Source organism: Rhizobium sp. R86522 (genome assembly GCF_042466255.1).
In the GTDB taxonomy this organism is placed as follows: Bacteria; Pseudomonadota; Alphaproteobacteria; order Rhizobiales; family Rhizobiaceae; genus Allorhizobium.
Window position 1 is genome coordinate 288,290 of record NZ_JAXHBX010000001.1, and the last position, 223,636, is coordinate 511,925.

Annotated in this window: 210 protein-coding genes and 3 pseudogenes (2 of these 213 cut by a window edge); 109 read left to right on the forward strand and 104 right to left on the reverse strand. The window is 61.8% G+C overall.

The window, feature by feature from the left end; genetic code table 11:
* The 4 genes in view from SJY08_RS01345 to SJY08_RS01360 are tightly spaced (at most 59 nt apart) and all read left to right on the forward strand, a layout consistent with a single transcriptional unit that may run on beyond the window.
* Positions 1-964, forward strand: partial view of a beta-N-acetylhexosaminidase gene (locus SJY08_RS01345; RefSeq protein WP_377274345.1) — the 3' portion only. 968 nt of this gene lie to the left of the window's left edge; 964 of the gene's 1,932 nt are visible here — the last part of the coding sequence; the start codon falls outside the window, past its left edge; it ends in the stop codon at positions 962-964.
* A 13-nt stretch (positions 965-977) separates the two neighbouring features.
* Positions 978-2,417 (forward strand): M81 family metallopeptidase, encoded by a 1,440-nt coding sequence (locus tag SJY08_RS01350; RefSeq protein ID WP_377274347.1) that lies wholly within the window; start codon positions 978-980, stop codon positions 2,415-2,417.
* Positions 2,418-2,476: 59 nt separating this feature from the next.
* On the forward strand, positions 2,477-3,688 hold the full coding sequence (locus SJY08_RS01355) for an MFS transporter (protein ID WP_377274349.1): 1,212 nt from the start codon (positions 2,477-2,479) through the stop codon (positions 3,686-3,688).
* A 9-nt stretch (positions 3,689-3,697) separates the two neighbouring features.
* Positions 3,698-4,444 (forward strand): copper homeostasis protein CutC, encoded by a 747-nt coding sequence (locus SJY08_RS01360; RefSeq protein WP_377274351.1) that lies wholly within the window; start codon positions 3,698-3,700, stop codon positions 4,442-4,444.
* Between the two features lie 3 nt (positions 4,445-4,447).
* On the opposite strand, the gene SJY08_RS01365 is transcribed toward SJY08_RS01360, so the two are convergent.
* A complete protein-coding gene (locus SJY08_RS01365) occupies positions 4,448-6,460 on the reverse strand; it encodes a putative bifunctional diguanylate cyclase/phosphodiesterase (RefSeq protein WP_377274353.1) in 2,013 nt (670 codons plus the stop codon).
* 176 nt (positions 6,461-6,636) lie between these two features.
* On the opposite strand from SJY08_RS01365, the gene SJY08_RS01370 reads away from it, so the two are divergent.
* Complete coding sequence (locus tag SJY08_RS01370) at positions 6,637-7,233, forward strand: DUF922 domain-containing Zn-dependent protease (RefSeq protein ID WP_377274355.1); 597 nt, start codon at positions 6,637-6,639, stop codon at positions 7,231-7,233.
* A 39-nt stretch (positions 7,234-7,272) separates the two neighbouring features.
* Here SJY08_RS01370 and pcaF read toward each other — a convergent pair whose 3' ends face one another.
* From pcaF to SJY08_RS01385, 3 genes are read right to left on the reverse strand one after another with little or no spacing between them, the layout of a single operon-like run.
* The gene (pcaF, locus tag SJY08_RS01375) at positions 7,273-8,478 is read right to left on the reverse strand and encodes a 3-oxoadipyl-CoA thiolase (RefSeq protein WP_377274357.1); all 1,206 of its coding nucleotides are present in this window, start codon (positions 8,476-8,478) and stop codon (positions 7,273-7,275) included.
* 12 nt (positions 8,479-8,490) lie between these two features.
* A complete protein-coding gene (locus SJY08_RS01380; protein WP_377274359.1) occupies positions 8,491-9,192 on the reverse strand; it encodes a 3-oxoacid CoA-transferase subunit B in 702 nt (233 codons plus the stop codon).
* Positions 9,189-9,896, reverse strand: coding sequence for a 3-oxoacid CoA-transferase subunit A (locus SJY08_RS01385; RefSeq protein WP_377274361.1), 708 nt, complete (start codon positions 9,894-9,896; stop codon positions 9,189-9,191). The genes SJY08_RS01380 and SJY08_RS01385 overlap by 4 nt, the downstream gene beginning before the upstream one ends.
* 142 nt (positions 9,897-10,038) lie before the next feature.
* On the opposite strand from SJY08_RS01385, the gene SJY08_RS01390 reads away from it, so the two are divergent.
* Entirely contained in the window at positions 10,039-10,794 is a 756-nt protein-coding gene (locus SJY08_RS01390) for an IclR family transcriptional regulator (protein WP_300888134.1), read from the forward strand.
* A 3-nt stretch (positions 10,795-10,797) separates the two neighbouring features.
* Here the strand turns inward: SJY08_RS01390 and pcaQ are convergent, their stop codons facing one another.
* Positions 10,798-11,721, reverse strand: a complete 924-nt coding sequence (gene pcaQ, locus SJY08_RS01395; protein WP_300887800.1) for a pca operon transcription factor PcaQ — start codon at positions 11,719-11,721, stop codon at positions 10,798-10,800.
* A 96-nt stretch (positions 11,722-11,817) separates the two neighbouring features.
* On the opposite strand from pcaQ, the gene pcaD reads away from it, so the two are divergent.
* From pcaD to SJY08_RS01420, 5 genes are read left to right on the forward strand one after another with little or no spacing between them, the layout of a single operon-like run.
* Positions 11,818-12,627 (forward strand): 3-oxoadipate enol-lactonase, encoded by an 810-nt coding sequence (gene pcaD, locus SJY08_RS01400; protein ID WP_377274364.1) that lies wholly within the window; start codon positions 11,818-11,820, stop codon positions 12,625-12,627.
* Positions 12,620-13,039, forward strand: coding sequence for a 4-carboxymuconolactone decarboxylase (pcaC, locus tag SJY08_RS01405; protein WP_054147873.1), 420 nt, complete (start codon positions 12,620-12,622; stop codon positions 13,037-13,039). Before pcaD ends, pcaC begins: the two co-directional genes overlap by 8 nt.
* Positions 13,032-13,781, forward strand: a complete 750-nt coding sequence (pcaH, locus tag SJY08_RS01410; RefSeq protein ID WP_377274366.1) for a protocatechuate 3,4-dioxygenase subunit beta — start codon at positions 13,032-13,034, stop codon at positions 13,779-13,781. The genes pcaC and pcaH overlap by 8 nt, the downstream gene beginning before the upstream one ends.
* Positions 13,781-14,395 (forward strand): protocatechuate 3,4-dioxygenase subunit alpha, encoded by a 615-nt coding sequence (gene pcaG, locus SJY08_RS01415; RefSeq protein ID WP_377274368.1) that lies wholly within the window; start codon positions 13,781-13,783, stop codon positions 14,393-14,395. Before pcaH ends, pcaG begins: the two co-directional genes overlap by 1 nt.
* A gap of 19 nt (positions 14,396-14,414) precedes the next feature.
* A complete protein-coding gene (locus tag SJY08_RS01420; RefSeq protein ID WP_377274370.1) occupies positions 14,415-15,464 on the forward strand; it encodes a 3-carboxy-cis,cis-muconate cycloisomerase in 1,050 nt (349 codons plus the stop codon).
* On the opposite strand, the gene SJY08_RS01425 is transcribed toward SJY08_RS01420, so the two are convergent.
* The 5 genes from SJY08_RS01425 to SJY08_RS01445 all read right to left on the reverse strand — a co-directional run bounded on the left by SJY08_RS01425 (position 15,465) and on the right by SJY08_RS01445 (position 18,763).
* Positions 15,465-15,659 carry a zf-HC2 domain-containing protein gene (locus SJY08_RS01425; protein ID WP_069043282.1) on the reverse strand — a complete coding sequence of 65 codons (195 nt, stop codon included), beginning with the start codon at positions 15,657-15,659 and terminating at the stop codon, positions 15,465-15,467. It abuts the gene before it with no gap.
* Positions 15,656-16,279, reverse strand: a complete 624-nt coding sequence (locus SJY08_RS01430) for a sigma-70 family RNA polymerase sigma factor (RefSeq protein WP_171901594.1) — start codon at positions 16,277-16,279, stop codon at positions 15,656-15,658. Before SJY08_RS01430 ends, SJY08_RS01425 begins: the two co-directional genes overlap by 4 nt.
* Before the next feature lie 117 nt (positions 16,280-16,396).
* On the reverse strand, positions 16,397-16,828 hold the full coding sequence (locus tag SJY08_RS01435; protein ID WP_153762859.1) for a DUF3429 domain-containing protein: 432 nt from the start codon (positions 16,826-16,828) through the stop codon (positions 16,397-16,399).
* 3 nt (positions 16,829-16,831) lie between these two features.
* Positions 16,832-17,821, reverse strand: a complete 990-nt coding sequence (locus SJY08_RS01440) for an NAD(P)/FAD-dependent oxidoreductase (RefSeq protein ID WP_377274373.1) — start codon at positions 17,819-17,821, stop codon at positions 16,832-16,834.
* Positions 17,822-17,857: 36 nt separating this feature from the next.
* Positions 17,858-18,763 (reverse strand): LysR family transcriptional regulator, encoded by a 906-nt coding sequence (locus SJY08_RS01445; RefSeq protein WP_377274375.1) that lies wholly within the window; start codon positions 18,761-18,763, stop codon positions 17,858-17,860.
* 133 nt (positions 18,764-18,896) lie between these two features.
* Between SJY08_RS01445 and SJY08_RS01450 the strand changes: the two genes are divergently transcribed.
* Together SJY08_RS01450 and SJY08_RS01455 are read left to right on the forward strand one after the other, a co-directional pair.
* Positions 18,897-20,471: a proton-conducting transporter membrane subunit gene (locus tag SJY08_RS01450; RefSeq protein ID WP_377278436.1), complete on the forward strand. Its 1,575-nt coding sequence runs from the start codon at positions 18,897-18,899 to the stop codon at positions 20,469-20,471.
* Positions 20,472-20,476: 5 nt separating this feature from the next.
* Entirely contained in the window at positions 20,477-22,891 is a 2,415-nt protein-coding gene (locus tag SJY08_RS01455) for a YbcC family protein (RefSeq protein WP_377274377.1), read from the forward strand.
* A gap of 51 nt (positions 22,892-22,942) precedes the next feature.
* Here SJY08_RS01455 and SJY08_RS01460 read toward each other — a convergent pair whose 3' ends face one another.
* From SJY08_RS01460 to SJY08_RS01490, 7 genes are all read right to left on the reverse strand, one after another.
* The gene (locus tag SJY08_RS01460) at positions 22,943-24,076 is read right to left on the reverse strand and encodes a glycoside hydrolase family 105 protein (RefSeq protein ID WP_377274379.1); all 1,134 of its coding nucleotides are present in this window, start codon (positions 24,074-24,076) and stop codon (positions 22,943-22,945) included.
* A gap of 6 nt (positions 24,077-24,082) precedes the next feature.
* The gene (locus SJY08_RS01465; protein WP_377274381.1) at positions 24,083-25,594 is read right to left on the reverse strand and encodes a glycoside hydrolase family 28 protein; all 1,512 of its coding nucleotides are present in this window, start codon (positions 25,592-25,594) and stop codon (positions 24,083-24,085) included.
* 11 nt (positions 25,595-25,605) lie between these two features.
* The gene (locus SJY08_RS01470; protein WP_377274383.1) at positions 25,606-26,862 is read right to left on the reverse strand and encodes an ABC transporter substrate-binding protein; all 1,257 of its coding nucleotides are present in this window, start codon (positions 26,860-26,862) and stop codon (positions 25,606-25,608) included.
* 33 nt (positions 26,863-26,895) lie between these two features.
* Positions 26,896-28,008 (reverse strand): ABC transporter ATP-binding protein, encoded by a 1,113-nt coding sequence (locus tag SJY08_RS01475; RefSeq protein ID WP_054147885.1) that lies wholly within the window; start codon positions 28,006-28,008, stop codon positions 26,896-26,898.
* Positions 28,009-28,012: 4 nt separating this feature from the next.
* Entirely contained in the window at positions 28,013-28,789 is a 777-nt protein-coding gene (locus SJY08_RS01480; RefSeq protein WP_348625547.1) for a carbohydrate ABC transporter permease, read from the reverse strand.
* 134 nt (positions 28,790-28,923) lie between these two features.
* Entirely contained in the window at positions 28,924-29,808 is an 885-nt protein-coding gene (locus SJY08_RS01485; RefSeq protein ID WP_054147887.1) for a carbohydrate ABC transporter permease, read from the reverse strand.
* Positions 29,805-31,211, reverse strand: coding sequence for an alpha-galactosidase (locus tag SJY08_RS01490; protein WP_377274388.1), 1,407 nt, complete (start codon positions 31,209-31,211; stop codon positions 29,805-29,807). Before SJY08_RS01490 ends, SJY08_RS01485 begins: the two co-directional genes overlap by 4 nt.
* Before the next feature lie 166 nt (positions 31,212-31,377).
* Here SJY08_RS01490 and SJY08_RS01495 point away from each other — a divergent pair, with 166 nt between their 5' ends.
* The 7 genes from SJY08_RS01495 (at position 31,378) to SJY08_RS01525 (ending at position 42,876) form a co-directional block, all read left to right on the forward strand.
* Positions 31,378-32,289: an AraC family transcriptional regulator gene (locus SJY08_RS01495; RefSeq protein ID WP_054147889.1), complete on the forward strand. Its 912-nt coding sequence runs from the start codon at positions 31,378-31,380 to the stop codon at positions 32,287-32,289.
* A gap of 132 nt (positions 32,290-32,421) precedes the next feature.
* Complete coding sequence (gene kduI / locus SJY08_RS01500; protein WP_054147890.1) at positions 32,422-33,264, forward strand: 5-dehydro-4-deoxy-D-glucuronate isomerase; 843 nt, start codon at positions 32,422-32,424, stop codon at positions 33,262-33,264.
* Between the two features lie 267 nt (positions 33,265-33,531).
* Entirely contained in the window at positions 33,532-36,075 is a 2,544-nt protein-coding gene (locus SJY08_RS01505; RefSeq protein ID WP_054148010.1) for a methyl-accepting chemotaxis protein, read from the forward strand.
* A 191-nt stretch (positions 36,076-36,266) separates the two neighbouring features.
* Positions 36,267-38,039 (forward strand): ATP-binding protein, encoded by a 1,773-nt coding sequence (locus tag SJY08_RS01510; RefSeq protein ID WP_377278439.1) that lies wholly within the window; start codon positions 36,267-36,269, stop codon positions 38,037-38,039.
* The gene (locus tag SJY08_RS01515; protein WP_153762849.1) at positions 38,036-39,379 is read left to right on the forward strand and encodes a sigma-54 dependent transcriptional regulator; all 1,344 of its coding nucleotides are present in this window, start codon (positions 38,036-38,038) and stop codon (positions 39,377-39,379) included. Before SJY08_RS01510 ends, SJY08_RS01515 begins: the two co-directional genes overlap by 4 nt.
* Before the next feature lie 239 nt (positions 39,380-39,618).
* Positions 39,619-40,596, forward strand: a complete 978-nt coding sequence (locus SJY08_RS01520) for a TAXI family TRAP transporter solute-binding subunit (protein ID WP_377274391.1) — start codon at positions 39,619-39,621, stop codon at positions 40,594-40,596.
* Between the two features lie 99 nt (positions 40,597-40,695).
* A complete protein-coding gene (locus tag SJY08_RS01525) occupies positions 40,696-42,876 on the forward strand; it encodes a TRAP transporter fused permease subunit (RefSeq protein ID WP_153762848.1) in 2,181 nt (726 codons plus the stop codon).
* 88 nt (positions 42,877-42,964) lie between these two features.
* On the opposite strand, the gene SJY08_RS01530 is transcribed toward SJY08_RS01525, so the two are convergent.
* The 4 genes from SJY08_RS01530 to SJY08_RS01545 all read right to left on the reverse strand — a co-directional run bounded on the left by SJY08_RS01530 (position 42,965) and on the right by SJY08_RS01545 (position 46,444).
* Positions 42,965-44,062 carry an ABC transporter substrate-binding protein gene (locus tag SJY08_RS01530; RefSeq protein ID WP_377274394.1) on the reverse strand — a complete coding sequence of 366 codons (1,098 nt, stop codon included), beginning with the start codon at positions 44,060-44,062 and terminating at the stop codon, positions 42,965-42,967.
* Positions 44,059-45,453 (reverse strand): sensor histidine kinase, encoded by a 1,395-nt coding sequence (locus tag SJY08_RS01535; RefSeq protein WP_377274396.1) that lies wholly within the window; start codon positions 45,451-45,453, stop codon positions 44,059-44,061. The genes SJY08_RS01530 and SJY08_RS01535 overlap by 4 nt, the downstream gene beginning before the upstream one ends.
* Positions 45,440-46,117 carry a response regulator transcription factor gene (locus SJY08_RS01540; protein ID WP_054147896.1) on the reverse strand — a complete coding sequence of 226 codons (678 nt, stop codon included), beginning with the start codon at positions 46,115-46,117 and terminating at the stop codon, positions 45,440-45,442. The genes SJY08_RS01535 and SJY08_RS01540 overlap by 14 nt, the downstream gene beginning before the upstream one ends.
* Before the next feature lie 108 nt (positions 46,118-46,225).
* Positions 46,226-46,444, reverse strand: coding sequence for a hypothetical protein (locus tag SJY08_RS01545; protein ID WP_054147897.1), 219 nt, complete (start codon positions 46,442-46,444; stop codon positions 46,226-46,228).
* Between the two features lie 271 nt (positions 46,445-46,715).
* Between SJY08_RS01545 and SJY08_RS01550 the strand changes: the two genes are divergently transcribed.
* Entirely contained in the window at positions 46,716-47,411 is a 696-nt protein-coding gene (locus SJY08_RS01550) for an EAL domain-containing protein (protein WP_335622522.1), read from the forward strand.
* A gap of 73 nt (positions 47,412-47,484) precedes the next feature.
* On the opposite strand, the pseudogene SJY08_RS01555 reads toward SJY08_RS01550, so the two are convergent.
* A pseudogene (locus tag SJY08_RS01555) lies at positions 47,485-47,721 on the reverse strand (TCP-1/cpn60 chaperonin family protein); the annotation flags it as partial.
* On the opposite strand from SJY08_RS01555, the pseudogene SJY08_RS01560 reads away from it, so the two are divergent.
* Positions 47,719-47,829: pseudogene (locus SJY08_RS01560) on the forward strand (aspartate-semialdehyde dehydrogenase); the annotation flags it as partial. The pseudogenes SJY08_RS01555 and SJY08_RS01560 overlap by 3 nt on opposite strands.
* Before the next feature lie 91 nt (positions 47,830-47,920).
* Entirely contained in the window at positions 47,921-50,578 is a 2,658-nt protein-coding gene (treY, locus tag SJY08_RS01565; RefSeq protein WP_377274400.1) for a malto-oligosyltrehalose synthase, read from the forward strand.
* Between the two features lie 87 nt (positions 50,579-50,665).
* Here the strand turns inward: treY and SJY08_RS01570 are convergent, their stop codons facing one another.
* The 3 genes from SJY08_RS01570 to SJY08_RS01580 all read right to left on the reverse strand — a co-directional run bounded on the left by SJY08_RS01570 (position 50,666) and on the right by SJY08_RS01580 (position 52,925).
* On the reverse strand, positions 50,666-50,971 hold the full coding sequence (locus tag SJY08_RS01570) for a DUF982 domain-containing protein (protein WP_377274402.1): 306 nt from the start codon (positions 50,969-50,971) through the stop codon (positions 50,666-50,668).
* A 74-nt stretch (positions 50,972-51,045) separates the two neighbouring features.
* Positions 51,046-51,900 (reverse strand): PfkB family carbohydrate kinase, encoded by an 855-nt coding sequence (locus tag SJY08_RS01575; RefSeq protein WP_377274404.1) that lies wholly within the window; start codon positions 51,898-51,900, stop codon positions 51,046-51,048.
* Positions 51,897-52,925 (reverse strand): substrate-binding domain-containing protein, encoded by a 1,029-nt coding sequence (locus SJY08_RS01580; RefSeq protein ID WP_069043298.1) that lies wholly within the window; start codon positions 52,923-52,925, stop codon positions 51,897-51,899. The genes SJY08_RS01575 and SJY08_RS01580 overlap by 4 nt, the downstream gene beginning before the upstream one ends.
* Positions 52,926-53,270: 345 nt before the next feature.
* Between SJY08_RS01580 and SJY08_RS01585 the strand changes: the two genes are divergently transcribed.
* A complete protein-coding gene (locus SJY08_RS01585; RefSeq protein ID WP_300887822.1) occupies positions 53,271-54,056 on the forward strand; it encodes a ThuA domain-containing protein in 786 nt (261 codons plus the stop codon).
* Positions 54,053-55,111: a Gfo/Idh/MocA family protein gene (locus SJY08_RS01590; protein WP_377274407.1), complete on the forward strand. Its 1,059-nt coding sequence runs from the start codon at positions 54,053-54,055 to the stop codon at positions 55,109-55,111. The genes SJY08_RS01585 and SJY08_RS01590 overlap by 4 nt, the downstream gene beginning before the upstream one ends.
* A 105-nt stretch (positions 55,112-55,216) precedes the next feature.
* Here SJY08_RS01590 and iolG read toward each other — a convergent pair whose 3' ends face one another.
* Entirely contained in the window at positions 55,217-56,212 is a 996-nt protein-coding gene (iolG, locus tag SJY08_RS01595; protein ID WP_377274409.1) for an inositol 2-dehydrogenase, read from the reverse strand.
* A gap of 206 nt (positions 56,213-56,418) precedes the next feature.
* On the opposite strand from iolG, the gene SJY08_RS01600 reads away from it, so the two are divergent.
* The 7 genes from SJY08_RS01600 to SJY08_RS01630 all read left to right on the forward strand — a co-directional run bounded on the left by SJY08_RS01600 (position 56,419) and on the right by SJY08_RS01630 (position 63,853).
* Positions 56,419-57,237 (forward strand): MurR/RpiR family transcriptional regulator, encoded by an 819-nt coding sequence (locus tag SJY08_RS01600; RefSeq protein ID WP_054147906.1) that lies wholly within the window; start codon positions 56,419-56,421, stop codon positions 57,235-57,237.
* 120 nt (positions 57,238-57,357) lie between these two features.
* Positions 57,358-59,286 (forward strand): 5-dehydro-2-deoxygluconokinase, encoded by a 1,929-nt coding sequence (iolC, locus tag SJY08_RS01605; protein ID WP_377274411.1) that lies wholly within the window; start codon positions 57,358-57,360, stop codon positions 59,284-59,286.
* Complete coding sequence (gene iolD / locus SJY08_RS01610; RefSeq protein WP_377274413.1) at positions 59,283-61,103, forward strand: 3D-(3,5/4)-trihydroxycyclohexane-1,2-dione acylhydrolase (decyclizing); 1,821 nt, start codon at positions 59,283-59,285, stop codon at positions 61,101-61,103. The genes iolC and iolD overlap by 4 nt, the downstream gene beginning before the upstream one ends.
* 2 nt (positions 61,104-61,105) lie before the next feature.
* Positions 61,106-61,999: a myo-inosose-2 dehydratase gene (iolE, locus tag SJY08_RS01615; RefSeq protein WP_377274415.1), complete on the forward strand. Its 894-nt coding sequence runs from the start codon at positions 61,106-61,108 to the stop codon at positions 61,997-61,999.
* Between the two features lie 105 nt (positions 62,000-62,104).
* Positions 62,105-62,371, forward strand: coding sequence for a hypothetical protein (locus tag SJY08_RS01620; RefSeq protein ID WP_083229676.1), 267 nt, complete (start codon positions 62,105-62,107; stop codon positions 62,369-62,371).
* A gap of 23 nt (positions 62,372-62,394) precedes the next feature.
* Entirely contained in the window at positions 62,395-63,204 is an 810-nt protein-coding gene (gene iolB / locus SJY08_RS01625; protein ID WP_377274418.1) for a 5-deoxy-glucuronate isomerase, read from the forward strand.
* A gap of 118 nt (positions 63,205-63,322) precedes the next feature.
* A complete protein-coding gene (locus SJY08_RS01630; RefSeq protein WP_377274420.1) occupies positions 63,323-63,853 on the forward strand; it encodes a DUF3833 family protein in 531 nt (176 codons plus the stop codon).
* Positions 63,854-63,856: 3 nt separating this feature from the next.
* Here the strand turns inward: SJY08_RS01630 and SJY08_RS01635 are convergent, their stop codons facing one another.
* Genes SJY08_RS01635 through SJY08_RS01645 form a run of 3 tightly spaced genes read right to left on the reverse strand, consistent with a single transcriptional unit; the run spans position 63,857 to position 67,259 of the window.
* Positions 63,857-65,071, reverse strand: coding sequence for a TIGR03862 family flavoprotein (locus SJY08_RS01635; protein WP_377274422.1), 1,215 nt, complete (start codon positions 65,069-65,071; stop codon positions 63,857-63,859).
* 6 nt (positions 65,072-65,077) lie between these two features.
* A complete protein-coding gene (locus SJY08_RS01640) occupies positions 65,078-66,253 on the reverse strand; it encodes an aminotransferase (protein WP_377274424.1) in 1,176 nt (391 codons plus the stop codon).
* 19 nt (positions 66,254-66,272) lie between these two features.
* Positions 66,273-67,259: a LysR substrate-binding domain-containing protein gene (locus tag SJY08_RS01645; RefSeq protein ID WP_377274426.1), complete on the reverse strand. Its 987-nt coding sequence runs from the start codon at positions 67,257-67,259 to the stop codon at positions 66,273-66,275.
* Between the two features lie 163 nt (positions 67,260-67,422).
* Between SJY08_RS01645 and speB the strand changes: the two genes are divergently transcribed.
* The 7 genes from speB (at position 67,423) to SJY08_RS01680 (ending at position 73,255) form a co-directional block, all read left to right on the forward strand.
* Positions 67,423-68,478: an agmatinase gene (speB, locus tag SJY08_RS01650; protein ID WP_377274428.1), complete on the forward strand. Its 1,056-nt coding sequence runs from the start codon at positions 67,423-67,425 to the stop codon at positions 68,476-68,478.
* A 167-nt stretch (positions 68,479-68,645) separates the two neighbouring features.
* Positions 68,646-69,656 carry a PotD/PotF family extracellular solute-binding protein gene (locus tag SJY08_RS01655; protein WP_245280791.1) on the forward strand — a complete coding sequence of 337 codons (1,011 nt, stop codon included), beginning with the start codon at positions 68,646-68,648 and terminating at the stop codon, positions 69,654-69,656.
* Positions 69,657-69,876: 220 nt separating this feature from the next.
* A complete protein-coding gene (locus tag SJY08_RS01660) occupies positions 69,877-70,116 on the forward strand; it encodes a type II toxin-antitoxin system Phd/YefM family antitoxin (protein ID WP_054147918.1) in 240 nt (79 codons plus the stop codon).
* Positions 70,113-70,547, forward strand: a complete 435-nt coding sequence (locus SJY08_RS01665; protein ID WP_377274431.1) for a type II toxin-antitoxin system VapC family toxin — start codon at positions 70,113-70,115, stop codon at positions 70,545-70,547. The genes SJY08_RS01660 and SJY08_RS01665 overlap by 4 nt, the downstream gene beginning before the upstream one ends.
* Positions 70,548-70,572: 25 nt before the next feature.
* Positions 70,573-71,607: an ABC transporter ATP-binding protein gene (locus tag SJY08_RS01670; RefSeq protein ID WP_377274433.1), complete on the forward strand. Its 1,035-nt coding sequence runs from the start codon at positions 70,573-70,575 to the stop codon at positions 71,605-71,607.
* Complete coding sequence (locus SJY08_RS01675) at positions 71,604-72,458, forward strand: ABC transporter permease (protein ID WP_377274435.1); 855 nt, start codon at positions 71,604-71,606, stop codon at positions 72,456-72,458. The genes SJY08_RS01670 and SJY08_RS01675 overlap by 4 nt, the downstream gene beginning before the upstream one ends.
* A complete protein-coding gene (locus SJY08_RS01680; protein WP_377274437.1) occupies positions 72,455-73,255 on the forward strand; it encodes an ABC transporter permease in 801 nt (266 codons plus the stop codon). The genes SJY08_RS01675 and SJY08_RS01680 overlap by 4 nt, the downstream gene beginning before the upstream one ends.
* Positions 73,256-73,265: 10 nt before the next feature.
* On the opposite strand, the gene SJY08_RS01685 is transcribed toward SJY08_RS01680, so the two are convergent.
* The 9 genes from SJY08_RS01685 to SJY08_RS01725 form a co-directional block, all read right to left on the reverse strand.
* The gene (locus SJY08_RS01685; protein WP_377274439.1) at positions 73,266-74,861 is read right to left on the reverse strand and encodes a GMC family oxidoreductase; all 1,596 of its coding nucleotides are present in this window, start codon (positions 74,859-74,861) and stop codon (positions 73,266-73,268) included.
* A 26-nt stretch (positions 74,862-74,887) separates the two neighbouring features.
* A complete protein-coding gene (gene scpA, locus SJY08_RS01690; protein WP_377274441.1) occupies positions 74,888-77,023 on the reverse strand; it encodes a methylmalonyl-CoA mutase in 2,136 nt (711 codons plus the stop codon).
* A 187-nt stretch (positions 77,024-77,210) separates the two neighbouring features.
* Positions 77,211-79,220, reverse strand: a complete 2,010-nt coding sequence (locus SJY08_RS01695) for an acetyl-CoA carboxylase biotin carboxylase subunit (protein WP_377274443.1) — start codon at positions 79,218-79,220, stop codon at positions 77,211-77,213.
* 5 nt (positions 79,221-79,225) lie between these two features.
* Positions 79,226-79,510, reverse strand: coding sequence for a DUF2442 domain-containing protein (locus SJY08_RS01700; RefSeq protein WP_300887837.1), 285 nt, complete (start codon positions 79,508-79,510; stop codon positions 79,226-79,228).
* Entirely contained in the window at positions 79,491-79,727 is a 237-nt protein-coding gene (locus SJY08_RS01705) for a DUF4160 domain-containing protein (RefSeq protein ID WP_110792574.1), read from the reverse strand. The genes SJY08_RS01700 and SJY08_RS01705 overlap by 20 nt, the downstream gene beginning before the upstream one ends.
* A gap of 5 nt (positions 79,728-79,732) precedes the next feature.
* Positions 79,733-80,146 (reverse strand): hypothetical protein, encoded by a 414-nt coding sequence (locus tag SJY08_RS01710; RefSeq protein ID WP_054147926.1) that lies wholly within the window; start codon positions 80,144-80,146, stop codon positions 79,733-79,735.
* 4 nt (positions 80,147-80,150) lie between these two features.
* Positions 80,151-80,528: a hypothetical protein gene (locus tag SJY08_RS01715; protein ID WP_377274446.1), complete on the reverse strand. Its 378-nt coding sequence runs from the start codon at positions 80,526-80,528 to the stop codon at positions 80,151-80,153.
* A 10-nt stretch (positions 80,529-80,538) separates the two neighbouring features.
* Entirely contained in the window at positions 80,539-81,453 is a 915-nt protein-coding gene (yghU, locus tag SJY08_RS01720) for a glutathione-dependent disulfide-bond oxidoreductase (RefSeq protein WP_377274448.1), read from the reverse strand.
* Positions 81,454-81,543: 90 nt separating this feature from the next.
* Positions 81,544-83,076: an acyl-CoA carboxylase subunit beta gene (locus SJY08_RS01725; RefSeq protein ID WP_377274450.1), complete on the reverse strand. Its 1,533-nt coding sequence runs from the start codon at positions 83,074-83,076 to the stop codon at positions 81,544-81,546.
* 134 nt (positions 83,077-83,210) lie between these two features.
* Between SJY08_RS01725 and SJY08_RS01730 the strand changes: the two genes are divergently transcribed.
* The 3 genes from SJY08_RS01730 (at position 83,211) to SJY08_RS01740 (ending at position 86,450) form a co-directional block, all read left to right on the forward strand.
* Positions 83,211-84,620 (forward strand): short-chain fatty acyl-CoA regulator family protein, encoded by a 1,410-nt coding sequence (locus SJY08_RS01730; RefSeq protein WP_377274452.1) that lies wholly within the window; start codon positions 83,211-83,213, stop codon positions 84,618-84,620.
* Positions 84,621-84,853: 233 nt separating this feature from the next.
* Positions 84,854-86,002 (forward strand): Acg family FMN-binding oxidoreductase, encoded by a 1,149-nt coding sequence (locus SJY08_RS01735; RefSeq protein WP_377274454.1) that lies wholly within the window; start codon positions 84,854-84,856, stop codon positions 86,000-86,002.
* Positions 85,995-86,450, forward strand: coding sequence for a MarR family winged helix-turn-helix transcriptional regulator (locus tag SJY08_RS01740; RefSeq protein ID WP_069043321.1), 456 nt, complete (start codon positions 85,995-85,997; stop codon positions 86,448-86,450). Before SJY08_RS01735 ends, SJY08_RS01740 begins: the two co-directional genes overlap by 8 nt.
* Before the next feature lie 235 nt (positions 86,451-86,685).
* Here the strand turns inward: SJY08_RS01740 and SJY08_RS01745 are convergent, their stop codons facing one another.
* The 5 genes from SJY08_RS01745 to SJY08_RS01765 form a co-directional block, all read right to left on the reverse strand.
* Positions 86,686-87,759 carry an enoyl-CoA hydratase/isomerase family protein gene (locus tag SJY08_RS01745; RefSeq protein ID WP_377274457.1) on the reverse strand — a complete coding sequence of 358 codons (1,074 nt, stop codon included), beginning with the start codon at positions 87,757-87,759 and terminating at the stop codon, positions 86,686-86,688.
* 72 nt (positions 87,760-87,831) lie between these two features.
* The gene (locus SJY08_RS01750) at positions 87,832-88,788 is read right to left on the reverse strand and encodes a D-2-hydroxyacid dehydrogenase (protein ID WP_377274459.1); all 957 of its coding nucleotides are present in this window, start codon (positions 88,786-88,788) and stop codon (positions 87,832-87,834) included.
* A gap of 59 nt (positions 88,789-88,847) precedes the next feature.
* On the reverse strand, positions 88,848-89,474 hold the full coding sequence (locus tag SJY08_RS01755) for a glutathione S-transferase family protein (RefSeq protein WP_377274461.1): 627 nt from the start codon (positions 89,472-89,474) through the stop codon (positions 88,848-88,850).
* Positions 89,474-90,145 (reverse strand): Rieske 2Fe-2S domain-containing protein, encoded by a 672-nt coding sequence (locus SJY08_RS01760; protein ID WP_377274463.1) that lies wholly within the window; start codon positions 90,143-90,145, stop codon positions 89,474-89,476. The genes SJY08_RS01755 and SJY08_RS01760 overlap by 1 nt, the downstream gene beginning before the upstream one ends.
* A complete protein-coding gene (locus tag SJY08_RS01765) occupies positions 90,142-90,423 on the reverse strand; it encodes a hypothetical protein (protein ID WP_171901597.1) in 282 nt (93 codons plus the stop codon). Before SJY08_RS01765 ends, SJY08_RS01760 begins: the two co-directional genes overlap by 4 nt.
* A 116-nt stretch (positions 90,424-90,539) precedes the next feature.
* Here SJY08_RS01765 and SJY08_RS01770 point away from each other — a divergent pair, with 116 nt between their 5' ends.
* Positions 90,540-91,397 (forward strand): aromatic ring-hydroxylating dioxygenase subunit alpha, encoded by an 858-nt coding sequence (locus SJY08_RS01770; RefSeq protein ID WP_054147936.1) that lies wholly within the window; start codon positions 90,540-90,542, stop codon positions 91,395-91,397.
* Positions 91,398-91,462: 65 nt separating this feature from the next.
* Here SJY08_RS01770 and SJY08_RS01775 read toward each other — a convergent pair whose 3' ends face one another.
* Positions 91,463-91,660: a CsbD family protein gene (locus tag SJY08_RS01775; protein WP_377274465.1), complete on the reverse strand. Its 198-nt coding sequence runs from the start codon at positions 91,658-91,660 to the stop codon at positions 91,463-91,465.
* A 218-nt stretch (positions 91,661-91,878) separates the two neighbouring features.
* Between SJY08_RS01775 and SJY08_RS01780 the strand changes: the two genes are divergently transcribed.
* The gene (locus SJY08_RS01780) at positions 91,879-92,232 is read left to right on the forward strand and encodes a DUF883 C-terminal domain-containing protein (RefSeq protein WP_300887850.1); all 354 of its coding nucleotides are present in this window, start codon (positions 91,879-91,881) and stop codon (positions 92,230-92,232) included.
* 2 nt (positions 92,233-92,234) lie between these two features.
* On the forward strand, positions 92,235-92,678 hold the full coding sequence (locus tag SJY08_RS01785) for a hypothetical protein (RefSeq protein ID WP_300887851.1): 444 nt from the start codon (positions 92,235-92,237) through the stop codon (positions 92,676-92,678).
* Positions 92,679-92,729: 51 nt separating this feature from the next.
* Here the strand turns inward: SJY08_RS01785 and SJY08_RS01790 are convergent, their stop codons facing one another.
* Positions 92,730-92,927, reverse strand: coding sequence for a NepR family anti-sigma factor (locus SJY08_RS01790; protein ID WP_082347546.1), 198 nt, complete (start codon positions 92,925-92,927; stop codon positions 92,730-92,732).
* 152 nt (positions 92,928-93,079) lie between these two features.
* Here SJY08_RS01790 and SJY08_RS01795 point away from each other — a divergent pair, with 152 nt between their 5' ends.
* The 5 genes from SJY08_RS01795 to SJY08_RS01815 all read left to right on the forward strand — a co-directional run bounded on the left by SJY08_RS01795 (position 93,080) and on the right by SJY08_RS01815 (position 96,670).
* Positions 93,080-93,874, forward strand: coding sequence for a response regulator (locus SJY08_RS01795; RefSeq protein WP_069043328.1), 795 nt, complete (start codon positions 93,080-93,082; stop codon positions 93,872-93,874).
* Positions 93,875-93,973: 99 nt separating this feature from the next.
* Positions 93,974-94,951, forward strand: a complete 978-nt coding sequence (locus SJY08_RS01800) for a sensor histidine kinase (protein ID WP_082347547.1) — start codon at positions 93,974-93,976, stop codon at positions 94,949-94,951.
* Between the two features lie 45 nt (positions 94,952-94,996).
* Complete coding sequence (locus SJY08_RS01805; protein ID WP_377274469.1) at positions 94,997-96,058, forward strand: putative zinc-binding metallopeptidase; 1,062 nt, start codon at positions 94,997-94,999, stop codon at positions 96,056-96,058.
* Positions 96,059-96,146: 88 nt separating this feature from the next.
* Positions 96,147-96,476 carry a hypothetical protein gene (locus SJY08_RS01810; protein ID WP_236759282.1) on the forward strand — a complete coding sequence of 110 codons (330 nt, stop codon included), beginning with the start codon at positions 96,147-96,149 and terminating at the stop codon, positions 96,474-96,476.
* Between the two features lie 2 nt (positions 96,477-96,478).
* A complete protein-coding gene (locus SJY08_RS01815; protein WP_153762831.1) occupies positions 96,479-96,670 on the forward strand; it encodes a hypothetical protein in 192 nt (63 codons plus the stop codon).
* A 78-nt stretch (positions 96,671-96,748) separates the two neighbouring features.
* On the opposite strand, the gene SJY08_RS01820 is transcribed toward SJY08_RS01815, so the two are convergent.
* Positions 96,749-96,913, reverse strand: a complete 165-nt coding sequence (locus tag SJY08_RS01820) for a DUF1328 domain-containing protein (RefSeq protein ID WP_006724652.1) — start codon at positions 96,911-96,913, stop codon at positions 96,749-96,751.
* Between the two features lie 104 nt (positions 96,914-97,017).
* Between SJY08_RS01820 and SJY08_RS01825 the strand changes: the two genes are divergently transcribed.
* Entirely contained in the window at positions 97,018-97,293 is a 276-nt protein-coding gene (locus tag SJY08_RS01825; protein ID WP_054147944.1) for a NepR family anti-sigma factor, read from the forward strand.
* Positions 97,290-97,856, forward strand: coding sequence for an RNA polymerase sigma factor (locus SJY08_RS01830; protein ID WP_054147945.1), 567 nt, complete (start codon positions 97,290-97,292; stop codon positions 97,854-97,856). Before SJY08_RS01825 ends, SJY08_RS01830 begins: the two co-directional genes overlap by 4 nt.
* Here SJY08_RS01830 and SJY08_RS01835 read toward each other — a convergent pair.
* Complete coding sequence (locus SJY08_RS01835) at positions 97,824-98,222, reverse strand: response regulator (RefSeq protein ID WP_054147946.1); 399 nt, start codon at positions 98,220-98,222, stop codon at positions 97,824-97,826. The two genes, SJY08_RS01830 and SJY08_RS01835, sit on opposite strands and share 33 nt — an antisense overlap.
* A 122-nt stretch (positions 98,223-98,344) precedes the next feature.
* On the opposite strand from SJY08_RS01835, the gene SJY08_RS01840 reads away from it, so the two are divergent.
* Entirely contained in the window at positions 98,345-99,100 is a 756-nt protein-coding gene (locus SJY08_RS01840; protein WP_082347554.1) for a Crp/Fnr family transcriptional regulator, read from the forward strand.
* 70 nt (positions 99,101-99,170) lie between these two features.
* Here the strand turns inward: SJY08_RS01840 and SJY08_RS01845 are convergent, their stop codons facing one another.
* Positions 99,171-99,335, reverse strand: a complete 165-nt coding sequence (locus SJY08_RS01845; RefSeq protein ID WP_069043333.1) for a DUF1328 domain-containing protein — start codon at positions 99,333-99,335, stop codon at positions 99,171-99,173.
* A gap of 262 nt (positions 99,336-99,597) precedes the next feature.
* Here SJY08_RS01845 and SJY08_RS01850 point away from each other — a divergent pair, with 262 nt between their 5' ends.
* The 3 genes from SJY08_RS01850 to SJY08_RS01860 all read left to right on the forward strand — a co-directional run bounded on the left by SJY08_RS01850 (position 99,598) and on the right by SJY08_RS01860 (position 103,531).
* Entirely contained in the window at positions 99,598-101,169 is a 1,572-nt protein-coding gene (locus SJY08_RS01850) for a Re/Si-specific NAD(P)(+) transhydrogenase subunit alpha (protein WP_377274474.1), read from the forward strand.
* 21 nt (positions 101,170-101,190) lie between these two features.
* On the forward strand, positions 101,191-102,690 hold the full coding sequence (locus tag SJY08_RS01855; protein WP_377274476.1) for an NAD(P)(+) transhydrogenase (Re/Si-specific) subunit beta: 1,500 nt from the start codon (positions 101,191-101,193) through the stop codon (positions 102,688-102,690).
* 130 nt (positions 102,691-102,820) lie between these two features.
* Complete coding sequence (locus SJY08_RS01860; protein WP_194842727.1) at positions 102,821-103,531, forward strand: outer membrane protein; 711 nt, start codon at positions 102,821-102,823, stop codon at positions 103,529-103,531.
* Positions 103,532-103,597: 66 nt separating this feature from the next.
* Here SJY08_RS01860 and SJY08_RS01865 read toward each other — a convergent pair whose 3' ends face one another.
* A complete protein-coding gene (locus tag SJY08_RS01865; protein WP_377274479.1) occupies positions 103,598-104,440 on the reverse strand; it encodes a fumarylacetoacetate hydrolase family protein in 843 nt (280 codons plus the stop codon).
* Between the two features lie 74 nt (positions 104,441-104,514).
* On the reverse strand, positions 104,515-105,249 hold the full coding sequence (locus tag SJY08_RS01870; RefSeq protein ID WP_377274481.1) for an SDR family oxidoreductase: 735 nt from the start codon (positions 105,247-105,249) through the stop codon (positions 104,515-104,517).
* Positions 105,250-105,383: 134 nt separating this feature from the next.
* Here SJY08_RS01870 and SJY08_RS01875 point away from each other — a divergent pair, with 134 nt between their 5' ends.
* Positions 105,384-106,184: an IclR family transcriptional regulator gene (locus tag SJY08_RS01875; protein WP_377274483.1), complete on the forward strand. Its 801-nt coding sequence runs from the start codon at positions 105,384-105,386 to the stop codon at positions 106,182-106,184.
* Between the two features lie 29 nt (positions 106,185-106,213).
* A complete protein-coding gene (locus SJY08_RS01880) occupies positions 106,214-107,053 on the forward strand; it encodes an amidohydrolase family protein (protein WP_377274485.1) in 840 nt (279 codons plus the stop codon).
* Here SJY08_RS01880 and SJY08_RS01885 read toward each other — a convergent pair.
* From SJY08_RS01885 to SJY08_RS01920, 8 genes are all read right to left on the reverse strand, one after another.
* Positions 107,050-107,730, reverse strand: a complete 681-nt coding sequence (locus SJY08_RS01885) for a TetR/AcrR family transcriptional regulator (RefSeq protein WP_377274487.1) — start codon at positions 107,728-107,730, stop codon at positions 107,050-107,052. The two genes, SJY08_RS01880 and SJY08_RS01885, sit on opposite strands and share 4 nt — an antisense overlap.
* Complete coding sequence (locus tag SJY08_RS01890; RefSeq protein ID WP_377274489.1) at positions 107,727-109,403, reverse strand: amidohydrolase; 1,677 nt, start codon at positions 109,401-109,403, stop codon at positions 107,727-107,729. Before SJY08_RS01890 ends, SJY08_RS01885 begins: the two co-directional genes overlap by 4 nt.
* A 14-nt stretch (positions 109,404-109,417) precedes the next feature.
* A complete protein-coding gene (locus tag SJY08_RS01895) occupies positions 109,418-111,088 on the reverse strand; it encodes an amidohydrolase (RefSeq protein ID WP_377274491.1) in 1,671 nt (556 codons plus the stop codon).
* 17 nt (positions 111,089-111,105) lie between these two features.
* Positions 111,106-112,287 carry a serine hydrolase domain-containing protein gene (locus SJY08_RS01900; RefSeq protein ID WP_377274493.1) on the reverse strand — a complete coding sequence of 394 codons (1,182 nt, stop codon included), beginning with the start codon at positions 112,285-112,287 and terminating at the stop codon, positions 111,106-111,108.
* A gap of 70 nt (positions 112,288-112,357) precedes the next feature.
* The gene (locus tag SJY08_RS01905; protein WP_377278442.1) at positions 112,358-113,392 is read right to left on the reverse strand and encodes an extracellular solute-binding protein; all 1,035 of its coding nucleotides are present in this window, start codon (positions 113,390-113,392) and stop codon (positions 112,358-112,360) included.
* Between the two features lie 32 nt (positions 113,393-113,424).
* A complete protein-coding gene (locus tag SJY08_RS01910) occupies positions 113,425-114,234 on the reverse strand; it encodes an ABC transporter permease (RefSeq protein WP_377274495.1) in 810 nt (269 codons plus the stop codon).
* Positions 114,227-115,150 carry an ABC transporter permease gene (locus SJY08_RS01915; protein WP_054147960.1) on the reverse strand — a complete coding sequence of 308 codons (924 nt, stop codon included), beginning with the start codon at positions 115,148-115,150 and terminating at the stop codon, positions 114,227-114,229. Before SJY08_RS01915 ends, SJY08_RS01910 begins: the two co-directional genes overlap by 8 nt.
* Positions 115,151-115,152: 2 nt before the next feature.
* Positions 115,153-116,253, reverse strand: a complete 1,101-nt coding sequence (locus SJY08_RS01920) for an ABC transporter ATP-binding protein (RefSeq protein WP_377274498.1) — start codon at positions 116,251-116,253, stop codon at positions 115,153-115,155.
* 431 nt (positions 116,254-116,684) lie between these two features.
* Between SJY08_RS01920 and SJY08_RS01925 the strand changes: the two genes are divergently transcribed.
* Both SJY08_RS01925 and SJY08_RS01930 read left to right on the forward strand, forming a co-directional pair.
* Positions 116,685-118,124, forward strand: a complete 1,440-nt coding sequence (locus tag SJY08_RS01925) for an amidase (RefSeq protein WP_377274500.1) — start codon at positions 116,685-116,687, stop codon at positions 118,122-118,124.
* Between the two features lie 119 nt (positions 118,125-118,243).
* A complete protein-coding gene (locus SJY08_RS01930) occupies positions 118,244-119,296 on the forward strand; it encodes a dipeptidase (protein WP_377274502.1) in 1,053 nt (350 codons plus the stop codon).
* An 18-nt stretch (positions 119,297-119,314) separates the two neighbouring features.
* On the opposite strand, the gene SJY08_RS01935 is transcribed toward SJY08_RS01930, so the two are convergent.
* The 4 genes from SJY08_RS01935 to SJY08_RS01950 all read right to left on the reverse strand — a co-directional run bounded on the left by SJY08_RS01935 (position 119,315) and on the right by SJY08_RS01950 (position 124,413).
* Positions 119,315-120,508 carry an alpha-D-ribose 1-methylphosphonate 5-triphosphate diphosphatase gene (locus SJY08_RS01935; protein WP_377274504.1) on the reverse strand — a complete coding sequence of 398 codons (1,194 nt, stop codon included), beginning with the start codon at positions 120,506-120,508 and terminating at the stop codon, positions 119,315-119,317.
* An 82-nt stretch (positions 120,509-120,590) separates the two neighbouring features.
* On the reverse strand, positions 120,591-121,766 hold the full coding sequence (locus tag SJY08_RS01940; RefSeq protein WP_377274506.1) for an acetate/propionate family kinase: 1,176 nt from the start codon (positions 121,764-121,766) through the stop codon (positions 120,591-120,593).
* Positions 121,763-123,127: a bifunctional enoyl-CoA hydratase/phosphate acetyltransferase gene (locus tag SJY08_RS01945; protein ID WP_377274508.1), complete on the reverse strand. Its 1,365-nt coding sequence runs from the start codon at positions 123,125-123,127 to the stop codon at positions 121,763-121,765. The genes SJY08_RS01940 and SJY08_RS01945 overlap by 4 nt, the downstream gene beginning before the upstream one ends.
* Positions 123,128-123,414: 287 nt before the next feature.
* On the reverse strand, positions 123,415-124,413 hold the full coding sequence (locus SJY08_RS01950; protein WP_377274510.1) for a P1 family peptidase: 999 nt from the start codon (positions 124,411-124,413) through the stop codon (positions 123,415-123,417).
* A 390-nt stretch (positions 124,414-124,803) separates the two neighbouring features.
* Between SJY08_RS01950 and SJY08_RS01955 the strand changes: the two genes are divergently transcribed.
* On the forward strand, positions 124,804-125,505 hold the full coding sequence (locus SJY08_RS01955) for a phosphatase PAP2 family protein (RefSeq protein WP_377274512.1): 702 nt from the start codon (positions 124,804-124,806) through the stop codon (positions 125,503-125,505).
* Positions 125,506-125,526: 21 nt separating this feature from the next.
* Here the strand turns inward: SJY08_RS01955 and SJY08_RS01960 are convergent, their stop codons facing one another.
* The 3 genes from SJY08_RS01960 to SJY08_RS01970 all read right to left on the reverse strand — a co-directional run bounded on the left by SJY08_RS01960 (position 125,527) and on the right by SJY08_RS01970 (position 129,244).
* On the reverse strand, positions 125,527-126,459 hold the full coding sequence (locus SJY08_RS01960; RefSeq protein ID WP_377274514.1) for an ABC transporter permease: 933 nt from the start codon (positions 126,457-126,459) through the stop codon (positions 125,527-125,529).
* Positions 126,452-127,462, reverse strand: a complete 1,011-nt coding sequence (locus tag SJY08_RS01965) for an ABC transporter permease (protein WP_054147968.1) — start codon at positions 127,460-127,462, stop codon at positions 126,452-126,454. Before SJY08_RS01965 ends, SJY08_RS01960 begins: the two co-directional genes overlap by 8 nt.
* Before the next feature lie 75 nt (positions 127,463-127,537).
* On the reverse strand, positions 127,538-129,244 hold the full coding sequence (locus tag SJY08_RS01970) for a peptide ABC transporter substrate-binding protein (RefSeq protein WP_377274517.1): 1,707 nt from the start codon (positions 129,242-129,244) through the stop codon (positions 127,538-127,540).
* A 321-nt stretch (positions 129,245-129,565) separates the two neighbouring features.
* Between SJY08_RS01970 and SJY08_RS01975 the strand changes: the two genes are divergently transcribed.
* Together SJY08_RS01975 and SJY08_RS01980 are read left to right on the forward strand one after the other, a co-directional pair.
* Positions 129,566-130,729 (forward strand): M20 aminoacylase family protein, encoded by a 1,164-nt coding sequence (locus SJY08_RS01975; RefSeq protein ID WP_377274519.1) that lies wholly within the window; start codon positions 129,566-129,568, stop codon positions 130,727-130,729.
* Positions 130,730-130,774: 45 nt separating this feature from the next.
* Complete coding sequence (locus tag SJY08_RS01980) at positions 130,775-132,610, forward strand: ABC transporter ATP-binding protein (protein WP_069043351.1); 1,836 nt, start codon at positions 130,775-130,777, stop codon at positions 132,608-132,610.
* Between the two features lie 45 nt (positions 132,611-132,655).
* Here the strand turns inward: SJY08_RS01980 and SJY08_RS01985 are convergent, their stop codons facing one another.
* Positions 132,656-133,144, reverse strand: coding sequence for a hypothetical protein (locus tag SJY08_RS01985; protein ID WP_377274521.1), 489 nt, complete (start codon positions 133,142-133,144; stop codon positions 132,656-132,658).
* Between the two features lie 158 nt (positions 133,145-133,302).
* Here SJY08_RS01985 and SJY08_RS01990 point away from each other — a divergent pair, with 158 nt between their 5' ends.
* Positions 133,303-134,091: a carbon-nitrogen hydrolase family protein gene (locus SJY08_RS01990; RefSeq protein WP_377274523.1), complete on the forward strand. Its 789-nt coding sequence runs from the start codon at positions 133,303-133,305 to the stop codon at positions 134,089-134,091.
* Between the two features lie 64 nt (positions 134,092-134,155).
* A complete protein-coding gene (locus tag SJY08_RS01995; protein ID WP_054147974.1) occupies positions 134,156-134,869 on the forward strand; it encodes a sulfate transporter family protein in 714 nt (237 codons plus the stop codon).
* Positions 134,870-134,872: 3 nt separating this feature from the next.
* On the opposite strand, the gene nth is transcribed toward SJY08_RS01995, so the two are convergent.
* Positions 134,873-135,652: an endonuclease III gene (gene nth, locus SJY08_RS02000; protein ID WP_377274526.1), complete on the reverse strand. Its 780-nt coding sequence runs from the start codon at positions 135,650-135,652 to the stop codon at positions 134,873-134,875.
* A gap of 25 nt (positions 135,653-135,677) precedes the next feature.
* Between nth and SJY08_RS02005 the strand changes: the two genes are divergently transcribed.
* The 4 genes from SJY08_RS02005 (at position 135,678) to SJY08_RS02020 (ending at position 137,710) form a co-directional block, all read left to right on the forward strand.
* Positions 135,678-136,172, forward strand: coding sequence for a DUF2244 domain-containing protein (locus SJY08_RS02005; RefSeq protein ID WP_377274528.1), 495 nt, complete (start codon positions 135,678-135,680; stop codon positions 136,170-136,172).
* A gap of 80 nt (positions 136,173-136,252) precedes the next feature.
* Positions 136,253-137,137, forward strand: coding sequence for a bifunctional helix-turn-helix domain-containing protein/methylated-DNA--[protein]-cysteine S-methyltransferase (locus tag SJY08_RS02010; protein WP_054147977.1), 885 nt, complete (start codon positions 136,253-136,255; stop codon positions 137,135-137,137).
* A 44-nt stretch (positions 137,138-137,181) separates the two neighbouring features.
* Entirely contained in the window at positions 137,182-137,418 is a 237-nt protein-coding gene (locus SJY08_RS02015) for a CopG family ribbon-helix-helix protein (protein WP_377274530.1), read from the forward strand.
* Positions 137,419-137,422: 4 nt separating this feature from the next.
* Complete coding sequence (locus tag SJY08_RS02020; RefSeq protein WP_377274532.1) at positions 137,423-137,710, forward strand: type II toxin-antitoxin system RelE/ParE family toxin; 288 nt, start codon at positions 137,423-137,425, stop codon at positions 137,708-137,710.
* Here the strand turns inward: SJY08_RS02020 and SJY08_RS02025 are convergent.
* Positions 137,707-138,684, reverse strand: coding sequence for a sugar-binding transcriptional regulator (locus SJY08_RS02025; RefSeq protein ID WP_377274534.1), 978 nt, complete (start codon positions 138,682-138,684; stop codon positions 137,707-137,709). The genes SJY08_RS02020 and SJY08_RS02025 overlap by 4 nt on opposite strands.
* A gap of 176 nt (positions 138,685-138,860) precedes the next feature.
* On the opposite strand from SJY08_RS02025, the gene tal reads away from it, so the two are divergent.
* From tal to SJY08_RS02040, 3 genes are all read left to right on the forward strand, one after another.
* Positions 138,861-139,817: a transaldolase gene (gene tal, locus SJY08_RS02030; RefSeq protein WP_377274536.1), complete on the forward strand. Its 957-nt coding sequence runs from the start codon at positions 138,861-138,863 to the stop codon at positions 139,815-139,817.
* A 106-nt stretch (positions 139,818-139,923) separates the two neighbouring features.
* The gene (locus tag SJY08_RS02035; protein WP_377274538.1) at positions 139,924-140,199 is read left to right on the forward strand and encodes a GFA family protein; all 276 of its coding nucleotides are present in this window, start codon (positions 139,924-139,926) and stop codon (positions 140,197-140,199) included.
* A gap of 587 nt (positions 140,200-140,786) precedes the next feature.
* Positions 140,787-144,449, forward strand: coding sequence for a beta strand repeat-containing protein (locus tag SJY08_RS02040; protein ID WP_377274540.1), 3,663 nt, complete (start codon positions 140,787-140,789; stop codon positions 144,447-144,449).
* Positions 144,450-144,472: 23 nt separating this feature from the next.
* Here SJY08_RS02040 and SJY08_RS02045 read toward each other — a convergent pair whose 3' ends face one another.
* The 7 genes from SJY08_RS02045 to SJY08_RS02075 all read right to left on the reverse strand — a co-directional run bounded on the left by SJY08_RS02045 (position 144,473) and on the right by SJY08_RS02075 (position 151,836).
* The gene (locus tag SJY08_RS02045; protein ID WP_377274543.1) at positions 144,473-144,913 is read right to left on the reverse strand and encodes an SH3 domain-containing protein; all 441 of its coding nucleotides are present in this window, start codon (positions 144,911-144,913) and stop codon (positions 144,473-144,475) included.
* A gap of 148 nt (positions 144,914-145,061) precedes the next feature.
* Complete coding sequence (locus SJY08_RS02050) at positions 145,062-146,486, reverse strand: gamma-aminobutyraldehyde dehydrogenase (protein ID WP_377274545.1); 1,425 nt, start codon at positions 146,484-146,486, stop codon at positions 145,062-145,064.
* 67 nt (positions 146,487-146,553) lie between these two features.
* On the reverse strand, positions 146,554-147,369 hold the full coding sequence (locus SJY08_RS02055) for an ABC transporter permease (RefSeq protein ID WP_054147984.1): 816 nt from the start codon (positions 147,367-147,369) through the stop codon (positions 146,554-146,556).
* Positions 147,359-148,309, reverse strand: a complete 951-nt coding sequence (locus tag SJY08_RS02060) for an ABC transporter permease (protein ID WP_054147985.1) — start codon at positions 148,307-148,309, stop codon at positions 147,359-147,361. Before SJY08_RS02060 ends, SJY08_RS02055 begins: the two co-directional genes overlap by 11 nt.
* Positions 148,306-149,295 (reverse strand): ABC transporter ATP-binding protein, encoded by a 990-nt coding sequence (locus SJY08_RS02065; protein ID WP_377274548.1) that lies wholly within the window; start codon positions 149,293-149,295, stop codon positions 148,306-148,308. The genes SJY08_RS02060 and SJY08_RS02065 overlap by 4 nt, the downstream gene beginning before the upstream one ends.
* Positions 149,296-149,486: 191 nt before the next feature.
* Entirely contained in the window at positions 149,487-150,644 is a 1,158-nt protein-coding gene (locus SJY08_RS02070) for an ABC transporter substrate-binding protein (protein ID WP_377274550.1), read from the reverse strand.
* Between the two features lie 283 nt (positions 150,645-150,927).
* Complete coding sequence (locus SJY08_RS02075; RefSeq protein WP_054150229.1) at positions 150,928-151,836, reverse strand: LysR substrate-binding domain-containing protein; 909 nt, start codon at positions 151,834-151,836, stop codon at positions 150,928-150,930.
* 185 nt (positions 151,837-152,021) lie between these two features.
* Between SJY08_RS02075 and SJY08_RS02080 the strand changes: the two genes are divergently transcribed.
* Positions 152,022-152,918, forward strand: a complete 897-nt coding sequence (locus SJY08_RS02080; RefSeq protein ID WP_377274552.1) for a DMT family transporter — start codon at positions 152,022-152,024, stop codon at positions 152,916-152,918.
* A gap of 15 nt (positions 152,919-152,933) precedes the next feature.
* Here SJY08_RS02080 and arsA read toward each other — a convergent pair whose 3' ends face one another.
* From arsA to SJY08_RS02105, 5 genes are all read right to left on the reverse strand, one after another.
* Complete coding sequence (gene arsA / locus SJY08_RS02085; RefSeq protein ID WP_377278445.1) at positions 152,934-154,694, reverse strand: arsenical pump-driving ATPase; 1,761 nt, start codon at positions 154,692-154,694, stop codon at positions 152,934-152,936.
* Positions 154,695-154,784: 90 nt separating this feature from the next.
* Positions 154,785-155,642: a metal ABC transporter permease gene (locus SJY08_RS02090; RefSeq protein ID WP_377274554.1), complete on the reverse strand. Its 858-nt coding sequence runs from the start codon at positions 155,640-155,642 to the stop codon at positions 154,785-154,787.
* Entirely contained in the window at positions 155,639-156,547 is a 909-nt protein-coding gene (locus SJY08_RS02095; RefSeq protein WP_377274556.1) for a metal ABC transporter permease, read from the reverse strand. Before SJY08_RS02095 ends, SJY08_RS02090 begins: the two co-directional genes overlap by 4 nt.
* Positions 156,528-157,415, reverse strand: a complete 888-nt coding sequence (locus tag SJY08_RS02100) for a manganese/iron ABC transporter ATP-binding protein (RefSeq protein WP_377274558.1) — start codon at positions 157,413-157,415, stop codon at positions 156,528-156,530. Before SJY08_RS02100 ends, SJY08_RS02095 begins: the two co-directional genes overlap by 20 nt.
* Positions 157,412-158,299, reverse strand: coding sequence for a metal ABC transporter substrate-binding protein (locus SJY08_RS02105; protein ID WP_377274560.1), 888 nt, complete (start codon positions 158,297-158,299; stop codon positions 157,412-157,414). Before SJY08_RS02105 ends, SJY08_RS02100 begins: the two co-directional genes overlap by 4 nt.
* Before the next feature lie 246 nt (positions 158,300-158,545).
* Here SJY08_RS02105 and SJY08_RS02110 point away from each other — a divergent pair, with 246 nt between their 5' ends.
* Together SJY08_RS02110 and SJY08_RS02115 are read left to right on the forward strand one after the other, a co-directional pair.
* Entirely contained in the window at positions 158,546-160,051 is a 1,506-nt protein-coding gene (locus SJY08_RS02110) for a hypothetical protein (protein ID WP_377274562.1), read from the forward strand.
* Positions 160,052-160,161: 110 nt separating this feature from the next.
* Entirely contained in the window at positions 160,162-161,526 is a 1,365-nt protein-coding gene (locus tag SJY08_RS02115; RefSeq protein WP_377274564.1) for a M20 family metallopeptidase, read from the forward strand.
* Positions 161,527-161,646: 120 nt separating this feature from the next.
* On the opposite strand, the gene SJY08_RS02120 is transcribed toward SJY08_RS02115, so the two are convergent.
* Positions 161,647-162,537 carry a LysR substrate-binding domain-containing protein gene (locus SJY08_RS02120; RefSeq protein ID WP_377274566.1) on the reverse strand — a complete coding sequence of 297 codons (891 nt, stop codon included), beginning with the start codon at positions 162,535-162,537 and terminating at the stop codon, positions 161,647-161,649.
* A 100-nt stretch (positions 162,538-162,637) separates the two neighbouring features.
* On the opposite strand from SJY08_RS02120, the gene SJY08_RS02125 reads away from it, so the two are divergent.
* The gene (locus tag SJY08_RS02125; RefSeq protein WP_054148655.1) at positions 162,638-163,045 is read left to right on the forward strand and encodes a tautomerase family protein; all 408 of its coding nucleotides are present in this window, start codon (positions 162,638-162,640) and stop codon (positions 163,043-163,045) included.
* Between the two features lie 103 nt (positions 163,046-163,148).
* Here the strand turns inward: SJY08_RS02125 and lysS are convergent, their stop codons facing one another.
* The 5 genes from lysS to SJY08_RS02150 all read right to left on the reverse strand — a co-directional run bounded on the left by lysS (position 163,149) and on the right by SJY08_RS02150 (position 170,214).
* Positions 163,149-164,645, reverse strand: coding sequence for a lysine--tRNA ligase (gene lysS, locus SJY08_RS02130; protein WP_377274567.1), 1,497 nt, complete (start codon positions 164,643-164,645; stop codon positions 163,149-163,151).
* Between the two features lie 186 nt (positions 164,646-164,831).
* Entirely contained in the window at positions 164,832-166,289 is a 1,458-nt protein-coding gene (gene gltX, locus SJY08_RS02135) for a glutamate--tRNA ligase (protein WP_377274568.1), read from the reverse strand.
* A 458-nt stretch (positions 166,290-166,747) separates the two neighbouring features.
* Positions 166,748-168,517, reverse strand: coding sequence for an SLC13 family permease (locus SJY08_RS02140; RefSeq protein WP_054148652.1), 1,770 nt, complete (start codon positions 168,515-168,517; stop codon positions 166,748-166,750).
* 156 nt (positions 168,518-168,673) lie between these two features.
* Entirely contained in the window at positions 168,674-169,432 is a 759-nt protein-coding gene (locus SJY08_RS02145) for a TerC family protein (RefSeq protein WP_054148651.1), read from the reverse strand.
* 113 nt (positions 169,433-169,545) lie between these two features.
* The gene (locus SJY08_RS02150) at positions 169,546-170,214 is read right to left on the reverse strand and encodes a TetR/AcrR family transcriptional regulator (RefSeq protein WP_377274569.1); all 669 of its coding nucleotides are present in this window, start codon (positions 170,212-170,214) and stop codon (positions 169,546-169,548) included.
* Positions 170,215-170,386: 172 nt separating this feature from the next.
* On the opposite strand from SJY08_RS02150, the gene SJY08_RS02155 reads away from it, so the two are divergent.
* The 6 genes from SJY08_RS02155 to SJY08_RS02180 all read left to right on the forward strand — a co-directional run bounded on the left by SJY08_RS02155 (position 170,387) and on the right by SJY08_RS02180 (position 178,193).
* Positions 170,387-171,574 (forward strand): HlyD family secretion protein, encoded by a 1,188-nt coding sequence (locus tag SJY08_RS02155; protein ID WP_377274570.1) that lies wholly within the window; start codon positions 170,387-170,389, stop codon positions 171,572-171,574.
* Positions 171,575-171,608: 34 nt separating this feature from the next.
* Complete coding sequence (locus tag SJY08_RS02160) at positions 171,609-173,192, forward strand: DHA2 family efflux MFS transporter permease subunit (protein WP_377274571.1); 1,584 nt, start codon at positions 171,609-171,611, stop codon at positions 173,190-173,192.
* 170 nt (positions 173,193-173,362) lie between these two features.
* Positions 173,363-174,388 carry a LacI family DNA-binding transcriptional regulator gene (locus SJY08_RS02165; RefSeq protein ID WP_377274572.1) on the forward strand — a complete coding sequence of 342 codons (1,026 nt, stop codon included), beginning with the start codon at positions 173,363-173,365 and terminating at the stop codon, positions 174,386-174,388.
* 23 nt (positions 174,389-174,411) lie between these two features.
* Positions 174,412-175,866, forward strand: a complete 1,455-nt coding sequence (gene xylB / locus SJY08_RS02170) for a xylulokinase (protein WP_377274573.1) — start codon at positions 174,412-174,414, stop codon at positions 175,864-175,866.
* Positions 175,867-176,067: 201 nt separating this feature from the next.
* Complete coding sequence (gene xylA, locus SJY08_RS02175) at positions 176,068-177,378, forward strand: xylose isomerase (RefSeq protein WP_377274574.1); 1,311 nt, start codon at positions 176,068-176,070, stop codon at positions 177,376-177,378.
* A gap of 233 nt (positions 177,379-177,611) precedes the next feature.
* Positions 177,612-178,193, forward strand: coding sequence for a DedA family protein (locus SJY08_RS02180; RefSeq protein ID WP_054148144.1), 582 nt, complete (start codon positions 177,612-177,614; stop codon positions 178,191-178,193).
* On the opposite strand, the gene greA is transcribed toward SJY08_RS02180, so the two are convergent.
* Together greA and SJY08_RS02190 are read right to left on the reverse strand one after the other, a co-directional pair.
* A complete protein-coding gene (gene greA, locus SJY08_RS02185) occupies positions 178,190-178,672 on the reverse strand; it encodes a transcription elongation factor GreA (protein WP_377274575.1) in 483 nt (160 codons plus the stop codon). The genes SJY08_RS02180 and greA overlap by 4 nt on opposite strands.
* Before the next feature lie 116 nt (positions 178,673-178,788).
* Positions 178,789-179,808, reverse strand: coding sequence for a LacI family DNA-binding transcriptional regulator (locus SJY08_RS02190; RefSeq protein ID WP_377274576.1), 1,020 nt, complete (start codon positions 179,806-179,808; stop codon positions 178,789-178,791).
* A 175-nt stretch (positions 179,809-179,983) separates the two neighbouring features.
* Between SJY08_RS02190 and SJY08_RS02195 the strand changes: the two genes are divergently transcribed.
* The 4 genes from SJY08_RS02195 to SJY08_RS02210 all read left to right on the forward strand — a co-directional run bounded on the left by SJY08_RS02195 (position 179,984) and on the right by SJY08_RS02210 (position 184,835).
* Positions 179,984-181,510: a sugar ABC transporter ATP-binding protein gene (locus SJY08_RS02195; protein WP_377274577.1), complete on the forward strand. Its 1,527-nt coding sequence runs from the start codon at positions 179,984-179,986 to the stop codon at positions 181,508-181,510.
* Positions 181,511-181,607: 97 nt separating this feature from the next.
* A complete protein-coding gene (locus SJY08_RS02200) occupies positions 181,608-182,618 on the forward strand; it encodes an ABC transporter permease (protein WP_054148148.1) in 1,011 nt (336 codons plus the stop codon).
* Between the two features lie 69 nt (positions 182,619-182,687).
* On the forward strand, positions 182,688-183,641 hold the full coding sequence (locus SJY08_RS02205) for a substrate-binding domain-containing protein (protein WP_069043388.1): 954 nt from the start codon (positions 182,688-182,690) through the stop codon (positions 183,639-183,641).
* Positions 183,642-183,782: 141 nt separating this feature from the next.
* Positions 183,783-184,835, forward strand: a complete 1,053-nt coding sequence (locus SJY08_RS02210) for a sugar phosphate isomerase/epimerase (protein WP_300887944.1) — start codon at positions 183,783-183,785, stop codon at positions 184,833-184,835.
* Between the two features lie 2 nt (positions 184,836-184,837).
* On the opposite strand, the gene SJY08_RS02215 is transcribed toward SJY08_RS02210, so the two are convergent.
* A complete protein-coding gene (locus tag SJY08_RS02215; protein WP_377274578.1) occupies positions 184,838-185,473 on the reverse strand; it encodes a CatB-related O-acetyltransferase in 636 nt (211 codons plus the stop codon).
* Between the two features lie 182 nt (positions 185,474-185,655).
* On the opposite strand from SJY08_RS02215, the gene SJY08_RS02220 reads away from it, so the two are divergent.
* Complete coding sequence (locus tag SJY08_RS02220) at positions 185,656-186,843, forward strand: Gfo/Idh/MocA family protein (RefSeq protein WP_377274579.1); 1,188 nt, start codon at positions 185,656-185,658, stop codon at positions 186,841-186,843.
* Positions 186,844-187,229: 386 nt separating this feature from the next.
* Positions 187,230-188,603: a GH1 family beta-glucosidase gene (locus SJY08_RS02225; protein ID WP_377274580.1), complete on the forward strand. Its 1,374-nt coding sequence runs from the start codon at positions 187,230-187,232 to the stop codon at positions 188,601-188,603.
* A 33-nt stretch (positions 188,604-188,636) separates the two neighbouring features.
* Here the strand turns inward: SJY08_RS02225 and SJY08_RS02230 are convergent, their stop codons facing one another.
* Positions 188,637-189,032 carry a winged helix-turn-helix transcriptional regulator gene (locus SJY08_RS02230; RefSeq protein ID WP_377274581.1) on the reverse strand — a complete coding sequence of 132 codons (396 nt, stop codon included), beginning with the start codon at positions 189,030-189,032 and terminating at the stop codon, positions 188,637-188,639.
* Positions 189,033-189,193: 161 nt separating this feature from the next.
* Between SJY08_RS02230 and SJY08_RS02235 the strand changes: the two genes are divergently transcribed.
* From SJY08_RS02235 to SJY08_RS02245, 3 genes are all read left to right on the forward strand, one after another.
* The gene (locus SJY08_RS02235; protein WP_153762785.1) at positions 189,194-189,832 is read left to right on the forward strand and encodes an NAD(P)H-dependent oxidoreductase; all 639 of its coding nucleotides are present in this window, start codon (positions 189,194-189,196) and stop codon (positions 189,830-189,832) included.
* Positions 189,833-190,014: 182 nt separating this feature from the next.
* On the forward strand, positions 190,015-192,249 hold the full coding sequence (locus tag SJY08_RS02240) for a putative bifunctional diguanylate cyclase/phosphodiesterase (RefSeq protein WP_377274582.1): 2,235 nt from the start codon (positions 190,015-190,017) through the stop codon (positions 192,247-192,249).
* Between the two features lie 68 nt (positions 192,250-192,317).
* Positions 192,318-192,566: a hypothetical protein gene (locus SJY08_RS02245; protein WP_377274583.1), complete on the forward strand. Its 249-nt coding sequence runs from the start codon at positions 192,318-192,320 to the stop codon at positions 192,564-192,566.
* Between the two features lie 27 nt (positions 192,567-192,593).
* On the opposite strand, the gene SJY08_RS02250 is transcribed toward SJY08_RS02245, so the two are convergent.
* Positions 192,594-193,538: a rhodanese-related sulfurtransferase gene (locus tag SJY08_RS02250; protein ID WP_377274584.1), complete on the reverse strand. Its 945-nt coding sequence runs from the start codon at positions 193,536-193,538 to the stop codon at positions 192,594-192,596.
* A 171-nt stretch (positions 193,539-193,709) separates the two neighbouring features.
* On the opposite strand from SJY08_RS02250, the gene SJY08_RS02255 reads away from it, so the two are divergent.
* From SJY08_RS02255 to SJY08_RS02270, 4 genes are read left to right on the forward strand one after another with little or no spacing between them, the layout of a single operon-like run.
* Positions 193,710-195,227 carry an ABC transporter substrate-binding protein gene (locus SJY08_RS02255; RefSeq protein ID WP_377274585.1) on the forward strand — a complete coding sequence of 506 codons (1,518 nt, stop codon included), beginning with the start codon at positions 193,710-193,712 and terminating at the stop codon, positions 195,225-195,227.
* On the forward strand, positions 195,224-196,159 hold the full coding sequence (locus SJY08_RS02260) for an ABC transporter permease (protein ID WP_377274586.1): 936 nt from the start codon (positions 195,224-195,226) through the stop codon (positions 196,157-196,159). Before SJY08_RS02255 ends, SJY08_RS02260 begins: the two co-directional genes overlap by 4 nt.
* Complete coding sequence (locus SJY08_RS02265) at positions 196,156-196,974, forward strand: ABC transporter permease (RefSeq protein WP_377274587.1); 819 nt, start codon at positions 196,156-196,158, stop codon at positions 196,972-196,974. Before SJY08_RS02260 ends, SJY08_RS02265 begins: the two co-directional genes overlap by 4 nt.
* A complete protein-coding gene (locus tag SJY08_RS02270; protein ID WP_377274588.1) occupies positions 196,971-198,374 on the forward strand; it encodes an ABC transporter ATP-binding protein in 1,404 nt (467 codons plus the stop codon). The genes SJY08_RS02265 and SJY08_RS02270 overlap by 4 nt, the downstream gene beginning before the upstream one ends.
* Here the strand turns inward: SJY08_RS02270 and SJY08_RS02275 are convergent.
* Positions 198,371-199,279 carry a CHAD domain-containing protein gene (locus SJY08_RS02275; protein WP_377274589.1) on the reverse strand — a complete coding sequence of 303 codons (909 nt, stop codon included), beginning with the start codon at positions 199,277-199,279 and terminating at the stop codon, positions 198,371-198,373. The genes SJY08_RS02270 and SJY08_RS02275 overlap by 4 nt on opposite strands.
* A complete protein-coding gene (locus SJY08_RS02280; protein ID WP_054148162.1) occupies positions 199,269-199,751 on the reverse strand; it encodes a CYTH domain-containing protein in 483 nt (160 codons plus the stop codon). The genes SJY08_RS02275 and SJY08_RS02280 overlap by 11 nt, the downstream gene beginning before the upstream one ends.
* Before the next feature lie 157 nt (positions 199,752-199,908).
* Here SJY08_RS02280 and SJY08_RS02285 point away from each other — a divergent pair, with 157 nt between their 5' ends.
* The 4 genes from SJY08_RS02285 (at position 199,909) to SJY08_RS02300 (ending at position 202,544) form a co-directional block, all read left to right on the forward strand.
* Positions 199,909-200,547 carry a 2-dehydro-3-deoxy-phosphogluconate aldolase gene (locus SJY08_RS02285; protein WP_054148163.1) on the forward strand — a complete coding sequence of 213 codons (639 nt, stop codon included), beginning with the start codon at positions 199,909-199,911 and terminating at the stop codon, positions 200,545-200,547.
* An 87-nt stretch (positions 200,548-200,634) separates the two neighbouring features.
* Entirely contained in the window at positions 200,635-201,333 is a 699-nt protein-coding gene (locus SJY08_RS02290) for a tellurite resistance TerB family protein (protein ID WP_153762779.1), read from the forward strand.
* Between the two features lie 105 nt (positions 201,334-201,438).
* Positions 201,439-202,128, forward strand: coding sequence for a GNAT family N-acetyltransferase (locus SJY08_RS02295; RefSeq protein ID WP_377274590.1), 690 nt, complete (start codon positions 201,439-201,441; stop codon positions 202,126-202,128).
* Positions 202,129-202,142: 14 nt separating this feature from the next.
* Positions 202,143-202,544 (forward strand): hypothetical protein, encoded by a 402-nt coding sequence (locus SJY08_RS02300; RefSeq protein WP_236759285.1) that lies wholly within the window; start codon positions 202,143-202,145, stop codon positions 202,542-202,544.
* A gap of 5 nt (positions 202,545-202,549) precedes the next feature.
* Here the strand turns inward: SJY08_RS02300 and SJY08_RS02305 are convergent, their stop codons facing one another.
* The 3 genes from SJY08_RS02305 to SJY08_RS02315 form a co-directional block, all read right to left on the reverse strand.
* Complete coding sequence (locus tag SJY08_RS02305) at positions 202,550-203,671, reverse strand: nickel/cobalt transporter (RefSeq protein WP_054148166.1); 1,122 nt, start codon at positions 203,669-203,671, stop codon at positions 202,550-202,552.
* Positions 203,665-204,309, reverse strand: a complete 645-nt coding sequence (locus SJY08_RS02310) for a DUF1007 family protein (RefSeq protein WP_377274591.1) — start codon at positions 204,307-204,309, stop codon at positions 203,665-203,667. The genes SJY08_RS02305 and SJY08_RS02310 overlap by 7 nt, the downstream gene beginning before the upstream one ends.
* 89 nt (positions 204,310-204,398) lie before the next feature.
* A complete protein-coding gene (locus tag SJY08_RS02315; RefSeq protein WP_054148168.1) occupies positions 204,399-205,292 on the reverse strand; it encodes a LysR family transcriptional regulator in 894 nt (297 codons plus the stop codon).
* Between the two features lie 578 nt (positions 205,293-205,870).
* Here SJY08_RS02315 and odc2 point away from each other — a divergent pair.
* The 4 genes from odc2 (at position 205,871) to SJY08_RS02335 (ending at position 209,655) form a co-directional block, all read left to right on the forward strand.
* The gene (odc2, locus tag SJY08_RS02320; RefSeq protein WP_054148169.1) at positions 205,871-207,004 is read left to right on the forward strand and encodes an ornithine/lysine decarboxylase; all 1,134 of its coding nucleotides are present in this window, start codon (positions 205,871-205,873) and stop codon (positions 207,002-207,004) included.
* Between the two features lie 69 nt (positions 207,005-207,073).
* Positions 207,074-207,670: a GNAT family N-acetyltransferase gene (locus tag SJY08_RS02325; protein WP_377274592.1), complete on the forward strand. Its 597-nt coding sequence runs from the start codon at positions 207,074-207,076 to the stop codon at positions 207,668-207,670.
* 262 nt (positions 207,671-207,932) lie between these two features.
* Positions 207,933-208,631, forward strand: a complete 699-nt coding sequence (locus SJY08_RS02330; protein ID WP_377274593.1) for an OmpW family protein — start codon at positions 207,933-207,935, stop codon at positions 208,629-208,631.
* Positions 208,632-209,031: 400 nt separating this feature from the next.
* Positions 209,032-209,655 carry an outer membrane protein gene (locus tag SJY08_RS02335; protein ID WP_377274594.1) on the forward strand — a complete coding sequence of 208 codons (624 nt, stop codon included), beginning with the start codon at positions 209,032-209,034 and terminating at the stop codon, positions 209,653-209,655.
* An 80-nt stretch (positions 209,656-209,735) separates the two neighbouring features.
* Here SJY08_RS02335 and SJY08_RS02340 read toward each other — a convergent pair whose 3' ends face one another.
* The 6 genes and pseudogenes from SJY08_RS02340 to SJY08_RS02365 form a co-directional block, all read right to left on the reverse strand.
* A complete protein-coding gene (locus SJY08_RS02340) occupies positions 209,736-211,571 on the reverse strand; it encodes a HAMP domain-containing methyl-accepting chemotaxis protein (protein WP_377274595.1) in 1,836 nt (611 codons plus the stop codon).
* A gap of 295 nt (positions 211,572-211,866) precedes the next feature.
* Positions 211,867-212,853, reverse strand: a complete 987-nt coding sequence (locus SJY08_RS02345; protein ID WP_377274596.1) for a WD40 repeat domain-containing protein — start codon at positions 212,851-212,853, stop codon at positions 211,867-211,869.
* 61 nt (positions 212,854-212,914) lie between these two features.
* The gene (locus SJY08_RS02350) at positions 212,915-214,042 is read right to left on the reverse strand and encodes a CobW family GTP-binding protein (RefSeq protein ID WP_377274597.1); all 1,128 of its coding nucleotides are present in this window, start codon (positions 214,040-214,042) and stop codon (positions 212,915-212,917) included.
* Positions 214,043-214,141: 99 nt separating this feature from the next.
* Positions 214,142-214,536 (reverse strand): annotated as a pseudogene (locus SJY08_RS02355) (type II toxin-antitoxin system VapC family toxin).
* A complete protein-coding gene (locus SJY08_RS02360; protein WP_054148176.1) occupies positions 214,533-214,805 on the reverse strand; it encodes a type II toxin-antitoxin system Phd/YefM family antitoxin in 273 nt (90 codons plus the stop codon). The pseudogene SJY08_RS02355 and the gene SJY08_RS02360 overlap by 4 nt, the downstream one beginning before the upstream one ends.
* A 58-nt stretch (positions 214,806-214,863) precedes the next feature.
* A complete protein-coding gene (locus tag SJY08_RS02365; protein ID WP_300888013.1) occupies positions 214,864-215,655 on the reverse strand; it encodes a creatininase family protein in 792 nt (263 codons plus the stop codon).
* 89 nt (positions 215,656-215,744) lie between these two features.
* On the opposite strand from SJY08_RS02365, the gene SJY08_RS02370 reads away from it, so the two are divergent.
* The 5 genes from SJY08_RS02370 (at position 215,745) to SJY08_RS02390 (ending at position 220,305) form a co-directional block, all read left to right on the forward strand.
* Positions 215,745-216,275, forward strand: a complete 531-nt coding sequence (locus tag SJY08_RS02370) for a MarR family winged helix-turn-helix transcriptional regulator (protein ID WP_069043409.1) — start codon at positions 215,745-215,747, stop codon at positions 216,273-216,275.
* A gap of 76 nt (positions 216,276-216,351) precedes the next feature.
* A complete protein-coding gene (locus SJY08_RS02375; RefSeq protein ID WP_054148179.1) occupies positions 216,352-217,368 on the forward strand; it encodes a LacI family DNA-binding transcriptional regulator in 1,017 nt (338 codons plus the stop codon).
* Positions 217,369-217,426: 58 nt separating this feature from the next.
* On the forward strand, positions 217,427-218,389 hold the full coding sequence (locus SJY08_RS02380; RefSeq protein ID WP_377274598.1) for a 2-hydroxyacid dehydrogenase: 963 nt from the start codon (positions 217,427-217,429) through the stop codon (positions 218,387-218,389).
* 75 nt (positions 218,390-218,464) lie between these two features.
* Positions 218,465-218,944, forward strand: coding sequence for a hypothetical protein (locus SJY08_RS02385; RefSeq protein ID WP_377274599.1), 480 nt, complete (start codon positions 218,465-218,467; stop codon positions 218,942-218,944).
* Positions 218,945-219,198: 254 nt separating this feature from the next.
* Positions 219,199-220,305, forward strand: a complete 1,107-nt coding sequence (locus tag SJY08_RS02390) for a TRAP transporter substrate-binding protein (RefSeq protein WP_377274600.1) — start codon at positions 219,199-219,201, stop codon at positions 220,303-220,305.
* A gap of 154 nt (positions 220,306-220,459) precedes the next feature.
* On the opposite strand, the gene SJY08_RS02395 is transcribed toward SJY08_RS02390, so the two are convergent.
* Together SJY08_RS02395 and SJY08_RS02400 are read right to left on the reverse strand one after the other, a co-directional pair.
* Entirely contained in the window at positions 220,460-222,283 is a 1,824-nt protein-coding gene (locus SJY08_RS02395; protein WP_377274601.1) for a TRAP transporter large permease subunit, read from the reverse strand.
* Positions 222,276-222,869 (reverse strand): TRAP transporter small permease subunit, encoded by a 594-nt coding sequence (locus tag SJY08_RS02400; RefSeq protein WP_054148184.1) that lies wholly within the window; start codon positions 222,867-222,869, stop codon positions 222,276-222,278. Before SJY08_RS02400 ends, SJY08_RS02395 begins: the two co-directional genes overlap by 8 nt.
* A 375-nt stretch (positions 222,870-223,244) precedes the next feature.
* On the opposite strand from SJY08_RS02400, the gene SJY08_RS02405 reads away from it, so the two are divergent.
* On the forward strand, positions 223,245-223,636 hold the 5' portion of the coding sequence (locus tag SJY08_RS02405) for a putative bifunctional diguanylate cyclase/phosphodiesterase (protein ID WP_377274602.1). 1,918 nt of this gene lie beyond the right edge of the window; the window shows 392 of its 2,310 coding nt (coding positions 1-392); the start codon lies at positions 223,245-223,247; its stop codon lies off the right edge, out of view.

The following is a 223,636-nucleotide window of genomic DNA, read 5'->3' on the forward strand; positions in this document are numbered from 1 at the left end:
CCTGGAAATCAAGGCCTTCCCGCAGCTCACGACCCTTGGCGTGTTGCGCGGCCCGGACGAACCGCTACTGCCGCAACTCGGCAATGGAGCCGAGCCTGTCGGTGGTTTCTACGCTCAGGACGAGGTCCGCGACATCGTCGCCCATGCCGCCGCCCTCCAGGTCGAGGTGGTTCCGGAGATCGATATCCCTGGCCACAGCACGGCGATGCTGGTGGCACTGCCGGAACTGGTCGATGGGCAGGAAGCACCGGACAGCTATCGCTCGGTCCAGGGCTATCCGAACAACGCGCTGAACCCGGCGATCGAATACACCTACGAGGTGCTGGGCAAGGTCTTCGACGAGATGGTGGAGCTTTTCCCGTCGAAGCTCATCCATATCGGGGGCGACGAAGTGGCGGCCAATACGTGGATGGCTTCGCCGCTCGCTCGAAAGCTGATGGAGCAGGAGGGCATAGAGGGCACTTTCGGGCTGCAGAGCCATTTCATGAAGCGCATCCAGAAGATGCTGGCCGAGCGCGGCCGCAAGCTCGCCGGCTGGGACGAGGTCAGCCATGGCGGGGGCGTCGATCCCGAGGGCACGTTGCTGATGGCTTGGCAGAAGCCTGAGGTCGGGCTGGAACTCGCCAAGGCAGGCTACGACGTCGTCATGACGCCGGGCCAGGCCTATTATCTGGACATGGTGCAGGACGAGGCCTTCCAGGAGCCAGGCGCCAGCTGGGCCGGCACCGTGCCGCCGCACCACACTTATACCTATGAGGCGGTCGCCGAGTTTCCAGCCGAACTTGCGGCCCGTATGCGCGGCGTGCAGGCCTGCATCTGGTGCGAACACTTCCTGACCCGCGATTACTTCAACCACCTCGTCTTCCCGCGTCTTCCGGCCATCGCCGAGGCCGCCTGGACGGCGAAGGAGAACAAGGACTGGCTGCGGTTTGCCGCCATCGTTCGTCTGAGCCCCCGCTACTGAGGATCTGAGGCCTATGACCTTCCGCATCGCCGTTGGCGGTATCCATACCGAATGCTCGACCTCGTCTCCCGTGCTGATGCAGCCCGAGGATTTTCGGGTGCTGCGCGGGGCGGAGCTGCTGGCGCATGAGTATTTCGACTTCCTCGATGCCGATGATATCGAGCATCTGCCGCTGCTGCATGCCCGTGCCGTTCCCGGTGGGCCCCTGGCGCGTGCCACCTATGAGGGTTTCAAGGCAGAGTTCCTTGAGCGGCTGCAGGCCACACTGCCGATCGATGGGCTCTATCTCGCCATGCATGGCGCGATGAATGTCGAGGGCATGGATGATGCCGAGGGGGACTGGATTTCGGCGGCACGCGCAGTCGTCGGGCCCGACGTGCCGGTGGCGGCGAGCTACGACCTGCATGGCAATGTCACGCAGAAGATCGTCGATCAGCTGGATATCTTTGCCGGTTATCGGACAGCGCCGCATATCGATGTGCGGGAGACCATGGTTCGTGCCTGGTCGATGCTGGTTCGGGCGCTGAAGACCGGCGAGAAGCCGGGCGTTGCCTGGGCGCCGGTGCCGGTTCTTCTGCCCGGTGAACGGACGTCAACCGAAGACGAGCCGGCAAAGAGCCTTTATCTGAAGCTTCCGGAACACGACGCCGTTCCCGGTGTCTGGGATGCCAACCTGATGGTGGGCTATGTGTGGGCTGACGAGCCGCGCGGCACGGCCTGCGCCGTCGTGACGGCTGTCGACAAGGCTGCGGCGGAGAAGGTCGCGGCTGCCATTGCCCAGTCCTACTGGGATGCCCGCGAAGACTTCCGCTTTGGACCGGTTACGGGTCCGCTTTCGGAGATGCTCGACATCGCTGAACGCACCGAGACACTGCCGATCATCCTCGCCGATTCCGGCGATAACCCGACCGGGGGTGGTGTCGGCGACCGGGCGGATGTGCTCAAGGCGCTTCTGGCGCGGTCGATCGATGACGTGCTGATCGCCGGAGTTACCGACCGTCCCGCCGTCGAACGCTGCTTTGCAGCCGGCGCCGGTGCACGGGTTTCGTTGAAGGTTGGCGGCTCTCTCGATCCTGCAAGCCCTTCCGTCGAGGTGGAGGCGGATGTCGTGTTTCTCGACGATCCCGGCTCGGCGGGCGAGAGGCAGGCCGTCGTCAAGATCGGCGCCATCACGCTGGTGCTCGCAGCGCGGCGTCGGCCCTATCACAACATCGCGGATTTTACTCGGCTTGGGCTCGATCCGACCACAGTGCGGCTGCTTGTCGTCAAGTCCGGCTATCTCTCGCCCGAGCTTGCGCCGATCGCCAATCCCAACCTGATGGCGCTGACGGATGGTGTGATCAACCAGGACATCGAGAACCTGCCGAGCCATCGCCGTCATCAGCCCAGCTATCCCTTCGCCAAGGATTTCAGCTATACGGCAAAGGTGTTCTTTTCGACGCGATTCCCTTGAGACATTGATGTCGGTGCCGCCCTGCCGGCGGCACGATCCCCAACCCGATTGTACCCTTGATGTTGTCCTCCTTTTCGGTGGTCTATCGCCACAAGCCGATCCGGATCAGTGCGGCCGCGATCTTCTTTTTCGGCTTTTCCGGCGCCGCGACGTCGCCTTACATGTCGCTGATCGGCATCCGTGAACTCGGACTGTCGGACGCCGTCTATTCGGTGCTGATCTTCCTGGCTGCTGTGGTGAATGTCAGCGCCAGCGTGACCGCCGGGATCATTGCGGACAGGCTAGGCCATTTTCGCTCGCCGATGATCCTGGCCGCCATCTTCGGCATTATCGGCTTCGGGCTGGTCTATGTGGTGCCAACGCCAGTGATGTTTGCGATCGCGACGCTGGTGTTGATCCCGGTGTTCGGCACGATCAATTCGCTGATCTTCGCCAATATCCGCGCGGTTTCCTCCGGTATGGCAGTGCGCGAGTTGATGGCGGTGAACTCTGCTGTTCGTGCCATCCTATCCGCCTCCTGGGTGCTGGTGCCCGGGATCGTCGGTGCTCTTTTGATCGGGCAGCCGAGCATGCTGCCGGCCTTTCTTCTGGCGAGCCTCGCCTGTGTCGTCTGCCTCCTGCTCTTCGTCTTCGGGCTTGAGCAACTGCCGCCGGTGCAGGAGGGGGAGCGGCAGCACTACTCCTTCTTCCGCTCCATCCGGCAGATCGGTTCGGCAAGCGTGTTGCCACGGCTTCTGGCGATTTCGCTGATCTCGGCGATGCTGCATGCCAATGGCACAGTCCTCCCCTTGATCGTCACCGGCAAGGCCGGCGGAACACCGGCGGATGTCGGCGTGATCGTCGGCATCGTCGCCTTTCTCGAGATCATCTTCATCCTCTTCTGGGGATGGGTCGAAGCCAGAACCTCGATCCTCTTCGCCATGGTCACGGCAGCGCTGATCTATTGCAGCTATCTCGTCTTCCTCGGCCTCGCCGACCGTCCCATGGACGTCTATTTGCTCACGGTCGTTGCAGGCCTTGGGGCGGCCGGCATCATCGCGATCCCGATCACCTATCTGCAGAACCTGATCGCTGACCGGGCCGGTCTCGGCAGCTCGCTGATTGCGGTCAACATTTTCCTCAGCGGTGGAATGGCCTCGCTGATGTTTGCGCTGGGCACCAGCATAAGCGACTATGCGGGTACGGCGATCATCGCGTCGATTGCGGGCTTTGTCGGCGTCGGTCTCTTGTGGGTGCTCGACAGGACGCCTCGCGTAAAGATGGAAGGTTGAGGGAGGAGCATGGTGATATCTCGGCAGGAAGCCCCCGGACCGCTGCTCGAAATCTGCGTCGATGACGTTGCGGGTCTCGAGGCTGCCATTGTCGGTGGGGCAGACCGTATTGAGCTTTGCTCTGCGCTCGGCTCGGGCGGCCTGACACCGTCTCGTGGGTTCATGGCTGTTGCAGCCAAGGCATCCATTCCTGTCCATGCGCTGATCCGCCCGCGCGCCGGAGACTTCACCTATTCCGAGACCGAAATCTCGGTCATGGAGTCCGATATAGCCGCCGCGCGCGAGGCGGGGCTCGCCGGTGTGGTGATCGGTGCGACCACCGCCGAAGCGACGCTCGATGTCGACGTCATGCGACGCCTTGCAAGAGTTGCGGAAGGGCTCGACTTAACGCTTCATCGGGCAATCGATGTGGTCGCGGACATGGGCGCCGCGCTTGATCTGGCAATCTCGCTCGGCTTTTCGCGAATCCTGACATCCGGAGGCGCTCGGCACGCCGAAGAGGGGATCGAAAAGCTCGCAAGGCTGGCGAGCCGAAGCGCTGGCCGCATCTCCATCATGCCGGGAGGCGGAGTCCGACCGCAGAATGCGTCACGTCTGTTGGCGGTGCCCGGAATTCGGGAGCTGCATGCCTCGTGCAGTCAGGCGGCAGCCAGCGAGGCGCGTCTGGTCGAGCTTGGCTTCGCCACGGAAACCTCGCGGCGGACGGATGCAGACACCGTGCGTGCCCTGAAGGCACTGATGCGCAGCGGCCTCTAGTTTTCAGGATGCGAGGGCCTGAGCGTCCTGCAGGGCGAGCCGCTTCAGCGTTTCCTCTGCTGTCATGGGCTTGCCGAAATAATAGCCCTGGACCGCTCGGACACCGAGGTTTTCGAGGATGCGCAGCTCCTCTTCGGTTTCGACGCCCTCTACGATCGCTTCCAGCTCCATCTCGTAGCACAGCGCCAGCACCGACTTGACAATGTTGAAGCTTGTGCGGCGGGTGTGAATGTTGCGCACGAAGCTGCCGTCGATCTTGATCTTGGTGAGCGGCAGCTTGTGCACGTGGTTCAAGCTCGAATAACCGGTGCCGAAGTCATCCAGCGAGATGCCGGCGCCGAGCTCACGCAGCATCTGGATCGACGCGCTTGCCTGCTCGAAGTCATGCATGACGGCGGTTTCAGTGATTTCGAAATTGATGCGGCGTGGGTCGAAGCCGCTCTTCAGGACAATCGAGACGATCTTCAACGTGTTCTCCGGTGACGTCAGATCGTGCGGAGAAAGGTTGAAGGAGAGATAGACGTTGTCGGGCCAGAGCGCGGCGGTCTTCAGCGCCCGCTTCAGCAGCATGCGTGTCATCAGCGTGATGCGGCCGTTGTGCTCCGCAACGGGAATGAATTCCGCAGGTGATACCTGACCGATCCGCGGGCTTTCCCAGCGGGCAAGAGCTTCGAAGCCTATGCAGACGCGCCGATCGACGCAGGTGATCGGCTGGTAAACGAGCGAAAGTTCCTTGTCGAGATCAGCGGAAACAAGGGCTTCCTCGACGATCTTCTGTCGGTTCAGTTCATTTGCCTGTATGGCATTGAAGATGACCGTGCCGGCACGATGACGCCGTTTGGCGGTATACAGAGCGTAGTCGGCGAGTTCGTAGATTTCCTGGCCGGTTGCGCCGACGTCAGGATAGAGCGCAAAGCCGACCGAGCCGGTCACCTGGACCATGCCGCTGCCAATATTGATGCGTTCGGCAATCAGTTCGCAGACCTTTTCTCCGAGCGCAACTGCATCGCTTTCGGCCACGCCGCCCTGCAGAAGCAGACCGAATTCGTCGCCGCCGAGACGGTAGACCGATAGCCGCTCGTCCGTGATCGTCGACAGGCGGTTGCTGATCTCGATCAGCACCTTGTCACCGGCCGAGTGACCGTAGAGATCGTTGACGGGCTTGAAACCGTCGAGATCGATAACACCCACAGCCAGCCTGCCATTGCTGCTGCTGGCGCGGCTGAAGGCCGTTTCGAGCATATGGAAGAAGCTGCGGCGGTTGGCGAGCAGGGTCAGGCTGTCGAGATTGGCAAGGCGCAGGTTCTCGTCCGAAAGCGCCTGCATCGCCTTGTTCTGCTCCTGGAGGGCTTGCTGCTGCAGCATCAGGACATTGCGGGATTCATGCAGTTGGCGAAAGTCGCGGTAATGCGAGACGAGGATCATGATCATCGCCATCGTCACCAGAATGACATTCACGCCGGTCGCAATGAAGGTCGGCTCTCCCGACAGGAGCATGACCACGAAAAAGGGCAGGTTGACCGTGACCGTGACGATCAGGGCTGCCGACCTCAGATGCATCAGGCAGAAGATGCAGCCGATGACGGTGATTGCCATGAAGAAGGCGACATGGGCCTTCTGGTATGGGTCGCCATAGGGCAGAAGCGAGACCGACCAAGCGGTGCAGAACACCGCGATCGGGAAGGACAGGATGTTCGTGGCCTTCAGCTGTCGATAGGCCTGTTCTGGCGTGCGCTCACGTGTGCGCCCGCGCAGCCAGATCAGCGAGCGCAGTGCAAAGAGGCTCGCCATCACCACCGGCAGATAGACGACGAGATAGTCGGGCGCCGCACCCTGATGCGTCCAGGCCAGCGAGACCATGTTGGTCGCGAGAATGAAGTACAGAAGCGGGACCTGCTTCGAAAAGGCTTCGAACTGGGCAGCGGTCAGCGCTGGATTGCCGTTCGGAACCTTGAGTAGGTCGAGCCAGCGTCCTGCATGTTTACGGATGCCCTGTGTTGTCCCCTTGTCGTTCACGCTTGCAGCTTCTCCCCGTCGCTTCAAGTCGAATAACCTATATGAGATTCCGTTAAAATTACGGAAATTGCTGATTATCAAATTCCGGCGATGCGGCGCGCTTCAGGCCAGATGCTCGTTGCAGTTCCCATGTGCCGCAGATATCAGGATTGCTGATCCAGGGAGCTTTTTTGATCGTGACAGCAAGACTTCATGCGTTTGTTGGCCTTTTCGTGGTTCTCAGTGCAGCGATGCCGGCCGCCGCTCAGGAGTGGCAGGCGACGGAAAAGGTCGATCACTATAACGTCAATGGTGCATCGCCGATGGCGCTCTACCAGTCGATCGGCGAGCGTGGCCCGAAACTGAGCCTTGGTCGCGTAATCGCCCATACGACCTTCAAGCTCACATGGCAGCGGGATTATCAACAGCAGGGGCAGGCTTGCGTTCTGGCGTCTGCCAAGCCGAGGCTTGTTATCACCTACACGCTGCCGAAGCCCGCTCAGAAGCTTTCTCCCGACTTGGCGGCAAAGTGGCAGGCCTTTTACGACGGCATCGTCGAGCACGAGAAACTGCATGGGCAGTTCATGAAGGACCTCACGCAAGCGATCCAGGATGTGTCCATCGGCTTGCGCGATGAAAACGATCCGGGCTGCAAGAAGGTCCGCGCGGCGCTGCAGGCCCAGCTGAAGCCGATATCGGATGCGCATGTGGCGCGCCATAGCGAATATGACCAGGTCGAGATGTCACCGGGAGGTGCTGTGCATCAGCTGATCCTGGCCTTCCTCAACCCTTGAAATGAAAAGGCGCCCACATGGGGCGCCTTCAATTCTCTATCAGACCCGTTCCAGGGCGATCGCGATGCCCTGGCCGACGCCGATGCACATGGTGGAGAGCGCATAGCGCCCGCCTGATACCTTCAGTTCCAGGGCTGCCGTTCCGGCGATGCGTGCGCCCGACATGCCAAGCGGATGGCCAAGCGCAATCGCGCCGCCATTGCGGTTGACGCGCGGGTCGTCGTCGGCGATGCCGAGATCGCGAAGCGTCGCAATGCCTTGGCTGGCAAAGGCCTCGTTGAGTTCGATCACGTCGATCTGCTGTTGAGTGAGACCCAGTCGGGCGAGGAGCTTTTTCGAGGCAGGGGCCGGGCCGAAGCCCATGATGCGCGGCGGAACGCCGGCCGTCGCGCCACCCAGAATGCGGGCGATGGGGTTGAGGTTATATTTCTTCACGGCGGCCTCCGAGGCGATGATCAGGGCAGCGGCCCCGTCATTGACGCCGGAGGCATTGCCGGCGGTGACGGTGGCACCTTCCATCTTGTTGACCGGCTTCAGCTTGGCGAGCGCCTCGACCGAGGTCGCGCGCGGATGTTCGTCACGGTCAACGATGACAGGGTCACCCTTGCGCTGCGGGACAGTGACGGCCACGATTTCCTTCGCCAGTCGGCCATTGGCTTGCGCTTCCGCCGCCTTGGCCTGGCTGCGCACGGCAAAGGCATCCTGGTCTTCGCGCGAGACCTTGAAGTCGATCGCCACGTTGTCGCCGGTCTCAGGCATGGAATCGACGCCGTATTGCTTCTTCATCAGTGGATTGACGAAGCGCCAGCCGATGGTGGTGTCGTAAATCTCGGCATTGCGGGAGAAGGCGGTTTCCGCCTTTGGCATGACGAAGGGCGCGCGGCTCATGCTTTCGACGCCGCCTGCAATCATCAGCTCGGCTTCCCCAGCCTTGATTGTACGCGCGGCGGTGATCACGGCATCCATGCCAGAGCCGCAGAGGCGGTTGATCGTGGTGCCGGTGACGGAGACAGGGAGACCCGCCAGCAGGGCCGACATGCGGGCAACATTGCGGTTGTCTTCGCCGGCCTGGTTGGCGCAGCCGTAGATCACGTCCTCGACGGCTTGCCAGTCGATGCCTGAATGGCGCTCCATCATCGCCTTCAGCGGAACGGCGCCGAGATCATCGGCGCGGACGGAGGAGAGCGAGCCGCCGAAACGGCCGATGGGCGTGCGGATATAGTCGCAGATAAAGGCTTCGGTCATGGCTTGTACTCCTTACAGCGCAGGCACGACGAGGTCGGCGACCGGGCCGTCAGTATGGAGCTTGGCCCCGGTCATGGCCTGCAGCTCATCCATCGTCATGGCGGCGAGCTTTTCACGAACGACGAAGCGGCCGTCGACGATGTCGATCACGGCATGGCTCGTATAGACGCGGGTGATGCAGCCGACGCCGGTCAGCGGGAAGGTGCAGCGCTCGACGAGCTTCGGCTTGCCGTCCTTGGTGACGTGTTCCGTGATGACGACGACCTGCTTTGCGCCATGCACCAGATCCATGGCGCCGCCAACGGCGGGGACGCCCTTGGAGCCGACGCGCCAGTTGGCGAGGTCGCCATTTTCGGCAACCTGATAGGCCCCGAGAATTGCGACGTCGAGATGGCCGCCGCGGACCATGGCAAAGCTGTCGGCATGGTGGAAGAAGGCGGAACCCGGCTTCAGCGTGACCGCCTTTTTGCCGGCATTGATCAGGTCCCAGTCTTCTTCGCCAGCGGGCGGGGCCTCGCCGAAGTTCAAGACGCCGTTCTCGGTGTGGAAGATCGCTTCGCGGCCTTCCGGCTGGAACTTGGCGACCATTTCCGGAAAGCCGATGCCGAGGTTCACATAGGCGCCGTCTTCGATGTCCTGGGCCGCGCGCCAGGCAATCTGGGCGTTGGAGAGCTTGATGTCCTCGCGGGTATCGATTGCAGCTGTCTCGGTCATGCGTATACCACTCCGGCCCGGATGAGCGCTTCTTCTTGTTGCGGGTTGGCGACTTCAACGACGCTATCGACAAAGATGCCGGGGGTGATCACCTGTTCCGGATCGATCTCGCCGGGCTTCACGATCTTCGAGACCTGGGCGATGGTCTTGGCGGCGGCCATGCACATCAGGGGATTGAAGTTGCGGCCGGCCATCCGGTAGGTCAGGTTGCCCATGGTGTCGCCGAGATGCGCCTTGACGATGGCAAAGTCGGCCTTCAGCCAGCGCTCCTGCACGTATTTGCGGCCATCGAACTCAGCGATCACCTTGCCGTTTGCCAGTTCCGTGCCGAAGCTCGTGGGCGTGTAGAAGGCCGGTATGCCGGCACCGCCGGCGCGGATGCGCTCGGCAAGCGTGCCCTGCGGAACGAGTTCCAGCTCGATCTCACCGGCGAGGTAGCGGTCTGTGAAGGCGCGCGGGTCGGAGGAGCGCGGGAAGGAGCATATCATTTTCTTGACCATGCCGGCATCGATCATCGCGGCAATGCCGATGCGACCATTGCCGGCATTGTTGTTGATGACCGTCAGGTTCTTCGGCCCCTTGTCGATCAGCGCATGAATGAGCTCGATCGGCGCGCCGGAGCCGCCGAAGCCTCCGATCATGACGGTTGCGCCATCGCCGATCTCGGCCACGGCATCCGCCAGGCTAGCAATTCTCTTGTCCATGGGAACTCCCGTTTCATCGAGCGCGGTCTGGCCGCTTTCTCCTGTCACCAAATATGATCGTGAAAACCTCGACAGCAAGCACTTTGTGCGATACTTGATTTTTGTTCGATAATCGCACGAATATGGGTGGTGGGCTATGGCGATCGGTGAGCGTGATCTGATGGGTGGTTTTGCCAAAGGCTTGAAGGTGCTGGAAGCTTTCGGGCCGGAGCGCCAGCGGCTCAGCATCACCGAGGCAGCCGAAACCAGCGGCCTCGACAGGGCGACGGCACGGCGTTGCCTGCTGACGCTCTCGGAGCTCGGCTATGCTGACTATGACGGCAAGTTCTTCTCGCTGACGCCGAAGATTCTCCGGGTCGGTCATGCCTGGCTTTCGGCGACGCCGCTGCCGGTTCTGCTGCAGCCGCATCTCGACCAGTTGTCGGATCGTGTCGGGCATAGCGCCTCGGCCTCCATTCTCGACAATACCGAGATCGTCTACATCGCCCGCGCTGCACAGAAGCGGGTCATGTCGATCAACCTGATGCCGGGATCGCGGCTGCCGGCCTATAGCGCTTCTATGGGGCGGGTGCTGCTGGCCGCGCTTTCGGATGCCGAGGTCGATGCCATCCTCGCCGCTTCGCAGATGAAGGCGCATACGCCCCGGACGTTGACCGATCCTCGTTTGCTGAAAGAGGAAATCGCCAAGGTGCGGCAGCAGGGATATGCAGTGATCGACCAGGAATTGGAGATCGGTCTCTGTTCGATTGCCGTTCCTGTCAGCAACGACCGGGGCCGTGTGGTGGCTGCCATCAATGTCGGCGCGCCGGCTGCAATTCTGCCCGCCGCCGATCTGGCCGCCCATTGCCTGCAGGCGATGCTGGAGATGCAGGCAAGGCTCAAGCCGCTGCTGCCCTGAGCGTCAGGCTTTTGCCGCTTCCGTTGCTGCCTCGCGGATCGTGCGCATCAGAAGCGCCAGCGGCATGGAGGGCACGGCATCTGCCCGAACCGTCAGACCGACCGGCCCCTTCGTTTCGCTGGTGTCGATCGGCAGGGCCGCCAGTGTGCCGTCGGCGAGGTCCGTTGCCACGACGCCAGCGGAGATGATCCAAACGGCATCCGTCTGGCGCACGAAAGCGCGGCCGAAGCTGTCGGACACCGTTTCGATTTGCGTGGGTATGCCGGAGATGCCGTTGGCGATCAGGAAGCGCTCGACGAAGGGGCGAATGATTGAAGCCCGTGTGGGCATCAGCACCGGATAACGCTCAAGCTCGCCGAACAGGTCGGAGCCGGCCAAGAGGAGCGAATGACCAGCGCGGACGCAGAAGATCACCTGTTCGGAATAAAGATGCTCGAAGGAGAAGCCGGTCATCTGCTCCGGTGCCGCGAGACGGCCGACGACGAGGTCGAGATCGCCGACCCGCAACTGTTCGAGCAAAACGGCGTTTTCGCCGGTGACGATCTTGATGCGGGCGGGCACGTCCTCCTTGAGGAACAAGGTCATGGCCTGCGGCATGATGCGGGTGGAGACCGTCGGCAGGGCTCCGATCCGGATCGGCGGGGCGTCGGCATGCAGGGCATGGGAGACGGAATCGAAACCCTGGCGGAGCGCGGTGAGTGCTGCACCTGCGTGCTTGAGGAAGGCTTCGCCATAGCGGGTGATGCGGATGCCGCGTCCGTCCTTTTCGAACACCGCGACGCCCAGCACTTCCTCAAGTTCCCGGATGGTCTTGGTCACCGCAGGCTGGCTGACATGCAGGAGTTCCGCCGCCTTCATCACGCTCTTCTGGCGCGAAACCTCCACGAAGGTCTGCAGATGGCGAAACTTGATCCGGTTATCGATCATGGCAAAACATAACCCTATGGTTAGGTGTTTCGTGGAAAACATCATTTTACCTAACCAAATCGCGTGAGCAATATGGTGTCAACGGAGGAGGAACCCGTGCAGTTCGTTCAGGTCAACGGCGTCAGCCTGCATCACCAGATCATTGGTGGGCCGGGCAACAAGCCGGTCATCGTCTTCATCAATTCGCTCGGAACCGATTTCCGCATCTGGCGCGACGTAATCGTCCGGCTTGCCGGTAGCTATCCTCTGCTGACCTATGACAAGCGCGGGCATGGGCTTTCGGATGTCGGGCAGGCCCCGTACTCGATCGAAGACCATGTCGATGACCTGATCGGTTTGCTGGAGCATTTGAAGGTCAGCAATACCGTCATCTGCGGGCTTTCCGTGGGCGGTCTGATTGCGCAAGGCCTCTATGCCCGCCGGCCTGATCTGGTGAGGGCGCTTATCCTCTGCGACACGGCCCACAAGATCGGGACGGCGGAGATGTGGGCTGCCCGCATCGCAGCCATCGAGGAGGATGGTTTTGAGGGCATCGTGGATGGTGTGATGGAGCGCTGGTTTACGCCGGCCTTCCGCAGCAGTGACCCGGCCTTCCCTGGCTATCGCAACATGATGCTCCGCCAGCCGGTCGACGGCTACATCGGAACATGCGCGGCGATCCGCGATGCCGATTATACCGAAGTTGTCGGTCAGATCGCTGTCCCGACGCTCTGTGTCGTCGGCGACCAGGATGGGGCGACACCACCCGATCTCGTGCTGTCGCTTGCCAAGCTCGTCCCCGGCGCGCGCTATGAAATCATCAAGGACGCCGGACACATCCCCTGTATCGAGCAACCGGAAATGCTCACCACCATCATCGAGGCCTTTCTCGCGCCCGTTATTTCAGGAGAGGCAGCCCATGGCTGATGCCCGCAGTCCTTCAGATCGCTATCGGCAGGGTATGGCGACCCGCCGCCGTGTGCTGGGTGATGCCCATGTCGATCGCGCCTCGGCGTCGGCCACGCCGTTTGATCAGCCGTTCCAGGAGATGATCACGGAGGGGGCCTGGGGCACCGTCTGGTCGCGGCCCGGCATCAGCCCGCGCGAACGCTCGATGATCACCATCGCACTGCTCGCAGCCCTTGGTCACGACGAGGAAGTCGCCATGCATGTGCGCGCCACCGCCAATACCGGGGCGAGCCGTGAGGATATCACGGAAGCGCTGATGCATGTCGCGGTCTATGCCGGCGTTCCCGCCGCCAACAGGGCTTTCAAGATCGCCAAGCACGTGTTTGATAAGCTGGATGCCGGCGAGACCGGGGGAGGGAGCCATGACTGATCTTTCGAACAAGAAGCCGGAAACGGGCGCCTTCTTTGCGCGCGACCGCAACTTGCATCCGCCCGCCTATACGCCGACCTACAAGACCTCCGTCCTGCGGTCGCCGCAGAAGGCATTGCTGTCGCTCGATGGCACCAAGTCCGAGACAACGGGCCCCGTCTTTGGCCACTCCATTCTGGGTGAGCTCGACAACGACCTGATCCACAACTTCGCCAAATCAGGCGAGAGCGCGATCGGCGAGCGCATCATCGTGCATGGGCGTGTGCTTGATGAACGCGGACGTCCTGTCCCCGGCGCGCTTATCGAGTTCTGGCAAGCCAATGCCGGTGGACGTTATCGCCACAAGAAGGAAAGCTATCTCGCAGCGCTCGATCCGAATTTCGGCGGCTGCGGGCGCACGATCACCGACGAGAACGGCTATTATGCCTTCCGCACCATCAAGCCCGGTCCTTACCCCTGGCCGAACGGGGTCAACGACTGGCGGCCGGCGCATATCCATTTCTCGATCTTCGGCCATGGCTTCTCCCAGCGCCTGATCACCCAGATGTATTTCGAGGGCGATCCGATGATCTGGAAGTGTCCGATCGTGCTGACGATCCCGGATCGTGCGGCGATCGAGCAGCTCGTCGCTGCTCTCGACTGGTCGGCGACCATCCCGATGGATGCGCGGGCCTACAAGTTCGACATCGTCTTGCGCGGACGGCGTTCGACCCTGTTCGAAAACCGGATGGAGGGAAATTGATGGTCCAGGATCTCGGTTACCTCAAGGAAAGCGCCTCGCAGACAGCAGGCCCTTACGTCCATATCGGCCTCACGCCGAACTTCGCCGACATCAAGGGCGTCTATGCTGTCGACCTCGGCACTACCATGGTCAACGACAAGACGCGCGGCGAGCGCATCACCTTGACCGGTCGTGTCATCGATGGCTCCGGTACGCCGCTCAGGGATGCGCTCATCGAAATCTGGCAGGCGGATGCCGACGGTCTTTACAACAGCCCGTCCGAAACGCGTGGCAGCGCCGATCCGAACTTCACCGGTTGGGGACGCTGCCCCTGCGATCTCACGACGGGTGAATACCGGTTCGAGACGATCAAGCCGGGCCGCCTGCCCTTCCGTGACGGACGCCTGATGGCGCCGCATATCTCCTTCTGGATCGTCGCGCGCGGCATCAATCTCGGCCTCAACACGCGCCTTTATTTCGGCGACGAAGAGGCGGCCAATGCCGAGGATCCGATCCTCGCGCGCATCGAGCACCGCGTGCGCGTGCCGACGCTGATTGCGCAGCGTGATGGTTCGACCTATCACTTCGACATCCACCTGCAGGGTGAGAAGGAGACGGTCTTCTTCGACATCTGAGAAGGGCCTCGATATCTGCATGACCGCATCTGTCTTCGACCATCCGATACTATCAGGCCTGTTGGGCGATGAGGAGATCGGCGCCCAGTTTACGGCTTCAGCCGAGCTTTCAGCCATGCTCGGTTTCGAGGTGGCACTTGCCGAGGCGGAGGCTGCGGAGGGTCTGATCCCTGCCGAGGCTTCACACGCAATCGCGGCTCTGCCGGAGGCGTTCCTCGCTGATCTTGATGCCCTGAAGCAGTCGATCGGCCGCGATGGCGTGGTCATTCCCGATCTCGTCCGGCAATGGCGGGCAGCCCTTGGTGAACACGGCAAACATCTGCATTTCGGCGCCACCAGCCAGGATGCCATCGATACCGGCCTGATGCTGCGGCTGACGACGGTGCTTTCGATCCTTGATCAACGACTGGCAGCCGTGGCCACAGCGCTCGATGCTCTGGATACGCGTTTCGGTGCCAAGCCGTTGATGGGGCGCACGCGCATGCAGGCGGCGATCCCGATCACGGTCTCCGATCGTCTGTCGAGCTGGAAGTTGCCGGTCGTCGCCCAGAAGGCCGCTGTTCAGGATATGCTGAAATCGGGTTTGCCTCTGCAACTCGGCGGGGCTGCCGGCACGCTCGAAAAGCTCGGCGATAAAGCGGTTCCCGTGCGTGCCCGGCTTGCCGATCGGCTCTCGCTCGCTGACCGCCCGCAATGGCATAGCCAGCGCGGCATCATCGCTGAACTCGGCGGTCTATTGGCTCAAACCACCGGCAGTCTCGGCAAGATTGGACAGGATCTGGCGCTGATGGCGGATAACGGCACGGCTGTGATCGGTGGCGGCGGAGCTTCTTCCGCCATGCCGCACAAGCGCAATCCGGTCAAAGCCGAAGTCCTCGTCACGCTTGCCCGGTTCAACGCCGTGCAGATCTCCGGACTGCATCAGGCGATGGTGCATGAGCAGGAGCGGTCGGGAGCTGCCTGGACACTTGAATGGATGATACTGCCGCAGATGGCGATCACGACGGGCGCTGCGACACAACTCGCAACGGATGTCCTTCAGTCGATCGAAGACCTTGGCGATCGCTGATCAGCGTTCATCCGGATCAGAGGCGTCGGTCGCGACATAGCGGCGGGTCGCCTTGCGCATCATCCCGATCTGCCGGACAAAGCCCGAGCAGGCGTCACAGCCGAAGAGATGCAGCCGCAGCCGCAAGGTCTCGCCAATCGACAGGCGTCGATCGAGTTCATCCGAGGCGAGTTTCGTGGCATTTTCGCACATCATGACAGGCTCTCCTCCGGTGCAAACCAGTGCCCTTCGAGGCAATTGCGCAGACGCAGCCTGGCGCGATGCATCAGGACATGCATGTTGGTGGTGGTGATGCCGATCTCGGCACAGATTTCTGGTGTCTCCATCTCGACGAACTCGCGCATCATGAAGACGCGGCCCTGGTCGGGGGGCAAATGATCGAGGCAGGCCTCGAAGACTCGCCAGAAATCCTTGCCCAGCAATTCTACCTCCGGATTGCCCCAATCGCTCGGCCTGTTTTCCGGCACCCAGTGGCCCTTGACGTCGAAATAGCGGGGTTCGTCTTCATCGGGGAAATGCCCGAGCGGCATCGCGATCATCTGCGATTGCTTGCGCTTGAAGCGGATCTGGTCGGCGATCTTGTTGCGCAGGATGGCAAAGACCCAGGTGCGGAAGGCGGAGCGTCCGGCAAAGGCCTTGGCGTTGCGCAGCGCACCCGCCAGCGCCTCCTGTACCGCATCTTCGGCGAGGCCGGGATCGGCAAGCTGAAGGCTCGCAAATTTTAGCATGCGCTGGCGCAGTTCCGCCATGTAAACAGCGTCGGCGAGAAAGGGCGCCGCAGCACCGTATCCGCCGATCACCTCCTCATTACCCATATTCCCCATCATGATCCCCCGGACTTCGTCCGCGCTGCCAAGATCTCGCGCGCCACACCGCACGCCCCCGTTTGTCGCGGCTTCCCGAGAGATCTTACAGCATGATACAAAAAAATCTCATGTCAGGATCATCACCACAGCATATGCGGCAATCACCAGAAGCGTGACATTGCGCCGAAGCGCCAGATACCAATCGGGTTGGTCGCCTTTGCGGTGTATGGAAAGATCGCAGGCAAGGAGCGCGAGAAACACGGCCATATGCAGCGCCATCGTCAGAGCCGGGACATAGGCGTGGAGCAGTAGCGCGCCGATGGCTGCAAGGGCCGCGACATTGCTGACGACGAGCATCAACTGTGGTTTCTCTGCCTTTATCTGTGCCTGGCTCCAGAGCGTTCCGGCCATAAAGCAGGCGATACCCGTGCCGTAGGCGACAAAGGCCTGAGCCGCGAGGGCCGGTTGGAAGCCCAGCACCTGGGCCAGCCCGAGCGCCCAGAAGGGTAGGGCGCCGGCATAAGTCAGAAGTTTGGTGAGCGCGGTGTCGCGGTACATCGGTCAGGCTCCTTGCAGACGGGCGATCAGCATTTCTGACAGGGCTCTTGCACTTTCGGCCGCCGCCTCGACGCGGTTGCCGAGGCACCAGTCGCCGCAGGCGCCGAGGCCAAGGTCATCATCGAAGAGGAAGGGTTCGCCGACTGCTTGTTCGACATTGGCGTAGCGCCAGCGGTGCAGGTCGATCCACGCGGCTGTCGACAGGTCTCGGCCGAGAAGCCGCTTGAGGGACTGGAGCATCTCGGCCTGTATCTCGCCGCGGTCGCGCTCGAGGTTGGCCTCGGCCCAATCGTTTCGGCTGTGGATGGTGAGCGCGGTCTTCTCGGATCGGCCCGGCTTGCTTGCCTCAACGGCAATCCAGCTGAGTACGGAATCTTCGATGCGCGCGGCGTCGAAGCCGAGGTCCAGCGGCACGTCGAGGCCGATCATCAGGGTGAAGCAGCCACTCATCTCCACGGTCTTCAGGGCGGCATGGGCGGAGAAAGCCTCCGGCATCAGTCGGATGGTCTGCGGAGCGGGGGCGGTGGAGATGACAAGATCGAAACGGCCAAGATCTTTGTCCTCGTTGTCGGTCAGGACCCAGCCATCCCCGGAGGCAGCAAGGCGCGCAACGGTCGCTTCCTTGCGGATCTCAAGCTCCGCGGCCAATCCGTTGGCAAAACCGCTCATGGCGGGGAGGCCAATATAGCGCGGCTCGGGAGGGCGGGTGTCAGTCACAAGGCCTTCTGCTTTCAGCGTATGAACTGCCTGTGGCCAGATGCCGGCATGACCCGCCTCCACGGCTTGTTCCGCAGCCGTCTTGAAAGACGGCGAGCGGGCGGTAAAATACTGGGCGCCATGGTCGAAGGAAAACCCTTCGCGGCGGCGGTTTGCCATCCGGCCGCCAAGGCCCCGGCTCTTTTCAAACACGGTGATGTCGGCGTGAGCGGAGAGATTGCGGCCGAGCGTGATGCCGGCAATTCCGGCTCCGATGATGGCGATGGATGTCTTCACGCGGTCCCCTTCTCAAATGCTTGATGCGCTTGAGCTTTACGTTGTTCGGGCGCCAGCGGTTTTGCCGTCCTCGCTCGCTTCGAGCAGCGGCCGGATGAGCGGGTTCGGAAAACGCCGCTTCACGGTGACGGCAAAGAAGGATTCGATCATGCCGGGCAGGGCGTCGAACTCCACCAGCGTTCCGGCTTCGAGCTCGCCCTTGACGACAATCGGCGGGAGAACGGCAAGGCCCGCCCCTTCTCGCGCCAGAAGACGCATCATCGCCATGTCATCCACCTCAGCCGCAATCTGCGGCGTGATGCCGAGGCGTGCGACGAGGGCTTCGAATTGCGAGCGCACGCCGCTTTCGAGCGTCGGCAGGATGACGGGGTGCTCGGCCAGCAGGTCGGCGAGCTTCGCGCCCGGTTTGCCATAGGACGGTTTGCCGATCAGGCTGACCCGCTGCTGATAGACATGTTGGGCGATGAAGGGTGTTACGGAATCGGCCATCGGCGCCTGGTTGAGCAGGACAATGTCGAGGTTCAACGTTTCGAGCGCGCCGAGAAGCTCGCTGGTGCTGCCCGAGCGCAAGATCATGTCGACGTCGGAGCGTCCGAGGATCGGGCGCAGGAACTCCATCTGGAAGTTGCGCGACAGGGTGGCGAGCGCGCCGATGCGGATGGCGCGGCGTGTCCTTCCTGTCTCCTTCAAGGTTTCCACAAGTTCTTCGCCGGCTGAAAAGATCGTGTCGGCATGATCGAGCGCGATGCGTCCCGCTTCCGTGAGATAGAGCTGTCGACCACGACGCTCGAAGAGAGAATGGCCCAACCGCTCCTCCAGTTGCTTGATCTGGGTCGAGAGCGCCGATTGCGACAGGTTCAGCCGCTCGGCCGTGCGGGTCAGGTTGCCGTCATGGGCAACGGCGCGGAAATAGCGGAGGTGATGATAGTTCAGCTCGGACATTATTCTATTTTATAGAACGAATTTACAGAAACAATGAATTTTTCTTGCGATCACGCCACTGATAACAGGTCCGTGAGATCGCCGCTGCCTCCTCCCAAGCAGCGGCCCAGACCGGAGACATCACGTGATCCACATGTTGCCGCTTCTTGCACCGCTGCTACTTGCCGGTGCCTCGCTCTATGCCTTTCAGGCGCCCGGCCTTCGCCCGCGTCAGGCGATCCGCATTGCCGAACTCGCGGCTCTCGGTTCGATCCTCGTCGCCGTGCTTTCCGCTGTCGTGCTGGTGCTGCAGGGGCCGGGCACGAGCCCGGCGATTGGATTTAGCTACTTTGCGCTTGCGTCACGGCTTGACCTTGTCAGCTTGGTGATGCTGCTGCTCGTATCCTTCATCGGCTGGGTGGTGCTGCGTTATGCCGGCACCTTCCTCGACGGGGAAGAGCGGCAGGGCCCGTTCACCGGCTGGATGACGGCAACACTTGGCGCCGTCCTTCTGCTCGTCCAGTCGGGCACGCTGCTGCAGCTCGTCGTCGGCTGGGTCGCCACCAGCCTGCTCCTGCATCAGCTGTTGCTCTTCTATCCTGAGCGGATCGTCGCCCAGCGCGCGGCGCGTAAGAAGTTCATCGTCTCGCGTATCGGTGATGCCGCCCTGATCGGTGCCGTCATTCTTCTCGCCATTTCCTTCGGAACCGGTGACATCGCGACCATTCTCGCCGCGGCCCGCGAGGGCGAGGGGTTGCCGCTGACAATCGCATCCGCCGCCCTGTTCGCCCTTGCTGCGCTTCTGAAGTCTGCGCAGTTCCCGACCCATGGCTGGCTAACCGAAGTGATGGAAACGCCGACCCCGGTTTCGGCTCTGCTGCATGCCGGCGTCGTCAATGCCGGCGGCTTCCTCTTGATCCGCTTTGCCGATGTCATGCTGCAGGCGCCGGTGGTGCTTGCGGTGCTGGTCATGGTCGGCGGCTTCACGGCGCTGTTCGGAAGTCTCGTGATGCTCACCCAGTCGGCGGTTAAGACCTCGCTCGCCTGGTCCACTGTCGCGCAGATGGGCTTCATGATCCTGCAATGTGGCCTGGCACTGTTCCCGATTGCGCTTCTGCACATCGTCGCCCATTCGCTCTACAAGGCACATGCCTTCCTCGCCTCCGGCTCGGCCATCGAAACGGTTGCCTCGATTAAGCGCCCCGGTCCGGTCGCGATCCCCAATGCCAAGGCCGTTGGCCGCGCCTTCCTGCTGGCATTGACGATCTATGCCGTGATCGGCCTGCTTTTCGGCTTTGCCGACAAGCCGCCGCAGGCGCTCGCGCTTGGGGCGATCCTGATCTTCGGCGTCGCTTACTTGATCGCTCAAGGGTTGGCGGATGCGGCTCCCCGGGCGCTGACCTGGCGAACCTCGCTCTACTCGATCTCGGCGGCGACGGCCTACTTCGCCCTGCAGCGCATTTCCGACAGTCTGATGCTTGGTACCTTGCCGGCGACCCCACAGCCCGGGCCGCTTGAGTGGACGCTGATGCTGCTCGCCGTCGTCACCTTCGGCGTGGTGGCGGTCGCCCAGTCGCTCTTCCCGCTCTGGGCCTATCATCCGGCGGCGGCAGGCCTCAGGGTCCATCTGGCCAACGGCCTCTATGTCAATGCCCTCTTCGATCGCCTGCTCGGTGGCTGGACGCTTCCGCGCACCACCTCCGCAACGCCTGCTTCAGTGAAGGAGTGAACCCGATGACCGAGATGACCACAGTGGACACCCTGCATGGTGAAGCACTCGTGCTGGCGGCGGATCAGGCCGTGCGGGCCATCCCGCCGGCCTGGCCGCTGACAGCGACCGTTGCCGTCAACCCCTTCCTAGGCCAGATCACCGAGACGCTCGACCAGACGGCGGCCCGGCTCGCCCGGATCAGTGGCGTCAGGCTGGCATTGCCGCGCAAGCATTATGCCGACCAGATCGCCAAGGGCGAGATCACGGATGAGGATCTGGTTGCAGCGCTCCAGTCGAGCGCGCTTTTCAACCGCATCGACCTGCCGGCGCTCAAGGCTGCCGTTGGAGAGGAGCTGCAGCCGGTTGTGGCACTCCCGACGATCGCGGAGCTTGCCGCGCGGGCCACGGGCAAGGATTGGCCGGGCCTCGTCTCCGAGCGCATCGGCACCTTTGCGGCCGGTTTCTTCGATCAGGGGCAGGCCCTTTGGGCCGCTTCCCGGCGTAACGGGCTCTATGCCGCCTGGCGCGCCTTTGCGACCCACGACCTGACGCCGGAAATCCTGGGCCTGAAAGGCTTCAGCATCCATGTCGACGAAACGCCGGAGACACCATATGCGGCGATCGAACGGGCGGCTGTCTCCCTCGGCCTTGGTGCCGAGCCCGGCACCTATTTCCATCAGCTCCTGTTGACCGTCGGGGGCTGGGCGCAATTCGCGCGCCACATCCAGTTCAAGGCCGAGGTCGAGGGGCGCACGGATACAACGGCGCTGGAACTGCTGGCGATCCGGCTGGTGTTCGAAGAGGCGCTCTATGCGCGTCACAAGACGGATATCGAGAGCGAGTGGCAGCAGGTGCGGCGCGCCCATGTCGAGCCGGTCAGCCCGGATTTCGATACCGTCATCGACGGGTTGCTGCAGGTCGCTGCCGAGCGCGCAGCACAGCGGAAGCTCGCGGCCACGCTTGCTGCACCCTCATCGATCAAGGTTGCCGAGTTGCGGCCAGTCCTGCAGGCGGCCTTCTGCATCGACGTGCGCTCGGAAGTCTTCCGCCGCGCGCTCGAAAGCGTTGATCCTGCTGTTCGCACACTCGGCTTTGCCGGCTTCTTTGGTCTGGGTGCAAGCCATAAGGGCTTTGCCTCCGACGTATCAGAGCATCGCTTGCCGGTTCTCCTGAAGCCTTCCGTCTTCAGCTGCAGCGCCGTCGATCACGATGAGGATGCCGATCAGCAGGCGCGGTTCAGCGCCCGTGCCACTCGCGCCTGGGGCCGTTTCAAGCTGGCCGCCGTTTCCTCTTTCGCCTTCGTCGAGGCGATGGGCCCCGTCTATGCCGGCAAGCTGATGCGCGACGCTCTCGGTTTCGGCAAGGGCAAGGGTCCGGATGCGGCCAAGCCGCGCTTTGCCCCGAGCCTTGATCTCGACACGCGGGCGGTGGTTGCTGAAACCGTGCTCAAGGCCATGTCGCTCACCGAAGGTTTCGGCCGCTTCGTGCTGATCTCCGGTCATGGCGCGAATGTGGTCAACAACCCCTATGCCAGCGCCCTTCACTGCGGCGCCTGTGGCGGCTATGCGGGCGACGTCAACGCGCGTCTTCTGGCCGATCTGCTGAACGACCGGGCCGTGCGCGAGAAGCTGGCGTTGAACGGGATCACCATCCCGACCGATACCGTCTTCCTCGGCGGCCTGCATGATACGACGACAGATACGGTGACGCTGTTCGAAGGCGACCTGGAGAACGACCTCGCAGCGGAGGATATCGTTCGCATCCGGCAGTGGCTTGCCCAGGCCGGCCGCCTGACGCGCGCCGAGCGGGCGCGGCGTCTGCCTCGGGCTTCAGCGGAGAGCGTCATCGAGCGCAGTCGGGATTGGTCTGAAGTCCGGCCCGAGCTCGGGCTCGCGGGCTGTCGCGCCTTCATCGCGGCACCGCGCACAAGGACGGCAGGCCGGTCGCTGGAAGGTCAGGCCTTCCTGCATGACTATGTCTGGAAGAAGGACGAGGGCTTCAAGATCCTCGAACTGATCCTGACGGCCCCCGTCGTCGTTGCGAGCTGGATCAGCCTGCAGTATTTCGGCTCGTCGGTTGCGCCGTCGCTCTTTGGTGCTGGCAACAAGCTGTTGCACAATGTCGTCGGTGGCATCGGCGTCGTCGAGGGCAATGGTGGCAATATGCGGGCCGGGCTCCCCTGGCAGTCGGTCCACGACGGGGAGAATTTCGTCCACGAGCCACTGCGTCTGACGGTTGCCGTCGAGGCGCCCAAGGAGGCGATCGCCGACATCCTTAAGCGGCATGCCCAGGTGCGCGCCCTGTTCGACAATGGCTGGCTGCATCTCTTCACGCTCGACGAGCAGGGTCAGATGGCCTGGCGCTATGCCGGCAATCTCGGTTGGACGGATGTCCGTCCGGGTGCGGCATCGGATGTCGAGCAGAAGGCTGCGAGTTGAGCTTCAAGACAGGACCGTCGGCTCCCCCGCCGGCGGTCCATATGCTCCGCGTCAGACGGCGTTCACCGCCGGCGGTCGCCATCCCTCGCCTTTTTGGGCAAGGGCGGTGCCTTTTGCGAGCAGACGCTCGGCCTCAGCCATCATCAGCGGAGCAACACCCTTGATGTCGTCGGGGCGGATGGCTTCGGTGAGGTAATAGGCAACGCTGCCATCGCGATAGATACCGTGGAAGGGGCCGAGGCCCGCGACACAGCAGACATTCTGCAACTGCCGCCGCCCGCCCTCGACAGGTCTGACTTCGAGATCTGCAAGTGCTTGAAGCGCTGACCGCCCAAGGGCCGCATGTCGGTCGATGCCGAGGCGCTCGGACTTCTGCAGGGCGTAGGCGAACATGGCCGTTGCCGAACTTTCGGGGTAGTTGTCCCTCGTATCTGGCGCATCGATCACCTGCAGCCAGCGATGATCCTTTGTCACCAGGGCGGCGAGCCGATCGTTAAGCGCTGCCAACCGCGCCGACAGGTCGCGGCGTATATCGCCCTCCGGCAGATGCTCGATCACGTCGACAAAGGCCATTGCCAGCCAGCCGATGGAACGGGCCCAATGCGCCGGCGACAGGCCGGTATTGGGATCGGCCCAGTCCTGCAGCCGCGACTCGTCGTAACCGTGGCGATAGAGGCCGGAGGCTGTGTCGAAAGTCAGGTCGAGCGCCGTGTTGAACTGGGCGATAGCGTCGTCCATGAGGCTTTGATCACCCAATGCCAGGCCAAGCTCGACCTTGAACGGCATGGCCATATAGAGGCCATCCAGCCAGACCTGATGCGGGTAGCGCAGCTTGTGCCAATAGGGGCCGCTTGCGATGCGGGGATGATGGGTCAACTGGCGACCGAGCTGTCGTGCTGCATCCAGATAGCTGGCCTGGCCGGTCAGCCGGTGGAGGTAAAGCAGTGCATGTCCAGGTTGAATGTTGTCGATGTTGAATTCGGTGATCCTGTAGTCGGCAAGACCGCCGTCGGCATCCACCTGGGCGTCGACCAGACGGGTCAGGTGGTCGAGCCAGCGCCGGTCCTCCGTCGCTTCGTGCAGCGTGATGAGGCCACGATAGAGGCAGCCGTCCTCATAACACCAGGCACCTGCCTTGTAGGGTTCGTAGTCGCGGGCGTAGTCGTCGAAATAGGAAATTAGCATCGGTCTTCATGGGTCCGGGTGAATGGAAGCGGGTGAGAGGCGCGTCAGACGACTGAACCTCGTGTTTTCGGCAATGATGCCGGCATGGCGCAGCTCCGGCAGATGACAGGCCATCTCCGGCACGGCGGGTTTTGCATCGGCGCTATATGCGATGCGCATACCGTCGATCGACACTGCGTCGATCGTCGATTCCGGAAGCCCGTAGAAGACGGCTGCCGCCGTTTCGGCGCCTGAAACCTCGAGATTGCGGATGTCGATCCCCTCGATCTTCGGCGTGGTGGCCGAGACGGGCAGGGCGGCGCGGGATTGGACGTAGTCGGAGCGGCCATCAGCATCGCAGAAGTAGAAGGCGTTGACGGCGATCGGGGTCGCGACATCCTGCATGCGGCAGTCATGGACACGGATGTTGGAGACGCTACCGCCACGGCCACGCCGGGTCTTGATGCGCAGGCCCCGGTCCGTGCCGATGAAATGACAGCGACTGATCGTGACGTCGCTGATCCCCTGGCTCATCTCGCTGCCCATGACCACGGCACCATGGCCACGCTGCATCAGGCAGTTGCGGATCTCGACATTGCGGGTCGGCCGATCCGGGCCGCCGCGCGGATCGCGCTTGCCGGCCTTGATCGCCACGCAATCGTCGCCGACGGAAATGTCGAGGCCAACAAGGCGAATGTTTTGGCTGGATTCAGGGTTCAGCCCGTCCGTATTGGGCGAGTCCGGGTGGTTGCGGATCGTCAGTCCCGCCGCGAGAACATCCTCGCAAAGCACCGGATGCACGGTCCAGGAGGGGGAATTCTGAACGGTGATGCCGGCCAAAGTCAGATCGCGGCAGCCCGACAGGAAGATCGTGCGCGGGCGCCGGGCTCCGTCGCGGGTTTCCTTCGGCCAGGTCCACCAGTCGCCGCGATCGCCGCCGCCGTCAACGATACCCTTGCCGCAGATCGTCAGGTTGTCGCAATCGATGGCGTTGAGGAGGCTGGCGAAGCAGGCCTCCGCAACTCCTTCCCAGGTGCCGAGCACGCGTCCGTCCGGATGCCGGGCGGATAGAACCGGGCGTCCCTCGCGTGTGCCGATGTCCTGCAGAACCGCGCCGTCCTCGATCAGCAGCGTCATGTCACTCTTCAGGAAAAGCGGGCCTGAAGTCCAGGAGCCGGCGGGCAGCCGGAGTGTTCCACCCGCCGGCACCGCAGCGATCGCGGACTGGATCGCCGAGGTATTATCGAGGCTGTTAGGGCTTGCGCCGTGGTCGCGGATATCGACCAGGGCCGGCTCGTCGGCTGTTCGGAAGGTCGTCCCACCGATCGCCGTCGAGAAGCGGTACTCGCTCTCCGATTCGAGACCGTCGAGGGACAGCACGACCGAGGTCGCGCTGCCGGTCTTGACCGTCGTGCCGTCTCCCAGCTGCAGCACCCAGGGCAACACCCGGTCGAGAGCGAACAGATGTGCGTCTGCCTCGATCGTGAGGGTTGCTGTCCTAGAAGTCCGGTGCAGCAGCTGGATAGGGCCGTCGGTCAAGATCGTCCTCCTCAGATGCCGGTCAGCGCGCTGTTGATGCCGTCGATGATCTCGGCGGCGGCGTCTTCGGCCGAAGCCTGGCCATAGGCGAAGGCTTCGAAGGTGCTGTCGAAGACATCTGTCACGCGCGGATGCTCGTTGAGCGGCGAGACGCCGACGCCAGCGCCTTCCAGCACGATCTTGTTGGCTTCGACCTGAACCGTCTTGATCGAGCCTGCCTTGGTCAGTTCGTCGAGCGCGATCTTGCTCGAGGGTACGCCACGGGTTGCTCCGAGGATCTTGATGGCTTCCGGATCGTTCAGCAGGCAGTTGACGATTTCGGCTGCCGCCTTCGGCTCCTTGCTGTTCTTCGAGATGGCGAAGAGCATGGAGGGCTTGCGGTAAACACCTTCGGTTGTTGCGCCTTCGACCTGAAGGAGCTTGACCGGCACGAGTTGCTGGCCGTCTTCCATCGGACCGGCGATCTTGCCGTAGGTGCTGTCCCACTGATAGGTGCCGGCGATCTTGCCGCTGGCCCAGGCCGGGTTTTCATGCAGTGGCGCATTGCCTCCGGCGGCGACGTCCTTCCAGGACTTGATGACACCCTGGTCGACCATGGTCTGGTAGAATTTCAGGCCATCGGCCAGCTCTTCTACCGTCCAGGCGACCTGGTTGGTGGCGGGATCGATCAGGTCCTTGCCGGTCTTCTGGGTGGTGCGCAGGATCACGACCAGACGGGCATCGAGGGCTGTGCCTTCGAAGGGATAGTAATCCTGGCCGAGCTTTTCCTTCATGACCGGGGCTGCGGCGAGCAGTTCGTCCCAGGTGGTGGGGATGGCAAGGCTCGCCTTGTCATAGGTGGTCTTGTTGAACATGAAGACGCGACCGGTGGTCGAGACCGGCAGGCCGTTCAGCTTGCCGTCAACGCTGCCGCTCTTCAGATCCGCCTCTGCCCATTGGCTGAGGTCTATGACGTCCTTGAACTGGTTGAGATCGACGAAACCGTCGCCGTTCTTCGAGAAGATCGGCAGCCAGGGCCAGTTGATCTGCATGATGTCGGCTTCGGTGCGACCGGCGAGCTGGGTGGTGATCTTCTCCTGGTGGCCGGTCCAACCGGTGAATTCCGGCGAGATGGTATGGCCGAACTTTCCGCCGCAGAGCTTCAAGGCTTCCTGCGTTGCGATATGACGATCGTCGCTGCCCCACCAGGACATGCGAAGATCGGCAGCATAGGCAGTGCTCAGGCTGGTTGCCGCAAGAAGTGCGGCGGTCATGATCAAGGTTCTCATTCTGGCTCCTCCCAAGTTAGAACGATGACGGCTTCAGTCGGCGAGCGAGATGTTCTCGCCCGTCATTCGGTTGAAGATGTGCGTGGACCGGATATCCGGGCTCAGCCAGACGCGGTCGTCGCGGATGGCGGACCGGTCATATTGGCTGGAGGGCACGACGGCGATGAGACGTTCGCCGCCGATATCCACGTAGAGATAGACTTCGTGGCCCATGAACTCGACATGACTGATGCGCCCCGACAGCGTGCCCGGGGTCTCGGGTGGCGTGATGCGCAAGTGCTGCGGGCGAATGCCGATCGTCACTTCGCGTGGGGCGTCGGTGTGCAACCGCTCGCTGAGGCCGTTGACGATGGAGAGTGTCTGCCCGGCCGTGACGAGTTCGCCGTTTCCAGAGAGCTCAGCCGAGATCAGGTTCATTTCCGGGCTGCCTATGAAGCCTGCGACAAAGGCGTTGGCCGGGCGATTGTAAAGGGTGACAGGATCGGCCACCTGCATGATGTGGCCGTCCTTCATGACACAGATCCGGTCGCCCATGGTCATGGCCTCGGTCTGGTCGTGAGTGACATAAATGACGGTCGCCGCCATGCCGTCGGCCTTCAACTGCTTGTGCAGATCGGTGATGCGCACGCGCATGGAGGCGCGCAGCTTGGCATCAAGGTTGGAGAGTGGCTCGTCGAAGAGGAAGACCTGCGGCTTCTTGATTAGCGCACGCCCGACGGCGACGCGCTGGGCCTGGCCGCCGGAGAGCTGCTTCGGCAGGCGGTCGAGCAGGGCGCCGATCTCCAGCGTGCCCGCCACCTTGTCAGTCGCCTCGTCGATTTCCGCCTGCGGGCGGCGCTTGAGGCGCATGGAGAAGGAGAGGTTTTTCTTCACCTTCATATGCGGATAGAGCGCGTAGTTCTGGAAGACCATGGAGATACCCCGATCGCCGGGGGCTCTGTCGTTGACAAGCTCTCCGCCGATGCGGATTTCGCCACCTGTGATCCGTTCGAGGCCGGCGATCATGCGCAGCGTTGTCGACTTGGCGCAGCCGGAGGGGCCGACCAGGACCATGAACTCGCCGTCTTCGACTTCGAGGTTGATGCCATGCACAGCACGGAAGGCGCCATAGTCTTTTTCGAGGTTTTTCAGTTGCAACCGGGCCATGAGCTTATCCCTTGATGCCGCCGGCGGAGATGCCGTCGATGAAGTATTTCTGGGCGAGGAAGAAGACGGTGAGAGCGGGCAGAAGTGTCAGCACCGACATCGCCAGCACCCGGTTCCATTCGAAGGCCTCTGTCGTGTCGATCGAGAGCTTCAGCGCCAGGGAAACGGGGAACTTGTCGACCGAGGATATGTAGATCAGCGGTCCCAGAAAATCGTTCATCGTCCACATGAACTGGAAGAGGCAGACCGAAATCAGGGCCGGCATCAGCAGCGGAATGACGATGAAGACCAGCACCTGCCAGGTATTGGCGCCGTCGACGCGCGCTGCTTCCTCCATGTCACGAGGAATGGCGCGCAGGAACTGCACCAGCATGAAGACGAAGAAGGCGTCGCCGGCGAAGGCGGAGGGGACCCAGAGCGGCAGATAGGTATCCAGCCAGCCGAGATCGCGGAACAGCAGGTACTGCGGAATGCGGGTGACGACATTCGGCAGGAGTAGCGTCGCGATCAGGGTTGCGAAGAGCAGCTTCTTGAACGGAAAATCGAAGCGGGCGAAGCCATAGGCGACAGCGGTGCAGGATATCGCCGTGCCGATGATCTTCGGCAGCACGATCCAGAGCGTGTTCAGGAAGAAGGTACCGAAGGTGTAGGGCGTCGAGGTCTGCCAGCCCCTGATATAACCATCCGCCGTCGGGTTGTCCGGCCAGAAACCCGGGTTGGCGAAAATCTCCGAATTGGTCTTGAACGAAGCGCCGATCAGCCAGACCAGCGGATAGAGCATGATGAGGCCGACCAGTGTCAAAAGGGCATAACGGAACACGGTAGTCAGCTTCTGTCGGCGCAGATCGCGGCGATTGATTTTGTCGACTTCGTCGATGTCTGCGGTCACGTGGGGGAGGGCGTGGTCTGTCATGATCAGCTCCGCTTGTCGCCGGCGTAGTAGACCCAGTGGCGCGAGGACCAGAAGGCAATAAGGGTGAGCGCCATGATGATGAGGAAGAGCACCCAGGCGATGGCCGAGGCATAGCCCATGTCGAAGCGCAGGAAGGCCTCGTCATAAATGTAGATCGGCAGGAAATAGGTGGCTTTCAGCGGGCCGCCCTGTGTGATGATGTAGGGGCCGTTGAACTCCTGGAAGGCCTGGACCATCTGCATGATCAGGTTGAAGAATATGACAGGCGTGATCAGCGGCAGGGTGATGTAGACGAAGCTCTTCCACTTGCCGGCACCGTCGATCGCGGCGGCCTCGTAAAGGCTCTTGTCGATGCTTTGGAGTGCGGCGAGGAAGATCACCATGGCCGAGCCGAACTGCCATACGCGCAGCAGGGTGATCGTGAACATGGCATTGGTCGGGTCGCCGAACCAGTTGATCGGTTCGATGCCGATTGTTGCGAGACCCATGTTGATCAGGCCGACATCGGCGAACATGTAGCGCCATAGAACGGCAATGGCGATCGAGCCACCAAGGATCGAGGGCACGTAGAAGGCCGTGCGGTAGAGATTGATGAACTTCAGCTTGTAGTTCAGGATCACCGCAATGAAGAGTGCAAAACACAGCTCCAGCGGCACCGTGACAAAGACATAGAACAGGGTGACGCTGAGCGACTTGATGAAGGTACGATCGCTCGTGAAGAGCCTGATGTAGTTGTCCAGGCCGGTAAAGATCGGCGCGCTCATCAGATTGTAGTCGGTGAAGCTCAGGTAGAGCGAGATGACGAAGGGCAGCGCCGTGAAGATGAGCAACCCGATGATGTAGGGCGCCAGATAGAAGAGCCCGAGATAACGGCTGTCTCCGCTCATGCTGCACCTCCTGCTTTGGCCAAGGTTTCGGGCAGACGATGCTGGGTGGCGGCGACCATTTCGCGGAAGAGGCGGGTTGCCTTTTCCTGTGAAAGAGCGGCGACGAGCGGATCCGAGACAAAGAGCGGCAAGAGCGCGTCGACATCGTCAGCCAGTACCGCCTCGACAAGCGCGGTTTGCCGGTCGGCATGGGGGCGGGCGAGCAGCTCGAGTGCCTGCGGCAATCGTCCGGCAACGATGGGCTGGATGCCGAGTGCACTGAAGCGGGCGTTTGTTTCGACGATCGTGCCCTCTGCAAAGCCGGCGAGTTGCCCCCGGTTCGGCAGGTTGACGTTGCTCACATGCTCGGGGCCGCCCATCAGAGCCTTGATCTGCTCGACGATGGCTTCATCCGAGGCGCGGGCTGGCGGCAGGTCGGCGCCCTTGTCCAGAGCATCGGCATAATAGACCTTTTCCTTTCGCTCGCGCATGCGGAACTCCACCGGGGTCAGGCCGAATTTCCATGCGGCGTGATCATCGAGATACCACGACTGGGGCAGGAACTCGACGAGATGGCGGTCGCCGGCAGCTGCCGCTATGCCGAAGCGAAGCGAGAGATCGAACTTCACGAGGAAGCTGTCGGTGAAGTAGCGATCGTGTTCGTTTGCAGGATCTAGCGGCGACTCCCGCCAGCCGGTCGCATGATGCTCTCTCGCGAAATCGAGATAGGCCGGCATCATGTCGATACCGCCAACAGCGGCCCGATCAACGAAGGTGAAGTGGTTGATGCCGAGCACGTTCACCTTGGCATCGCGGTAGCCGTAGAGCACGTCGCCTGCCTGGCGGTTGGCGAGGTAGGCCATGATCTTGCGGGTCTTGATGACCTCGTGGCAGGACCCCCAGGCACGGATCTCCGTAAAGACCGCGTAGAGCGTACCCGTTAACACGGACATCGGGTTGGTCAGGTTGCAGACATAGGCTTCAGGGCAATGGCGGGCGATGGCGCGGCCGATTTCGGCGATCATCGGGATCGCCCGCATGGCGCGGATGAAGCCGCCGGGGCCGACTGTGTCCCCGACCGACTGGTGGATGCCATAGCGCTCGGGGATAGCAATGTCGTTCGCCATGTCCTCGAAGGAGCCCGGCAGGATCGAGATGATGACGATGTCTGCACCGGTGAGGGCGGCTTCAAGCGTGCGTTCTGCCGTATAGGTGACGGGCGCCCCGGCCTCGCTGCGGGCGGCATAGCGGGTGCCGATACGGGCGTTGCGCTCGGCGGCCGCATGGTCGAGGTCATAGAGCCGGACTGTCGCCGGCACCGTTCCATCCTGGGCGAGGTCGCCCATCAGTTTCGTCGCCCAGTTGAGCGAGCCGCCGCCGATATAGGCGATGGTGACGGGGCGCGTGTATTCCGTTTTCTGCATCGCAATATGCAGGGTGGACGATGCGTCGACCGGCTACCTCCGTGGCCCGTCTCGCCGTCTACCCTCCTCCTCCTGATATCCTCCCCGGTCTTCCCAAGTCGACCGGTCCTGTGTCTAATATCTCTTTAGACGTCTCGCGCGGAAATCGACAAATAGGGGAAAAATGATGGACGAAACTGAAGGTAGCGTTCTCAGCGGCATTCCGATGCAGGCGCTGGCGCTCAACCTGACACGTTCGACCATACGCATGCAGCATTCGCAGACCTGGTCGATCGACAAATCGAACCGGGTGCATGATCTCGTGATCTGTCTGAGCGGTCGCGGGATCTATGAAGTCGAGGGGAAGACGGTGGAGATGGAGCCGGGTTCGGCGATGCTTTTGCCGGCCGATACGCGGTTCGTCGGGCGGTCGGCTTCGGTTGAGCCCTATACCGGGGTTGCGCAGCATTTCACGCTGGATCTCTTCGGTCGCCTCGACCTCATCGCCCAGATGGATCTCGCCTTGTCGGTGAAGCTCGCGCGTTGGGACATGCTGGAAAAAGTGGTCCGGCACTTTCGCGAGACGGCGCCGCCCTATTCGACGAGCCTGCAGCAGCAGCATGTCTTCATGTTCCTGCTGATCGAATATATCGAGCAGGCCTTCATCGGTTGGCGTGAGCAGTCGGTCGGGACGGTCGCCAATCCCGACCAGCTGTCGCTGGCGATCATGGTCGCCGCCAGCCAGATTGCCGCCGATCCGCTGAACGAGGCGATCACCGCCCAGGTTCTTGCGGCAGCACCCTACAATCCGGATTATTTCAAGCGCGAATTCCGCAAGCGCGTCGGCTGGACCATGGACAAGTTCCAGGAGTTCAAGCGCATGGAGCGCGCCATGGGGTTGCTAGCCGGTGGATGCACGGTGAAGCGGGCGGCCGCTCTCTCCGGCTATGCGGACGCCTATTACTTCTCTCGCATGTTCAAGCGCTATATCGGGATCAGTCCGCAGGGATACAGGGACGCCGAACGGCGCAATCGGGAGGGCGCCTTTCCCAGGGGCGAAGAGGATGGCCAGGTGGCCTATCCGTTGCCGCGTGGCTGACAACCTGTCTTATGACTTTCTCATGGCGCACACACAGTCCGCTGTCGCGTGTCGCCTGATGAACGATTTTCTCCCTTGCCGCGCGATGCACAACATGTATGATAACTTCACATAACATGTATGGGAGGAATGATGTCGCACACCGATTTTACCAATCGCTTCGCCATCGATCCGTTGACCGCTGCCGGTTTCGGCACGGATGAATTGCGTTCGAATTTTTTGCTGCCGCCGCTCTTCGTGCCGGGCCGCATCCAGCTTCACTATACGAACTACGATCGCATGATCGTCGGTGGGGCCGTGCCGCTCGCCTTGGAACTGCCGCTCGAAACGATCAAGCCGGCTGGTACGCCGGAGCTTCTCGCGCGTCGTGAGATGATCGCCGTCAATATCGGCGGGGCAGGCGTCGTGACGGTTGACGGAGAACGGTTCGAAGCCGGCACCCGGGACATGGTGTATGCCGGTATGGGGTCGTCGGTCAGTTTCGCCTCCATCTCGGCTGATGAGCCAGCAAAGTTCTACCTGCTCAGTGCTCCGGCACATACTCGCCATCCGGCCCGCCACATCGGTATCGGTGACGCCAAGCGACTCGATCTCGGCGCGCAGGAAACCAGCAACGAGCGCTCGATCTTCCAGTTCGTTCATCCCGAAGGCGTGAAGACCTGCCAGTTGGTGGTCGGGATGACGAGTTTGGCCAAGGGATCGGTCTGGAACACCATGCCCTGCCACATCCATGACCGGCGTATGGAGGTCTATCTCTATTTCGACATGGCGGAGAAGACCCGTGTCTTCCATCTGTTCGGCGAACCGGACGAGACGCGGCATATCATCATGAAGAACGAAGAGGCTGTCCTTTCCCCCGGCTGGTCGATCCATTCCGGGGCCGGCACGGCGAATTATTCGTTCATCTGGGCCATGGCCGGCGACAATGTCGACTATACCGATGTCGATGCGGTCGCCATCGAGGATATGCGCTGACATCCTCCTCTTATGGTCGGGAGACAGGCTTAAGTTGGGGCATGCGGGATCATCCATCTCGTGTGCCCCTCATTGTGTGCTCAATCTCTATTTTTGGTTGTGGTCTGGCGGGTCGTTCGGATCGGTCTCCAGCACTGCCCATGCGCCAATCTGAGCGGTCTTATTAAACTCATATTAGTCTTCCTTGCCCATGCTCCGTCCGATTCAGACATGGACTTCGACGACAGCAAACTTTGCTCGTCGCCGATGTCGGAGGAGACCAAGACCGTGTTCATTGACCGTATATTGTCGCGCTTTAACATCCAGACGAAGGTGCTGATTTTCATTCTGCCTTTCGTCATCAGCATTTCCGCCGTCGGCTTTACCGGGCTCTATGCATCGGGACTGCTGCAGGGCCGCATCGAAATCTCGAACAGCGTACTCCAGTCCTTAAGCGGTTTCCGCGACGTCTCCGCCTCCATGAGCAGCTTTCTCGCCAATACGACCGAAGAGGCCAAGGCTGATCTGACTGGTCGCCTCGAGCAGCAGCGACGTGATCTGGACAGCACGCTTGCGCAGCTTGCTCCCGACGCCGATGGTCGTGGTGAACTCGAAGAGGCCGGCAAGCTGATCGATCAGGTCTTTGTCCATATCGACGATCTCTGGAGGCTCCATGCGTCCGAGACCGCCCTTGTCGAGACCCTGCAGAAGGGTGGCAAACAGGTCGTCGTCGCTCAGGGACGCGTCACGGCCGCCATGGCCACCATGGAGCGCGCTGTGCAGGCGGATGATGCATCGGCCAAGACCATGCTGCGAGACGCCGAAAGCATCCGCAGCACCGGTACCTTTCTGACGGAAACCAATTCCGCCTTCACCAAGGCCAAGACGCCGGATGAGAAATTCGCCGTTATCGGGGAGCGTATCGACGAAATTATTGCCCGCCAGCAGGTGCTGGTGGAGGTGCTGCCGAAGGCGAACCTGTCGGCCGCCAAGACGCTGGAAAAGATCGGCGGTGACCTCAAGGCAGCGCTTGCCACCAATGACAAGTCCGAGGATGCTCTCAAGAGAATGGCCGGTCAGCTGCGCAATTTCACGCAGCTCAACGCCTATCTCGGCCTCGCAGCACAGCAGAAGATGAAGGAAGCGACGATCAAGTTCGGCGAACTCGATGCGCCGCTTGCCAAGGCCCAGGCCGTCATCGAAGACGGGCGACAGGTCATGGCCGCCGGCTACGCCGTGCAGATCATGATGGCCCGTTTCCTGCTGGAGCCGACCGAGCAGAACCGCATGCTGCTGGAGCAGCAGTTCAACGCGGTGAAGAAGTTCCTTGGCGCACTGGACAAGACCGCTGCGGATCAGCCGATCCTGATGCAGGTGAAGAAGGATCTCGGCCCCGCTGTCGATACGATGATTGGCGCGAGTGCTGAACTCGTAAAGGTGAGCCAGGAACGGAAGGCAAGCTTCGAAGAGGCGGCCGCTGACCTCAACATCATCTGGCAGCAACTCACGACCTTCGCCGAAATGCAGAAGGTTTCGGCTGGGCAGGAACGTCAGGAAGCCAACTCGATTTCCATCAGCGCAACGGCACTCGGCATCCTGATCTCCATCTTCGCCGGCATCGGGCTTGTCATGACCTTCAAGGGGCCGATCGGCCAGATCACTGGCGCCATGCGTCGCCTGGCCGAAGGCGTTCTCGATACGAAGATCAACGGCGAAGCCCGTGTTGACGAGATCGGCGAGATGGCCCGTGCGCTCGGCGTCTTCAAGCAGAACGCACTCTCGAAGATCGAAATCGAGAGCCGCAGCGAAGCCGAGCGCGCTCAGGCGGAGGACGAGCGTCGTCGCAACGATCTCGAAAAGCAGGAGATCGATCGCCAGATCGACTTCGCCGTCAATGCGCTGGCCACCGGTCTCGGCCGTCTCGCCAAGGGCGACATCTCCGAAACCATCGACACGCCGTTCCACGGCCGTCTCGAGCAGTTGCGCAACGATTTCAACCAGTCGCTCGAGCACCTGCAGGATACGATGACGCAGATCCGCTCGAACACCTACATGATCCAGCGCAACGCCGCCGAGATGAGCAGTGCAGCCGACCAACTCGCCAAGCGCACCGAGCAGCAGGCGGCCTCGCTCGAGGAGACGGCCGCTGCCGTCGACGAGATCACGGTGACCGTCAAGTCGTCTGCGGAGCGGGCCGAGGAAGTGAACAACATCGTCGCTGATACCAAGGGCCGCGCGGACACTTCGTCGACGGTTGTCGGAAACGCCATCGACGCCATGGGCCGGATTGAAGATGCCTCGGGCCAGATCGTCCAGATCATCGACGTGATCGACGAGATCGCCTTCCAGACCAACCTGCTGGCGCTCAATGCCGGCATTGAAGCAGCGCGTGCGGGCGAAGCCGGCAAGGGCTTTGCTGTCGTCGCCCAGGAAGTGCGCGAGCTCGCACAGCGATCGGCGGGGGCTGCCCAGCAGATCAAGGACCTGATCCACAAGTCGAGCACGGAAGTCTCTTCCGGCGCCAAGCTGGTCCAGCAGACGGGTTCTGTGCTCGCCGAGATCTCGGCCAACATCATCACCGTCGCCGACCGCGTCTCGGTTATCGCCATGGCCAGCCGCGACCAGTCGAATGCGCTGGCCGAGGTCAACTCTTCCGTCAACGAGATGGACCAGATGACCCAGCGCAATGCCGCGATGGTGGAGGAAACCAATGCCGCGACCCGTCAACTAGCCGACGAGGCGGATGCGCTGATGCAGCTTGTCAACCAGTTCAAGCTGGCTCCCGAAGGCCGCCGTCAGCAGGCCACGCACACGCAGCATCGCGCCGCCTGATTGCCGTCGATCGCTGCAAGATCATGAGCCGCCGTTCCCTGTGGGTCGGCGGCTTTTTTGCGAGCAGACAGTCGCGCGTGCAAGCCGGCTTGGAAAGCTGCAGCCGGGCAGTTATCCTCGGGACGATGAGGAGCGCGCATTTGACGATCGGAATGGTACCACCCGCACGGCGATTGGCTGTGGCCCGGCGCATGATCATTGCGCTTGTCCTCGTATTGCTTGCCGCGAGCCTGGCGCTGATGACTGTCGGCAATCGGTTGATGACGCGCAAGGTCATGGACGAAGCGTCGCTACAGGCCAACAGTGCGCTGCGCCTGGCGACTTCGGCGCTATCGGGCCATCTCAGCCGCTATGAGACCCTGCCAGCGTTGATCGCCGACCATGACGACATGAAGGAGCTTGTGCTGGACCCGGGCAATCCGGCCCTTCGCGATGCGACCAATCGCTATCTCAAGGATATCAACACGCTACTCGAATCCTCCGATATCTATGTGATGACGATGGATGGAAACACGATCGCGGCCAGCAATTTCGACGGTGAGGCGAGCTTCGTCGGCGAGAATTTCAGTTATCGCCCCTATTTTTTCGAAGCGGCTGCGGGCAAGCAGGCGCGTTTCTACGCGCTTGGCACGACATCGGCCAAGCGCGGCTACTATTTCTCCTCGCCGATCGAAGTGAATGGTGCAGTTCGCGGCGTCATCGCCTTCAAGGTCGACATCGAAGACATCGAAACGTCCTGGCGCGGCGGCGAATACAAGATCCTGGTGCATGATCCCGAGGGGATCATCTTCATGACCGGCAATCCGGAATGGCTTTATGCCTCGGTGCTGCCGCTGACACCCGAACGTCTTGAACGTACCTCGGCCTCGCGGCGGTACTCGGACGCCGTCCTGCGGGACCTGCCGATCAAGCGTGGCGCACTCGACGATCATGTGTTGATGACCATCAACCAGAGCGATGGAAATCGCGAATATCTCGTCCTGCAACACTATATGCCGGATGCCGACTGGACCGTGAAAGTGCTTTTCGACACCGGCACGATCCACGCCCAGGCGCGAACCATGCTGGTCGCCATCCTGCTGTTTCTCTGCCTCTTCGTTCTTGGGCTCGCCGTTGTCATCCAGCGTCGCGCACGGCTGCAGGAGCGGATGCACATGCAGATCGAGGCGCAGGCCGAACTGGAGAGGCGGGTCGAGGAACGCACGGCCGATCTCGCGCGCGTCAACCTGCAACTGCGTCAGACCCAGGCCGATCTCATCCAGGCTGGCAAGCTCGCCGGTCTCGGCCAGATGTCGGCGGCTCTGTCGCATGAGTTCAACCAGCCGCTCGCCGCCGCCAAGACCTATGCCGACAGCGCAACGATGTTGATCGATCGCAACAGGATATCAGAGGCACGCGACAATCTCGGGCGCATTTCCAGCCTGATCGACCGCATGGCCTCGATCTCGCGTCACCTGCGCAACTTTGCCCGCAAGCCGAACGAGAAGCTTGGCCCGATCTCTGTCGAAGAGGTGGTCCGCGAGACGCTTGAAATCGTCTCGGCCCGCCTCGGAACCGCCGATGCCAGCCTGTCTCTCAGTTTCGAGCCCGATCTGCCGGCCGTGCAGGGCGGCCCCGTGCGTCTGCAGCAGGTTCTGGTCAACATCCTCACCAATGCCTGCGATGCCGTAGAGGGGTTGGAGGACCGCAAGGTCGAGCTTTCGGCGCGGAGCACACAGGGACGCGTGGTGATCGAGATCGCAGACCGCGGCCCGGGCGTCCCGCCGGCGATCGTCGAGCGCATCTTTGATCCCTTCTTCACCACCAAGGGCGTGGGCAAGGGGCTTGGTCTCGGTCTTTCCATTTCCTACAATATCATCAAGGATTTCGGCGGTAGCCTGACAGTCGGCAAACGGGAAGGCGGCGGCGCGTTGTTTCGGATCGAACTCCTCCAAGCGGAAGCATTGAACGAGGCAGCGGAATGAATTCGGGACAGGTCTTGCTCGTCGATGACGAGGAGGAGCTGCGCTTCTCCACCAGTCAGGCGCTCGAACTGCACGGCCTGCAGGTCAAGGCCTTCGCCTCCGGAGAGGAAATCCTCTCGCGGGTCGGCTTCGGTTTCGATGGCGTGGTCGTGAGTGACATCCGCATGCCGGGCATGGACGGGATGACGCTTCTCCACCGCATCCGCGAACTCGATCACGAGATCCCCGTCATTCTCGTGACCGGACATGGCGAGGTGCAGCTTGCCGTCAAGGCGATGCGTGAAGGCGCCTATGACTTCATCGAGAAGCCGTTTGCCAGCCAGGCGCTCGCCGGTGTCGTGCGACATGCACTCGACCGCCGGTCGCTGGTGCTTGAGAACCGGCGTCTGAGGGCGGTCGCGGGCAAGCGCGACGATATCGAGACGCGGCTTCCGGGGCGCACGCCCGTCATGGTCGACCTGCGATACCGTGTCCGCGCCATCGGCGCCACCGAGGCGGATGCACTGATCATTGGCGAGACGGGTGCTGGCAAGGAGGTTGTGGCACGCAGCCTGCACGATGTCAGTGCGCGGTCAAAAGGACCCTTCATTGCGATCAACTGCGCCTCGCTGCCGGAGACGCTTATCGAGAGCGAGCTCTTCGGCCATGAGGCGGGAGCCTTTCCAGGCGCGATCCGTGCGCGCTACGGCAAGTTCGAGCATGGTCGCGGCGGGACGATCCTGCTCGACGAAATCGGCTCCATGCCCTTCGACCTGCAGGCGAAGTTCCTGCGTGTCTTGCAGGAGCGGACCATCACCCGGCTCGGGTCCAACGAGACCGTGCCGCTCGACGTCCGCTTCCTGGCCACCAGCAAGGTCGACCTCGAAAGCGAGGTGGCTGCCGGGCGGTTTCGCGCCGATCTCTTCTACCGGCTGAACGTCGCGACGCTCAGGGTGCCGTCGCTTTCGCAGCGACGGGCAGATATTCCGCTCCTTTTCCTGCATCTGGTGCGCGAAGCATCTGCGCGGTACGGTCGCGATGACATGGAGGTTGAGCCGGAGATCCTGTCCGAAATCGCCGAGCGCGACTGGCCGGGCAATGTGCGCGAGCTGAGGAATGCTGCCGATCGTCTCGTGCTCGGCATTGAAACTGGGCTCGACGTCGCGACCGATCCTGATGCCGCGGCCACACGTCTTGCCGAGAAGGTGGCAGCCTATGAAAAGCAATTGATCGCCAGCGCGATTGCAGCCCATGGGGGTGCGTTGAAGCCTGTCTATGAACAGCTCGGCATCTCGCGAAAGACGCTCTACGAGAAGATGCAGAAACACGGGTTGGACAAGAATCTGGCTATCGACGGCTGAGGCTGAGGCCAAGATCGGTTCGGTTCCCGTCTGTGGGGACAATCAATGGGTGGCTTTCCACCCATGGACTCTTCGAAATGTTACGATTTCCCCCCATGGGCGGCGTGAAAAGCGTCGGGCGCGGGTGAGGGGCGACCACGCCACGTTGCCTCCGGCTTAAGCCGGCGCTTAGCTCGCGGAAGGTCCGGCCCAGAGGAGGCGTCGGACTCTGTCACGTCATAACATGTAGGGAGGACTTCATGAAAAAGTTCATGATCGCTATGGCTGGGGCCATGGTACTGACGTTTGCTGCATCCGCGTCGGCTCAGGACAAGGCCGATTGGCCAGGTAGCATGACTATTGGCACCGCCAGCCAGGGCGGCACCTACTTCATTTACGGCACGGGTCTTGCCGGCCTGATCACGGAAAAGCTGGGTGTGAACGCATCCGCTGAAGTCACCGGCGGTCCTGTGCAGAATGCAACGCTTATCGAGACCGGCGACCACCTGATGGGTCTCGTGACCATGGGCCCGGCTTATGAAGCCTGGACCGGCAACAGCGAGCTCGCACCGGGCGTCGAACACAAGAACCTGCGCGCCCTGTTCCCGATGTACCAGACCCCGTTCCAGGTCGTTGCACTGAAGTCGTCGGGCATCACCTCCGTGGCTGACCTCGATGGCAAGCGCGTGTCGGTCGGCCCTGCCGGCGGCACTGCCGCGACCTACTGGCCGCGTTACTTCGAAAGCGTTGGCGTGAAGCCGGTCATCTCGTTCTCGGGTGCAAACGATGCGACGAGCCAGGTCAAGGATGGTTTGATCGACGCCTTCGCCTTTGCCGCTGGCGTTCCGATTTCGGCCTTCGCGCAGATCGCGGCTGAAAACGATGTCAACATCTTCGGCTTCAATGCAGACGAGCAGAAGAAGATCCTCGACGCCATGCCGGAACTGGCAGCCTTCGAGGTGCCCGGCGGTCTCTACCAGGGCTTCCCCGATCCGCAGAGCACCGTCAGCCTCTGGAACTTCGCGGTCGCCAATGCCGAAATGCCTGAGACTCTCGCTTACGAGATCACCAAGCTGGTGATGGAAAACAACGAACGCATGGTGCAGATCCATGCCACGGCCTCCGAGACCATTTCCGCGAACATCGAGAAGAACACCTTCTTGCCGTTCCACCCGGGTTCGGTGCGCTACTTCGAAGAAAAAGGCATCACCATTCCCGATGCTCTGAAGGGCCAGTAAAGCCCGGAACCTGCGCCTCGCAGTGCAGGCAATTGGCGGCAGCTCTGGCTGCCGCCGTCCTTCGTGCAAGATCCGGCTTCCTTATCGGGACACATAACCATGACACAAGCTGACAACATCTCAGCGCAGCAAGCCGCTGGGCCCATCGTGGCTCAAAACGTCGATGACGAGCCGGTTGCGAGCAACCAGCGGCTTCATGCAAACTGGACTAACAAGGCGATCATCGTCCTCTGCATCGCTTATACCGCCTTCCATATCGGGGTGATGAACCTCTATCCGCTCGAAACCTGGACCTATCGCCTGATCCATGTGTGCGGCGGACTGCTTCTGGGCTTCCTGATCTACTCGGCCGTGCAATTGCCGGTCACTGTGCCGGACCGGGTGCGGCGCAATCCAATCGAATGGCTGCTTCTTCTGGTGGGTGTCGGTGGCATCGGCTACGGCTTTGCCATGATCGCCTATGCCTGGGGCGCCTACTGGGTTGCCGGCACTGCTCGCCCTCCGGCCTTCGTCTTCTCAACCTATGGTCTGCCGCTCATCGCCGGCACTGCGGCCGCCCTCCTGGCTGCCTGGTTCTTCCCCAGCCGTGACCGTACCCGCGTCGACTGGGCTGACTACGCGCTCGGCATCGCCTCGATCGCGGTCCTTGGTTATATCCTGTTCAACGTCGGGCCGCTTCGTCTGAGGGCCGGGACTGCGATGGCCCAGCCGGCGGACTTCTATGCTGCCCTCGTTGGCGTCATTCTTATCCTTGAGGTGACGCGGCGTGTCGCGGGCCTCGCCCTGGTGGTGATCGCCTCGATCTTCATCCTGTATTCGTTTGCCGGTCCTTACCTGCCTGGCTTCCTGAACCATCGCGGCTACGATGCCAGCCGCTTCTTCACCTATATTTTCACCGACCAGGGCATCTTGAGCGATCCTGTCGCGGTGTCTTCGACCTACATCATCCTGTTCATCACCTTCGCGGCCTTCCTGCAGGCCTCGAAGGTCGGCGACTACTTCGTCAACTTTGCCTTTGCGGCAGCGGGTCGTGCGCGCGGCGGTCCCGCCAAGGTCGCCGTCCTCGCCTCGGGTCTGATGGGGATGATCAACGGCACCTCGGCCGGCAACGTCGTCTCGACGGGCTCGCTGACCATTCCGTTGATGAAGAAGGTCGGCTATCCGCCCAAGACTGCTGCGGCAGTCGAGGCGGCTGCGTCGTCCGGCGGCCAGATCATGCCGCCGATCATGGGGGCCGGTGCCTTCATCATGGCGGAAGTCACGGGCATTCCCTATACGGACATCGTGATTGCGGCGATCATTCCGTCGGTGCTCTACTTCGCATCCGTCTACTTCATGGTCGATCTGCAGGCGACGAAACTCGGCATGAAGGGTCTTCCGAAGGAAGAACTGCCGGTCTTCAAAGAGCTGCTGAAGCAGGCTTACCTGTTCATCCCGATCATCATGCTGATCTACACCCTGTTTGCCGGTTATTCGGTCATCCGCGCCGGCACGGTGTCGATGATGGCCGCGGCCGTGGTCAGCTGGTTGACGCCGCACCGCATGGGACCGCGATTGCTGGCGAAGGCATTCGACATCGCAGCACGCATGTCGGTCCAGCTTGTCGCCGTCTGCGCGTGTGCGGGCATCATCGTCGGCGTCATCGCGCTGACGGGCGTGGGAGCTCGCTTCTCCAGCCTGCTCTTGGGTATTGCCGAGCAGAACCAGCTGCTGGCGCTGTTCTTCGCGATGTGCATTTCCATCGTGCTGGGCATGGGCATGCCGACGACTGCTGCCTATGCCGTTGCTGCAGCCGTGGTGGCACCCGGCCTCGTCAATCTCGGCATTCCGGTCCTCACCGCGCACTTCTTCGTCTTCTACTTTGCGGTGATGTCGGCGATCACGCCACCGGTGGCGCTCGCTGCCTATGCAGGGGCGGCGCTCGCGGGATCCGATCCAATGAAGACCTCCGTCGAGAGCTTCAAGATCGGCCTGGCGGCCTTCGTGGTGCCGTTCATGTTCTTCTATTCCCAGGCCATGCTGATGCAAGGTACCTGGCTGGAAGTCCTGCATGTGTTCGTATCGGCAAGCCTTGGTATCTACATGCTGGCGGCTGCGGTCCAGGGATGGTTCTTCGGTGCACTCGGGGTGCCGCTGCGACTGCTCCTGCTCGTCGGGGCCCTCAGCATGATCAGTGGAGGACTGATCTCCGATGTCATCGGACTGGTGGTCGGGGGCTCGCTCTTTGCTTACCAGCGTCGCTTCGTCACCACGGGCGCCATCGCTCGCGGGGCGGACTGAGCGTTCAGCCAGAAACACCGTTTAGAGTTAATGAGGGCGGCGCCGACAAGGCGCCGCCCTTTTCATTGGGATGCTGCTGCTTTCAGGATCAAGGTACACCGGGCGCGAAGAGCGAGCTCCAGTTGCGAATAAATTCTTCCCGGGTCGCCCGATCCTGGGCTGCAAGCAGTGCGGGCCCAACGCGGATCGGTCTGCCAATGCCGGATTCGATCAGCGAGATCGGACCGTCCACACCCGGGGGCAGGGGGGCGTTTTCCGCAAAGTAGAAGGCTTTCTCCCGCGCCACCTTCTGGCCGCGCTCGGAAACCAGATAGTCGACGAAGCGGGCGGCGAGATCCGGCTGGGGCGACTGGGTCGGTATCATTGCGCCGCGGGTCAGGATCAGCGTGTAGTCGCGAGGGACGACCACGCGCATGTCATTGTTGCGCAGATAGCGTGCATAGGCATAGGAGCCGAGGATATTGTAGGCAATCTTCAGCCTGCCTTCCTCGATCAGATCGAGCACTTCCTTGTTGCAGCAGCTGGTCACCACCTGGGCGCGGCTAAAGCTTTCGAGAAGGCGGCCATAACTTGTCGGTGCCTGCTGGGCATCGTGGAAGGCGAGGAGATAGCCGACGCCTGACAGCTGAACATTGTAGGTGCCGATCCGGGTCCAGTATTCGTCCGGTTTGCGGCGCAAGAGTTCGGCGATCTCGACATGTGAGCGCGGCACGTCCTCCGGCGGCACCTGGGAGGCGTCATAGACGATGACGGCGGGCTCGAAGGCAAAGCCGAAGATTTCGTCGCGCCAGTTGGCCCAGGCCGAAACACGCTCGGTTTCCTCCGACTGATGGGACCTGGCGCAGCCGTCATTGGCGAGCTTGACGAGATGGTCGACCGACGAGGAAATCCAGAGGTCGCCGTGACTCGTCTGCTGGTGACAGGCCAGTTCTGCCTCGCGGAAGAGATCGTTGCTGACATAGTCGTTGAATTCGACGGTCACATCGCGCGCCGTTTCCTGGAAATCCCGGATCAGCGGCGCAATGACATCGGCGTCTGTCACCCCGTTGATCACAAGTCTTGTCCGCTCCTGTCCAGGTGCTGGGAAGACAGAGCGCTCCCCCTCAAGAGCGAGAGCCGAGGTCGAGGCCAGGGCCGCCGTTACAAAGCCCGACACCACGGCGCGGAACATCGTCGACAGGTTCATGCGCTTGGCCTCGCATCGATCAGGGGAAGTTCAAGGAAGGTGGTGAAGCCTGTCCTGGGCGTCCGTTCGCGGAAGGCCAGCGCACCGTTCAGCGTTGTGGCCACCTCAGAGGCGATGGCGAAGCCGAGGCCGGAGCTGCCTTCGCCTGACTTCGAAGAGACGAAGCGTCGGGTCACTTGCGCCCAGTCCTGGGCCGGGATGCCGGGGCCATCGTCTTCCACCTCGACCAGAACGAAATCGCCGCGCCGGATCACCCGCACCGCAAGGCTCGATACCACACCATGGCGCAGCGAATTGTCGATGACGTTGACGATCGCTTCGCGCAGGCTCAAGCCATCGCCGAGTACCATCAGCGGCTCCGGCGGCGCCTCGAAGGAGACGACGATGTCAGGGTCGATGGTGATCGGGACGGCGGCGCGAAAGGCTTTGCGCGCGACATCGACGACGTCTATCGGCGAGAGTTGCACGGAATCGAACCGGTGGATGACCATGGCATGGTTGAGCAATTGCGTGGTGAACCGCGCAAGCTCCGATGCCCGGTTCTTCACCCGGTCGAGGTGACGGCGGTCATTCTCCGAAAGCGCTTCTTCGTTGATCAGGCTGACCTGGGCCGATAATGCCGTCAGTGGCGTGCGGATCTGATGGGCGCTGTCGGCGATGAAGCGCTGCAACAGCTGCAACCGGTCATCCAGTCGGCCCATGAAGTGGTTGATGGACTCCACGAAGGGGGCGAGCTCGCGAGGCACGTCGACGGCGAGCGGTGTTAGGTCCTGGCTGTCGCGGCGGCGAAGCGTGTCGCCGAGTACATCGAGCGGTCGCAGCGAGTAACGCACCGCAAGGATGGTTCCCCCGAGCGCAAGTAGGCTCATGACCCCGACCAGCGCCAGGGCACGCGTGGTCAATTCCGTTGTCAATTGCTGTCTCGCCTCTGTGGTCTGGGCGATGAGAACATTTGCCCAACCACCGATCGAGGGATCTGCAATCGCGCGGCTTGCGGCCACCATGCGCACCGGCTGATCGCGGAAGCGTGACGTCTGGAACAAGGCCTCGGTACGGGCATTGGCGATGTCGACCGGAAACTCCAGGTCTTCGTAGCCGGTGAGTGTCGAGGCGTCGGGTGCCATGACGCGGTAGAATATCTTGTCCCTCGGTGCGAGGCCGAGCAGTTCGAAAGCGCTCGGCGGCAGGTTGACCGTGATGCGGCCTTCTTCGACCACCAGACTGTCAAGGATCTGGATCGCGGCACCCTGCAGGAGCCGATCATAGGCTTCGTCGGCGGCTGCACGGGCATAAAGCCACGCTGCTGTCATCAGCATCGCTGCGCCCCCCGCGAGCACCACGGCGACGCGGATGACGAGGCGTGCAAACAGTGAACGCCTAGTCCTCTGCATCGGACACCAATTGATACCCCACGCCACGCACGGTCACGATGCGTGCCCTGGCCCCTTCGAGCTTCTTTCTCAGACGTCCGACATAGAGCTCGATGGCATTCGGACCTGCCGGTTCGTCGAAGCCGAAGAGCTGATCGAGCAATTGATCCTTGCTGAAGACGCGTCCCGGACGACTTGCCAGGATTTCGAGCAGGGTCATTTCGCGGCGCTTCAGCTGAACCTCGCGGTTGCCGACCTTGACCGTCCGCTGGGTGCGGTCGAGAAGCACATCTCCGCAGGCAATCACGTTGGTCGCCTCGCCACCGGCGTGTCGCCGCAGCAGCACACGGGCGCGGGCTTCCAGTTCGCGGAAGTCGAAGGGCTTTACCAGGTAATCGTCCGCGCCAAGATCGAGTGCGCCGACGCGATCGTCGATTTCCGAGCGGGCCGTCAACACGAGGACAGGCACGGTCGACCCCTGGTCACGCATTCGCTTCAGAATTGAGAACCCATCCATGCCCGGCAACATGACATCCAGGATCACCAGATCATATTCGGTAAAATCGAGGATCTCGGAGGCCGCACGGCCGTTCGTCTCCCAATCGACCGTGTGGCCGATGGTTTCAAAGCGGCGAGAGATGGCCTCTCCGACGTCAAGCGTGTCTTCCACGAGCAGAATGCGCATGGCAGGACGCTCGCATGTCTGACTGCTGCGATCAAGGTGAGCCAGCACTTCCGTCGACCTTCGGGAAGCGAACTGAGTACGTTCCCATTCGGCTGCTCGGGCCTCGTCTCAGGCCTGTGCGTCCATGGATGCCATCGCGTCTGCAGACGGCGATTTCATGGCTTCGATCAGCGATGCCATGATCGCAGTCCGAAGCGCGTAGGTATTTGCGGTAGTCTTCTTGTGGTCCAGTCTCTGCGCCGCGACGACCAGATTTGCGCCGTGCTGCATGACGATCTGTTGAGCCCTGACCATCGCCCAGGTCTCGATATCGGTCTGTTCCCTCATGTCCGCATCCCCAGCTAAGTCATTTAGCTCGTGAGGCTTTTTCGAATCAGCCTCATGTTCGAAGATATTCGATTATCTCGATTGGTTAAATCAGCAATCCAAAAAAGGTCATGAATAACGGAGCAAGACGGTTGCTTCCTCGGAAACTGGTTGCGTAGCAGCTTTCAAGCTTCCTTAAGACGGTTGTGTTTTGGTTGAGAAGCATAATTCAGGAGCCGCGATGACCTGCCAGGGTTGCAAAAATGGGACCGCCTTCGAGTCGCGATTTTCGATGGCATTTCAGCCGATTATCGACACCCGGCGTCGTGAAGTTTTCGCTCATGAGGCACTCGTTCGTGGCCTTGATGGCAGCGGTGCCGTATCGGTGCTCTCGCTGGTCGATCCCGACAATCGTTACGCTTTCGACCAGCAATGTCGGGTACGCGCCATCGAATTGGCCGCGAGCCTTTTTCCTCGGGACCGGATGCCGCATCTGTCGATCAATTTCATGCCGAATGCCGTATACGAGCCGCGTGCCTGCATTCGCCAGACGCTCGAGACCGCGCGGCGGACGGATTTTCCGCTCGACCGCATCATTTTCGAGTTCACCGAGGTTGAGAAACTCGACACGGCGCATCTCCTCAATATCCTGAGAAGCTATCGCGAGATCGGCTTCAAGACGGCGATCGATGATTTTGGTGCCGGTTATTCCGGCCTCAACCTTCTGACCCGATTCCAGCCAGATCTGGTGAAGCTCGACATGGATCTTATCCGCGGCATCGACACCGACAGCGTGAAGCAGATCGTTGTCAGCCGTACTCTCGACATGCTGCGCGAACTTGGCGTTACCGCCGTCTGTGAGGGGGTGGAGACTGCGGGCGAACTTCAGATGTTGACGGATCTCGGCGTGGATCTGATCCAGGGCTATTATATCGCTCGGCCGACCTTCGAGGGCCTCAGCCCCGTTCCGGCTGCGCTCGCGGCCTGAGCGTTCTCGCCCCAAATAGCAAAAGGGCCGCCCTCTGGAGCGGCCTCTTCCTCGTTCATAGATCTTCGAAAGCTCAGAAGTCCATGCCGCCTGCCGGCATCGCCGGGGCTGCCTCCTTCTTCGGCTTTCCGGCGATCATCGCCTCCGTGGTGATCAGCAGGCCGGCAACGGAGGCTGCATCCTGCAGCGCCGTGCGGACCACCTTGGCGGGATCAATGACGCCCTGCGCAAAGAGGTCGCCATAGTCGCCAGTCTGGGCGTTCCAGCCATAGGCGAAGTCGGGCTTCTCGCGCAGCTTGCCGACGATGATTTCTGGCGGACCAATTTGGATGGCGACCTGCATTCCGTGCGCTTCAGCCACAAGCGGCTGATCGGGCCGAACGAATGGCGCAAGGTGGACGGAGAATTCGACCTCCACGGAGATCCGGCATCCACGGGGGTGGCGGGAACAAGGCAGGCTGGCAGGCGTTGGTCCGCGTCGGACACCGCCACCTCCCAAGGATGCCAGCATGCCTTATCCCGTTTCAACCTACCGCTTGCAGTTTCGCGGCGGCATGGACTTCGACCGTGCTATCGGGCTCGTGCCCTATCTGAAGCGTCTCGGCATCACCCATCTCTACGCGTCGCCTGTGTTCGCCGCGACCGATGGATCGACACACGGCTATGACGTCACGAATGCCAATGTCATCGATCCCGTGCTTGGCGGTCGTGAGGGGTTCGAACGTTTGGCTGCTGCGTTGAAGGGCGAAGGTCTAGGCCTGATCCTCGACATTGTGCCGAACCACATGGCGGCCAGTCTTGAGAACCCGTGGTGGCGCAGCGTCATCGAATGGGGAGAGGCGAGCCGCTTCGGGCACTATTTCGACATCGACTGGAGCCAGCGGCTGACGCTTCCGTTTCTCGGCAAGCCGTTCGAGCAGGCGGTGGTGGATGGGGAGATCTCGCTCGCGCTCGATCCGGTCCAAGGTGGGCTCGCATTCGCCTATTTCGACAGTCTCTACCCACTGAACCCATCTACCTATCCGGCTGCTCTCGCCACTTGTAAGCATCCCATGGCCGCGCCGCTCTCGGATCTCGGGCGCAAGGCAAAAGCCGGTGAGGAGGCCGAATTCCATAACGCGGTTGTTTCGCTTTGCCGCGAGCATGGCTGCGATGGGCTGCTGGAGGAACTCCGGGCGAAGGCTGAAGCGCGAGAGTTGGTGCTTTTCCTCCACGACCTCCAGCCCTTTCGCCTGATGCATTGGACGGAAGCTGCCAAGGGCCTGAGCTATCGGCGTTTCTTCGAAATCGCCGGTCTCGTCGGTCTGCGCGTCGAGGCATCAGATGTCTTCGAGGCTGCCCATCGGACGGTGCTTGAGCTGGTTGAAGCCGGCCAGGTCGACGGATTGCGCATCGACCATATCGACGGTCTCGCAGACCCCGGCCGCTATTTGCAGCAGTTGCGCGACGCTGTCGGGCAGGCCGTTCCAATCTATGTCGAAAAGATCCTGGCACCGGGAGAGGATCTGCCGAAGAGCTGGCCGGTGCAGGGCTCGACCGGCTACGAATTCATCGCGGCACAGGTGTCGGTTCTGCTCGATCCGGCGGGCTTCTTCGGCATGCGTCAGGCCTATGCCGCGATCGCGGGGCCACAGACGCCCGTTGCGGACAAGATGCGCGAGGCGAAGCTTCGTATGATACGGGTCAATTTCGCCGGCGAGGTAACGGCCCTGGTCAAACTTGGCAGCGAACTGCTCGGGCTCGACGAGGAGACGATAAGCCGGGCCCTGGAAGAGCTCCTTCTCGCCTTCCCCCGCTATCGGACTTATGCGGCCCAGGGAGACATGAGCGCCGAAGATCGGCAACTCGTTGATCAGGTGCTGAGCGAAGCAAAAGCGCGGCTGGACGAGACGGCGGCCGATGCGGCCTGGTCCATCGCCGATCTCCTGAAGGGCGAAGGGCGGTTTGAAGGTGGGGGCGTCGGACCCGATCTCTTCCGTCGCCGCTTCCAGCAGTTAACCGGGCCGCTGATGGCAAAGTCGCTCGAGGACACGCTTTTCTTCCGACATGTCGATCTCCTGGCCTTGAACGAGGTCGGCGGAGAACTGGAGCCAGAAGAGGGCGGACTCGAACACTTTCATGCCGAGATGCAGCGGCGTGCGCAGACGCAGCCATCGGGGCTTTCCGCCTCATCGACCCATGACACCAAGCGCGGCGAGGATGCCCGCGCGCGTCTCTTTGCGCTTGCCGAGGATGCGCCCCGCTTTGCAGGCCTGATCGACGGCTGGCGCAAGGCGCATCGGGGTGCCGTCGCAGAGGTAGATGGCAAGCCCGCGCCCGAAGGCGAGGTCGAGTGGATGATCTTCCAGGCGCTGATCGGCCACTGGCCGGTCGATCTCACGGCGGACGACCGCGAAGGAATTGCCGATTTTGCCGAGCGTGTCTCGGCCTTCGTGGAGAAATCCCTGCGCGAGGCAAAGCTCAGGACTAATTGGAACGCGGTGAACGAAGCCTATGAGACTGCCGTGAAGGACTATGTCCGGACGCTGCTTCTCGACAGTCCTCAATTCATCAACGAGTTCGTGCGCGACATCCAGCCGCTGATCTGGGCGGGTCTGATCAATGGCCTCACCCAGACCGTGATCAAACTGACCGCACCGGGCGTTCCCGACATGTATCAGGGAAGCGAAGCGCTCGATTTCAGTTTCGTCGATCCCGACAATCGGCGTCCGCCACATTTCGAAACCCTGTCTGCTTTCGATCCCACGGCGCCGATTTCCTTTGGCGACCCACGCGCACTGGCCGAGGGGTGGCTGAAACAAGCGGTCATCAGACGCGGTCTGTCGCTTCGCAACCGGTATCCCCAGTTGTTCCTGCAGGGGCGGTATCTGCCGTTGACGATCGCGGGCCCCCGCCAGTCGCAGGCCGTGGCGTTTGCGCGAGTGCATGACGGCGTCGCGGTGATCACCGTCGCCTGTCGCCTACCGGTCGCCATGCTTCAGCAGGGCGAGGGGGTGTCATCGGAGCAGTTCTGGGGGGATACCGTCGTGCAATTGCCTGAGGCGCTCGCAGGGCATGGCTGGACGGACGTTTTGTCTGATCGGCAGATTGTTGCCGCCGAAGGCATCCTGCTGCGGGAGCTGATGGAAGGGCAGACGATCGCGGTGCTGACCTCGGGAGCCGCCTGAGCGGCTCTGCCCTTCGAAAGGGATACCGAGCAGGGCGGATGCAACTGCCCGTCCCGCCCGCGCGCGTCATTCATTTGCTCCGGAATGTCAGGCGACGGCGGGTCTCGCTCTCGGCAGGAAGCTCACCATTTGCTTTTGCGGGTTTGAACACTGGCGCATGCCCGCTTCATCTGCCGCCGCGATGAAGGCGCTGCGTGCCAGCTCCGTTGCACGAGTGCCCCGCAGGGCCTTGCGGCAAAGCCGCAAGGCGCGTTCATAAGCAGGGCCGCGTCTCGTCGGCCACTCCGCATCGAGAAAATTGAGCGCATCATATGCATTGAGAAAACGGCGCGTCAGCCCACAGGGCAGTTCCAGTTCGACGGGCACGTTCCAGGTGAAATCGGCTTCAGTCATGCCTTCCTCCGTTTGGCGCCCCAGCAACTCGGAGGATGGTCAGGAAGTTCCCGCAGGACGGTCAAATAAAGATGTTATGATATTGATTTTTCTGTTGCAGATCGCGTCTGGGCTTCACGCTTCTCAAGCCATGCGGTTGTCTCGTCGCCGGCAAGCTGGCTCGCCTCAACGGCGTTTTTCCCGCCCAGCAGGGCGTGCATAAGACTGCCGCTGAAGGTGTCGCCGGCACCGATGGTGTCGCGAACGGTGACCCGGCGGCTCAGGGAAACCTGGGTCTCAATATTTCCGTCAAAGACCGAGATTGCGGCCGGGCCGTCCGTCATCACGAGATGGGTGAGCCGCTCTGTCGCGAGCCTGCGTGCCATGACCCAGACTTCAGCAATTGGGGTGCCGGGCAGGTCTGCTTTCGAACCGACCATGATATCGGCGGGACGGACCTCGCCCTCGCGGAGCGGAAACTGCGAGATGACGAGGGGCGCGCGGTTCAGGGAGGTGAGGAGGGCGTCTGGCAGTTTCGGCGCGTTGACGTAGAAGGCATCGGCCTTAATTGCGCGATCGAGCACAAAGGTGCGGGAGAGGCGTCGCTCGCTGGAAAGGATGGTCCGCTCGCCTGTGGGGTCGAGCATGATATCTGCGAAATCGGTTTGGCCGTCACGCCGCGCGATCAGCGTCGTGTCGAAGCCGGCTTCCTTCAATTCGGCAAGCGCTTCCTCCCCATGCGCATCGTCCATCAGGTTCGACAGCAGCGCCACGTCGTGTCCGAGATCGAGCAGCCTGCGAGCGGTGAAATATCCACCGCCACCGAGGCGTGTCTCCCGCGATGACCAGGCAATCCGTCCACCGGCACGCAGTGGCTCAGTCAGTCGCCAGATGCGGTCATGGTTGATGTGGCCGATGACGACGATCCGTTTGCGGTGAGGACCGGTCATTCGGCTGCATCCTTCGGAACGGGCCGGCTGGTTTCGCGCAGGATCAGTTCCACCGGCCAGAGCTCCTTCACATCCGTTGCCTGGCATCCCGAAAGCATTTGCAGGAGGAGGTCCGTAATTCGACTTCCGGCGGCGCGGATCGATGAGCGGGTTGTCGAGAGAGAAGGGGCCATGTTCTCGGCGGTCAGATACGGAAAGACGTCGTCATGGGCGATGACAGAAATGTCCTGTCCAATGACAAGGTTTCTCGACCGGGCCGCGCGATAAACGCCGAGCGCCGTCATCATCGAACCGGCGACGAAGGCTGTAGGGCGCGGTCGCTGTTCGAGCGCGGAGCGGGCGAAGCGAAAACCGATCTCGTCCGTGAAGCTGCCATGGGTGACGAGCTGCGGATCATAATCGATGCCGCGTTCGGCGAGGGCGGCTTTGTAGCCAGCCAGTCTATCCAGCGTGAACGTCAGGCCCTCTCGACCATTCAGGAGCGCGATGCGCCTGTGGCCGAGGTCAAGCAGGTGTTCCGTGCTCCGCCTGACTGCGCCTTCGTTGTCGATGTCGAGCCAGGCATGCGGGACCTCGGTGGCGGAGCGGCCATGCACGATAAAGGGGAGCTTCAACTGGTGCAGAAGCGCGATGCGGGGATCCTTGGGGCGTGGCGAGTGGATCACGACGGCATCGACCCGACGGCTTTCGGCAAGTCGCCGGTAAAGCTGCAGCTCGTCGCCGGGCGCATGCTCCGCCATGGGCGTAATGAGGATGTCGATGTCCTCGCCACTCAGGCGATCAGCCATGCCGCTGAGGAATTCGGAGAATTGATAGTCACCAGCCTTGGTCATCACCACGCCTATGGCACCGGCGCGGCCGGTCGCAAGGCGCACGGCATTGATGTTCGGTCGATAGCCGAGGCGGGCTGCCTCTTCCATCACCCGTGCGCGTGTCGCCTCGTTGACTTCCGGATAACCGCTCAAGGCGCGACTCACGGTCGTCGGTGACAGGCCGATCTCTTTGGCAAATTCCTTGAGCTTCATCCGTGTCGTTCACACCGTTACGGCAAGATCGCCGTTTGTACGCTTATGTCATGCGATCCTGCATACTGACAATTCTTGCAAGGCAATGTAAAAGCGCTTCCAAAATTCAGCAATCGGAGTGCTGAGCTTCCCCCACGCGTTCTGGCACAAATTGCTCGAAGATACTCATAAATCTCTTTTGACACCGGGCCAAGTGCCTGCAAAAATCGTCGACCAAACCGCTTTCAAATATTCCTGATGCTGCCCTAGTTTTGTTCCGATTCCTTCTTACGTCTGACGGAACGATGGGCCTCGTTGAGGCTTTTCTGAAGGCCGGTTGGCTGGCTCTAACCAAGGAGAATGCAGATGACGATCAGAACGGTTGTCTGGGGCGAAAACATTCATGAGCGGGAAAACGCCATCGTCCGGGAGATCTATCCCGATGGCATGCATGCGACGATTGCCGCCGCGCTGAATACGGATCCGGATATCGAGGCGACGACGGCGACGCTGCAGGAGCCTGAGCACGGGCTTTCCGTCGAGCGGCTGGCCGAGACCGATGTGCTCGTCTGGTGGGGCCACAAGGCGCATGGCGATGTCTCCGACGAGATCGTCGAGCGGGTCGCAAGCCGTGTCTGGGAAGGCATGGGCCTTCTCGTCCTGCATTCCGGTCATTTCGCCAAGCCCTTCAAGCGGCTGATGGGCACGCCCTGCGCGCTCAAATGGCGTGAGGCGGGCGAGCGCGAGCGGATCTGGACCGTCAATCCCGGCCATCCGATCGCAGCCGGCATCCCGGAAAACTTCGTGCTTGAAAACGAAGAGATGTATGGCGAGTTCTTCTCGGTGCCGGAGCCGCTGGAAACGGTCTTCATCTCCTGGTTCGCCGGCGGCGAGATTTTCCGCTCGGGCCTCACCTGGCGCCGCGGTGCGGGCAACATCTTCTACTTCCGCCCCGGTCACGAAACCTATCCAACCTATCACGACGCGACCGTCCAGCAGGTCCTTCGCAACGGGGTGAAGTGGGCGTATAATCCGATGCCGCGCTATGTGGCCGTGCATGATGCTCCGAATGTTCCGGTCGAGCAGGCACTCGAGCCGATTACGGAACGTGGCCCGCGCCTGCATCAGGCTGGTGAGGAAGGCTACAAATGAGCACTGCTCCCATACGCCTGCTGATCCTTGGCACGGGTGGCATGGCCAATACCCATGCCATGAACTTCTCGATCATCACCGATGTGCAGCTTGTCGCGGCTGTTGATCTCGACATGGCGACGGTGCGCGCCTTTGCCGCCCGGCATAATATTCCTAATACCTTCACCTCGCTCGACGAGGCGATTGCCTGGGGTGAGTTCGATGCCGTCACGAATGTCACGCCGGACAAGGTCCATTACCCGACGACGTTGAAGCTTCTCGCTGCCGGCAAACATGTCATGTGCGAAAAGCCCCTGGCGGAAAACTATGCCAAGGCCGACGAGATGGCGACGGCTGCGGAAATGTCCGGCCTCGTCAACATGGTCAACCTCACCTACCGGAATGTCGCCCAGGTGCAGAAGGCCCGGCAGATGGTCATCGGTGGCGAGATCGGCAAGGTCCGCCATATCGAGGCCTCCTATCTGCAGAGCTGGCTCGTCTCCAAGGCCTGGGGCGACTGGTCGACAGAGAGCCAGTGGCTATGGCGGCTTTCCACCAAGCACGGTTCGAACGGCGTGCTCGGCGATGTCGGCATCCATATCCTGGACTTTGCCGGCTATGGTGCGGCGACCGATATCGATCATGTCTTCGCGCGTCTGAAGACCTTCGAGAAGGCGCCCGGCAACAGGATCGGCGAATACGATCTCGACGCCAATGACAGCTTCACCATGACCGCCGAGTTTACCAACGGCGCGATGGGCGTGGTTCACGCCAGTCGCTGGGCGACAGGTCATCTCAACGAGTTGCGCCTTCGTGTCCATGGCGACAAGGGCGCGTTGGAGGTCATCCACCGCCTCGACGGGTCGAGTCTGAGGGCCTGCCTGCAGGGGGATGTCGAAAAGGCCGTCTGGCGGGAGATCGAGGTCGATCCGGTCGAGACGAACTATCAGAAGTTCATCACGGCGATCCGCTCAGGTTATGGGCAGGAGCCGAGCTTCCGGCATGCCGCAAACCTGCAGAAGATCCTCGATCTGGCGATGTTGACCGAGATCGAGCGGCGCGAGCTGGCGGTCTGAGCCGGTTTTGCTGAATCCATGTCGAAACGGAAAACGCCGCCCGAGGAGGTTCGGGCGGCGTTTCCATTCTGCGCGACCTTTCGGTCCCGCGGGAGCTCTTGATTGTCAGTAGGTAACGGTAACCGCCGACTTGTCCTTGGCGGACTTGACGGCAGCGTCGGCCAGCGCCAGAGCGATCAGGCCGTCTTCGGCCGAGGGCGCCATCGGCGTGCCGTTGTCGAGTGCGTCTATGAAGGCGGAGATTTCGGCTGCATAGGCCGCCGTGTAGCGGGACATGAAGAAGTCGTGCAGCGGCGGGCGGGTATAACCGTCCTTGTTGGCGACTTCGATCGAGACCGGGCGCTGGTTTTCAGCCGAAACCGAGCCGAGCGAGCCGTGCACTTCGATGCGCTGGTCGTAGCCGTAGGACGCGCGGCGCGAGTTGGAGATGATCGCCTGGCGGCCGCTCTTCGTCGTCAGGATCAGTGAGGCGCTGTCATAGTCGCCGAGTTCGCCGATGACAGGATCGACCAGAACCGAGGCCGAGGCCTGGACCGTTTCGATCTCTTCGCCGAGCAGGAAGCGGGCCATGTCGAAGTCATGGATGGTCATGTCGCGGAAGATGCCGCCGGAGACCTTGATGTATTCGGCAGGCGGTGCGCCCGGGTCGCGGCTGGTGATGGTGACCATCTCGACCTTGCCGATCGAGCCCTTGTCGATCTCCTTGCGGACGGCCTGGAAATGTGGGTCGAAGCGGCGGTTGAAGCCGAGCATGACCTTGCCGCCGACGGCGCGGACGGTCTCAAGGCAGGCCTTGGCGCGTGCGACATCCAGATCGATTGGCTTTTCGCAGAAGATCGCCTTGCCGGCCTTGGCGAAACGCTCGATCAGGTCGGCATGGGTGTTGGTCGGCGTGCAGATGATGACGGCGTCGATGTCCTTGTCGGCCTCGATCTCCTCGATCGTCTTTACCGCGCAGCCGGTCTGGGCCGCGATGGCGTTTGCGGCGTCCGCGAAGGCGTCGGCAACGGCGACCAGTTTCGCGCGCTTGTCTTCGGCGATTGCCTTGGCATGCACCTTGCCGATGCGGCCGGCGCCCAGAAGTGCCAGTCTCGTGACCATGTTCGTTTCCTCCCTATGCGCCTTGGTCCCTCGTCAAAGGGCGGCGATTGTGATGTGCTTTTGGGTGCTCCTGACGGAGGCGCCTGATTGATGTTCCATTTCACGCTGGCCAAGGCCATGTTTTGGAATATATGTTCTATTTTGCTAGATCTTGATACGGTTTCTGTCAAGCGGGACAGTGTCACGGGGTAAGGGTAGGAAAACGAATGAACGAAATCGGCGGACCGCAGACGATCAAGGACTTTGAAGATCGGCTGCTGGAAGTTTCCGGCAGCCTGCCCAAGCGGCTCAAGCAATGCGCCGACTATGTCGCCGCCAACAAGGATCGCATTGCGGTCTCTACCGTCGCCGAGATGGCGGAAGGGGCGGGCGTGCAGCCTTCGGCCTTCATGCGCTTCTGCCAGATCATGGGCTTCACAGGCTTTTCAGAGATGCAGAAGCTGTTTCGCGAAAGCTTCGTCGGCGGCTGGCCGGATTATTCGACGCGCCTGCAGCACTTAAGGGAAAAGGCCGAGGGATCGCCCTCCGCCCTTCTCGCCGAATTTGTCGAGGCTGGGCGGCTTTCTCTCGAAAATCTCGTCAAAACCGTTGATCCGCAGGCAATGGAGGTGGCGGTCAGGCAGCTTTCCGAAGCGCGCATGATCCACATCATCGGTCTGCGCCGCTCCTTTCCGGTGGCAAGTTACATGGCCTATGCCTTCGAGAAGATGGGTGTACCGGCGATGCTGCACAGTGTGGTCGGTCGGCTCGACAACCACCATGCGATCCAGGCGGGTGATGCGCTGCTCGCCGTCACCTTTTCTCCCTATTCCGCCGAAACGCTTGAGCTGGTCGAGCAGGTGCGCGCGCGCGGCGTTCCGGTCATTGCGGTCACCGATACGGTGGTCAGTCCACTGCGCCGCATGGGGGCTACTCTGCTCTCCGTTTCGGAAGTCGACTTTGGTGCGTTCCGGTCGCTGTCGGCCACGCTCTGTCTGGCGATCACGCTTTCCGTCGCCGTCGGGACTGCGCGACAGGAAGCCTGAACGTGCGTATTGAAATTCTGAAAAATAGAATTTATAGTCCATTTTTAGACATGGCCGTTCCAAATCGTGGAATGGTTTCGAGGCGGGGCGCTAGATCCCGCATCACAGGGAGGACATCGCTTGGCTTCGCTCGATCTGATCACGATCGGTCGCTCGTCCGTGGACCTTTATGGGGCCCAGGTTGGCGGTCGGCTGGAGGACATGGCCTCCTTCAACAAATATATCGGTGGCTCGCCGACCAATATCGCGGCCGGCACCGCGCGGCTCGGCTTGAAGTCGGCGCTTATCACGCGCGTCGGCGACGAGCATATGGGCCGCTTCATCTGCGAACAACTGGTGCGCGAGGGCGTCGATGTCCGGGGCGTCAAGACGGACAAGGAGCGGCTGACCGCGCTTGTCTTGCTCGGTATTCGCGACGAACACCAGTTCCCGCTGATCTTCTACCGTGAGAACTGTGCCGACATGGCGCTGTCGGAAGAGGATATCGATCCGGATTTCATCGCCGAGGCGCGCTGCGTCTGTGCGACCGGCACGCATCTGTCGCATCCGCGCACGGAAGCTGCCGTGCTCAAGGCGCTGAAGATCGCCCGCGAAAAGGGCGGTCTGACGGCGCTTGACATCGACTACCGCCCGAACCTCTGGGGTCTTGCCGGCCATGGCGATGGCGAAAGCCGCTTTGTCGAGTCCGCTCAGGTCACCGCGAAGCTGCAGTCGACGCTGCATCTCTTCAACCTGATCGTTGGCACCGAAGAGGAATTTCATATCGCGGGCGGCTCGACCGATACGATCGAGGCACTGAAGGCGGTTCGCAAGGTCTCGTCCGCGACGCTGGTGTGCAAACGTGGCCCGATGGGCGCCGTGGTCTTTGACGGTGCGATCCCTGATAGCCTCGATGCCGGCCAGACCGGCCAGGGTTTTCCGATCGAGGTTTTCAATGTGCTGGGCGCCGGCGACGGCTTCATGTCGGGACTGCTCAAGGGCTGGCTCACCGGCCAGGACTGGCCGACCAGCCTGAAATTCGCCAATGCCTGCGGCGCCTTTGCCGTCTCCCGCCACGGCTGCACGCCGGCCTATCCGAGCTGGGATGAGCTGCAGTATTTCTTCCGCACTGGAATCCAGAACAAGGCGCTGCGCAAGGACGAAGCCCTGGAGCAGGTGCACTGGTCGACCAACCGCAAGAATGACTGGTCGACCATGCGGGTCTTTGCCTTCGATCATCGCATGCAGCTCGAAGCCATGGCCAGGGAAACAGGCGTTGCCGACGAGAAGATCGGTGCCTTCAAGAACCTATGCCTCGATGCAGCACTCAAGGTCTCCGGCGGCAATGCCGGTTACGGCCTGCTCTGCGACAGTCGTCTCGGTCGCGAGGCGCTCTATCGCGCGGCTGGCACGGGTCTCTGGATCGGTCGTCCCGTCGAATGGCCGGGCTCGCGTCCACTGACGCTGGAGCCGGAAATCGGCCCGGATTTCGGCGGTCTCGTCGAATGGCCGCTCGAACATGTGGTCAAGGTGCTCTGCTTCTATCACCCTGATGATACTGCAGAGATGAAGGCCGAGCAGGAAAAAACGGTGCAGCGGCTCTTCCATTCGGCGCGCCGCAATCGCCTGGAATTCCTGCTGGAGGTTATCCCCTCCAAGGTCAGCGCCTGCGACGACGAGACGGTGGCCAAGATCATCGAGCGCTTCTACGAAATCGGCGTCTATCCCGACTGGTGGAAGCTTGAGCCGATGAAGACCACGGCGTCCTGGGCCAATGCATGCAACGCCATCGAACGCAACGACCCGAACACGCGGGGCATCGTCGTGCTCGGTCTCGATGCGCCGCAGGCGGAGCTTGAGGAGAGCTTCCAGCTTGCCGCTGGCTTCGATCTGGTGAAGGGTTTCGCCGTCGGTCGCACGATCTTCGGTGATGCCGCGCGCAAGTGGCTCGCCGGCAGCATCACAGATGGCCAGGCCGTTGAGGATATGGCCGCGCGTTACCAGAGCCTCTGCGCGATCTGGGATGCGGCGCGCCAAAAGGCGGTTTCCGCCAAGGGAGGAAAAGCATGAAGACGATCCGGCTGACCGCCGCCCAGGCGATGGTGCGTTACCTCGCCAACCAGATGAACGAGGATGGCGTTCCCTATATCGCCGGCATGTGGGCGATCTTCGGTCACGGTAATGTCGCCGGTCTCGGCGAAGCGCTCTATGGCATCCGCGAGGAACTGCCGACCTATCGCGGCCAGAACGAGCAGTCGATGGCGCATGCGGCAATCGCCTATGCCAAGCAGCTCGGTCGCCGTCGCGCCATGGCGGTGACCTCCTCCATCGGCCCCGGCGCGCTCAACATGGTGACGGCTGCGGCACTCGCGCATGTCAACCGCCTGCCGGTGCTCTTCGTCCCCGGCGATGTCTTTGCCAATCGCGGCCCGGATCCGGTGTTGCAGCAGATCGAGGATTTCGGCGACGGCACGATGTCGGCGAATGACTGCTTCCGCCCTGTTTCGCGCTACTTCGACCGCATCATGCGCCCGGAGCAGCTGCTGACAGCATTGCCGCGCGCCATGCGCACGCTGACCGATCCCGCCGATTGCGGCCCTGTCACGCTTGCCTTCTGCCAGGATGTGCAGGCCGAGGCCTATGACTATCCCGAGAGCTTCTTTGCAAGCAAGACCTGGCGCTTCCGTCGTCCGGAGCCGGATGTCGTGGAATTCGAAGCAGCGGTTGCGGCGCTGAAGGCTGCGAAGAACCCTGTCATCGTCGCCGGTGGCGGCGTGCATTTTTCGGGCGCGACCGACACGCTGAAGGCCTTTGTCGAAAAACACCAGATCCCCGTCGTCGAGACGCAGGCCGGCAAGTCGGCACTGGCTTGGGATCATGGTCTGAACTTCGGCCCTGTCGGCGTGACCGGTGCCGAAAGCGCCAATGTCGTCTCGGAAACAGCCGATCTCGTCATCGGCGTCGGCACGCGTTTCCAGGATTTCACCACCGGCTCCTGGGCGCTGTTCAAGAACCCTGATCGCAAGATCCTGGCGCTGAACGTGCAGGCTTACGACAGCGCCAAGCATGACGCGATCCCGCTGGTGGCGGATGCCAAGATCGGCCTCGAAAAGCTCTCGGCGGCGCTCGGCGATCACACGTATGCCGCACCCGATGCCGGTCTCAAGGCCTCCTGGTTCGCCAAGGCGGATGCCGTGACGGCTGCGCCCAAGGACAGCAATTCGCTGCCGACCGACATGCAGGTGATCGGCGCGGTGCAGCGCGCCTCGCGCGACAATACCGTCGTCATGTGCGCCGCCGGCACCATGCCGGGGGAACTGCATCAGCTGTGGAAGGCGAAGCTGCCGCTTTCCTATCACATGGAATACGGCTTCTCGTGCATGGGCTACGAGATCGCCGGCGGTCTCGGCATCAAGATGGCCGAGCCCGATCGCGACGTCATCGTCATGGTCGGCGATGGCTCCTACATGATGATGAATTCTGAGCTCGCGACGGCTGTTGGCATGGGCGTCAAGATCACACTCGTGATCACCGATAACAGGGGCTACGGCTGCATCAACCGGCTGCAGATGGGCACCGGGGGCGCGCAGTTCAACAACCTCTATGCCCATTCGAATGTCAGCCCCATCGCCATCGATTTTGCCGCTCATGCGGCATCGATGGGGGCGCGGGCGCACAAGGTGTCGTCGATTGCAGAGCTGGAAACAGCTCTCGACGCCGCCCGCGCGGCGACCGAGACCACTGTTATCGTCATCGATACCGATCCTTACCCAACCACCGGTGCCGGCGGCTACTGGTGGGATGTCGCGGTGCCGGAAGTCTCGGCCCGCGCCGAAGTCAATCAAGCCCGCGCAGCCTATGCAGCGGCTCTGAAGGAAAGAACCTGATCATGATCCTTTTCGGAACCAACCCGATCGCCTGGTCGAACGATGACGACCGTCGCCTCGGCGCCCATATCAGCCTCGAACAGTGCCTGGACGAAACCGCCAAGATCGGTTTCGACGGCATCGAAAAGGGCCACAAACTGCCGACCGATCCAGCGGGTCTCAAGTCGGTGCTTGAGCCGCGCGGCCTGAAATTCGTCTCCGGCTGGCATTCGCTGAACCTGCTCACCAACACGATCGAGGAAGAAAAGGCCGCCATGCAGCCTTTCCTCGATGTGCTCAAGGCCATGGGCTGCAAGGTCATCATCGTCTGCGAAACCTCGAACGCCATTCACGGCGCCGATGATACGGCACTTGCCGACCGTCCGGTTCTGTCCGATGCCGAATGGGCAAAGTTCGGTGCCGGCGTCGAGGCGCTGGCCGAGTTCTCGGCAGCCCAAGGCATCTCGCTGGTCTACCATCACCACATGGGCACGGTCGTCGAAACCGAGGCCGAGATCGACAAGCTCATGGAACACACGGGTCCGCACGCCAAGCTGCTGCTCGACACCGGCCATTGCACTTTCGGCGGCGGCAATCCGGAAGCGGTTGCGAAAAAATACATGCATCGCGTCGGCCATATCCACGCGAAGAATGTTCGTCCCGTCATCGCCGACCAGGTGCGTAACGAAAAACTCTCCTTCCTCGAAGGCGTGCGTCGCGGCGTGTTCACCGTGCCTGGCGACACCGAGGGCGGCGTGAATTTTACCCCGGTTCTGAAGATCGCCGCCGAGCATGGTTATGAAGGCTGGATCGTCATCGAGGCCGAGCAGGATCCGGATGTGCGCAATCCCTTCGAGTATCAGAGCCTCGGCCTGAAATCGCTCAAGGGCTTCGCCAAGGATGCCGGCCTGATCTGAATTGAACACGGGGCGGGGGTTTAATCTTCGCCCCTTGTTTTGACAGCAGACGGATTTGGGCTCTATTGCATGCGACCCACTCACAAGACTGCCGGGAGCAAAGCCTTGAAGTTCCAGATCCTCGATCCGACTCATCCCTTCTTCAAGCCGCTTTATCGCCGCATCCTCTGCGTCGTGCTGCCGCTGGCCTGGTCCGGGGTGGAGTATTCGAACGGTGCGACCGGCTGGGCGATGGTCTTTATCGTGGCCGGGCTTTATGCCGGTTACGAACTGCTGTTCATGTATGATCACACGATGAAAAAGGCCGAAGCCAAGGCAGAGGCCGAGCGTGCCAGGATTGCAGCCGAAGCCGAACAGGCTGACGCCGACTGAGCGCCAAAATCAGGAGACGAGGAATGGCCGATCTGTTGCGCAAGCCTTCGGGCACATCCGGCAAAGTGCATGACATTACCCCCACCAGTGCCGGTTGGGGCTATGTCGGCTTCGGGCTCTACCATCTGAAGGCGGGCGAAAGCGCTGCCGAGCAGACGGGTGAGACGGAGGTCATTCTCGTGCTCGTCGAAGGCAAGGCTGAGATCTCTGGTGGAGGCAAGGAGTTCGGTGAACTCGGCCAGCGCATGTCGGTGTTCGAGAAGACCCCGCCGCATTGTGTCTACGTGCCTGCCGGCAGCGATTGGTCGGCCAAGGCCACCACTGACTGCATGCTCGCCATCTGCACGGCACCTGCCATGCCCGGCCGCGACGCACAGCAGATCGGGCCTGAGGGCATTTCGCTGGTCGATCGCGGCAAGGGCGCCAACACGCGACATATCTACCCGATCGCCATGGAAGATCGCGATGTGGCCGACAGCTTGCTGGTGACCGAAGTCTTCACGCCGTCCGGCAACTGGTCGTCCTATCCGCCGCACCGGCATGACGAGGACAATTTCCCGGAGATGACCTATCTCGAGGAGACCTATTACCACCGCCTCAACCCGGCTCAGGGCTTCGGTTTCCAGCGTGTCTTCACAGAGGACGGCTCGCTGGACGAAACCATGGCGGTGTCTGATGGTGATGTGGTGCTGGTGCCTAGGGGCCATCACCCCTGCGGCGTGCCGCATGGCTACGAGATGTATTATCTCAACGTCATGGCCGGCCCCTTGCGCAAATGGCGTTTCCAGAATCATCCTGACCACGACTGGATCTATCAGCGCGATAACGGCTGAATTCGTTTGAGGCGGTGCCTGGGCTGCCTTCACGAATATGTTTGCCGTGCCGGGCAAAATCCGGCCGTCCATCCGGTGCGTAGTGGTTTGCACAACGCCAATGATGGAGACGCCAATCATGCCGAAGCTCACTTTCGCCCTTGTCGGGCTCGCCATGAGCCTGCTGCCCACCGCTGGTCAGGCGGCGGACAAGTTCACGTTCGAGGACTACTTCGTCGGTCGCACGGAAGCGGTCGGCTCGTTCAGCGCCATTAACGGCGTGAAACGCACCTTCACGGTTGATCTGACCGGAAACTGGGACGGCAAGACGCTGACGTTGCGCGAAGACTTCGTCTTCGACGACGGCACCAAGGACCGCAAGACCTGGCGCTTCACCAAGACCAGCCCCAACACCTATAGCGGCACCCGCGAGGACGTGATCGGCGAGACCAAAGTGACGCTCAACGGGGCAGTCGCTCGGTTCAACTATCTCGTCTATTTGAGCCCGGAAACACAGGGCAACAAGGTGCGTTTCTGGGACAAGATGGTGCTGCGTGAGGACGGGACGGTGCTCAATACGGCGCTCGTCACCAAGTTCGGCATCCCGGTTGCCAAGACCACTGTCGAGTTCCGCAAGCCGGGCTCCTCGCACAAGACGGCGAGCCGCTAAGGGTCAGTCGTTTGGTGTCTCCAGCCAGCGGTTGATGCCATCTGCCGCAGCAATCCCTGTAGCGAAACAGGCGGTCAGCAGATAGCCGCCCGTCGGCGCCTCCCAGTCGAGCATTTCGCCGGCAACGAAAGTGCCGGGGCGTGATGTCAGCATGAAGTGCGCGTCGATTGCGTTCAATGAAACGCCGCCTGACGTCGAGATTGCCTCTGCAATCGGACGCGGGCGCTTGACGGCGAGCGGCAGGGCCTTGATGCATTTTGCCAGCTCGGTGAGGTCGAGCCGGTTGGCCTCAGGGGTGACCTCTCTGATCAGCGCGATCTTCACGCCGTCGAGATTGGCGGCCTTCTTCAGGCGGGTCGAGAAACTTGCCTTGCGGTCCTGACGCGCGAAGTCCGCTGCTAGCTTCTCGGTCGTGCGCCCCGGCGTGAGATCGAGGATAAGCTCGCCATGGCCATCCCGGTCGAGCGCGTCCCTCAGCGCTGCCGCATGGGCATAGATCAGGCTGCCTTCGATGCCGCCCTTGCTGATGACGAATTCACCCTGGGTGGTGCCGGCTGCCGAGGTGGCCTTCACCGATTTTACCGGTTGGCCAGAGAAGCGCGTGTTGAAGCTTTCCGAGAAGTCGCAATCAAAACCGCAATTGGCCGGGCGGAGCTGTGTGATATCGACACCTTCTGCTTCCAGCATTGGTACCCAGGCCGCATCCGAACCGAGCTTAGGCCAGCTCGCACCACCGAGCGCAAGAAGTGTGGCGTCGGCGATCACGTGCTTCTGACCCTCTGGTGTTTCGAAAAGCAGGGCATCTCCGTCGAAACCCGTCCAGCGGTGACGGGTGAGGATGGTCACGCCCGTCGCTTCCAGTCGCTTCAGCCAGGCGCGCAACAGGGGCGAGGCCTTCATCACTTTCGGGAAGACGCGGCCGGAAGAGCCGACGAAGGTTTCCGTGCCGAGATCGTCTGCCCAGACCCGGATGGCTTCCGGCGTCATCAGGTCGAGCACAGAGCGTAGCCGGTCATTCGCCGCACCATAGCGGGTGACGAAGCGCGCATAGTCCTCGGCATGGGTGATGTTGAGGCCCGACTTTCCGGCGAGCAGAAACTTGCGGCCGACCGTCGGCATCGCGTCGTAGACGGTTACGAGATGGCCCTTGCCGGCGAGATGTTCCGCCGCCATCAGGCCCGCCGGGCCACCGCCGATGATCGCCACGCTCTTCTTCATCCGTGATCAGTCCAGCTTGAAGGTCGAAAGACGGGAGACCAGACCTTCGATCGTTGCGCTGTCGGCATTTGCGAAGGCGAAGCGCAGGTAGTCCTGGCAATCGTCGCCGAAATAGGCGCCGGGAATGCAGAGCACGCCGGCCTTCTTTGCCAGAATTTCCGCGACATGAGCGGAGTCCTGGCCTGCAAAGGGATGGCGGATGAAGGCGAAATAGGCGCCGAGCGAGTCCATCTTCCAGTCGGGAAGCTTGGCCATGACGCCCTTCAGCGTTTCGGCGCGGTGCAAGATCTCGATGCGGTTTTCCTCGCGCCAGGCCTTCAGCGCCGGGATCGCCTTGGCGACGGCCGCCTGGGGTGCGCGTGGGGCGCAGATCTGCAGGTTGTCCATCACCTTGGCGATTTCCGAGACGGCACGCGCGCCGGCGGTGATCGCGCCAAGCCGATGGCCTGGGATGCAGAAGGATTTGGAGAAGGAGTAAAGGAGAATGAGGTTCTCTTCCCAGCCTTCGACCGAGAGTAGATCATGCGGGCGGCCTTCGCCGGGGAGAAAGTCGCGATAGGTCTCGTCGAGGATTAGGAAGGCGCCGGCCTTGCGGCAGGCCTCGAAGGCCTGATGCAAAAGAGCTGGCGGATAGATGGCGCCCGTCGGGTTGTTCGGTGACACGAGTGCCACGACTTTGACGCCCTTCGCCAGGACCGCTTCGATGCCTTCGATGGTGGGCACGAAGCCGGTTGCCGGATCAAGCGGGATCAGTTCGCGGCGAATGCCCATCATCGCCAGCGTGGTTTCCTGGTTGAAATAGAAGGGGTCCGTCAGCGCCACCGCATCGCCGCTTCCCGCAATCGCTGAGACTGTTGCCATGAAGGCCTGGTTGCAGCCGGCAGTGATGTGGATGTTGGCGGCGGTAACAGGCGCGCCATAGACGGCAGCAACCTCTGCCGCATAGGCCTCGCGCAGCGGCGCTTCGCCTTCGATCGGACCGTAACCGGCGTTTGCCCGGGCGGAAGCGGCCTCGGCCAGCCAGGCGAAGAGATCGGGATGCGGCGGATAGCCGGGCACGGCCTGGCTCAAGTCGATCATCGGGCCGCTCGCGCCGTCATAGGCGCGCGCCCAGGCAAAGACCGAGGGAACGGGCGGGGCCGAGAGATCAGCAACGAGCGGATTGAAGGGGGCGGCGGGCATGTCTCTGTCCTCGGTGTTATCAGCTCTCTTCCGAGAGCAAGGCAGCGGTGTTGGTGTTGCGTTTGCGGGTCGAGGGCAGGCCTCGTCCCGAAGGGCGGCTTGCCGGGCGCGGCTGGGCGGCGCGCTCGGTCTCGATCATGTCGAAGATCCAGTCGATGAAGACCTTGGCGATGGGGGCCGCGCGAACATCATTGCGAGCGGCGACATAGAAGGCGTCAGGTGCGGGCACTGCCAGATCGAAGGGGATGACGAGTTCGCCGGCGGCAATCAGGCTGGACGCCGTGATGCTGTCGCCGAGCGCCACGCCTTGGCCGAAACGGGCAGCCTCGGTCGAGAGTCGTGCATCACCCATGAAGTGTTCCCGAGCCCTTGGCATATCGAGTTGGTCGGCGGCGGCAAGCCAGCTTCGCCATTCGCGGCCGTCGTCACCATGCAGAAGCACATGGTCGCGCAGATCGCGGGTCGAGCGCAGCGGCCTTGTATTGAGCAGCGTCGGGCTGACGACGGGGAAGAGCTCGAAGGTGCTCCAGAGCCTTGTCCAGCAATCCTTCCAGCCGCCTGCACCATAAAGGATCGCGATGTCGATGTCGGGGGAATAGATCAGGCTGGAATCATTGCTGGAGGTCAACGTAAGGCTGATCTCGGGATAGCGATCGACGAAGGAGCCGAGGCGCGGCACGAGCCAAAGCGAGAGTAGCGCTGGCACGCAGGAGATGCGCAGACTGCCGCTGGTCGAGGGGCGGTTCATCAGGGCGGTCGCTGCTGCGATGCCGTCGAAGGCCTGGGTGACGGCCGGTAGCAGCAGAGCGCCTTGCGGCGTCAGTTTCAGCCGCTTGCCGCCGCGCTCGAAAAGCGCCGTCTTGAGCGTTTCTTCCAGGCTGCGGATCTGATGCGATATCGCGCCATGCGTCACGCTCAATTCCCGCGCGGCAGCCGAGATCGAGCCGCGGCGAGCGGCGGCCTCGAAGGCGCGAAGGGGGTTGAGCGGGGGCAGGCGGCTTGCCATGACGGGTTCAGCATCCGTGAATTTTTCTCACATCGATTGCTATAACATCGTGAATTGATTTTCCAAGTCTGTTGCGGGCTAATGCTCACAATAAAGGCATGCCGAGATCGTGCCGCAAAAATGGACGATGAACTGCTCATCGTTCACTAACAGGGAACGCCAGATGACTTTCGATGAAAAGCGCCTTGCGGCGCTGCGCGAGAAATACGGAAACGACAAAGCCGGCGAGATCTTCGATCCGAAGTTTGCCAAGGTAGGCGAGAAGATCTTCTCGAACGGTACGCGCGCTGCCCCTTATGCCGGCGTACCGACCTTCGTGTCCGCGCCCTATCGCCAGGTTGACCAGCGCAACCTGGATGTCAGCGATCTCGACGTCGCGATTGTCGGCGTGCCCATGGATCTTGGCGTCACCAACCGTCCGGGATCGCGCTTCGGGCCCAGAGCTCTGCGGGCGATCGACCGTATAGGCCCCTACAACCATGTTCTCGAATGCGCCCCGGTCTTCGATCTCAAGGTCGCCGATATCGGTGACGTGCCGTTTTCCAGCCGCTATCGCCTGGAGATGAGCCATGACGATATCGAGGCCTATCATACCAAGCTGGTCAGCCAAGGCGTGCTGCCGCTTTCCGTCGGCGGTGACCATTCGATTACCCATCCAATCATGAAGGCGATTGCCAAGAAGCACGGTCCCGTCGGCATGATCCATATCGACGCCCATTGCGATACCGGCGGTGCGTTCGACCAGACGAAGTTCCACCATGGTGGCCCGTTCCGCAACGCGGTGCTTGATGGTGTGCTCGATCCTGTCCGGACGATCCAGATCGGTATCCGCGGACCTGCCGAATATCTCTGGGAGTTCTCCTACGAATCCGGCATGACCGTCATTCACGCCGAGGAAATCAACGGTCTCGGCATCGCGGCGATCATCGAAAAGGCCAAGGCCGTGATCGGTGATGGGCCGACCTACCTCTCTTTCGATATCGACAGTCTCGATCCGAGCGTGGCACCCGGCACCGGTACGCCGGAAGTGGGCGGCCTGACATCGCGCGAAGCGCTGGAGCTGATCCGCGGCTTCAAGGGTGTGAACCTTGTTGGCGGCGATGTGGTGGAAGTCGCGCCGCAATATGACGCAAACCACAATACCGCGCATGTCGGCGCACAAATCCTCTTCGAAATCCTCAGTCTGATGGTCTACAGTCCGGCCATCAAGGGGCGCTGAGGGTTGATATCCCGGACGGCTCCTGCCGTCCGGCAACCGATGCAGACGTACGGGCGAACACGCCTCAACCACAACAAGGGAACAGGACCATGAAAGACATTCTCTCCACTTCCGTCAGCCGCCGCGGCGTGCTCGCCGGCTCGGCCGCCGTTGCCGGCGCTCTCGCCATGCCGTCGATCCTGCGCGCCCAGGACAAGTCGATCAAGATCGGCGTCTATGGCGGCTACTTCAAGGATTCGTTCGACAAGAACATCTTCCCGGAATTCACCAAGGCAACCGGTATCGCCGTCGAATCCATCGCGGAGCCGACGGGTGAAGCCTGGCTCGTGCAGCTGGAACAGGCCGCCAAGGCCGGCCAGGCACCGGCCGATCTTTCGATGATGTCGCAGGTTGCCATGCTCAAGGGCCAGGCGACCGAGCTCTGGGCGCCGATCGACATGGCGAAGATCAGCAATGCCTCGGGCCTGATCGACCGCTTCGTCAACAAGTATCCGGATGGACGCGTGGCCGGCGTCGGCGCTGTCGCCTGGTACATCACGCTCGTCACCAACACCGATGTCTATAAGGACGCTCCGACCTCCTGGGAAGCGCTGTGGGATCCGGCAAATGCCGACAAGCTCGGTCTGCTCGCGCTCGTCTCCAACTCCTTCCTGCTGGAAGTGACCGCCAAGACCTATCTCGGCGGCACCAATGCCCTCGACACCGAGGAAGGCATCCTGAAGGCGCTGGAGAAGCTTGCGGAAGTGAAGCCGAACGTGCGCCTCTGGTACCGTGACGAAGCCCAGTTCGAGCAGTCGCTGAAGTCGGGCGAAATCCCGATGGGTCAGTATTATCACGATGTCACGGGCCTTGCCGCTGCCGACGGCCAGCCGGTCCGCTCGACCTTCCCGAAGGAAGGCGGCATTCAGGACTCAGGCTGCTGGGCTCTGTCACGCGCTTCTGCCAAGACCGAGGAAGCACATGTCTTCATCGATTACATGTGCCAGCCGTCCATCCAGGCGACCCTGTCGCGCAAGGTCGGCACGGCCCCGACGGTCAAGCGCGAACTGCTCGACCTGACCGATGCCGAATTCGCCTCTGTCTCCTCGGATATCGAGCCGATCACGCCGCGCTACGACCTCTACCAGACCAAGTCGGACTGGCTGAACCAGAAGTGGACAGAACTGATCGTCGGTTGATTTTGCAGGGCGGTTGCCCCTCACGCGCCCTGAGCCTGTCGAAGGGCCGGGCACCTTCTCCCCGCACGCGGGGAGAAGGAGACGGCGGCTCGCTCAGCGCCAACTTTCCCTCTCCCCGCCTGCGGGGAGAGAGTAGGGTGAGGTGCGTTTGCGTTAGGATTTTGATGCATCTCCACGCCCGTGATAGGAATACGGTATGCATCTTAGCGGAGACAACCTCATGGCAACGGTCAGCGTGCGCGATGTGAATACCGATCTTTCCGAACTGGTGGATGAGGTGATCAAGGGCGGCAGCGTGACGATCACGCGCGACGGCAAGCCGGTGGCGACGCTGGTGGCGGTGGAGAGTGCTGCTGAACAGGAACCAAAGCACAACTTCCTGGAGCACCTGATGGCCTTTCCAGAGCCGGGTATGGTTTTTGAACGCAATCCCTCCCGTGGACGAGACGTCGATCTTTGACCGGGTATCTCATCGACACCAACGCGTTGTCGCTGCTTTCCAACAGCAAGGCATCGCCGCAATTCATTGATTGGCTTCAGGCGCAACAGCGAAAGAACGCTTTGTATGCCTCGACGATCACGCTTCAGGAGATCGAAAAGGGTATCGTGAAGCTTGAGCGTGTGAAGGGTGGCAGCCTTGATAAAGCACGGCGTCTCCGCGATTGGATCGAAATCGTGATGGCAGATTTCCAGGATCGGTTTCTGCCTGTTGATGTCGAGGTCGCGCTCGTGGCTGGAAAGCTTGAAGGCGCAATGCTAGCGCGAGGGCTGAATATCGAACTCGCCGACATTCTCATCGCCGCACCGGCGCAAACCCACGGCCTCACAGTCGTAACCGCCAATATCCGAGACTTCGAGCCCCTGGGCGTCGACTGTCTCGCACCGTTTTGAACAACATTCGTCTGATTGGAAGTCCATGTCCGGCCTCGCCCTCAATTCCATCACCAAGCAGTTCGGTCCCTTCACGGCGGTCGATCAGGTCCAGCTCTCGGTCCCGCACGGCACCTTCGTTTGCCTGCTCGGTCCCTCCGGCTGCGGCAAGACCACGCTGCTCCGGATGATCGCCGGTCTCGACAGCCCGACCGATGGTGCGATTGTTCTCGATGGCCAAGACATTACCCAGGTGCCGACGCATAAGCGGGATCTCGGCATGGTCTTTCAGTCGCTGGCGCTTTTCCCGCATCTGACTGTGGGCCAGAACATCGCCTATCCCTTGCGCATCCGTGGCATCGGTCGTGAGGAGCAGGTGAAGCGCGTCGACGAGTTGCTCGCGATGATCCACCTCACCGGTTATGCCGACCGCCCGGTGCACAAACTCTCCGGCGGCCAGCGGCAGCGCGTGGCGATTGCCCGGGCGCTCGCCATCTCGCCGAAACTCTTTTTGCTCGACGAGCCGCTGTCGGCGCTCGATGCCAAGCTGCGCGAAGCGATGCAGGTGGAGCTGCGCAAGCTGCAGCAGCAGCTGGGCATCACCACCATTGTGGTCACACATGACCAGCGCGAGGCGATGACCATGGCGGATACCGTCGTCGTCATGAATGGCGGCAAGATCCGTCAGGCGGCGAGCCCGATCGAGATCTATCGCAAGCCGGCCGACCGCTTCGTGGCCGACTTCATCGGTTCGACCAACCTCCTGCCGCTGACCGCGCAGGGCGGGGCGGCGCTTGTGCTCGGCCATAGCGTCGCCGGAATTTCTGCACCGTCGGGGCATGGGCAGGCCAGCCTCTCGGTTCGCCCCGAGGACGTGAAGCTCGCGGGCCCCGGCGAGGGTCGCATCACCGGCAAGGTCACCTTCATCCGCGATCTCGGGGGTACGATCGAGACCTTCCTCGATGTCGCAGGGACCGAAGTCGTCGCCGTCTCGACCCCGCGCGAACGGCCGGTCGTGACCGTCGGTCAGGATGTCGGCATCGTCATCGATCCCGAAACCGCCGTGGTGCTCTCAGCATGAGACGCGAGCCCCCGAAAACCGCGCTCGATTATGCGCCGCTGGCATTTCCCGCGGGCATGCTGATCCTGTTCTTCGTCGTGCCCTTCGCGACGATGATCGCCGTATCCTTCTTCAAGCGGGATCCGACCGGCTTCTATTCGCCCGATTTTGTCTTCGACAACTACGCCCGCTTTCTGTCGTTCTTCTTCGGGGGCGTGCTGAGCTTCTCGCTGATGCTGGCGATTGCCGTTGCCGTCGTCTGCGTGACGCTGGCGCTACCCTTCACCTATCTGCTCGCCCGCATGTCGCGCAAAGCACAGGTGCTGTGGCTCGTGGCGCTCCTCTCCATCCTGTCGCTCTCGGAAGTCATCATCGGCTTTGCCTGGTCGACGCTGTTCTCACGCACCGCCGGCATCACCAATCTGCTTGTGATGATCGGCTTGATGGAAAGCCCCGTGGCATTGATGCCGAATTTCGGCGCGGTGCTGACGGGCATGACCTATCAGGCGCTGCCCTATACGGTCCTCGTGCTCTATCCCGCTCTCGTCAGGCTGGACCCCACACTGACGGAAGCGGCGCGCACGCTTGGTGCCTCGCCGCTCCGCGCCTTCTTCACGGTGGTCGTGCCGGCATTGCGCAACACGCTGATTGCAACGCTGATCATGGTCTTCATCTTCGCGCTCGGCTCCTATCTCCTGCCGCAGATCCTCGGCCGTCCTTCGCATTGGACGCTGTCGGTGCTGATTACCGATCAGGCGATCTACCAGTCCAACATGCCGTTTGCGGCGGCGATGGCGGTGTTCCTCGTGCTCGTCACGCTGGGCATGGTGGCGCTCACGCTGCTGATCGGTCGCAAGGGAGAGGCGGCATGAACACGGTCCTGACCCGTCTCTATTTCACGCTTATCGGCATCTTTCTGGCGGCCCCCATCGTCGTGGTTGCTGGCGTTTCGGTGAATGCCAAGCAGAGCCTCAACTTCCCGCCGCAGGGATTTTCGCTCTCGTGGTATGGCGCGATCTTTACCGATCCCGGCTGGCGTGCGGCCCTCTTCGCCTCGGTCATCCTGGCGCTTTGCGCGGCTGCTCTCGCCGTCGCCATCGCGCTGCCGCTCGCCTGGTTCCTATGGCGGCGCCTCGCCCCTTGGGCGCAGGTCTTTCAGCTGCTCGGCATTGCCCCCTTCACGCTGCCGCCCGTCATCACGGCGCTGGGGCTTCTCACCTTCTGGGCCGCGACCGGCTTCTACGGCCAGCCTTGGACGGCCGTCATCAGCCACGCGATCTTCTTCGTGACGCTGCCCCTGGTGACGCTGTCGCTCGGGTTCTCGGCGATCGATCGCTCACTGGTCGAGGCTGCCGCCACCATGGGCGCCGACGACCGGACCATCTTCCGCACCGTCGTGCTGCCGCTGATCGCGCCCTATCTCGTCTCCGGCTATGCCTTCGCTTTCGTCCTCTCGCTCAACGAATACATCGTCGCCTATATGACGGTCGGTTTCGTGATTGAGACGCTGCCGATCAAGATCTTCAACGCGCTGCGCTACGGCTACACGCCGGTCATGGCTTCGGTAACGATCCTGTTCGTGGCGGTCGCGGCCATCATCTTCGGCCTCGTCGCCCGCTTCGGCGACCTGCCGAAACTGCTCGGGGCGAATGCGGACGATCGCAGCTGATGGACTGGTGTCAGCGGTGATCCTCCAGGATCATCGCAGCTGCCTTTTCGGCGATCATTAGGGTCGGAGAACTGGTATTGCCCGAGGTGATCGTCGGCATGACCGAGGCATCGGCAATGCGCAGGCCCTTCAGTGCGCGTAGCCTCAGGCGCGGGTCCACCACGCTGTCAGGGTCCGCACCCATGCGGCAGGTGCCTACAGGGTGGAAGATCGTCGTGCCGATATCGCCCGCAGCCTTTTCCAGATCTGCATCACTTTCGAGCGCCGGTCCTGGGCGGTACTCCTCGGGATGATAGCGGGCGAAGGCTGGTTGAGCGGCGATCTGGCGGGTGAGCCGGATCGAGCGGACTGCGACGTCGCGGTCACCAGGCGTCGAGAGATAGTTCGGCGCGATCTGCGGCTGGGCGGCGAAGTCGGGACCAGCAATATGAACCGAGCCGCGGCTTTCGGGTCTGAGATTGCAGACACTCGCCGTCATCGCCGGGAAGGGGTGGACGGGATCGCCGAACTTGTCGAGCGACACCGGCTGGACATGGTATTCGAGATCAGCCGTCTCCTTGTCCGGGCCGGAGCGGGTGAAAATGCCGAGCTGGCTCGGGGCCATCGACATCGGGCCAGAGCGCCGCAGCGCATATTCGAGGCCGATCATTGCCTTGCCGTAGAGGCTTGAGGCACGTTCGTTGAGGGTCGGCACGCCGGTTACCTTGAAGACGAGGCGGAGCTGCAGATGGTCTTGCAAATTTTCGCCGACAGCCGGGACCTCGCGAACAGTCTCGATCCCGGCATTCTGCAAGACCTCACCGCGGCCGATGCCGGAGAGTTCCAGGATCTGCGGAGAGCCGATGGCGCCGGCGGACAGTACCACCTCGCGGCGGGCGGCAAAGCGCTTCAACTCGCCGTCGTGATGCACCTCGGCGCCGGTCACGCGGTCGCCCTCGATCGTCAGCCGCTTCACATGAGCGCGGGTGAGGATCGTCAGGTTCTTGCGGTGCCGGATCGGTTTCAGAAAAGCCTTTGCCGTGTTCCAGCGAATGCCGGAGCGCTGGTTCACCTCGAAGAAGCCGGAGCCTTCGTTGTCGCCACGGTTGAAATCGTCGGTTTCCGGAATGCCCGCCTGCTTGGCTGCCTCGCGAAACGCCTCCAGTACGTCCCAGCGGAGACGGGCCTTCTCCACGCGCCATTCGCCGCCGGCGCCATGTTTGTCGTCGGCACCCTTGTGAAAGTCCTCGGTCCTTTTAAACAGGGGCAGGACGTCATCCCAGCCCCAGCCTTCACAGCCCATCTGGCGCCACTGGTCGTAGTCGCGGGCCTGGCCGCGCATATAGATCATGCCATTGATCGAGGAGCAGCCGCCGAGCACCTTGCCGCGCGGATAGCCGATGGCGCGGCCGTTCAGCCCTGGCTCGGCTTGCGTCTTGAAGCACCAGTCGGTGCGCGGGTTGTTGATGCAGTAGAGATAGCCGACCGGGATGTGGATCCAGTGATAGTTGTCGCTGCCGCCGGCTTCGAGCAACAATACGCGCCTGGACGGATCGGCGGAGAGCCGGTTGGCCAGCAGGCAGCCGGCAGTACCGGCCCCGATGATGATGTAATCGTAGCTTTCCATGCTCCTCCCCGAGCGCTGCCTGCGTCTCAACTGTTTCGCAGGCGACCCTCCAGCAGGTCAAGCACGGAGCGGGCGGCATCCATGACATTCGTGCCCGGACCGAAGACGGCGGAGACACCATGCTCCAGCAGGAAGTCGTAGTCCTGGCGCGGAATGACTCCGCCGACGACCACGATCACGTCGTTCGCCCCCTTGGCCTTCAGCGCTTCGACCAGCTGCGGCGCGAGCGTCTTGTGGCCGGCGGCTAGCGAGGACAGTCCAACCACGTGCACCCTGTTGGCGACGGCCAAGTCTGCTGCCTCGTCCGGCGTCTGGAAGAGTGGTCCTGCCACGACATCGAAGCCGATATCGCCAAAGGCGGATGCAATCACCTTGGCTCCTCGGTCATGGCCATCCTGGCCGAGCTTGGCGATCAGGATGCGTGGTTTGGAGGCGGCCTTGCCGTAATCCTTGAGGCGGCTCGACAGCGTCTCCATTTCCGGATCGCCTTCATAGGCCTTGCCGTAGATGTCATGCACGACTTCGGGAACGGCGACGTGATCGCCGAAAACGGCGCGCATGGCATCCGAAATTTCGCCGACCGTGGCGCGGGCGCGGGCGGCGTCGACGGCGGCTTCGAGGATATTGCCGTTCCCGCTCTTGGCGACGTCCGTCAGCCTCGCGAGCGTCTCGCTGACGCGCTTCGGATCGCGCTGGCGACGCGTCTGCTCGATGCGCTTGATCTGCGACAGGCGGACGGCAGTGTTGTCGATCTGCAGGATATCGATCGGTTGCTCATTTTCGAGGCGGTATTTGTTGACGCCGACAATGACCTCTTCTGCGCGGTCCACGGCAGCCTGGCGACGGGTCGCGGCCTCTTCGATTAGGCGCTTTGGCAGTCCGTCATCCACGGCCTTGGTCATGCCGCCCAGCCGCTCGATCTCCTCAATCAGCGCCCAGGCCTTTTCCGCCATCTCGTTGGTCAGGCTCTCGACATAATAGGAGCCGGCGAGGGGATCGACGACCTTGGTCACGCCCGTCTCGTGCTGCAGGATCAGCTGGGTATTGCGGGCGATGCGGGCGGAAAATTCCGTCGGCAGCGCAATCGCCTCGTCAAAGGAGTTTGTGTGCAGCGACTGGGTGCCGCCAAGCACGGCGGACATCGCTTCAAACGCGGTGCGGACGATGTTGTTATAGGGATCCTGCTCGGCCAGCGACACGCCCGAGGTCTGGCAATGGGTCCGCAACATGAGGGACGACGCCTTCTTCGGCTCGAATTCCTGCATGATGCGGGTCCAGAGCAGGCGGGCTGCGCGGAGTTTCGCGGCCTCCATGAAGAAGTTCATGCCGATGGCAAAGAAGAAAGAGAGGCGGCCAGCGAATTCATCGACATTCAGGCCCTTGGCGATGGCGGCGCGGACATATTCGCGACCATCGGCCAGCGTGAAGGCGAGCTCCTGCACCAGCGTCGCGCCCGCCTCCTGCATGTGGTAGCCGGAAATCGAGATCGAGTTGAACTTCGGCATCTCCTTCGCCGTGTATTCGATGATGTCGGCGATGATCCGCATCGAGGGTTCGGGCGGATAGATATAGGTGTTGCGGACCATGAACTCCTTGAGGATGTCGTTCTGGATGGTCCCGGACAGCTTGTCGCGCGTAACACCCTGTTCTTCGCCGGTGACGATGAAATTGGCGAGGATCGGGATGACGGCGCCGTTCATCGTCATTGAGACGGAAATGGCTTCAAGCGGAATGCCATCGAACAGGATCTTCATGTCCTCGACACTGTCGATCGCCACACCCGCCTTGCCGACATCGCCCTCAACGCGCGGATGATCGGAATCGTAGCCGCGGTGGGTGGCGAGGTCGAAGGCGACGGAGACGCCCTGCTGGCCGGCAAGAAGTGCCTTGCGGTAAAAGGCATTGCTTTCCTCAGCGGTCGAGAAACCGGCATATTGCCGGATCGTCCAGGGCCGTCCGGCATACATGGTGGCGCGCGGTCCTCGGGTGAAGGGGGCAAAACCCGGCAGGCTGTCGAGATGGTCGATGCCGGCGATATCGTCTGCCGTGTAGAGCGGCTTGACATCGATACCCTCGGGCGTGTGCCAGGTGAGCGCGTCCGCCGGACGCTTCAATTCCTTCTCGGCAAGCGCCTGCCAGTCGGCGATGGTTTTCTTGGTCATCCGGTCTTCTCCCTGCTCCGCACGGACTGCGGGCCGACGACTAGTGTTCCTGTTTGCCCCTCACCCTGCCCTCTCCCCGCAAGCGGGGAGAGGGAGGTGCCAAGGCGTGCCATCTCGGCCTTCTCCCCGTTCACGGGGAGAAGGTGCCGGCAGGCGGATGAGGGGGCTTTCCCTTCGAAGGAAAACGTTACCCCTCGAACTCCATGATCAGCTCATCGACCGCCAGGCTTTGGCCCGGCTTGACGACGATCTTTTTGACCGTACCCCGGCGTTCGGCCTTGAGGATGTTCTCCATCTTCATCGCCTCGACGGTGGCGAGCGCCTGACCGGCCTCGACGGTCTCGCCTTCCTTGACAGCGACACCGGTGATGACACCCGGCATGGGGCAGAGCAGCATCTTCGACGTATCCGGCGGCAGCTTTTCCGGCATCAGCTTGGCGAGGGCTGCCACACGTGGCGAGCGGACGCGGGCGGTGACATCCATGCCGCGCCAGCGCAGCCGAATGGCGGGGCCTTTGAGGTCGACCTTCACCGCGAGCGTTTCGCCGCCGATGTCGACATGGGCGAGTGTCTGACCTGGCTGCCAGTCGGTGGCTACAACAAGCTCGTTGCCGGCTTCGAATGCGACGCGCGTGTTGCCGGTGCCTTCGGTGACGGCAAGGGCATGGTCGCCACACGCCAGATTGACGACCCAGTCCTTGCCGAGCTTGCGGGTATGGTTGCCGATGGTGCCGGAGATCTGGATCGCGCGCGCCTGTAGGCGGTGGTTGATGACGGCGGCTATGGCGGCGAGCTTTTCCGCCGAGGTGGCATCCGGGGTCACGCCGGTGAAGCCGTCCTTGAACTCCTCGGCGATATAGGCCGTGGTGATCTTGCCGGAGCGGAAGCGATCCTGGTTCATCACTGCCGAGAGGAAGGGCAGGTTGTGGCCGATGCCTTCGACCTCGAAGCTGTCGAGCGCCTCACTCATGGCGTCAATCGCGGTCAGGCGATCAGGAGCCCAGGTGCAGAGCTTGGCGATCATCGGGTCGTAATACATCGAGATCTCGCCGCCCTCGAAGACGCCGGTGTCGTTGCGAACAACGGTGCCTTCAGCGCTCGTTCCCTCTGCCGGCGGGCGGTAGCGGGAGAGGCGGCCGATCGAGGGCAGGAAGTTGCGATAGGGGTCTTCGGCATAAAGCCGGCTTTCGATCGCCCAGCCATTGAGCTTTACATCGTCCTGGCCGAAGCTGAGTTTCTCGCCGGCTGCGACACGGATCATCTGCTCGACGAGATCAAGGCCGGTCACCAGTTCAGTGACGGGATGCTCGACCTGCAGGCGTGTGTTCATCTCGAGGAAGTAGAATTTGTTCTGCTTGCCATCGACGATGAATTCGACCGTGCCGGCGGAGTGATAACCGACGGCTTTTGCCAGTGCCACGGCCTGTTCGCCCATGGCCTTGCGGGTGGCGGCATCGATGAACGGCGAGGGGGCCTCTTCGATGACCTTCTGGTTTCGCCGCTGGATCGAGCATTCGCGCTCGCCGAGGTAAAGTACGGTGCCGTGCTTGTCGCCCAGCACCTGGATCTCGATATGGCGCGGTTCGGTGACGAACTTCTCGATGAAGATGCGGTCGTCGCCAAACGAATTCTTCGCCTCGTTCTTCGACGACTGGAAACCTTCGCGGGCTTCTTCCGGGTTCCAGGCGATGCGCATGCCCTTGCCGCCGCCGCCGGCCGAGGCCTTGATCATCACGGGATAGCCGATCTGATCGGAGATTTTCACCGCCTCGTCGGCATCGGCAATCAGACCCATATGGCCGGGTACCGTCGAGACGCCGGCTTCGGCTGCGAGCTTCTTCGAGGTGATCTTGTCGCCCATGGCCTGGATGGCATTCACCGGCGGGCCGATGAAGGTGACACCGGCCTTTTCCAGCGCCTCGGCGAAGGCGGCGTTTTCCGAGAGGAAGCCGTAGCCGGGATGCACCGCATCGGCGCCGGTCTGCCGGATCGCATCGAGGATCTTGTCGATGACGATATAGGACTGGTTGGATGGTGCCGGGCCGATATGCACCGCCTCATCGGCCATCTCGACATGCAGCGCATTGCGGTCGGCATCGGAATAGACGGCGACCGTCTTGATGCCGAGCTTCTTCGCGGTCTTGATGACCCGGCAGGCAATTTCGCCACGGTTGGCGATGAGGATTTTCTGGATCATTGTTGTCACTCGGCAGCTTGAGCGGGCGGGATGGCGCCGGGAGCGGCACCTCCGATGATGAGCGCCTTGGCGCTGATATATTCGTCGATGTCTTCCCAGCCGACGGCGTCACCGAAGGGAAGGATTTCCCCCTTGGCGCGTTGGTCAGGCGATGCCTTGGCGAGGCGCGGATACCACCAGAGCGGCGCCACGATCCTTCGCCCATCCATCATATCGAAGATGATGCTGTCGTCCGTGACATCCACGGAGCGGATCTGCAGTTGCCGCTCATCAATGTCCAAAGTGGTCATTCCACGCCTCCTCGAAACCCTGCCGGTGTTCCGCGACGACCTTGAGGATAGCATTCACCTCATGGGCCGCGAAGCCTGCGTTGCGGGCGACACCGAGATCCCGCAACCACACTTTCAACTGCTTTCCGTCCTTCAGGACGTGAATATGTGGCGGCTCGCCGATCTCCTTCGAGTAGAAAAGAAAACGATGTCCTTTCCAGAGAAGGAGTGTCGGCATGTCCGCTATTCCTGCACCTTCTTCTTCAAGCCCTTCGCCACGCTCTGCTCGTTCTTCACCTCGCCGAAGGCTTCCGGAAAATTCTTCCGGGCTAGCGCTTCGTTGATCTTCAGCTTGGCGAAATAGGATTGTGGATCAAAGCCGCGTTCGGCGGCGATGACTTCGCGGCCGAAGAGGCGGCAGAGGCGCTCGCCGTCGAGATTGCCGCGCTCGAAGGGTTCGGTGCCGAAAAACTGCCAGAGCGCCTGCATGAAGCCGAGGTCGGCGAGTGCCACCGTCTGGTCCATGGTGCGGTGGCGCGGCCAGTTGGTGACGGGCGTGACCTTCGGGTTTGGCCGGCGGATCGTGTATTGCCATTGCGTTCCGGGCAATCCCAAGGGAAAGCCCTGATGTTTCGGCATGAGCGGATCTTTTGCCATTGTCTTAAACCTCGAACACGTCTTCGAAGGATTCCGGGAAGCTCTTGCGCGCCACCCTCTCGTTTATGACAAGCATTTCGTCATAGGAATGAGGGTCGAAGTCCCTGTTGACGGCCACGACCTCGCGACCAAACAACAGGCTGAGCCGGGCTGCATCGAGATTGCCGCGGACGAATGGTTCTGCCCCGAACTGGTGCCAGAGCGCATGCAGAAAGGCAGCGTCGATCCGGTGCTCCTTCGTCCCTGGCCGCGCCTTGCGCGGCAGGGTCTTGATCGGGGTGACACCCTTGTCATTGGCGCGGCGAATGGTGAACTGCACACCGGTCCCCGGCATGCCGGATGGAAAACCCCGATGTTTGATCATGTCGGGCGCTTTGCTCATGGTTTTCTCCTCACGCCTGACCGGCCAGTTTGTCCTGCGTCTTCGTGTCGAAGTCGGAGGCATCGTGGCGTTCATGCAGCTGTTCGGAGAGCGGGCCGGAAGTCTTGTTGACGATCGCGCCGCGCTTCACACCCGGGCGGGCTGCGAGCTGTTTCGTCCAGCGCTGGACATGTTCGTATTCGTCGACCGATAGAAAAGTGCCGGCATCGTCATAGGCGCCGTGCAGGGCCAGACGTCCATACCAGGGCCAGATCGCCATATCGGCGATCGTGTAATCCTTGCCGGCCATGAACTCGTTGTTGGCGAGGTGGCGGTTCAGCACATCCATCTGGCGCTTCACCTCCATGGCGTAGCGGTCGATGGCATATTGGATCTTCATCGGCGCATAGGTGTAGAAATGGCCAAAGCCGCCGCCGAGGAAGGGGGCGGAGCCCATCTGCCAGAACAGCCAGTTCAGCGTTTCCGCGCGTGCCCGGGTCTCGGTCGGCAGGAAGGCGCCGAATTTCTCAGCGAGGTAGGTCATGATCGAGGCTGACTCGAACAGTCGGATCGGCTCTCCGCCATCGACAGGCTGATGGTCCATCAGGGCAGGGATCTTGGAATTCGGATTGACCTCGACGAAGCCGGAAGAAAACTGATCACCCTTGCCGATATTGATCAGCCAGGCATCGTATTCCGCGCCCTCGTGACCTGATGCCAGCAGTTCCTCGAGCAGGATCGTCACCTTCTGGCCGTTCGGCGTGCCGAGCGAATAGAACTGCAGCGGATGCTTGCCGACTGGGCGTTCCTTGTCATGCGTTGCACCCGCAATCGGCCGGTTGATGCTGGCAAAGGCGCCGCCATTGCCGGGCTCCCAGGTCCAGACCTTCGGCGGCTGATAGCCGGCAGGCAGGTTCTTTTCTGGCGGGAATTTTTCGTCGGTCATGAAATCGGATCCTTTCTCGGTGAAGCGCCTCGGGCGCGCCGAGAGTTATATAGGCCTTCCGTGTTGTCCTTGCCCACTCTCAATCGGTCGTCACAACGGTATCGTGTCGTGCTTCTTCCAATGTGTGCCAACCTGCTTGTTGCGGAGGCTCGCAAAAGCCTTGGCAATGCGGCGGCGCGAGGAATGCGGCATGATCACCTCGTCGATGAAGCCGCGTTCGGCGGCCTTGAAGGGGTTGGCGAAGTTGACTTCGTATTCCCTAGTCCGCGCCGCGATCTTCTCGGCATCGCCGAGTTCCGAGCGGTAGAGGATTTCGGCAGCCCCCTTGGCGCCCATGACGGCGATTTCGGCGGTCGGCCAGGCATAGTTGACGTCGGCGCCGATATGTTTCGAGGCCATGACGTCATAGGCGCCGCCATAGGCCTTGCGGGTGATGAGGGTGACCATCGGCACGGTCGCCTGGCTGTAGGCGAACAGCAGTTTCGCGCCATGCTTGATGACGCCGCCATATTCCTGGGCCGTGCCGGGCAGGAAGCCGGGCACGTCGACCAGCGTCAGGATCGGGATCGAGAAGGCATCGCAGAAGCGGACGAAGCGGGCGGCCTTGCGCGATGAATCGATGTCGAGGCAGCCGGCCAGCACCATGGGCTGGTTGGCGACAACGCCGACCGTCTGGCCTTCCATGCGGATAAAACCGGTGATGATGTTCTTCGCGAAGGCTTCCTGGATCTCGAAGAAATCGCCTTCGTCGGCCAGCGCGTAGATCAACTCCTTCATGTCGTAGGGCTTGTTGGAGCTATCGGGGATCAGCGTGTCCAACCGCATTTCGATGCGGGCGGGATCGTCATGGAAGGGGCGAATGGGGGGCTTTTCGCGATTGTTGAGCGGCAGGAAGTCGAAAAGCAGGCGAACCTGTTCCAGCGCTTCGATGTCGTTCTCATAGGCGCCATCGGCGACGGAGGACTTTTTCGTGTGCGTTGAGGCGCCGCCCAGTTCTTCCGCCGTGACGATCTCGTTGGTGACGGTCTTCACCACGTCGGGGCCGGTGACGAACATGTAGGATGAATCGCGCACCATGAAGATGAAGTCGGTCATGGCGGGCGAATAGACGGCGCCGCCGGCGCAGGGACCCATGATGACGGAGATTTGCGGAATGACGCCTGAGGCATCGACATTGCGCTTGAAGACATCGGCATAGCCGGCGAGCGAGGCGACACCTTCCTGGATGCGCGCGCCGCCGGAATCGTTCAGGCCGATGACCGGTGCTCCCACCTTCATCGCCATATCCATGATCTTGCAGATCTTCTGGGCATGGGTTTCGGACAGCGAGCCGCCGAGCACGGTGAAATCCTGCGAGAAGACATAGACCTGGCGACCGTTGATCGTGCCCCAGCCGGTGACCACGCCATCGCCCGGCACCTTTTGGGTCTCCATGCCGAAATCCACGCAACGGTGCGTGACATACATGTCGTATTCTTCAAACGAGCCTTCGTCGAGCAGGACCTCGATGCGCTCGCGGGCGGTCAGCTTGCCCTTGCCGTGCTGGGCGGCGATGCGCTTTTCGCCGCCGCCGAGGCGGGCCTCGTCGCGACGGGCTTCGAGCTGGTCCAGGATCGTCGACATGTTTCCTCCCGAATGGTCTTTTGGCTCTTAAGCCTTGATGTGACACCTATTCCACTGTGCCGCAGAAGAAAACGGTTGAACAGGTGCATCTGTGGATTTATGAATTTGCAAAGTGAAAATTGCGAATTTGCGAAATGGCCATCGGGAAACTCTTCATCGGCCGCAAGGTCCGCGACATCCGTCAGGCAAACGGGGCCACCCAGGCGCAGTTTGCCGATATGGTCGGCATTTCCACCAGCTATCTCAACCAGATCGAAAACAACCAGCGCCCGGTCTCGGCCTCGGTGCTTCTGGCGCTGGCGGAAAAGTTCGGCATTGACATCACCGAGCTCTCCTCCGGCCAGAACGACCGCCTTCTCTCGGCGCTGACGGAGGCGCTCTCCGACCCGCTGTTCGAGACCTATTCGCCAAGCCTGCAGGAACTGAAGCTCGTTACCCAGAATGCGCCTGGCTTCGCCCATGCGCTGATTGCCGCGCACCAGGCCTACCGGCGCGGCAATGAGCAGCTGGCGAGCCTCGACGACCGGTTGGGGGCTGCCCCCAGCCAGGAGGTGACGCCTTATGACGAGGTGCGCGACTTCTTCCACTTCGTCGACAATTACATCCACGATCTCGACCTCGCTGCCGAGCAGCTGGCGACGGAACTGAAGCTCGGGGAGGGGGAGAATTACGCGGCGCTTTCAGGTCATCTCGAGGCGCGGCATGGCGTGCGCGTGGTGCGCGGCGAGGCGGGCGACGAGGCCATCCGCCGCTTCGATCCGGTGGGACGTATCCTGACCGTCAGCCGCTATGCCTCTGCCCCCACCCGCGATTTCCAGATCGCCATCCAGATCGCCCAGCTGGCGGCTGCCGCCAAGATCGACCAGGTGCTGAAGCAGGCGAATTTCCGCACCGAAGAGGCGGTCGAGATCTGTCGCATGGGGCTCTACAACTATTTCGCCGGCGCGCTGATCCTGCCCTATCGCAGCTTCCTCACCGCCGCCCGCGACCTGCGCCACGACATCGAACTGCTCGCTGCCCGTTTCGAAGCCTCGCTGGAGCAGGTCTGCCACCGGCTCTCAACGCTGCAGCGGCCGGGCCTCAAGGGCGTGCCGATCTTCTTTGCCCGCATCGACCGGGCCGGCAATATCACCAAGCGGCACAGCGCCGCCCGCCTGCAATTCGCCCGCTTCGGCGCTGCCTGTCCGCTCTGGAATGCCCATCAGGCCTTCGAGACGCCGGGCCGGATCATCCGCCAGACGGCAGAGACGCCCGATGGCGTGCGCTATCTCTGCATCGCGACCCAGGTGTCAAAAGGCTCCGCCGGCTTCCGCGCCGCCAATCCGCGCTATGCCTTGGCGCTTGGCTGCGAGATCTCCTATGCCGGCGCCTTCGTCTATGCCGACGACCTCGACCTCTCCAACCGCGGCGCCTTTGACCCCATCGGCATCTCCTGCCGCATCTGCGAACGCATCAAATGCACCAGCCGCGCCGTGCCGCCACTGAAAAGGAAGCTGGTGGTGGATCATCGGGTGAGGAACCCGATGCCGTATGAGATTGAGTGAGGGGTATCTTTCTCGTTGGGGCAGGGCGCATCGTTGGCTGCATTCGGCCCAAAACCGACGACCAGCATCAGCGGATGGCCTCGGCTCGGCTTCACCGAACCAGCTGTCAGCGCTTGCTACAGCCTTGCCGGCGGGAGCAGATGCCCCCGAGACGCACTGCCCAAATCAACCGTCGTTTGACTTTGGTTCGATGTCGCACTACATAGTTCGATATCGAACCAAAAGAGATGGCGATGAACCTGACACGGCGCAAGATTATTTTCCTTGTTGGCGGCGGGGCTGTTCTGGCAGCAGGCGGTGCCTTCGGATACGCGGCGACACGCATGCCGCAAACGGCTTACCTTCCCTGGGAGCGCGCGGGCAGCTATGAGGACCCGCGGATGCGGGCCCTGTCATGGGCGCTCCTGGCCCCGAACCCGCACAATCGCCAGCCGTGGCTGGCGGATGTGTCCGAGGACGGCGTCATCACGCTGCATGCGGACACTGACCGCCTCTTGCCACACACCGATCCCTTCAACCGACAGATCGTGATCGGGCTGGGGTGTTTTCTGGAAGTCCTGCGCATGGCCGCAGCAGAAGATGGCTACCGCGCCGCCATGACGCTCTTCCCGCTCGGCAGCAGCGCCACGGCCCTCGACCGACGCCCCATCGCACGCATCACCCTCACATCTGATCCGACGGTTGCGCGCGATCCCCTATTCGCACTGGTGCCGGCCCGGCGCTCCAACAAGGAACCGTTCGACATGAGCCGCCCGCTCGCACCCGACATGCTTGCGCAGATGGCTGCGGCAGCCAGCAACGGCACGCGGTTCGGAGGCACTATTGACCCGGCGGAAACGGCCAAATTGCGCGCGTCGACGCGCGAAGCGCTGCGAATCGAGGTCGAGACGCCGCACACCTATCAGGAGAGCGTCGATCTCTTCCGTATCGGACGCCGGGAAGTGGATGCCAACCCTGATGGCATCGACTTTTCGGGACCTATGTTCGAAACGATGCACCTGACAGGCATGTTCAGCCGTGAAATCGCGGCCGACCCGACGAGTTTCGCCTTCAAGTCCGGCATGGACGCGATCTACGCCAATGCCGATACCGCGATGGGACATGTCTGGTTGGTCACCGCCGACAACAGCCGCGAAACGCAGATCGCCACGGGGGCGGACTGGCTGCGCGTCAACCTTGCAGCGACGGCTCTGGGCCTTGGGTTCCAGCCCCTCAGCCAGGCCTTGCAGGAGTTTCCGGAGATGGCAGGGCCCTACGGCCAAGTGCATGAACGCCTTGCACCAGATGGGGGCACGGTTCAAATGCTGTCGCGCATCGGCTATGGTCCGGCTGTCGGAAACAGCCCGCGTTGGCCTTTGGAGAGCAGGATCATGAATGTCTGAAAGCGCAATGCCCGACTACTTCCGGCTCTTCAACGAAATCGGCATCATCGGGCAGCTTTCACGCAGCCTGCTGGAAGCCCGGTTGCCGCCGGGCTTCGTTGCAGCGCAATTTTATGTGTTGAACCATTTGGTCCGCGTGGGCGACGGCCGCACGCCTCTTGCCATAGCCAGCGCCTTTCAGGTGCCCAAGACATCGATGACGCACTCGCTGGCCGTTCTGGAACAGGCGGGCCTGATCGAGATCCGCAAGAACCCTGGGGATGGCCGATCAAAACTGGTCCACATTACGGATGCAGGGCGAAAGTTCCGGCAGGATGCGATCGACGCACTCGCGCCAGATCTCAAGCGGATTGCAGCCGCCGTTCCCCCTGACCATGTCGCGCGCTTGCTGCCTGATCTCGAAGTGTTGCGGAAATTCCTCGATACAGACCGTGACGCTTCACCATAGGCTGCGGCACTTTCAATAGGCTGGTCGAACGCCATGAATGCACGGTTCCTGACGATCTTGTCGAAGCAGCCATACCGATCTCCGGAAAGCACAACGAGGACACATTGTCTGAACACGCAAAGGAAGCTCATGTCCGCTTCTGGCGCAAAGCGGCAGATCCTTCACGGCTCATGGTGGGACGCGATGGTCATTGTTGGTTGCATCCAGTCGGTCGGTACGTTGATGCGCTCAAGTACTACCCAAACAACCGCTCATCCCTCGCCGCAAAGAACGCCTCGACGCTCTCCGGCGCCACATCCTCCAGCGTCGCCGGGGACCATTTCGGGTTCCTGTCCTTGTCGATGATCGCAGCCCGGATGCCTTCGTAGAAGTCGGGGACCTTGACCACTTGGCAGGTGCCGGCGAATTCTCGTTCGAGGCAGGTTTCGAGGTCCTTGGAGCGGCGGGCCTCGCGCAGCATCCTGAGCGTCACCTTGAGGCTGGTCGGCGATTTCGCGCGCATGGCGGTGAGGGTGCGCGTCGCGAGGTCTCCGCCTTCCTCCTCTAGGGCTGCGACGATCTCCTCCACCGTGTCGAAGGCGAAGCAGCGGTCGATCATGTCTCGGCCTTCGGAGAAGATGCCCTTCGGGCCGTCCACCGTGTAGTCGCGGATCGTCGAGGCGATCGACTGACCTAGCGCCGGTGCAGGGAGGGCAGCAATCCGCTCCAAGAGTTCGGCTACGCGGTCCTGCGGGACATACCAGTCGGCGAAGCCTGCGGTGATGGCATCAGCGCCGTTGATCGCTTCACCGGTCAGGCCCATCCAGGTGCCGAGTTCGCCGGGTGCGCGGGAGAGCAGCCAGGTGGCGCCGATGTCAGGGAAAAAGCCGATACCGGTTTCGGGCATGGCGAGTTTCGTCGTTTCGGTGACGATGCGGTGGCTGCCATGGCTGGAGACCCCGACGCCGCCGCCCATGGTGATGCCGTCCATCACGACGACATAGGGCTTTTTGAAGCCGGCGATACGCGCATTCAGGCGGTATTCTGCCTTGAGGAAGTGGGAGGCCTTGCCGTCACCGGCCTTGCCGCTTTCGTAGAACATCCTGATGTCGCCGCCGGCGCAAAGCCCGCGTTCGCCCTCGCCGGTGACCAGCACCGCTGCGACATCAGGGTCGGCCTCGAAGGCATCGAGTGCCTTGCCGAAATCCAGGATCATGTCGTGGGAGAGACTGTTCAGCACACGTGGTCGGTTGAGTGCCACAAGGCCGAGCGCGCCCTTTTTCGCCGTCAGGATTTCCCCGCCCTGATAGTCCGCCTCCAGATAACGCATGCCGTCCTCCCTTGTCTTTTGAGAGAGTTAGATATGCGTCGCGGCCAAAGGGCAAGGGCTGCCTTGGTTGGATCAGGTCACGAGATTGCGCGGGGTCCCTGCGAGAAACAGCTCGATATTCTCGATCAGCTGGTCGGCCAGCGCCTGGATTGCCTCGCGACTTGCCCAGGCAACGTGCGGCGTGAGGATGACGTTTTCTCTGTTAGCAATGCGCATCATTGGGCTGTCTGGTGCGGGCGGTTCGCCATCGGTCACGTCGAAGCCGGCGCCTGATATCTGGCCGGCATCGAGAGCCTTTTCGAGGGCCAGTTCGTCGACGAGACCGCCACGGCCGGTGTTGATGAGCAATGGGCGGCGCTCCATCAGGGCGAATTCCCGCTCACCGATCACGCCGCGGGTTTCCGGTGTCAGCGGGCAGTGGAGGGTGATGACGTCAGAGCGCTTCAGGACCTCGTCGAAGGCCGTCTGGCCCGGCTTCAGTTCTGTTGCGCCGCGACGACCGGCGGCCAGCACCGTCATGCCGAAGGCCTCGGCGATCTTTCCCACCGACTGGCCAAGCGTGCCATGGCCGATGATCCCGAGCGTCGAGCCACCGAGGTCGGCGATGGGATAATCGAAATAACAGAATTGCGCGGCCTGCTGCCACCGTCCCTCGATCACCGACTGGCGATAGGGCAGGATCGACCGACGCAGCGCGAGCATCAGGGCGAAGGTGTGTTCGGGCACCGTGTGCTTGGCGTAATTGCGGATATTGCAGACGGCGATGCCACGCGCCTTGGCTTCCGCGAGATCGACAATATCGGTGCCGGTGGCAGAGACGGCGATCAGCTTGATCTTCGATGCGCCGGCCAGCGCGTCGGCGCGAACAGGGGCCTTGTTGGTGATCACGACATCGGCGTCGAGGATGCGCTCAGCCACTTCGTGCGGTGCGGTGCGGGCGTGCACTATCATCTCATGCGGCACCGTGGGCGCGCGGACCACGGTTTCCGGCGATAGCGTGTCCCGGTCGAGAAAGACGATGCGGATCATGGTGGACCTCCCTGCGTTCTCATCGACCTAGCCGAGCGGCTTTCGGCCAGCAAGGCAGGTCAGTGGTAATCCGGTACGCCGGGCATGGTGATGAAGCCCGGAAGTGCGCGGAAGCGGCGCAGCCAGCGGCGAAGCGCCGGGTATTCGTCGTGGTCGGTGCCGCAGTCGCGCGACAAAGCGAAGCTCGGCAGGAGTGCGAGATCCGCCAGGGTCGGGGTGGCGCCGACGAACCAGTCTGATCCTTCGATCTGCCGCAGCGTCATGTGGTCGTTCATGATGCGGAAGGCTTTGCGGGCTGCCTTGAGATCCGCCTCGCTGGCGCCCTCTGAGGTGAAGAGAGCTGCCTCGCGGGCGTCCACGGCGTGCTTCAGTTCGCGGTCTGAGAAGCCCAGCCATTGCTGGACGCGGCCGAAGTCTGCGGCATCGGCCGGCAGCCAACCACTGTCGGGCGCATGAGCGCGGACGAGATAGGCGAGGATCGCAGCCGTGCCGAAAAGCCTGACGTCGCCGTCCTCGAGGATCGGTAGCGTGCCGGTCGGGTTGAGCGCCAGCATATGCGGCATTTCCTGCTCGCGGCCGGGTGCCTTGTCGATGGCAACCGTTTCGAAGGAGATGCCGAGCATGGAGAGGAGAAGGCGGACGCGAAAACCGTTTTCGTCGAGGTGGTAATCGTAAAGCCTGATCATCACGCTGCCTCCACCATCTGGCCTTCAACGCGGTTGCGCAGCTCCGTGGCCCAGAGGATCAGGTCGCGGCGAAGGGCTGCGGCGGTGTGTCCGGTCACCGTGATGTGCAAGGCGGCCCGGCCGGCGTTGCGGGGTTGGGCTGCGATCAGGACGGTCACGTCGTTCCCTTGCAATGTCACTGTGCCGGTCTCGCTCTCGACCGGCCGGTACCCCTCGGGAGGGGCTGCCGTCACCGCCAGCAAAGCCGCGTTCGTCGACAGGTCGAGGAAGAGGCTGCGAACTGGTTCGGCGGTCTCGGGTAGTGTCGAAAGCTCGGCCGCATCTGCTCCGTCCGGCGCCATCCAGACAATGCCGGCGCGTTCGGTTGCGGCAAAGGTCGGGACCTTGATGGTCTGGGGTACCTCGAGATCGGGATGGGCCGGGATGTAGCGACATTGTCCTGACGTGTCGTAGCGCCAGCCATGATAGAGGCAGGCGATGTGGTCGCCGCGCACGAAGCCGAAGCTCATGCGCATGCCACGATGCGGACAGCGATCCTCCCAGACATGCACGTCGCCTTTCTCGTCGCGCCAGACGACGCGCTCCTCGCCATTGACGAGCGTTCCGGCAGAGGTGCCGGTTTCGATGTCGGTCGAGAGGGCAACGGGGATCCAGGGGGAGGCTGATGTCATGATGCGGCCTTTGCGGGCAGGTCTTCGTCGGTTTGAAATCTCGATACGTCGAGCACGATGCTGTCATAGGGGCCGAGGCTAACAGCCATTTCGAAGGCGTCGATCAGGGCTTCCGGTCCCGACAGCGTCAAGCGACAGCGATCGTGGTCGCAGGCCGCAATCGTCAGCCCGAGCGACAGGCGTGCCGCGCGATGTTCGGCAAACGCAATGAAGCCCTGCGGCTCCAGCCTTCCGGAAAAGGTGAAGCCGACGGTCATATGGTCGGCTTTCGCCGTCATCGGATGGGGATCAGTGTTGCCTTGCAATTGTGCGCGCTCTAATTTTTGGGCAATCTAGCGGTGGGCGAGATCGGGTTTCAAGCGGTTTCTCCCGTGCTCCAGAGGAAAGACAGATTATGCAGAACGGTATCGACAAGGCGTCGCTTGATCAGTGGTATGTGCTCGATACCGAGGCGGTGATCCCGGTTGGTCGATCGCAGAACCGGCTGCTCGGGACGGATCTCACCGTCGTCAAGCAGGCGGATGGGGCGATCGAGGTCTTTGCCCAGGGGCGGGCCGAGCCGCTGCCGCTTCGCCATCGCTTCGGCTTTCTCTGGGCGACGCTGGGTCAGCCCGAGCGCGAGATATTTCCGCTGCCGGAGGCCGACGAGCCGGATAGACGCTACGTGCCCTGCGGTGTCGTCACCGTGAAGGCATCAGGTCTTCGCATCGTCGAGAACTTTCTCGACATGGCGCATTTCCCCTTCGTCCATACCGACGTTCTGGGGGCAGAGCCGCATACTGAAGTGCAGAGCTACGATGTCGAGATCCGGCGCGAGGAAGACGAGGTCTGGGCGACCAACTGCACCTTCTTCCAGCCGCAGGCCGCTCTATCTGCGTCTGACGGCATTACCACACAATACATGTACCGGGTGATGACGCCGTTCACCACGATCCTCTACAAGACATGTCCCAACGCCACCAATCGCTGGGATGTCATCGGGCTCTTCGTCCAGCCGCTCGATCCGGGCCGCTGCCGGGCGCATCCGATCATGTATCTGATCGATGATGTCTCGACGACGACGGAGCTCATTCATTTCCAGCAGATGATCTTCCTGCAGGATCGCATCATCCTGGAAAACCAGCGGCCGGTACTTCTTCCACTGGAGCCGCGCAAGGAGATCCCGACTAGGGCAGATGCCTCGTCCATCGCCTATCGCCGCTGGCTGAAAGAAAAGGGTGTGACCTACGGCGCAAGCACGGTGGCCGCCTGAGGGCCAATGAAAAAAACCCGGAAGCGGGGGCTTCCGGGTTCCGGGCATTCTAAAACCTGTCAGTCTCAGCTGCGGCTCATCCAGTCGTCGATCTCGCGATCGGCTTCTTCCTGGGTCTTGCCATAGGCAGCCTGGATCTTGCCGGAGAGTTCCGTGCGCTTGCCGGCGATGACGTCGAGATCGTCACCGGTCAGCTTGCCCCACTGGGTCTGGGCCTTGCCCTTGAACTGCTCCCAATTGCCTTCGATCTGATTCCAATTCATCGGATTTCTCCCGTGTTGGTGAAATGTCGAGGCGTGATGTCCTCGGCGCTGAAAACGTCGGCGGCCGGACGGAAGTTCCACTGTCCAGTAAGGGGCGCGTCAAGATTCGGGTCGGCCTTGCCATGGCTAAGAAAAGCCCGGGTACATGATGGAACACTCGCCCTGTCTCGGCGTTCTTGTTGTGAACTGCATTTCATGAACAAGCGAAGGAGAATTCCATGGCCCAGGTACCGAGCGCCTCCAAAAGCAAGATCGAAGCGACGGCAAACGATTTCGCGGACCGCATCGAAGACACGGCGAATACGGCGGGTACCGCAACCAGCGGTGACGTCCAGGCCGACCTCGAGGCCCTGCGCCGCGATATCGCTGCGCTGACACAGACCGTCGCCTCTTTTGGTAGCGGCAAGATCCGCCAGGCCGGTGAAACCTCGCAGGAGTACATCGACAGCGCGCGCGAGCGCTTCATGAATGCCGAAGAAGACATCGAGGCCTATGTTCGCGCCAAGCCGCTTCAGTCGCTCGCCATGGCAGCCGGCGTCGGCTACGTCCTTGCGCTTCTCAGCCGGCGCTGATCATGCTGCCACTCCTTAGACAACTAGGCATCGTCGCCTTTGGCAAGGTGCGGCCGACCGCCAACAAGGTCGGGCGCTCCGTGATGGCGGGTGCGATCGCCGGTGTGTTGGGGCTGACGACCTATGTCGCCCTGCTTCTGGCGCTCGGCTTCTATCTGGGAGGAGTCATCGGTCCGGTCTATGCGGCTCTGGTTATTGCGGGTTTGACGGCGCTTTGCGCCATCATCGTCATCGTCGTGGTGCAGTCGATCAACCGCCGCGCCGAGCGGCGCATGGAAGCCCGTCAAAGGGCTGCAAGGGCACGGCTGCCTGATCCGATGACGCTGCAGCTATTGGCCGGTGTGCCGGCGCTGATGAAGGGACGGTCCCTGCTGACTGCCGCGGCGATTGCAGCGGTCGCCTACGGGGTCGCCAAATCGCAAGGTATCGGCAGCGATCGTGATTGACGAGCGCTTTTGATTGCAGGCTGGGCTTTTCGAAGCCCGGCCGTCGACATGTCAGGGTTTCCTGGACCTGGCTTCTGCTTCCGCGTCGTGAAGCCTTTCAAGCAGGTCGAGAAGATGTGAGGGAGTGCCTTCTTCGACGATGCTGTCGTAGTATCCACGAAGCTTTGAAGCTATGAGCGCGTTCGTGTTTTGCCGCTTTGCCTCGGACAGTTTCTTCGATTTTTTTCCATCCGGAGGGCCTTCAGCCATGTCTGTCCAGTTCCGTCAGTTTGCCAAGCGAGACGACAATTAACGTGATAAGCCCGAAGAGGCAAAAAAGTTCCAAAGACGATGGAACATTTTTTTCCGAGCCGCGTTTTCTGGCGAGTCCGCACCTTTATCCATTTCGATTGGAGAACTGCATGTCCCTTACTGCCCGCGTCGCTGTCCATCTTCCCTACCTGCGGCGTTATGCTCGCGCCGTCACCGGTTCGCAGACTTCCGGAGATGCTTATGTCGCAGCGGTCCTGGAAGCGCTGATCGCCGACATCTCCATTTTTCCCGACACTGGTGATGACCGTGTCGCTCTCTACAAGCTGTTCGTGACGATCTACGATTCAACCAAGGTCGAGCTTCCGCAGATCACCTCGCCCTTTGCCTGGGAAAAGCGGGCCGCCGCCAACCTTGCATCGGTGCCGACGCGCGCGCGCCACGCCTTCCTTCTGATCACCGTCGAAGGCTTCACCACCTCTGAAGCGGCCAGTGTGCTGAGCGTCGGCGAAGCCGAATTCAACGCGCTCTTCAACGAGGCCTCGATGGAAATCTCCCGCCAGGTGGCCACCGATATCATGATCATCGAAGACGAGCCTCTGATCGCGCTCGACATCGAGCAGATGGTCGAAGACCTCGGTCACCGCGTGACCGGCATCGCCCGTACCCATGCCGAAGCCGTCGATCTCTACAAGCGTACCAGCCCGAAAATGGTCCTCGCAGACATCCAGCTTGCAGATGGCAGCTCGGGCATCGATGCCGTGAACGACATCCTCAAGGTCGATAGTATCCCGGTCATCTTCATCACGGCATTCCCGGAACGTCTGTTGACCGGCGAGCGTCCGGAGCCTGCCTTCCTGGTCACCAAGCCGTTCAACCCCGACATGGTCAAGGCTTTGATCAGTCAGGCGCTTTTCTTCAACGAGCGCGTGACCGAGCAGGCTTGATATAGCTCTTTTGGGGCATAGGTTAGAGCGAGGAATGGACCGGCAGACGGAGCCGGTCCCAGATGCCGATAATGGCGGAGCAGGCAATTGGTACATCGGTTGACATGGTTTGAACCTCAGCGCGGCGACGAACAGCTGCGGGAGTTCTTCATAACCGCGCTCATCGATATGGGCGCCAGCCTCACCCTTCAGGATAAAGATGGTACCTATGTCTGCATCACCTCGCTGCCGGCTCGCTGGCGGCTGGCGGCGGGCGCAACTCCGTCCGACGACACGATCTTCGGGCCGGAGATCGGGCAAAAGCTCGCTGAGCTGAAGTCCGGGCTCGATAAGGCCGGGGATCATGCGGAGCTCGAGATCGAAGCTGGAGACGATACTTTCTTCGAATTCCGCTGCCGCATGGTCGAGATGGCGGATCACGACTTGCATCTGATCACCGTCGTCATCGATCGCACCGAAGACCGGCGTCGTGAAAGGCTTTTGCGCGCACTGCTGCGGGAAGTCAGCCACCGGTCGAAGAACCTTCTCGCCATCATCCAGAGCATCGCATCCCAGACGGCCCGTTATTCCGGGACGCTGGACATGTTCCTCGGAAAATTCCGGGGCCGGCTGCATGCCCTGTCCCAGTCGCAAGACCTGATCACCGACTCCAGCTGGCGGGGGGCCTATTTCCGCGATCTCCTCAAGCAGCAGGTCGATCGCTACGTTCAGGAAAACGCCGATCTGGTCCATGTGTCCGGCGACGACGTTCTTCTGACACCCAATGCTTCGCTGCATATCGGGCTTGCCCTGCATGAGCTGGTGGTCAATGCCGTCAGCCATGGCGATTTCCTGCAGCGGCGTCAGCCGATCGAGGTCTCGTGCCGGAAGCTCGAAACGCCCGCGGGTCCGGTGGTGGTGATCGTCTGGTCCGAACCATTCACCGCGCGCGAAAACGAAGAAGTCAAGGCGGCCCGCTTCGGCAGCACCGTGCTGGAACGCGTTGTTCCATCTTCGGTGAACGGCGAGGCGCATCACGAACTGACGGACGGACAGGTGCGGTACGAGCTGCGCTTTCCGCTGGAGATCTTCGACTGATCCTTTGGCGCCCCCGCGGGTGTCCTTTCATGGAAAGATACGGTCATGCGCCTGTTCAGTTGCAGCAACTGTTCGAACGTCGTGCATTTCGAAAATGACGGCTGCGTCACATGCGGCGCGCGTCTGGCCTTCCGTCCGACAAGTCTCGACATGGTGGCGCTGGATGCTTCTGGCACGCATGCACTGAACCAGGGTATGACGGCAACTGCTAGCACTCGGCCTTGCGCCAATGCAGCCCTCGGTGGGTGCAACTGGCTCGTTGAAGATGAGGACGACAGCGGCTTTTGTGTCGCCTGCCGGCACAATGTCACGATCCCGGATCTGTCGGTGCCGGAAAACCTGCAAAACTGGCAGAGGATCGAGCTTGCGAAACGCGGGCTGTTCTACTCGCTACTGCGGTTCAGGCTGCCGCTGGTGACGCGTAAAGCCAATCCCGAGCAAGGTCTGGGGTTTGAATTCCTCGCAGACGATCCGGCAGACGGCAGTGACGGACCAGTGCTGACCGGTCATGCCGAGGGCCTGATCACGCTCAACATCGCCGAGGGTTCCGACGCAGAACGTGAGGCACGGCGTGTGGCGCTCGGAGAGCCCTTCCGCACTCTGCTTGGCCATTTCCGCCATGAGGTGGCCCATTATTACTGGAATGTCCTCGTGCGGGACAGGAATGCCTTCGAGGCCTTCCGGAGTGTGTTCGGCGACGAGCGGGCCGATTACGGTGAGGCTCTGAAACGCCACTATGCCGAGGGGCCCCCGCTAGGCTGGGAGAACACCTTCATCTCGGCCTATGCCGCGAGCCATCCTTGGGAGGATTTCGCCGAGACCTTTGCCCATTACTTCCACATCGTCGATGCACTCGACACGGCGGATGCCTTCGGCCTCAGAACCAATCCCGATGTGGAGGCCGATCTGCCGGCGATCGAGTTGACGCGAACCTTCGACAGCTATGGCATGGGCAGTGCAGGCGCCCTGATCCGCGCCTGGGTGCCGCTGACGCTGGCGATCAATAGTATCAATCGTAGCATGGGGCAGCAGGATCTCTATCCCTTCGTGCTGTCCGAGCCGGTGATTGGCAAACTCCACTACATTCATGGCCTGATTCGCTCATAAACCCCGGCAGAACAGGCGTCTCACGCCGTTGTTCCCGGAACTGTCGTGCAGTCTTCGCGTTAACCTTCAGGTAACACGGAGAACGATCATGAACAGTATGGCTGCCCTAATGGTCATTGTGGCCTGCCATCCGCAAGACACCACCTGTCTGCAGGACCCGGTCGCTGTTATCTCCTATGATACGGACGAGGCTTGCTATGGCGCGCTGCCGAAAGAACTTAAGCGCGCTCGGGCCATGGCCGAGATCATCTATGGGGATTGTTTCCCCGTGAGTGCCGATCTGGTTGCTGGTCGAAACATCCGTCAGACGATCGACCCGAACAAGCTCGCGGTGCTCGGCGCACCTGTTTCAACCGCGGGCCCTGCCGAAGCGCAGGCCTTGGTGCCGCCCGTCCCAGCCGAACGTTATGGAGAATGAAGATGAAGCCCGATGCCTCGGCGGAACCTAAGTCCGTCAATATCGACTCGCAGAACCGCCATATCGCACAGCAGGCTGGCCTCGACCAGGACCTCGAATCTCAGGTGCCGCCCCGCTACGGCCCCTTCACCGTCACGACGCTCGGCGTCATTCTCGTCCTGCTATTCGCCGCTGTCGTCTGGATCATGCTCTGAGCTTTGATCCGAATTTGTCCCATGAAAAAAGGCCGCTTCTTCGGAAGCGGCCTTTTTTGCTACGTTAGTTTCCCCCGTTCACGCCTGACGGAAGAGCCGCATGGCGAGCGAAACGAGGAAGAGAATGATGAATATACCGAAGAGGATCTTGGCGATACCAGCCGATGCGCCAGCGATGCCACCGAAGCCGAGGACGCCAGCGATCAAGGCGACGACCAGAAATACGAGTGCGTAATAAAGCATATTGGGTTCTCCTGTTTCGATGCCGGTTGAACGTTGGCTATCGGGCTTTGTTCCATCGGGATCACGGTTTCGAGAGCGGCGCAGCGTTGAAATAAAATAATTGCATGTTCGGGAACCTTCTGCGCCCTTTGGCGTTGTCAGGCGACACTGTTTCAAACCCGTTGGACCAAATGACAGAACATTCGAAGAAAGCGCCGGCTACGAACGGGCTGCCTGGAATGGCCGCCTTTCATCCCGGCGTGTCCGCGCAATTGCGCGAATACTATCAGTCGGTACAGGAAGAAGGGATTCCGGATCGGTTCCTCCAGCTCCTGGAGCAACTGGATGTGGCCGAGCGCCAGGCCAGTGAGTCCACTCGCATCAAGGACAATGCTCGATGACCGTTGACGAGAAGTCGATCGCCCGCTCCTTCAAGCGCGACCTCTTGGCAGCGCTGCCAAACCTGCGTGCCTTCGCCGTATCGCTGACCGGCCGCCATCACGTCGCCGACGATCTGGTGCAGGACACGATCATGAAGGCATGGGCGAAGCAGGATCATTTCGAGCCCGGCACCAACATGAAGGCTTGGCTCTTCACCATTCTTCGCAACGAATTCTATTCGCAGATGCGCAAGCGTGGCCGCGAGGTCTCCGACACCGACGGCATCTTCACGTCGCAGCTCTCCACTCATCCCCAGCAGTATGGTTCACTCGACCTGCAGGACTTCAAGCGTGCACTTGATCAGTTGCCGAGCGACCAGCGCGAGGCGATCATTCTCGTGGGCGCTTCCGGCTTCGCTTATGAAGAAGCCGCCGAAATCTGCGGTTGTGCCGTGGGGACCATCAAGAGCCGCATCAATCGGGCGCGCAACAAGCTTCAGGAGATCCTGGGTGTGAGCGGCGAGGGCGATTACGGCCCCGATGCGCACAGTTCAGCGGTCATCAAGAAGGCCTTCGCCGTCTGAGGGCCCATGACCATGCGCCGCTTTCAAAACCGCCGCAGCCAGTTCATGGGCCTGCGGCGGCTTTGTGACCAGCGGATGAGCGGTCACGATGCTTGGGATGTCGGTGAAATGGCCGTAGGACGACAGAAAGACCGGCTTCGCGCCGGCTTTCATGATCAGGTCTGCACGCTCCACATTCAAGGACTCGTGCAAGACTGCGTCGATGATCACCACATCGAATGCGGTCGTCTGTACGGCCTCTGCCAGGCGGGCCAGCGGGGCGATGGTCACATCGCAAGGCAGATCGTCGAGAAGAATGCGCTCCACCTCCATGGCAATCAGATACTGGTTCTCGGCAACGAGAACGCGGAGCGGCGCAGTCATCATGGAACTTCCTTTTGTCAGGAGCGCGTTATGGGACGTGCCCCGACGAGCGTCATTTAAAAAAGACATGTGCAGCCTTCATTGTTCCAGCCTGGAACAGCATGACGGACAAACGAGGTTATCCCGTGGCAATTGAACCGCGTCACTCTCCCATTCGCATCAGCTGTTTCGAATGTCCCTTGCGGCAGATGAAACGGTTCCGCCCCTTCACTGAAGCGGAACTGGAGTTTGTGTCCACCTTCAAGCGCGGCGAGCTCGCTGCCGATCCCGGGACCACGGTCCTCGTCGAAGGCGCGCGCAGCGCACATCTCTACACCGTGCTTTCCGGTTGGGGCTTTCGCTACAAGATCCTCGAAGACGGCCGACGGCAGATCCTGAACTATATCGTACCCGGTGACATGATCGGCTTGCAGGGCGCAGTGATGGCCGAGATGCAGCATTCGGTGGAAGCATTGACACCCATGACGCTCTGCGTCTTCGAAAGAAGTCGCCTGTTTTCCCTGTTCGAGTTGCATCCGGGGCTGGGCTTTGATCTCACCTGGCTTGCCGCGCGCGAAGAGTCCATTCTCGACGAACATCTGCTCAGCATCGGACGCCGGTCTGCGCTGGAAAGGGCTTCCTACCTCCTCGCTTTCCTGTTCGACCGTGGGATGAATTCCGGCATTCTCGGCGACAATCACCGCCACATTCCCGTGACGCAGATGCATTTTGCCGACACGCTCGGGCTCTCGATTGTCCATACTAACAAGACGCTGAAGAAGCTCGCCGACCGGGGGCTCATTCGCTGGCGCGAGCGGGGCTGCGACATCGTCGACCCGCTCGGCCTGCAGGAGATCTCCGGCTGGACCCCGGACGAGCAAAGAGTAAGGCCCCTGATCTGATCGGGGCGTACAAAAAGGCCCGCATCGCCTGGGTAGCGTGCGGGCCTTTTCACGTCTGGGTAAACTATCGTCAGGCGACGATGAGGACGCCGGTGAAAAGCGCGATGATCATGACGATCAAGACGATGAAAATCAGGATCTTGGCGACGCCGGCCGAGGCGCCGGCCACGCCCCGAAAACCGAGCAGGCTTGCGACGGCGGCGATCAGAAGAAGGATGAGGATCCATTGCAGCATGTGGGTCTCCTTGGTGCGTTGTTCCCGTGGGAAACAGGGCCAGCGGTCAATTGTTCCATTGGGTGTCGGCGGGAGCCGCGCGTGTGCGCTGCAACAAAAATCGGTTTAAGCGGATAAGCCTAGGGACAAAACCGTCATTTGTTCTCGGAGCTGGACTAGACAGGGGGCCTTAGTTCTGGTCGTGTCCGCGATCGGAGAGTCCTTCGACTTTGGGCGAAGGACAGTAGGTAGAACCCGTTCGAACGGAGTTTGGGAGATGGGATTGAAGATCGGATCGCCAAGGGAGATTTATGCCGGTGAGGCCCGCGTCGCGATGACGCCGGACAGCGCCACACAGTTGCAGAAGCTCGGCTATGAATGCGTGATCGAAAGCGGTGCAGGCAAGGCTGCGGGCTTGTCCGACGACGCCTATCGCGCCGCCGGCGTGACAGTGGTCGAAACGGCCGCCGCGCTTTACGAAACGGCCGACATCATCGCCAAGGTGCGTCCGCCGGAAACGGCTGAAGTCGATCGTCTCGGACCTGGCAAGACCCTGATCTCCTTCTTCTATCCGGCCCAGAACACGGCTCTGCTCGAGCAGGTCAAAGACAAGGGCGCGACCGTCGTTGCCATGGACATGGTGCCGCGCATCAGCCGCGCCCAGAAGATGGACGCCCTATCGTCGATGGCCAATATCGCCGGCTATCGCGCCGTGATCGAGGCCGGCAACAATTTCGGCCGCTTCTTCACCGGTCAGGTGACGGCGGCTGGCAAGGTGCCGCCGGCCAAGGTTCTGGTGATCGGTGCAGGCGTCGCCGGTCTGGCCGCGATCGGCACCGCGACTTCGCTCGGCGCCATTACTTATGCCTTCGACGTCCGTCCTGAGGTCGCCGAGCAGATCGAAAGCATGGGCGCGCAGTTCGTCTATCTCGAATTCGAAGCAACGCAGGATGGCGCTGCAACGGGTGGTTATGCAGCCCCGTCGTCGCCGGAATTTCGCGAGAAACAGCTGGCCAAGTTTCGCGAACTTGCACCCGAGATCGACATCGTCATCACCACGGCCCTGATCCCGGGCCGGGATGCTCCGAAGCTCTGGCTGGCTGACATGGTCGCCGCAATGAAGCCCGGCTCCGTCGTCGTCGACCTCGCGGCAGAACGCGGCGGCAATTGCGACCTGACCGTGCCGGATCAGAAGATCGTCTCCGAGAACGGTGTCACCATCGTCGGCTATACCGACTTCCCGAGCCGCATGGCCGCGCAGTCGTCGACGCTCTACTCGACCAATATCCGCCACATGATGACCGATCTGACGCCGGCCAAGGACGGCGTTGTCGCGCACAACATGGAAGACGATGTCATCCGGGGCGCCACCGTCACCAAGGACGGCGAGATCACCTATCCGCCACCGCCGCCAAAGATCCAGGCGATCGCGGCTGCCAAGCCAAAGGAAAAGGTGAAGGAGCTCACGCCCGAGGAGAAGCGGGCGCAGGAAATCTTGGCCTTCAAGACCCAGACCCGCAACCAGGTGGCGATGCTCGCCGGTGGCGGTGCGCTGATCCTGCTTGCCGGTCTTTATGCGCCAGCCAGCTTCATGAGCCACTTCATCGTCTTCGTGCTCGCCTGCTTCGTCGGTTTCCAGGTGATCTGGAATGTCAGCCACTCGCTGCACACGCCGCTGATGGCGATCACCAATGCCATCTCCTCGATCATCATTCTGGGTGCCCTGATGCAGATCGGGTCCGGTAACTTCCTGGTTATCATCCTCGGTGCGCTGTCGGTCCTGATGGCCGGCATCAACATCTTCGGCGGCTTCATGGTGACACGGCGCATGCTTGCCATGTTCCAGAAGTCTTGAGTTAGGGGAGGGGACACACACATGGAATACGGATTCACCACAGCGGCCTATGTCGTCGCAGCCGTTCTCTTCATCCTGTCGCTCGGCGGTCTGTCCGGCCAGGAAAGCGCCAAGCGCGCCGTCTGGTACGGCATCGTCGGCATGGGGCTTGCCGTCGTCGCAACGCTTTATGGTCCTGGTGCGGGCAACTGGTTCGTCTCAGTCGTCATGATTGCCATTGGCGGTGGTATCGGCTGGGTCGTTGCCCAGCGCGTTCAGATGACGGAAATGCCGCAGCTCGTGGCCGCCATGCATTCGCTGGTCGGTCTCGCCGCCGTCTTCATCGGCTTCAATGCCGAAATCGAGATGTGGCGCATCGCCAGCACACTAGCCGACGCCGGGCTCACCGGCTGCGATCCGCTGAGCGCTGCGGCCTGTGCGGCCCAGGCCGGTCAGGCGACGCTGTTTGGCGATTTCGGCGGCTTCGCCCTGAAGATTGCCGAGAAGACCAGTGCCGAGATCGCCGTTCTGAAGATCGAGGTCTTCCTCGGCGTCTTCATCGGTGCCATCACCTTCACGGGCTCTGTGGTCGCTTATGGAAAGTTGGCGGGTAAGGTCAACACGACGGCCAAGCAGCTGCCGGGCGGTCACATGCTCAACGCGGCTGCCGCCCTTGGCTCCCTGATCCTGCTGGTCCTCTACTTCCAGGGCGCCGGCAGCTGGACGCTGATCCTGATGACGCTTCTGGCGCTCTTCATCGGCTACCACCTGATCATGGGCATCGGCGGTGCCGACATGCCGGTCGTCGTCTCCATGCTGAACAGCTATTCCGGCTGGGCGGCAGCGGCCATCGGCTTCTCGCTGTCGAACGATCTCCTGATCGTCGTCGGCGCGCTGGTCGGTTCGTCCGGTGCGATCCTCTCCTACATCATGTGCAAGGCGATGAACCGCAGCTTCATCTCGGTCATCCTCGGCGGCTTCGGCGGAACCACGGGACCGCAGATGGAAGTCGTGGGCGAGCAGATCGCGATTGACGGCGATGGCGTGGCCAATGCGCTCAACGATGCGGACTCGGTCATCATCATCCCGGGTTACGGCATGGCAGTCGCCCAGGCACAGCAGTCGGTGTCGGAACTGACCCGCAAGCTGCGTGCTGCCGGCAAGACGGTGCGCTTTGCCATCCATCCGGTTGCCGGACGTCTGCCGGGCCACATGAACGTGCTTTTGGCCGAAGCCAAGGTCCCCTATGACATCGTTCTGGAAATGGACGAGATCAACGAGGACTTCCCGGAAACGGACGTTGCCATCGTCATCGGCTCGAACGACATCGTCAACCCGGCTGCCCAGGAAGATCCCAACTCGCCGATCGCCGGCATGCCGGTTCTGGAAGTCTGGAAGGCAAAGCAGGTGTTTGTCTCCAAACGCGGCCAGGGCACCGGCTATTCCGGCATCGAGAACCCGCTGTTCTACAAGGAAAACACGCGCATGTTCTACGGTGACGCGAAGAAGTCGATCGACAGCATCCTGCCGTTGATCAAGTAAGCTTCGGATCAGATCGAAACTGTAAAGCCGGGTGGTGACGCCCGGCTTTTTTCTTCCATGGGTTGCTAGGAAAACCGGACGTTAACCATAGGCCACTTAGATGGTGGCCAGTGTGATCGCAGGAGTTTTCGTGAGCATCAGGTTGTTTCTTGCCGGTATTTCTGCCGGGTTTATCACAACGGCAGCGACGGCAGCCGACCTTAATTCATCTAATGCACCACTACCGCTGCCGCCACAGGGCGATGTCGCTGATATCATTCACGACTGGGCCGGCGGCTATATCGGTGTTGTCGGCGGTGGCGCCGTCGGCGAAGTGGAAACGCAGACCGGCTCGGGCACGCTGTTTTCCGAAACGCCCTTGCGCGGGGGCCTCGCCGGCGTGACTGCGGGCTATAACATCCAAAACGGCAACATGGTCTATGGTGTCGAGGCGGATGTTTCCTGGGCGAAGATTAAGGGCGACAAGGCCTGTGCAGGCTTCCCCTCCCAGAACTGCTACTACGAGCTGGGCTGGCAAGGTACGGCGCGCGCGCGCGTCGGTGTGGCCATGGACCGCACGCTTCTATATGTGACCGGTGGTCTCGCCGTGGCCGGTGGCAAGGGCGGCGTCGATCCGGTGGTCGGCGCGATCAACGGGCAAGACCAGCAGACCTATTTCGGTTACGTCGCCGGCGTGGGAGCTGAATATGCCATGACCGATGCGCTGAGCTTCAAGGCTGAGTATCTTTATACCGATTACCGTCAGCGCACCTCGCCGCTCGGGACTGTCAGCCCGACGGATAGCTACAAGTCCGACCCGTCGAGTCACCTGATCCGGGTTGGCGTCAATTACAGGTTCTGATTGCGCATCGCCTGAAAACAAAAAGACCCCCGCCACGTTGGCGGGGGTCTTTGTTTTAGAGGTTGATCAAGCATCCGCCTTGAACGTCTGCTTCTGCGTGCCGAGACCCTCGATGCCGAGCTCGACGACGTCGCCGGCCTTCAGGAACTGCGGCGGCTTCATGCCGAGGCCGACGCCCGGAGGCGTGCCGGTGGAGATGATGTCGCCAGGGTGGAGGCTCATGAACTGGCTGAGGTAGGAAACGACGTGGGCGACGCCGTAGACCATGGTCTTCGACGAGCCGTCCTGCATCATCTTGCCGTTGACGGAGAGCCACATCTTGAGGTCGTGCGGGTTGGCGATCTCGTCCTTCGTGACAAGCCAGGGGCCGATCGGGCCGAAGGTGTCGCAGGATTTGCCCTTGGTCCACTGGCCTGCACGCTCCGTCTGGAAGGCGCGTTCGGAGACGTCGTGGGAGACGCAGTAGCCGGCGACATAATCCATCGCGTCCGCTTCCGAGACGTATTTTGCGGTCTTGCCGATGACGACGCCAAGCTCGACTTCCCAGTCGGTCTTCTCCGAACCGCGGGGGATGAGCACGTCGTCGTTCGGACCGCAGATGGCCGAGGTCGCCTTCATGAAGATCACCGGCTCCGGCGGCACGGCAGCGCCCGTCTCAGCGGCGTGGTCGGAATAGTTGAGGCCAATGCAGATGAACTTGCCAGTGCCAGCGACGCAGGCGCCGATGCGATCAACGGCAATCTCCGGCAGCGAGGCTGGGTCGATGGCGGCGATCTTCGCCAGACCCTCCGGCGAGATGGCGGCGCCGCCGATGTCTGCTACATGGCCCGAGAGGTCGCGGACCTTGCCGTCCTTGTCGAGGATTGCAGGCTTTTCCTGACCCAACGGGCCGACGCGCATCAGTTTCATTGTCTTCTTCCTTCCTGAAGGTGGCGGCTCAGCCGCTGAGTGTCTTGCTGTTTGCAATGCCGCATGGGCATTGCTCAGATCGTCCAGCCGCCATCGATGGCAAAGGCCTGGCCCGATGTGTAGGTGGCGCCGGCGATGTAGACGGCGAGGTCGGCGATTTCTTCCGGCGTGCCCAGCCTGCCCATGGGTTGACGGGCGATGAAGGCCGCGCGCGCGGCGTCATAGTCCCCTTGTGCGCGCATGCGGTCCTGCAACGAGGGGCTTTCGACGGTGCCGGGGCAGATCGCGTTGCAACGGATGCCCTGCGTCACATAGTCGGCGGCGACTGACTTGGTGAGGCCGATGACGGCTGCCTTGGTGACGGTATAGGCGAAACGGTTCGGCACGCCTTTGATTGAACTCGCAACCGAGGCCATGTTGATGATCGAGCCGTCGCCGCGTTCGATCATGGCCGGCAAAACGGCGCGGATGGTGCGGATCATCGCGCGGACATTGAGATCGAAGGCAAAGTCGAGATCCTTGTCGGCCATATCAAGGACCGTTCCGCCATGCACGACACCTGCGCAGTTGAACAGCACATCGAACGGGCCGGTCTCGGCCACCACGGCCGTCACCGCCTGCTCATTCAGGACGTCGAGCTGGCGGGTCGTGATCCCAGCTTCGCCTTCGAGCGTTGCCAGGGCTTCCGTATTGATATCCGTCGCGACGACGGTCGCACCGGCGCGGGCAAAGGCGATGGCGCTCGCGCGGCCGATGCCCTGGCCGGCGGCCGTCACCAATACATGCTTGTTCTTCAGGGGCAGGTTCATCCTTGTGGCTCCTCCAGCCGATCCCTCGTCACGCGACCCTTGCATATTCCGGCCGGCGATGCGAGCATCATTCATATGCAAAACATTTATTCATAAAGGTCAAGAGTGGTTAGGGGCTGCGAGGAGAGACATGCGTGAATGATGTGGACCAGGACCGTTACCGGGCGCCGGCGCTCGACAAGGGGCTCGACATTCTTGAGCTGCTTGCGGGTGTCGATGGCGGCTTGGGTCAGGCAGATATCGCCAAGAAGCTCGACCGTAGCCCAAATGAATTCTACCGGATGCTCGATCGGCTGGTGAAGCGCGGTTACGTCGCGCGGCTCGATGGCGATCGCTACGTTCTGACGCTCAAACTGTTTGGCCTTGCGCAGTTGCATGCGCCAACGCGGCGGCTCGCCTCGCTCGCCATGCCGCTGATGCGGGAACTGGCGGAAGTGACCCGGCAGGAAAACCATATCGTCGTCTACGACCGAGGCCATCCGGTCGTCATCGCCCAGCTGGAGGCGCCGGGCTATTGGGGCATCTCGATGCGGGTCGGCTCGCGCATGGGCCTTTTCGACACCGGCTCTGGCCATGTGCTTCTTGCCTATCGAAGCCCGGAGGTCCGCGCGATGATGGTGGCGGAGCATGTAGCCAGCGGCGGACCGGAGGGGCGCATGACCGAGGCCTTTGCTCGCCACCTCGACGAAATCCGTGCGCGCGGCTACGAGATCATGGCGAGCGCCCAGACCGCCGGCGTCACCAACCTGTCGGCCCCGATCCTCGGCGCGGACGGCGAGGCACTGGGCGCGCTGACCGTGCCGTATATCGGCATCATCAATGCGCCCGAGGCGCCCGATATCCCCCATACGCTTGAAGCACTGCGGGAAACGGCACGTCGGATTTCCGCACTGGCGGGCGCCGGTCTTGGTGTGGATGCCCCAGATATAACCTGAATCTCTTAAGGCCTTGGGAGGGGCCACACATGATCATCGATACCCATCTGCACCTCATCTACCGCGACAAGCTCAGCTATCTCTGGCTGAAGGATGTCGCCGCGCTCGATGCCGATTTCACCTGGGAGACCTATGCGCGGGAGGCGAAGAGGCTCGGGATTTCCTCGGTGCTGCATATGGAGGTGGATGTCGCGCCTGAGGACATCCCCGGTGAAACGGCCATGGTCCAGGAACTGTCGCAGGCACCGGATAGCTTCATCCAGGGTGTGATCGCCTCCTGCCGCCCGGAAGATCCTGATTTTGCTGCCTATCTCGAAGCCCAGCGTGCCAATCCCTTCGTCAAAGGCTTCCGTCGCGTGCTGCATGTCGTGCCGGACGATGTGTCGGAGGGCACACTGTTTCGGGAGAATGTGAAGCGGCTCTCAGGCACGGGTCTCACCTTCGATCTCTGCATGCTGCCGCATCAGATCGACAAGGCGAAGGCCTTGGTCGACCTTGCGCCCGATGTCACTTTCATCCTCGACCATTGCGGTGTGCCCGATATCAAGGGGCATGGCTACGAGACCTGGAAAGCGGGGATCACCGACATTGCCAAACGCGAGAATGTCCGCGTGAAGATCTCCGGCATCCCGGCCTATGGCGATCTGGAGAATTGGACGCTGGAGGATCTCAAGCCCTATTTCGATCACACGATCGCATGCTTCGGTTTCGATCGCGCGATCTGGGGCTCGGACTGGCCGGTCTGTACCCTCGGCGGTGGGCTTTCGACCTGGGTCGCGACGACGCAAGCGCTGCTGCATGGCTGCACAGGGCAAGAGAAGGACAAGCTCTTCTCCGGCAATGCCCGAGGCATCTGGGGGCTTGCCTAACGGGCCTTGCCTCGCTCGGCCATGAGTTTGCGAAGATAGCCGCGCATGGCGATGATCAAAGCTTCGATATCGTCATTCGAGGCGGAGAGGTCCTGCAGCGCGTAGCTTTGCAGGATGATCCCGTCGATACCGATCAGCATCTGACGGGCGACGGCGCGGCCGATGCGGCGCAGTTCCTCGTCGCTGTCATCCTCGAAAACGAGATGGCCGTAGAAATCGATATAGGCATTGTATTGCCGCGTCGCGAGCCATTCGGAGCCTTTGGTCCGCAGGGCATAAAGTGTCAGCTCCGTCTGGGCGATCTGCTTGTTGCGGGTGCGCTGGATGTAGCGCCAGCTTGCCCGGATCAGTGCCTCCACCCGGTCCTCTGGCGCCTCCGGCAGGGCGACGTCCTGGCGATACGCGACTTCCATATCGGCAATCAGATCTTCCAGTACGGCGAGCAGCAGACTTTCCTTGCTGTCGAAATAGTAGTGCAGGGTGGCGAGCTTGACGCCCGCAGAGGCGGCGATGCGGCGTGTGGTCAACGCCTCCATGCCGCCCTCTTCGAGCGCTTCGCGGGCACCCTTGATGATGCGGACGCGGGTTTCGAGGCCTTTGCGGGTCGCGCCCGGCGGGCGCCCGCGTGTCGATCCGCCGGTCGATCTGTTGGTGGACGCTTCCGCAACCTCGCTCATCGGCCCCCTCCGTCTTCGAAGGTGACGCGGCCGTCGCAGATCGTGAGAACAGGGGAAAGCGAGGCGATGTTGTCCGAGGACGTCGCTTCGATATCGCCGGAGAGGACGACGACATCCGCAAGGTAGCCGGGCTTCAACACGCCCTTGCGGTCTTCCATATATTCGACCCAAGCGCTGGTGCGGGTATAGGCGGCAAGCGTCTCGTGCAGGCTGAGGCGGTGGTCCTGCATGTCGTCGGCCCAAGGCGTCCTTGTCATAGCATCGCCGATGCAGCTGAGTGGCGGGAGCGGCGAAACGGGCCAGTCTGTGGCAAAGACGATCGTCGCACCGGCATCAACCAGTGTTTTCCAGGCAAAGGCGTAAGGCCAGCGCTCGCGGCCGATATAGGTCAGATAGGGTTCAAGCGGCAGGCCTGCCGAGCCCGGCGGATGGGTTGGCTGCATCGAGGCGATGGTGCCCGTTTCGGCAAAGCGCTTGATGTCGTCGGGATGAACCACCTCGATATGTTCGATGCGGTTGCGCATGTCCTTTCGGCCATTGGCGTTGATCGAGGCCTCGTAGCCGTCGAGTACCAAACGCACCGCGCCGTCACCGATCGCATGAACCGCGACGGGCAGGCCGAGGCGATTGGCTTCGATCGCAACCGCATTGAAGGATTCGCCGGTGAATAGCGGCTCGCCCCTCCAGCCGGGCTTGTGGGCGTAGTCGTCGACGAAGACGGCCGTCTCGCCCTCGGTCACACCGTCCATGAACAGCTTGACGAAATTGCAGCGCAGCTTGTCTGTGTCGAAGCGGGTCCTCCAGGTGGCGGCCTTCTCTTCTAGGTCGGAGAGCGGCATGAAGTTCTTCATGTGGAAGGGCATGCGTACGCGCACCGGAAGACTATCGGTCCTCTCGATCTCTTCCAGCATTTCCAGCTGATAGAGATTGCCGTCCATATTCTGGAACGAAGTAATGCCGAGCGAGGCGCAATAGGCGAGGCCCTTCTTCAGGACCGCGATGTCTGCAGCGCGCTCTTCCGGAGTGACATGCTCGGGATCGCCGCCGGTGCCGACGCCGAGACCTTCGCGACCGCCCGTCACGCTCATCGACGCGACAGGGCGGATGGCGTTGCTTTCGCGCAGCTCGCCATTGGCGAGACCGTCCTCGCCCATGACGATCTCGTTGCCCACGCCGACATCGCGGCCGTGGAGGATGCCGGCCTTTTCCAATGCGATCGTGTTGGCCCAGGCGGTGTGTCGGTCGGGCGCGACCATCATGAAAGGGCGGTCTGCGATGATACGGTCGAGATGGTGCCGGGTGACGCGCTCAGTTTCCGAGAGGATGGTGTAGTCTGCCGTCTGGGCGACGAGCAGCGGCAGATCCGGGTTGGTGGCGGCGTAGTCCTTAACGGCTTTCGAAAGGGCTTCGAAGCCCTTCACGCCGAAGAGCGACAGTTCGCCGAGCGCGACCGAGCCGCCGAAGATATGCATATGGGCTTCGTTGAAACCGGGAAGCACCGTGGCGCCGCCTGCATCCACGACGCGTGTGTGTGGTCCTGCAAGCGCCAGGATCTCTACATCGCCACCGACGGCCATGATGCGGTTTCCGGTGAGCGCAATGGCATGCGCGCGCAGATGCTCGTCATCCATGGTCAGGATGCGGGCATTGTGAATGACGAGATCGGCGCTCATGGGACGGTCTTTCTTCAAGCCTGGAAGGTGATGTGGCCGTCGCAGATGGTGACGGCGGGGCGGACGGTGTCCATGATCGCTTCGGGTGACACGGCTTCGATGTCTTTGGTGAGGACCACAACATCGGCGAGATAGCCTGCTTTCAGCATTCCCTTGCGATCTTCCATGAATTCCACCCAGGCGCCGATCGAAGTGTAGGCTTCGAGTGCTTCCATCAGCGAGAAGCGCTGGTCTTTCAGACCCTCCTTCCAGGGTTTGCGGGTCAAAGCATCCTGGATGCACTGGAATGGTGAAACCGGAGAAACCGGCCAGTCCGAGGCAAAGACGACAGGGGCGCCGGCTTCTTTCATCGTCCGCCATGCATAGGCCTGGTCCCAGCGATCCTCGCCGATCTTGGCCGTTGTCGGTTCTGCCGGGAAGCATGTGCCACCCGGGTAATGCACCGGCTGCATGGAGGCGACGATGCCAAGGGTGGCAAAGCGCGGGATGTCGTCCGGATGGATGATCTCGATATGCTCGATGCGGTGTCGGTTGCCGCGTGGGCCGTTCTCCTTCACAGCTGCCTCGTAGCCGTCGAGCGTCTGGCGGATCGCGGCACTGCCGATCGCGTGGACTGCGACCTGCAGGCCGAGCGCATCGGCCTTGGTGGCGATCGCATCGAAGGCTGCCGGCGTGAAGAGCGGCTCATAGGTGTAGCCGGGACGGTCACCGTAGCCGTCGAGCATATAGGCCGTCTGGCTGTCCAGTACGCCGTCCATGAATACCTTGACGAAATCGCCGCGCAGCATGTCGGTGGCGAATTCCTTCTTCCATGCGGCCGCCTTGTCGAGATCCTCCAGCGCCATGAAATTTTTCATGTGATAGGGGATGCGGATGCGGCAGGAGAGCTCGCCTGAAAGCTCCAGATCGCGCATCAGCCGCAACTGGTAATGATTGCCGTCGAAATTCTGGATCGAGGTAACGCCCCATGAGGCGCAGTAGTCGAGGCCGGCCTTCAGGATGGCGCGGTCGAGGGCGAACTGCTCCGGCGTGACATTTTCCGGGTCCATACCGGTGACCATGCCGAGTTCTTCGCGCCCCCCCGTTGAAGCGAGCGCGGAGACTGGGCCGAAGGCATTGCCCTCGCGCAGCTCGCCATTGGCCAGCCCGTCGGGCCCCATGACGATTTCGTTGCCGATGCCGACATCCTTGCCCTGCAGAATGCCCGCCTTCTCCAGTGCTGCCGTGTTCGCCCAGGCGGTGTGATGGTCGGGCGCGAACATCATGAAGGGGCGGTCGGGCAGGATCGCATCCAGGTGGTGGCGGGTGCAGGGTTCGGTCAGCGAGATGATCGAATAATCGGCGGAAAAGCCCATCAGCAGCGGCTCATCCGGGTTCATCTCTGCATAGTCGAGGATGGCTGCCTTGAGCGCCTCGAAGCCCTGGACCCCATGCAGGTTCAGCTGGCGCAGCGACACGGAGCCGGGGAAGATGTGCATATGGGCTTCGTTGAAGCCCGGCATGATGGTCGCACCTTTGGCGTCGATGGTCTGCGTCTCGGGTCCTGCCAGCGCCTCGATCTCTGATCGCGTGCCGACTGCGAGGATCCGGTTGCCGGCGAGCGCGACCGCTTCGGCGCGGGGGGCTGCCGGATCCATGGTGAGCACCAGGCCGTTGGTAATGATGATGTCTGCGGTGGTTGCCATCTCAGGCTCCTCTGAAGTCATGCGGTCCACGTGCTGAGCGCGCGGAAGAAGGCGAAGTTGTCGTGTTTCAGCTCGTCATCCAGCGGGTTGGGCTGCGAGGAGAGTTTGACGATGGTGGTCTCAGTTGATGGGTCGACGTAAAGCCACTGGCCATGAATGCCGATGGCGCAGAAGGCACCGTCCGGTTCTCCGGACTGGTACCACTGGCTGCGATAACGACCCTTGGGGAAGAAGTTGGATTTGCCGTCGACCCAGGCCTGGTGATCGCCTGCCGTCAGCATGTCGGTGAGCCAGGCTTCGGGGATGAGGCGCTTTCCGTCGACCATGCCGCCGTTGCGCAGCATTTCGCCGACGCGGGAGAGATCGCGGGCGGTGACCGAGATGCCGCCGGCGGCCCGCGCCGTGCCTTCGACATCGACAGTGACGCTGGCATGGTTCTTCGCGCCGAGCGGCTTCCAGAGGCGCGTCGACAGGACATCGGCGTAGCGTTCGCCGGTTGCGCGCTCAATCAGGATGCCGAGCAGGTCGGAGTTCGGCGACGCATAGAAATGCGCGCCGCCATGCGGATGGGCATCCTTCTTCAGCGTGAGTAGGAAGGCCAGCAAGGTTTCATCCGGCTGGGACGGATCGGCCGGGTTCCAGAGCGTGGCGCGGCGGTAGCGGGCATAGGCGCCGTCGGTGTTCAGATAGGCCTCGTCGAAACCGAGGCTGACGCGCATGTCCAGCACATCGCGGATGCTGCAGTCGCCATAGGCGGAGCCAGTTGCTTCGGGGAGAAGGCTGGTGACGGGCGCATCGGGGTCCATAAGCCCGTCGGCTTCCAGCGAGGCGATGACAAGTGCGGTCAGCGACTTGCTGATCGAAAACACAATATGGCGCTGGTCGATGCCGGCATGCGGGGCATAGTGTTCGGCGACGATCGTGCCCGCCTTCATCAGCACGAAGGCGTCGGTATGGGCATAGTCGAGATAAGCGCGGACGTCCGGCTGCCCGGCCAGTCCCTGCGGCAGCGCCAGAGACAGAAGATCGGACGCAACGGGTTCGCCTTCACTCACCTCGGTCCTGGCCGCGATCATGGCGCTCGGCACCACTTCCTCGGCATGGCCAAAGCTGAAGCGGCTAAACGGGGTCGCGCGCCAGTTGGCAAGCGTCACGTCCCGTCTTTCAAAACCATAGGCCTTGGCAAACTGCGTCGTCATCAGGGCATGCTCCTCCTGCGGGAGGGCAATCAAGCCCTCCCGTGTCCGTCTTTTCATTTGTGGTTCAGCGTTACTTCTGCACTTCGGTCCAGATCCGGGTGTAAAGCTGCTGCACGTCGGGTTCGCAGCTCAGCAGGAACTCGCCGGCACTCTCCAGTTCAGCGGGGATCACCAGTTCCGGCGCGCCCTGCATGTCCTTATCCATGAATGCTTCCGAACCCGTGATGCCGTTGGCATACTTGGCAAAGTTCGACAGCATGGCGGCGTTTTCCGGAGCCATGATGAAGTTCATGAAGGCCTTGGCGTTGTCGACGTTCTTGGCATCCTTCAGGATGACGACGCTGTCCATGAAGACAGGATAGCCTTCCTTCGGATAGCCGAACTTGACCTCCGGGTTCTGCAGGCGGGAGCGCATGATGGCGCCGTTCCAGTAGTAGACGCCGGCATAGTCGCCGGTCGGCAGCTTGTCGGTGACGCTGTAGTCCATGGCGAGCCACTTGGTCTTGGCTTCCACCAGCTTGTCGCGCACTTTCTTCAGAACTTCCTTGTCAGTGGTGCACCAGTCGCCGCCAAAATACTTGATGGTGGCGAAGAGGACGTCGTTCATTTCGGGCGTGACGTTGAGCTTGCCGACCAGCTCTTCCGGCGGGTCGAGGAAGATCGCCGAGGTGTTGATGTCGCCATTGTAGAACTTGGTGTTGACGCCGATGCCGGTCACACCCCACTGCCACGGAACCGAGTAACGACGGCCCGGATCCCACTCGACATCGGCCCAGCGCGGATCGACGTTCTTGAAGTTCTCCATCTGGTCCGGACGAGCCTCGAGCAGCAGGCCCTCGTTGATCCAGATCGGCATGTAGTTGGCCGAGGGCACGACGATGTCGAAGCCATGGCCGCCGGCGCGGACCTTGGCGAGCGCCGTGTCATTCGAGTCATAGTCGGTGATCGTCACCTTGACGTCGAACTGCTCCTCGAACTTCTTGATCAGCTCCGGGCTGGTATAGTCGCCCCAGTTGTAGATGTTGAGCTCGCCGGCGGCCGAGGCCGCGCCTGCGAAACTCAGCACCGAGATGGCGGCAATCGCCGTGGTCGTCATCCATTTCATTGTCATTCTCCGTTCCTCTCTGTTGGTTGCTTTTATGCTTGCGGCTTGCGCCAGTTGATGAAGAAGAAGATCACGATCAGCACCGTTGAGGCGGCGAGGAAAATCGTCGCAATCGCGTTGATTTCCGGCGTCGTCTCACGGCGGATTTGGCCGAGCATGTAGGTTGGCAGCGTGTCCTGCCCGCCGGATTTGACGAATTCGGTGATGACGACGTCATCCAGCGAAATCACGAAGGCGAGCATGAAGCCGGCGATGATGGCAGGCCTCAGCAGCGGAAATGTCACGAAGCGGAAGGCCTGCCAGGGCGTGGCATAGAGATCGGCGGCAGCCCGCTCCAGCGTCAGGTCCATGCTTTCCAGCCTTGCCCGGATCGGCAGATAGGCAAAGGGAATGCAGAAGGCCGTATGGGCAAGGATCAGGTAGCCGAGGCCGGAATAGCCGGTCCACACCTTGATGCGCGAAAAGACGATCAGAAGCGCCACGGCCGTAACAATTTCCGGGATCATCAGTGGCTGGTTGATAACAGCGTATTTCGCCGTCAGGCCGCGATAGGGCTCGGTGCGGGTGGTGGCGAGGGCTGCCATGGTTGCGGCGATCGTCGCCAGTCCCGCGGCCCAGAGCGCGATGATGACCGAGCGCATTGCAGCGGCCTGCACCGTGCTGTTCTCCAGCGCCGAGGCGAACCAGCGCAGAGAAAATCCGCCCCATGATGAGAGCGAGTCGCTGGCGTTGAAGGAATAGGCGACCAGCGTCGCGATCGGCAAATAGAGCGCGAAGAAGGTAAAGAGCGCAATCAGCCCGAAGCCGGGTTGCGAGCGGATATCGAAACGACGTTCAGCCATGACGCACCCCCGACTTTGCCGCGTTGCGGACATAGAAGAGCAGGGCGATCATGACGAGCGCCATGAGCGTGATCGACATGGCAGCGCCCAGCGGCCAGTTGCGGCCGGCACCGAATTGCAGCTCGATCAGGTTGCCCAGCATCAGGTTCTTGCCACCGCCGAGCACGCGCGGAATGACATAGGCCCCGAGCGAGGGAATGAAGACCAGGATGGAGCCGGCAATCAGGCCGGGCTTCACCAGCGGAATGACAATGCGCCAGAGCACCTGCAGACGGTTGGCGTAGAGGTCGTATCCGGCCTCGACCAGCCGGAAATCCAGCTTCTCGATTGAGGCATAAAGCGGCAGCACCATCAGCGGCAGATAGACATAGGTCATGCCGAGCAGGGTGGCGGTGTCGGTGTAGATGATCTGCAGCGGCGTATCGATGATGCCGAGCCAGATCAGCAGGTTGTTGAGAATGCCCTCGTTGCGGATGACCTGCTGCATGGCGAAGGTGCGGATCAGGAGGTTGGTCCAGAAGGGAATGGTGATCAGGAAGACCCAGATCTCGCGGGTCCGGGCTGGCCGCGTCGCGATGAAATAGGCTGTCGGGAAGCCCAGGATCAGGGTGAAGAGCGTCGTGTAGAGCGAGAGCTTGATGGAGCGCCAGAAGATCGCGAGGTGCGCGTCGGCGATGCCCAGCGTGTCGTCGAAGATATCGCGCTGCATGAAGACCGAGGTCCAGCCTTCGAGCGAAAAGACGCCGAATTTCACATCGCCGTAGTCGCCCTTTTCGAGGAAGGAATAGAGCACCATCACCAGCAGCGGGCCGAGGGCTGCGACGAAGATGATGACAAGCGCCGGGAGGCTCAGGAACCAGCGGTTTCGGATGTCGCGCGATTTGGCATTTTCAGGGGCCGTCTTGATCGCGCTCATGGTCAATCCCTCAGGATTTGCGCGACATCATGGCTGACCATGATGCCGACATGTTGGCCCTCGACCAGCCCGCAGCTGCCGCTGCGGCTGTTTTGCTGGCGAACCGTGAACAGCGAGCCACCTTCGAGGCGGACATTGATATTGGTGTCCGTTCCCAGATAGACGACGCTTTCGATCGAACCCTGCAGGGTCGCCTCATCTGTCGCGTCGACGATGGCGGCGTGTTCGGGTCGGATGACGATCGTCACCTTGCCTGTCGGCGTTGTGTTGTCCGGGAAGGTCGCGGGGATCTCGCGACCGGAGCGTAGCCTTACGCTTGCCCGGTCGCCCGTGACAGAGGCAACCTCGACCTCAAGGAAGTTTGTCTCGCCGATGAAGTCGGCGACGAAGCGTTCGGCGGGGCGATCATAGATGTCCCAGGGCGAGCCGACCTGGCGAAGGCTCCCCATCGACATGACCGCGATGCGGTCCGACATGGTGAGCGCCTCTTCCTGGTCGTGGGTGACGAAGATGAAGGTGATGCCGGTTTCGGCCTGCACGCGCTTCAGCTCGATCTGCATTTCCTTGCGCAGTTTGTAATCGAGGGCCGAGAGCGGCTCGTCGAGCAGCAGGACCTTCGGCTTCGGAGCGAGCGCCCGGGCGAGCGCCACACGCTGCTGCTGGCCGCCGGAGATCTGGCTGACCTGCCGGTCGCGCATCTGGGTCATGTGCACCAGCTCCAGCATCTCGTCGACGCGTGCCTTGATCTCGGCTGCCGGCTTGCCGAGCATCTTCAGGCCGAAGCCGATATTGTCGGCGACTGTCATGTGCGGGAAGAGGGCGTAGGACTGGAAGACCGTATTGACCGGTCGACGGAAGGGCGGCAGTGGCGCGATGTCCTCGCCGTGCAGCAGGATTTCGCCCGTTGTCGGGAAATCGAAGCCGGCGATCAGACGCAGGAGCGTGGTCTTGCCACAGCCGGATGGCCCCAGCAGTGTGAAGAACTCGTTTTCCCTGATCTTGAGGAAGATCCCGTCGAGGGCGGTGACCTTGTCCTGTCCGGTTCCGTAGATGCGGCTGACGCCGCGGATTTCGATGGCTGCCTTGTCAGATGCGGAACTCAAGCCGTGCCCCCTGGCGTTCGGGTTATGCGCGAAGTGCTTTGTTCGACCCTGTGCCCGGCGATCGCAGGCTGCAGGGTGGCGCAGAGGGTATCACGCAAGTCACGTGCCAGCTTCTGGGCATGCTGATCTCTCCCCTTATGGCTTGGTCCAGACCGCTGCCGCTTACGGGCAATACGCCGGATTTCGCCTGATTTCGTCGATGTTCCCGTGTTTCGGAAAAGCAGTTCGACGAGGCCCGCTCCTTCCTCTTTTGTGGCATGTTGCCTCTAATTTGGTCGTTTGACCATTTTTATTTTGGGCAGCTTGAAAGTTTTCCGGATGCGCATGGCTGGCCTGCGTCGGGCGCTCGGCCCGGCGCTTGACAGTGTCGTGTCGGGAAGCCCATCGTCTCTTCCTGCCCGACCAGAGAGCCCATTTGAACGGAGCCCCGCGTGTCCGACCTGACGTCCCTGTCCCTTGCCGACCTCCGGAAATCCCTCGATGCCGGAGGTCTCTCGGCCGAGGAGGTGATGGAAGCCTATCTCGAGCGGATCGAGAGCCTCAATCCCCAGATCAATGCGCTTGTCAGTCTTCGTTCGCGCGAGGCGCTACGTGCCGAGGCCCGGGCGAAGGATGCCGAGCGCAAGCATGGCAGATCCCTCGGGGTCCTGCATGGCGTGCCCGTTGCCATCAAGGATCTTAGCGAGGCGAAGGGCATTCTCTGTACCTATGGCTCGCCGCTCTTCCACGATTATGTGCCCGATTTCGACGACATCCAGGTGGAGCGCATCCGGGCCGCCGGTGCGATCATCATCGGCAAGACCAATACGCCGGAGTGGGGCTTCGGTTCGCACAGCTACAATCCTGTCTTTGGCGTGACGCGGAACCCGTGGGATGTCAGCCGTTCGGCGGGCGGATCGAGTGGCGGGGCAGGGGCAGCGCTTGCTGCGCGTCTCGTGCCGGTCGCGGATGGCAGCGACATGATGGGCTCTTTGCGCAATCCAGCCGCCTTCAACAATGTCGTCGGTTTCCGCCCGAGCTTCGGCCGCGTGCCCACACTTCCCGGTCGCGATGCCTATCTCAATCAGCTCGCGACTCTGGGGCCGATGGGCCGCTCGGTCCAGGACGTGGTGACGCTTCTCAACGTGCAATCCGGTTTCGATGCGCGTGATCCGTCTTCTTTCGAGAGCCCGCCGATTTCCCTCGATCCGACGATCCCTGGAAAGGGCGGTCGCATCGGCTGGCTCGGGAACTTCGGTGGACATCTCTCCTTCGAAGCCGGCGTGCTCGACTTGAACGAGAAGGCGCTCGGCGTGTTTGAAGGACTGGGTTTCGCCGTCGAACCGGTGAAGGTCGATTTCGACATGAACAGGCTCTGGTGGGCCTGGACGACTTTACGCAGTTATTTCACCGCCGGCAGCATGCGGGACTTCTATGAAGATCCCGGCCGACGTGGCTCGCTGAAGGCCGAGATCCTCTACGAGGTCCGCTCCGGCTTGCGCATCCAGGTGGCTGATGTCTACGAGGCCTCGGCCGTTCGCACGGCCTGGTATCAGGCGATCATGAAGGTTTTCGAGACTTGCGACTATCTCGTGGCGCCGGCCGCGCAGGTCTTCCCCTTCGATGCGGATATTCCGTGGCCGCGCGAAATCGCCGGCAAGCACATGGACACTTATCATCGCTGGATGGAGGTCGTTATTGGCCCCAGCATGGCCGGGCTTCCGGTTGCTGCATTGCCCGCCGGTTTCTCGGCGACTGGCCTGCCCAATGGCTTCCAGCTGATCGGGCGACCGAGGGCGGATCAGGCGGTGCTGTCCGTTGCCTCAGCTTATGAGGCGGCGACCGACTGGCTCGCGCGTGTACCGCCGCTTGGTTCCGGGACCGCGGGATAAATCGCCGTGCCGCTTGAAGCGCGACATGATTTGGTCCAACGATTCCGAAACAGTTGCAGTGTTTGACCTCTTTCCCCGCCCGGGTTTTCTGCCTGGACGCTACTTCTGGATCCTTCTTCATGAACCTAGTTTTTGACGGCCACAACGATGTTCTCCTGCGCCTCTGGCGCAGTCGCAGCGAGGGCCGCAATCCGGTCGCAGAATTCCGCAACGGAACGAGCGCCGGGCATATCGATGCACCGCGCGCGCGGAAGGGCGGGCTCGCCGGCGGCCTCTGCGCCATCTACATCCCGTCGCCGCATGACTTCAATCTGCGCGAACCGGATGCAAACGGGCATTATTCCACGCCACTCGATCCGCCGCTCGATCGGGCCTCGTCCCTCGACATCGCGCTGCAGATGGCGGCAATTGCCCATCGGCTCGATCAGGACGGCAGCTGGCGGCTGTGCCGGACGACGGCCGAAATCCGCCAGGCCATGGCGGACAAAGTCTTTGCCGCTGTCCTGCACATGGAGGGCTGTGAGGCGATCGATGCCGATCTCGAAACGCTCGAAGTCTTCTATGCCGCGGGGCTTCGTTCGCTTGGACCGGTCTGGAGCCGCCACAACATCTTCGGGCACGGCGTGCCCTTTGCCTATCCGAGTTCGCCCGATACCGGACCCGGCCTGACCCGCGCTGGTGAAGATCTGATCCGGGCCTGCAACCGGCTCGGCATCCTGATCGATCTCGCCCATATCACCGAGAAGGGTTTCTGGGATGTCGAGCGTTTGAGTGATCAGCCGTTGATCGCCAGCCATTCCAATGTCCATGCGTTGACGCCCGTTGCCCGCAACCTGACGGACCGGCAGATGGATGCGATCAAGGCAAGCCACGGGCTCGTCGGTCTCAACTATGCCGTCACCATGCTCCGGCCTGATGGCCGCGACGATGCGGAGACCTCGCTTGCGACCATGGTCAGCCATATCGACTATCTCGTCGACCGCATGGGGATCGACTGCGTGGCGCTGGGGTCCGATTTCGACGGCGCGACGATCCCGAATGTGATCGGCGACGCTACCGGCAACCAGCGGCTCGTGACGGCGCTTAAGGAGCGCGGCTACGGTCCTTCAGACCTCGACAAGATCTGCCGAGAGAACTGGCTTCGGGTGCTGGCATCTGCCTGGCACGAGTAAGCCAGGTCGTTTCCCTGGTCAGGCGACCCGGTTGCCGGAGCGCCAGGCCGACTTGACGAAGGGCTGCCCGTCCTGCAGGTCGACGCGGATCAGATCGGCCTTCAGCCCGGTTTCGATCGCGCCGCGATCGGGGAGGTTGCCGGCGAGCGCCGGGCTGCGCGTCACCATGGCAACGGCGCTCGGCAGGTCGTAGTCGAGGCCGGGATCAGCCGAAATCATGAAGGCGGCGTCGAGCATCGAGCGCGGCACATAATCCGAGGCTAGGATGTCGACAAGCCGCGCCGCGAGCAGGTCGCGGACCGCTACATTGCCCGACTGCGAGCCGCCGCGCACGAGGTTCGGAGCGCCAGCTACGATCATCATGCCGGCCGCGCGTGCTGCTTCGGCCGCTTCCATCGAGCAGGGGAATTCGGAGATCGACACGCCCTCGGCGATGCCTTCCTCGATATGCGCCACATCGGTGTCGTCATGGCTCATCAGCGGCATGGCGCGCGACCGGGCGAGCGCGACGACCTCTGGACGGGTGCTCGCGGCAAACTGGCTTTTCTCGGCAACGAGCACCTTGATCTTCTCGCGCACCAGTTCCGGGCTCTCGCCTGTTGATTTGCAGGCTCGGTGGACATAGGCCTCGATGTCACGGCTCTGGCGAATTCCGGGCAGGTGTTCCATCACCGAGATGACGCGCACGATCTCGCGGTCGATATGCTCGGCCGTCAGTTGCGGGGTGACCAGGTCTGTCAGTTCGCAGCGCAGGTGCACCAGGTGTTCGGCCCTGAACATGCCGGCGCTTTGCGCCTGCTCCAGCGCCTCGATCATCGGCTTCAGGATTTCGGCCCGCTCCGGATTGTCGGTGGTCGCGCCGACGCAGAGGCTGTCGAAGACGGTGGTCACGCCGCCGCCGATGATCTGGGCATCATGGGCAAGGGCGGCGCGCATGAAATCCCAGCGTACATGGGCGCGGGGATAGAGGTGCTTCTCGAAATGGTCGGTGTGGATGTCGACAAGGCCGGGCAGGAGATAGTCGCCGGCGAAGTCGAGTGCATCGGCATGGCGCGACGGTCCCTCATGGATTTCGACAATCAGGCCGTTTTCGATGACCACCGAACCATGCAGGACATGGCTTGGGGTCACAACGCGGGCATTGGAGAGGATCAGGGCCTCGCCGCGGGCCGCTTCATGGGCTTCACCCGTCGCATCCGTCTGTCGCAGCATGAGCGTCATCTCCTTCCGCTTTCAATCGAAGCGTCTCTAGGCGCGTTTCATGACGCTTTGGTGTCAGCGGCGGCGGATCGTTCTATCCGATGAGCCTGAGGCAGTCGTCGGCAATCACCTGTTCCTCGTCGGTCGCGATGACCCGGATCGTTACCCGGCTTTCCTCGCGCGAGATGACGGCCTCGTTGCGGTCGTTCGCCTCACTGTCCAGGAGCAGGCCGAGGAAGCGCAGGCGCTCGACCACCGAACGGCGGATCGTCGGTTGGTTCTCGCCGATGCCGGCGGTGAAGACCAGCGTATCCAGGCCACCGAGCGAAGCAGCGAGCCTTGCCACCTCCCCTGCGATGCGGAAGGTGAAGACGTCGAGTGCCTCGCAGGCTTCCTTCGAAGGGGTCTCCAGCAACACCCGGCTATCCGCGCTGATGCCGGAGAGACCGAGCAGGCCTGACTGCTTGTAGATCATCTCCTCGACCTGTTTGACGCTGAGCCCATGGGCGTCCATCAGATGGAAGAGCACGCCCGGATCGATCGCGCCGGAGCGGGTCGCCATGGGCACGCCGTCAATGGTGGAAAAGCCCATGGAGGTGTCGCGGCTGATCCCGTGGTCCAGCGCGCAGAGGCTGGCGCCGGAGCCGAGATGTGCAACGACGGCACGGCCGCCGACGGTCTCCGGTTCGAGCGTTTTCAGGGCGCCTGCGATAAAGGCATAGGATAGGCCGTGAAAGCCGTAGCGCTTGACGCCCTTAACGAACCATTCGCGCGGAATGGCGAAGCGCCTGACGGTGTCGGACTGCGTGCGGTGGAACGCGGTGTCGAAGGAGGCGGTCTGGGGGAGGCCGGGCTTCAGTTCAGCGATGGCGCGGATAAGACGCAGGTTCTGCGGCTGGTGGAGAGGTGCCAGTGTCACCAGACTCTCGATTGCGGTTAGGCCCTCCTCGTCGACGATTGCAGCATCTGCGAAGCGATCGCCGCCATGGACCACGCGGTGACCAACGGCCGAGACGGCGTCGAGATCGTAGTGTTCTCCGAGCCAGTCAAAGACCTCTTCCAACACGTCGTGCAGCAGGTCATCGGTCTTTGCCACGAGCGGTACGTCGAAGACTTGTGGCCCCTCGACCAGATGGAAGGTCAGCGGCTCTGCGCGGAAGTCGATCACGCCCTTGCCGATGCGTCTGGCGCCTTGGGCCTCGTGGGCGAATATGCCGATCTTCACCGTCGAAGAGCCGGCATTGAAGCTCAGCAGCAGTTTCTGCCTCATGCCTTGTCCCCGAGCGCTGCCGCTCGCTTGGCAGCGACGAGTTTTGCCAGAGCTGCCGACGCAATGCGGACTCTGAGGCTGTCCGAGCGGCTGGTCAGAATGATCGGAACGCGGGCGCCGAGCACCAGACCGGCGGCATCGGCATTGGCGAAATAGAGGAGCTGCTTGGCGAGCATGTTGCCGGCTTCGAGGTCGGGCACCAGCAGGATATCGGCGTCGCCGGCGACGGGGGAGATGATGCCCTTGGTGCGGGCGGCTTCCATGCTGATCGCATTGTCGAAGGCGAGCGGACCGTCGACCTTGGCACCCTTGATCTGGCCGCGCGCTGCCATCACGGTCAAGGCTGCGGCCTCCAGTGTCGCCGGCATCTTGTCGTTGACCGTCTCGACGGCAGCGAGCACGGCGACCTTGGGCTCCGCCACGCCCAGCATATGCATGAGATCGACTGCGTTCTGGCAGATGTCGCGCTTGTGTTCGAGGGTGGGGGCGATGTTGATCGCGGCGTCCGTGACGATCAGCAGCTTGGAATAGGCCGGCACATCCATGACATAGACATGGCTGACGCGGCGCTCGGTCCTGAGGCCCGAACCGCCACCGACGACGGCGGCCAGAAGCTCGTCGGAATGCAGGCTGCCTTTCATCACGGAGCCGACCTTGCCGGCAACGGCGAGTTCGACGGCAAGGGCCGCTGCCGCATGGCTGTGTTCGGTCGACATGATCTCGAAACCGTCGATCGAGATGCCGGCCTTTGCGGCGGCCGCGCGGATTTTCGCCTCCGGGCCGATCAGGATCGGGTCGAGCAGACCTTCGTCGCGGATTTCGACGGCACCCTCGATGGCTTCCGGCGAGCAGGGATGCACAAGGGCGGTTCGCACCATCGGCAGGCTGCGGGCCTCGGCCACGATCGCATCGAAGCGGTCGTGGCGCTGCAGCGAGACATCCGGCGGAAGGTTCTCCGACCAACTGATGCGCTCGAACGGCGCCCGCACACGGGCCTTGCCGGCCAAAACGGGCTCGCCGTTCTGGTTGACGCAGCGGGTGTCGAAGATCAGGGTCCGGCCATCGCTCTCCTTGGTCATCAGGGTCACCGTCGCGGTGATGCGGTCGCCGGTCGCGATGTCCCTCCAGAACTCCAGATCCTGGCCGAGATACACTGTTCCGGGGCCGGGAAGGCGGGTGTCGAGCACGGCGGAGATCATTCCGGCCGGGATCAGCGACTGGCCGAGTGGCACCGGGTTGTTGTCGCCGGACAGCGCTGCAAAGAGCTCGATATCATCGGGACCGATGATGCGCGTGAGGCTTGCCGCATCGCCGAGCTTCAGCTCGTCGAACATGCGGTTGGTGAGGACTGGTCTTTCCATGTCGCTTTCATCTTCCATTGTCGAACCGTCCTCCCCCGATCCGTTTATCTTGCGGATGATCTGCGTCATGCGCGTGACCAACCTTGGCGGGCAATCTCTGCGGCGAAGGGTGCACTGTCCTTGACTTGGGTCAAGGGCGGGTTCGACGAAGGTGGTGGGAGGGAGATCAGGTCACCTTGTGCTGCGCGGTACCCCTTCTGTCGGCTCTGTCGACATCTCCCCCACACGGGGGGAGAGTGGCCGCTGACCGCTCTGCCAGCCACACTGCTGTCCGCAGGGAGCCGAGATCACCCCCATTTGTCCCGCCAGGCCGGCTGCGCATCCGCGTAAGGCAGGGCGACGGCCTCGAACACGCCGCGCGCGATCGCCCGGGCCGTCACCAGCGTTGCCAGATGGCAGAGCTCCATGAGGTCGGCCTGACTGCTGCGTGCGCGTCTTCCCGTCGAGGCAGTAAACATCGTGTCGCCGTCGGAGGGCAGATGGGCCGGAAGCACGGCGCGGACGAGGCCATCATGGGCGGCGATCGACAGGCGGTGGAGCTCGGGCTTCGAGAGCGCGCAATCGGTCACGACGGCGCCGATGGTGGTTGCCGTCAGTCGCAGCCCCTTGATGCGCATCGCCCGATCTTCAACGGTCACATGAGCGGGCTGGCCAAGACCACCGAATTCTTCTCCCTCCTCAAAAGGGGCAGCCCAGAAATGCGGACTGTCACCAACCGTGACTGAACCCATGGCGTTGACGGCCACCAGCGCTGCGATTGTGTGGCCCGAGGACGAAATGGCGCTGGCAGAGCCCAGGCCACCCTTGATATTGGCCGTCGTGGCACCCGTTCCGGCGCCAATAGTGCCGAGCGCGAAGGCCCCTTTCGCCGCGTTCTCAAAGGCCTTATAGCCGAGATCGCGATAGGGAGCATGCAGGCCCCAGTCCTTAGCTCCACCATTCAGCAGATCCATCAGGATCGCCTGCGGCACGATCGGCACCCGCACGGAGCCCACGGCAAAGCCACGACCCGCCGCGCGCAGACCCGACTGCACGCCGCCCGCCGCATCCAGCCCGAAGGCCGAGCCGCCTGAGAGCACGAAGGCATCGACCTGTTGCACTGTCATGGAGGGATCGAGCAGCGTCACGTCGCGTCCACCGGGCGCGCCGCCGAGCACGATTCCAGACGCTGTTGCCGGTTCGTCGAAGACAATCACGGTGACGCCGGAGCCGAGGGTGAGGTCTGTCGCATGGCCGACGGCCAGACCGTCGATGTCGGTCAGAAGGTTGAGCGGGCCTTGGGGCATGGGGCATGTCTCCGGATGTGCGGGCGGAGAGTGGCGGGGGTGGGCGACAAGATCAAGGCGGTTTTGGTGAGTAAGCTGATCGGCTCAAAGCCTGTGCCGTGCGGCTATGGCCTCTCATCCGCCTCCTGAACCTGTCGAAGGGCGGCACCTTCTCCCCGCAGGCGGGGGAGAAGACCGAGACGGTAACCGCGCCTGCCTCCCTCTCCCCGCCTGCGGGAAGAGGGTAGGGTGAGGGGCGGTGCCAGGCCCTCGGCGCGAGCGAACCGCCGCTGTCCGGAAAGGGAAGTATGGAACAACTCCGACCCGTCCACATTTGCTCCCCGCGTCCCGATTGACGCACGCGCCTTTCAACGCGATGTAGCCTCAACATCACCGATCAGGATCTCGCCCATGCAGCAGCTCAAGCGCCATCTCACCCGCATCGTCTCGGTCGCCGAAGCCCGTGTCTGGCTGACTGCGCTGGTGGCGGCGCTTGTTGCCTATCTGCTGTTCGAACTGACGGGGGAAGTGCTGGAAGGCGAGACGCGTGCCTTCGACGAGAGCGTGCTGCTGATGTTGCGTGATACATCTGATCTCAGCATGCCGGTCGGTCCCGCCTGGCTCACCAAGGTGATGGTCGACATCACGGCGCTTGGCGGCGTGACCGTGCTGACATTGCTCGTGACCCTGGTCGTCACATATCTGGCTCTGCGTCGCAAATTCCGCACGGCCGCCTTCGTCACCGTTTCGATCCTCGGCGGGTGGGCCTTGAGCAGCGCGATGAAGCTTGGAATTGCCCGGCCGAGGCCTGAAGTCGTGCAGCATCTGGTCGAGGTGTCGGACATGAGCTTTCCGAGCGGCCACGCCATGCTGTCTGCGATCACTTATCTCACCCTCGGCGCCATGCTGTCGCGCATCGAAGAGCAGCCTTCGCTGCGTTACTTCTTCCCGCTCGTTGCGGTGTTCCTCACCCTGATCATCGGCCTCAGCCGCATCTATCTCGGGGTGCATTACCCCACTGACGTGCTCGGTGGCTGGGCGGCGGGAACGGTCTGGGCATGTGCCAGCTGGTTTGCTGCGAGAAGGGTGTTGGGAAGGCCAAGTGGGCGCTAATGCGCCCACTTGGGGTTACCCTCAATGCTTCAATGCCTTCGGATCCAGCGCATCTCTAATCGCGTCGCCGATATAGTTGACACTCAGTACCGTGAGCGAGATCGCGAGGCCCGGCCACAAGACGCGGGACGGGTTGATCTGCAGGAAGTTGGCGCCGTCGAACAGTAGACGGCCCCAGGTGGGGAAGTCCGGCGGGAAGCCGAGCCCCAGGAATGAGAGCGCGGACTCGGTGATGATGGCGGTGGCGATGCCGAGCGTCGCCGAGACCATGATCGAAGACATCACATTGGGCAGGATGTGCTTGATGATGATGCGGTGCTCGCGCATGCCGCTCGATTTCGCCGCCAGGATGAATTCCTGGCTCTTGATCGCCAATACGTCGCCGCGCACGATGCGGGCCGTGTGCATCCAGCTGGTGATGCCGATGACGAAGACGATCAGGATGAAGATGCCGGTTTCCGGGCCGAAGGCGGTGCGCAACGTGTCGCGGAACAACATGATGATCACCAGCAGCAGCGGCAGGAGCGGCAGCGCCAGGAAGAGGTCGGTCAGACGCATCAGAGGGCCGTCGAGCTTGCGGGAGTAGCCTGACAAGACCCCGACCAGCGTGCCGACGACCAGGGCCAGCAACATTGCCGCCATGCCGACGGCGAGCGAGATCTGGCCACCGGCGAGAACCTGGGCCAGCATGTCGCGGCCAAGGTTGTCTGTGCCGAAGGGATGCTCCCAGGACGGCCCCTGGTTCTTGGCACGGATGTCGAGTTTCGCCGGATCGATCGTGTGGATGTGAGGGCCGATGAAGACGGCGGCGACGATGAAGACGAAGACGATCAGGCCGGCAACGCCACCCTTGTGGGCGCGGAACTGGCGCCAGAGCATGGGCCAGAAGCTGCCGCTCTGAGGTCTTGTCTGTGGAGCCGGTGCACCGGTCGTCGCGATTGCGGCATCACTCATAGCGGATCCTCGGATCGAGTATGCCGTAGAGAACGTCGGCAATCAGGTTGAAGAGCACGATCAGGATCGCGAAGATGAAGGTCAGGGTCTGCACGAGCGGGATGTCGGCGCCCTGGATCGCAGTGATCAGCAACTGCCCCAGACCATTCACGCGGAAGACCTGCTCGGTGATGATGGCCCCGGAGAAGATCGTGGGAACGCCGAGCGCGATCACAGTCACGACCGGGATCAGGCTGTTGCGCAGGACATGCACGAGCAGCACGATCTTTTCCTTGACGCCCTTGGCACGGGCGGTGCGGACATAATCCATGTTCAGGTTGTCGAGCATGGAGGCGCGCACGAAGCGGCTGATCTGCGAGACGTTGAACAGCGTCAGCACCAGGACGGGCAAGAACATCTGCTTCACCTGGAGCACGAAGCTGTCCCAGCTGTTGACCACCAGTGTGGTATCATAGATCGACGGGAACCACTGGAGCCAGGAGGAGAAGACGACGATCAGCAGGACGCCGGTGAAGAAGGTCGGCACGGAGTAGCCGACCATCGAGACGAAGGTGCCGATCTGGTCGAACCAGGAATACTGGCGATAGGCGGAGATGACGCCGATCGGGATCGCGATCAAAACGCCGAAGAGGTAGGAGAGACCGACGACCCAGAGCGTCTGTGGCAGACGCTGGACGATCAGGTCAACCACGGGGCTGCGGGTCGCCCAGGAAAGCACGCGCATGCGCTCGCCGGAGCCGACGGTGATGCCGGTGATCTGTTCGAAGATGTTCAACGGTTCATTGATGAAGAACTGCTGCAGCCATTTGAAATAGCGAATGATGAAGGGCTGATCGAGGCCCATGGCCAGCCGGATCTGCTCGCGCACTTCGGGCGGAATGGTGAGCGGCAGGTCGCCCAACGGGTCGCTCGGTGCAAGGTCGAGCAGGGCAAAAATTATGAAACTGATGGCCAGTAGCGTCGGGACTGCGAACAGCAGTCGCCGTACGGTGAAGGTAAACATCGGCTGGGCTCCAGACTGTCGGCAAAAATGCGAACGCCGGGCCCGCCCGTGAAGGCAGGCCCGGCGCGAAGGGCATTACTTAGCGCGCGACCAGTCGGCGACGTTCCAGAGTTCCGAATCCCAGGCGTTCATCTTCACGCCAAGCAGCGTGTTGTTGACAGCCGACGGCTGACCGCGATGGATAAGCGGGATCTGGGCGACATCGTTGGAGAGCATGTCGTTCAGCTTTTTGGCGATTTCGGCACGCTTTTCGAGCTCGCCGGTCTGGCCGAGTTCCTTCACAAGCGCATCGTATTCCGGGTTGCAGTAGCGGACGATGTTTTCACCCTGCCAGCCATTGGCCGGGTTCGGGATCTTGTCGCACATCCAGCCCGCCATGTACTTCTCCGGATCCGTGCCGTCGAAGTTGTTGGTGTACATCTGGATGTCGGCCATGAACTTCTGGAAGGTGTCCGGAGAGGCCGGGTCACCGCCGAAGAAGACGGAAGCCGAGATGTTGCGCAGTTCGACGGAAACGCCGATCTGGCTCCACATGTCCTTGACCAATGCCTGGGTGCCCTGACGGACGGAGTTGGTCGAGGTCTGGTAGAGGAAGGATAGCTTGACGCCGTCCTTCTCGCGGACGCCATCCGAGCCCATGACCCAGCCGGCATCGTCGAGCAGCTTGTTTGCGCCTTCGATGTCCTGCTTCAGGCACCAGTCAACCGCGGTGGAGACATAGATATCCGGCGCCGGCAGGATGTTGCAGGTGGGCTGGCCGTTCGGGCCGTAGCCGGCTTCGTCGATGATTTCGCGGTCAATCGCGATCGAGAGCGCGCGGCGAACGGCCGGGTCGGAAAGGGCCGGGTGCGGGCCGGCTTCCTTGGTCGAGCGCTTGTCGCCGAGCGAGGGATCGACGCCGTAAGGGTTGATGTCGATGCGTTCAACCTGCGTGCCGAAGGCGACTTCGATCTTGCCCTTGCCGGCAGTCATCATCTGGTCGAGGATTTCGGGTTCGACCTGCATGTTCCAAGCATAGTCGAATTCGCCGGTCTCGAGAACCGAGCGCGCTGCGGAAGCGGCGTCACCGCCACCCTTCAGCGTGACCGAGGCGAAAGCCGGCTTGGCGGCGTCGCGGTAGTTCGGGTTGGCGGTGAATGTCACGACGTCATTCGGCTTGAATTCGTTGACGACGAAGGGGCCGGTTCCAACAGGGCCAAAGTTGGCGGCCGTGCATTCCGGCGCCTTGGCGCCAAGGCAATCCTTGAACTGGGCTGCCTGGATGAGCGGAGCCTGTGCGCCGACAAAGGCGCTGTAGGGATAGGGCTTGGCATCGGCGAAGGAGACCTTGATGGTGGAGGCGTCAACGGCTTCCACATTGGTCACGCCTTCGAAATAGGCGCCCTGGGCGCAGCCGCCGTCCGGTGCCGTGCAGTATTTCCAGGTGAAGATTGCGTCTTCGGCCGTGACGGCCGAGCCGTCGGACCATTTCAGGTCAGGCTTCAGCTTCCAGGTGATGCTCTTGAAATCGGCTGCTACGCCGCCGTTTTCAACAGTCGGGATCTCCGTGGCCAGCATCGGCACCAGTGCGCCGGTCTCGTCGTAGCGGGCGAGCGGCTCGATGACCATCGAGGCTGCGTAAACTTCCTTGGTTCCCCCCGACAGATACGGGTTCATCGTCGAGACGGCCTGCCAGAAGATGATCTTCAGGTCGCCGTCCGTGCCGCGTTCGGCCATTGCCGGCGCTGCCGTCAGCGCGAAAGCGGCAGCCGACGCCGCCAGCATCATTTTGCGAGTGTTCATGTGCTCATTCCCCATTATTTTTGTTTGCAGGCATGATGGAAGACCGATCTGCCGGCCAGCGATGTGGCCAGCCCATTCGCCAAATGTCAACCACCTATCTTCTTGGTATTGCAGGAAAGTTTTCCAATCTGAGGCGCTCCGCAGAGTCGCGCAATGCGTTCCCGAACAGCCCAGTATCTGTCGGGTTGGCTAAAATTTAGGCCATGTAATCACAAGCCTATTTTCCATGCAAGACGGAATTTTGCGGCTTGCCAAAGCTGCGCATCGCGGCACAGTATGCGCGAAATCCTGCGGGGAACAACGACAAAAAGAGGTTACTTCATGCCAGTGCTCAACCGCGCCAGCGAACTCCAGCCCGAAGTCGCTGAGTGGCGCCGCCATCTGCACCAGAATCCCGAACTCCTGTTCGACGTGCATGGCACAGCGGCCTTCGTGGCCGAGAAGCTCGAGGAATTCGGCTGCGACGTAGTCGAAACGGGGATCGGTCGGACCGGCGTGGTCGCGATCATCAAGGGCAATCGCGGCGATGGGCCGGTCGTCGGCTTCCGTGCCGACATGGATGCACTGCCGATCCACGAAATGTCCGGCAAGGCCTGGGCCTCCAAGACGCCCGGCAAGATGCATGCCTGTGGCCATGACGGCCACACGGCCATGCTGCTCGGTGCGGCCAAATATCTCGCCGAGACCCGCAATTTCCGCGGATCGATCGCCGTGATCTTCCAGCCGGCCGAAGAGGGCGGCGGTGGCGCGCGCGAGATGGTCGCCGATGGCATGATGGAGAAATTCGGCATCCGCCAGGTCTATGGCATGCATAACCATCCCGGCATGGCGGTCGGCACATTTGCCACCAAGAAGGGACCGGTCATGGCCGCTGCCGACCAGTTTGACATCGTGGTGGAAGGCCGAAGCGGTCATGCCGCCCAGCCGCACAAGAGCATTGATCCGGTGTTGGCAGCTTCACAGGTGGTTGTGGCACTGCAGTCGATTGCCGCCCGCGAGACAGATCCGCTTGGCTCAGTGGTTGTCACAGTGACGAAGATCCACGGGGGCGATGCCTATAACGTCATTCCCGATGCCGTAACCTTGTCCGGTACCGTTCGCACGCTGATGCCGGACATGCGCGACATGGCCGAGGCCCGAATCGGCGAGATTGCGTCCGGCGTCGCGATGGCCATGGGGGGCAAGGCGACGCTGCGCTATCACCGCGGTTATCCGGTCACCGTCAACCATGAACCGGAGACCGAGTTCGCGCTCGATATCATGCGCAAGGTGGCCGGGGACCATGCCGTCAGCGATGCCTTCCCGCCGGCGATGGGTGCTGAGGATTTTTCCTACATGCTCGAAGCGCGGCCCGGCTCGTTCGTCTTTATCGGCAATGGCAATACGGCCAACCTGCACAACTCCGCCTATGACTTTAACGACGAGGTGATTCCCTATGGTATCAGCTACTGGGTGACGCTTGCCGAAACGGCACTCGCCGCCTGATTACACGACCACATCTCGACACAGATAAAAACAGGGGAACGGGATATGGCTGTGGTGGAACAGGCAACAGAAGCAAGCAGGGCGCCGGTGCTGTCGGTGCGGGGTCTGACGACCTCGTTCAGGGTCGGCACCGAGTGGCGGTCTGTGGTGCGAAACATGGATCTCGACGTCGCCTCGGGAGAGACCGTGGCGATCGTCGGCGAATCAGGGTCGGGCAAGAGCGTGACCTCGCTGTCGATCATGCGGCTTCTGCCGGAATTGACGAGCCGCATCGCGGGGAGCGTCAAACTGGAGGGGCGCGAGCTTCTGACGCTCGATGCCGAGCAAATGCGCCAGGTGCGCGGCAACCAGATCTCGATGATCTTCCAGGAGCCGATGACCTCGCTCAATCCAATCTTTCCGATCGGCAAGCAGATTGCCGAGGCCATCACGTGCCATCGCGACATCTCCAATGCAGAGGCAAAGACCGAGGTGTTGCGGCTGCTCGACCGCGTCCGTATCCCGAACGCCAAGAACCGCTTCGATGAATATCCGCACCAGTTCTCAGGCGGCATGCGTCAGCGCGTGATGATCGCCATGGCGCTCGCATCCCGGCCGAAGCTGCTGATCGCCGACGAGCCGACCACCGCGCTTGACGTCACCATCCAGGGCCAGATCCTCGACCTGATCAAGACGCTTCAGGACGAGGAGGGCATGGCGGTGCTCTTCATCACCCATGACATGGGTGTGGTGGCCGAAGTGTCGGACCGGACCATCGTCATGTTCCGCGGCGAGGCCGTGGAAACGGGGACGACGGACGACATCTTCAATCGTGGCCAACATCCCTATACGCGCGCATTGCTGTCCGCCGTTCCGAAGCTCGGATCCATGGGCGGGCGGGAGCGGCCGATGCGTTTCCCGGTCATCGATATCAAGACCGGGGCCACGCTGGTGCCGGAGGCGGAAGCCGGAGTTCCGGAAAAAGCGAGCCAACCACTGCTGGAGGTGAAAAACCTCACCACCCGCTTCGACATCCGGTCCGGCCTGTTCGGGCGCAAGAGCGGCGCGGTGCATGCGGTCGAAAACGTCTCCTTCACCCTCAAGCCGGGCGAAACCTTGTCCCTGGTCGGCGAATCGGGTTGCGGCAAGTCCACAACGGGCCGCTCGATCACCCGGCTGGTTGAACCGACTTCGGGTCAGATCACGGTCGACGGTTACAATGTTGGCAGCCTCGACGAGGCTTCGCTCCGGCGCATGCGTCGCAGCATCCAGATGGTCTTCCAGGATCCCTTCGCCAGTCTCGATCCGCGCATGAGCGTAGGGCAGGCGGTGATGGAGCCTTTCGTCGAGCACAAGCTCGGTTCGAAAGCCGAAGCGCGCGACAAGGCCGCAGACCTCCTGGAGCGGGTGGGGCTCTCGGCCGACATGATGCCGCGTTATCCACATGAGTTCTCGGGCGGTCAGCGCCAGCGCATCGCGATTGCCCGCTCGCTGATGCTCGATCCGAAGATCATCGTCGCCGACGAAGCGGTCTCGGCGCTGGACGTGTCGATCAAGGCGCAGGTCTGCAATTTGCTGCTCGATCTGCAGCAGAGCTTCAACCTCGCCTATCTCTTCATCAGCCACGACATGGCAGTCGTGGAGCGGGTCAGCCACCGGGTCGCCGTGATGTATCTCGGCGAGATCGTCGAGATCGGTCCGCGTCAGGCCGTCTTCGACAATCCGCAGCATCCCTACACGAAGAAGCTGATGGCGGCGGTGCCGGTGCCGGATCCGGCGCGACGCAAGCTCAAGCGCAATCTGTCGACCGACGAGATCAAGAGCCCCATTCGGCCCGCGGGCTACCAACCGCCTGCGCGCCAGTACCGGGAGGTGAGCGAGGGGCATCTCGTTCAGGTGTGAGAGACTGTTCCTGCCGGCCTTTTTCCCGTGTTCTTAGGTGGATGCTTATGGGGAGGGCGCGTCGCCGAAGCCGACAAGGGTCACGTGTGCCGTCCAGTCATATTTCGTCGCATCGACGATCTGTGGACGCGGATGGGCAAAGCCGTGGTAGAGCAGGGGGAAACACCGCGTGATGCTTTCGCCCGGCGCCAGAAACTGATTATGACGGAGAGTACCGCGATAGGCGGTGCCGGCTCTTTCCGCCTGTTCTCCGATCAGGTCAAAGGCAATGCGGTTGACCATGTCGCCGGAAGAATTGGTGAGTGTTGCAGCCAGCGGCAGGGCCGGATCAAGGCAAGTCTCGCCGTCGGCTCCGACATCCACTGTGACGGCCGAGACAGCGCCTCTCTGGCTTCTCGACTGATTATCGCTGAAGATCCAGATCACGGTGCCGACGACAGCGATCACGCCGGTCAGCGCGATCGCCCAGGGGCGGCGCCTGAGATAAAGCTCTATCAGCAGCAACGCTACGGCGGCCGTAACGACAAAAGCCATCAGGACAAGCCTGCTTCGATCACATGTTCCATTTCCTAAAGATAAGGTCCGAGACAAGAAAGGCAACCTGGCGCGGCTTGCCTTGGAGTTGCCGCTTGCCTCCGCTAGGCATGCAGCACTAACGTTCCAACCCAGACTCTGACGCAGACAGGTGCATCATGCTGATTTCGCTCTATCAAATGCAGCCGCTTTCCGGCGATGTTCCGGGCAATATCGGCAAGATTGCCCAAGCTGCCATGGCGGCGGCAGAAATGGGCGCGGAGCTTCTTGTCACGCCCGAACTCGGAACCAGTGGATATGCACTCGGTTCGCAGTTCAAGGAAGTGGCGGAAGGGCGCGATGGTTCGATCATCGGCGCTTTGACGGAAATTTCGGCCGATTGCGGGCTTTCGATCTGCGCAGGTTTTCCCGAGCGCGACGGCAATCATGTCTTCAATTCCTCTGTGCTTGTCCGGCCGGACGGCAGCACGGAATTCTACCGCAAGAGCCATCTCTATGGCGAGGGTGAGCGCGCGGCTTTTGTGCCAGGCTCGGAGGCTCCGCACGTCTTCGATCTCAACGGTATCAAGACCGGCATGCTGATCTGCTATGACGTCGAGTTCCCGGAGAATGTCCGCACGCTGGCGCTCGCCGGTGCCGAACTGATCCTGGTGCCGACCGCCCTGCCGGAAGGGATCATTAGCCGACGGGTGGCCGATACGGTGGTGCCGACACGTGCCTTCGAAAACGGCGTCTTCGTCATCTATGCCGATCTCTGCGGCGAGGAGAATGGGCTCACCTATGGCGGTCGGTCGGTCATCCTCGGGCCGGATGGCGACGAGCTGGCGCGAGCCGGCATGCGGGAAACGCTGCTGGTCGCCGAGATCGATCCCGCCGCCTATGACGATGCCAGGGCGCAAAACCCCTATCTCACCGATCGTCGGCCGGGCCTTTATCGCCTCGGCTGAGATTGCGCATTGCAGCGGCAGCTTCGGCCTCCTACATCACGGCTGTTGATGAAGGAGGCCTCCGATGATCTTTGACGCTGCCGTGCTGTCGCTGCGCAATCTTTTTGCCCCGGAGACCCGCACGGTCTTCTGGAAGACACTCGGCCTGACGATCCTCGTTTTGATCGGCCTGTGGTTCGGTCTGCGCGAGACTTTCATCGCCTTCATCATGCCTCTGGTCCAGGGCGTCGTCCCGGAACTGCCGGACTGGGCGGGCTGGCTCACCTTCATCTTCGGCATTCTGGCCAGCATCGGGCTGGCGCTCGGATTGGCACTCTTGCTGTCACCGGTCACGGCGATCATTGCCGGTCTGTTTCTCGATGATGTCGCCGAAGTCGTGGAGAAGCGGGATTATCCCAGCGACCCGCCGGGCAAGGCCATGCCGATGGGACAGGCGATCGTCGCCTCGATCAAGTTCTTCGGCGTGGTCGTCGTCGGCAACCTGATCGCGCTGATGCTGCTCTTCATCCCCGGCATCAACATTCTCGCCTTCTTCCTGGTGAACGGCTATCTGCTCGGCCGGGAATTCTTCGAGTTCGCGGCCATGCGGTTCCGCAGTGTCGAAGAGGCGAAACTTCTGCGTTCCCGCCATTCGGGCACCGTATTCATGGCGGGCCTGGTGATTGCGCTTTTCCTCGCGGTGCCGATCGTCAACCTGCTGACGCCGCTCTTTGCCGCGGGCCTGATGGTGCATCTGCACAAGGCGCTCGCCGCGCGGGACGTGGCTCTCGCCCGTTGAGCCTTATTCGACGGCGCTGATTTCCTGCGGCGGCAGTTCGACCAGCGGGGCCGGTACAACGCAGGTCTTTTCCGGCGATTTGCAGATGTCGGCGATGACGCATTTCTCGCATTCGGGGCGCCTTGCCTTGCAGCAGTAGCGCCCGTGCAGGATCAGCCAGTGATGGGCGTGGAAGAGATATTCTTCGGGGATGATCCGCATCAGGATCTCCTCGATCTCATCAGGCGTCTTGCCGGGTGCGAGCTTGATGCGGTTGCCAATTCTCAGGATATGCGTGTCGACGGCCATTGTGGGTATGCCGAAGGCCATGGACATCACGACGTTTGCGGTCTTGCGGCCCACACCCGGCAGCGTCACCAGTTCCTCGCGGGTGCGCGGCACGACGCTTCCGAAATCGTCGACCAGCTTTTGGCTGAGCGCGATGACGTTCTTCGCCTTGTTGCGGTAAAGCCCGATGGTCTTGATGTAATCGCGGACCTTTTCCTCGCCGAGATCAAGCATCTTTTCCGGTGTGTCGGCCACCTTGAACAGCGCCCGCGTCGCCTTATTTACGCCAGCGTCCGTTGCCTGGGCGGAGAGCGCCACGGCAACGACAAGCGTGAACGGGTTGACGTGTTCCAGCTCGCCCTTGGGCTCCGGCCTCTGGATCGAGAAGCGGCGGAAGATCTCTTCCAATTCGGCCTTTGAATAAGCCGTGCGACGGCGTGTCGCCGGCTTGCGTCGGGTCGCAGGATTTGACTTTTTCAAAGTTTGGGTGCTGGATTTCGGCTTCGCTTCAGTCATGGAAAACCTATAGTCGGGCGTGGTGATGGAAGGCAATCTCGAGCAGGCGGCGGACCAGCCGATTTTCGCAGCGGAACTGACACCCTACCGGTCGCTCGGTCGCAAGGGGTATCGTATCCTCTTTGCCATCACCGGTACCGTGTGTCTCGTCCATGCGATCTTCTTCATGGCGACCGGTGCCTGGCCGATCGGTATCTTCTTCGGCATAGATTTTCTCCTGCTCTACGGTGCCTTCTGGCTGAATTATCGGGCTGCCCGTGCGCGAGAAGAGGTGACGGTGTCTCGGACCAACCTCTCTATCCGAAAATTCACACCCGCCGGACGAATGACCGAACACAGCTTCAAGACGCTTTGGGCGCGGTTTTTCGTGCACCGCCATGATGAGTTTGGCATCACATCGATGGTGGTCAGCGGCGAGGGCCGCGGCACCGATGTCGGCTCCTTCCTCAATCCCGATGATCGCGAGAGTTTCGCCAAGGCCCTCACGGGGGCACTCGCGACGGCCAAGCAGCGGATCTGAGTGCCAGACATTACTGCAAGAAACGGGTGGCGTCGAAGGATTGCTCGTGGTGAAGTCCTGTTCAGATTGAGGATTTCGCCATGACGCTTGCGCAACAAATCAACCTTTCCGGCTCCACCGACATCACGCCGTCAGGTTCGGACTATGAGACCGTGCGGCAGGTAATCGAGATGCTGACGCTCGACTACCAGAGCCAACCATCGCTGGAGGTGATCGCCGAGCGGCTGGGCCAGTCGCCGACGCAGTTGCAGAAGACGTTCACCCGCTGGGCGGGCCTTAGTCCGAAGGCCTTCCTGCAGGCCGTCACTCTCGATCATGCCAAGCGGCTGCTGGGTCGCGAGGAACTGCCACTGCTCGAGACATCTTTCGAGCTCGGCCTCTCCGGCCCGGGACGCCTGCATGATCTCTTCGTCACGCATGAGGCGATGAGCCCCGGGGAATGGAAGGCGCGCGGCGCCGGCCTCACTATTCGCTATGGCTACCACCCTTCGCCGTTCGGGCTGGCGCTTGTCATGATCACCGAGCGCGGGCTGGCGGGGCTCGCCTTTGCCGATGCGGGCGGCGAGGTTGCCTGTTTCGACGACATGGCGCAGCGCTGGCCGAATGCGCGTTATGTCGAGGACGTGGATGCGACCGCACCCTATGCGGCGCGCGTCTTTCACCCTGAGCGGTGGTCGTCGGAGGAACCCTTGCGCGTCGTGCTGATCGGCTCGGACTTCCAGATCCGCGTCTGGGAGAGCCTTCTCCAGATCCCGCTTGGCAAGGCCGTCACCTATTCCGACATTGCCCAAAAGATCGGTCAGCCGACCGCGAGCCGTGCCGTGGGGGCTGCCGTCGGACGCAACCCGATCTCGTTTGTCGTGCCCTGCCACCGGGCACTCGGCAAGAGCGGCGCGCTGACCGGCTATCACTGGGGGCTGACGCGCAAGCGGGCGATGCTCGGCTGGGAGGCGGGGAAGGGGTGAAGCGCGATGCTTTTCTGATGGCTGCTTCTGTGAGAGACTGAGCCATGCGCAACACGGTTCAAATCCCTGAAGACATTAGCCGACGGATCGACAGTCTCGTCGAGCGGAGCAATCTGTCCCGCGATCAGATCGTCGAGGATGCGCTTTCTCAGGGGCGCTCGCTTGCCTGGCAGGAGCAGTGGCTGTCTGGTGTGACGGAAGGGCTGGCGGAAGCCGAGCGCGGCGAATTCGCCAGCGAGGCGGAGATCGAGGCGGTCTTGAACAAGTTCGGCTCTCCGTGAAACCATGCGTATCGTCTGGACGCGGCGGTATCTTCGAGAGCTCGCGGCCATCGGCGACTACCTCGGCGAGCGCAACCCTGCTGCCGCCGCGCGCATTGTGCGGTCAATTCACGGGCGGACGCTGGGCCTTTTGACGCAAAATGCTTTCCTGGGACGGCGCGGCGAGATTGAAGGAACCCGCGAACTGGTACTCGCCGATCTTGGATACATCGTCGCCTACCGGGTGAGGGACGAACAGGTCGAAAGCCTTTTCGTTCAGCATGGCGCCCGAGCTTGGCCGGAGCAGCTCTAGCCCGCCAGCCCCAGCAACTCCCGCGCCGCCGCCTCGTCGGTAATCAGCGTATTACACCCGATCCGCCGGATCGTCGCCCTGATGGCCTTGGCGCGATGCGCGCCGCCCGAAGACAGCACGATGTGCTTGGCCTTTTTCAGCGTGTCCAAATCGACCGACATCACCCGCTCGTTGATCGGATGGGCGACCGAGTTCCCGTCGGCATCCAGAAAGTTGAACATGGTGTCGCAGACGCAGCCCGCGTCGACCAGCTCTATCAGGGTCTGCTGGCTGATGAAGCCCTCGGAGAGCGAGGTGGAATGCGGGCCGATGTCGCCGCAGGAGACGATGGCGAGGTCGAGGTTCTCGGCAAGGTCGTAGATCGCCTTCAACCCGCATTCCTCGATCAGCGCCCGTTTGGTCGTAACCGAATCAACCAGCAGTGGTGCAAGGAACATGTAGCATTCGGCGCCGAGCTGGCTTGCCAGCCGCCAAGTATAGTCGATCGGGTTGGTCTGGCGTACTGCGACGATGCCGCCGAGCAGCGAGACCACCTTGCAGTTCTCCCGGCCGGGCGACCGGAAACCGGCGAGCGAAGCCGTCATTGTGCGGCCCCAGCCGACGCCGATCGTCATGTCGTTGGTGATGGCTTCGGTCAGGAACTGGCCGAGGGCGAGACCGACGGCTTTGGCGATCGAGGTGGCATCCTGGCTGTCCGGCGAGGGCACGACCACGGCCTCGTCGAGGCCGTAGGCCTTCTCCAGCCGCACGGCGAGATCAACGCAGTCGGCGACGCCATCGCTGATCCAGATCTGGACCTCTGCTCGCTTTCGGGCTTCCTCCAGCATGCGGATGACCGTCGAACGACTGATGCCGAGACGGTCGGCCACATCCTTCTGAGTCAGGCCCTCGTTATAATAGAGCCAGGCGGCACGGATGCGCAGCGCGGCTGCGTCCGAAAGGGTGGTGTGGGTCTCGCGTCGGAGCTTGGCCAAGATCTCTCTCGAATGGGGAACTTCCAGCGGGCACTATCCGTTCTCATGGTACTTATGTCAAATTCAAAGGACATATGTCTTGACTTTACCGTCTGCGGATGGCGATAGTCCGGGCAACGAGACCGGCGTGCAAATGCCGGTCCCCAACTCTTTTCGCGCAGCCGAAGGATAACCCGATGACCTCGAAACTCGAACAGCTTCGTTCCATGACGACCGTCGTCGCCGATACCGGTGACATCGAGGCCGTCCGCCGTCTGAAGCCTGTCGATTGCACAACCAATCCGTCGATAGTTCTGAAGGCGCTCGGCACCGACGCGTTCCAGGATGCGTTTCAGGAAGCCATCACCTGGGGCAAGGCCAAGGGTGGCCAGGATCATGCCGTTATCGGCGCGATTGCCGACCGCATGGCAATTTCCGTCGGTGCTGCCTTGGCCGAACTGGTTCCGGGCCGCGTATCGACCGAAGTCGACGCCGACCTCTCCTTCGACACCAAGGCATCGATCGACAAGGCCCACCAGATCATCGCCGGCTATAAGGAGCGCGGCATCGAGAAGGATCGCATCCTGATCAAGCTCGCCTCGACCTGGGAAGGCATTCGCGCTGCCGAAGTGTTGCAGAAGGAAGGCATCGACTGCAATCTGACGCTGCTCTTCTCCAAGGCCCAGGCGATTGCCTGCGCCGAAGCCAAGGTCTTCCTCATCTCGCCCTTCGTCGGCCGTATCCTCGACTGGTACAAAAAGTCGACCGGTGAGGACTACACGTCCGAAACCGATCCGGGCGTCGTCTCGGTGCGCTCGATCTACAACTACTACAAGGCGAACGGCATCGGCACGATCGTCATGGGCGCCTCGTTCCGCAATGCCGGCGAAATCGAAGCGCTTGCCGGTTGCGACCGCCTGACCATCAGCCCGCAGCTGCTCGACGAGCTGAACGCGGACCAGGGCGCGCTCGCCCGTGCGCTGTCGCCGGATACGGTCAAGGCCGAGCCGCATGTCTCGCTCGACGAGAAGGCCTTCCGCTGGGCGATGAACCAGGATGCGATGGCGACTGATAAGCTCGCCGAAGGCATTCGCGGGTTTGCCAAGGATATGGATACGCTGCGTGGCCAGATCGCCGAGGCACTGGCTGCCTGATCAGGGAGCCGATCCGATACTCCGGAGTTGGGAAATGGCCGTGGCGCAAGCTGCGGCCATTTTTCATGTGTTCCAGACTGCTGGTACGCATCCAGGGAGGAAGACCATGGCGATCATGACCGGCGGTTGCACCTGCGGCAAAGTGCGGTTCGAAGCGCAGGGCGAGCCGGGTCGCGTCGACATCTGCCACTGTCTCGACTGCCGCAAATACCATGGAGCCCCGTTCCACGCTTCAGCTATCTATCGCGATCATCAGGTGACGATCACCCGTGAGGCGCAGCTGTATGACGGCCGCTATTTCTCCGACCTGCGGCTCGCGGGTCTTCAATCAGAGCGGCGAGGAGGTGGACGTGAAACTCGGATCGTTCGACGACATCAATGAGTTTCAGCCGAGCTGCGAGCTTTGGACGATCCGGCATGAGGACTGGCGGCCGGCATTTCCGGTGGCGCACCAATACGAGCGGGGCCGGCCGGAAGAGGGGCGCGGGGAAGAGTGAAGCACGGGTCTCTTCGCGATCAAGATGAGGGAAAGTTGTGCGGTTCGCCTGCTGCGGCAGCATCGCATCAATCGCGGGTAAAGCATGTTTGATCCGACTCTGGGCTGCAGAAAATTCTGCCTTAATGATTGACGAAGGGTTAATTTCTGCGCCATATCACACGAATGACACGCCTCAGAATCTGCATCGGATTCGCCGGGGCGAGGGGCGGGATTTTCCGGCTGGGGTCATTTTGATGGCGAGGGAAGCAGAGATCAACTCTGCTGCATGATGCCCAATCCAACGCCAGGCTCTGCAGAGCCATGTTTTCACTGAGATTGCGTCCGCAACAGTACTGCCAGATGTCGCCCGTTCTTCTACGCGCGCCTCGCAGGAACCGCGGGGCCATCGAGTCACCCTAAGGGGAGGCACGAGCCCTTTGTTTGGCCGCATTGCGTTTTTTTTGAACAACAAGTCATTAGGGCGGGCGTTGATGGCTACGATTATTCCTTCGGTGAGTATCAGTCAGATCAGGACGCTGGCGACCTCGGCCATAGCGGCATTTACCAGCGAAGACGTCAATGCGCTCAGCTCCGCGCAGATCGCCGCATTGTCGTCGAAGCAGATTTCTGCCTTCCAGACAGACGATTTTGATGGGCTTTCATCCAGTCAGCTGCGTGCGGTCTCGGTCGCTGCGGTGCGCGGCTTGACCATCGATCAGCTCGCTGTCATCGACAGTGCCAAGATCATCGGGCTCCAGAGCCGTCAGCTGGGTGCGCTTTCTTCCGCCCAGATTAGAGCGCTTTCGCCCGAACAGTTCGATGCCCTGTCGACGTCCCAGCTGGCAGCGCTGACCAGCGTGGCGCTTGCCAGTCTCGAAACGGAGGATATCGCGACCCTTACCTCCACAGAGCTTTCCGCTCTGTCCACGCGCGCTCTATCCGGTCTGTCCTCAGCCAATTTCGCCGTGCTCACAAGCAGTCAGCTCTCCGGGCTGACCACAGCTCAGATCGCGTCTCTGTCCACCACTGTGATTGCTGGCCTGACCAGTGGCCAGATCGACGGTCTCTCCGCGCTGCAGGTCTCGGGTCTAACCTCGCGCCAGATTCCGGTGCTGACCACGCATGTAATCGCCTCCTTCGATACTGACCAGATTGCCGCCCTGAAGAGCAGTGCGGTGGCGGCTCTGTCGTCGGGACAGGTGGCAGCACTTTCGACGCAGCAGGTCGAGGTGTTGACGACCGGCCAGCTTGCCGCGCTCACTTCCGCCGGGATCAAAGGCCTCGGTTCTGATGATATGGATGTGCTGTCTGCGGATGATGTCGCCGCTATCGCGACGCGAAGCCTGGCTGGCCTTTCGGTCGACGTCTTTGCGTCACTCGGTTCCGAACAACTTACAAGCCTGGCCTCAGGCAAAATCGCTGCCTTGACCACGGCGCAGATCGCATCCCTGACTTCGGACCAGGTCAATGGTCTGACCCCCGCCCAGCTTTCCGGTCTGTCGAGCGCTCAAGTGAACGCGCTCAACTCTGGTACACTGCTTTCGTTCAGCACACTGCAGATTAGCGGCCTGTCCACTCGCGTGATCGCCATGCTGGGGTCAGCCAAGATCGCTGCGCTCGACAGCGCGCAGGTCGCTGCTCTCTCGACCTTGCAGATTGCCGCCCTGTCCTCGGCGGGCGTGGCCGGGCTCGGTATCGATGATCTCGCGACCTTTTCCTCGACCGAATTTGCAGCCCTGAATTCTCGTGCGCTGCAGGGGCTGTCCGCAGTCCAGATCGCAAGCCTGCTAACGGCTCAGCTGAGTGCTCTTTCCACCGGTCAGATCGCGAGCCTGAAGACCGCTCAAGTGGCTGCGCTCGACAGCAATCAGATCGGCGCTTTGAGTACCGGCCAGATCGCGGCGCTTAACTCCGCTCAGGTTGTTGCACTCGGCAGCGTCAATATCACCACGCTTTCGACAGAGCAGGTGGCAGCACTGAACAGCCGCGCCGTCGGTGCGCTTACCAGCGCACAACTCGATGCGATGACGAGCGACCAGATCGAGGCGCTGACGTCCGCACAGATTGCAGCCCTGTCGTCGAGTGACGTCGCGGCTCTGTCGTCCGGCGACCTGGAAACGTTCTCCACCATCGAGTTTGCCGCACTCAGTTCCACCGCCATCACTGGCATCTCCACGGCTGTCATTGGTAACCTCTCGACCACGCTGATTGCCGCGATGAACACGCGCGCCGTTGCAGCACTCAGTTCAGCGCAGATTGCCGCCATGACCTCGGCGCAGATCGCCGTCCTGTCGAGCGCCCAGATTGCAGCACTGTCTTCGACTTCGGTCGCCGCGCTCGGGGCCGATGACCTCTCGACCTTCGAGTCTGTCGACATTGCCGCCCTGCAGCCCCGTTCGCTCGCGGCACTGACGACCAGCGCGTTCGCCGCATTGACCTCAAGCCAGCTCATTGCACTTACCTCGGCCCAGATTGCAGCCCTTTCGGCCGCCATTGTCGGGTCGCTGAGCACCAGTCAGCTGGATTCCTTCACCACGGACCAGATCGCGATCATGTCTTCTGGCCAGATCGCGGCGCTTTCGAATGATGCCCTTGCGTCGCTCGACACGGCGCAGATCAGGTCGATTAGTACCCGTGGCATCGCAGCTCTGACGTCACAACAGGTGGCTGCCCTGAGCACGGCGACGTTCGATGCCCTGACATCCGCGCAATTGGGTGCGCTGAGTTCCTCGGCTATCCGCGCCCTGACGGTCGGCGCTGTCGGGACCCTGACGTCTTCCGAGATCGCCGACCTGCCCTCCCGTGTTATCGGGGCGCTTTCGACCAGCGGCATAGCGGCTCTCACATCTGACCAGATTTCCAGCCTGACCGGCGTCCAGGTTGCTGCCCTGACAACGGCGCAAATCGATGTCCTGACCAGCGATCAGATCGACGCCCTTTCCACGGAAGCCGTCGCCGGCCTCACCAGCACCCAGCTTCGGTCGCTGACGCCCGAGCAGTTCGGTTCTCTGTCCACCGACCAGATGCAATCCTTAAGCACGCGTGCACTCGCTGACCTTGGCAGCACTCTCTGGGCTGCGGTCGCCACTGCGGAATTTGCGGCCCTTTCGACCTCGCAGCTGGCAGCGCTCGGCAGCGCGGCGCTCGGTAGTGCCCAGCTCGATACGCTAACCTCTTCGGAACTCGCTGTACTGAGCACCCGGACCATTGCCTCCATCACACCAACATCTTTCACGACACTTGATACCGCCCAGCTCGCGGGGCTCACATCCGCGCAGGCCGCAGCGCTGACCACGGCGCAGATCGCCGGCCTGACCAGCGCGCATTTTGAAGGTATGACGGCTGCCGCAATCGGTGCTCTGACCAGTACGCAACTGCGGGCACTCACGACGGATACATTCGGCTCGCTCTCCACAAGCCAGGTGGCCGCGATCAACACCCGTGCCTTTGCTGGCCTCGAGTCCGCGCAGATAACGGCGTTGTCCTCCGAGCAGATCGGTTCTCTGACCACAGCCCTGTTGGCATCGCTCTCCAGTGGGGCTATCGCCGGCCTCACGACAGAAGACCTTGATGTGCTCGAATCGACCGACATCGCCGCCATCAGTTCGCGAGCGATTGCGGGACTGTCGACTGCGAATATCGCAGCCCTCGACAGCGCTCAGCTTGGCGGATTGACCACGGCGCAGGTGAGTTCGCTGACGACAGCTCAGGTCCGGGCCCTCACGTCGGACCAAATCGTCAGCTTCTCGAGCGGCCAGTTTTCAGCTCTGACGTCTGCGCAAATCCGCAACCTGTCGACTAACAGCATCGTCGCATTGGGCACTGATCAAGTCGCCGCGTTGAACTCGCGGATTATCGGTGCGCTGTCCACCGAGCAACTTGTTGCCATGACCACGGCACAGATCGAGGCTCTGACCCCTGCTCAGGTTGGCGCCCTCGGTTCGGCCGCGATCCGTGCCCTCGAAGGTGCAGACCTGCAGCTCTTCTCCACGGAAGACATAGCCGCCATTGGCACGTCGGCAATTTCCGGCCTGTCGACCGATGATATCGATGATCTCAGCACCGCCCAACTCCTTGCTTTGACGGCTCCGCAGGTTCAGGCAATGAACGACGCCCAGCTGGCGGCGGTGATCGCTGCTTATCAGGAGATCTGAGCCAGTAGATCAGGAATTGCCGCTCAGGGCCTTCTCGGCCTCGGGAAGGGATCGATGATGATCTCCGGTTCGAAGGACGGATTTCGCACGTCGTCCGGCGGCGCGAAGCCGCTTTCCTCGAGCAAAAACCGTCCATCGACCCAGCCTGAAATGCGGGGACGGTAGACGGTGGCTATGCGGCACCAGTAGCCGCCACGACTGTCCTTGCAAGAGAGGCGTTCGATCGGCTGGCCCTCGTCGAGCGCGTGGATGACCCGGAAATTCGGTCCGGCGCCGGAATAGACGGCAAGGCGCTGGCCAGGGGGCAGGCCGCGGACATGCCAGAGATAGGTGTCCATCAGCGCTCCGCCGCCATCGAGGTTTGGAGCGGGGATGACTAGCGGTTCCTGAGCATGCGCGACCAAGTTGGCACCTGCCATCCAGGCGAATGCAGTCAGGATCATCATCGTGGCGCGGTGGTGCATGCGGGGCTCCCTGAAGTGCTCAGCACCATACCGGCGGCGGCGTGATGCCGCTACCGCTTTGCTGTGTCAGGGTAAATGCCAACAGCCAAAAGGGAAGGGGCCACCGAGATGCCCCCTTCCCCTCATCGCCTGCAGGCCCCTGCTAAGCTCAATGCGCAATCATCACATGGCGGACGGTCGTGTAGTCTTCCAGCGCATAGACCGACATGTCCTTGCCATAACCCGACTGCTTCATGCCGCCATGGGGCATTTCGTTGCAGAGCATGAAGTGGGTGTTGATCCAGGTGCAGCCGTAACGCAGCTTGGCGGCAGTCTGCATGGCGCGAGAGATGTCCTTGGTCCAGACGGATGAGGCAAGGCCGTAGTCGCTGTCATTTGCCCAGGCGACGGCCTGTTCGGCTTCGGTGAAGCGGGTGACGGAGACGACGGGGCCGAAGACTTCGCGGCGGACGATCTCGTCGTCTTGCGTTGCGCCGGCAATGACTGTTGGCGTGTAGAAGAAGCCCTTGTCGGAGCCAAGCTTGCCGCCGGTCACGACTTCCATGTGCTTGTGTTCGGCGGCCCGGGTGACGAAGCTTTCAACGCGGTCGCGCTGGCGCTTTGAGATCAGCGGGCCAATCTCGTTTTCAGCATCGTCGGCCTGGTTGAACTTGATCGTGGAGACGGCGCTCGCGAGATCGGCAACGAAGCGGTCGTAGATCTTGTCGGCGGCGTAAATGCGGCAGGCGGCGGTGCAGTCCTGGCCGGCATTGTAATAGCCGAAGGTGCGGATGGCTGAGACGACGGCGTCGATATCGGCATCGTCATGGACGATGACCGGGGCCTTGCCGCCGAGTTCCAGGTGCGTGCGCTTCACCGTCTTGGCGGCTGCCGTCATGATCTTCTTGCCGGTGGCGATATCGCCGGTGATCGACAGCATCTGGATTTTTGGATTGTTGATCAGAGCGTTGCCGACGCTCTCGCCGCGGCCGAGAATGACATTGACCACGCCTTCGGGCAGGATGTCGGCCATGACCTTAGCGAGCTTGAGCGCCGTCAGCGGCGTCTGCTCGGAGGGCTTGAAGACGATGGTGTTGCCGCCGGCCAGCGCCGGTGCGAGCTTCCAGGCCATCATCATCAGCGGGTAATTCCAGGGCGCAATCGAGCCGATGACGCCCACGGCATCGCGGCGGATCATCGAGGTGAAGCCTGGCAGGTATTCGCCGGAGACCGGGGCCTGCAGCGTGCGGATTGCACCGGCAAAGAAGCGGTAGCAATCGACGATCGCCGGGATTTCATCGTTCAGAACGGCGTTGATCGGCTTGCCGCAGTTGAGGCTTTCCAACGCTGCGAAGGCGGCTGCGTCTTTTTCGATCGCGTCGGCGATCGCCAGCAGGTAGCCGGCGCGCTGGCCGGGCGTCGTCTGCGACCAGGAAACGAAGGCGCCTTCGGCAGCGTCAACGGCCGCCTCGACCTGAGCGAGCGAGGCTTCGGGGAGATCGACGATCAATTCGCCGGTCTTGGGGTTCAGGATCTTCTCGTCCGTCTCTGTGCCGGCTTCGAACTTGGCGCCGATCAGCATCTGGGTGTCCATGTCGTTCTCCCTTGTATCAGACTTCATTTGCGAGACCGCGCGGCCGTTGCTGCACGGGTTCGATGGTTCATTTGCCGCTGCCTGCGATCTGGTCGGTATCGCGGGTCAGATAATAGGCTGCCAGGATCGGCAGGAAAGTGACGATCACGACGATCATCGCGACCACATTGGTGACCGGACGCTGGCGTGGGCGGATCAGTTCTTCCAGCATCCAGATCGGCAGGGTCGACTGCTGGCCGGCGGTAAACGTGGTGACGATGACCTCGTCGAAGGAGAGCGCAAAGGCAAGCATGCCACCGGCCAGAAGCGCCGTTGCGATGTTCGGCAGGATCACATGGCGGAAGGTTTGGAAACCATCGGCGCCAAGATCCATCGAGGCCTCGATCAGCGAGCCGGAGGTGCGGCGGAAGCGGGCGACGGCGTTGTTGTAGACAACGACGACGCAGAAGGTGGCGTGGCCGAGAATGATCGTCCAGAAGGTGAAAGGGATGTCCGCCAGCGAGAAGGCCGAGCGGAGCGCAATGCCGGTGATGATGCCGGGTAGTGCGATCGGCAGGATGACGAGCAGCGAGATCACTTCTCGACCGAAGAATTTCGTCCGCGCGACGGCTGCGGCGGCGAGCGTGCCGAGTACCATGGCAATGACGGTTGCGATGCTCGCGACCTTGACCGAGAGCGTAAGCGCTTCCCAGATATCCGGGCGGTTCCAGGCGACGGCAAACCATTTCGTGGTGAAGCCCGGCGGTGGCCACTGGAAGCTCTTTTCCTCCGTCGTGAAGGCATAGACGAAGATCAAGAGGATCGGCAGGTGCAGGAAGGCGAGGCCGGCCCCGGCGGCGATCTTGAGCGACAGGCCTGCTGATTGGGAGCGGTCAGAGCGCATCGAAGGCCCCCATGCGTTTTGCGATGGTCAAGTAAATGCCCATGATGACGATCGGCACCACCGAGAAGGCGGCGGCAAGCGGGATATTGCCGGCGGTACCCTGCTGGGCATAGACGGCCTGGCCGATGAAGAGCCGCGAGGTGCCGACGATCTGCGGGATGATGTAATCGCCCATGGTCAGCGAGAAGGTGAAGATCGAGCCGGCGACAATGCCGGGCAGCGCCAGCGGAAAGAGCACATGGCGGAAGGTCTGGCGGCTATCGGCGCCGAGATCGCCCGAGGCTTCGATCAGGTTGCCGGGCACTCGTTCAAGGGCCGCCTGGGTCGGCAGGATCATGAAGGGCAGCCAGACATAGACGAAGACGATGAAGGTACCGAGATAGCTGATGGAGAGCGAATTGCCGCCGATGACGGGGATGGCGAGCAGTCCATCGAGTAGCCAGGTCAGATGCAGCTTGGCGAAGATCCAGGTGAGGATGCCTTCCTTGGCGAGGATCAGCTTCCAGGCATAGACCTTGACGAGATAGCTCGACCAGAGCGGCAACATGATGCCGAGATAGAAGACGGCCTTCCAGCGGCCTTTGGCATAACGCGCGGCGTAATAGGCGATCGGGAAGGCGATGACGGCGGAGGCCAGCGTGACGGCAGCCGACATCAGCAGCGTGCGCAGGATGATGTCGAAATTGGCCGGGCGCAGCAGCTCGCCATAGGTCGCCAGCGTGAATTCGTAGTTGATCAGGCCGGAGAATTCATCGATCGAGAAGAAGCTCTGCAGGAGCAGTGCGAAGAGCGAGCCGACATAGATGATGCCGAGCCAGAGCAGGGGCGGCACCAGCATCAGAACCAGCAGCAGGTTGGGCCTCCGCCAGAACAGATCCGAGAGCCGCCCCATCAGGCCCTGACGGCCAGGGGTGATGGCAGATGTGGAGATCGCCGTCATGCGCCGGCCTCCATGTAATGTGGGTCGGCAGGCGACCAGACGATGCGAATGCTTTCGCCTGTTTGAGGCGCGGCTTGGCCGGCGGGTAGCGAGATGGTGAGTGCGGCCACTGCCGTTTCGACGAAGAGCTTGGTCGAGGCGCCGAGGAAGCTGGTCGAGCGCACGGTCGCCTCGATGCCACCTTCCGAGACGATGCGGATGGCTTCGGGGCGTAGGCTTGTCCAGCGGGCCTCGCCGCCCAGCGCCTTCATCGCTTCGGGCGCAATCACATTCGAAGAGCCGACGAAATCGGCAACGAAGCGGGTGCGGGGGCGGTTGTAGATCTCGTACGGGGTGCCGGCCTGGACGATCTTGCCGTCATTGAAGACGGCGACGCGGTCGGCCATCGAGAGTGCTTCGCCTTGGTCATGGGTGACGAAGACGAAGGTGATGCCGAGCGAGCGCTGCAGGCTTTTCAGCTCCTCCTGCATCTGTTCGCGCAGCTTCAGGTCCAGCGCGCCGAGTGGCTCATCGAGCAGCAGAACCTTGGGCTTGTTGACGAGAGCGCGGGCCAGCGCCACGCGCTGCCGCTGGCCGCCGGAAAGCTGGCCGGGCTTGCGGGCGCCGTAGCCGGGGAGCTTTACCATCTCCAAGGCTTTCTCTGCCTCGCGGTGGCGCTCGGCTTTGGCGACGCCCTTGACCATCAGGCCATAGGCGACGTTGTCGAGAATGTTGAGATGCGGGAAGAGGGCATAGTCCTGGAAGACCGTATTGACGTTGCGCCGATAGGGCGGCACGCCCTCGGCGGTTTCGCCGAAGATCTCGATATGGCCCGCAGTCGGCTGTTCGAAGCCAGCGATCAGGCGCAGGCAGGTCGTCTTGCCGGAGCCTGAAGGCCCGAGCATGGCGAAGAATTCGCCTGGCTCGACGGTCAGGTCGACGGCATCGACGGCTTTCACGCTGCCGAAATGGCGCGAGACCTTCGAGAAGGAGACGGCTGCGGACATGGGGACTCCAGAGGTATGTGAGGTGTGCCGCCGACAGGCGGCCTCTTCTCCCCAGCGGGGAGAAGTGCCGAGCATAGCGAGGCGATGAGGGGGCCGAAGGCCAGGAGGCCCCACGAGAGGCTAGAGGCTTCGCCTCCCCTTCATCCGGTCCTGCGGACCACCTTCTCCCCGCTGGGGAGAAGGGGAAGTGATCAACGTCCGCCGATGACACCGATGTAGTCGGAAACCCAGCGGTGGTAGGGCACGCATTCGCCCTGGCTTTCGCACTTGGAGACCGGGGTTTTCCAGAACTTGATCTTCTCGAAGTTCTCGAAGCCATTGTTCTTGCAGCCTTCGTCGGTCAGGAGCGCATTGCCCTTGCAGGCTGCGGGAACGGAGGGAACCGTGCCGAACCAGGCGGAGACGTCACCCTGGACCTTGGGCGAGAGCGAATGCTCCATCCACATATAGGCGCAGTTCGGGTGCTCGCTCTCGGCATGCAACATGGTCGTGTCGGCCCAGCCGGTGACGCCTTCCTTCGGGAAGACCGAGGCGATTGGCTGGTCGGCCTTCAGGAGGTTGACCTGGAAGGGCCAGGATCCGGAGGCAACCACGCCTTCGTTCTTGAAATCGTCGATTTGGATGAAGGCGTCGTGCCAGTAGCGGCTGACCAGCGTGCGCTGGACGCGCAGGAGGTCAAGGGCTGCCTTGTACTGGTCTTCGTTCAGCTCGAAGGGGTCCTTGATGCCAAGTTCCGGCTTGTGGAACATCAGGTAGTTGGCAGCATCAGCGACATGGATCGGGCCGTCATAGGCCTGGACGCGGCCCTTGTTGGACTTGCCGTCAGCAAGCGTCATCTCTTCGAAGACGACGTTCCAGCTGTCGGGGGCTTTGTCGCCAAAGGCCTGGGTGTTGTACATCAAGACGTTCGGGCCCCAGACGTAAGGCGTGCCGTAATGGACGCCATCCTTGGTGTGCCAGGGGGCGTTCTGAAGGCGCTCGTCGATGGTGCTCCAGGAGGGGATGAGCGCGGTGTTGATCGGCTGGACGCGCTTGCCGGCAACGAGGCGAAGCGACGCGTCGCCCGAGGCGGTGACGAGGTCGAAGCCGCCTTCGTTCATCAGGGCGACCATTTCATCCGAGGTGGCGGCGGTCTTTACCGAGACCATGCAGCCGGTCTTCTTTTCGAATTCGGTGACCCAGTCGAAATTCTTGTCGGTTTCGCCGCGCTCGATATAGCCGGCCCAGGCGACGATGGAGAGTGCGCCTTCGCCGGCTCCGAGTGCCTGCAAAGGCTCCTGGGCGACAGCAGCGGTGGTCATACTCAAGATGGAGGCGAGGACAGTGCAAGACTTCAAAAGAGATTTCATCGCGAGGTCTCCCGGTTGTGAGGGCCGCGTTTTGCGGCTTTATGTTCCCGAAAAGAAAGTTGCCGCGAATTAACCGCATTCGCAAATTCATTCGTCAGAATGTCGGTATCGGTTTTTCCGATGGCGGCGGATTTTCTCCTGGTTCGTGGGGATGCCCCTCATCCCCCTGCCGGGACCTTCTCCCCGCAGGCGGGAAGAAGGGAGCACGACGCTGCCGCATCGGCCTTCTCCCCGTTCACGGGGAGAAGGTGGCGGCAGCCGGATGAGGGGCAATCACTACAGGTTACCTGACCCGCCCACTCCGGCTTGCCTCGGCAATGCCGACGAAATCCCTTGCCGACTGGGGCAGGCTCGAGCCCTTCCGCCAGACCATGCCGACCTGCACCACGGGCAGCGCGCCGGAGACGTCGCGGCTTTCGATGCGGTCGCCTTCCAGCGACCAGGGGCGGTAGACGAGGTCGGGGAGGAGCGCCACGCCGGCGCCGGTGGCGACGAGACTGCGGACGGCTTCAACCGATCGGGTGCGGAAGGCAACATGCGGGCGGGCGCCGAGCGCCGAGAGGAGCTTGCCGGTGTTCTCCTCGATTTCGTCCACTGTCAGCATGATCAGCGGTTCTCGTGTGATGTCGGCAATCGAGATGATGTCGGCGGAGACGAGCGGGTGGCCAATGGGCAGCCACAGACGGTAGGGCGAGGTTTCCAGGATCTCGGCCTGCAGCGCCATGCGGTCGCGCAGGTTGGAGATCACCATGACGGCGACATCGAGTTCGCCGCCGATCAGCAGGTGTTCGAGATAGGAGCCGTTGTCCTCGATCGCGGAGACTTCGACGCCCGGGCAGGCGCGGCGGTAGCGGGCCAGCAGATCTGACAGCACGTAGCCGGCGACGAGCGAGGTGACGCCGATGTTGAGCGTGCCGCCGGTGCTGTTCTGGGTCTCGGTGAAAACGTTGCGGGCATCGGAGACATCGGCCAGAATCTTCGTTGCGTGGCGCAGAAACTGGTGGCCGTTATAGGTGATCGTCAGGCCGCGTGGGTGGCGCTCGAAGAGTTCGACGCCGAGATCGCCCTCGAGTTCCTTGATCGCCTCGGTGACGGAAGACTGGGAGATCAACAGGTTCTGGGCAGCGCGCGTCACCGACCCCTGTTCGGCAACGGCGACGAAATACTGCAACTGACGGAGGGTGAAGGCCATGAGCTTATGAAGCACGGCGCCCGTCTGGAGGCAAGCTGATCGAAAGGCGCCAGGCGAAGGGTTGTCAGGTTACACGGCAGCTTTGCAAAACTGCACTAGGCAACACGCGGCCAAGGTGTAGGATTGCATGGCCCGCGCCGTTGGTTCGCCCACGGATCCTTCCTCGTGCAAAGCATTTTCGTCCCATGAAATCGACGCCGCTCGGCTATCTCTTCACCTTTCTCGCATTTTCCGTCTTTGCCATTCAGGACGGCCTTTCCAAGCATCTCGGCGAGACCCACTCGCCGGTTCAGGTGGCCATGGTGCGCTACTGGGCCTTTGTCGCCTTCGCGCTGTTCCTGGCGATGCGGTCGTCCGGTGGCCTGAGCGTCGCGGTCAACACGAAGCGGCCGTTTCTGCAGGTCCTCAGGGGCCTCATTCTTTTCTTGCAGATCCTGATCTCGATCGTCGCCTTTACCCAGGTGGGGCTGGCGCAGAGCCAGGCGATCTTCGCGGCCGGGCCGATTTTCGTGGCACTCCTCTCCATGCCCATCCTCGGCGAAAAGGTCGGCTGGCGGCGCTGGACCGCGATCCTCTTCGGCCTCGTCGGCGTCGTCATCATGCTTGCGCCCAGCGGCGACGGCTTCAATAGCTATATCTGGCTGCCGTTGATCTGCGCCGTGTTCGGCGCGATCTACGGGATTGCCACACGTCTCGTCAGTCGCGACGACCAGCCGTCGACGAGTTTCTTCTATCTGGCGATCGTCGGGTTCATCGGCTCGAACCTGCTCGGTCCTTTCTTCTGGACGCCGTTCACGCCGGTGGGATGGGGCCTGATGTTAGCGCTGTGTTGCACCGGTATCATCGGGCATCTTTCGCTGATCAAAGCCTATGAAAACCTCGATGCCGTGATCGTCCAGCCGATCTCCTATTGGCAGCTGGTGCTCGGGGCGATGATTGCGGTCACCGTGTTTGGCGAAGTGCTGCGCTGGAACACGGTGGTCGGCGCCGTGATCGTTGTCGGCGCCGGCCTCTTCACGGTCTGGCGGGAATGGGTGGTGTCGCGTCGGGCCAAGCGCGCCGAGGAAGAGGCGCGGGTGTAAGGCGCTGCGGAGGTCTTATTCTTCCTCAGCGATCTCTATCAGTTCTTCCAGCCCGACCGGTGCGACCGGGCGGAAGTCCAGGCCATAGACACGGCTTGCGCAATCGTGCTTCACCCTTTCGATCTGCGCCTTCTCGCCCCGGATGCGGGCGCGCAGGAGCGGGTCGCGGGTGCCTGTGATTGCCATCGACTTGTTGACCACCCAGCCATAGGGCGCGATGCCTGCGCGACGCAGGTCGTCCTGCAGGGCTGATGCTTCCGAGACCGGTGTCGTCTCCGGCAGCGTGACGAGCAGGACGCGCGTAAAGGCGGGGTCCTGCAGGCGCATCAGCGGGGTCACCATGCGCCCGGGAGCATTGTCGTCCATTTGGCGTGTCATCTGGCGGTGATAGGCGCCTGTTGCATCGAGCAGCAGCAGCGTGTGGCCTGTCGGGGCCGTGTCGATGACCACGAAGTTAGAGCGCGCTTCGCCGACGACGCGGGAGAAGGCGTGGAAGACGGCGACTTCCTCGGTGCAGGGAGAGGCGAGATCCTCGCGCAGCAGGGCCTGGCCGGCGTCATCGAGATCCCGGCCCTTGGTCGACATGATCTTGTCGATGTAACGGGCCGTCTCTGCCTCTGGGTCGATGCGATCGACCGTCAGGCCTGGCATGGCGGCGGCACCGACGACGAAGGACAGGTGTGCTGCCGGGTCTGTCGTGGTGAGATGGACCGTATGGCCGCGGGCGGCGAGCCCGACGGCGACGGCTGCGGCAACGGTGGTCTTGCCCACACCGCCCTTGCCCATGACCATCACGAGGCCCTTGCTGCTTGCCGCGATTTCGTCGACCAGCGTCGAGAGACGCGGGAGGTCTGGACTTTCGAAGGTGTCGTCTGCGGTATCGACAGGAGGCGTGAGAGCCGTTTCGGACAGCAATCCGCGCAGGGCGTCGAGCCCCACCATGTCGAAGGATTTCAGCCCCACTTCGTCGCGGGGGAGCGATGCCAGTGCGGGCGGCATTTCGGCCAGTGCCTTTGTCTGTTCTGCCGCGAAGGCTGTGGCCACAGGGTCTTTCGGATCTGATGGTGTGAAGCGGCCGTTGACAGCAAGCATCTGGTTGGAGAGGCCGAGTTCGGAGAGTTCTCCGGCGGTCCGGGCGGCTTCGCGGATGGCACCGCGATCGGCGCGTGTCACCAGCACGATCGTGGTGCGGGCGGGATCGCCGAGGCATTCCAGTGCCGTGCGGAAGCGGTCCTGCTGCATTTTTAAGCCTGAATGGAGCCCAAGGCAGGAGGCGCCGCGTTCGTTGGCCTCCAGGAAACCGGTCCAGGCCTTCGGCAGGCTGAGGAGCCGCAGCGTGTGGCCGGTTGGGGCCGTGTCAAAGATAATGTGGTCGAAGCGCGGGTTGTTATCGGCGAGCAGGCCGACGAATTCGTCGAAGGCGGCAATCTCGGTGGTGCAGGCGCCGGAGAGCTGTTCGCGCACGGTGGCGCGATCCTTGTCGGTGGCTTCAGGTCCCATCTGGCTGAGTACGCGCAAACGGTAGTCTTCGGCCGCGGCTTCAGGATCAATGTTCATCGCGGACAGGCCTGACACTCCCGGCACCGGTGTCGGATCGCTGCCAAGGGTCACGCCCAGCATCTCGTCGAGATTGGAGGCGGGGTCGGTGCTCACAAGCAGGATCTTCAGTCCCTGATCGGCGAGCGCAATGGCGGTCGCGCAACTGAGCGAGGTCTTGCCGACGCCGCCCTTGCCGGTGAAGAACAGGTGGCGGCTGGGTTTGTGAAGCAGTTTCATCGTCGACATGGCGTCCATCCTCGCGTTGATGGTGTGACCCTAGCCCGCCCTTGCCCTTGCGGACTTGATCCATGCCAAGTGGGAGGGCGATCAGATGTCTTCTGCTGGTGCGATACGGTTGACGCTGCGGGCCTGCCAGAGCGTGCGGAAGAAGGCGAGGATGAAGATGCCGCTCATGATCAAGACGATCGTCGGGGCGGGTGCGCTGTCTATGAAGAAGCTCAGATAGATGCCTGCGAGCGAGGAAGAGATCGCGACGATCACGGCCGTCACCAGCATCGTTGCGTAGCGCTTGGTGAGCAGGAAGGCTATGGCCCCGGGGGCAACGAGCATGGCGACCGAGAGTATGATGCCAACCGCTTTCAGGGCGCCGACGACCACCAGTGAGAGCACCGCAAGTTGGCCGTAGTGCAGGAGACGGACCGAGAGGCCGATGGCGCGTGCGTGCTGCGGATCGAAGGCATGAGCCAGCAGATCCTTGCGCAAGACGATGAGGAACGCCGTGGCGAAGAGGGCGATCAGGCCGGTCTCGATGAGATCCGACGGCAGCAGGCCCAGCATGTCGCCGAAGAGGATGTGGTCGAGGTGCACAGAGCTCTGGACCTTGACATAGAGGACGAGGCCGAGGCCGAACATGCCTGAAAAGACGATGCCGAGGACCGTGTCTTCCTTGATGCGGCTGTTCTCCTTGATGAAGCCGGTGAGAAGCGCGCAGACGAGACCGGCGACAAAGGCGCCGATCGCCAGCGGAATACCGGCGATATAGGCGATGACAACACCCGGCAGCACGGCATGGGAGACGGCGTCGCCCATCAGTGACCAGCCCTTGAGCACCAGCAGGCAGGAGAGAAGCGCCATCGGAATGGCAATCATCAGCGTGACCAGGAAAGCCGTCTGCATGAAGGGCAGCTGGAAAGGGAGGATGGCGAGTTCGAGGGTTTCGCTCATGCGGTCCGCTCCTCGGCTAAGCGGTGAGGCTCTGCCGTCGATGCGGGAGGCATGGGCTCCAGCGCTTCGCGCGCGCGGCTGCGGGCAGCGAGCAAGCCGTGCTTTGGGGCAAAGAGGAAGGCTGCCAGGAAGATGATGGTCTGCAGGACGACGATGATGCCGCCGGTCGCGCCATCGAGAAAATAGCTCGCATAGGCGCCAATAAAGCTCGTGCCGGCACCGATGCCGAGCGCCATGAGTATCAGCCGCTGGAAGCGGTCTGTGAGCAGATAGGCGGTCGCACCTGGCGTGACGACCATGGCGATGACGAGGAAGGCGCCGACGGTTTGCATGGCGGCAACGGTGGAGGCGGCCAGCAAAGTGAAGAAGATCACCTTGAGGCGTTCGGGCTTCAGGCCGATGGAGCGGGCGTGGTTCTCGTCGAAGAAGGTGACCATCAGGTCCTTCCACTTCAGCGTCAGCACGATGAGGCTGATGCCGCCGATCAGCACGAGCTGCAGCGTGTCGGCCGGTGTGATCGCGAGGATATTGCCGAGCACGATGGTCTTGATGTCGATCGAGACGGGTGAGATCGAGACCATGAACAGGCCAAGGCCGAAGAAGGATGTGAAGATCAGGCCGATGATCGCGTCTTCCTTCAGCTTGGTGCGCTGGTTGAGGAAGAGGATGGCCATCGCCGCCAGTCCGCCCGACATGAAAGCTCCGAACGCAAAAGGCAGACCCAGCATATAGGCGCCGGCAACGCCCGGCACGATGGCATGGGAGAGCGCGTCGCCGATCAGCGACCAGCCTTTGAGCATCAGATAGGCGGACAGAAATCCGCAGACGCCGCCCACAAGCGCAGACACCAGAATGGCGTTGCGCATGTAGTCGTAGGTGAAGGGCTCAACCAGGGTCGCGAGCATCGGCGGCTCCCGGTTTCGGCGTGCCATAAATAACGAAAGGACGTTCGTCGTCGGTGATGACGGTGACCTCGCGGCCGTCATCATCGTCATGCAGATCGCGGCCGGCCAATACGAAGTGGCGCAGCGCGCCGCCAAAGGCGGTCTTGAGGTTCTCTTCAGTGAAAGTGTCTTCGGTCTTGCCCGACGCGATGACGGTGCCCTTGACGAAAATCGTGCGGTCGCAAAAGTCGGGCACGCTGCCGAGATTGTGGGTCGACACCAGCATCACCCGGCCTTCGTCGCGCAGGTCCTTCATCAGGCCGATGATCTGTTCTTCGGTGGTGACGTCGACGCCGGTGAAGGGTTCGTCGAGCAGGATCACCTGGCCTTCCTGGGCGAGCGCACGGGCAAGGAAGACGCGTTTGCGCTGGCCGCCGGAGAGCTCGCCGATCTGGCGCTTGCGGTAATCGCCCATGCCGACGCGGGCGAGCGCCTCGTCGACCAGTTGGTGATCGCGTTTCGAGGGGATGCGCAGGAAGTTCATGTGGCCGTAGCGGCCCATCATCACGACGTCTTCGACGAGGACGGGGAAGTTCCAGTCGACTTCTTCCGCCTGGGGGACGTAGGCGACGAGATTTTGTTTGAGCGCCTGTTTGACGCTCATGCCGAGCACGCGGATTTCGCCTGAGGCAACCGGCACAAAGCCCATGATCGCCTTGAACAGGGTGGACTTGCCGGCGCCGTTGACGCCGACAAGGGCAGTGATGGTTCCGGGCGGGATGGCGAAGCTCGCATGACGCAAGGCTGTGTGGCCGTTGCGATAGGTCACCGTCACATCATCTGCGGCGATGCCTTCGCGGCTGCGTCTTGCGCCCGATCCCATGATCATCCGGCAAATCCCTTCACGATGGTCGAAACCGTCACCTTCAGGAGATCCAGATAGGTCGGGACCGGGCCGTCGGGCTCACTCAGGGAATCCACATAAAGGATACCGCCATAACGTGCCCCGGTTTCGGCTGCGACTTGGCCGGCCGGCTTGTCGGAGACGGTGCTCTCGGAGAATACGACGGGGATCTTGTTTTCGATCACCTGGTCAACGACGGCCTTGACCTGTTGGGGTGTGCCCTGGCTGTCTGCATTGATCGGCCAGAGATAGAGTTCTTTCATGCCGAGGTCGCGGGCGAGGTAGGAGAAGGCGCCTTCGCTGGTGACAAGGAAGCGCTCGTTTTCCGGTATCTTGGCAATTTCCGCCTTCATCGGCTCGATTTCGGCGCGGATCTTGTCCGAATAGGTCCGGGCATTGGCCTCGTAGATCGCAGCATTGGCCGGGTCGATCTCTGTCAGGGCCTTGCGGATGTTCTCGACATAGATCAGCGCATTTTCCGGCGACATCCAGGCATGCGGGTTGGGTTTGCCGTCATAGGCGCCGCCGGCAATGCCGATCGGCTCGATGCCGTCGCTGACGGTGACCGTTGGCACATCCCCGAGATTGGCGAGGAATTTCTCGAACCAGGCTTCGAGGTTCAGGCCGTTGCGCAGCACGAGATCGGCGTCGCGGGCCTTCAGGATATCGCGCGGTGTCGGCTGATAGCCGTGAATTTCTGCGCCGGGCTTGGTGATGCTTTCCACCGTTGCCGCGTCGCCGGCAACGTTCTGGGCGATATCGGCAATGACGGTGAAGGTCGTGACGACCTTGGGATTGTCGTTGGCAAGGGCCACCCCCGGCAGCATCAGCGCGAGGGCAAAAAGACGGCAGGCAAGCTTTGAGACCATGGTCCATTCCTGTTCTTGCAAGTCATTCTCATTAAAACCTATCGCGCTTCGCGCTGATGTCAACGCTTTTGCAAATCATTTGCAAAAAGCTTTCCGTGATCTGTGCCGGAACTGGAAAGCCGGGGTTAAAGGTTCCGCAAGGAGAGGGGCGTATGCTCACATTCAGTATTGCGTAAACAGTCGGGACGGTGTCATGGCGGAGTTCCAAGCGTGAAGGTGCCCAAGATCCACCTTTCACGAAAGCTCATGCTGATTTTGGGCGGGGTTCTCGTCACCCTCGGCGGCACGGGTGCCGCTGCCGTCTATATCGGTGCCGACAAGCTGCTCGGGCCCTCCTATGCGGAGTTGAACGGCCTCGAATGCACCGAGGTGAAGACCGTCGAGATCCATAAAAAGGATCGCTTCTGGGTGCGCAAATTCATCACCACAGATGAACCCGGTGACGGGCTTGCCCGCGTCAAGACCGCGCTTCGCGTGGCGAAGACCCTGCAGGAAACGAAGAAGGCCGACCTGGTTCAGGTGGTCGTGCTCGACGCCAGCGGGCCGAAGGATCGCTCGGGCATGCGCGGTCGTGCGGTCGGGGCTGACATTATCTACGTGCCGGATCCGAGCCACGTGCCTGAGGAATTGTCAGCGCGTGTTCTGACGGCGCGTTATGCGGACGGTCTTGCCGCGCCGAATGGCGAGTTCTTCGGCGAGCGTGTCGACATGCTCGAAGCGGATATTCAGGCGCTCGTTGCCAAGCTCAACGACCAGACGGATTGCGTCAAGCCGGAAGGTCTGGTGACGGAGGCCGAGGGCCATGGCGAGAAGGCCGCCGATGGTCACGGTAAGGCGCCGGCGCATGGCGCCGAGGATGCCCATGGCGAAAAGTCGGCCGAAGGGCATGGCGAGACGGATGCCAAGGGTGAGGCCGAAGGGCATGGCGATGCGCCTGATGGTGAGCATGGCGAGGAAACGCCGGTTGCCGAACATGGCGCCGAAGAGAGCAAGGGCTGGATGGCCTCGCTGATGGGCATGGTCGGTCTCGGCGGCGATGAAGCGCCAGCCGAAGGGCATGCCGCACCGGCGGATGGCCATGCCGCGCCCGCCGACGGTCATGGTGCCGTGGCCGAAGGACACGAGGCGGTTGCCGAGGATCATGCGGAGCCGGCTGCTGTCGCGCATGGAGACGCAGGCTCTGCCGAGACGCATGGAGACGCGGCAACCGATCATGCTGCAAAGGATCCTGCTGCGCATGCTAAAGAACCGGCAGCCGAGGCAGCGCATCCGGCTGAACAGATCGCGCATACAGAAGAGAATCCCGCTGTTGTCGATGAGGCTGCGGCCCACAGCGCAGATGAAAGCAGCCACGACGGTGCAATCGAACAAGCCGCAGGCCATGACACTGCTGCCGGTGACACGTCTGTTGCCGAAGAGGCGCCCGCCGAAGGCGACGGCTGGTTCTCATCGCTGAAGAGCATGGTTGGGCTTGGCGGTTCCGAGGAGGAGGCGCCCGTCGCAGATGTCGCCGCTGAAGCCAAGCCCGCCGAGGCTTCGGATGGTGCCAACAGTGACGACCACGGGGCTGCCTGGCTCGAGAAGATGCGGGCGCAGCCGATTGCACCAGAGGGTGCGGCTGCTGCCGCGCCGGCAACGAAGCCGGAAGAGCATGGTGCTGCGACTGATGCGCATCCACCCGCGGAAGACGAAGCAATCCTGCCGCCCAAGGCCAAGGCCGAAGGTGACGAGCATGCGAAAGCCGATCACTGAGGTTTGCTGGTCGGCCTTGCGATCCTGAATTTCTGCGCTGACGGGTCGTCATAGACCTCGAATCCTGTAGTCTCGCGTCGGAAGGTCCCACGCAACACGACCGGGAATCGATGGAACGCACGACCCTTATTCAGCATGCATCCGATTATGCTTCGGGTGGCGGTCTCGCCGCTGATCTCGCAACGCTTGTCGCGCGCCCTTCGGTCAGCCAATCGGAGGGGCTGCCGGAGGATCTCATCACCTATCTTACGGAGGATGTCAGGCCGATGCTCGAAGGCATCGGATGCGACTGCCGGATTTTCGACAATCCCCTGGCCGGTGGTGCGCCCTTTCTCGTCGGGTCGCGGATCGAGGAGGTGGGCCTGCCGACCATCCTGATCTACGGTCATGGGGATGTCTGCAACGGCGAGGCGTCCCGCTGGCGCGAGGGCTTGCACCCCTTCCAGCTGACACAGGAAGGCGACCGGCTTTACGGCCGGGGCACCGCCGACAACAAGATCCAGCACCTGATCAACATCAAGGCCCTGGAGACGGTGATCAAGGCGCAGGGGCGCCTCGGCTTCAACGTCAAGCTCGTGCTGGAAATGGCCGAAGAAACAGGGTCCTACGGGTTGCGGGAGTTCTTCGAGCAGGAGCGGGCTTTGCTTCAGGCCGATGTGCTGATTGCCTCCGATGGGCCAAGGCTGCAGGTCGAGACACCGACGATGTTCATGGGGTCGCGCGGCGGCTTAAGCTTCGATCTCGTCGTGGATTTGAGGCCGGTGGATCATCATTCCGGCAATTTTGGTGGCCTGCTGGCAGATCCCGTCATTCTGCTCACGCATGCGATTGCGGCAATCGTCGACCGGCGGGGCCAGCTCCTCGTGCCGGAATGGCGGCCGACGAGCCTGACGCCGGATATTCGCGCAGCCTTGAAGGATTTGCCGCCGCGTCGGCATGATGCCGATTGGGGGGAGGCGGATTTGACGCCCTCCGAACGGGTCTTCGGCTGGAACTCGCTGGCAGTTCTCGCGATTTCGGCAGGGAACATCGCGGCCCCGCAGAATGCCATTTCCGGATCGGCGCGGGCGACCTGCCAGCTGCGGTTTGTCGTCGGCACCGACATGGACGAGATCCTGCCGGCGCTCAGGCGTCATCTCGATGCCGCAGGCTTTCCGATGGTGGAGGTCCGCCCCAAGGGGCCAGCCTTCAAGGCGACGCGCTTCCCGCCGGATCACCCCTGGGTTCGCTTCGTCGAACAGTCGATCACGGCAACGACCGGCAAGGCGCCGCATCTCCTGCCCAATCTTGCAGGTTCTCTGCCGAACGATGTCTTCACCGACGTTCTGGGTGTGCCGACGATCTGGATCCCGCATGCGCATGCCGACTGCGGCCAGCATGGACCGAACGAGCATGCGCTCTTGTCGATTGCCGAAGAGGGCATGCGGATCATGACGGGGCTTTTTCTCGACATCGCCGAAAAGGGCGCGCCGTGAGCCGTGTGAGATTTTGGCTATGGCACGGAGGTGAAGATAAGTGCATGTGCCGGGTCGATTAGGCCAGGCTGCGCACAAACGCGATGTCTGGCAGATGCGTCACCCGATATGCCGTGTCCTTCAGCGCATCGGTGGCGGAAACTCGGCAATGGCTCCGGTCAGCCATTCAACGAAGTGTTGGGTCTTGCGCCGACCCCTGCGTGTAACTTTGATGAAATAGCTATATTCGCTTTGGTGGAAGCCAAATGGTGCCAACAGTCGGCCCGCGATTACGTCCGTGGCGACAAGATGCCAGGGAGCGATGGCCGCACCAAGACCATTCAGGGCAGCCTCGATGGTCAGATGATAGTGGTCGAAAGTTCTTGACGCCCTTGCGCTGTCTGCACACTTTTCATCGATCAAACGTGCCCATTCCTGCCAGACATTTATGCGTGTCCGCGTTTCCAATCGAGGCAACTCGCTCACCCAGGCGATGGCGTCAGGTATGGGCCCGGTCGCAATCGACGGCGCGAAGATCAGACCCAGTTGTTCCTGGAATAGCAGCGCATAGTCAGATTGGACCACCGAGCCCGGTGCCATGATCAGGATCTCAACATCTACCGGATTGCGCGGTGCTCGGTCATCGGTCGCCAGCCGCACATCGTAGCCGGGATGACTGGCGGTGAAGTCATGCAGGCGTGGCACCAACCAGCGGATGGCGAAGGTGCTCAGACAGGCGACGTCCAGTATGCTGTCTTCGCCCCTGGAGATGAGGCGCAATGCATCTTCAATCTGGTCGAAGGCCGCCGTTAGCGCAAAACCGAAAACCCGGCCTTCGGGCGTCAGCCGAGGACGATTCCGGGGGCCTTCAAACAGTTGTGTTCCGATTGCCGCTTCCAGATGGCTGACATGCCGACTTATTGCGCTATGGGTCACGGATAGCTCCTCGGCAGCTTCCGTAAGGGTACCATGGCGCGAAGCTGCCTCAAAGGCACGGAGTGCTGCCACTGGCAGGTTCTTTCGGTTCTTCATGTGAGCGAAAGTCACAAACAACGGATCTAAATGTCAATATGTGCGGCATGGTCAGCGTGATAATTCGCAGTAATCTTCAATAAATCAGAGAGGTTGCATTATGCCCTTCATCAGAACCGCCTTGCCCCTTGGAACCGATGTCCTGCGCAGAAGGCACATTGTCGAGGGCATTCACGATGCGCTGGTCGGGGCTATAGGCATGCCCCAGGACGAACTGTTCAATCTCGTCAGCGAGTATCGCGACGGCGAGTTTTTCTGTGATCGCGGCTTTAACGGTATTGCTCGTTCGGATGCTGTCATCGTGGTCGAAATCACCATGCGGCGCGGCAGAAGCGACGCCATGAAGCGCGCGCTCTATGCGGCCATCGCACAGAATTTGGAAACGCGGGCCGAGATTTCTCCGAAAGACATCTTCATCTTCATGCACGAAAATGACTATTCGGACTGGAGCGTCGGCAATGGTGTGTTTGCCATGGAAATCGCCCAGCAACGCGGCACCGATATCTGACACGAGACTAAAGGTGTTTAGGCTCGCCCATGCGCGCTCGCAGTCTTCCGGCTGCGAGCGTTCTCTGTCTTAGGAAAGATCATGGAATCCCGTCTTGCCCTGATCAGTCAGCCTTGTTGCGGCGGGCCGGGAAGAGGATGACGTCACGGATCGACGGGGCGTTGGTCAGAAGCATGATCAGGCGGTCGACGCCGATGCCGAGGCCGCCGGCGGGCGGCATGCCCTGGTCGATCGCATCCAGGAACTCGTCGTCGAGCTGCTTGTCCTTTTCGCCGCGCGAATGGGCCTGTTCGAGCTGCTCGACCATGCGCTTGCGCTGCTCTTCCGGATCGTTCAACTCGGAGAAGGCGTTGCCGACTTCCCAGGCGTTGCAATAGGTTTCAAAACGCTCGACGAGGCGCGGTTCGCCCGGCACTTCCTTGGCAAAGGGCGAGATGTCCTTCGGGAAATGCGTGACGTGGCTCGGCTGGATCAGCGTGCCCTCGACCTTCTCTTCGAAGATGAAGGCGAGGCATTCGCCCCAGGTCCAGTCCTTCTCAACGGCAAAACCGGCAGCCTTGGCGGCGGTGCGGGCTTCCTCGTCGGTCTTCATCGCGAGGAAGTCGATGCCGGTCGCTTCCTTGACGGCATCAGGCATCGGCACGCGCTTGAATGGACCCTTGAAGGAAAGCTGCTTGTCACCGAAGGTGAGGTCGGTTGTGCCGTGGATGCCGATCGCAAGCGTCTCGAACATGCGCTCGACGAGGCCCATCATGTCCTCGTAATCGGCATAGGCCCAGTAGCATTCCATCATGGTGAATTCGGGATTGTGGCGGGTCGATACACCTTCGTTGCGGAAGTTGCGGTTGACCTCGAACACCTTGTCGGCAAGCCCCGAGACCAGCGTGCGCTTCAGGAACAGTTCCGGCGCAATGCGCAGATACATGTCCATCTTCAGCGTGTTGTGATGGGTCTTGAAGGGTTCGGCCGTTGCGCCGCCATAGACGGTCTGCAGCATCGGCGTCTCGACTTCGAGGAAGCCTTCGCCCTCGAGGAAGCGGCGGATGCCGGAGACGATCTTCGAGCGCTGCTGGAAGCGCAGCTTGGATTCCTCATTGGTGAGGATGTCGAGATGGCGCTTGCGGTAGCGCAGCTCGATGTCGGCAAGACCGTGATACTTCTCCGGCATGGGGAGGAGCGTCTTGGTCAGCATGGTAATTTCATGGGCGTTGATCGTCAGTTCGCCGCGCTTGGTGCGACGGACCTGGCCCTTGACGCCGATGATGTCGCCGAGGTCGATCATCGGCAGCAGCGCGCGGGCTTCTTCCGGCGTCGTGTCCTTGTGGGAGAAGATCTGGATCTTGCCCGAGGCGTCATGGATGTCCATGAACATGCCGGAATTGCGCGAGGAATAGACGCGACCGGCGACCGTGATAATGTCCTCAGAGGTTTCGTCCAGCTCCAGGCCCGCATATTTCTCGGCGAATTCCGCATTGGTCATCGTGCGGTGGAAATGCGCCGGATAGACGTCGCCGACCTGTTCGCGCAGCAGCGCGAGTTTCTGGCGGCGGACTTCCGTCGGGTCGGAGGAGAGGGCGGTTTCGGTGGTCTGTTCGGTCATCGGGTATCGCCTCGGATCGGCCTGGAGTGTGTTTCACCCCCCTCTGTCACTAGGTGACATCTCCCCCACAAGGGGGAGACTGGTCTCCGCCGGTTCGGGCTTGCCCGCTCTCCCTCTTGTGGGGGAGATGCCCGGCAGGGCAGAGGGTGGTAATGAATGCGCCCCCGGCAACGGAGGCGCGGCATTTTAGTTGGTGGCACCCGCCATCGCGGTGAGCACCTGGATCGCGACCTTCAACCGCTGGCGCACGACCGAGCGGCCGAGCAGCGCCATACTGTCAAACAGCGGCAGCGAACGCTGGCTGCCGGAGACGGCGACAAAGAGGGGCGGGGTGACGACGCGGAGCTTCTTGCCCATCCGTTCGGAGATCGCGCGCAGCTCTTCCTCGATGGTCGCGACGTTCCATTCGAGGATCTTTTCGAGATCCGCCTGAACGGTGGTGACGATTTCGAGCGTTTCGGCCGGGCTGGTCTTCAAGCCGCCGAAGGAGGCGGGCGAAAGGCCGACGTCGTTGGCGAGCAGGAAGCCGGCCAGCGGCGGGACTTCGCCGAGCTTGGTGACGCGGCTCTGGGCGAGCTTGAGGCCTTCAACCAGACGGTCATTCTCCATCGACCAGTCGAGCACGCGGGCAACAAAGTCTTCCGGTGTCAGCTTCTCGCGCAGCCAGCGGCCGTTCAGCCAGTCGAGCTTCTGGATGTCGAAGATCGCGCCGGCCTTGGAGAGGTTGTCGGGATCGAACTTTTCGATCAGCTCTTCCATCGACAGCAGTTCCTCGCCTTCGGCGATCTGGATGAAGAACAGGCCGAGGAAATTCATCAGCGCTTCCGGCAGATAGCCGAGGGCCGAGTAATAGGAAATCGAGGTCGGGTTCTTGCGCTTCGACAGCTTCGACTTGTCGTGATTGCGCATCAGCGACAGGTGCATGAAGACCGGCGGCTCAAGGCCGAGATGCTTGTAGATGAGGATGTGCTTGGGCACCGATGCCAGCCACTCTTCGCCGCGGGCAACGTGGGTGATCTTCATCATGTGGTCGTCGACGACGTTTGCCATGTGATAGGTCGGCATGCCGTCGGCCTTCAGAAGCACCTGCATGTCGACGCTTTCCCACGGGATCGACACGTCGCCGTAGACGCCGTCGTGGAAATCGCAGGAGCCTTCGCTCGGCACCTTCAGGCGCACGACATGGGGCTCGCCGGCAGCAACGCGGGTGGTGACTTCCTCGGCCTTCAGATGCAGGCAGTGGCCGTCATAGCCTGGCGGCTTTCCGGCGGCGCGTTGGGCTTCGCGCATGCTTTCCAGCCGTTCCGGTGTGCAGAAGCAATGGAAGGCGCCGCCATTGTCGAGCATCTTGTCGACGTAAGGGCGATAGAGATCCTTGCGCTCGGACTGGCGATAGGGGCCGTAGGGGCCGCCAACGTCAGGACCTTCCGACCAGGTGAGGCCTGTCCATTTCAGGGCGTCCAGAACCTTCTGTTCGAATTCGGCTGTCGAACGCGTCGCATCGGTGTCCTCGATGCGCAGGATGAACTCACCGCCGAATTTCTTGGCGAAGAGATAGTTGAACAGCGCGATATACGCGGTGCCGACATGGGGTTCGCCGGTGGGGGAGGGTGCGATGCGGACGCGGACGCCTGATGTGGTCATGAAATTCAGCTCGTGGTGCGTGCGGGGGACCTGGCGCCTTGGCGCTGGATCGAAAATTGTGAGACTGCCGATGATGGCCTGCGATGGACAGGGTGGGGCCCAGAGGACCGCCTGTTCCACCGCGAGGCCTTAAGGCCATATTCATGGCCGTGCGTCAAGAAAAACCACGGAAACAGGCGCGTCAGAGGCCATTGCCGAAATTTCGAAATTTTTCTGCAAGCCCGGAACCGGACAGCGTAAGCCGCGTTCTTATGACAGAGCGCAGGCCGTGCCAACCGGACGCGACGGGATATGGGGAACACGGGAGTTTTTCCGGTTTCTTTCCGTGGCCAACGAAATGGCAGACGAGCCCCTTAACCGTCCGGCCTGCGCTCTCCCCAAGTCCCCGCCCCCAAGGAAAACCTGCGTCCCGCCGACGCAGGTTTTTCTTTGTGTTAATTTTCCGCGCCCTGGCCGGATCAGCTGACCGGCCAGACCATCAGCAGGGTTGGCACCGAGACCAGTACGATGAGGATGGAGAGGGGTAGCCCAAGCCTCGGATAGTCCGAGAAGCGATAGCCGCCCGGACCCATGACCAGCGTGTTGCACTGGTGGCCGATCGGGGTGAGGAAATCGCAGCCGGCACCAATGGCAACTGCCATCAGGAACGCCTCCGGCTTGTAGCCGAGGCCAGTGGCAAAGCTTGCGGCAATCGGCGCCATCACGAGAACTGTCGCGGCATTGTTGAGGAAAGGCGTAACGGCCATCGCCGTCAGCAGGATCATCGCCACCGCACCCCAGACGGGCATGCCGCCGGCTGCGGCGTTCAGCCAGCCGGCGATCACGTCGCTGCCACCTGACGTGCGCAAGGTATCGGCCACGGGTATGAGCGCCGCGAGCATCACGAGTATCGGTCCGTCGACGGCGCGATAGACCTCGCTGACCGGAATGACACCGAAGGCGACCATGGCAAGGGCTGCGGCGAAGAAGGCGATCGCGACAGGGGCAAGGCCAAGCGCGGTGGCACCCATTGCGACCACCAGGATCGCGAGGGGGATGAAGATGTTACGGCTCGTTCCGAGCAGGATTTCCCGTTCGGCGAGCGGCAGGCAGCCGAGTTCGGTCAGGATGGAGGGCATCTGCTGGCGTAGGCCCTGAAGCAGTACCACGTCGCCGGAGCGTAGCGTCAGCTGGCCGAGACGTTCCCGGATGCGCTTGCCCTGGCGGCTGACCGCCAGAAGGTTGACGCCATAGGTGTGGACCAAGGACAGCTCGCTCGTCGTCTGGCCGATCAGCGGTGAGCCTCGACCGATCACGGCCTCGACCGACGAGATATCGCCACGCTTCTTGCGATCCCGCTCGGTGCTGCCGGAAAGGCTCAGATTGCCCTGGGACACGATGCGGTCGAGCGCCTCCGATGGTCCCTCGAGGAGAAGCGTGTCCTCTTCATGCAAAAGCACGTCAGGGAATGGCGAGAGGCGCGTGTGTCCGCGCAGGATCGCGCTGGCGGTCACCTCGCCATGCGCGGTCTGCAAAAGGTGATGCAGGGTCTTGCCGGCAAAGGGCGATTGCCGGGTGATCATCGCTTCCGTGGCAAAGCTCGAACTTTCCAGTGCTTCCTGCAGTGACGGGTTCTGGTTCTCACGACGGGGGACCAGCCAGTAGAAGAAGATCAGGAAGACGATGCCGGCGGCTGCAAGCGTCGCGCCGACCGGGGTGAAGTCGAACATGGTGAAAGACTGGCCGGTCAGCTCCTCGCGCAGCCGCGACACCGCGATGTTCGGCGAGGTGCCGATCTGTGTCATAAGCCCGCCAAGCAAGGCCGAAAAGGCCATCGGCATCAGAAAGACCGATGGCGGGACATTGGACCGGCGGGCGAACTGGAAGGCGACGGGCATCATGATCGCCAGTGCGCCGATGTTCTTGATGAAGGCGGACAGGACCGTTACCGTCACCAGCAGGAGCAGCATCTGGCCGTGCAGGGAGGTCAGGGCAGGAAAGAAGCGCTTGATGGCGAGGTCCACGACGCCCGACCGCGCGACGCCGGCGCTGACCACGAGAGCGCTGCCGACGATGATGACGAGATCATCCGAAAAGCCGGAGAAAGCCTCGCCTGCAGGCACCAGCCCCACGGCGACGGCGGCCACGAGGGCGCAGCAGGCGATCACGTCGTAGCGGAATTTTTCCCACAGGAAGGCCGCCATCATGATGGCGATGATGCCAAAGGCGAGGATCTGCTCGTAGGTCATGGCGCTCCGGCACGATGCTGGCGTGATCTGGAAGGCGTAGGAGCTTGCTTGAAGTCTGGCAAGGGCCGACCGGTTCCCGCGCTTAACGTTCGACAGCAAAATGGCCCATCGTCAGGACGGGCCATTTCTGTTCGAGCGTTCGGTTGCCGCTGCCAGTCAGTGCACGACGGCTTTCTGCAGGCGATCCCGCTCGCGCTTGCGTCGGGCAAACATGTTGAGCACCTCGACGAGTGCCGAGAAAGCCATGGCAGCATAGACATAACCCTTGGGCACATGGAAGCCCATGCCCTCGGCGATCAAGGTCATGCCGATCATCATCAGGAATGCCAGTGCCAGCATGACGATGGTCGGGTTCTTCTCGATGAAGTTGGCAAGCGGGGTCGCGGCAACCAGCATGACGGTCACGGCCGCAACCACGGCGACGACCATGATCGGGACATGCGGTGTCATGCCGACGGCTGTAATAATGCTGTCGATCGAGAAGACGAGGTCGAGCAGCAGGATCTGGCCAATGGCGCTCGTGAAGGTCGTGGATGCGGTGGAGGCGATGAAGTCCTCTTCCTTGTCGACGGGGTCGACGGCGTGGTGGATTTCTTTCGTCGCCTTCCAGACAAGAAAGAGGCCGCCGGCGATCAGGATCATGTCCTTCCAAGAGAAGCCTTGGCCAAAGAGCTCGAAGACGGGCGTGGTCAACTGGACGATCCAGGCGACCGTGCCGAGCAGGGCGAGACGCATGACAAGAGCAAGCCCAATGCCGATACGGCGCGCCTTTTCGCGCATCTCGGCTGGCAGCTTGTTGGTCAGGATCGAGATGAAGATGAGGTTGTCGATGCCGAGCACGATCTCCATGACGACGAGCGTCACGAGTGCGACCCAGGCGGCGGGGTCCTGGAGGAGAGCGCTGATATTGTCCATGAGTGGCTTCCGTGCTGATCAAGCGGACGAGGGAGCCCAGGACATGAGCCATATCCCGAGCAGTGGCAAGCAGCGAATTAAAGTCCGTGCGCGGAGAAAAGTTCCCCCGCAGATCAGCCCTGGGCCCCGGGGCTTTTCGGGCCGTAGAAGTTCATGAACATACGAAGGCCGGATTCCACCACGCGTGCGATCTCCTTGTCGTCGGGTCGCACGGGGATGTCGTTGAACAGGCGCTTCTTGAAATAGCCTGCCGTTGACATGTCGATGAATTGGCGTGCTGCCAGATCGCTGTCTTCGACCGAGAGTTCGCCCTTTTCGTTGGCCGCAGCAATATAGTCCTGCAGCAGCACCTTGATATTGGTGGGCGACGAAGCAAAGAAGCGCTGACAGAGCGTCGGCATCCGGTCGAGCACACCCATCAGGATACGCATCGTCGGGATCATTTCCGTGTCGAGAATGAAATGCGCGTGGGCGAGCGCGTAGCGCCGCAGGCCTTCCTCGACATGGGTGCTTTCTTCGAGGATCTGTCGGATAGCGGCATCAAAGGCGCTCTTCTCACGCTCGACCAGAGCGCCGAACAGATCCTCCTTGCTCTGGAAATAGACGTAGATGGTGCCTTTCGACACGCCTGCCTCGCGGGTGACGTCATTCATGCTTGCGGCATCGTAGCCGAGCTTCATGAAGACCCGCTTGGCCCCATCCAGGATCTGTCCCCGCTTGACCGGATCAGCGCCCGCAGCGAAGCGACCCACCCCGGCGACGGGGTAGGAGGGCGGCGTCATGGCGATTTCCTGCTCTTGTTTCGACATTTCCTGACCGACAAAAAATTAACTGCGTTGCGCGGCCTCGTCTCCAAGGCCCGTTTCTGCCTCTTGATATGGGACAAAAAAGGCTCTATGTCAATCGAACCGAACGGTTCAGTTCGAGAGAGTTCACCAATCCTCGGTCCATATCATGTCAGCGACGCCAAGATCCACCGCCCTTCGTTCCACTTCCACTCCAGTCGACCGGAATGAGGCTGCGCCCCTGACGGAGATGGATGCAGGGGACCCCCATACGCCGCAAGAGGCGGCTGCCTCCAAGCCGAAACGCCGCAGCCCTGTGCTGCCGGTCATCCTTGCTGCACTGCTCGCAGGCGGTGCCTGGTACGGCTATCAATGGTGGACCGATGGTCGCTTCATGGTGTCGACCGACGACGCGTATATCGAAGGTGACATTGCGATCATCTCGCCTAAGGTTTCCGGCTATGTCGAGAAGGTCAACGTCGCCAGCAACCAGGTCGTCCGTGCCGGCGATCCGCTTGTGACCCTCGATGGCGGCGACTACCAGATCGCCTATGATCAGGCTATTGCCGGCAAGCAGAGCTCCGAGCTTGCGATCGCCCGCATTGATGCGCAGATCGTCGGCGGTCAGGCGAGCGTCGCGCAGGCACAGGCGCAGCTTGGCTCTCTGGAGGCTGCCGTTCGGGGCGCCGAAATCACGGAAAAGCGCGCGAGCGAGCTTGCTGCCAAGAGTATCGGCACCACCGCCGATCTCGACAATGCCAAGGTGGCGCTCGACCAGGCCCGCGCCAATCTGGTGGCCGGTCAGGCCGCAGTCGCTTCGGCCGAGGCCAATCTTTCGATCCTCAAGGCGCAGCGCGATGAGGCGGTGAACGCCGTGAAGGTGCAGGATCAGGTGGTGGCGAAAGCCAGGCGTGACCTCGATTTCACCGTGCTCAAGGCGCCCTATGATGGCGTGATCGGCAACCTCTCGGTTCAATCGGGAGATCTCGTTTCGGCCGGCAAACGTCTGGCGGCTCTGGTTCCGACCAGCCAGCTCTATATCGAGGCGAACTTCAAGGAAACCCAGATCGCGCATCTGGTGCCGGGTTCCAAGGTGTCAATCCATGTCGATGCCTATGGCGACGATGCGCTCGAAGGTACGCTCACCTCGATCGCTCCTGCCTCCGGCGCCATCTTCTCCATGCTGCCGGCGGAAAACGCCACCGGCAACTTCACCAAGGTTGTCCAGCGCGTGCCTGTCCGCATTGCGCTGCCCAAGGAAGCGCTTGCCGGCGGCCATCTGCGTGCCGGCCTCAGCGTTATCGTCGACGTCGACACCCGCACGGCCCCCGAGGGCCAGGCGCTTGCCGCGAAGTAACACCACCGGCTGACGTTATCGAAAGGGCCGTGTCATGGCCGCAATCACCTCAACAGCCATCGCGCCCTCGGCACCTGCCGAGGAGCGGATGGATCCGAAACGCGTCTTCGCCTTCATGGCGATGGTGTTCGGCATGTTCATGTCGATCCTCGACATCCAGATCGTTTCTGCCTCGCTTGCGGAAATCCAGGCCGGTCTCGGCGCTGGATCCGACGAGGTTGCCTGGGTGCAGACCTCCTATCTGATCGCCGAAGTGATCATGATCCCGCTGTCCGGCGTGCTGGCCCGGATCGTTTCGACCCGTGTGCTCTTCACCTTTTGTGCGGCGGGCTTCACGCTCGCCAGTGCTCTCTGCGCCACGGCCACCAATATCGAGCAGATGATCGTCTACCGCGCGATCCAGGGCTTCATCGGCGGTGGCATGATCCCGTCCGTCTTCGCGGCTGCGTTCAGCATCTTCCCGCCGTCCAAGCGCAACATCGTCTCGCCGATGGTCGGTCTTGTCGCCACACTCGCGCCGACGATCGGCCCGACGATCGGCGGTTACATCAGCCATGCCATGTCGTGGCACTGGCTGTTCCTGATCAATGTGATCCCGGGGATCCTGGTCGCTGCTGCAGCCTGGAGCCTGATCGATTTCGACAAGCCTGATCTCAAGCTTCTGAAGAAGTTCGACTGGTGGGGACTGGCCTCGATGGCGATCTTCCTCGGCACGATGGAATTCGTGCTGGAGGAGGGCAACAACAAGGACTGGTTCAACGACCACCATATCGTGCTCGGCACCGTCGCTATGGTGATCGGCGGGGCGATCTTCTTCTGGCGCGTCTTCAAGGTCGAGTTGCCGGTCGTGGACCTGCGCGCCTTCTCCAATGCCAACTTCGCCTTCGGCTCGCTGTTTTCCTTCGTCATGGGTGTCGGCCTCTATGGTCTTACCTATCTCTACCCCCTCTATCTCGGGCGTATCAGAGGTTACGACTCGCTGATGATCGGCGAGACCATGTTCGTCTCGGGTGCCGCGATGTTCCTCACCGCGCCGGTGGCGGGCGCACTGTCGAACAAGCTCGATCCGCGCGTGATGATGATGATCGGTTTTTCCGGCTTCGCGCTTGGTACTTACATGATGACCGGGATTACGGCAGACTGGGACTTCTACGAACTCCTGGTGCCTCAGATCCTGCGTGGTTGCTCGCTGATGATCTGCATGGTGCCGATCAACAACCTGGCGCTCGGCACGCTGCCGCCGGACCGCATCAAGAACGCTTCCGGCCTCTTCAATCTGACTCGAAACCTCGGCGGTGCGGTCGGGCTTGCGATCATCAACACCATGCTGACGCAGAGATCCGACGACCATTATGCGCGGCTTTCCGAGCAGCTTTCCTGGGGCAATCAGGCGGCTCTAGACTGGCTCGCCAGTGTCGGCGCCAACTATGACAGTTATGGCCTTGATGGCACGGCGGTGGCGATCAAGAAGCTGTCGGGTGTGGTGACGCAGCAGGCCTGGCTCCTCTCCTTCATGGATGTGTTCATGGGGCTGACGGTGCTCTTTGTTGCGCTGGTCTTCATGGTGCTGCTTCTCAAGAAGCCGAAGGGTGCGGCACCCGCTGGCGCTGGCCATTGACACCACCATGCCCGGGTAAGCTTGCGGGTTCAGGCTCTCCCTTGATCTCCAAGGCTCAGACCGCCTCACATGTTGAGGCGGTCTCTTTTTTTCGAGCGAAAGAGGTACGTACGTCAAATTCTGATTTACGTACCTCATTCGTCGGTGTAGGACAGGCGCCGGAGGAGAGAATGAAGCCGACTGTCCACGACATAGCCAGCCACGCGGGCGTAAGCCTTGCCACCGTCGATCGGGTTTTGAACCGTCGGCCGGGGGTGAGCGCGCGGACCCGGGAGAAGGTGGATCAGGCTGTCAGCGAGCTCGGCTTCGTCCGCGACGTGGCGGCGGCGAACCTTGCCAAGGGGCGTGTCTATCCGCTGACATTCATCATTCCCTCGAACGACAATTCCTTCATGCGGGGCTTGAGGCTTGCACTCGAAGAGGCAAGCGCACGTGCCGGCGTCGAGCGCATCTCGATCCGGTTGGTCGATGTGCCGGCTTTCGATGCCGCAGCGCTTGCTGCCGCTCTCAGGCAGGCGGCAATGGAGGAGCCGGCGGGCATTGCCTTCGTCGCTGTCGATGCTCCAGAGGTTGCCGCGGCTGCGGCCGAGATTTCAGAGAGTGGCATTCCGCTTGTCACCCTGGTCTCGGATCTCTCGGGCGCAGAGCGAGATCATTATGCCGGGATCGACAATACGGCTGCCGGGCGGACGGCTGCGAGCCTGCTTGGACGGTTTGCCGGTGGTCGCAGTGGTACGGTCGCGGTGCTCGCGGGCTCCATGCTGGTGCGCGACCATCGTGAGCGCTGCGATGCCTTCGCCGTCGTGATGGCTGCGGACTTTCCCACGCTTGCCTTGCAGCCGGTGCTCGAAGGTCGGGACGATCCCGATGTCGTCGAGCAGTTGGTCGCCAACCTTTTTGCAAGCCGCAGCGACATCGTTGCACTCTACAGCCTGGGGGCCGGCAATCGGGGTCTCGTCCGGGCGTTGGACCGTCTGTCGCCTGAGCGCCGTCCGGTCGTGATTGCCCATGAGCTGACGGAGACGACGCGCGGGGCGCTCCAAGCGGGCCTCATCGATGCCGTGCTCAATCAGGATGCCGGGCACGAGGTGCGCAGTGCCATTCGTGTCTTGAAGGCCAAGGCCGACGGGTTGCCAGTGGTGGCCGCACAGGAGCGCATTCGTATCGACATATTCTTGAAGGACAATCTGCCCTGAAGGCAGAGGATTGGAGGACACCCATGTATCTCGGATTGGATCTCGGCACATCCAGCGTCAAGGCGATGCTGATCGACGGCGACCAGAAGGTTATCGGCGTCGGCCATGCCGGTCTCACCGTGCAGCGGCCGCATCCGGGCTGGTCGGAACAGGCGCCCGGCGACTGGCTCAAGGCGACGGAGGAGGCGGTCGCGGCGCTAAAGGCGTCGCATCCGAAGGAACTCGCCGCCGTCAAGGGCATCGGACTCTCCGGCCATATGCATGGCGCGACGCTCATCGACGCCAAGGACCAGGTGCTGCGCCCCTGCATTCTCTGGAACGACACGCGCAGCCATGCGGAAGCGGCAAGCCTTGACGCCGATCCGCGCTTCCGCGCGCTGACCGGCAATATCGTTTTCCCGGGCTTCACGGCCCCGAAGCTTGCCTGGGTGAAGAACAATGAACCCGACATCTTTGCCCGGGTGGCGAAGGTGTTGTTGCCGAAGGATTACCTGCGGCTCTGGCTAACGGGCGAGTATCTCTCCGACATGTCGGATTCGGCCGGCACGAGCTGGCTCGATACGGGCAAGCGGGCCTGGTCGAGCGAGTTGCTCGAAGCGACGGGTCTGGCCGTCGAGCAGATGCCCGGCCTCGTCGAGGGCACGGATCGCGCCGGCACACTGCGCACCGAACTCGCCGAGAAATGGGGCCTTGGCTCCGACGTCGTCGTGGCCGGCGGGGCAGGGGACAATGCCGCCTCTGCCTGCGGCATGGGCACGGTTGCCGAAGGCCAGGCCTTCGTCTCGCTCGGCACGTCGGGCGTGCTCTTCGCGGCCAACGCCTCCTATCTGCCGAAGCCGGAAAGTGCCGTGCATGCGTTTTGCCACGCGCTGCCCAGGACCTGGCACCAGATGGGTGTCATCCTGTCGGCCACCGACGCGCTCAACTGGCATTCCGGCGTGACCGGCAAGTCGGCTGGCGAGCTGACCGCCGAACTGGGCGATGCGCTGAAGGCGCCCACCGGGGTTACTTTCCTTCCCTATCTCTCGGGCGAGCGCACGCCACACAATGACGCGAAGATCCGCGGCGCCTTCATCGGTCTCGGTCATGAGAGCGATCGGGCCGTGCTGACCCAGGCGGTGCTGGAAGGCGTCACCTTTGCCATCCGTGACAGCCTGGAGGCGCTGAAGTCTGCTGGGACCTCGATCAGCCGGGTCACCGCCATCGGCGGCGGTTCGCGCTCGCGCTACTGGCTGTCATCGATCGCCACCGCGCTCGACATGCCGGTCGACATTCCCGCCGACGGCGATTTCGGGGCTGCCTTCGGTGCGGCACGGCTTGGGTTGATTGCAGCTACGGGGGCGGATCCGCTTTCGGTCTGCACGGCGCCGCAGACGGCGGAGACGATTGAGCCAGTCAAGGCGCTGACGTCGGCTTACGAGACGGCTTACGGCCGCTACCGGGCGCTTTATCCGGTCATCCGTTCCCTCGGCAGCTGACGCCCCCTCATCCGCCTGCCGGCACCTTCTCCCCGCTGGGGAGAAGAGACAAGCGGCACGCGCTGACATTCTCCTCTCCCCAGCGGGGAGAGGGCAGGGTGAGGGGGAACCCCACCCGCCGCATCACCCCACCCCGGACCTTGCGGTCCGACCCTCCCCCTCAAGGGGAGGGTGGTTACAACACACCAAGGAGGACTACCCATGAGCACAGGTTTCTTCGGCAATATCCAGAAGATCAAATATGAAGGCGAAGGCAGCACAAACCCGCTGGCCTTCCGCCACTACAATCCGGACGAAGTCGTCCTTGGCAAGCGCATGGAAGACCATCTGCGCTTTGCGGTCGCCTATTGGCACACCTTCGTCTGGCCCGGCACCGACCCGTTCGGCGGCAACACATTCGAGCGTCCCTGGTTTCAGGACACGATGGCCGCGGCGAAGATGAAGGCCGATGTTGCCTTCGAATTCTTCCAGCTGCTCGGCACGCCTTACTACTGCTTCCACGACGCCGACGTTCGCCCTGAGGGCGCGAGCTTCGTCGAGAACACCAAGAACCTGAACGAGATCGTCGACTACTTCGGTCAGAAGCAGGCCGAGACCGGCGTCAAGCTTCTCTGGGGCACGGCGAACATGTTCTCGCATCGCCGCTATATGTCGGGTGCCGCCACCAATCCGGATCCTGACGTTTTCGCCTTTGCCGCTGCGACCGTGAAGACCTGCATGGACGCGACGTTGAAGCTCGGCGGCGAGAACTACGTGCTCTGGGGTGGCCGCGAGGGATATGAGACGCTGCTGAACACAGACCTTGGCCGTGAACTCGACCAGATGGGCCGCTTCCTCAACCTCGTCGTCGAATACAAGCACAAGATCGGCTTCAAGGGCGCGATCCTGATCGAGCCGAAGCCGCAGGAGCCGTCGAAGCACCAGTATGACTACGACGTCGCGACCGTCTATGGCTTCCTGAAGCGTTACGGCCTCGAAAACGAAGTGAAGGTCAACATCGAGCAGGGCCACGCGATCCTCGCCGGCCACTCGTTCGAGCACGAACTGGCACTTGCCAATGCGCTCGGCATCTTCGGCTCGATCGACATGAACCGCAACGACTACCAGTCCGGCTGGGATACCGACCAGTTCCCGAACAATGTTCCGGAAATGGCGCTGGCGTACTACCAGGTCCTGCAGGCCGGCGGCTTCACCACGGGTGGCACGAACTTCGACGCCAAGCTGCGTCGTCAGTCGCTCGACGCCGAAGACCTGTTGATCGGTCACATCGGCGGTATGGACTGCTGCGCCCGTGGCCTGAAGGCAGCGGCGAAGATGGTCGAGGACAAGGCGCTGTCCGGCCCGCTCGGCTCGCGTTATGCCGGTTGGGACAAGGCCGAGAACCAGAAGATGCTGCGCGGCGAAGAAAGCCTCGATGCGATCGCTGCCCGCGTCGAAGCCCAGAACGTCAACCCGCAACCGGTGTCCGGCAAGCAGGAGTTGCTGGAAAACGTGGTCAATCGCTACGTTTGATCTCGGGTATTTTCAATGAGAAAGGGGCCGGGGCGCGCAAGCGTCCTGGCCCTGTTCATTGAATGAGACAGACTGTTCCAGCACCCCGCAGTCACACTGGTCGCGCCAACAAAGGAGCTTGTCATCGACAAGCCTGCGCTCAAGGATCACGCGAAAGAAAAATCCAGGAGAGCGTACAGGCCGTAGACTGGGACTGGATGTGTGCGTTCCTTGGATTGGCCTGGTGAAGTGATATGGACGGTTTGTCTGATCTCATAAGAGAATACGGGACATGGATCTACATCCTGCTTTTTGCATACTGCATGTTGAAAAGCGGTAGTCTCCCCTTGTTCGCCGGCTATGCGGCCCAAACACAAGCTTTGGATTTGCCCCTTGTTTTGGTCGTGACTTTCGCGGGAGGTTACCTGGGTGACGAAGCACGGTTCTTCATCGCCAGACGATACGGGGACGCTTGGCTGAAGAGGTGGCGCTTTGCTGAAAAGGCCCATGCGGGCGCCACAGCCTTAATTGCAAAATACGGCTGGGCTTACATCTTCATTTACAGATATCCCAAGGGCATGCGCACCATCGGTGCGCTTCCGATTGGTCTCGGCTCAATGTCCTGGGCCAGATTTACCGTTCTCAACGCAGGATCAGCGATAGTTTGGACGATCTGCCTGGTTATGGCGGGCTTCGTTTTTGGCGCACAGGTGGAGGAAGCGGTCAAAACAGGCTGGGGCTTTGCAAGTGTTGTTTTGCTTGCGGTTTTGGTCCTCCTGACGTGTTTCGCATGGTGGCGGATCAATCAGATAGCTCGCTCGACGACCGCCCTTTAAGCTATCGCGGTGATCTCCAGTTCCTGGTCGCCGACCGTCACCACATCGCCGACACTTTTTCCCATCAGCTGGCTTGCGACCGGCGACACAAAGGAGATCGAGCCCGTTTTGGGGTCCGCCTCGTCCTCACCGACGATCCGGTATGTCTGCACGCGGCCGTCATCGCGTTCGAAGGTAACCTTGCTACCAAAGGCAACGACCGTGTTGTCGTCCGGGTCCGGGATTATCTGCGCGGTATGCAGCCGTTCCGTCAGGTATTTGAGGTCACGATAGGGCACGGCCGACTGGCGTCGACGCTCGTTGATGTCCTCGATTGCTTGGGCTGCGAGATAGGCGGCGCGCGCCTCTTCCGCGTCGGTCTCCAGGAGCCGGAAGCCTGACGCCGTCACAAAGTTGGGATGGGGCGAGATCGGTCGATCCGGCAGATGGGTTTCTGCTGCGGTTTCCGAACTTTCTTCCTTGGTGAAGGCGACACTCATCTGTGACTTCCGATTGCTGGCTGGGGCGGGCTATGGAACCGCCAATGTAGGTGTATGTCGGTCAACGGCCCAGACCGAATATGGGTCCATGGGCAAAGGATGGCGGTGCGGCAAAGTTAACGCCTGACCGGTCCGGCCACAGACCCCCGTACGATCAGGTCCGGCATCAGCAGGATTTCCTGGCGCTCGGTCGGGCGATCGGCGAGTGACTTGATCAGCAGCGACATGGCCTGACGGCCGATTGCCGTTCTGGGCTGGCGGATGGTGGTCAGTGCCGGGGTCACATAGGTCGCCTGGGGCACGTCGTCGAAGCCGATGACGGAGAAGTCGTAGGGCAGGTCGTAGCCGCGGGCGGTCAGGCCGTTGATCACGCCGACGGCTGTAGCATCATTGACGCACATGAATGCGGTCGGCAGCTGATCGCGCATGAAGAGTTGTTCCACCGCAAGGCGCCCGCTTTCGATCGTGCCTTCACCCTCGAGGATGAAACGGTGTTGAGGCGGTATGCGGGCTGCATCGAGCGCAATGTCGAAGCCCTGGCGGCGGCGCTGGTGGCCAAGCCGCGTCTTGCTGTCGCCGATGAAGGCGATCGAGCGGTGCCCGGCCGAGAGCAGATGTTCGGCCGCCTTGCGCGCACCGGCTATGTCATCGACGCCGACATAGGAGATCTTCGAGCCGAAGACGGGTTCGAAGACGGCGACTGAGGGCGGCAGCCGTTGGCCGATGATCTGGTGCCCGAAGGGTTCATGGCCGGTGAAGAGCACGAGGCCAGTCGCCTGGCCGGAACTCAGGAACTTCAGATATTCGAGCCCGCGCTCGGGATCGTTCTGGGTATGGCCGATAAGAACGCCGAAGCCATGCGCACGCGCTTCGTTCTCGAGACCGATCAGGGTCGAAGAGAAGTTGGGGTCGCCGATATCGGGGGCGAGGATCAGGATCATGTTCGACCGGCCCATGCGCAGCGAGCGCGCCATGGCATTGGTCGTGTAGCCGGTGATGGCGATCGCCTGGTTCACGCGCTGGCGCGTCGATTTGGCCACCTTGTCGGGGGTGTGGATCGCACGACTGACCGTCGCGATCGACACTTCCGCGATGCGTGCCACGTCCTCGATCGTCGCTGGTGCTTGGTCCGGCACGCGGCTTTATCCCCTATCCGTCTGGAATCGTTGGAGACCTTACATTCACTGCTGCGGTTGCGAAAGCTGAGAGGGAACAAATTGTCCCTATGAGTGGATGATGTAAACCTTTACATCGACCATGTAAAGGTTTACAGAGAGGGCATAGCGGTTGAGGAGCCGCCGGGAGGATTACATGACATTGGCTGGGGACGAGGCGCGGACACCCGTGCTCGTGGCGGAGCGTATCTCCAAATCATTTGGCGACGTGCAGGTGCTGTTCAGCGTCGATTTCGACGTGTTGCCGGGCGAGGTTCACGCGCTCATGGGCGAGAATGGTGCCGGCAAATCGACGCTGGTGAAGATCCTCTCAGGCTTCGAGCAGGCGACGGCCGGTCGCATCCTTCTGGATGGTGAACCGGTCACGCTGCCGGCCAATGGCTCGGCCGAGGCGCTCGGTATCGTGCTCATCCACCAGGAATTCAATCTCGCCGACCATCTCACCGTCACCGAGAGCCTGTTTCTCGGTCGCGAAGTCACGCGTTTCGGTTTGCTCGATCGCAAGACGATGCGAGCGGAGGCGCGGCGTGTGCTCGATCAACTCGGCTCCAGGATCGATGAGGATGCGCTGATCAGTTCGCTGGCGGTCGCCGACAAGCAGATGGTCGAGATCGCCAAGGCAATCAGCCGCAAGGCGCGGATCGTTTTCATGGATGAGCCGACGGCCGTTCTCTCGCGCGACGAGACCGAAGTGTTGTTTGACCAGGTGCGTAAGCTGCGTGCGCGGGGAACGAGTTTCGTTTTCGTCTCCCACAAGCTCGACGAGGTCATGGAGCTCACCGACCGGGTCACGGTTCTGCGCGACGGCCAGTGGGTCAAGACCGCGCCGACCTCGGCGCTGGACAGCGAAGCGATCGCCCAACTGATGGTCGGGCGTGAATTGTCGAGCCTTTATCCGACCAAACATGAACCCAATGTCGACGAAGAGATCGTTCTTTCCGTTCGGGATCTGACGACTGGTTTCGTCCGGAATGCCAGCTTCGAACTGAAGCGCGGCGAAGTGCTCGGGTTTTCCGGCCTGATCGGGTCGGGGCGTACCGAGCTGATGGAGGCGGTGGCGGGCCTGCGTCCGCGCCTGTCGGGCGAGGTCAGGCTTAAGGGTGCTGTGCTGGAGGCTGGAGATTTTCGCGAAGCGAACCGGCGTGGGCTCGCCTATATGACCAAGGATCGCAAGGGCAAGGGCTTGTTGCTCGGCGAGGGTATGACGGCGAACCTGACGCTGCAGTCGATGGATAACCATGTGCGTCACGGCTATCTCGATCCCGGCAGCGAGGCGAAGGCGATGGCGCGGGCCAAGCGACGCTTCGATATCCGGGTGCGCGACGAGAAGGTCCGCGTCGGGCGCATGTCCGGTGGCAATCAGCAGAAGCTGCTGCTTGCCAAGATCATGGAGGTCGAGCCTCAGATCATCATCATCGATGAGCCGACGCGCGGCATCGATGTCGGGACCAAGCAGCAGATCTATCATTTCATCGCAGCGCTCGCCCGCGAGGGCCGCTCGATCATCGTCATCTCCTCTGAGATGCCGGAGGTGATCGGTCTGTGCACGCGGGTTGCCGTGATGCGCGAGGGCCGCATGGTCGGTTTGCTCGAGGGCGAAGACATCAACGAACAGACCATCATGCGCTACGCCGCCGGCCTGAAACGGCAGATGGCGAGCTGAGTGATTGCATCAGCCCGGCGGCAAGACCGGGCTTGAACACGAAGACTTCAGGGTGCGCGACCTCGAAACGAGGCGTGCGGGAGGAGACGGGAAGACCATGACTGCCGAGACTGAAACGACCACACCTGGCCGCTCACGCCGCACCTTTCGCGATGTGGACCTGCGTGCCGTTGCACCCTTCGCCGCGCTTCTGATCCTCCTGATCGTCGGCGCGCTGGTGAACCCGAATTTCATCGGCCTCACAAATCTTGCCAATGTCGCGACGCGCTCGGCCTTCATCGCCATCATCGCCGTTGGCGCCACTTTCGTCATCTCCTCGGGGGACCTTGATCTCTCCGTCGGATCAATGGTGGCTTTCGTTGCCAGCCTGATGATCCTGTTCATGAATTCCGGCGCGATTGCGGATCCCGGCCTGATGATCGCGGCGGCCATGGCGCTTGCCATCGTCATCGGCTCGCTCTGCGGTCTGGCCAACGGGTTGATCACCACCGTCGGCAAGATCGAACCCTTCATCGCCACGCTCGGCACGATGGGCATCTATCGCGGCCTGACCACCTGGCTCTCCCAGGGCGGGGCGATCACGCTGCGCGATCCGGCCCAGCAGGAAATCTACCGGCCGGTCTATTTTGGCTCGATCCTTGGCCTGCCGGTGCCGATCGTCATCATTCTCGTCGTCACCGCGATTGCCGCCCTCGTGCTCTATCGCACGCGTTACGGTCGTCATGTCGTTGCTGTCGGCTCGAACCGGGACGTCGCGCGCTATTCCGGCATTGCCGTCGACCGGGTGCGCACCATCGCCTTCGTCATCCAGGGGCTTTGCGTGGCCATTGCCGTGCTGCTTTACGTGCCGCGCCTCGGCTCGACGTCCGCCACCACGGGCATCCTCTGGGAACTGCAGGCGATCACCGCCGTCGTTGTCGGCGGTACGGCGCTCAAGGGCGGGGCTGGCCGTGTCTGGGGCACGATCTGCGGCGCCTTCATCCTCGAGCTTGTCGGCAACATCATGCTGCTCTCGAACTTCATCTCCGAATATCTGATCGGGGCCATACAGGGCACGATCATCATCATCGCGATGCTCGTCCAGCGGTCGCTGGCGCGCAAGGCGTAAGGAAACGGCCGGGCAGGAGGGTCGCCCGGTCCGTTCAAACTCGACCCTCGTCACTTTGGGAGGAAACCAATGCACAAGAAACTTTTGGGTATGGCTGTCGCCATGACCGCGCTGGTGTCGATCTTCGGCGCGGCGCAGGCCCAGGACACCAAGACGATCGGTGTCTCGATCCCGGCCGCAACACATGGCTGGACATCGGGTGTGATCTATCATGCCGAACGTATCGCCAAGCAGCTGATGGAGCGTCATCCCGGCCTCAACGTGGTCGTCAAGACCTCCGCTGATCCCTCCAGCCAGGCGAATGCCGTGCAGGATCTGGCAACCCAGGGCATCGATGCGCTCGTCATCCTGCCGACGGATCCGGATCCGCTTGTCAACGCCATCCGCCAGATCAAGGACAGCGGCAAGTTCGTCGCGCTCGTCGACCGTGCGCCGTCGGTCAATGACAATTCGGTCCGCGATCTCTACGTGGCCGGTAACAACCCCGCTCTCGGCGAAGTCGCCGGCAAATACATTGCCGAAAACAATCCTGATGCAGAAGTCGTCATCATCCGCGGCATGCCGATCCCGATCGACCAGCAGCGCCAGGATGGCTTCGACAAGGGCATCGAAGGCTCCAACGTCAAGGTCCTCGACCGCCAGTTCGGCAACTGGAACCGCGACGACGCCTTCAAGGTTATGCAGGACTACCTGACCAAGTATCCGAAGATCGATGTGGTCTGGTGCCAGGACGACGACATGGCAGTCGGCGTGCTGCAGGCCATCGAACAGGCCGGCCGTACCGACATCCAGTACATCATCGGCGGTGCCGGATCGAAGGACATGATCAAGAAGGTCATGGACGGCGACAAGATGGTGCCGGTCAACGTTCTCTATCCGCCGTCGATGGTCGGCACTGCGATGGAACTGACGGCTGCTGCCCTCTACGACAGCGTTCCGGTGCATGGCACCTACACGCTCGACGCGACGCTGATCACGCCTGAGAACGCGGAAGGCTACTACTTCCCGGATTCGCCGTTCTGATCTCCAGGACTGCGACGCCATTGTCTGCCCGGGTTTTTCCCGGGCAGATTTCCGCTGTAAACATCATTGCGGTTGTGTCGAAATTCCATCTCCTGTAATCGTTCACGGAAACGTTGCAGGAATACTCAGGGAGGAGAATTCATGAAGACGATCAAGGGACCGGCGATCTTTCTCGGCCAGTTTGCGGGTGATGCCGCACCTTTCAACACCTGGGATGGGATTACCAAATGGGCGGCCGAAAAGGGCTATGTCGGCGTCCAGGTTCCGACCTGGGCCGGCCAGCTGATGGACCTGAAGAAGGCCGCTGAATCCAAGGATTATTGCGACGAACTCGCCGGCGTGGCGCGCCAGAACGGCGTCGAGATCACTGAACTCTCCACCCACCTCCAGGGCCAGTTGGTCGCGGTTCATCCGGCCTATGACGAAGCTTTCGACGGCTTTGCCGCACCCGAAGTGCGCGGTAATCCGAAGGCGCGGCAGGAATGGGCCGTGAGCCAAGTGAAATACGCGCTGAAGGCCTCGCGCAATCTCGGCATCAAGGCGCATGCGACCTTCTCGGGCGCGCTGGCCTGGCCCTATATCTATCCCTGGCCGCAGCGCCCGGCCGGTCTCGTCGAGACCGCCTTTGACGAGTTGGCGCGCCGCTGGTTGCCGATCCTCGATTATGCCGAGGAGCAGGGCGTCGACGTCTGCTATGAAATCCATCCGGGCGAAGACCTGCATGACGGCGTCACCTTCGAGATGTTTCTGGAGCGGGTGAAAAACCATTCCCGCGCCAACATGCTCTACGACCCGTCGCATTATGTGCTGCAGTGCCTCGACTATCTCGACAACATCGACATCTACAAGGACCGGATCAAGATGTTCCACGTCAAGGACGCGGAGTTCAATCCGACCGGCCGGCAGGGCGTCTATGGAGGTTACCAGGGCTGGGTGAACAGGGCAGGGCGTTTTCGCTCGCTCGGCGACGGCCAGGTCGATTTCGGCGCGATCTTCTCGAAGATGGCAGCAAACGATTTCGACGGCTGGGCCGTAGTCGAATGGGAATGCGCGCTGAAGCACCCGGAAGATGGTGCCCGCGAAGGGGCAGACTTCGTCCGGGCGCATATCATCCGCGTGACCGAAAAGGCCTTCGACGACTTCGCTTCCGGCGGGACCGACGATGCGGCCAACCGCCGGATGCTGGGTCTCTGAGGCTAGACTTGGCTGAGGGCGGCGATGTCGCCGCTCTCGAGGTAGGGCAGGGCGCGTTCGATCTTGTCGAGCGGCCAGTCCCACCAGGCGAGTGCCAACAGGTCAGCGATCTCCTCGTCGGTGAAGCGCATACGGATCACGGTTGCCGGGTTGCCGCCGACGATTGCGTAAGGCGGCACGTCACGGGTGACGACGGCGCGGGCTGCAATGATGGCTCCGGAGCCGATCGTGACCCCCGGCATGATCGTTGCACCATGGCCGATCCAGACGTCGTGGCCGACAACTGTGTGCTGGAAAGGCAGATCCTGGTAGCCGTCGATGGTCTGAGGACTGAAGACGCGGAAGGGATAGGTCGTCACGCCCGACATGGCATGGTTGGCCGAGCTTGTTATGATGATTGCCTCCCGGGCGATCTGGACGAAGCGGCCGATCACCAGACGTTCCTGGCTGAAGGGGTAGAGATAGGGCGCGAGGATCGCTGCTGTTTCGTCCACTTTGCCGGAATGGGTGAAATAGCTGAAGTCGCCTATCTCCATGCGCGGATGGTCGATGACGGCAGCAAGCTGGACGGTCTCGCGATAGGGTGTGCCATCGGCAAGCGTGATGGGATAGGCTTGTCTCGGGTCGAGAAAAGGCATGGTCGAGATCCTTGCAAAGGCGGAGTTATGGCGTCGCGTCGATTGCTGACACCGGCTCGGTTGCTTTGCCTCTGAAGAGGCGGATCTCAGTTGTTCACTGTCAGGGCATCCTTCTTCTCGGGTGCCAGTCTAACGGATCTGGGGCGTGAACTCCAGACGCAGCTCATGAAGGAGGACGCATCATGGCGATCGAAGCAAGCAAGTCGGGCGAACGGACACCAAAGATCCGGTTGGGCATGGTCGGCGGTGGCGCCGGTGCCTTTATCGGCGCGGTGCACCGCATGGCGGCCCGTCTCGACGACCAGTACGACCTCGTTGCCGGTGCTCTGTCCTCGACGCCGGAGAAGTCGGTGGCCTCCGGCCGCGAACTCGGGCTCGATCCGGAGCGTTGTTATGGCTCCTATGAGGAGATGGCGGAGAAGGAAGCGGCCCGTCCTGATGGCATTGAGGCCGTCTCGATCGTGACGCCGAACCATGTGCATTTCCCGGCGGCCAAGGCTTTTCTGGAGCGCGGCATCCACGTCATCTGCGACAAGCCGCTGACCTCGAACCTCGAAGATGCCAAGGCGCTGAAGGCGGTTGCCGACAAGGCGAAGGCACTGTTCATCCTCACCCACAATTACACCGGCTATCCGATGGTGCGGCATGCGCGCGAACTGGTGCGCTCCGGCGAACTCGGCGATCTCCGCCTGGTGCAGATGGAGTATCCGCAGGATTGGCTGGCCGAGCCGATCGAGCAGACCGGCCAGAAGCAGGCCGCCTGGCGCACCGATCCGAAGCAGTCGGGGGCCGGCGGTTCGACCGGCGACATCGGCACGCATGCCTATAATCTCGGCTCGTTCATCTCCGGCCTCGAACTCGATGAGCTGGCTGCCGACGTGCATACCTTCGTCGAAGGTCGTCGTCTCGACGACAACGCGCATGTGATGCTGCGCTTCAAGGCCAAGGGTACAGAAACGCCCGCCAAGGGTCTGCTGTGGTGCAGCCAGGTGGCGACCGGCAACGAGAACGGGCTGAAGGTTCGCATCTACGGCACCAAGGCTGGCATCGAATGGACGCAGGCCGATCCGAACTATCTGTGGTTCACGCGTCTCGGCGAGCCGAAGCAGCTGATCACGCGCGGCGGGGCAGGGGCGAATGCGGCGGCGGCTCGCGTGACCCGGATTCCGTCGGGTCATCCCGAGGGGTATCTGGAAGCCTTCGCGACGATCTACACGGAAGCCGCTGCCGCCATCAATGCGGCGAAGTCGGGTGCTGCTGTCGATCCGGCGGTGGTCTATCCGACTGTCGATGACGGCGTGAAGGGTGTGGCGTTCGTTGAGGCTTGCGTTGCATCGTCGAAGCAGAATGGCGGTTGGGTGAAGGTGTAACTCCACCTCCCGCTTGAGGGGGGAGATCGCCGGGTGTCTCCCTCTTCTCCCCAGCGGGGAGAAGGTGCCCGAAGGGCGGATGAGGGGAGCGAAGCTCAGGCTGTCTGTTCAACGCTTCGCCGATCCGCCCCCTCACCCCGCCTCCGCTTCGCTCGGCGACCCTCTCCCCGAGGGGAGAGGAGGTCACGCAGGCGCTCTGGCAGCCCCGGAGTTACCCACCCCGGAGCTTTGCTCCGACCCTCCCCCTCAAGGGGAGGGTGTGAAAACTGCAACGTTGCAGTTTTTTGTTCCTGATGTCTTCACCGCGTCGCGCCTTTGTTCTAAACCGCTCATCGAAAGACCAGTGGCGCCCCCAGTTCGCCCTGATATGACGAAGGACATGTTTGATGATCGATCCCAAGGCTCTCGCCTCGCGTTTTCCCGGTGACTTCCTGTTCGGGGTCGCGACCGCCTCCTTCCAGATCGAAGGGGCGTCGAAGGCGGATGGGCGCAAGCCCTCAATCTGGGATGCGTTCTCCAACATGCCGGGCCGGGTCTTCGGGCGGCACAATGGAGACATTGCCTGCGATCACTACAACAGGTGGGAAAGCGATCTTGATCTGATCAAGGACATGGGCGTTACCGGCTATCGGTTCTCGATCGCCTGGCCGCGTGTGCTGCCCGAGGGGACCGGACCGATCAATGAGAAGGGCCTCGATTTCTACGACAACCTCGTGGACGGATTGAAGGCGCGCGGCATCAAGGCCTATGCGACGCTCTATCACTGGGATCTGCCGCTGGCCCTGATGGGCGAGGGTGGATGGACGGCGCGGTCGACGGCACAGGCCTTCCAGCGCTACACCAAGGTCGTCATGGAGCGTCTCGGCGATCGGCTGGATGCGGTCGCGACCTTTAACGAGCCCTGGTGCTCTGTCTGGCTCAGTCATCTCTACGGGGTTCATGCGCCGGGTGAGCGCAGCATGGATGCGGCCCTTCATGCGCTGCATTACACCAATCTCGCGCACGGGCTTTCCGCTCAGGCGATCCGTGAAATTAGCCCCAAGGTGCCAGTGGGGTTGGTGCTCAATGCGCATGAGACGCTGCCGGGCTCCGACAGCGCTGAAGATCTAGCTGCTGCTGAGCGCGCGCATCAGTTCCACAATGGCGTCTTCTTCGATCCAGTCTTCAAGGGCGAATATCCGGCCGAGTTCCTCTCGGCGCTTGGCCATCGCATGCCCAAGATCGAGGACGGCGATCTCGGCATCATCAACCAGAAACTCGACTGGTGGGGGCTGAACTACTACACGCCGATGCGCGTTGCCGACGATCCAACACCGGGTGCGGAATTCCCGGCGACTGTCAATGCGGCTCCGGTTTCGGATGTGAAAACCGATATCGGCTGGGAGGTCTATGCGCCGGCGCTGAAGTCGCTCGTCGAGCGTCTCTATGCCCGCTACGACCTGCCGGTCTGCTACATCACCGAGAACGGCGCCTGCTACAATATGGAGGTCGAGTCTGGCGAGGTCGAGGACCAGCCGCGGCTGGATTACTATGCCGAACATCTCGACAAGGTCGCCGACCTGATCGCTGACGGATATCCGATGCAGGGCTATTTCGCCTGGTCGCTGATGGACAATTTCGAATGGGCCGAGGGCTACCGAATGCGCTTCGGCCTCGTGCATGTCGATTACGACACCCAGGTCCGCACCATCAAGAAGAGCGGCAAGTGGTATCGTGATCTTGCCTCAGAGTTTCCGAAGGGGAACTTCAAGGCGGATTGACCGGGCAGGGGGCTCTGGCCCCCGTAATCCTGGTCAGCCGAGCTTGATCAGCTTGTTGCCGGCATCCACTTCGTTGCGCCGGTCGAAGTCGGCACGGGCCGACTGGATGCGGTCGTGATGGGTAAAGACCCAGCCACCTAGCGCCCGGATCGGCTCGCCGAAAGAACGGCCGAGATCGGTCAGAGCATATTCCACCTTGGGCGGCACGGTCGGGTGCACCGTGCGCTCCACGATGCCGTCGCGTTCCAGTGCGCGCAGTGTCAATGTCAGCATGCGCTGGGATATGCCGACGACGGAGCGCTTGAGATCGGAAAAGCGCTGCGGACCGTCGCCCAGCATCATAATCACCAGAACCGTCCATTTGTCGCCCAGTCTCGCCAGCATTTCGCTGACGGTCTGGCACTTGGTCGGGTCATAGTTTTCGCACATCGTGGTTCCAATCGTTCCATCGGTGTAACCTGGTATCAAAAATGTGCCTTCTTGCACAAATTTTTCGGTTCCATATCTAGGCCTGGTTACGAATTTATACCAGACCCGATCGGCCGTGCCAACTCCCGTGGCGCCTTGAGGGTTCAAACAGGAGCGACACGATGTCCGCATTGATTGAAAAGCTGAACTGGCGTTACGCCACCAAGAAGATGGACCCTTCCAAGCCCGTGTCCGAGGACAAGGTCGAGCGCATTGTCGAGGCCGCGCGTCTCGCACCGACCTCTAGCGGCCTGCAGCCCTTTGAAGTGATCGTCGTTACCAACAAGGACGTCCGTGCAAAGATCCAGGAAATCGCCTGGAACCAGGCGCAGGTGACCGAAGGTTCGCATCTTCTCGTCTTCGCCGCCTGGGACAACTACACGGTCGAGCGCATCAACCACATGTTCGACCTGACCAACGAGGAGCGTGGCTTCAAGAACGAAGGCTGGGAGAATTATCGCCAGATGCTGCTCGGCATGTATCCGGGTCGCGATGCCGACGTGAACTTCGAGCATGCCGCCCGCCAGGCCTATATCGGCTTTGGCATGTCCGTTGCTGCTGCCGCCTTCGAAGGCGTCGATGCCACCCCGATGGAAGGCTTCGATGCGGCCAAGCTCGACGAGATCCTGGGCTTGCGTGAAAAGGGTCTGCGCTCGGTGACGATCCTGCCGCTCGGCTATCGCGCCGCCGAAGGCGACTGGCTTGCCGGACTGAAGAAGGTGCGTCGTCCGAAGGATGAGTTCGTCTCCGTCGTCGACTGACCATCCGTCTATCTGTGTCGGTTCCTCCAGGCCGACCTGCAAAGGGCTCCGGGAAACCGGGGTCCTTTTTCGTTGCATATCAGGATATTCGGGTGGTTGGTTATTCTGCATGCTCTTCAGTGTGTTAAGTCAAATTGAACACATTTCGACGCAAGGTGTGGCTTCAGCCTTGGGTAGATCGTATGCGGCTTCACCATTTCGACAGACGGCTACGGCCACTTGCCACCCGACGGGTGGCGGTCGCAGTCTTGCTCGTCGTTTTCGCGACCATGGCGATGATGGTTGCCTCGATCGTGATGACCGCGCTCGATCGTGTCGCAAGCTATGCCAACCATCTGGACGAGGAACGCTCGCGCGAAACGCTCGTCGGCGCCGTTCAGACCTTCGAACATCAGCTGGGCGCGACACTGATCGACTACACCGCCTGGGATGATGCCGCGACTAATGCCTATGTCCACAAGGACATGGCCTGGATGATCAGCAATTTCGGCGACATGACCTTCGATAGCGACCTCTTCGACGTGGCGATCGTGCTCGATGCCGAGGGTCGTCCGATGATGGCCTATTCTGACGGGGAGCCGGTCGAGGGCGATGCCCGCGGTTATCTGACACCGGCGTTGATGGAGCTCTTCGACAAGGTGCGCTCGGGCCAGAGCGGCCTCGTTCCACAGTCGCTCGGCTTCATCCGCACGCAGAGGGGGATCGGTTCTGCCGGCGTTGCCCTGATCCGTCCGAAATCAGGAGACGTCGGCGTTCCTTCGGCAGAGCAGGTCTATCTCGCCTTCATCCGGCATCTTTCGCCGCTTACGGTGGAGCGACTGTCCGACGCCTATGTGCTGCCTGGCCTCGTCCTCACGCCGCCATCCACGAACAATGCATCCGTCACGATTTCTGCCCCTTCCGGTCAGGCCATCGCCTCCCTGGCCTGGACCCCGCGTGCCCCGGGGGACCAGAGCCGCGAACAGGTCGCGCCCCTGATCAAGGCGGCGCTGGTGATCGTCACCATCTATGCCCTCCTGCTCGTCATCATCGGTAATGCCGAGTTGCGCCGGGTGCGGGCGGATGAAGCCAATGCCGTCAAACTCGCCCAGTCCGACCGCCTCAGCGGACTTCTCAATCGAGCCGGCCTGACCCAGTTGCTTGAGGATCAGGTGCGACGCGGGCGCGACATGAACGAAGATGTCGTGCTGCTCTATCTCGATCTGGATGGCTTCAAGGAGGTCAATGACGCCTATGGTCATGCAACGGGTGACCGGCTCATCCGCGCGGTCGCGGCCGGCCTTTCTGTTCTGGTCGGGGATGCTTCGTCACTCGCCCGGATCGGTGGCGACGAATTCGGTATCGTGCTCACGGGCAAGGATGCGCAGGAACGGGCCCTTTCACTCGCAACTTCGATCATCGCCTTCTTCGATGAGCCGGTACTTCTGGGCGAACGGACCGTGGTTGTCGGATGCAGCATCGGCATCTGCGTTTCCGAGGGCGGTCTTGTCGATGGCGGCGAGCTGACGCGCCGCGCTGACATGGCCATGTATTCGTCCAAGGATGGTGGCCGGGGCCGCTGGACGGTCTACGACCCCCGCATGGATGAAGAGCGGCAAAACCGCAATCAGATGGAAATCGATCTGCGCGAGGCCATTGCACACGGTGAGATCGAGGTCGTTTACCAGCCGGTCGTCGATGCCAAGACCTTCACGCTCGTCAGTGTCGAGGCGCTGGCGCGCTGGACGCGCCGGGGCCATGGGCCGGTGTCGCCTGACGTGTTCATTCCGATCGCCGAGACCAGCGGGCTGATCGATCAGCTCGGGCTCTGCGTTCTCAGCCAGGCTCTTCGCCAGCTTGGCGATTGGCCCGAGCTGAAGCTCTCTGTCAACGTTTCTCCCGGTCAGTTCCGGGATCCGGCCTTTGTCGATCATGTCGCGGCAACCTTCGCGGAGGCGCGCATCGAGCCTGGTCGGGTCGTCATGGAGATGACCGAAACCTACTTCATCCAGAGCCCCGAACGGGCAAGGCTCGCCATGGACCGGCTGCGGTCGCTTGGCCTCAGGATCGCACTTGATGATTTCGGCGCGGGTTTTTCCAGTGTTGGCTATCTCCGGCAATTCGGCTTCGATCGGATGAAGATCGACCGGTCGCTCGTGCAATCACTCGATCGGGGTCATCGGGCCGTGGAAATGCTGCAGGCAACTGTGGCTCTCGCCCGCTCGCTCGGCATCCCCGTCACTGCCGAGGGGGTCGAGACCGAGCAGCAGGCCGTCATCCTTCGGATTGCTGGCTGCGACCAGTTGCAAGGCTATCTCTTCGGCCGTCCGCAGTCCCCAGAACAGATTGCCGCGCTGATGCTGAGACCGATGGAACTGCGGGCCAAGGCTGCCGAACTTGCCTTTGCCGCCGGCCGCGATGGTGGCGTGCCGGCCTGAGCATAGGAACGGATGATCGGGAACGATTGTCGGTCTTGCGCCTTCTCCTTTCAGAAAGGAGACATTCCATGTTCACCACAGATACCTGGCTTAAAATCGTCTGCAGCATGATGATCAGTGCCGTGATCTTCGGAGTCGGCGCCATTCTCGTGCTGTCGATCCCGGCTTTGGCTGCTCACGCCAAGGTCCTGCTGCCACTGGTCGTCATCGCCGCCTTTGCCGCTGCCCCCTTCTTCGCACTGGTGGTCGCACCGCGCATGCGTCTCAGAAACTGGGGCCGCAAAGACTGGAAGCGCGGAGATACGATCTCCGGCTGATCAGGCCAAGCATTCCATCGGCGGCTTTCAGCCGCCGATGTGCTTTTCGCCACGCTTCCGTGCGAGCGCGATCTGCAATTGGCGCTGACGATAGCGGTCACGATCGGCTTCGGTGCGATCGGGATAGCAATGGCTACAGGAGACGCCTTCCTCGTAATGCGGATGGGTCAGTTCCTCTGCCGTGATCGGGTTGCGGCAGGCATGGCAAAGCCTGTGATCGCCCTCTTTCAGGCCATGGGTCACAGAGACCCGCTCGTCAAAAACGAAGCAGGCGCCGTCCCAGAGGCTCTGTTCTTCGGGCACTTCCTCCAGATATTTCAGGATGCCACCCTTGAGGTGGTAGACCTCGTCGAAGCCTTGTTGCTTCATGAAGGCCGTCGCCTTCTCGCAGCGGATGCCGCCGGTGCAATACATGGCGATCTTCGGCTTGTTGTGCAGCCCGGGATTGTTCTTCACCCAGTCGGGAAACTCGCGAAACGTCTTGGTGTTCGGGTCAACGGCGCCGCGGAAGATGCCGATTGCCGTCTCATAGTCGTTGCGGGTGTCGATGACGATGGTCTCGGGATCCGAAATCAGATCGTTCCAGTCCTTCGGATCGACATAGGTGCCGACGATCTCGTTGGGGTCGATGTCCTCGACGCCCATGGTGACGATTTCCTTCTTCAGCCGCACCTTCATGCGCAGGAACGGCATCTTGGATGCCCGGCTTTCCTTGTGCTCCAGGTTCACGAATTCCGGCTGGCTGCGGAGGAAGGCCAGAACCTTGGCGATCGCGGCATCGGTGCCGGCGATCGTGCCGTTGATGCCTTCATGGGCAATCAGCAGCGTGCCCTTGACGCCTTCTGTTTTGCAAAGGGTCTCGAGTGGCTCCTGGAAACTTTCGAAGCGCGGGAACTTGGCAAAGTGATAGAGGGCGGCGACGCAAAAGGCGTCGGTTGTCTCAGGGCGGGGAGCTGAAGTGTGTTCGGTCATGGTCTGCGAAATACCCCCTCGGCCCCTGCTGCGCAACGGATTTCCGTTCGCCCGGGCAAGTTTGAAAATCGTCAAGTCGATCGCCGATTGTGCGTTGGTGCGTTGCAGCACTGGACAGCGCGAAAAGCTTTGAGTAGAGGGGTGTAACTTTATAACATTATAGGTGATCTAATGTTCAGGAATATCTTCGCAGCCTCACTCGCGCTTCTGCTCGCCGGTGCGGCGCCCACCATGGCGGACGACGGCGTCGTCGACATCGTCGCGCCCTTTGAAATCGGCGGTCTCGATCCGTCCAAGTCGGGCGACATTTTCCTGCGCATGGGGATCGTCGAGACCCTGGTCGAGGCGGACAAGGATGGTAATCCGGTGCCAGCATTGGCCAAGAGCTGGACAGTCAGCGACGACGGCCTGAGCTGGCGCTTCGAGCTGCAGTCGGGCGTCAGGTTCCAGGACGGCACCGCACTGACGGCGGAGGCAGTCGCCTCTGCGCTCCGGACTGCCAAGGACAAGGTCGGACTTCTGAGCAAGGCACCGATCGCCGACATCAAGGCCGAGGGGGAGGGCACGCTCGTCGTCTCGCTGACGAAGCCTTTCGTGCCACTGCTCGCCTTTCTCGCCGAGAACCGTGCGCAGATCCTGGCACCGGCCTCTTATGAAGGCGCTGACGTGAAGGCGATCATCGGAACGGGACCGTTCAAGCTAACGAAGATCGAGCCGCCGCAAAGCCTCGCCGTCGAGCGCTTTGCCGACTACTGGGGCGAGAAGCCGGAGATCGAAAAAGCGACCTATCTTTCGGTGAGCCGTGCCGAGACCCGCGCGTTGATGGCCGAGAGCGGTGACGCAGATTATGTCTTCAACCTCGATCCCGCCAGCCGCACACGGCTTTCGAAGAGCGACAAGGTCGAGCTACAGTCTGTCTCGATCCCGCGCAGCGTGCTGCTCAAGGTCAATGCCGGTCATCCTTTTCTCGCCGACGTCAAGGCGCGCGAGGCGCTTAGCCTCGCCATCGACCGGGAAGGCCTTGCCGTCGCCATCCTGCGCTATCCGGCGGCTGCCACCCAGCTTTTCCCGCCGAGCCTGAAGATCTGGCACGATGCCGATCTGGCACCGCTCGGTTATGATGTCGACAAGGCGAAGGCGCTTCTGGCCGAACTTGGCTGGCTACCTGGTGATGACGGCATTCTGGTCAAGGATGGCAAGCCGTTTGCTCTGACGCTCACCACTTATCCCGATCGTCCTGAACTGCCGCTGATTGCCGCTGTGTTGCAGGATCAGTTGAAGGAAATCGGCGTTGCGCTCACCATCAACTCGACCAATTCCTCCGAGATCCCGGCCAAGCATCAGGATGGTTCGCTCGAACTCGCGCTGATGGCGCGCAACTTCGCGCTGGTTCCTGACCCGATCGGCACCATGCTCTCCGACTACGGCCCCGGTGGTGGTGACTGGGGTGCCATGAACTGGACGAATGCCGGCTTCGAAAAGGCGCTGGATGATCTGACCCGCGTGACGGACCCCGCTGAAGGCGAGGCGCTGCGCCATCAGGCCGTCGCTGCCATTCAGGCGGAATTGCCGGTCATTCCGCTGGCCTGGTATCAGCAGACGGTAGCCTTTTCGCCGAAGCTCGAGGGGGCGGCGATCGATCCGTTCGAACTCAGCTTCGGTCTCGAAACCATGCGGTGGGCGAAATGACGAAGGCCATTCTGAACCGCCTGATCCAGGCGGCTCTGGTGGCGTTCATGGTGGGGCTCATCTCCTTCGTGATGACACGGTCGCTTCCGGGCGACCTTGCCTACCGGATCGCTGCAGGCCGCTATGGCTACGATGTCGTCGACAGTGCGGCCGCTGCCAAGGTGGCCGCCGAGCTCGATCTCGCCAAACCGGCGATCCTGGCTCTGTTCGACTGGATGGCCGACCTCATGCGCCTTGATCTCGGCACATCGCTCATCAGCGGCAAACCCGTCATCGAAGAGATCGGCATGCAGCTCGGCCACACGGTCCAACTGGCGCTGGCCGCGATCGTCTTGTCGCTGTTCATCGGTCCGCCGCTCGGCATTCTTGCGGGTCTCAGGCCCGGCGGTGTGCTCGATCGCACGCTGATGCTGGTGTCGACGGGTTTGCGAGCTCTGCCGCAATTCGTCGTCGGCCTCATCCTGATCATCGTCTTCGGGATCACCTTCAATCTGCTGCCCGTGGCAGGTCACACCCATGGTGCGCATCTTGTCCTCCCGGCACTGACGCTGGCGCTCGGTCTTGCGGCCGTCTCCAACCGGGTGGCGCGGGATGCCATGGTCGCGGTTTCGCGTTCGCCTTACTACAGCTTCGGCCGCACGAAGGGTCTAAGCGAATGGCAGGTGTTTTCGCGGCATGGATTGCGCAATGTTGCCGTCCCCATCGTCACCTATCTCGGAGTGCAGTTCGTCTACCTCGTCGAGGGGGTCGTCGTTGTCGAGACGCTGTTTGCCTGGCCGGGCATAGGCCATGCGCTGGTGCATGCGATCTTCGGCCGTGATGTGCCGATGATCCAGGGCACGGCATTGGTCATGGGACTGATGTTCGTCGCGCTCAATGCGCTTGTCGACCTCTTCTGCCATGGCATGGATCCCCGGAGACGCAGCACATGACGACGCTCGATTATGTGGCGCCGCGCCCGGCGCGTTGGCCGATGCGTCGGCTGGCTGGCGTGGCCATCCTGGGCGGGCTCCTGGCTTTCGCCTTCCTCCCGCTTGTGATCGGCGGGGCCGATCCACTCAAGCAGACGTTGCGCTATAGCCTGCAAGTGCCGAGTGCTGCCGACTGGTTCGGCTTTGACCATCTCGGTCGCTCGATGCAGGCACGGCTTGCGGCAGCGCTTCGCCTGTCGCTCGGGCTCGCGCTGCTTTCGGTGTTCACCGCGATGATCCCCGGCGTGCTGCTCGGCGTGCTTGCGGCCTGGCGCGGCGGTTTTGCCGATCGCGCCGTGGGTGCGGTGTCGGAGGCGTTCCTCGCACTTCCGGGGCTGCTTCTGGTGCTGATGCTGACGGCGATCGTGCCTGATAATCCGGCGATGCTTTATGTCGGCATCTCGCTGGTCCTGTGGGTCGAATACTTCCGCCTGACGCGGGCCATGGCGCGAACGCTCTTGCTGTCACCAGCGGTGGAGGCCTCGCGTCTGCTCGGCTTCGGTCCCGCCTATATCCTGCGCCGGCATCTCTGGCCGGAGCTTGCGCCGATGCTGCTGACGGTTGCCGCCTATGGGGCAGCCTCGGCGATCATGGCGATTGCAGCGCTTGGCTTCGTCAGCGTCGGGGTCCGCCCACCGACGCCGGAGCTCGGCGCGATGATGATCGAACTGCTTCCCTACTATCAGGAAGCGCCACATGCGCTGTTGCAGCCGATTGCCGTGATCTTCCTGATGGTGCTCGCCCTGCAGCTGATCGGCGGAAAGGACAAGCCATGACCATTCTTCTGTCGGTCGAAGCCGCGGCCGTCTCTGCCGTGACCGGCGAGATCGTTGCCCCGGTCTCATTTTCCCTCAAGGCCGGACGGCCCTTCACCATCCTCGGCGAAACCGGCTCGGGCAAGAGCCTGCTCGCCCAGGCGATCATCGGGATTTTGCCGGAGGGGCTGGTAGCCACTGGTTCTGTGACCATCGACGGGCAGGTCCTGTCGCTGGCCGAGCCGAAACGGTTCCGGCCGCTCTGGGGCCGCAAGGTCGGCGTGCTGCCGCAGGAGCCCTGGCTGGCGCTTGATCCGACCATGTTGGCGCTCGACCAGGTGGCCGAGGGGCATCGTTATCTGGGGCGTCTCGACGAAGACGAGGCCGTGTATGCGGCCCGGAACGATCTCGAAGCTCTCGGCGTGCTTGATGCCGAGGCAAAGCTCCCGGGTCAGCTCTCCGGCGGCATGGCGCAACGTGTCGTCTTTGCAGCAGCAAGGGCCGGTGGCGCGCGCATCATCATCGCCGACGAGCCGACCAAGGGGCTCGATGTTGCCCGCCGCGACGAGGTGATCGCGCTTCTGATGCAGGAAGTGCAGGCGGGGGGCACGGTGCTCACCATCACCCACGATCTGGCGCTCGCCCGGCAGATGGGCGGCGATCTCGCCGTCATGCTGGAGGGCAAGATCATCGAAGTGGGCGAGGCGGCAGACGTGCTGGCATCGCCCTCGCACTGCTATACGCAGCGGCTGATCGCCGCCGAACCGGAGAACTGGGCGCAACGTGCTTCGGCAGTTCGTGACGATACCGACCCGATCCTGATCGCTTCCGGCCTGAAGAAGGCGCGTGGCGGCAAGCTGCTGTTTGACGGACAGGAAATCGCGCTTCGTCCCGGCGAGATCGTCGGGATCACGGGGCCGAGCGGATCGGGCAAGAGCTCCCTCGGAGACGTTCTGCTTGGGCTGTTGACACCCGATGCCGGCGAGGTCACCCGCCTGCCGCAGGCATCTGCCGTTCGCTACCAGAAGCTCTATCAGGATCCGCCTTCTGCCTTTCCGCAGAAGATCACGCTCGGCGAGGCGATCGCCGATCTGGTGCGGCTGCATCGGCTCGATGGGGCGCGCGTCCAGCCTCTGATGGAACGGCTGCGCCTCTCCCAGGTGCTTCTGACGCGCCTCCCGACGGAGGTCTCCGGTGGCGAACTGCAACGCTTTGCTCTTCTGCGCGTGCTGCTGCTCGACCCTGTCTTCCTGTTTGCCGATGAGCCGACTTCGCGTCTCGATCTGATCACCCAGCAGGAGACCATCGATCTCTTGACGGAACTGGCGCGAGAGCGGAACTGCGCGGTTCTGCTTGTCAGCCACGACGCAACCCTGATCGAGAAGACCTGTGATCGTCAGGTGCGCATCGGCAGCGCCTAGGCCGTTGCCCGGAGCCAGAGGGTCTCGATGACACCGGCCTCGTCTTTGGCGGGGTCGGCGAAGACCTGACCGGCAAGTGCCACAGCTTCGCGGCGCAGGTCCTGCTGGCGGCGGATGATGATCGCCAGCAGGAAGGACTGGCCTTCACCATTACCGAAGATCTCGGGCTCATGGTCGAGCAGGGCCGTCAACACCGTCAAATCGTGTTCATGGCCAAGCAGGTCAACCAGTCTCTTGGCGTCCCGCCGTTTGGCGGCAAAGGCACTCGGCCAGAGTTCCCGCATCAGCGAGAGGTTCATCCAATAGGCCTGGGCCGCCTTGCGCAGGTCGTGATAGGCCTCGCCATGGCCTTGTCCTTCGCAAAACTCCAGTGCCTCCGCCGCACGCTGCAAACCCTTGCGCCAGCCTCTGGCCAGAAGGCGCGCCGCGTGTCCCGGTCTCGAGGGAAGTTCGAGTGCATCGAGCGCTGCATGAGCTGCGTGGCACTGATCGATCGCGTGCCGAACCTTGTCCTCGAGATCCGTCTCGGAAGAGGCAATGTCGTCGCGCCTCAGGACGAGGACGGTGCGAGCCGCATCCAGAGTCTCGGCTTCGTCATCGGTCAGGGTGTGCTCGGAAAGGTGGTCGACGGTTTCGATCAGGGCTGTCGCGTCACGCACAAGAGAGAGGCCGCGGGCGGTGTCGCTAATGCGGGTATTCTCCTGGCGCCGGAACGTCCTGTCGCCGGAGGCGACGAGACGGTAGAGGTTTCGGACCCTTTTGAACTTCTTGCGGGCCTCATGGATCGCCGCGTGCAAACCGTCGGGTCTGGTCTCCAGAGCCGCGATGGCGCGCTCCAGCTGTTCGCGGGCGATCCGCCTGACTTCTGTCTCCAGTCCGGCGTCCGGGCTGATCCTATAGGGCATGCACCAGCCCCGGGCGGCTTCGCTGGGTCGCGAGGGACTGGTTGGAATACCGCTTGTCTCCCGTCACCTCTCGGCCAAGCCATGCGGGCAGCTTGGGATCATCGGTCTCCGACTGCATCTCGACTTCGGCAATGACGAGGCCGCGGTGATTGCCGGCGAAGACGTCGACTTCCCAGGTGAAGCCGGCAAAATCGACCGTGTAGCGTGTCTTGTCGATCACATGGCCATCGGCAATGCCGATCATTTCGCGGGCGTCGTCTATGGGGATGGGGTATTCGAATTCGTCGCGGACCCGGAGGTTGCTGCCGAATTTGATCGTGACCTGGGCGGTCGCATCGTTCTTGGTGCGGATGCGGACCGAGCGGTCGCTTTCGGCGCAGATATAGGCCTGCCTGATCTGGGTCTCGGACGTTACGCCGCCCTTCCAGGCATCGTCCCGCACAAGAAACTTGCGTTCGATTTCCTTCGCCATACGCTCACGCTCCGAAAACAATTACGCCGGTGGACCATAGCGGAGGCGGCCGTGTTAGGAAACTGGAAAGATTCCGTGCTAGCTGTCGGTCTCGACAATCCGGTCGGCGCGGGTTAGTGAAAACCCGATCTAATCGTTTTAAAAAGAGGGTTCTGCCATGGGCGACAAAACCGAAAAGCTCCTCTCCACCTTGAAGCTTCAGCCGGTCGTGCCGGTTTTGATCGTTGAGGATGCCAAGACGGCGGTGCCGTTGGCGCGTGCTCTTGTCGCAGGCGGCCTGAAGGCGATCGAGATCACGCTCCGGACCGATGCTGCACTTGAAGCCGTCCGGCTCGTGGCTCAGGAAGTCGAAGGCGCCGTCGTTGGTGCCGGTACCATCCTCAACGCCGCCCATTATGCCGCAGCCGTCGATGCTGGCTCGCAGTTCATCGTCAGCCCCGGCACGACGCAGGAACTGCTCGACGTGGCACGGAGCTCCGACATTCCGCTTCTGCCGGGCGCGGCCACCGCTTCGGAAGTGATGGCGCTGCGCGAAGAGGGCTACAAGGTCCTGAAGTTCTTCCCCGCCGAGCAGGCTGGCGGTGCCGCCTATCTCAAGGCCCTGTCCTCGCCGCTCGCCGGAACGCTGTTCTGCCCGACCGGCGGGATTTCGCTGAAGAACGCCATGGACTACCTTTCGCTGCCGAACGTCGTCTGTGTCGGCGGCTCCTGGGTTGCGCCGAAGGAACTGGTTTCGGCCGGCGACTGGGCCGGCATAACCAAGCTTGCGAGCGAAGCATCGGCACTCAGGGGCTGATATCTTCGTCAGCGTGTCCAGCAGGCTCTTTGTAATGTCACGGTCGCTTCCTATCTAGGGGGCGACCGTTTTAACAAGGAGACCGCGATGTTTGACGCCAAGAAGCTGCTGGATCAATTCCTCGGATCGCAGATGCCGGGAGCATCCGGCTCGATCGGCCAGAAGGGGAACGATATCCTCGGTATGGCGAAGGCCAACCCCTGGAAGAGCGGCGCGCTTGCTGCCGTGCTGCTCGGCACGAAGACCGGTCGATCGCTCGGCGGCAACGCGCTTAAGCTCGGCGGCCTCGCCGTGATTGCCGGTCTCGGCTACCAGGCCTACAAGAATTATCAGACGGGTCAGAAACCCGAGCCGACACAGGCCTTGCCGGAACTTCTGCCGCCGCCGCAGGATTCGCCCTTCAGCACCGAGCCCCAGGCCATCTCGAATGATTTCGCCCTGTCACTGGTGCGGGCGATGATCGCTGCCGCCAAGGCCGATGGCCATATCGATGCCAGCGAGCGCTCGCGGATCATGGACAAGATCCATCTCTCCGGCCTCGGCGCAGAAGCGGAAGCCTTCATCGAGGCCGAGCTTGCCAAGCCGATCGATCTCGATGCACTCGTTGCTTCGGCCAAGACCGAGGAGCAGAGGGTGGAGATCTACACCGCTTCGCGTTTGACAATCGAGCCTGATACCCGCACGGAGCGCGGTTACCTCGACATGCTGGCTGGGCGCTTGGGTCTCCCGGATGCGCTGGTCGATCATATCGAGGCGACCGTTGCCTCCGCGAAGATCAGCCTCTGACGTTTTGCTGCGGCATCCGGTCCGGGCCTCGCGACTGCCCGGATGGTTGCCTTTGTCGGCTGTGTGCCCTAAGCCTCGGGCCATTATTTCGCCCGAGGCGTTTTCATGCGTGACCTGTCGACCTTCAAGGGATGTCCGTCACCCCAGCCTGTCAGGCTGGAGGGGCGTTTCGTCGTGGTCGAGCCCTATGATCGAGCCGCGCATCTCGAACCGCTCTGGAGCGGTCTCGGCGGGATTGCGATCAATCCACTGCTCACCTACTTCACTCAGCCCGATTTCAACGGCATCGAGGATTTCGAGGCCTGGCTGGCGGCCGTCCAGAAAAGTGGCTGGGTCACGGAGGTCTTCCGAGATAAGGCGACGGGCAAGATCGTCGGCATGGCAAACTACATGCGACCCGATCCGGCCAATGGCGTCGTGGAAATCGGTGGTGTGGCGCATGGTCCTGCCATGAGCCGTTCGCCGCTTTCGACCGAGGCGCATTATCTTCTGGCCCGGCACGTCTTCGACGATCTCGGCTATCGCCGCTACGAATGGAAGTGCCACAACGAGAACGAGCCGAGCAAGGTGACGGCGAAGCGCTACGGCTTCAGCTTCGAAGGCGTGTTCCGCCAGCACATGCTGTCGAAAGGCCGAAATCGCGACACCGCCTGGTTCTCGATGATCGACAGTGAGTGGCCATTGATCCGAGCCTCCTTCGAGGCCTGGCTTTCGCCTGAAAATTTCGACGAGGCCGGCCGCCAACGGCGTCGGCTGGAGGATCTGCGGGCCGAGCTCGCGGCCTCAGAGACCTGATAGGAAAGCAAATCGTGAAGCCGAACATCTTCAGCATCATCCTTTATGTCGGCACGGCAATAACCGTTGCCGCACTTGCCTATGCGAGCTTCCAGAGCGCGACGGTCGCCTGGTCGGTCGGCATCTGCGTGGCGATCGGGGTCGTGGTCTACGCCTTCAGCAAATTGCCGGAACCGAAGAAGGTCGCGCGGTCCGAGGAAACGTCGAGCACGACGCGCTCGCCGGCGGCGCAGGCTGCTGTCGTTGTTGCCGTGATCTTCGGCCTGATGCTGATCGTTCCGACCGTTGTGCTCTGGCTCGGGCGCTACTCGCCCGAACTCGGTGCCTTCGTGGGTGGCGTCGCCCTGATGGCGATGTTTCTGATCCTGTGGCTCCGCTCACGCTATCAGCGCAGCCGGGACGGGGACCAGAGCTGATTCTCTCAGCCGTTCAGGCTGGCTGCGAGAAGAAGGGCGCCGAGCAGGATAACGAGCAGTGCTGCGCCGACTTCGATCGAGCTTGCGACGACGCCTGCGCGGCGCGATCCAGGACCGGAGAGTTTCAGCGCAATGCCCTTGGCGCCGACCGCAAGGCTGGCGAGAATCGAAACGGTGATCGCGGTGCCGAGTGCCATGGCGAAAACCGACAGCACGCCGCCGAGCAGTAAGCCGTTCAGCAGCGAGAAGGTCATCACCAGAAGTGCGCCGGAGCAGGGACGCATGCCGACCGCGATGACGGCCGACCAGGCGTCCCGCAGGCTGAAAGCGCTGCCGCCGACGAGGCTCGGATCGGGCAGGTGGGCGATGCCGCATTCGTGGCAGACAGACCCTGGAGCCAGCGCATCGTGATCATGGGCGACCGCCAGGGCGCGGAAGCGTGAGCCGGTCGTCTCGCCAGTCGAGGTGGTCTCGGTCGGACCGGCAAACAGCGAGGCCGTGACGCTGCCGCCGGATGACGTGTCGGCACTCTCGAACAGGCTGCCCGTGGTTGCGGCCGCCCGACTTGTCTGGGCAAAGGATGCCTTCAGCTTGCGCACCAATAGCCACAGGCCGAAGGCGACGATCATCGCGTAGCTCGCAATCTCCAGCGTTCGCGTCGCATCCGTCATGCTGATCGCGGTGCCGCGCAGCACAACATAGGCAGTGCCGACGACCGCGATCGCGACGAGGCCCTGCAGGAATGCCGAGACGAAGGAGATCAATATGCCGCGGCGCAGCTCGATTTCATTGGCGAGCAGATAGGACGAGATGACCGCTTTGCCATGGCCGGGGCCGGCGGCGTGGAAAATCCCGTACAAGAAAGAGAGGCCGACCAGCGTGACGAGACTTGCGGGATCCTCGCGCATGGCCTTCAGCGCTTCGGTGAGCGATCGGTAGAAGGTCTGCTGGTGGGCGTTGATCCAGACCAGCAATTCGGCGAAGGGGCCGCCCGAGGGCTGGTAGCTGGGTTCGGCCGTGCCGATGCCAAGCGGGGAGGCGGCATGGGCGAGGCCTGCGAGAAGCACAAGCGCCAGTGTCGCGGCAATGAGACCCGAAATGCGCAAGCGGCCGGCCGTCGTCAGCATGTGACCTCCATCCGGGTGGCAAACAGCTTGCCCATGTCATTGCCGGTCGGGTCGCTGAAGAAAGCCTCGGTGAGGTTGAGCTGGTTCTGGGCGATGACCTCGTCCGGATCGGGGCGGACGACCTTGTGGGTGCAGGCCGCGAAGGCCTTGCCCTCGACCACCATGTCCTCGTCCTTGGCGAAGTCGATCGCCGTGTAGAGCGTCGGGTCGTAGACACCGAAATTCATCCGGCCGCCGATCGCCACGGGTGTCGTCGGTTTCGCGACGAAGAAGACCAGCAGCTGGTTGTCCTTGAAGTCGACGTTGAAGACCTCGGGCTTCGCAATTTCGGAGGTGGCGCCATCCTTGGTGATGAAGGTGAAATAGCTGTAATCGCCCAGCGAATCGCGGATCGTATTGGCGATTTCGTTCAACTCGCTGTGGTCGAGCTTCAGGTCGCTGTTCTTGTCGAAGTCCATGAGAACGCTTGAGGAGAAGATGTCGTCGAAGCGCCAGACATTGCGCAGTTCCTTCAGCGTGCCGTCATCGGCCGCTACGATCTCGAGCCGGGCCTCGGCGAAGATATGCGGATGGGAAAGTGCCGGTGTGGCAAAGGCTGTGACCGTTGCGGCCGCCCAGTAACCGAGCCTCTTCAGCATGCTCCCAAAACCCTTCCCGATTTCCCGCTTGAGGTCTCTCCCTGTCCGATGAATGGGACAAAAGTGGGACCCGATGTGGCGCTCACGGCTCAGGAGTAGCGCTTGAACCATGCGTGAAGGTAGTCGACGAAGGCGCGAACCTTGGCCGGCAGGTAACGGCGGTGCGGATAGACGGCGTAGATGCCGCGGTCCTTGGCGATGAAGTCGTCGAAGAGCGAGACCAGTTCGCCCGACGCCAGATAGGGGCGGGCAATGAAGTCGGGGATCATGGCGACGCCCATTCCGGCCCGTGCAGCGCGCAGGGTCGCCAGCGGGCTGTTGACCTCGATGGGGCCCGACACATTGACCGAGATCATGTCGCCATCCGCCTCCATGAAGCGCAGGCTGTTGTGGGAGCGTGAATTGGTATCGATCAGGAAGGGGATGCGGGACAACTCGCTCGGATGCACCAGCGGGCCGTTTTCCGCGATGAAGGCCGGTGTCGCGCAGGCATAGACGCGGAAGTCGGAGAGCTTGCGGGCGATCATGCCGGAATCGTCAAGCTTGGTGATTCGGATGCCGAGGTCGAAGCCCTCCTCGATCAGGTCGACGAATCGGTCTTCCGCGACGATTTCGAGCGAGAGCTGCGGGTTCTCCCTGGCGAAATCGATCAGCGACTGCCCGACATCGGCATCGATGAAGGTGCGGGGAACGGTGACCTTGAGCTTGCCCTTCAGGTCGGCATTGTTCTCGCGCACCAGGTCTGCAAGGTTGTCGATCTCCTTCAAGATGTCTGCGGCGGTGCGAAAATAGGTGTGGCCGGCTTCGGTCAACGAGAACTGCCGGGTGGTGCGATTGAGCAGGAGGGCGCCGAGTTCATCCTCCAACTCCCGGACATACTTGGACAAAAGTGCCTTTGAGCGGCCCGTCTTGCGGGCGGCAGCGGAAAAACCCTCTGCTTCCACCACGTCGATGAAGGCTCTGATGCGCGTCAGCGTGTCCATTCTCGTCCCATTCCCCTCGCAAAGTTGCCGGATTGTGAACAAAGCCCACGCTTCGTTCAATAGCTGCCGCAGAAACCGCGAAAAAACTTCCGTGCGGCCTCAAAAAATCTCTTGATTATGACGAGGACATTTCTTATCTCCTGCTCAGCCCAAAGTCGCACGTGCCCGTGTGTGTCCGCCGACCCTCGAACTGGGATTTATCCCTAAGGTGAGGTTATCGGTAAGGTACCTGGAACTAACCCCTCCAGTCGCTATTCCGGCCAACCGGAAAATGCGAGGACATACGAAGCAACGACGGTGCGGGCCTTTCTAGTCTCTTCCGGCTTTCCATCAGCTGGAGTTACTTCAGAGGCACACCATCATTGCCGGAAGTGCGGTAGGGTCTCCCTCCAATCCATGGCAGACAAAGCGGATTAATGTGCTCGTTCCAGAGTGCGTCTATCCATCGTTTCGCGCGTCGAGCGTTCGTACGGTACCGGTGTCTCCACCGACTGGTTTCGAGCGATGTCTCGCCGTCCTTTGTCCACCCGAAGCTTGGCAGCTTCGGACATCCTTGGAATTTTGGAAGGGTTAGACCGATGACCACTGCTCGCATCCTCGACTTCATCAACACCCGCCGTCCTGAAGGTCCCTGCCTCGTGGTCGACCTCGACGTCGTGCGCGACAATTTCGGTGCCTTCCGTCATGCCCTGCCGGACAGCGCCATCTACTACGCAGTCAAGGCGAACCCGGCGCCGGAGATCCTCCAGCTCCTGGCCTCGCTGGGCTCGAACTTCGACTGCGCTTCCGTTGCCGAGATCCAGATGGCGCTCGATGCCGGTGCAGATGCTTCGCGCATCTCGTTTGGCAACACCATCAAGAAGGAGCGTGACATCGCGCGTGCCTTCGCGCTCGGCGTCAACCTCTATGCCGTCGACAGCCATGAGGAAGTCGAGAAGATCGCGCGTGCCGCTCCTGGCGCCCGTGTGTTCTGCCGCGTCCTCACGGATGGCGAAGGTGCCGAATGGCCACTTTCCCGCAAGTTCGGCTGCGTGCCGCAGATGGCCGTCGACGTGCTTGTCTATGCACACCAGCTCGGCCTCGAGTCCTTTGGCGTCTCGTTCCATGTCGGTTCGCAGATGACCAAGGTCGATGCCTGGGACGGCGCCCTTGCCGATGCGAAGCGCGTGTTCAACTCGCTCGCCAAGCAGGGCATCGTCTTGAAGATGGTCAACATGGGTGGTGGTTTCCCGACCAAGTACCTGCGCGACATCCCGTCGGCAGAAGCTTATGGTCAGGCGATCAACGCGTCGCTGAAGAAGCACTTCGGCAACAACATCCCGCAGACCATCATCGAGCCGGGCCGCGGCATGGTCGGCAATGCTGGCGTGATCAAGGCGGAAGTCGTTCTGATCTCGAAGAAGTCTGACAATGACGAGCATCGCTGGGTGTTCCTCGACATCGGCAAGTTCGGCGGTCTCGCCGAAACCATGGACGAAGCGATCCGTTACCCGATCCGCACCGTCCGTGACGCCGACGACATGGCGCCATGCGTTCTCGCCGGTCCGACCTGCGATTCCGCCGATGTGCTCTATGAGAAGAACATGTATCCGCTGCCGATCTCGCTTTCGATCGGCGATGAGGTTCTGATCGAGGGTACCGGCGCCTACACCACCACCTACTCGGCGGTGGCGTTCAACGGCTTCGACCCGCTGAAGTCTTACGTCATCTGACGTCTCCCGCGCCGGCCAACCGGCGCGGACCCTCACAATTATCGTCATCGCTTGGGATGGGAGGCCAGAATGGCCGCTGTTCTGGAAAGCATGCGCGCGCTTTTTGCGCCGGCGCCTGCATTTGTCATCGATCATGAAACGCCGGCCGACGTGGTCGCGCGCGAAGCGCTGCTTGACCGCACCATGGGCCGCGACCGCCGCAAGAAGTCGTCGGAGAAGATTTGCAGTGGTCGCATTCCAGCCGAAGGGCTGGCACTCGTCGCCCGCGATCGGGCTGGCCACGTCATCGGAACCGTGCGTCTTTGGAGTATCGAGGCCGGCGTCAGCCGTGAAGGCCAGGCAATCGACGCGCTGCTGCTCGGTCCGCTTGCCGTCGACTGCGCCCATGAGGGCAAGGGGATTGGAGCGGCACTGATGCGGGCTGCGCTTCTTGAGGCCCGCAAGCGCGGCCATGGCGCCGTGCTTCTCGTGGGTGACGCGCCTTACTACGAGCGTTTCGGCTTCTTCGCCGACAAGACGCAGCATCTGGTAATGCCGGGTCCGTTTGCGCGTGACCGCTTCCTGGCGCTGGAACTCGCGCCCGGCTGGCTCGAAGGAGCTGCCGGCATGGTGGTCGCGTCCGGTCGCAAGCTGTCACAGCCGATGGTCTCGCGCCGCGCAGCCTGATTGAAGGCGCCCAGATGCTTGCTGAAGGGCCCGGCCGCGATTCGTCGCGCCGGGCCCTTTGCTTTGCGCTCTGTTCGGGCAGGGTCTCAGGTGGGTTTTTCAATCGTCAACTCTGGTTGTGTCGCACCGGTCACAGTCACTGCGGCGATGGTTGTTTTATATAATCAAGATCTAACCTATTGATCTGGCTCAAGATGCTCGTCTCTTCCGGGCTGCTAGCTGGCGTCGGCTCCACGCCACCAGTTGTTTCAAGGAGAGAATGATGACCACCGTCCGGACTGCCTCGACCCGCGCTCTTGCCACGACCGCCATACTGTTGCTGCTTGCCCCGGCAGTCTTCGCGGCGGACATAGCGCCGCTTATGGAGCCGGCACCGGAAGCGGCGACCGAGGCGTTCGCCGCGCCAAGCCCCTGGCAGGTCCGCGTGCGCGGTCTCGGAGTCATCACCAATGATTCGGGTTCGGTGAACGGCGTTGGCGGTTCGGATTTATCCTACAGTGACAGCGTGATCCCCGAACTCGACATCACCTATTATCTGACCGACAATTTTGCCGCCGAACTGATCCTCGGCACGACCTATTCGAACATCTACGCGGAGGGGAGCCTGGCTGCTGTCGGCAAGGTCGGCAAGAGCTGGCTTCTGCCGCCGACACTGACGCTGCAGTACCACTTTACCGATTTCGGCGCGTTCAAGCCCTATGTCGGCGCCGGCGTCAACTACACCATGTTCTACAGCCAGAAGGGCGACGCAGCGACCGCGCTCGACGTCAAGAACACCTTCGGCACGGCGCTGCAGGTCGGGGCCGACTACATGATCAACGAACATTGGGGCGTCAACTTCGATGTCAAGAAGCTGTTCCTGAAGGCCGACTTCGACGCGACCATCGGCGGTACCAATTACTCCGGCAAGGCCAAGCTCGATCCGTGGCTGATCGGCGCGGGTATCACTTACAGGTTCTGAACGGAAACCGCATCCGGTCCGGATGCGGTATTCTTGAAAAAGGGGCGGGCCAGAGAGCTCGCCCTCAACACCCCGAGACGATCTCGCTGGTCATTCGCAAATGTAGTCCGGTACTGGAGCCTTAGTGGCCGGGGCAGATCCGGTGGCGGCTTCTGCGACAGTCGGTGTGGCAAAACTCACGCACTCCTCACACAGTCCTGACAAGAGCCGTCCTTTTTTCCGCCACGAGCGGGAACTATCTTCTCGTTCATCGCTTCTTGCTGCGGGGTCCGGCGCGAAAAATTTCGCACGGGCGGGAACAAATACGCCGGATAGGTTTAGGTGGTTATGTTGTATAATCATCACATACATTAACCAGAGATGGCGTTATAAGCGACCTTGTAACACAGGAGTTAAAAACATGATGAAGAGCATCCTTCTCGGATCTGCCGCCGCTCTGGCGATTTCGACCTCGGCTTTCGCGGCTGACGCCATCTACGAAGCTCCGGCTGAACCGCCGGTGGCTGTCATCGAAACCGCGCCGCAGTTTTCCTGGGCAGGTGGCTATGCAGGTATCCTCACCGGCTACGGTTGGGGTGACGCGGACGTTGCCGGTGCCGGCAACGCTGACTTCGACGGCGCACGCTTCGGCGGCTTCGTTGGCTACAACTGGGATCTCGGCAACCAGCTCGTTGTCGGTCTCGAAGGCGACTTGAACTACGACTGGAACGAGGAAACTGTCGCTGGCGTCGGTGACTTCGAAACCGGCCTGAACTGGTCGACCCGCGCCCGTATCGGCTATGCCATGGATCGCGCGCTTCTGTTCGCGGCGGGTGGTTACACCGGCACCAACCTTGAAGGCCCCGGCGGCGACGACACGCTCCACGGCTGGACCGTCGGTGGTGGCGTCGACTACGCCCTGACTGACCGCATGTTCACCCGCGTTGAATATCGTTACAATGATTTCGGCGATGGCAACGTTGGCGGTCGTAACGTCGACTTCAACCAGCACACGGTCAACGTCGGTCTCGCAGTCAAGTTCTGATCTGATCGATCCATTGATAAAGCGCCCGGCCGTTCCTTGGGACGGCCGGGCGTTTTTTGTTGGGGCTAGACCTCGCCGGCTCAAGCGGCCCGATGTTCGAGTGTCCTGGCGTTTGCGTCCCTGATTTCGGTGCGGCGATTGAGCTCAAAACGATTGACGAGGGTCGTCAGCAAGACCGCGCCGTCTGCCAGCGTATGACCGATGGCAGTGGTTTCCTCGACCATGGCGGCGTTCTGCTGCGTCATCTGGTCGATGCTGTTGATGGCTTGACCGATTTCCTGAAGACCGGTTGCCTGTTCCCGGGCAGCGGTTGCGATCGCATCGACATTGCTGTCGATACGGCTGACGAAATCGCCGATCTGATCGAGTACGTGGCCGGTTTCGCCGACCAGCTGGACACCGGAAGACACTTCGACGCTCGACTTCTGGATTAGCCCCTTGATGTCGCGTGCAGCGTTTGCCGAGCGTTGCGCCAGTTCCCGTACCTCCTGGGCGACGACCGCGAAGCCCTTGCCGGCTTCGCCTGCGCGCGCCGCCTCCACACCGGCGTTCAGCGCCAAAAGGTTTGTCTGGAAGGCGATTTCGTCGATGACGCCGATGATCTGGCCGATCTCGGCAGAGGCGGTTTCGATCCGCTCCATGGCAGACACGGCGGAGCGAACAACACCTCCTGAGGCCATGGCACAGTTTTTCGCCTCTCTTACCAGTTCACGCGTATCGCTGGTGCGCTGGGCGGAGAGACGCACGGTGGCGGTTACCTGTTCAAGGGCAGTGGATGTCTCTTCGAGGGCTGCCGCTTGCTGCTCGGTCCGGTTTGCAAGGTTGGCCGAGGCCTCTCGCATTTCCTGGCTGTTCTCCAGCAGGCGGCGGGTCTCCTCCATGACCTTTTCCAAGGTCGTCTGGAAGGTTGCGATGGAGTGATTGAAGTCGTGGCGGAGTGGCTCGAAGCGCGGATCGAAGGCATCGTCCAACGTCAGGCGAATGTTGCATTCGGCAAGGCGATGAAGGCCTGCGCCCAAGGCCTCGATGACAAAGCGCAGGGCCTCGGCCTCGATCATCCGGTCCTTGTCGCGCAGAGCCCGCTCGCGGTCCACCTCGGCGCGGGCGGTTTCGGTTTCGGATTGCAGGCGCTGATTTTCGAGGCCAGCCTGACGGAAGACCTCGACGGCTGCCGCGATATGGCCGATTTCGTCCTTTCTGTGTGCATGGGGAACGGTGGCGGTGAAATCGCCGCCTGCCATATTGGTCATGAAATCGGTGATTTCTCCAAGCGGCTTCAGCGCGCGGCGGTGGATGAAGTAGACGCTGCCGAGCGCAGTCGTGATGAGCAGCAGGCCGAGCGTCAGCAGGAGAAGCTCACGGCTGGACGTTTGTGCGGCCGCATAGGATTCGCGACTGACAAGGTAATCGCTCGCCATTGTCACGAGCTGGTTTACGGAGGTCTCGTGATCGTGGAATTCGACCTTGAGTTTCGACAGGATCGGCGTGACAGCGCTGCCATCGGCGGCCGAAAGAGCGGGCTTCAGGTCATTTTGAAGCGTGCTCCAGTAGCGATCGCCCTTGGCGATGACTTCGTCGTAGAGCTTTGCGCGCAGTGCGTCTGGCAGGGTGGAGTTCTTCCAGTATTCGCGTCGCTCGTCGTAGAGCGCCTTCAGTACGTCGAAGCGGGGCACGTTGACCGCTGCAGTGTCGGGATGGATGAAGACCTCGTTGGCGAGCGCGTAGGATTCAATCAGGTATAGCGGCGGAGGAAGGATGTCGGCGATCAAGTCCTTGCCGTCGACGATCTCTTTATAGATCGGCCCGTTGACCTTGAGCGTCTGCAGCGTCTGTGCACCCACGCCAGCGACGGCGACGATGCCGGCGGCAAGGGCAAGACCCGCTGCCGTCACCACGATTTTTAGGTTGAGATACATGTTGCGTCCGTTTGCAAATCCGCCCGCCGGACAGGCGCATGCGTCTGCGCCTCGGCAGGATGCCGTGGTTGAAGAGAAATTGGGATGGGCTGCGGAGAATTGTTGCAGTCAGACGAGACGCGGCTTTGTTGTCTCTCGCTCGTCCTCCCCGAAAATAGGGAGGCAATTGCTACCGCATGGTTAAGGTAAGCGCATGGTGAACGGTATAGTGCGAATTTTCGCAAACTTTACCGCTAGGCGTGATTTTTCCCATGCGTACACGCAACTAAAGCGCTTTGAGGTGTTGCCTCGGCAATCAGCCGGTGATGTCGATGACGCCACAATCACCCGCCTCGGAAGCGAAGGCGAGGAGTTTGCCTGTGCTGCTCCAGGCAAGTGAGGTCACTGCACCCTTGCCGGGACGGCGCAACAGCGCCTCCTTGCCATCGGCGATGCGCACGGCAAGGATCATGCCGTCGATGAACCCGATCGCCAGAACCTCTTCGATTGGGTGGAAGGCGACCTGGGTAACGAGAATGTTGGCGCGGGTGCCGAGTTCGAGCGGAGCCTTGCCCATCGGGCCGTCCTTGCCGGAGAATGGCCAGACGATTGCAGCCGGTGCGCCTGACGAGGCGAGCCACTTGCCCTTCGGTGACCAGGAAAGGGATTTGACCTTGGCGGGATAGCCGGTCATTCGCATATGGCGGGTGTCGGCGGCCTTGCCGTCGAGCTTCCAGCCATGCAGCGCCGATTCCTGCATCATGGTGACGACGAAGCGGCCATCGGGCGAGAAGGTCACGCCCGTATGCGCGCCCTTCCAGTCGAGATCGACGGGCGCGCCTGCGGTCCCGACCCAGTGCAAAGTGACGCCGTTATAGCGGGCAACCGCGATACGCAGACCCTTGGGGGCGAAATCGACGGCCTCGACAGTACGCTCTTCGGTGAATTCCTTCGTCGTGCCATCGGCAAGCCGCACGAAAGTCGACTTGCCATAGGCATAGGCGACCGCGCCTTGGGGACCGGGTGCGACGACCGAAATCCACTTGCGTGGCACATGGGCGATTTCGGTAACCGTGCCGTCATGAGCGATGCGCAGCACGCGGCCGTCTTCGCCACCTGTCAGCAGGGTCTGGCTTGCCGGATCCTTGACACAGGTCAGCAGTCCGGCATTCGCCTCCGTCACCTTCTCGCCGCCATCCAGCCGGTGAATGGCACCGCTCGCAGCGGCGAAGACCGGGATGTCACCGAGAAAATGGGTCGAGACAACGTGGCCTTCGATATCGAGCGGTGCAACAGTGGGCATACGGACAGGCTTTCTTTCAGGCAGAACGGTACGGACAGGCGGCGGGGCGTGAAAGCCCCGTTCAGGCAGAGGCGGCTTCGCAGGCCTTGAAGCTGGCTTCCAGCTTTTCGCGGTCGAGTTCACGGCCGATGAAGACAAGGCGGCTCTCGCGCTTCTCGCCATCCTTCCATGGACGCTGGTGATCGCCCTCGACGATCATGTGCACGCCCTGCACGACATAACGCTCCTCGTCGCCCTTGAAGGCGATGATGCCTTTCAGGCGCAGGATGTTCGGGCCTTGCGTCTGGGTCACCTTCTGGATCCAGGGGAAGAAGCGATCCGGGTTCATCTCGCCACCGCGAAGGGAGACCGAGACCACGGTCACGTCATGGATCGGGGAGGGGGCGTGATCGTGGTGGTGATGCCCGTGGTCATGACCATGATCATGCGCATGATGATCGTGGCCATGGTCATGATGGTGGTGGTCATGCCCGTGATCATGGTGATGATGGTCATGGCCGCAATCCGGGCCGCAGACATGGTCCGGGTCGTCATGGTCGAGGAAATGCGGATCGTTTTCGAGCGCGCGCTCGAGATTGAAGGCGCCCTGATCGAGCACCTTGGCGAGATCGACGCCAGAGCGGGTGGTCGAATAGATGCGGGCGGAAGGATTGATTGCGCGCACGATGTGCTCGATCTGGTGCAACTCGTCATGGGTGACGAGATCGGACTTGTTGATGACGACGACATCGGCAAAGGCGATCTGGTCTTCGGCTTCGCGGCTGTCCTTCAGGCGCAGCGGCAGATGCTTTGCGTCGACGAGAGCCACCACGGCATCGAGCTCTGTCTTGGAGCGGACGTCATCGTCCATGAAAAAGGTCTGGGCAACCGGTACCGGATCGGCCAAGCCCGTCGTCTCGACGATGATGCCGTCGAAGCGGCCGGGACGACGCATCAGGCCTTCGACCACGCGGATCAGGTCGCCGCGCACGGTGCAGCAGACGCAGCCATTGTTCATTTCGTAGATTTCTTCGTCAGACTCGACGATCAGGTCGTTGTCGATGCCGATCTCGCCGAATTCATTGACGATGACGGCGTATTTCTTGCCGTGGTTTTCGGAGAGGATTCGATTGAGCAGCGTCGTCTTGCCGGCGCCGAGATAGCCGGTGAGCACGGTGACGGGTGTCGGTTTCGCGGATGCTTCGGTCATGAAAGCCTCTGGTGTCAGGGGGCGCCGGACGATGCGGCTGTAATGGTGTTACCCCCATATAGGCGTTCCGTCTTGCCAGTTCAAAGGCTTTCGTACGGCTCAGGCGGCGGCCAGCGCCGAGCGGACATCGGTGCGTGTGAAGTCGTCTCCGACATAGAGAAGCGGGCAGTCGAACTCCTTGGCGGTGGCATAGGAAAAGCAATCGCCGAAGTTGAGCGAGGCCGGGTGATGCCTTTGCCGAAGCGTTGGTAGGCTGCGGCAGCGAGCTCCGCGCGGGAAGCCGTCAGGTCGATGATCTCGACATTGAGGGATGCAATCAGTCGCGACAATTCATCCGTACAATTTTTTTGAAGAGCCACGATTTTCAGTTCGAGCAGCGTGCCAGCTGACAACACTAGGCGACTGTTTGGGGTTTCCAGAACTGCTGCACAGGCCTTAGCAGTCGCTTCATTCTTTATGATGGCAATCAGTGCAGATGTGTCGAGTGCGATCACGTCGGAAGACCGTTTTCATCGTACAGAAAGTCGTGACTCCTGTCAGCGAGCGGCTCACCTGGAACCGGGCGAGGGGCCTTGGCCATGATCTCTTCGAGAATGGCCCGTCGTTCCTCGAGAGTTAGCGCAGGACGTCGGCCGGTCGATTCGATCGGTTGCAAGACGACAGCATCCTGCCCGTCGCGGGTGATGATAACGGGCTCTCCGCGTTCGGCTCGCTCTACAAGTTCTTCGACCCGCGCGGCTGCCTGCTCCATGGAAACACGCATGCTTCTTACTCACGCTCTCTCTTGACCAATATGCGCCTTCCCTGTCGGCCCTGCAAGCTCACGTCAATGTTGCAGTATCGAACCTGTGCACGTCATCCAGTAGATCGAGAAGGCCTGCAACCGAATGGGCCAGCAATCGTTCCCCCCTCTCTGCCGTCGCTGCCGCCGCATTGCCGGCCACACCCTGTGAGTTGAGATCCGACATCTTCCAGCCGAAGGCATGGGGACCATAGGCGCGCAGATGGCGGAAGCGGGCGGCGAAATCGGATTGCCGGGAGGGGAAGCTCTCTGCTTTCGTCATGTCCACCCGATCCGGTGCGAGCGCCAGCATGACCGATGTCTCGATGTCTCCGCCGTGGATGTCGACCGCCTTTGCCTCGGGTGCAATCCAGCCGTCCGGCTGGCCGAAGCGTGTCCAGCTTGTTGCGACCGCCAGCATATTGAAGCGCACCCGTGCTTCGGTTGCGGCAATCGTCAGCAGCGGGGAATTGCCACCATGGGCGTTCATCAGCACCAGTTTGCGAATGCCCTGGCGGTTCAGCTCTTCAGCGATCCCGAGCCAGCGGATGATCGCCTCGTCATAGGTGAGTGTTCGGCTGCCTTCGACATGCATGTGTTCGATCGAGTAGCCGACGGGCTCCGCCGGCAGGATGGTTACTGGCAGATGCGGAGGCAGGGCATCGGCGACACGGCGCATGATGCCTTCAGCGATGATCGTGTCGGTCTCGAAGGGCAGGTGAGGGCCGTGCTGCTCGTGTGCGCCGAGCGGCAGGACGGCAATCCAGTCGCGCCGGTCATCGGCTTTCAGCCGGGGATCGTTGTCCGCGAACGACAGGGCTGGCTTCGCCATCTGGTCTAACCTCATCATCTTCGTTATGCATGGCAGCCGTCGCGGCGGATTGCAGTGAGGGCCGTAGCGTTTGTCGACCGGGGAGAGTCATGGCGAAAAAGGACAAGGCCGACAAGGACCGCGGTGAAAAGAAGAAGAGCAAGAAGAAGGAGCCGCCGGCTTCGGGTGTGCTCAGTGGTGCCATGACCCAGGTCGCACGTGCTTTGCGAACCCGGCTTTCCCATGGGCTTGCCGAAAGCGGGCTCTATCCGGGCCAGGATGGCGTGGTGCAACTTCTCGCGCAGGAGGACGGCCAGACGCCGGGTGCGCTTGCCCATCAGCTCGGTGTCAAGGCGCCCACCATGACCCGCACCATCGGGCGGATGGAGGCGCAGGGCTTCGTCATGCGCCGTACCGACGATCGAGACGGACGCCTGACCAAGGTCTATCTCACCGACGAGGGGCGCGGCAGCGTGGCTCAGATCGCGGCAGTGACGGTTGCCTGCGAGGCTCATGCCCTCCAGGGCCTGTCGGGCAAGGAAGTGAAGATCCTGGTCAAGCTGCTGGCGGCCATCGAGGGTAATCTCTCGGGTCAGAGCGGCATGCGGTCAGCTGATCATGCGGACGATGACGGTGATTGAAATCGCCAATTAAATTGTTTAATTAAATCTTTTAAGGGCGATCGAGCGCCCACCGGCCTGCTGCGAGGGAGGAAACGTGGCACAAAAGGTAAAGCTTTCGACCATTGCGGAGACGCTTGGTCTCTCCACGGCGACCATTTCGCTTGCCCTGCGTGACAGCCCGCTCGTTGCGGCCGATACCCGCGAGAAGATCAAGGAGCAGGCGCGCGCCCTCGGTTACATCTACAACCGCCGTGCTGCGAGCCTTCGCACCTCCCGCTCCGGGATCATCGGTGTCGTCGTGCATGACATCATGAACCCGTTTTACGGCGAAATCCTGAAAGCCATCGAGACCGAACTCGATCGCAGTCGACACACCTTCATTCTTTCGAACCACTACGACAGCGTCGAGAAGCAACGCATGTTCATCGAGACGCTGCTGCAGCTTGGCGGCGACGGGGTGATCATGTCGCCGGCCATCGGCACGCCGCCCGAAGACGTGTTGCTCGCCGAAAATAACAGCATGCCGGCGATCTTCATCGCCCGCTCTATGGATGGGCTCGATGTGCCGATCTATCGCGGCGACGACAGTTACGGCATTTCGCTGGCCACCAACCATCTGATTGGCCTTGGCCATCGCTCGATTGCCATGATCGGCGGCACGGACCAGACATCCACGGGGCGTGACCGCTACCAGGGCTATGTGAACGCGCTGCGCAAGGCGGGTATCGAAGTCGATCCCGGCCTGCGCATCCCGGGCCCCCGCACCAAGCAGGGCGGTTTCGAGGCGGCGGTGAACTTTCTGTCGCTTCCGCAGAAGCCGACGGCTGCCGTCTGCTGGAACGATCTCGTCGCCATCGGGTTGATGAACGGCATTGCCCGTGCCGGTCTCATCCCCGGCCAGGACATCTCGGTCACCGGCTATGACGACCTCGAGGAAGCCTCGATCGCCACGCCATCCCTGACAACCGTCTGGAACGGTCAGGCGGAGGTCGGGCGGCTTGCCGCGCGGGCGCTGCTCGACAAGCTTGCCGGCAGTCATGAGCCTGACGGCATCCACCTGATCAAGCCCGAGATGCGCATTCGCCAATCGACCGGCCCGATCCGTCGGTGATCCCCGAGGCGGCTTCAAGGCCGCTCGTCCATGATCCTCGCCCCGCAAGGAGACAGCCATGTCCGATCGCCCCCTCGTGCTCATTCCAGGCCGCATTCATCCGCGCGTCCGTGCCCGTCTTTCGGATCGGTTCGACCTTTTGGAAATCTCCGATGCCACTGCCGCCGAGGCGGACGCGGGTGAACTAGAGCGAGTGCGCGGCGCTGCGGTCTCCGGCCGATTTCCTGCTTCGCTGATCGAGCGCTTGCCGAAGCTCGAGGTGATCGGCAGCTTCGGGGTCGGATACGACGGCGTCGATGTGAAGGCGGCCTCAGCTGCCGGGGTGGTCGTCACGAATACGCCCGACGTGCTGAACGATGAGGTGGCCGATACGGCGATCGCGCTGCTTCTCAATACCATGCGTCAGTTTTATTTCGCCGAGCGTTATCTGCGTGACGGACGCTGGGAGAAAGAGGGGGCATTTCCACTCTCGCCGCTTTCGCTCAAGGGGCGCAAGATCGGCCTTCACGGTCTCGGCCGGATCGGCATGGAGATTGCCAACCGTCTCCTGCCGTTCAAGGTCGAACTTGCCTACCATACGCGGCGACCCCGCACGGGTGTCGATTTCGTCTATCACGACACCCTGACGGGCCTCGCGAAGGCGGTCGATGTGCTCATTTCGATCGTCCCGTCGACGCCGGAGACCAATGGTGCAATCAACGCCGAAGTCCTCTCCGCGCTGGGGCAGAACGGCGTGCTCATCAATGTCGGTCGCGGTTCGACGGTCGATGAGCCCGCGCTGATCGCCGCCCTTCAGGCCGGTACGATCGCTGCTGCCGGTCTCGATGTCTTTGCCGACGAACCTCGCGTGCCCCAGGCCCTGATCGACCTGCCGAATGTCTCGTTGCTGCCGCATGTCGCATCGGCCTCGGTGCCAACGCGTGACGCCATGGCCGATCTTGTCGTCGACAATATCGTCAGCTGGTTCGACACGGGACGGCCGCTCACGCCGGTTCCGGAAACGCCGTATCCAAGGAGCTGATTCGGCGGTCAGCCTTCCGCAAGCTTGCCGGTGCATCCTCTTGCCATATGGGGTCTCGAGCGGAAGGATGCTCCGATGAAGTCCTCTCTCGCCATCGTGGCGACAGTTCTCCTGTGTGCAGGTGTCTCGGTGGTCGGAGTCAGTATCTGGGCTCTGCCGCAGCGCTCCGCGCAAATGGCCACCGATCCGATCGTGCTCGGCACAATTCCACCTGCCGACCATAAGCCGTCGGTCTTTGCCGCGAAGCTGCATGCGGGATCCGTCTCGCCACCGGCCCAGTTTTCCGTGTCCAACTTCACACGAAAGACGGTCTGTCTGGTGGAGCGCGGCGCGGCTCTCACCAGTCGCAGTCGCGATTTTTTCGCTCCACCCGATTGCGAAGAGGTCTGGCCTGGTCTGGTGCGTGCAACCACCTGGACCCAGCACGAAGATGGCAGTGTGACGATCAGCGATCCTGGTGGAGCCACCTTGCTGACACTGGTTCGAGGGCGGCACTTTTCTTACGAGGTGACGGATATACCCGGTGCAGATCTGGCGCTCCTGATGTTGCCTTGAGCATTTGCGGAGCGGGTCATAAAAATTGTAGCCTTGCGCAGTAAATCGCCAAGGTTGCGCAGTTTCTTGCCTCGGTTTACATGTTCGCGCTAACATAGCAACTGCCCTCTACAGGCACGCTCAAGTGAAAGCTCTCATCCAAAAGAATAGAGTCCAAGCGCTTGAATCCCCTTAGACAAAATGGTTAGCTCGCGCATCGCTGCCGGGAGGGGCCGACGATGCCCGCCGGTGGGGCAACAAGTGGGAGGTAGTTCATGGATCGTCGTTCATTTATCAAGAAGGCTGGCGTCGCCGGTGCGGGCGCTGCTGCGTCCACCGTGCTGGCAGCACCAGCCATCGCGCAGGAAAACCCCAAGATCACCTGGCGCTGCTCGTCGGGCTTCCCCAAGGCGCTTGACACCATTTATGGTGCTGCCGAAGTGTTTGCGGCAGCCGTCAACGAAGCAACCGACGGCAATTTCCAGATCCAGGTCTTCGGGGCTGGCGAAATCGTCGGTGCGCTGGAAGGTGCAGATGCCGTTCGTGATGGCACCATCGAAATGGCGCATACCGCGTCCTACTACTTCTTTGGCAAGGATCCGAGCTGGGCATTCGGCACGGGCGTTCCGTTCGGCCTGAACCAGCGCATGACCAATGGCTGGCTCTACGAGGGCGGTGGTCTAGACCTGCTCAATGAGTTCTATGCCGCCAACAACATGATCTCGTTCCCGGCTGGTAATACCGGTGCGCAGATGGGTGGCTGGTTCCGTAAGGAAATCAACACGGTCGCCGACCTGCAGGGCCTGAAGTTCCGCATCGGCGGCTTCGGTGGTCGCATCATTTCCGAACTCGGCGTCGTTCCGCAGAACATCCCGGGTGGTGACATCTACGCTGCTCTCGAACGCGGCACGATCGATGGTGCCGAATTCGTCGGTCCTTACGACGACGCCAAGCTCGGCTTCAACAAGGTTGCTCCTTACTGCTACTATCCCGGCTGGTGGGAAGGCGGCGTGACGCTGTTGAACATGATCAATCTCGACAAGTGGAACGAGCTGCCGAGCAACTACAAGGGCATCGTCAAGAGTGCGTCTGCACTCGCCAACGGTGTGATGATGGCGCGCTACGACAGCCTCAACCCGGCTGCTCTGAAGAAGCTCGTTGCCGAGGGCACGCAGCTTCGTCCCTACAGCCGCGAGATCCTGGAAGCCTGCTTCGATGCGGCGACCAAGGTTTATGGGGAGATCAGCGCCGAGAACCCGCAGTTCAAGAAGCTGCATGACTCGTACATGGGCTATCGCGGCGACGGCTATCTGTGGTTCCAGCTGTCCGAGTACAGCTTCGACACCTTCATGATGCTGCAGCAGCGCGGCGGCAAGCTCTAAGCTTTTCGCTTCAGACTGATCTAAGAGGCCTCGGGACGTCCTGTCCCGGGGCCTTATTTGTTTGTGTCGTGATCCATTCGAATCGATCATCGGCGCTTGGCCAAAGAAAAACCCGGCGTCTCCGCCGGGTCTCATTTTTGAGAGGCCTTCGCCTTCAGTCGAACCGCGGCAGGCCGCCGGCATCGCCAGGGCCTGGCAGGCCGCCTGGGGCCGGAAGCGATGTGCCTCCTGCCGGTGGTGTGGCCGGCTGCGTTGTCGGAGCCCCGAAATTCGGCATCGCAGGCATGCCATCACCGGGTCCCGGAAGACCCAGCGAAGGTGCTCCATCGAGGCTCATGCCTGGCAGACCGAAGCCGGAACCACCTGCATCGTTGATCTGGCTGTTGATGTCCGTCTGGTTCATCTGCACGGGCGCGGCCTTGTAGTGGGTCACAAGACCGGGGAAGGCGATCAGAATGCCCAGCATGAGGATGTTGATCAGGATGAACGGCAACGTCCCTGTGTAGATCGATCGCGTGGTGATGGGTTCGATCATGCGATCGGTCGTCTTGTCGTGCCAGGCCTTGGTCGGTGCAACCGAGCGCAGATAGAAGAGGGCAAAGCCGAAGGGTGGTGTCAGGAAGCTGACCTGCAGGTTCATCCCCAACAATACGCCGAACCAGACAAGGTCGATGCCGAGCTTGTCTGCCACGGGTGCCAGCAACGGCACAAGAACGAATGCGATTTCGAAGAAATCGAGGAAGCATCCGAGGATGAAGACGATGATCGTCACGACGATCAGGAAGCCTGTCTCACCGCCCGGCAACGCCAGCATCAGTTCTTCAACCCAGATATCGCCCGAGATGCCATAAAAGGTGAGCGCGAAGACACGGGCACCAATCAGGATGAACATGACGAAGGTCGCTAGCTTCGCGGTCGAGTCCAGCGCCTGCATCAGGGTCTTAAGGTTGAGTCTGCGTTTTGCCAGCGCCATGATCAGTGCGCCGGCAGCACCCATGGCGCCGCCTTCTGTCGGCGTTGCGATGCCGAGGAAGATCGTGCCGAGGACGAGGAAGATGAGCGCAAGTGGCGGGATCAGGACAATGACAACCTGCTCGGCCATCTTCGACATATAGCCCAGGTTCCAATGACGATTGGCCAGGGCAAACACGTATGGGATGACTGTCGCTGCGAGTGCTGCCCAGACCACGCGCGTCTCGTAGCGGAACTCCGTGAACACGAAGTAATAGCTGATGAAGTAGAGACCGATCGCAGCCAGAAGGATGAAATAGAGAGACGTCCCTCCTGAACCAAGTGGGCGGGCTTCAGGAGGAAGTGCGGGTGCCCATTCCGGTTTGATCAGTGTGACCGCGAAGATGTAGAGGCAATACATGCCAACCAGCATCAATGCTGGCAGCATGGCGCCGACATACATGTCGCCCACGGAGCGACCGAGCTGGTCGGCCATGACGATCAGAACCAGCGAAGGCGGAACGATCTGCGCCAAGGTGCCGGATGCCGCGATCGTACCCGCGGCAAGGCCTGGATCGTAGTTGTAACGCATCATGATGGGCAGTGAGATCAGGCCCATGGCGATGACTGAGGCTGCCACGACGCCGGTCGTTGCAGCTAGAAGCGCGCCGACGATGACAACCGCGAATGCCAGGCCGCCGCGCACTGTGCCGAACAACTGGCCGATCGTGTCTAGAAGGTCTTCCGCCATGCGCGACCGCTCGAGGATCAGGCCCATGAAGGTGAAGAAGGGAATGGCCAGAAGCGTGTCGTTGCGCATGATGTCAAAGACACGGTTCATGTTGGCCTGGGCCAGCGGCCAGGACAATCTTATCTCCGGCGAGATATGGCTGAGCTCCACACCGAAGATGAAGAAGTAGATTCCGCCGGCCGCCAGCGTGAACGCAACCGGGTAGCCGATCAGCAGCATACCCATCACGATGATAAACATGATCGGCGCGAGGTTGTGTGCGAAAATATCAAGCATTGTTGCCCCCCTTCGTCTGGCTCGCAGCGTCGTCGGCAGGCAGATCAGGTTTGCCATGTCCGGACGCGACCGTCGTGTCCTCGAGGTCGCCACGAATGATGGCAAAGCGCTTGATGATTTCCGAGAACGCCTGGAGGTTCAATAGAACGAAGCCCACAAGGATGCTGGCCTTGGCCGGCCAAATGATCAGGCCGCCAGCGTTGGAGGACATTTCGCCCGACATAAACGAGCGCCAGAAGAATGGCCACGCAAAATACGTCATCATTAGGCAGAAGGGCAGCAGGAAAAAGATATGGCCGAATAGGTCGATCCAGTCGCGTGTGCGCTTCTTGAAAGTGCCCGCCAGCACGTCAATTCGCACATGCTCGTTGCGCTGGAGCGTGTAGGCGGCGGCCAGCATGAACACGGTGCCGAACAGATACCACTGTACTTCCAGCCAAGCGTTGGATGACATGTCGAAGGTCTTGCGGATGACGGCGTTGCCGGCGCTGATCAGGACGGCGGCCAGGAGCAGCCAGGAAACCCAGCGCCCGATGGCCCCGTTGATCGCGTCGATCAGCCGAGAAACAGCCAACAGGATTGTCATTGTGTTTTTTCTCCCCTTGTCGCTTCGTGCTTAGAGCAATGGCAAACCACGTGCAACTGGACTGCACCGATCCGCCCCCAGGGGCAACGAAAGTTGAACTGGCTGCAGCTGCAGCCGACGCTGGCGCTGGTTTCCGTCTGCGCGCATCGCTTGTGTTTGCTTGCATTTTAATAGTTTCGATAGGCCGCCCTTAAGAGGTTCTCGCTTAGTTGTTTGCGTGTCACCTAGAAGCAGTGCAGTTTAGGAGTTGCTTCGTTTTGCGTGTTGCTGTGACGTTTTAGGACATGCTTTTTGCCGCAAAGCAGGCACAAGGATTGGAAGAGACATCATTTGAAAACTGAGGTTTCGCGTCCAACCTTGCCGGGAGGGCAGATCATGAATACCGAGAGGGGGCATGAGAAAAATGTGCCCACGGATGTGTATCTGTCGTTCGTGAGCTCTCTGTTCGACAACCGCTTCACGCTGTTTACCGGCATGGTTGTCCACATCCTGACATTCGTCACGGTCTATGTGCAGACGGGAGCGTCCTTCTACCTCTTCCTGTGCGCCTGCTTCGTCGCCGTCTTCTCGTTCCGGCTGAACTCCTTCTTTGTCTTCGATCGGGAAGACAAGTCGAAGCTCACTCGCCAGCAGATCGCGGCCTGGGAACGCCGCTATGTCATCGGGGGCGCCTCGACTGCTGCAATCCTGGGTGTCGGCAGCGGTTACGCGATGCTCGCCTTCGAAGACACATTCGCGGAACTTGCCTGCATAGCCGTTACCATGGC

What these genes read in the sequence shown, in the direction of transcription:
- SJY08_RS01350 (WP_377274347.1), top strand. Translation starts at nt 978, where the DNA reads ATGACCTTCCGCATCGCCGTTGGCGGTATCCATACCGAATGCTCGACC.
- SJY08_RS01355 (WP_377274349.1), top strand. Translation starts at nt 2,477, where the DNA reads ATGTTGTCCTCCTTTTCGGTGGTCTATCGCCACAAGCCGATCCGGATC.
- SJY08_RS01360 (WP_377274351.1), top strand. Translation starts at nt 3,698, where the DNA reads ATGGTGATATCTCGGCAGGAAGCCCCCGGACCGCTGCTCGAAATCTGC.
- pcaF (WP_377274357.1), bottom strand. Translation starts at nt 8,478, where the DNA reads ATGACCGAAGCCTTTATCTGCGACTATATCCGCACGCCCATCGGCCGT.
- SJY08_RS01380 (WP_377274359.1), bottom strand. Translation starts at nt 9,192, where the DNA reads ATGACCGAGACAGCTGCAATCGATACCCGCGAGGACATCAAGCTCTCC.
- SJY08_RS01385 (WP_377274361.1), bottom strand. Translation starts at nt 9,896, where the DNA reads ATGGACAAGAGAATTGCTAGCCTGGCGGATGCCGTGGCCGAGATCGGC.
- pcaQ (WP_300887800.1), bottom strand. Translation starts at nt 11,721, where the DNA reads ATGATCGATAACCGGATCAAGTTTCGCCATCTGCAGACCTTCGTGGAG.
- pcaC (WP_054147873.1), top strand. Translation starts at nt 12,620, where the DNA reads ATGGCTGATGCCCGCAGTCCTTCAGATCGCTATCGGCAGGGTATGGCG.
- pcaH (WP_377274366.1), top strand. Translation starts at nt 13,032, where the DNA reads ATGACTGATCTTTCGAACAAGAAGCCGGAAACGGGCGCCTTCTTTGCG.
- pcaG (WP_377274368.1), top strand. Translation starts at nt 13,781, where the DNA reads ATGGTCCAGGATCTCGGTTACCTCAAGGAAAGCGCCTCGCAGACAGCA.
- SJY08_RS01420 (WP_377274370.1), top strand. Translation starts at nt 14,415, where the DNA reads ATGACCGCATCTGTCTTCGACCATCCGATACTATCAGGCCTGTTGGGC.
- SJY08_RS01425 (WP_069043282.1), bottom strand. Translation starts at nt 15,659, where the DNA reads ATGATGTGCGAAAATGCCACGAAACTCGCCTCGGATGAACTCGATCGA.
- SJY08_RS01430 (WP_171901594.1), bottom strand. Translation starts at nt 16,279, where the DNA reads ATGGGTAATGAGGAGGTGATCGGCGGATACGGTGCTGCGGCGCCCTTT.
- SJY08_RS01435 (WP_153762859.1), bottom strand. Translation starts at nt 16,828, where the DNA reads ATGTACCGCGACACCGCGCTCACCAAACTTCTGACTTATGCCGGCGCC.
- SJY08_RS01445 (WP_377274375.1), bottom strand. Translation starts at nt 18,763, where the DNA reads ATGTCCGAGCTGAACTATCATCACCTCCGCTATTTCCGCGCCGTTGCC.
- SJY08_RS01450 (WP_377278436.1), top strand. Translation starts at nt 18,897, where the DNA reads ATGTTGCCGCTTCTTGCACCGCTGCTACTTGCCGGTGCCTCGCTCTAT.
- SJY08_RS01455 (WP_377274377.1), top strand. Translation starts at nt 20,477, where the DNA reads ATGACCGAGATGACCACAGTGGACACCCTGCATGGTGAAGCACTCGTG.
- SJY08_RS01460 (WP_377274379.1), bottom strand. Translation starts at nt 24,076, where the DNA reads ATGCTAATTTCCTATTTCGACGACTACGCCCGCGACTACGAACCCTAC.
- SJY08_RS01470 (WP_377274383.1), bottom strand. Translation starts at nt 26,862, where the DNA reads ATGAGAACCTTGATCATGACCGCCGCACTTCTTGCGGCAACCAGCCTG.
- SJY08_RS01475 (WP_054147885.1), bottom strand. Translation starts at nt 28,008, where the DNA reads ATGGCCCGGTTGCAACTGAAAAACCTCGAAAAAGACTATGGCGCCTTC.
- SJY08_RS01480 (WP_348625547.1), bottom strand. Translation starts at nt 28,789, where the DNA reads ATGCTCTATCCGCTGGTCTGGCTGATCGGCGCTTCGTTCAAGACCAAT.
- SJY08_RS01485 (WP_054147887.1), bottom strand. Translation starts at nt 29,808, where the DNA reads ATGAGCGGAGACAGCCGTTATCTCGGGCTCTTCTATCTGGCGCCCTAC.
- SJY08_RS01490 (WP_377274388.1), bottom strand. Translation starts at nt 31,211, where the DNA reads ATGCAGAAAACGGAATACACGCGCCCCGTCACCATCGCCTATATCGGC.
- SJY08_RS01495 (WP_054147889.1), top strand. Translation starts at nt 31,378, where the DNA reads ATGGACGAAACTGAAGGTAGCGTTCTCAGCGGCATTCCGATGCAGGCG.
- kduI (WP_054147890.1), top strand. Translation starts at nt 32,422, where the DNA reads ATGTCGCACACCGATTTTACCAATCGCTTCGCCATCGATCCGTTGACC.
- SJY08_RS01510 (WP_377278439.1), top strand. Translation starts at nt 36,267, where the DNA reads ATGATCATTGCGCTTGTCCTCGTATTGCTTGCCGCGAGCCTGGCGCTG.
- SJY08_RS01515 (WP_153762849.1), top strand. Translation starts at nt 38,036, where the DNA reads ATGAATTCGGGACAGGTCTTGCTCGTCGATGACGAGGAGGAGCTGCGC.
- SJY08_RS01520 (WP_377274391.1), top strand. Translation starts at nt 39,619, where the DNA reads ATGAAAAAGTTCATGATCGCTATGGCTGGGGCCATGGTACTGACGTTT.
- SJY08_RS01525 (WP_153762848.1), top strand. Translation starts at nt 40,696, where the DNA reads ATGACACAAGCTGACAACATCTCAGCGCAGCAAGCCGCTGGGCCCATC.
- SJY08_RS01530 (WP_377274394.1), bottom strand. Translation starts at nt 44,062, where the DNA reads ATGAACCTGTCGACGATGTTCCGCGCCGTGGTGTCGGGCTTTGTAACG.
- SJY08_RS01535 (WP_377274396.1), bottom strand. Translation starts at nt 45,453, where the DNA reads ATGCAGAGGACTAGGCGTTCACTGTTTGCACGCCTCGTCATCCGCGTC.
- SJY08_RS01540 (WP_054147896.1), bottom strand. Translation starts at nt 46,117, where the DNA reads ATGCGCATTCTGCTCGTGGAAGACACGCTTGACGTCGGAGAGGCCATC.
- SJY08_RS01545 (WP_054147897.1), bottom strand. Translation starts at nt 46,444, where the DNA reads ATGAGGGAACAGACCGATATCGAGACCTGGGCGATGGTCAGGGCTCAA.
- SJY08_RS01550 (WP_335622522.1), top strand. Translation starts at nt 46,716, where the DNA reads ATGGCATTTCAGCCGATTATCGACACCCGGCGTCGTGAAGTTTTCGCT.
- treY (WP_377274400.1), top strand. Translation starts at nt 47,921, where the DNA reads ATGCCTTATCCCGTTTCAACCTACCGCTTGCAGTTTCGCGGCGGCATG.
- SJY08_RS01570 (WP_377274402.1), bottom strand. Translation starts at nt 50,971, where the DNA reads ATGACTGAAGCCGATTTCACCTGGAACGTGCCCGTCGAACTGGAACTG.
- SJY08_RS01575 (WP_377274404.1), bottom strand. Translation starts at nt 51,900, where the DNA reads ATGACCGGTCCTCACCGCAAACGGATCGTCGTCATCGGCCACATCAAC.
- SJY08_RS01580 (WP_069043298.1), bottom strand. Translation starts at nt 52,925, where the DNA reads ATGAAGCTCAAGGAATTTGCCAAAGAGATCGGCCTGTCACCGACGACC.
- SJY08_RS01585 (WP_300887822.1), top strand. Translation starts at nt 53,271, where the DNA reads ATGACGATCAGAACGGTTGTCTGGGGCGAAAACATTCATGAGCGGGAA.
- SJY08_RS01590 (WP_377274407.1), top strand. Translation starts at nt 54,053, where the DNA reads ATGAGCACTGCTCCCATACGCCTGCTGATCCTTGGCACGGGTGGCATG.
- iolG (WP_377274409.1), bottom strand. Translation starts at nt 56,212, where the DNA reads ATGGTCACGAGACTGGCACTTCTGGGCGCCGGCCGCATCGGCAAGGTG.
- SJY08_RS01600 (WP_054147906.1), top strand. Translation starts at nt 56,419, where the DNA reads ATGAACGAAATCGGCGGACCGCAGACGATCAAGGACTTTGAAGATCGG.
- iolD (WP_377274413.1), top strand. Translation starts at nt 59,283, where the DNA reads ATGAAGACGATCCGGCTGACCGCCGCCCAGGCGATGGTGCGTTACCTC.
- iolE (WP_377274415.1), top strand. Translation starts at nt 61,106, where the DNA reads ATGATCCTTTTCGGAACCAACCCGATCGCCTGGTCGAACGATGACGAC.
- iolB (WP_377274418.1), top strand. Translation starts at nt 62,395, where the DNA reads ATGGCCGATCTGTTGCGCAAGCCTTCGGGCACATCCGGCAAAGTGCAT.
- SJY08_RS01630 (WP_377274420.1), top strand. Translation starts at nt 63,323, where the DNA reads ATGCCGAAGCTCACTTTCGCCCTTGTCGGGCTCGCCATGAGCCTGCTG.
- SJY08_RS01635 (WP_377274422.1), bottom strand. Translation starts at nt 65,071, where the DNA reads ATGAAGAAGAGCGTGGCGATCATCGGCGGTGGCCCGGCGGGCCTGATG.
- SJY08_RS01640 (WP_377274424.1), bottom strand. Translation starts at nt 66,253, where the DNA reads ATGCCCGCCGCCCCCTTCAATCCGCTCGTTGCTGATCTCTCGGCCCCG.
- SJY08_RS01645 (WP_377274426.1), bottom strand. Translation starts at nt 67,259, where the DNA reads ATGGCAAGCCGCCTGCCCCCGCTCAACCCCCTTCGCGCCTTCGAGGCC.
- speB (WP_377274428.1), top strand. Translation starts at nt 67,423, where the DNA reads ATGACTTTCGATGAAAAGCGCCTTGCGGCGCTGCGCGAGAAATACGGA.
- SJY08_RS01655 (WP_245280791.1), top strand. Translation starts at nt 68,646, where the DNA reads ATGCCGTCGATCCTGCGCGCCCAGGACAAGTCGATCAAGATCGGCGTC.
- SJY08_RS01660 (WP_054147918.1), top strand. Translation starts at nt 69,877, where the DNA reads ATGGCAACGGTCAGCGTGCGCGATGTGAATACCGATCTTTCCGAACTG.
- SJY08_RS01670 (WP_377274433.1), top strand. Translation starts at nt 70,573, where the DNA reads ATGTCCGGCCTCGCCCTCAATTCCATCACCAAGCAGTTCGGTCCCTTC.
- SJY08_RS01675 (WP_377274435.1), top strand. Translation starts at nt 71,604, where the DNA reads ATGAGACGCGAGCCCCCGAAAACCGCGCTCGATTATGCGCCGCTGGCA.
- SJY08_RS01680 (WP_377274437.1), top strand. Translation starts at nt 72,455, where the DNA reads ATGAACACGGTCCTGACCCGTCTCTATTTCACGCTTATCGGCATCTTT.
- SJY08_RS01685 (WP_377274439.1), bottom strand. Translation starts at nt 74,861, where the DNA reads ATGGAAAGCTACGATTACATCATCATCGGGGCCGGTACTGCCGGCTGC.
- scpA (WP_377274441.1), bottom strand. Translation starts at nt 77,023, where the DNA reads ATGACCAAGAAAACCATCGCCGACTGGCAGGCGCTTGCCGAGAAGGAA.
- SJY08_RS01695 (WP_377274443.1), bottom strand. Translation starts at nt 79,220, where the DNA reads ATGATCCAGAAAATCCTCATCGCCAACCGTGGCGAAATTGCCTGCCGG.
- SJY08_RS01700 (WP_300887837.1), bottom strand. Translation starts at nt 79,510, where the DNA reads ATGACCACTTTGGACATTGATGAGCGGCAACTGCAGATCCGCTCCGTG.
- SJY08_RS01705 (WP_110792574.1), bottom strand. Translation starts at nt 79,727, where the DNA reads ATGCCGACACTCCTTCTCTGGAAAGGACATCGTTTTCTTTTCTACTCG.
- SJY08_RS01710 (WP_054147926.1), bottom strand. Translation starts at nt 80,146, where the DNA reads ATGGCAAAAGATCCGCTCATGCCGAAACATCAGGGCTTTCCCTTGGGA.
- SJY08_RS01715 (WP_377274446.1), bottom strand. Translation starts at nt 80,528, where the DNA reads ATGAGCAAAGCGCCCGACATGATCAAACATCGGGGTTTTCCATCCGGC.
- yghU (WP_377274448.1), bottom strand. Translation starts at nt 81,453, where the DNA reads ATGACCGACGAAAAATTCCCGCCAGAAAAGAACCTGCCTGCCGGCTAT.
- SJY08_RS01725 (WP_377274450.1), bottom strand. Translation starts at nt 83,076, where the DNA reads ATGTCGACGATCCTGGACCAGCTCGAAGCCCGTCGCGACGAGGCCCGC.
- SJY08_RS01730 (WP_377274452.1), top strand. Translation starts at nt 83,211, where the DNA reads ATGGCCATCGGGAAACTCTTCATCGGCCGCAAGGTCCGCGACATCCGT.
- SJY08_RS01735 (WP_377274454.1), top strand. Translation starts at nt 84,854, where the DNA reads ATGAACCTGACACGGCGCAAGATTATTTTCCTTGTTGGCGGCGGGGCT.
- SJY08_RS01740 (WP_069043321.1), top strand. Translation starts at nt 85,995, where the DNA reads ATGTCTGAAAGCGCAATGCCCGACTACTTCCGGCTCTTCAACGAAATC.
- SJY08_RS01745 (WP_377274457.1), bottom strand. Translation starts at nt 87,759, where the DNA reads ATGCGTTATCTGGAGGCGGACTATCAGGGCGGGGAAATCCTGACGGCG.
- SJY08_RS01750 (WP_377274459.1), bottom strand. Translation starts at nt 88,788, where the DNA reads ATGATCCGCATCGTCTTTCTCGACCGGGACACGCTATCGCCGGAAACC.
- SJY08_RS01755 (WP_377274461.1), bottom strand. Translation starts at nt 89,474, where the DNA reads ATGATCAGGCTTTACGATTACCACCTCGACGAAAACGGTTTTCGCGTC.
- SJY08_RS01760 (WP_377274463.1), bottom strand. Translation starts at nt 90,145, where the DNA reads ATGACATCAGCCTCCCCCTGGATCCCCGTTGCCCTCTCGACCGACATC.
- SJY08_RS01765 (WP_171901597.1), bottom strand. Translation starts at nt 90,423, where the DNA reads ATGACGGCGAAAGCCGACCATATGACCGTCGGCTTCACCTTTTCCGGA.
- SJY08_RS01770 (WP_054147936.1), top strand. Translation starts at nt 90,540, where the DNA reads ATGCAGAACGGTATCGACAAGGCGTCGCTTGATCAGTGGTATGTGCTC.
- SJY08_RS01775 (WP_377274465.1), bottom strand. Translation starts at nt 91,660, where the DNA reads ATGAATTGGAATCAGATCGAAGGCAATTGGGAGCAGTTCAAGGGCAAG.
- SJY08_RS01780 (WP_300887850.1), top strand. Translation starts at nt 91,879, where the DNA reads ATGGCCCAGGTACCGAGCGCCTCCAAAAGCAAGATCGAAGCGACGGCA.
- SJY08_RS01785 (WP_300887851.1), top strand. Translation starts at nt 92,235, where the DNA reads ATGCTGCCACTCCTTAGACAACTAGGCATCGTCGCCTTTGGCAAGGTG.
- SJY08_RS01790 (WP_082347546.1), bottom strand. Translation starts at nt 92,927, where the DNA reads ATGGCTGAAGGCCCTCCGGATGGAAAAAAATCGAAGAAACTGTCCGAG.
- SJY08_RS01795 (WP_069043328.1), top strand. Translation starts at nt 93,080, where the DNA reads ATGTCCCTTACTGCCCGCGTCGCTGTCCATCTTCCCTACCTGCGGCGT.
- SJY08_RS01805 (WP_377274469.1), top strand. Translation starts at nt 94,997, where the DNA reads ATGCGCCTGTTCAGTTGCAGCAACTGTTCGAACGTCGTGCATTTCGAA.
- SJY08_RS01810 (WP_236759282.1), top strand. Translation starts at nt 96,147, where the DNA reads ATGAACAGTATGGCTGCCCTAATGGTCATTGTGGCCTGCCATCCGCAA.
- SJY08_RS01815 (WP_153762831.1), top strand. Translation starts at nt 96,479, where the DNA reads ATGAAGCCCGATGCCTCGGCGGAACCTAAGTCCGTCAATATCGACTCG.
- SJY08_RS01820 (WP_006724652.1), bottom strand. Translation starts at nt 96,913, where the DNA reads ATGCTTTATTACGCACTCGTATTTCTGGTCGTCGCCTTGATCGCTGGC.
- SJY08_RS01825 (WP_054147944.1), top strand. Translation starts at nt 97,018, where the DNA reads ATGTTCGGGAACCTTCTGCGCCCTTTGGCGTTGTCAGGCGACACTGTT.
- SJY08_RS01830 (WP_054147945.1), top strand. Translation starts at nt 97,290, where the DNA reads ATGACCGTTGACGAGAAGTCGATCGCCCGCTCCTTCAAGCGCGACCTC.
- SJY08_RS01835 (WP_054147946.1), bottom strand. Translation starts at nt 98,222, where the DNA reads ATGATGACTGCGCCGCTCCGCGTTCTCGTTGCCGAGAACCAGTATCTG.
- SJY08_RS01845 (WP_069043333.1), bottom strand. Translation starts at nt 99,335, where the DNA reads ATGCTGCAATGGATCCTCATCCTTCTTCTGATCGCCGCCGTCGCAAGC.
- SJY08_RS01855 (WP_377274476.1), top strand. Translation starts at nt 101,191, where the DNA reads ATGGAATACGGATTCACCACAGCGGCCTATGTCGTCGCAGCCGTTCTC.
- SJY08_RS01865 (WP_377274479.1), bottom strand. Translation starts at nt 104,440, where the DNA reads ATGAAACTGATGCGCGTCGGCCCGTTGGGTCAGGAAAAGCCTGCAATC.
- SJY08_RS01870 (WP_377274481.1), bottom strand. Translation starts at nt 105,249, where the DNA reads ATGAACCTGCCCCTGAAGAACAAGCATGTATTGGTGACGGCCGCCGGC.
- SJY08_RS01880 (WP_377274485.1), top strand. Translation starts at nt 106,214, where the DNA reads ATGATCATCGATACCCATCTGCACCTCATCTACCGCGACAAGCTCAGC.
- SJY08_RS01885 (WP_377274487.1), bottom strand. Translation starts at nt 107,730, where the DNA reads ATGAGCGAGGTTGCGGAAGCGTCCACCAACAGATCGACCGGCGGATCG.
- SJY08_RS01890 (WP_377274489.1), bottom strand. Translation starts at nt 109,403, where the DNA reads ATGAGCGCCGATCTCGTCATTCACAATGCCCGCATCCTGACCATGGAT.
- SJY08_RS01895 (WP_377274491.1), bottom strand. Translation starts at nt 111,088, where the DNA reads ATGGCAACCACCGCAGACATCATCATTACCAACGGCCTGGTGCTCACC.
- SJY08_RS01900 (WP_377274493.1), bottom strand. Translation starts at nt 112,287, where the DNA reads ATGACGACGCAGTTTGCCAAGGCCTATGGTTTTGAAAGACGGGACGTG.
- SJY08_RS01905 (WP_377278442.1), bottom strand. Translation starts at nt 113,392, where the DNA reads ATGAAATGGATGACGACCACGGCGATTGCCGCCATCTCGGTGCTGAGT.
- SJY08_RS01910 (WP_377274495.1), bottom strand. Translation starts at nt 114,234, where the DNA reads ATGGCTGAACGTCGTTTCGATATCCGCTCGCAACCCGGCTTCGGGCTG.
- SJY08_RS01915 (WP_054147960.1), bottom strand. Translation starts at nt 115,150, where the DNA reads ATGAGCGCGATCAAGACGGCCCCTGAAAATGCCAAATCGCGCGACATC.
- SJY08_RS01930 (WP_377274502.1), top strand. Translation starts at nt 118,244, where the DNA reads ATGAACCTAGTTTTTGACGGCCACAACGATGTTCTCCTGCGCCTCTGG.
- SJY08_RS01935 (WP_377274504.1), bottom strand. Translation starts at nt 120,508, where the DNA reads ATGCTGCGACAGACGGATGCGACGGGTGAAGCCCATGAAGCGGCCCGC.
- SJY08_RS01940 (WP_377274506.1), bottom strand. Translation starts at nt 121,766, where the DNA reads ATGAGGCAGAAACTGCTGCTGAGCTTCAATGCCGGCTCTTCGACGGTG.
- SJY08_RS01945 (WP_377274508.1), bottom strand. Translation starts at nt 123,127, where the DNA reads ATGGAAAGACCAGTCCTCACCAACCGCATGTTCGACGAGCTGAAGCTC.
- SJY08_RS01950 (WP_377274510.1), bottom strand. Translation starts at nt 124,413, where the DNA reads ATGCCCCAAGGCCCGCTCAACCTTCTGACCGACATCGACGGTCTGGCC.
- SJY08_RS01955 (WP_377274512.1), top strand. Translation starts at nt 124,804, where the DNA reads ATGCAGCAGCTCAAGCGCCATCTCACCCGCATCGTCTCGGTCGCCGAA.
- SJY08_RS01960 (WP_377274514.1), bottom strand. Translation starts at nt 126,459, where the DNA reads ATGAGTGATGCCGCAATCGCGACGACCGGTGCACCGGCTCCACAGACA.
- SJY08_RS01965 (WP_054147968.1), bottom strand. Translation starts at nt 127,462, where the DNA reads ATGTTTACCTTCACCGTACGGCGACTGCTGTTCGCAGTCCCGACGCTA.
- SJY08_RS01970 (WP_377274517.1), bottom strand. Translation starts at nt 129,244, where the DNA reads ATGAACACTCGCAAAATGATGCTGGCGGCGTCGGCTGCCGCTTTCGCG.
- SJY08_RS01975 (WP_377274519.1), top strand. Translation starts at nt 129,566, where the DNA reads ATGCCAGTGCTCAACCGCGCCAGCGAACTCCAGCCCGAAGTCGCTGAG.
- SJY08_RS01980 (WP_069043351.1), top strand. Translation starts at nt 130,775, where the DNA reads ATGGCTGTGGTGGAACAGGCAACAGAAGCAAGCAGGGCGCCGGTGCTG.
- SJY08_RS01985 (WP_377274521.1), bottom strand. Translation starts at nt 133,144, where the DNA reads ATGGCTTTTGTCGTTACGGCCGCCGTAGCGTTGCTGCTGATAGAGCTT.
- SJY08_RS01990 (WP_377274523.1), top strand. Translation starts at nt 133,303, where the DNA reads ATGCTGATTTCGCTCTATCAAATGCAGCCGCTTTCCGGCGATGTTCCG.
- SJY08_RS01995 (WP_054147974.1), top strand. Translation starts at nt 134,156, where the DNA reads ATGATCTTTGACGCTGCCGTGCTGTCGCTGCGCAATCTTTTTGCCCCG.
- nth (WP_377274526.1), bottom strand. Translation starts at nt 135,652, where the DNA reads ATGACTGAAGCGAAGCCGAAATCCAGCACCCAAACTTTGAAAAAGTCA.
- SJY08_RS02005 (WP_377274528.1), top strand. Translation starts at nt 135,678, where the DNA reads ATGGAAGGCAATCTCGAGCAGGCGGCGGACCAGCCGATTTTCGCAGCG.
- SJY08_RS02010 (WP_054147977.1), top strand. Translation starts at nt 136,253, where the DNA reads ATGACGCTTGCGCAACAAATCAACCTTTCCGGCTCCACCGACATCACG.
- SJY08_RS02015 (WP_377274530.1), top strand. Translation starts at nt 137,182, where the DNA reads ATGCGCAACACGGTTCAAATCCCTGAAGACATTAGCCGACGGATCGAC.
- SJY08_RS02020 (WP_377274532.1), top strand. Translation starts at nt 137,423, where the DNA reads ATGCGTATCGTCTGGACGCGGCGGTATCTTCGAGAGCTCGCGGCCATC.
- tal (WP_377274536.1), top strand. Translation starts at nt 138,861, where the DNA reads ATGACCTCGAAACTCGAACAGCTTCGTTCCATGACGACCGTCGTCGCC.
- SJY08_RS02035 (WP_377274538.1), top strand. Translation starts at nt 139,924, where the DNA reads ATGGCGATCATGACCGGCGGTTGCACCTGCGGCAAAGTGCGGTTCGAA.
- SJY08_RS02040 (WP_377274540.1), top strand. Translation starts at nt 140,787, where the DNA reads ATGGCTACGATTATTCCTTCGGTGAGTATCAGTCAGATCAGGACGCTG.
- SJY08_RS02045 (WP_377274543.1), bottom strand. Translation starts at nt 144,913, where the DNA reads ATGCACCACCGCGCCACGATGATGATCCTGACTGCATTCGCCTGGATG.
- SJY08_RS02050 (WP_377274545.1), bottom strand. Translation starts at nt 146,486, where the DNA reads ATGGACACCCAGATGCTGATCGGCGCCAAGTTCGAAGCCGGCACAGAG.
- SJY08_RS02055 (WP_054147984.1), bottom strand. Translation starts at nt 147,369, where the DNA reads ATGCGCTCTGACCGCTCCCAATCAGCAGGCCTGTCGCTCAAGATCGCC.
- SJY08_RS02060 (WP_054147985.1), bottom strand. Translation starts at nt 148,309, where the DNA reads ATGACGGCGATCTCCACATCTGCCATCACCCCTGGCCGTCAGGGCCTG.
- SJY08_RS02065 (WP_377274548.1), bottom strand. Translation starts at nt 149,295, where the DNA reads ATGTCCGCAGCCGTCTCCTTCTCGAAGGTCTCGCGCCATTTCGGCAGC.
- SJY08_RS02070 (WP_377274550.1), bottom strand. Translation starts at nt 150,644, where the DNA reads ATGAAATCTCTTTTGAAGTCTTGCACTGTCCTCGCCTCCATCTTGAGT.
- SJY08_RS02075 (WP_054150229.1), bottom strand. Translation starts at nt 151,836, where the DNA reads ATGGCCTTCACCCTCCGTCAGTTGCAGTATTTCGTCGCCGTTGCCGAA.
- SJY08_RS02080 (WP_377274552.1), top strand. Translation starts at nt 152,022, where the DNA reads ATGAAATCGACGCCGCTCGGCTATCTCTTCACCTTTCTCGCATTTTCC.
- arsA (WP_377278445.1), bottom strand. Translation starts at nt 154,694, where the DNA reads ATGAAACTGCTTCACAAACCCAGCCGCCACCTGTTCTTCACCGGCAAG.
- SJY08_RS02090 (WP_377274554.1), bottom strand. Translation starts at nt 155,642, where the DNA reads ATGAGCGAAACCCTCGAACTCGCCATCCTCCCTTTCCAGCTGCCCTTC.
- SJY08_RS02095 (WP_377274556.1), bottom strand. Translation starts at nt 156,547, where the DNA reads ATGCTCGCGACCCTGGTTGAGCCCTTCACCTACGACTACATGCGCAAC.
- SJY08_RS02100 (WP_377274558.1), bottom strand. Translation starts at nt 157,415, where the DNA reads ATGATCATGGGATCGGGCGCAAGACGCAGCCGCGAAGGCATCGCCGCA.
- SJY08_RS02105 (WP_377274560.1), bottom strand. Translation starts at nt 158,299, where the DNA reads ATGGTCTCAAAGCTTGCCTGCCGTCTTTTTGCCCTCGCGCTGATGCTG.
- SJY08_RS02110 (WP_377274562.1), top strand. Translation starts at nt 158,546, where the DNA reads ATGCTGATTTTGGGCGGGGTTCTCGTCACCCTCGGCGGCACGGGTGCC.
- SJY08_RS02115 (WP_377274564.1), top strand. Translation starts at nt 160,162, where the DNA reads ATGGAACGCACGACCCTTATTCAGCATGCATCCGATTATGCTTCGGGT.
- SJY08_RS02120 (WP_377274566.1), bottom strand. Translation starts at nt 162,537, where the DNA reads ATGAAGAACCGAAAGAACCTGCCAGTGGCAGCACTCCGTGCCTTTGAG.
- SJY08_RS02125 (WP_054148655.1), top strand. Translation starts at nt 162,638, where the DNA reads ATGCCCTTCATCAGAACCGCCTTGCCCCTTGGAACCGATGTCCTGCGC.
- lysS (WP_377274567.1), bottom strand. Translation starts at nt 164,645, where the DNA reads ATGACCGAACAGACCACCGAAACCGCCCTCTCCTCCGACCCGACGGAA.
- gltX (WP_377274568.1), bottom strand. Translation starts at nt 166,289, where the DNA reads ATGACCACATCAGGCGTCCGCGTCCGCATCGCACCCTCCCCCACCGGC.
- SJY08_RS02140 (WP_054148652.1), bottom strand. Translation starts at nt 168,517, where the DNA reads ATGACCTACGAGCAGATCCTCGCCTTTGGCATCATCGCCATCATGATG.
- SJY08_RS02145 (WP_054148651.1), bottom strand. Translation starts at nt 169,432, where the DNA reads ATGGACAATATCAGCGCTCTCCTCCAGGACCCCGCCGCCTGGGTCGCA.
- SJY08_RS02150 (WP_377274569.1), bottom strand. Translation starts at nt 170,214, where the DNA reads ATGACGCCGCCCTCCTACCCCGTCGCCGGGGTGGGTCGCTTCGCTGCG.
- SJY08_RS02155 (WP_377274570.1), top strand. Translation starts at nt 170,387, where the DNA reads ATGTCAGCGACGCCAAGATCCACCGCCCTTCGTTCCACTTCCACTCCA.
- SJY08_RS02160 (WP_377274571.1), top strand. Translation starts at nt 171,609, where the DNA reads ATGGCCGCAATCACCTCAACAGCCATCGCGCCCTCGGCACCTGCCGAG.
- SJY08_RS02165 (WP_377274572.1), top strand. Translation starts at nt 173,363, where the DNA reads ATGAAGCCGACTGTCCACGACATAGCCAGCCACGCGGGCGTAAGCCTT.
- xylB (WP_377274573.1), top strand. Translation starts at nt 174,412, where the DNA reads ATGTATCTCGGATTGGATCTCGGCACATCCAGCGTCAAGGCGATGCTG.
- xylA (WP_377274574.1), top strand. Translation starts at nt 176,068, where the DNA reads ATGAGCACAGGTTTCTTCGGCAATATCCAGAAGATCAAATATGAAGGC.
- SJY08_RS02180 (WP_054148144.1), top strand. Translation starts at nt 177,612, where the DNA reads ATGGACGGTTTGTCTGATCTCATAAGAGAATACGGGACATGGATCTAC.
- greA (WP_377274575.1), bottom strand. Translation starts at nt 178,672, where the DNA reads ATGAGTGTCGCCTTCACCAAGGAAGAAAGTTCGGAAACCGCAGCAGAA.
- SJY08_RS02195 (WP_377274577.1), top strand. Translation starts at nt 179,984, where the DNA reads ATGACATTGGCTGGGGACGAGGCGCGGACACCCGTGCTCGTGGCGGAG.
- SJY08_RS02200 (WP_054148148.1), top strand. Translation starts at nt 181,608, where the DNA reads ATGACTGCCGAGACTGAAACGACCACACCTGGCCGCTCACGCCGCACC.
- SJY08_RS02205 (WP_069043388.1), top strand. Translation starts at nt 182,688, where the DNA reads ATGCACAAGAAACTTTTGGGTATGGCTGTCGCCATGACCGCGCTGGTG.
- SJY08_RS02210 (WP_300887944.1), top strand. Translation starts at nt 183,783, where the DNA reads ATGAAGACGATCAAGGGACCGGCGATCTTTCTCGGCCAGTTTGCGGGT.
- SJY08_RS02215 (WP_377274578.1), bottom strand. Translation starts at nt 185,473, where the DNA reads ATGCCTTTTCTCGACCCGAGACAAGCCTATCCCATCACGCTTGCCGAT.
- SJY08_RS02220 (WP_377274579.1), top strand. Translation starts at nt 185,656, where the DNA reads ATGGCGATCGAAGCAAGCAAGTCGGGCGAACGGACACCAAAGATCCGG.
- SJY08_RS02225 (WP_377274580.1), top strand. Translation starts at nt 187,230, where the DNA reads ATGATCGATCCCAAGGCTCTCGCCTCGCGTTTTCCCGGTGACTTCCTG.
- SJY08_RS02230 (WP_377274581.1), bottom strand. Translation starts at nt 189,032, where the DNA reads ATGTGCGAAAACTATGACCCGACCAAGTGCCAGACCGTCAGCGAAATG.
- SJY08_RS02235 (WP_153762785.1), top strand. Translation starts at nt 189,194, where the DNA reads ATGTCCGCATTGATTGAAAAGCTGAACTGGCGTTACGCCACCAAGAAG.
- SJY08_RS02240 (WP_377274582.1), top strand. Translation starts at nt 190,015, where the DNA reads ATGCGGCTTCACCATTTCGACAGACGGCTACGGCCACTTGCCACCCGA.
- SJY08_RS02245 (WP_377274583.1), top strand. Translation starts at nt 192,318, where the DNA reads ATGTTCACCACAGATACCTGGCTTAAAATCGTCTGCAGCATGATGATC.
- SJY08_RS02250 (WP_377274584.1), bottom strand. Translation starts at nt 193,538, where the DNA reads ATGACCGAACACACTTCAGCTCCCCGCCCTGAGACAACCGACGCCTTT.
- SJY08_RS02255 (WP_377274585.1), top strand. Translation starts at nt 193,710, where the DNA reads ATGTTCAGGAATATCTTCGCAGCCTCACTCGCGCTTCTGCTCGCCGGT.
- SJY08_RS02260 (WP_377274586.1), top strand. Translation starts at nt 195,224, where the DNA reads ATGACGAAGGCCATTCTGAACCGCCTGATCCAGGCGGCTCTGGTGGCG.
- SJY08_RS02265 (WP_377274587.1), top strand. Translation starts at nt 196,156, where the DNA reads ATGACGACGCTCGATTATGTGGCGCCGCGCCCGGCGCGTTGGCCGATG.
- SJY08_RS02270 (WP_377274588.1), top strand. Translation starts at nt 196,971, where the DNA reads ATGACCATTCTTCTGTCGGTCGAAGCCGCGGCCGTCTCTGCCGTGACC.
- SJY08_RS02275 (WP_377274589.1), bottom strand. Translation starts at nt 199,279, where the DNA reads ATGCCCTATAGGATCAGCCCGGACGCCGGACTGGAGACAGAAGTCAGG.
- SJY08_RS02280 (WP_054148162.1), bottom strand. Translation starts at nt 199,751, where the DNA reads ATGGCGAAGGAAATCGAACGCAAGTTTCTTGTGCGGGACGATGCCTGG.
- SJY08_RS02285 (WP_054148163.1), top strand. Translation starts at nt 199,909, where the DNA reads ATGGGCGACAAAACCGAAAAGCTCCTCTCCACCTTGAAGCTTCAGCCG.
- SJY08_RS02290 (WP_153762779.1), top strand. Translation starts at nt 200,635, where the DNA reads ATGTTTGACGCCAAGAAGCTGCTGGATCAATTCCTCGGATCGCAGATG.
- SJY08_RS02295 (WP_377274590.1), top strand. Translation starts at nt 201,439, where the DNA reads ATGCGTGACCTGTCGACCTTCAAGGGATGTCCGTCACCCCAGCCTGTC.
- SJY08_RS02305 (WP_054148166.1), bottom strand. Translation starts at nt 203,671, where the DNA reads ATGCTGACGACGGCCGGCCGCTTGCGCATTTCGGGTCTCATTGCCGCG.
- SJY08_RS02310 (WP_377274591.1), bottom strand. Translation starts at nt 204,309, where the DNA reads ATGCTGAAGAGGCTCGGTTACTGGGCGGCCGCAACGGTCACAGCCTTT.
- SJY08_RS02315 (WP_054148168.1), bottom strand. Translation starts at nt 205,292, where the DNA reads ATGGACACGCTGACGCGCATCAGAGCCTTCATCGACGTGGTGGAAGCA.
- odc2 (WP_054148169.1), top strand. Translation starts at nt 205,871, where the DNA reads ATGACCACTGCTCGCATCCTCGACTTCATCAACACCCGCCGTCCTGAA.
- SJY08_RS02325 (WP_377274592.1), top strand. Translation starts at nt 207,074, where the DNA reads ATGGCCGCTGTTCTGGAAAGCATGCGCGCGCTTTTTGCGCCGGCGCCT.
- SJY08_RS02330 (WP_377274593.1), top strand. Translation starts at nt 207,933, where the DNA reads ATGACCACCGTCCGGACTGCCTCGACCCGCGCTCTTGCCACGACCGCC.
- SJY08_RS02335 (WP_377274594.1), top strand. Translation starts at nt 209,032, where the DNA reads ATGATGAAGAGCATCCTTCTCGGATCTGCCGCCGCTCTGGCGATTTCG.
- SJY08_RS02340 (WP_377274595.1), bottom strand. Translation starts at nt 211,571, where the DNA reads ATGTATCTCAACCTAAAAATCGTGGTGACGGCAGCGGGTCTTGCCCTT.
- SJY08_RS02345 (WP_377274596.1), bottom strand. Translation starts at nt 212,853, where the DNA reads ATGCCCACTGTTGCACCGCTCGATATCGAAGGCCACGTTGTCTCGACC.
- SJY08_RS02350 (WP_377274597.1), bottom strand. Translation starts at nt 214,042, where the DNA reads ATGACCGAAGCATCCGCGAAACCGACACCCGTCACCGTGCTCACCGGC.
- SJY08_RS02360 (WP_054148176.1), bottom strand. Translation starts at nt 214,805, where the DNA reads ATGCGTGTTTCCATGGAGCAGGCAGCCGCGCGGGTCGAAGAACTTGTA.
- SJY08_RS02365 (WP_300888013.1), bottom strand. Translation starts at nt 215,655, where the DNA reads ATGGCGAAGCCAGCCCTGTCGTTCGCGGACAACGATCCCCGGCTGAAA.
- SJY08_RS02370 (WP_069043409.1), top strand. Translation starts at nt 215,745, where the DNA reads ATGGCGAAAAAGGACAAGGCCGACAAGGACCGCGGTGAAAAGAAGAAG.
- SJY08_RS02380 (WP_377274598.1), top strand. Translation starts at nt 217,427, where the DNA reads ATGTCCGATCGCCCCCTCGTGCTCATTCCAGGCCGCATTCATCCGCGC.
- SJY08_RS02385 (WP_377274599.1), top strand. Translation starts at nt 218,465, where the DNA reads ATGAAGTCCTCTCTCGCCATCGTGGCGACAGTTCTCCTGTGTGCAGGT.
- SJY08_RS02390 (WP_377274600.1), top strand. Translation starts at nt 219,199, where the DNA reads ATGGATCGTCGTTCATTTATCAAGAAGGCTGGCGTCGCCGGTGCGGGC.
- SJY08_RS02395 (WP_377274601.1), bottom strand. Translation starts at nt 222,283, where the DNA reads ATGCTTGATATTTTCGCACACAACCTCGCGCCGATCATGTTTATCATC.
- SJY08_RS02400 (WP_054148184.1), bottom strand. Translation starts at nt 222,869, where the DNA reads ATGACAATCCTGTTGGCTGTTTCTCGGCTGATCGACGCGATCAACGGG.